The following is a 230686-nucleotide window of genomic DNA, read 5'->3' as shown; positions in this document are numbered from 1 at the left end:
CAGCCTCTGCTGGCGGGCTGCCCCCGGCATTGTTGATCACCACATCGAGACGACCGAAGTCAGCGCGAATGCCCTCGAACAATGCCTTGAGCGATTCCTGGTCGCGCACATCGCACGCCATGAAAATCGCCTGCGTCGAGCCTGCCCCGGGCAACATTTCAGGTGTTGTCCTGCCACACACAATCACCTGTGCCCCGGCTTGCAGAAAGCTGCGGGCGATACCGGCGCCGATGCCTTTTGTACCGCCGGTGACCAGCACCACTTTACCGCTGTAGTCCAGCCCTGAGAGTTGGCCCATGACATGCTCCTTTTCTACTGATGGAGCCACTCTAGGGGCAATCCGGGGGCTGCTCGTCGTCTGAACGGACGATGAAGCGCAACCGGGTGAACGCAACAATCCAGCGCACGCTGTGGTGACAGCCCCTGTTAACGAGGAACCCCATGTCAGACCCATCTGCCGCGCCGGTATTGCTTGAATTCCCGACCCCGGGCGTGGCCTTGCTGCGCCTTAATCGCCCCCAGGCCACCAACGCCCTGAGCCTTGAGTTGCAAGGGTTGTTGTCACGCTATTTCACGGAACTGGCGCACAACCCTGACGTGCGCTGCATCCTGCTGACTGGCGGTGACAAAGTGTTTGCCGCTGGCGGCGACATCAACAGCATGGCCGGGGTCGGCCCGATTGATATTTACCAGCGCCATACCGAGCGGGTCTGGGCGCCGATTCAGCATTGCCCCAAACCGGTCATTGCTGCGGTGTGCGGCTATGCCTATGGCGGTGGTTGCGAGCTGGCGATGCTGGCCGACATCATCGTGGCCGGGCGCAGTGCCAAGTTTTGCCAGCCCGAGATACGCATCGGCATCATGCCGGGCATCGGCGGCACCCAGCGGCTGGTACGTGCCGTGGGCAAGGCCAAGGCGATGCGCATGGCCCTGACCGGGCAGCCAATTACGGCTGAAGAGGCCTGGGTTTCGGGGTTGGTGAGTAACGTGGTCGATGATGACCAGGTACAGGCTTATGCCCTGGAGATGGCCCAGTTGATCGCCGCTATGCCCCCGCTGGCTGCCGAGCAAATCAAGGAAGTGATACTGGCGGGCGTGGACGCACCGCTGGAGACCGGGCTGGCCCTTGAGCGCAAGGCCAATGCGCTGCTGTTTGCATCCAGGGATCAAAAAGAAGGGATGCAGGCATTTATCGAGAAACGTGCAGCGCGGTTTGAAGGGCATTGAGCGGCGCGCCCCTGTAGTCGCTGACGAGTCGTGCGAGGCTGCGTTCGATCGCACAGCGGTCGCAAAACAGGTACACGCGCAGTGCCTGATTAACCGTGCAGGCCGATTTCACGACTGCTACGTCGCAATGGCGCACCAAGCCGAACGCAGCCTCGCACGACTCGTCAGCGACTACAGGTCGTGAATGCAACCCACCAACCAGGCCGGCCGCAGGCCGGCCGGTCGGCCGCCTCGGCGGGCAGTGCTTTTGATCTGCCCGCCCCTTCGGGAGGCCGAGTGGAGGTTCTGCGCAGTGGGTCGATCGGCATGGATACCGGGAGAGCCGTGTTGGGCCAGGGATGGCCCGTCACGGCGGGCCCACGGAGCGAAACCATCATTTCAGTTAACCGCAAATGCCGGATATGTACCCCGTGTGCCAGTTGTTTTGCGATGCACCCGCACCTATGCCGAGTCCATATCCATTCGATATGTCAGCTGACGAGTGAAACGAGGCTGCGCAGGACGCCTACAGCAACCCCGCCCGCAACTCATTCTTCGCCACTTTGTTCGACGCATTCACCGGCAGCGCCTCATAAAACCGCACCATCCTGGGAACCTTGTAGTTGGCCATATGCTCACGGGCCCACAGGATCAGCCCGGCTTCATCCAGCGCCTGACCATGACGCAACACCACGCAGGCACACCCCACCTCCCCCATGCGCTCGTCAGGTACTCCGATCACCGCCACCTGGGCAATCGCCGAATGCTCTATCAACCCGGCTTCGATTTCCGCCGGGTAGCAATTGAATCCGCCCACGATAAACATGTCTTTGAGCCGGTCGGTGATGCGCAAGTTGCCCGACGCGTCCTGCTCGCCAATGTCGCCTGTGTGCAACCAGCCTTCACTGTCGATGGTTTCAGCCGTGGCGTGCGGGTCTTCGAAATACCCCTTCATCACGTGAAAACCACGCAGGCAGATTTCCCCCGTACTGCCCGCCGGCAATGCCCGGTTTTGCGGGTCGCGAATGCTCACTTCGGTCCCCGGGATCGCCCGGCCACTGGTGCCGGCAATAACCGTCGCAGCGTCGCCCGGGTCACAGATGGTCGCCAGGCCGCCGCACTCAGTGAGGCCATAGGCGGTGGTGACGACCGAGAAGCCCAGTTCGCGACGCATGCGCTCGATCAGGATCGGTGGAATGGTCGCCGCGCCCGTGACGGCAATGCGCAGGCTCGACAGATCGGTTTCAGCCAGCTTGGGATGGGCCAGCATCGACAGGTACAAGGTCGGCGGCCCCGGCAGCACGCTGATGCGCTCAGCCGCAATACGCTGGAACACCGCTTCGGCATCGAACACCGGATGGGGCAGGATCGTCGCGCCCGCCAGCAGGCACGTCAGCCAGCCCGCCTTGTAGCCAAAGGCATGAAAAAACGGGTTGATCACCAGGTATCGGTCACCGGCCTGCAGACCGATCACTTTCACGTACTCGCTAAAGGCCCGGATATTCTGCCCGTGAGCGCTCATCACGCCCTTTGGCTTGCCGGTGGTGCCGGAAGTGAACAGCAAGTCGCTCAGATCATCAGCGCCCACCCCGGATGCCCGCAACAGCGCTGCCGATTCACTGATGGCCGTACCCAGGGCCAGAAAGCCGTTCCAGTTCAGGCCCTGGGAACTGCCAGCCGTGGTTTCGCCCAGCAGGACCAGACACTCAAGGCTCGCCGGACGACAGGGCGCCAGCATCGCCAGATAATCAGTCCCCAGAAACTGCGGCTGCACGAATAACACCCTTGCCCCGCTACGCTGCAGGATATCCGCAGCTTCACTGCCTTTCATGCGGGTGTTGATCGGCACCATCACCGCGCCCGCACAGTGGATGCCCAATGCAGCGATGATCCAGTCCCGCCCGTTAGGTGCCCATATCGCCACCCGATCGCCCTTGCCGATGCCCTGGGCCATCAGGCTGCGGGTTACGGCCAGGGCCAGGCCCGGCAGTTCGCTGTAGTCGGTGCAGGTCCCATGCTCTTCAATGGCGGTACGCCCGGCATGGTGCTGCGCGGCACTGAGCAGTAATTGTGGAATCGAGCAGGGCAGGATCTGTTGCAGGCTGGAAGTCATCAGGCACTCGTCTGGCAGATTATTCGGGAAAGCACACACGCAGTTGTTCGCTGTTGGGCACTGATTGGCACGCCAGCACCCAGCCGTCGTTCAGTTCTTGTTGGTCAAGGGCATCGTTGCGCAGCATCTCTACACTGCCGCGCTCAACCGTACACATGCAGGTCGCGCAGGAACCCACCAGGCATGAACTGGGCGGTTTCAACCCCGCGCGCTGCATGGCGTTGAGCAGCGTTTCGCCTTCAGCACAGGGTACTTCGAACTCTTCACCGTCAAGGCGAACCGAAAGCTGGCTGCCAATCACATCGGTGTTGACCGGGCCCGGGGCCGCCACGCTGCCTTCTTCAGGCAACGACACAAACCGCTCGACGTGGATGCGCCCGTGGTCCATGCCGATGTCATGCAAGGCGCTGACAGCAGCGTCCATGAACGGGCCAGGCCCGCAGATATAGGCCTGGGCATGAACAAATGGCAGGGCCATCTGCGCAAGTTGCGCCACGCCAGGAATACCCTGTACCGAGTCCAGCCAGTGAATCACCTGCAAGCGCTGGGGGTAGGCACTGGCCAGGGCTTTGAGCTCAGCCGCAAAAATCACCGACGCTTCATCACGGTTGGCGTAAACCAGCAGAATCCGGCCTGTACCGGCAATCAAGGCCGAGCGCAGGATCGACAGCACCGGAGTCACCCCGCTGCCGCCACCAAACAGCACAAAGTCATCGTCAAAATGCCGAGGGACAAACACCCCGGCCGGGGCCAGCACCTCAAGTTGATCGCCTTCGCGCACGTGCTCGCACAACCAGTTGGAAGCACGCCCGTCCCGGACTTGCTTGATCGTTACGCGCAACGGTTCGTCTTGCAGCGGCGTGCTCGACAGCGAATAGCAACGCGGCAACCAGCCGCCTTCGAAGGGTACGCGCAAGGTCAAGAACTGCCCGGGCTTGTAGGCAAACTGTTCACGCAGGGCCAACGGAACGTCGAACACCAGGGATCTGGAGTCCGCCGTTTCAGTCACGACTTGCGCCACACGCAGGGAGAAATACGCAGGTTGGGTCATATCAGATACTCATCACAAACGGGCTACTTGCGCTCATGGGGTCACCTTGGTGGTTTCTGTGGGAGCGGGCTTGCTCGCGATGGCATCACTGCGCTCATCGATGGAAACCGCGCCGCCTGTATCGCGCACAAGCCCGCTCCCACACGAGGCAGCCAGCCCCGCACGGCGGCCCGAAAACACGCAGTCAGCCAGCGACAGTCCGCTGATGTAGAGGTGTGACGCCACGCCGATGGCTGTGCGCCCCGCACTGAACAGGCCCGCAATCGGCTGGCCTTGTGCGTCCAGGACTGCGCCATTTGATTCATCCACCTTAAGGCCGCCCAACGTCAGCGCCCCCAAGGGGAATATCGGGTTGCCAACGCTGATATCGCAGGCATAAAACGGCCCTTTGTCCAGCACCTGACGGCTGCCTTCAGACTTGCCAAAGGGATCCGGTGCGTCGCCTCGGGCACCGGCGTTGTAGGCGCGCAATGCACCACTCAACTCCCCGGCCTGCATGCCACAGGCCGTCGCCAACTGGTCAGGGTTGTCGCCCTTGCGGACCTTGAGCAGCATCAAGGCCAGCGCCGGCAAGGTCTGGAACCACCAATAGCCCCCAAACAGCGCCTGGCGGATCGCCTGTTTGCGCAAGCGCGCATCCATTACCAGCCAGGCCTGCCCCCCCTGCTCTTCGCATAAAGGCTGGCCTAGGGTGGCGCCGTAGACTTCTTCGTTGCAAAACCGTTGGCCGAGGGTGTTGACCACGATGCCCTTGGGCCAACAGTGCGGCGGGTTGATAAAGCGCCAGGCCGATACCCGGCTCAAACGCTCGCTTCTGGCACCCACCGACTGCCCCAGCAGCAGGCCGCTACCATCGCAACCGGTCGCGCCGACCTTGAAATTGCGGCGAAAGTTGGGCGCATAATCGCGGATCAGTCCGCGGTTGAAGATAAACCCCCCGGTACTGAGAATGACGGCGCGCCTGGCCCGGATCAGCACCGGCTGCCCATGATCGCGCTCCAGCTGGCTGACTTTTTGCCGCAGGCGATCGCAGTAGCCGGGGGCGAAATTTTGCAGGCGCTCGGCCCGTGCCGCCAGGCGTGCATGCAAGCGCGCTTCGCGACTGCCCTCGGGCAAGCTCCAGAACTCGGCGCCAACCACGCGCCCGCTGGCATCCACCACCAAACGCCGGGCAGCGGATTGCAGCAAGGGTTGCACTCCGTCACGCAGGCAGGCGGCTTTCAAGTGGGCGTACAACACCGCGCCGCACTGGCCCTTGCCTACGGTGCGATGACCCCGTGGCGCCGGGGGTTGATCACCGCCGTGGGAGGGCACCAGCTCATTGCCCGAGTAATACAGGAAGTAGCCATCGGACGGGTATGAGGTCTTGCCCCCCGGCGGCATGCTATGGCCGTAGCGGGCACCGTGACTCTCAAGCCAATCGAGGTTGCTGACGCTGTCGTCGCAAAATTTTTGCAGGGTGGCATCGCTGATCACACCCCGGGTTTCGTGCTTGAGGTAGTCGAACATCGCTTGCGTGCTGTCGTTGAACCCTGCGGCCTGCTGGTGCCGAGTCCCACCGCCTGCATACACCACGCCTCCACTCTTGGCACTGGCACCGCCACCGGTAAAGCGGTCGGCCACGATCACATGGGCGCCATTGCTTATGGCCTCCAGCGCGGCGCAGGCGCCTGCCGCGCCCCAGCCGATCACCAGCACGTCGCAGGTGTCTTGCCAGTCCCGCGCGGTCAGTCGTTCGGCCTGCAAGGGCGCGAGGATCTTGCTGTTGCTGGAGCTGCTCTGCGCCCGGCTCATGACAGTGCCCGTACCCGGGCGCTGGCGGTTGCCGACACGCTGCTGGCGATATGGTTGGCAGCGATGTAGCCGAAAGTCATTGCCGGGCCCAGGGTGCCACCGGCACCGGGGTAGCTGATGCCCATCACCGATGCCGAGCAGTTGCCGATGGCATACAGGCCAGGGATTGGCTGGCCGTCTTCTCGTACGACCTGAGCGTGCTGGTTGGTCAGCAATCCGCCCTTGGTGCCGATATCTCCGGCATCCAGGCGCATGGCGTAATACGGGCCTTTGCGTAACGGTGCCAGGCACGGGTTGGGCTTGATATTGCTATCGCCATAGTAGCGATCGAACACGTTGCCACCGCGATCGAAGTCAAGATCGACCCCGGTTTGGGCGTAGCTGTTGATTTTTTGCACGGTGCTGCTCAAGCCCTGGGCATCGACCCCGATTTGCATGGCCAGCGCGTCCAGGCTGTCGGCCTTCCAGTACACGGTATTGAGCCATTCCTTGCGCAGACGGCTGTCGGGGACCACCTGGGCCGGCATCAACGGGCCCATGGCGTAGTGAAAACGGAAGTGACCATCGAAGATCACCCACGACGGCACCGAGCGGCCGCCAGTCTTGCGGTTGTCTGTGTACATGGCGTCGACGAACTCCAGGTACGGCGCCGCTTCGTTGACAAAGCGATGCCCCAGGCTGTTGACCACAATGGCCCCCGGAAACGCCCGTTCGGCAAACACGCCACGGGGTTTTTCCTCGCCTGGCACGGCAATGGTGGGAGCCCACCAGGCCCAGTCCATCAGCGCCGTGGCCGCACCGATATTGAGTCCCGCCTCAAGTGCGGCCCCGGTGTTGTTGCCCGGTGGCGTAGCGCTCCAGCTGGCCCGGGTGGGTTGCGGCAGGTATTTCTCGCGCAGGGTTTGATTCTGCTCAAAGCCGCCGGAGCCAAAAATCACCCCACGGCGGGCCTTGAGTTCCAGGACTTTGCCACCCGTTGCAACCTTGATCCCGCTGACCCGATCACCGTCGAGCAACACGTCCTGAAAGTCAGTGTTGAGCCATAACGGCACGTTGCGATCCATCAGGGAACGGCGCAACGACGCCACCAGGGAGCTGCCCAGTGCGGCGCGGCGGTCGTATTTGCTTTTGCGGCGCCATTTGAAGTCGAGTTTGTAGCGGGCCATCAGCCTGAAAATCAGCCATTGCCAACCAAAACTGCGGGCCATGGCCTTGTGCGCGTCGCGGGCCGTCCAGGCAATGCGCCCCATCAGCAGGGTCGACGGCGAAGGCTTGCGCAGGTTGGGCAGCTCTTCAGCCAGCAGGCTGGTGTCGAATAGCTCCGGGTCCAGGGTGCGACCACCTGGCAAGGCGCCGGGCAGTTGCGGGTAGTAATCGGGGTATTTATCGGCCACGGCGTAACGCACGCGGCTGTTGTCGGTGAGCTTTTTGATCATCGGCGCGGCGTTGTCCAGATACGCCTGCAACCGCTGTGGATCACCGTGCTCGCCGGTGGCGGCCTTGAGGTATTGCAGGGACAGCTCAGGGCTGTCCTGCCCGCCAATGGCGGCAAAATAATGGTTGTTCGGGATCCAGATACCGCCGCCGGAAATCGCCGAGGTGCCGCCATATTTATCGCTTTTTTCGACAATCAGAACCGACAGGCCCTGATCAGCCGCAAACAGGGCCGAGGTCATGGCGCCGGCGCCGGAGCCGACAACAATTACGTCATAGCTGGACTGAGACTGATCGTGAGCCGTCATTATTGTTATGCCTTGCGCTGAGGTCAGAGGTTGATTACCGGGTCACAGAATTGACCCGATCAGACAAAAGGGTCCGCGTTGGGCATGCCCAGCTGTACAAGACCGTAACTGCGGCGGTAAGCCGCCTCGTTGTTGGCGATATGCCCGCGAGCCTGGTGCAGGTCACGGAAGTAACGCGCCACCGGATTGGTGTTGTACAAGCCCGAAGCGGCCATGCAGCGCAGCAGGTCACTGACCCGATCGGCGCAGACGTTGGTCACGTGGGAGGACTGATAGCGATACAACAGACGGGTCTCGACATCCGGGTATTCCCCGGCTGCGGCCAGTGCCAGCAGGTGCCCGTAGTTGCGCATCAGCACCAGCTTGAGCGAGTCGACGGTGATGATTGCTTCGGCCACGGCCGCCTGGGCCGCCGGGTCTTCGGCGGTTTTGGCGCCGTGCTTGCCAATGTGCTTTGCCGCGTTATCGCGAAACTCGTTGATGGCCCCTTGCAAGGCACCAAGGGCCGACGTCGATACGGCGCGGGCAAACACCTGGGCAAACGGGATCGAGTACATCGGGTTGGTATTGACCAGGCGCCCCGGCGTAGCTTCGATGCTGAAGTTATTGGTGCGCTGGACCCGGTGGGCCGGGACAAAAACGTCTTCGACAACGATGTCGTGGCTGCCGCTGCCACGCAGGCCCAGCACGTCCCAGTTCTGTTCGATGCGATAGTCGCTGGCCGGAATCAGGAAGGTGCCGTGTTCGGTAGGGCCCGTTTCGTCTTGCGGCACGATGCCCCCGAGCAGGCACCACTGTGCATGCTGGCTGCCACTGGAAAAACCCCAGCGTCCGCTGACCTGAAAACCACCCTTGACCGGCGTGACCTTGGCCACCGGCATGTAGGTGGAAGCCACCAGCACGGAGCTGTCCTCGCCCCAGACATCACGCTGGGCCTCCATCGGGTAACGCGCCAGTTGCCACGGATGCACACCCACCACGCCAAAGACCCAGGCCGTGGACATACAGCCTTCAGCCAAGGTCATCTGGATTTCAAAAAAGGTGCGCAGATCGACTTCATGACCGCCCCAGATCTTGGGCTGCAGGGCACGAAACAAACCGGCTTCTTGCATGTCACGAATGGTTTCGTCGGGCAGTTTGCAGTCTTTGTCCGCCTGGGCTGAACGGCTTTTGAGCGCAGGAATCAGATTGCGCGCACGTTGCAGCAGCTCAAGCTCAATCGGACTTTTCTCTCGTATCTGATCCATCCGTGTGTTCTCCGTCAGTCTCTCGCTGCGCGAATGCGCGGGCGGTGTATGACGAATAATCCGGCCTGTAACGCTGTGGTTCATCGTCAAAGCGGACTAGGCACACGGCATCACACTGAACTTGTGTGGGAGCGGGCTTGCATCGCGAGCAAGCCCGCTCCCACCGTTTCAGAGGATCGGCAGTGCCGCGAATGGCCGCGCCTGTTCAATCTGCGCACTCAGGCGCAGCAACACGTCTTCGCCGCCCAATGGCCCGGTGAACATCATGCCGATGGGCAGGCCCTTGTCGCTCATGCCCACCGGCAAGGAAATGGCCGGCTGGCCGCTGACGTTGGCCAATACGGTAAAGGACGCGCTGCCCATCGCGTTGTGGGCATAGCTCTCCCAGGGCTGATTGAGGCTCAAGAGCCCCAGGTCCGGCGTGACATTGGCCGTCACCGGCGACAGGATCACGTCAAACGTCTGGAACTGATCTTCCATGTAGCCGCCGATGGTTTCGAACGACTGGCGCGCACGGTACAGGCCTTCTCCAGTGACTTTTTGGGCATTGCCCAGCACCACCTGGGTGATGCGCTCGTAGTCATCGGCCGTTGCGCTTCGCCCCAGCACTTGCTCGCGATCGTGAACCATCGTCAGCAATGCATCGCCAATCACCGAACCATGGGCACCGAACAACTGCCTCGGATCGACATTCAGGCGCAGCTCTTCAACGTCATGCCCCTGGGCTGCGAGGCGTTTGGCGGTGTCGTCCAGCACCCTCGCCACCTCCGGGTCCAGCGGTGCGCCGGTCAGCGAGTCACGCACCACGCCGATGCGCAAGCGACCGGGGGCCGTGCGCAGTTCTTCGACATAAGGGCGTACCAGCGGCTTGGCCCAGTACGGGCTGCCGGCCTCGTGCCCCTGCCCGGCATCCATGAACAACGCCATATCGCGTACATTGCGCGACACCACGTTGCCTACGCTGGCCCCAAACCAGCCCTCATATTTTCCCGGGCCGCTGGGGGTTCGGTAACGCGTCGGCTTGAGCCCGACCAGGCCGCAGTAAGACGCCGGAATCCGGATCGAACCGCCGCCGTCCGTGGCGTGGGCCACGGGAACAATCCCCGCTGCAACGGCCGCAGCCGCCCCACCGGATGAGCCGCCCGCGCTTTTTGCCAGATTCCACGGGTTGCGGGTTTGCCCCCACAGCAGGGATTCGGTGGTGGTGGTCAATCCGAATTCCGGGCAGGTGGTCTTGCCAAACGGCACGGCACCGGCCGCCTGATAACGGGCAATCAGGGTGCTGGTATGGTGGGCCAGCGGCGCATCTTTGTAGAGGCGGCAACCATTGGTGGTGCGGGTGCCTTCCAGGTAGGTATTGAGGTCCTTGATCAGGATCGGCACCCCGGCCAGAGGGCCCGTGGTCGACGCACCGCTGGCAGCACGGGCCTTGAGCAGCGCATTGGCGTAGTCGTCATGGCGCATGTTGACCGCATTGACCCTGGGATTGATCGCATCACATCGGGCCATGGCCGCCGCGAGCAGGTTTTGCGGGCTGAGTTCGCCTTTGTGTATGGCACGGGCCATGTCAGTGGCGTCCATCGCCAGGTACTCGCCAGACGACAGCGCGCCCGTGCTGTCGGCATGGGCAAAACGTCCCAGCAGACCGGCACCCACGGCCAGGGCACCGGCCTTGAGTACGTGTCGACGCTGCCAGCCGGTGGATTCTTCAGGTGTTTGAGCAGGGTTGTGCAAGGTCAATCTCCAGAACATTTCGTGTTGTTTTAGGCGCCAGGGTCCTGTGGGAGCGGGCTTGCTCGCGATTGCATCAATGCGGCCCATGAAGGCGCCGGGTCGACAGCATCGCGAGCAACCCCGCTCCTGCACTGCGTGTTTCAGTCAGCCGTGACCATCGATTGCATGGTGGGCAAAAAGTGCTCGCCATACGGTGGCAGCAGGCCCCACTCACGCCGCGGGTCATGGGCCGGGGCCTTGTAAACGGTGCGCATATGGCTGAATTCCAGGAAGCCTTCACGGCCGTGATAATGCCCCATGCCCGAGGCGCCGATCCCGCCAAACGGTGCGTCGTGCAGAGCCGCATGCATCATCACATCATTGATGCTCACGCCACCGGAAATCGTGTGCTGCAGCACATGGCGCTGCTCTTCTTCACTCTGGCCAAAGTAATACAGCGCCAGCGGGCGCTCACGAGAATTGATGTCGCCCAGCGCCCGATCAATCTGTTCATAAGGCAGCAACACCAGCGCCGGGCCGAAGATTTCTTCATGCATGATCTGGCTGTCGCGAGGCGGGTTGATCACTACGTGCAGCGCACGCCGACGAGTTCGGGCGTCAGCCTCGGGTGCCTGCGGGAAGCTTTCGATCCGGGCGCCCCGCTCGCGGGCATCCTGCACGTAGCCGTCGATGCGTTGCACATGACGGGCATTGACCACTGCCACCACATCCGGATTGTCGTCCGTGGTGGGAAGCAATTCGCTGTAGGCAGCACCCAGCAGGCCGATAAAATCTTCCATCAGCTCGCGCGGCACATACACCACGTCCGGGTTGATGCAGATTTGCCCACCGTTATTGGCTTTGGCCACCGCAATGCTGAAGGCCGCCTTGGCCAGATCTGCGCTGCGGGAAATGATCACCGGGGACTTGCCTCCCAGTTCCAGGGTCAATGGCACCAGATTTTCAGCCGCATTGCGCATGACCGAACGCGCCACTGCGGTGCTGCCGGTAAACACCAGATGGTCGAAGGGTTGCGAGGTGAAGACCTGCGCCAGCCCGGCATCTCCGGTTACTACACCGACTTCAAGTGGATCAAACACGTCGGCAAAGGCCTGGGCCAGAACCCGGGCGGTGCGGGGCACTACTTCGGACGGTTTGAGAATGGCGCGGTTGCCCGCTGCCAGTACGCAGGCCAAAGGGCTGAGCAAGGTGAACAGCGGCGCATTCCAGGTGCCCAGAATGCCGATGGAGCCCTTGGGCTGGTGCATCACCCAGGCTTTGGCACCCAGTTGGTCATAGGGCGAAAACACCTGTCGCGGCTCGTCTTCGACCCAGTGGGCAAGGTGATCGCGAGCATATTTGAGTGATGCCAGCGAACCCAGAACGTCATTCATCAACGAAAAGCCCTGGGGCCGACCGCCAAAGTCTTCATCCATGGCCTCGATCAGTGGCTGCTGATAGCGCACTACGAGCTCTATCACGCGCTGAATGCGGGCCCGGCGCAGTTCTGCGCTGACGTGCCCGGCATCGACAAAGGCTTGTTTTTGCGCCGCCAACAGGCTGGACAGCTGTTCTGGAGCAGTGCTGCTGAACGTCATGGATGAGTCCTCTGATACATCGGTTCAATGAGCTGACCCTAGTGAATAGCACCCCGATTAGCCTCGTCCAATCGGACGATAATCGGCTGTATTCGTTAGTCCATTAAGACGATGTAGCGCACCGCTTCGGGGCGAATACTGCCAGCACGAAAATCCAATCCATGAGGTTCGTCATGGCAATGCAAAGCAGTTTCGACCCGCAGGCATTCCGTACCGCGCTGGGCACCTTTACCACCGGGGTGACGATCATCACCACCCAGGCTGAAGATGGCTCGCCCATCGGCATTACTGCCAATAGTTTCAACTCGGTGTCGCTTAACCCGCCGCTGGTGCTGTGGAGTCTGGCCAAGTCCGCTCGCAGCCTGCCGGTGTTCAGTTCCGGAAAGCACTGGAACGTGCATGTGCTGTCGACCGAACAGGAACCTCTGTCCGGACGTTTTGCGATGCAGGGCGAGAACAAGTTTGCCGAAATCGAACTCGACAACGGCATTAGCGAAGCACCGCTGTTACAGGACTGCACCGCCAGGTTTCAGTGCCGCACGGCCTTTCAATATGAAGGCGGCGACCATGTGATTTTTGTCGGTGAAGTGCTCGCCTTCGATCACAGCGACCGCGCACCGCTGGCCTTTCAAAGCGGCCAATATGCCCTGGCAACCCGTAAACCACGCAGCGAGCTGCGCCTGGCAACCACTCCGCCACCACCGGAGTGCAGCTACACCGAGGACTTGCTCGGGTACCTGCTGGGCCGCGCCCATTACCAGTTGCTCGACGCCCTGCACCGCCTGCTGAGCAATCAGCAGCTGGACGAGCATGCTTTCTTTATCCTTTCGGTCCTGTGTATTCGCGACAACCTGACCCTGGATGAAATCAATCACTTCGTCAGTTACACCGGGCATGTGGTGTCTGTGGCAAGCATGCGTTTTCTCGAAAAACAGAACCTGGTCGCCCTCGAAGGCAGCCAGCAGGCACCGCGCTATGTGCTGACCGCCACGGGCCGTGAGGCGTCGCTGCAACAGGTGGCACTGGCCAAGGCCGTGGAGGAAAACGTGTCGGCCAGGCTCGCTCCCGGCGATGCCCAGGCCCTTAAAGTGCTGCTCAAGCGCCTGATTACGGCCAGTGATCCCGGCTTGCCCGATCTGTGGGCGCCCCGCTAATCCCCTTGAAGGAACCGGACCCTTTATGAACATTATTCAGCGCTTCAACCTGACCGGCAGCGTGGCCGTCATCACCGGCGGCGGGCGCGGCATTGGCCGCGGTATCGCCCTGGCCTGCGCCGAGGCAGGCGCCGATGTGGTACTGGCAGCCCGTACCTTGAGCGACGTTGAAGCGGTGGCCGAAGAAGTTCGCCGCCTGGGACGCCGCGCCCTGGCCCTGAGCTGCGACGTGACTGACGCCGAGCAGCGCAGCGCGGTGGTCACCCAGGCCCGGGAGCACATGGGCCGTATCACCCATCTGGTGAACAACGCAGGCGGCGCAGGCCCCAACGATCCGCTGACCCTGAGTGTCGAGCGCTTCGAAGAAATCATGCGTTTCAACGTGTCCTCGGCCTATCACCTGAGCCAGCTGTGCGTGCCGCACATGCGCGACGCGGGCAGCGGCAACATCATCAATATCACCTCGGGCGCGGCGCGCTATGCCCAAACCCAATTCAGCGCCTATGGCACCGCCAAGGCTGCGCTCAGCCACATGACCCGTTTGCTGGCCCAGGATTTCGCCCCACTGGTGCGGGTCAACGGGATTGCCCCCGGCCCGGTACTGACCGACGCCTTGAACCGTGTCCTGCCGGTTGCCATGCGCGAAGGCATGATCAAAGCCACCCCGCTGCAAAGCCTGGGCGAGGTTGAAGACATCGCGGCAGCGGCGCTGTACCTGGCCTCCCCGGCTTCACGATGGGTCACCGGCAAGATCCTGGAAGTGGACGGCGGGGCCGAGTCGAGTGTCTGGCCGGGCTAGTTCACGGCACAACCAACGGTGGGAGCGTGCTCGCGATACAGGCGATGCGGTCTGTCTGGCAGCGCGCAGTGATTCCATCGCGAGCAAGCCCGCTCCCACAAGGGGTTTTTCAGTTTCAAGAGAGCGTATTTATGGACACACAGTTGATTGAAGCCCTGGGCGATGAGCTGTTTCATGCGTTGCGCGAGCGCCGCAGCCTGCAGCCACTGACCCAGCGTTACCCGGACTTGACGCTGGACATGGCGTACCGGATTTCCCTGCGCTTTTTGCAACGCCGCCAGGCGTTGGGCGAGCTGGTGATTGGCAAGAAAATCGGCGTCACCAGCCGTGCCGTGCAGGAAATGCTGGATGTGCATCAGCCCGATTTCGGTTTCTTGACCGATTCCATGCAGGTCCCGGACAACAGCGATGTGAGCTTCGCCGCCCACCAGTTGGTGCAACCACGGGCCGAAGGCGAGATCGCTTTTATTCTCGGCGAAGACCTGCACGGCCCCGGCATTACCGCTGAAGACGTCATGGCTGCCAGCCTTTGGGTGGCGCCGTGTTTCGAGATTGTCGACTCGCGTATCGCCGACTGGAAAATCCGCATTCAGGACACGGTGGCCGACAACGCTTCGTGCGGCGTGTTCGCCTTGGGTGAGCAACGTATCAACCCCCGCGAACTGGACCTGGCCAAGGTCGAACTGCACATGCTGAAAAACGGACAGCCAGCCGGTAACGGTTTCGGCTCGGCAGTACAGGGCCACCCCTGCGCCGCCGTGGCCTGGCTGGCCAATACCCTGGGCAAGTTCGACATCCCGTTTCGCAAGGGTGAAATCATCCTTTCCGGAGCCTTGGCGCCGCTGGTGCCGGTGCAACCCGGCGATGAGGTCAGCCTGACCCTCAGCGGCCTGGGCTCAGCCCGCCTGCGCTTCGTGCCCTAACCCCTGTTCGAGACCTTTCCCATGACCAAAAAGATCAAATGTGCCCTGATCGGGCCGGGCAATATCGGCACCGACCTGCTCTACAAGTTGCTGCGCAGTGACGTACTGGAACCGGTCTGGATGGTGGGCATCGACGCCACCTCCGAAGGCCTGAGCCGTGCCCGCGAGATGGGCCTCAAGACCACCAGTGACGGGGTCGACGGGCTGTTGCCCCATGTGCTGGCCGACAATATCCAGATTGCCTTCGATGCCACGTCGGCTTACGTTCACGCCGAAAACAGCCGCAAGCTCAATGAGCTGGGCGTACTGATGATTGACTTGACCCCCGCCGCCATCGGCCCGTACTGCGTGCCCCCGGTCAACCTCAAGGCCAACCTCAAGCGCGGCGCGATGAACGTCAATATGGTCACGTGCGGCGGCCAGGCCACCATTCCTCTGGTGGCGGCCGTCAGCAGCGTGCAACCGGTGGCGTATGCCGAGATCGTTGCCACGGCGGCGTCCAAATCGGTCGGCCCGGGCACGCGCAAGAATATCGACGAGTTCACCCGCACCACCGCCAGTGCCATCGAACAGGTGGGCGGCGCCAAAAAAGGCAAGGCGATCATTATCGTCAACCCGGCCGAGCCGCCGCTGATCATGCGCGACACCGTGCACTGCCTGACTGAAACCGAACCGGATCAAGCCGCGATCAGCCTGGCCATTGCCAACATGATCGAGCAGGTACAGCAGTACGTCCCGGGTTACAAGCTGGTCAACGGGCCGGTGTTTGATGGCAACCGCGTGTCGATTTTCATGGAGGTCGAAGGCCTGGGCGACTACCTGCCCAAGTACGCCGGCAACCTGGACATCATGACTGCCGCCGCTGCGCGCACCGCAGAGATGTTCGCCGAGGAAATCCTCAAGGGTGAACTGCACCTCAAGGCATCCGCCCCTCAACCTGCCCTCGCTTAAGGAGTCGACCATGGATCTTCGCGGCAAAAAAATTACCGTGCATGACATGTGCCTGCGCGACGGCATGCACCCCAAGCGTCACCAGATCAGCCTGCAACAGATGAAAGACATCGCCTGTGGCCTGGACGCCGCCGGTGTGCCCCTGATTGAAGTCACCCACGGCGACGGCCTGGGCGGCAGCTCGGTGAACTACGGGTTCCCGGCGCACACCGACGAGCAGTACCTGTCGGCCGTGATCCCGATGATGAAACAGGCCAAGGTTTCGGCTCTGCTGCTACCCGGTATCGGCACCGTGGACCATCTGCAAATGGCTTATGAGCTGGGGGTCAATACAATCCGCGTAGCGACCCATTGCACCGAGGCCGACGTGTCTGAGCAGCACATATCCTATGCACGCAAGCTGGGCATGGACACTGTGGGGTTCCTGATGATGGCCCATATGAACTCACCCGAAGGCCTGGTGAAGCAGGGCAAGCTGATGGAGAGCTTCGGCGCCAACTGCGTGTACCTCACCGACTCGGCCGGTTACATGCTGCCCCACGACATCAAGGCCCGGGTCGAGGCCCTGCGTGCGGCGCTGCACCCGGACACCGAGATCGGCTTTCACGGCCATCACAACCTGTCCATGGGCGTGTCCAACTCCATCGCTGCCATCGAAGCCGGTGCCACACGCATCGACGCCGCCGCAGCCGGGCTGGGCGCAGGTGCGGGTAATACGCCGATGGAAATCCTAGTGGCGGTGTGCGACCGCATGGGCATTGAGACCGGGGTCAGCGTGTTCGGTATTCAAGATGTGGCTGAGGATCTCGTCGTACCGATCATGGACTTCCCGATCCGTAGCGATCGTGATGCCCTGACCATGGGCTATGCCGGGGTGTATGGCTCGTTCCTGCTGTTCGCCAAGCGCGCCGAGAAAAAATACGGCGTACCGGCACGGGAAATTCTCGTCGAGATGGGACGTCGCGGCATGGTCGGCGGTCAGGAAGACATGATCGAAGACACTGCCATGACCCTGGCCCGCCTGCGGGCCTGAGGCTTTGTTCCTTGCCAGGGGCGCTGACCTGATCAGCGCCCTTGGCGTTTCCATCTGACAGGAATTCAACCATGCCCAATGCTCAGGTCGGCTGGCGCAGCCATGCTTTGCTGTTGTTGCTGGCGGCCATGTTTGCCGACAATTTTGTCGGCCGTCAGATTCTGGCGGTGATGATTGAACCGATCAAGGCAGAGTTCGGGGTCAGTGATACGGCGATGGGGCTGATTTCGGGCCTGGCATTTGCCGGGATCTACGCCCTCCTCGCCTTGCCTGCCGGGCGGCTGGCAGATCGCATGTCCCGTACCCGCCTGCTGGCAATTGCCTGCCTGTTATGGGCGGTGGCGACCATGATCTGTGGCCTGGCGGTCAGTTTCTGGATGCTGGCCGTGGCGCGCATGGCGGTTGCCGTGAGCGAGTCGCCGACCACCTCGGCGTCGATGTCGATCATTGCCGATTTGTACCCGCCACATCGCCGCTCGTTTGCCATCAGTTGCTTCACGGCCGCCCCGACCTTTTCCGCCGTCATCGGCCTGAGCCTGGGGGCATGGGTGGTCGAGCAGTATGGCTGGCGCACGGCATTCATCGTGATCGGCTTGCCCGCGCTGTTGTTCTCCACGCTGCTGGCCTTTATCGCAAAAGACCCGGCCCGGGGCCGTTGGGACCTGGCCAGCGCCCATGCTGCCCATCCCCTGCAAAGCATGGGCAGTGAGGCCCGCAAACTCTGGGCCCTGCCCGCCTACCGCTGCCTGGTCATGGCGGGCGGCCTGACCACGCTGGGCTCCTATGCGATCGGCATGTGGAACACCAGTTTTCTGGTGCGCTCCCACGGGTTGTCACTGCAACATGCAGGGCTGCTGGCAGGTTTCATCTGTGGTGGTTTTGCCGGGATCGGCGCGTTATTCAGCGGTTGGCTGAGCGACCACCTGACGCCACGCAACCCGCACTGGCAAGTGGGTATTCCGGTGATCGGCAATGTGGCCGCGCTGGCTGCGCTGTTCGCCTATCTGCTGTGGCCAGACACGGTGTGGACGCAACTGGGCAGCGTGCCTGTCCCCAGCTCGATGCTGTGGTGCGCGCTGTACAGTTTTTTTGTGGTGTGGTGGGTGGCGCCGTCATACAACCTGGTCACCCAACTGGTCCCGGCCAACCGCCGAGGCACGGCCATGGCCTTGCAGACCATCATCTCCACATTGTTGGGGGTTGGGGTGGGTCCTTTGCTGGCCGGCTTGTTCAGTGATGCCTTGCAACCGGCCTTCGGCGTTGAATCCCTGCGCTACGCGTTATTGCTGGTGAGTCTGCCGGTAGCCGGTGCGGTCGTGTTGCTGATCCGCACCTCCACCCATGCTGCACACACCCATTATTTAGCGGCGGAGCGGGCGGCATAGTCATCGACAAATGTGCGGGTCAGCTCATAGGACGACAGCTCGGCCGTGCGTCCGGGGCTCAAGGGGAAGCCCTGGCCCGCCCACAGGTTGATGAAGTCTGCGCAGCCAGGGTCGGATTTGGCCTTGAGCGGTAATAACACACCGCCCGCCAGCGGGAAGGCAGGTGCCTGCGTATTGATCGGGCCCAGTTCGCGCATCACACGATTGACGATGCCGCGGGCCGGTCGTCCGGTAAACAGGTTGGTGAGCGCGGTGTCACTGGCGTCGGCTTCGCGCAAGGCACGGTGATGGGGTGTGGCCAGTTTTGCCTGCGGGCAAAACAGGTAGGCAGTGCCGATTTGCACGGCGCTGGCCCCCAGCGCAAACGCCGCCGCAATACCCCGTGCATCGGCGATGCCGCCTGCGGCAATGACCGGTATGTCCACGGCATCGACGATTTGCGGGACCAGGGCAAAGGTACCGATTTGGGTGGTCAGCTCACGACTCAAGAACATTGCCCGATGCCCGCCAGCTTCGTAGCCCATGGCGATGATCGCGTCACAGCCGTGGCGTTCCAGCCATCGGGCCTCTTCGACCGTGGTGGCTGAACTGAGGATTTTTGCTCCGCAGGCCTTGACCCTGGCCACCAGCTCCGGGGCAGGCAGACCGAAGTGAAAACTCACCACTTCGGGGCGCAACGCTTCGACCAGGGCACAGGTGGCTTCGTCAAAGGGTGCGCGGCTCGACACGGGCGTGGGCGCGTCATAGTCGGCCCCAAGCTCGGTGTAGTAGGACTTGAACAACGACTTCCAGTGCTCGATCGCGGCTTCATCGTAAGCAGGGGCTTGATGGCAGAAAAAATTCAGGTTCAGGGGCTGCTTGCTCTCGGCCCGAAAGGCCGCCACTTCGGCGCGAATCGATTCAAGGTTCAACGTGGCACAGGCCAGAGAGCCCAGGCCACCGGCCTTGGCGACACCGATCATCATATCGGCGCCAGCGCCCAGCATGGGGGCCTGGATGATGGGATGGGTGATGCCGAGCAAGTCGATAAGGCGAGAATCGGGCCAGCAGCTCATGAGGGCACTCACGGGTAATGATCGGGATGCCAATACTAGCGGCTGGCTTGCGAAGGCGCAGCCTTGTTCGAGATGGTGCGCCACTGCGACGAAGCGGTCACGCGGTATACCTGATTAACCGAGGAAGCCGATTTTACGACTGCTGCGCAGCCGGACGCAGCCTCGCACGGCTCGTCAGCGACTACAGATCGCCACCTACCCTTGTAGCCGCTGACGAGTAGAACGAGGCTGCGTTCGAGCACGCAGTGGCGCACCAAACCGGACGCTATTTCTTGCCAGCCAACGCCGCAATCAAAGCCGGGTCATGGTTGTAGATGTCTGGCGCATAGGTCACTTTTCCATCCTTGTTCGCCTGGGCCGTCCAGTAGGTCATCAAGATCGGCATCGGCCGGGACAATCTGAATTCATGGGTCAACCCCGTACTCAACAGCTCTTCGGTACGGGCCTTCTCGGCCGGGGTCACCAGCAAGTCACGCAGCTGGAAGACCGACTCAACCCGCACACAGCCCGAACTGAAAGCCCGCGGTCCCTTGCTGAACAACGCCTGGCTAGGGGTGTCGTGCAAGTACACCGAGAACGGGTTGGGAAACCGGATGGCAATTCGGCCCAGGGGGTTTCTCGGCCCCGCGCCCTGACGCAGAAGGATATTGCCCGGGCGGTCCCAGTCGATGTCCTGGGCCGCCAGCGGCTGGCCATTGCTGTCCACTATCTGCAGGTCCTGGCGGCTGAGGAAAGACGGATCGCGGCGGATCTGCGGCAGTTTGTCTTCGCGGAAAATGGTCGGCGGGATGGTCCAGGTCGGATTCAGGGTCAAGCGATTCACCCTGGATTTGAGCAACGGCGTCTGACGCTCGGCACGACCAACCTGGGTGCGGGTCTGCCACACGGGCACGCCATTCTGGTACACGGTCAATTGTGCAGCAGGCACATTGACCAGCAGGCTGTCAGGCTCAAAGTCCTGGGCTATCCAGCGAAAACGCTCAAGGTTGATGCGCAGCTGTTCGAGCCGATCCCGGGGGCTGATGTTCAGCTCTTTCAAGGTCCCGGCCCCGATCACACCGTCGGCCTGCAACGAGTGATCAAGCTGAAAGCTCTTCACGGCTGCCGCCAGCTCATTGGTGTAGGTGTGATCGACAGAAGCCGGCAGGTGGTTCAGGTAGCCTTCGTTGAGCAGCCGTCGGGCCAGTTCGGGCACCCGGGCATCCTGCATGCCGGGCCGCAACAAGGGGCCACTGGCCAGGGGCTGCCATTGTGGCAGTGGTTGCAGACGCTGGCGGGCATAGACCCGGCGCAAGTTCTGATACAACTCGCCTTGGGGACGCGCCTGGGCAAAGGCCCGGGGAATATCGTTCAGTCCCGGCCCTGCCAGGGCCAGAATCCGCGCCTGACGGTCTTGCGGCACCTCGCTGGCATGCCATACCGGCTCAAACTGCGACTGGGGCAGACGCCCATAGTGCAGATCCTGCAATGCCTGAAGGTACTGCTGGCTGATCTCGATATCGGCGCACACGTCCCGAGTGGCTGGCAGCTTGTCGTTGTCAGGGTTCAGACCGTCATCCGCCAACTGCCCCAGTGCCGACTGCAAGGCGCTCAGGCGTTGGTTGTCGGTCCAGACCAATTGATCGTTTTGCCCCAGATAAAAACCCTGCAGCAGTTGCTTGGCAGCCCCATTGACTCGCGCCGCCAGGCCCGGGCAGTCCTGGGGCAGTTGACTGAGTGCCTGCTGAACCGGACTCAGGGAACCCGCAGGTAGGGGATCGGCTACAGCGACCAATGGCGCAGTCAGCAGGACAATGCTCAAGTAAAATGCGCGTTTTTTGAACAACTGCTTAACTCCAATTAAGGGCCGTCACCAGGTACAACAACTGAATCTGCAGTTACGGTAAACCCACAGGCTAGCATCTAACGCAGGATCGCCAAGTTATCGGCGCAGGATTGCCGGCCTGACATCATCGAGAACACGCTATTTATGCTTATCTTTTTACGTCGCTTTTGTTTCGCAGCCCTCGCACTGGCTGCAACCTGCAGCACTGCATACGCTGCCAATCCTCAACTGCTCAGCAAACTCAGCCATGCCGCCCCCGAACTCAACCCGCAGGCCCTGAAAAGCGCCCTGAGTGCCATGCAATGCGCGGTCAACAATGGTGCCAAGCAGGCCCAGCACCTGGCCGTGATCGACTTCTCCCAGCCTTCAACGGCACGACGTCTCTGGATCTTTGACCTGAACCGCAAGACGTTGGTTCTACGAGATCTGGTGGCCCACGGAAAAGAATCCGGCGAGAACTTCGCCACCAGTTTCTCCAACACCGAAGGCAGCAACCAGTCCAGCCTTGGGCTGTTCAGTACGCAGGAAAGCTATGTCGGCAGCCACGGCTATTCGTTGCGCATGGACGGCCTGGAGCCGGGCATCAATGATCAGGCCCGCGAACGGGCGATCGTGATCCACCCCGCCGATTACGTTAATCCGCTGTGGAGCAAGACCCAGGGCCGTATCGGCCGCAGCCTTGGCTGCCCGGCAGTACGCCCGCAAGTGGCGCGCAAGGTAGTCGACAAGCTCAAGAATGGCCAGTTCATGTTCGCCTGGTACCCCGACAAGCGCTGGCTGCAATCCTCGGCCTACCTCAACTGCCAGCCACGGCAGGTGGCAAGCATTGTGTCAGCCAGGCATGAGGTCATGCCCGGGGGTTGAAAGCGAAGGCGCAATGCCGGTACATAGTGCGTACATGTCCAAGGAGATTCACCATGTCCGCGCTGCACACGAGTGCCTGTATTTATCGTCCCATGACCCAGGCCGATTTACCCGCAGCCCACGGGCTGTCCTCGCAACTGGACTGGCCCCACCGACTGGAAGACTGGGGCCTGTTGCAGCGGGTCTTCAAAGGATTTGTAGCGACGGTCGATGACCGTTTGATCGGTACGGCATTTGCCTGCCCCCAGGGCGACTTTGCAACCATTGGCCTGGTGGTGGTCAGCCCCGACTTTCAGGGCCAGGGCATTGGCCGCCTGCTGATGGAACGGGCACTCGACGCTTGCCAGCCAGGCACTCCGATCCTCAATGCCTCCGTTGCTGGCGCCCCGCTGTACCTGAGCCAGGGCTTTGTCGAGTTCGGCACCATTGAACAGCGCCAGGGCCTGGCCCAGACCGTGACACTTGAACCCCTTGCACAAGATGAGCAACTGCGTGACCTCTGCGAACAGGATCAGGCCCGGCAACTGTTGCTGGCCAACGCCGGCAGCGGGCTGGACCGAAGCGCCCTCTTCGAGCAGTTGCATGACACGATCGTGCACTCGGTGGGGATCGTACGCGAGGGTCAGCTACAGGCGTTTGCCCTGTTGCGCCGGGCCGGACGCGGTCACTGCATTGGCCCTGTCATTGCACAAAATACCCGCCAGGCCAGGCACCTGATCGCCACCCTGCTCGCCCGGATCCCCAACCAATTTGCGCGCATCGACGTACCGATGGACAGCGGCCTGTGTGAATGGCTGACCCTGGCGGGCCTTGAACCGGTGGACCGCGTAACCCAGATGGCTCTGGGTACGCCCCCGCAGCCTGGCGACTTCGTACGCCAGTTCGCACTGGTTTCCCAGGCCATCGGCTGACACGTCGAGCGAAGGATGTGGGAGCGGGCTTGCTCGCGATGGCATCACCACAGTACCCCGCCTTGCCGTTTCTTATCCGTTACCGACCCTTTTCCATTGAAAGCGACACCTCCCCGGGCCTGTTGTTGACTCATCGGGCTCGGCGCTATTTATTACTATTAATCCGCATTAATACGATAAATAGAAAATATGCTCAGTCGCCCCCTGCACCGTAAACGCCAGAAGCTCTCCGATGTGATTGTCGAGTCGGTCAAGCGCTCGATCGTCACCGACGCACTCAAGCCCGGTGACCGGTTGCCCACGGAACGGGAGCTGATGGAGAGCTTTCAGTGCTCCAAGGGCTCTGCCCGCGAAGCACTCAAGGCGCTGGAAGTCGAAGGCCTGGTCAACACCCGCACCGGCCCCAGCGGCGGCGCCTACCTGAATCAGGCCGGGACCGAGCCCGCCAGTCGCGCCCTGCGCAACTACCTGCACTTTCAGCACCTGGATGGCGAACAGGTCTACCAGTTACGCAAGGTGATCGAAGTCGAACTCGCGGTGTCGGTGATTGGCCGCCTGAGTGCCGAGGACTATCTGGCCCTGCAGGCCAACGTGGATTTTTGCAGCGCGCCCGAAGACAGTGAAGCCGGACAACGGGAGCAGCGGCTGGCAGAGCTGGAATTCCATAACCTGCTGGCACGGGCATGCCCCAATCCACTGCTGAGTTTCATGGCACAATTTCTCAACGATCTGCTGCGCGACCTGGTGGTGCTGAAGAAAGCCTACAAACCCAAGCGCAAGCAGTTCGACGCCGCCAACCTCGACTATCACAAGCAACTGCTGATTGCCTTGCAAGCAGAGGACGAAGCCTCTGTGCGCAGCCTGATGCACGAACACATGTGCGACGCCGAACATCATATGACCGCCCTTGAGGGCCAGGTCAGCCCGCATTTCCTGCTGGAATTCGATCACAACCACTAATCGCTGTGCCAATAAAAGGCCTGCCCACAGGCCATGATCCGCCGTTTGCCATTGCTACTCCTGCCAATAACTAATCAAACCAGGGAGTTTCCCCATGCAACGTCGCACTTTGTTGAAAGCAAGCCTGGCCGCTGCCAGTGCTCTGAGCCTTCCGCTGGGCATGCGCCATGCCTTCGCCTCCGAACCCTTTACCTTCTATGGCCTCAAGTCCATGTCCGGTGCCTTTGCCAGTTACGGCAAGTTCGCCGACATGGGCTCGCGCCTGGCGGTGGAGCAGTATCCGCAGTTGCTGGGCAGACCCCTGAACTACAAGGTGATCGACACCGAGGGCAACGCCGGCAAGGCAGTGCGCAAGGTACAGGAGGCAATTGCCCAGGACGGTGCGCGCTTCTTTCAGGGCTGTACCTTGTCGTCTTCAGCACTGGCCGTCGCAAAGGAAGTGGACAAGGCAGGCGGTGTCTTCATGACCCCCGTGGGTGCCGACGAAGTGACCGGCAAGGACTGCAACAAGGCGACGTTTCGCTGGTCGGTGCCCACCTACGGCGCCGTGCGCGAAACCCTGGTGCCGCTGATCAAGCGATTGCCCGAGGCCAAGCGCTGGTACACCATCACCCCGCAATATGTATTCGGCGAAGCACTGCTCGAGGGCACCAAAGAGGTGCTGAAGGAGCATGGCCTGGAACATGTCGGCAACAGCTATCACTCCCTGCAGGAACAGGAATTCTCCGGCTACCTGACCAATGCCATTGCTGCCAGGCCCGATGTGCTGGTGCTGCTCAACTTTGGCAGCCAGTCGTCCAACACCCTTCGCCAGGCGGTGAATTTCGGGATCAAGGAACGAATGAACGTCCTGCTGGTGTGGTCGGCTGGCCTGGATCAATTCCAGGAACTGGGCAGCGACATTCTGGAAGGCGTTTACCTCGGCGCCCAGTACTGGCATCAGGTGGATACTCCGCTCAACCGCGAACTGGTCAAGATCACCAAGGCCAAATACGGGATCAACCCCACCTACCCCCTGGCCGCCGACTACATCAGTACCAAGGTCATGCTCGACACCATCGCTGCCACCGGCAGTTTCGATGGCCCCACAGTGGCCAAAGCCATGCAGGGCTTGAGCTACGAAGGCCCGACCGGCCCCGAATCGATCCGCGCCGGTGACCATCAGGTGATCAAGGATTACTACCTGCTGGTCGGCAAACCGGCTGACCAAATGAGTGACAAGGACGACCTCGCCCAAGTGGTCAGCTCCGGTCAGTCGTTTGCCCCGGTACAAGACACCGGCTGCGTTCTGGGCTGAGCCCCGGCACTTCTTCAGCTTTTGCTACTGGCAGCCGATCACCCGTGATCGCCTGCAGAGGGTATCTGCATGCTCGAACTCTACCTGTTTCAGATTCTCAACGGCCTTGGCCTGGGGATGATCTACTTTCTGATTGCCGTCGGACTGACGATCATTTTCGGCCTGCTGAACTTCGTCAACTTCGCCCACGGCGCGTTTTTCCTGCTGGGCGCTTACATCTGCTACACCGCGGTCAGCCTGACCGGCAATTTTTGGCTGTCGCTGCTGCTTGCGCCCTTGCTCGTCGCCGCACTGGCCTGGGTGATTGAGCGATTGCTGATCCAGCGGATTTATCACTTGCCCCACATGTTCCAGATTCTGGTGACCCTGGGGATCGCGCTGATCATCCAGGAAGCCAGCGTGATGATCTGGGGCCCGGTGGGCAAAAGCGTTGCCGTACCGCAGTTGCTGCGCGGCGTGCTGGTGATCGGCGACTTTGTCTATCCCTACTATCGCCTGTTCCTGATTGTGTTTTCAGCCCTGGTGGGATTCGGTCTGTGGCTGCTGCTGGAGCGCACGCGCTTTGGCGCCCTGGTGCGCGCCGGCAGTGAAAGCACGGAAACCGTATCGCTATTGGGCACCAATATTTTCCGCCTGTTTTCCATGACGTTCGCCCTGGGCGCTGGACTCGCCGGTGTGGCCGGTGTGCTGTTTGCGCCATTGCGCGGCGCCCAGCCCTTTGTCGGCCCGGAAATTCTCGGGGTGGCTTTTGTGGTGGTGGTGATCGGCGGCATGGGTTCATTCAGCGGCGCGCTGGTGGGCGGCCTGTTGGTGGGCGTGGTGCAAAGCCTGATGACAACTATCTGGCCCCAAGGGGCGAGCCTGATGATTTACGGCGCGATGGCCGTGGTCATTCTGCTGCGGCCTTACGGCCTGTTCGGGAGAGCCTGACATGAGCGAGAAAAACCCCCTGCCCTTCGCCAAAACCCAGTCGCGCTCCATGCTGCTGTTGGTGGTGGCGGTACTGGTCGGTTTGCCACTGGTGTTGCCTTCCGCGACCCTGGCCACTGAAATCCTGATCTTCGCCATGGCAGCTCTGGCCTGCAACCTGCTGCTGGGTTACACCGGGCTGTTGTCGTTCGGCCAAGGGATCTTCTTTGGCGCCGGGGCCTACTGCGCCGCCTTGCTAATGATCCATCTGCACCTGGGGCTGTTCAGTGCCTTGCTGGGCGCTGCACTGGCCGGCGGTTTCCTGGCATTTCTGGTGGGCGCCCTGGCCATTCGGCGCACCGGCATCTATTTCGTCATGCTGACCCTGGCCTTCAGCCAGATGGCGTACTTCCTGACCTACACCCTGAGTGACTGGACCGGCGGCGACAACGGCCTGCTCAACGTGCCCCGGCCTGAAATCCGTATCGGTGACACCGTGCTGATGTCCTTGAGCGACGCACGTTACTTCTACGGTTTTGTCGCGGTGTTGTTCCTGTTGATTTTCATCGGCGCCCGCCGCGTTATCAGCTCGCCTTTTGGCAGCACGCTGATGGCGATCCGCGAAAACGAAACCCGCGCAGCTGCCATTGGTTACGACACCCGGCATTTCAAAATCCTGGTGTTTATGCTCTCGGGCGCCGTCACCGGTATTGCCGGAGCGCTTTACGCCATGCTGCTGCACTTTGTGCCGCTGTCCAATATCGACCTGGCAATGTCGGAAAACATTCTGATCATGACCATCGTCGGCGGTACCGGGTCCTTGTTCGGCTCCTTGCTGGGCGCAGGTTCCATCGTGTTGCTGGGCGAATTCCTGTCTGATCTGTGGCCACGCTGGCTGATGCTGCTGGGGGTCATTTTGATTCTGGTGGTGGTGTTTATGCGCGGCGGCTTGTGGGGCGGATTCTCGAGCCTGTACGAACGAATCAAAGGGCAACGTAAAACCAGCCTGCCCGTGCAGGAGGAGCAGCCATGAGCGCGCCTGAATATCTGCTGCAAACCGACAATCTGGAGCTGGCCTATGGCGCCTTTCGTGCGGTCAACGGCGTCAGCCTCAACGTCGAACAAGGCACCATCCATACCGTGATCGGCCCCAACGGCGCGGGCAAGACCAGCCTGTTCCACTGCCTGACCGGCGAGCGTCAGGCCACCGGCGGGGCAATCCTGTTTGATGGCAAGAACATCATCAAGAAGCCGTCCCACGGCCGCGTTGGCCTGGGCATGGCCCGTTCGTTCCAGCTCACCAGCCTGTTTCAAAACCTCAGTGTTCGGGAAAACCTGCGCCTGGCGGCCCAAGGCCGGGATGGTCTGGCGGCCCTGAATTTCTGGCGCCGTGTGGACAGTCGCCGCGAACACCTGGAGATGGCCGATCAGGTGCTGGAGCGCCTGCAACTGACCCAGCGTGCCGACACCCTGGCCGGTGAGTTGTCCCACGGCCAGCAACGGGTGCTGGAGGTGGGCATGTCGATCTGCTCCAAACCCAAGCTGCTGATGCTCGACGAGCCAACGTCCGGCATGGGCATTGACGATATTCCGATCATGACCCAGTTGATCAGTGACCTGGGGCGCGATCACACGGTGCTGTTGATCGAGCACAACATGAGCATCGTCATGTCCATCAGCCAGCGCATCACCGTGATGAGCCACGGCCAGATCCTGGTCGAAGGCACACCCGAATTCGTTCGCGCCGATGAGCGCGTACGTGTCGCCTATCTGGGAGAAGCCGCCTGATGCTGACCGTCGAGAACATCCACTCCTATTACGACAAAAGCCACGTCCTTGAAGGCGTCTCACTGCAGGTCAACCCAGGGGAACTGGTGACGCTGCTGGGCCGCAACGGCGCGGGTAAAACCACCACCTTGCGCAGCATTCTGGGAATCATTTGCCCGCGTAAAGGCCAGATCCGCTTCAACGGCCAGGACATGGTCGGGCGCAAGATTTTCGAGATCGCCCGCGAAGGACTGGCCCTGGTGCCCGAGCATCGCGGCATCTTCCGCCTGCTCAGCGTCGAGGAAAACCTGCGCATTGCTCAACGCAAAACCAGCCGCTGGCAACTGGAGGATGTGTACACCATGTTCCCGCGCCTCAAGGAGCGGCGCAAAAATGCCGGCCACGCGTTGTCCGGCGGCGAGCAGCAAATGCTCGCCATCGCACGGGCGCTGCTCAATGACCCCAAGCTGCTGATCCTGGATGAACCCACAGAGGGCCTGGCCCCGGTGATTGTGGACGAGCTGGTGAAAAACCTGCGCAAGATCAAGGACGATGGTCTGCCTGTGTTGTTGGTGGAGCAGAACCTGATGGTCTGCGACAAGCTGGCCGACCGTCATTACGTACTGGAGCAAGGCCGCGTGGTGTACGAAGGCAGTGCCGCCGATTTCCGTGCCAACCCGACCATCAAGAACCGTTACCTGGCCCTGAGCGCCTGAAGGGAGATTCGTGTCCATGAACAGTCCAATCCTGTTATCCGACCTTTTCAACAGCAACGCGCCATTGATCAATCGCGATCGCTTGTGGCAATCGCTGATGGACCTGGCGCAACTCGGTGCCACGGTCAAGGGCGGTGTCTGCCGCCTGGCCCTGACCGACCTCGACCGCCAGGCCCGTGACCTGTTTGTGCGCTGGTGCGAAGAAGCCGGCTGCACTGTCACGGTCGATGGGATCGGCAATATTTTTGCCCGTCGCGCCGGTCGCCAGCCGCACCTGCCGCCGGTGATGACCGGCAGCCATATCGACACACAGCCCACGGGCGGCAAGTTCGACGGATGTTATGGCGTCATGGCCGGGCTTGAGGTGATTCGCACCCTCAATGACCTGAAGCTCAGCACCGAGGCCCCCATTGAAGTGGTGGTGTGGACCAACGAAGAAGGTTCGCGCTTCCCGCCGTGCATGATGGGTTCCGGCGTGTTCGCCGGTAAGTTCGACCTCGACGAGACCCTGAGCAAAGAGGACGAGCAAGGCCTGTCGGTGGGTGCCGAGTTGCAGCGCATTGGTTACGCCGGCAGCCGAGCCGTGCTCGGGCATCCGGTGGGGGCCTATTTCGAGGCGCATATCGAGCAAGGTCCGGTACTGGAAGACCGCAACATCACCTTGGGAGTGGTGATGGGATGCCTGGGGCAGAAGTGGTTTGACCTGACCCTGACCGGCGTCGAAGCCCATGCGGGCCCAACACCGATGCATTTGCGCAAGGATGCGCTGGTGGGCGCCGCCCATGTGGTCAGCGCCGTCAACCGTATCGCCCATGAGCATCAGCCCCACGCCTGCGGCACTGTCGGCTGCCTGACCCTGCACCCGGGCTCGCGCAATGTGATTCCTGGCCAGGTGCACATGACCATTGACCTGCGGCATTTGCATAGCGACCGGCTGCAAGCGATGGTCGATGAGGTGCGCGAGGCCATCGAAGTTGCGTGCAGCGAGCATGGGTTGAGTTTCGAGCTGACGCCCACTGCCGATTTCCCGCCGCTGGATTTCAACCCGGCGTGCATCGAAGCCGTGCGCCAGGGTGCGCAACAGCTGGGCCTGAGCCATATGGACATTGTCAGCGGTGCAGGCCACGACGCGATTTTCATCGCTGAACTGGGCCCCGCCGGGATGATCTTCGTACCCTGCGAAGGTGGCATCAGCCATAACGAAATCGAAAATGCCGCGCCTCAGGATCTGGCTGACGGTTGCGCCGTGTTGCTGCGGGCAATGGTCAATGCGGCGCAGGCAGGAGTTACACCATGAGCACCCCTGATATCGGGCAAATGAACGCGGTTGAACTGCTGAGCCGCTTTCGCGACAAGAGCCTGTCGCCGGTAGACGTCACCGAAGATGCCTTGCTGCGTATCGAGCGCTACAACCCGGCGGTCAACGCTTACTGCCACGTGGACCACGAAGGTGCGATGCAGGCTGCCAGGGAATCCGAGCAGCGTTGGTTGAAAGGCCAGCCCTGCGGCGCGCTGGATGGTGTGCCGGCATCGATCAAGGACCTGACCCTGACCCGCGGCATGCCCACGCGCAAGGGTTCGCGCACCACATCGCCCCAGGGACCATGGGAGGTGGATGCACCGTTCACGGCCTTCATGCGCCAGGCTGGCGCCGTGCTGTTGGGCAAAACCACCACACCGGAATTCGGCTGGAAAGGTGTCACCGACAATCCGCTATACGGCATCACCCGCAACCCGTGGGATACCCGCCTGACGGCGGGCGGTTCTTCGGGCGGTGCAGCCGCAGCCGCGTCACTCAACCTGGGGGTATTGCACCAGGGCAGCGACGCGGGCGGTTCGATCCGCATCCCCTGTGCCTTTACCGGCACCTTTGGCATCAAGCCCACTTTTGGTTATGTGCCCCAGTGGCCAGCCAGCTCGATGACGATCCTCTCCCACCTGGGACCGATGACCCGCACGGTGGAAGATGCCGTGCTGATGTTGCAAACCGTGGCCCGGCCGGATGTCCGCGATGGCCTGATCGGCGCACCGCGCAGCCTGCCGTGGCTGCCTGAAGGTGACAGCCTCAAGGGGCTGCGCATCGCCTACAGCCCGGACTTCGGCCATGTGAAGGTCGATCCGCAGGTCGCCAGCGTGGTGGCTCGGGCCGTCGAACGACTGGTGGAACTGGGAGCCCATGTCGATCAGGTTGATCCGGGGTTCAGCGATCCGCTGGATACGTTCAACACCCTGTGGTTTGCGGGGGCTGCACGTCTGGCCGGACAACTCGACAGCGCCCGGCGCGACCTGCTTGACCCGGGTCTGCAACGCATTGCGGCACTGGGTGAACGCATCACCTTGAGCGAGTACAGCGCAGCCCTTGAAGCACGAGCGGCGCTGGTGGCACAGATGGCGGCGTTCCATGAGCGCTACGATGTGCTGGTCTCGCCGATGCTGCCCATCACGGCGTTTGCCGCCGGGCATAACGTACCGCCGGATTCGGCATATACCGAGTGGATGCACTGGACGCCCTTCAGCTACCCCTTCAACCTGACTCAGCAGCCGGCGGCTTCAATCCCTTGCGGGCTTACTGAAAACGGCTTGCCGGTGGGGTTGCAAGTGGTGGCTGCGCGGTTTGCGGATGACCAGGTGCTGCGGGTCTGCCGGGCGTATGAACAACACTTCCCGGCCACACACCCCCTGGTGCCGAAAAACGGCCAGGACTGATCCGGGCAAAACGTTGCCATGCTGCATGAGCCGGCATGGCACGCAGAAGACGTTGAAGCAGAAGGATTGTTTGCTGATAAGTGCGCGTCAGGCCCGATGGCGTTGACGCTGAACTTGAAGATATCCATCACGTGCGGATGGACTCTGGAAAATGGCAGGGGCGGCTGGATTTGAACCAACGCATGGCAGGATCAAAACCTGCTGCCTTACCGCTTGGCGACGCCCCTGTATCTGTAGCGATGAGTGCCTGGCACTCTTTTACTGATGCTTGCAGCCTGTAAATGCCTCCATTCGCTGCGAGCCTGTAAGGGTTCGCTGCAAGAACGGGCGCAAATATACCAACACTCTTTGGATTGGGGAAGCACTTTTTAAATAAATTTATTCAAAAACAGCTACTTAGTGGTATTCGGGGCAAAAACAAGGCCCTTATGGACGTATTCCGGGTCAAAGCGCTAATAATCCGTGACTCCTCGACTGTGGGACCGAGCCCGCTCGCGAAGACCTCACGAGCCCCTCGGCTATCCAGTCAACACCGATCTTCGCAAGCAGGTTCGCTCCCACAGATGTACTGCCAGCATTGCCTTCACACTGGCCGCTGACTTCAGCCTGCCCTTCTGCGAGTCATATGGATCAGCGCCAATCTGTCGCCCTCCGGTGAAGCTCGCTCTTCGATAGCAAAGGGCAAGAACCCCAGCTTTGGATAAAGCAGCAGACCTGCAGTATTACCGTTGAAACACGAGAGCTGTACTTCAGAGGCGTCGTGTCGGTCGAACGCCAGCGCTGTCATCGTTTCCACAATGAAGCTCGCCACACCTTTGCATCTCGCCTGCGGAGCAACGATGACATTGCCGATACAGCAAATCCCGCCTGGATCAGCCCGATAGAAGTTGGCAAAACCAACGACTTTATCTTCGGCTTCGAAAATAGTTGAATCGAGTCGCTGCGCAATAACATCAGCCATTTGTGCTTCAGTCAGTGGGTAGTGCGCCTTCGGGAACATATAAAACAGTTCCTGGGCGCCCTGAGGAAGGCCGCAGACTGTTTTGATGTCATCCGCTTTCACAGGCCGGTAGTGTATTTTCATAGCGCGTCCTTGAGATCCATGAGCCCGGCATTCTAGCTCATCGCCATTTGCCTTGAAGCTCGGCTTGTGATGTTTCGAACTGGCGGAGAAAAAGCCATGACCCAACATGAATGCACTGTCAGCAAGGCCGTCGAGAGCGATCTGGACGGAATTCTAGAGCTCCAGGAAGCTAATCAGGCCGCCCGTGGCGGGTCACTTTCAGCAAGCCTGTCCCGCTCACGTATCGCAGCCATGATGCAAGAGATGCCATTAATCGTTGCCCGGCGCGGCGCGTTTGTAACTGGCTTTTTGATGACCACCAGCCGGACAATGAATGCTGATCTACCCATCGTAAAGCGATGTTCGACGCTTATCACGGCACCCCTGATGCCTATAGCGAGAAGGAACGTGGCAAGGGTTTGGGGTGGACGCACAATCAGCACCCTCTTGAAAAAGCAGATCGCTCCCAGCACCGTGACCAGTGTCCTGCACAGGCACGGACTGATTCAGCCTGCTCAGAATGAGCAAGAGGCCAAGCTGAGATTTGAACACGATGCGCCTAACGATCTGTGGCAGATGGATTTCAAAGGGCACTTCTCAACGCAAGAAGGCCGATGCCATCCCCTGACACTGTTGGACGACCACTCGCGATTCAATTTAGCTATTCAGGCTTGTGATAACGAGCGTGGAGCTACGGTGAAGGACAAGCTGGTTGAGGTATTCCAGCGCTTCGGATTACCCGCTCGTATCAATGTTGATAACGGCCCGCCATGGGGCTCACCGCGCAATCCAGGTGAAATCACCGAGCTGAGTATCTGGCTGATTCGTTTGGGAATCCGGATCAGCTACAGCCGCCCTTACCACCCTCAAACCAATGGAAAGATCGAGCGCTTCCACCGCTCTCTCAAGGCCGAAGTGCTTGATGGACGTCAATTTTCCACGGTCCAGGAGGCTCAATCCGCGTTCGATCGATGGCGGGAGGTTTATAACCTACAACGACCTCATCAAGCGTTGAACTACCAAGTGCCGATGGACCGATATCGCTCCAGCCCGTGGGCTTATCCGCAGCAGTTATCGGAGTTTGAGTACGGGCCGGACGATGTGTTGGCCAAGGTTTATCACAGCCGATTTCGCTTTCAGAAACGCTATTTCAGCATCGCCAAGGGCTTAGTTGGGCAGCACATCGCAATACGGCCCAACCCTGAAAGAGATGGACTCTTTGACGTCTACTTCTGCCATCACTTTCTAAGAACGTTCGACGTGAACAAACCTGACTACGGGGCATAATGTGTCCACCATGACGCTGCGCTGCAGGCGGCATAAAAATTATTATTTATTTGGCTTTTATGTTCAGCGGTTTCAAACCCAACTCAGGGCAGAAATCAGTTTTCGGGGTCGGCCCTATCGGGCGAGTGTCGTGATTAAGCTGAGCCTGGAACAATCTCCACTCACGCGCAATAATGGAGTAAGGGACAAAGATACTTACCCTCTCAGCACCTCTTAAATCGGTCTGAGCAGGTATATCGTGTGGTGTGACCGAGTAGTAACCTTCATTAATACCAACCACACTTCCGTCAACGCCGATGACCGGCCCACCCGACATCCCTTTGATCACTGGGGCATCGTGAATGCCATAAAGATCACCGCTATTTTCTTTTACATTGAGGAAGGGAGTTTGATACACCTTACCCTTGCCTGTTGTGGTCATCATGTAGGGGCTTACCCCCACGGCCGTTATGTCCTCACCCAGACACGGTGCTCGCCATGAAGGGTAGCTGCCGTCTGCTTTGTGCTTGATGAAGGCGAGGTCACAGCCTGTACTGCAGGAGTATGCAATATCGGGCAAGAATGGAGTATGCCGGGTCGTTACGGCGTAATCATCGTTCCACTGCACTGCCGAGGCCGTATATAGAAACGGTGCTGGAAAGCCTGAGAAGACCACAAAGTACGAATCATTATATTCTCCCGACAAATCGGGCTTTACAAAGCCATTGCATCCCACAGCGGAAAGTGCTACTAGTAAAATCACTATTATCTTGATCATTATAAATTATCGGCTCATAGAAATAATACGGTCGAATGTTATTGTCAGTAATTTGATAATGCAGGGTATAGCACCTAATCCTCTATCTTAGTGGTCGCCGTATTACTTATAGTCGAGTTTCTAATAACATGAATTTCTAAATCCAACTGCGGCACGCCAGACAATGTCCAGGCTGGCCTGGATTCCCTTGTGAATGGCCCCTAGTGTCTCGAGCGGTTAGTTCATTAGCTTATTCTTCATCACACTCAGCTTTGCCATATGTACCGAGCTGATGATGGCCGCTGCGGTCTTTGTCCACTTGAACGGCTTGGCTGAATGCTCGTTATGAGCAGTAATGAACTGGCGGATCGCGACTTTCAGATCAGTAACACTGGTGAAGACACCTCGATACAGTGCGCGTCTCTCCAGCTGTGAAAACCAGCCTTCCACCGCGTTTAGCCAGGACGCACTGGTCGGCGTGAAGTGCAGCTTGAAGCGCGGATGTTTTTCCAGCCAGGCCTTGATCGCTGGGGTTTTGTGGGTCGAACTGTTATCCAGGATCACATGGAGATCCAACTCGGCAGGCGTGTTCTTATCAATCTGCCGGAGGAAATCCAGGAACTCCTTGGCCCGGTGCCGCTGGGTAATCCGGCCCATTACTTCACCGGTCATGATGTCGAACGCGGCGTACAAGCTCGCCGTGCCATGGCGCTTGTAATCATGGGTTCGCCGCTCGATCTGCCCAGGCCGAAGTTGCAGCATTGGCTGAGTACGATCCAACGCCTGGATCTGAGTTTTCTCGTCAACCGACAGCACCATGGCGTTGTCCGGAGGGCTCAGGTACAGCCCGACCACATCGATGACCTTCTCAGCGAAGTGCGGATCGTTGCTGATCTTGAATGTCTTCAGTCGGTGCGGCTTGAGATCCGACGCAGCCCATATCTGCCGGACTTGCCAGGTGGTAACGCGAGCGTACTTGGCCATCAACCGGACGCTCCAGTGCGTTGCTTCCTTGGGAACCCGGTGCGTTGTCAGGGTCAGGATTTCTTTGACTTTCTCAGCACCCAGCTTCAAAGGCTGACCGCTACGCGGCAGGTCGTTCAGGCCGTCGATGCCCGACGCAGATAACGCTTTCGCCACTTGAACACGGTCGGTGTCGTGATCAGTAATTGCCCACAGATGGCAATGGGCGTCACCCCTTCATTGAGCAAAAGCAGTATCCGCGCCCGCTGAGCAAGGCTCTGCTCCAGCGTACTCATGCGCAGCCAACCTTGAAGCGTAAGAACGTCGGCGGGCTGTAGTGCAAAGGGAGCAATTGGACGAGGCATGCCTGGAACCATCTCGGGGCGAGGGGTGCACAGTATATCGTGGTACGTTAGAAAATAAACTAACCGCTCACGACACTAGATGCGTGGATATATCCAAGCGGCGGCTTATGGCCGAGGCTGTGTAAAAACGTTTTAGAGCAGGTTTTACGGTCAGAACCAAAACGAAAATCGCGTCCCTACGCAATTTTCAGGTCTGCTGACTAGTGTCTCGAGCGGTTAGTTCATTAGCTTATTCTTCATCACACTCAGCTTTGCCATATGTACCGAGCTGATGTTGGCCGCTGCGGTCTTTGTCCACTTGAACGGCTTGGCTGAATGCTCGTTATGAGCAGTAATGAACTGGCGGATCGTGATTTTCAGATCAGTAGCACTGGTGAAGACACCTCGATACAGTGCGCGTCTCTCCAGCTGTGAAAACCAGCCTTCCACCGCGTTTAGCCAGGACGCACTGGTCGGCGTGAAGTGCAGCTTGAAGCGCGGATGTTTTTCCAGCCAGGCCTTGATCGCTGGGGTTTTGTGGGTCGAACTGTTATCCAGGATCACATGGAGATCCAACTCGGCAGGCGTGTTCTTATCAATCTGCCGGAGGAAATCCAGGAACTCCTTGGCCCGGTGCCGCGGGGTAATCCGGCCCATTACTTCACCGGTCATGATGTCGAACGCGGCGTACAAGCTCGCCGTGCCATGGCGCTTGTAATCATGGGTTCGCCGCTCGATCTGCCCAGGCCGAAGTTGCAGCATTGGCTGAGTACGATCCAGCGCTTGGATCTGAGTTTTCTCGTCAACCGACAGCACCATGGCGTTGTCCGGAGGGCTCAGGTACAGCCCGACCACATCGATGACCTTCTCAGCGAAGTGCGGATCGTTGCTGATCTTGAATGTCTTCAGTCGGTGCGGCTTGAGATCCGACGCAGCCCATATCTGCCGGACTTGCCAGGTGGTAACGCGAGCGTACTTGGCCATCAACCGGACGCTCCAGTGCGTTGCTTCCTTGGGAACCCGGTGCGTTGTCAGGGTCAGGATTTCTTTGACTTTCTCAGCACCCAGCTTCAAAGGCTGACCGCTACGCGGCAGGTCGTTCAGGCCGTCGATGCCCGACGCCAGATAACGCTTTCGCCACTTGAACACGGTCGGTGTCGTGATCAGTAATTGCCCACAGATGGCAATGGGCGTCACCCCTTCATTGAGCAAAAGCAGTATCCGCGCCCGCTGAGCAAGGCTCTGCTCCAGCGTACTCATGCGCAGCCAACCTTGAAGCGTAAGAACGTCGGCGGGCTGCAGTGCAAAGGGAGCAATTGGACGAGGCATGCCTGGAACCATCTCGGGGCGAGGGGTGCACAGTATATCGTTGTACGTTAGAAAATAAACTAACCGCTCACGATACTAGCCAAGCGCTGGCAGATTTTACGTAGTAACGCAGACTTCCAAACGGTGTCTGCGTTTTACACACTCTGGGCCGCTGGCTCCCTGTCACTAAGAGCTGCCTGGGGCTAAAAGCAGCCACCAATCAGTTACAGGCTGTTTTTGGCGGCAGCCAAATAAATATTGTTAATACGAAGCGTTATCATTAAAGTGTGCGACCTTCCGCTGCGTGATCTCTGCTTATGACGAGCATGACCACCGAAGAGCTTGAGCTGGCCTTTCGGGCCCATGCAACAGAGTTGCGCTCTTTTCTTCATCGCCAGTTGCGCAATCCCGAGACCGCTGCCGATTTGGCTCAGGAAACCTACCTGCGCCTGCTCCGTCAACCGCCACGCAAGCCTGTGCTGAATTTACGCGGTTTTATCTTTAAAATTGCCCGAAACCTGGTCATTGACCACGCGCGCAGCAGCCAAACCCGAGAGCACCTCGACGAAGGCATCGCCTACCTTTATGAAGTCACGGGTGAAAGCCCCGAGCTATTCGATGTTGTGGTTGCGCAACAAGATCTAGCGGCAATGGCCCACGCCTTGAACCGTTTACCTGTTCAGTGCCAGCACATATTTACGCTGTGTCGGCTACAAAACCTTCCCCACAAGGAAGTGGCCTCGCAACTGCAGGTATCGATAAGTACGGTGGAAAAACAATTAGCTATTGCGCTCGACTTTCTCAGTCAATGCCTGCAACGATAACGATATGCACGATCAACCCACCCCTCCCCCGTCCGTCACAGAGGTTCAGCGCACAGCCCACGCGTGGGTCATTCGCCTTACCTCTGGCTCCGTACTTCCCTCTGACCGCGCTGCGGCGCGGGCTTGGTGCGAGCTGGCGCCGGATCATCAACAAGCGTTTGTCGAAGCACGGCGTCTGTGGTGTTTAAGTGCCCATCTGGCTGAGCCTCACGCCCCGGCACGGCCGTCGTCACGTCGAATCTGGCAGATGGGTATCGCCGCGTCGTTGGTGCTCGGGCTTGGCCTCGTATGGGCTCAACAAATGGCGTTGGATGCAGACTATTACACCGGCACCGGTGAGCGTCGGCAGGTCGTTCTTGATGATGGTTCTCGCATCGTCCTGAACGCCAACAGCGCCGTAGATGTGAATCTCACGGCCGATGGGCGGCGCATTACCCTGCGCAAAGGAGAAGCTCTTTTCGATGTAAACCCCGACCCGAAACGACCCTTCAGTGTGCAGGCTGGCGCCTTGAACGCGACGGCACTTGGCACGATCTACGCGGTGCGCCGTGAGGGTGAAAACATCGACGTTACGGTTCGCCGTGGACGTGTGGCCGTCACTGAAGGCTCTGACAAAATCACGCTCGGTGTTGGCGAAGCCGTCGGCGCGCATCTCCACGGGCTGGGCGCGAAGCAGAGCGTGGATGTCGACAGGGTACTGGCTTGGGAACAAGGCCGTCTGGTCTTCGAGTTGACGCCGCTTTCGCAGGTGCTTGAGCAGGTCGAACGCTATCGTCCGGGCATCCTGCTGATCAGGGACACGCGCCTGGGCGCACTCAAGGTCAGCGGCACCTTTCAACTCGACCACCTGGATGAAGGCTTAGCGACGCTGGAGAGCGTCTTTCCAATCAAAATCGAGCGCTACACAAACTACCTGCTGGTGGTTTCACCCAAAACGTAACTATTTTTATGGTTGTTGGCGTGTCGTCCGTCCTCCTCCCTAGAACGATAATACTTCGTATTTGGGAGAGTACCGATGCACCATCCGTTACCTGAAGGTTTGCGAATCAAACCGTTGTCAGTCGCTGCGCTAACAATGCTCTGCGGTCTGATGTCCTGCCTGGCGGTTGCCGACTCCCACACTTTCAACATCCCGCAACAACCATTGGCGAGCGCGCTGAATCGACTGGCCGCTCAAAGCGGCTTGCAGGTGATATTCGATGGCACGCTGGTCGTCGGCAAGAGCAGCCCCGGGGTGGTCGGTACCAAAGAGCCAGAGGTCGCACTGGCTGAAGTGTTGAAAGGCAGCGGCTTGACATGGCGCGCGACCGGTGGGAACAGCGTAATGCTGGAAAAACCCCCCGAATCGGGAAGCACTCTGCAATTGGGAGAGACTTCAATCCAGGGCCGGGTGATGGGCGAAGTGACCGAGAACACCGGTTCATACACCACCGGGGCCATGCAGACCGCCACCAAGCTACCCCTGACCTTGCGTGAAACGCCGCAGTCGGTCAGCGTAGTCACGCGCAAGCGCATGGACGACAAGGCCATGACCACCATTAGCGATGTGGTCCAAAGTGCGCCGGGCATTTACCTTAATAACTCTGGCGGAGCCGGGCGGCCCACGTTCAGCGCGCGCGGTTTTGACGTCGACACCATCATGTACGACGGCTTTCCCACTAGCTTCCTCACTTACCTGCCCAGCAGCGAAGCTAACCTGGCCATGTATGATCGGGTGGAGATCGTTCGAGGCGCCACTGGCCTGGCCCAGGGCGCCGGCAGCCCTGCTGGCGCCATCAATCTGATACGCAAACGCCCTCCCCATGAGTTCCAGGCCACACTCACTGGCAGTGCCGGTAGTTGGGACGATTACAGCAGCACGCTGGACATCGGCGGTCCGCTCAATGAAAACGGCACTCTGCGAGCGCGTACCGTGATCTCGCGGCAAGACGCCAACAGTTTCCGTGATTCTGTAGAGAGTGACGCAGATCTGTTCTATGGCGTGGTCGATGCCGACCTGAGCGACAGCACAACACTGACGCTCGGCGCCTACCGCCAGAAGGACCATACCAACTACGTCTGGGGTGGCTTGCCCATGGTCCGAGGTGGTGGGCACCTTGGGCTGTCACGCGACACATTCCTGGGGCATGACTGGGAATACATGGACAACCGCACCATCGGTTATTTCGCGACTCTGGAACATGGCCTAGCCAACGACTGGAAGCTGCGCATGGCCGCCATGCAGTCGACGACCCACACTGATGTGCTGGCCTCATCCATATGGGCATACAACCGTCACTATCTATGGACGCAAGCCATGGAGCAGAAGGAAACCGGTTACGACCTGGCCTTCAGCGGTCCCTTCCAGTTACTGGGCCAGGAACATGACCTGACGGTGGGCGTCAGTAAGCGCCAGCTGGATTATCGTACCGGTAAGCTTTGGGAAGCGTTCATCGACAAGGGCACCGATCTCTTCACCTGGGATCCACGTGGTCATGCCAAGCCCGATATCGTCAAGGGCCCCAACGGCCGTCCCGAGACCACCACCCAGGACAGCTTATATGCCAGTACCCGCCTGCGCTTGACCGAACCGTTGTCGCTGATTCTCGGCGGCCGCCTGGACTGGTATGAATTCGAAAACAGGACAAATCCTGAAAGCAGCTACAAGGTCACGCGCAATCTGACCCGCTATGCCGGCCTGGTCTATGACCTGAACCCCCATTACTCGGTCTATGCCAGCTACACCGATATCTTCAAGCCGCAAACCGAAAAAGGCATCGGCGCAGAAGTGATCGTCCCTATCGTGGGTGAGAACTACGAGGTGGGTATAAAGGGCGAATACTTTGATGGCGCACTCAACGCCAGCGCGGCGATTTTCCAGATCGATCAGAAAAACCGAGCCCTGGAATTACCTGATGTCAAAGGTTGCGGCACCAGCGCCATCAGTGCGTGCTATGAAGCTTCCGGCCTGGTGCGCAGCCGGGGTATTGATCTGGAACTACAGGGTGCCCTGACCGAAAATTGGCAACTGGCCGGTGGGTATACCTACACCCAGACGAAATACGTCAGCGACACCAACGCAACCCTGGAAGGCCAGGATTTCAACCGTAGACTGCCGCGCCAGCTATTCAAACTATCCACCATCTATGCCCTGCCCGGTGACCTGCAACGCTGGCGCATTGGTGGTGATGTCTACCAGCAGAGCCAGATTCGCACCTCAGGTGGCAGCGGTACCACGGCATGGCAAAATCGACAGGGTTCGTACACGGTGGCCGGCCTGGTGGCAGGATATAAGGCTAGCGAGCAACTGGATCTGCAACTCAACGTAAACAACCTCTTCGACCGTACCTACTACGTCAGCATTGCTAACGGAGGCTATGATCCGTACGACATCTACGGCGATCCACGCAATATGAAACTGACTGCCCGCTACAGTTTCTAAGGCGCTGTTTTGCCTTGGCAAGCCAGTGATTAAGTTTTGAAAGGGGGTTCTGTGCCCTGCGCCAGGCTTGTGCGAAGTCTGAAGCCCCGCAAGAATGAAGGTCCGAGCGTGTCGTATCACTCTGAAGTCGATCACGTCCTTGCGCTCATTTAACTTAAAACATCAGCTTACCGTCATGGCAGTAAGTACTGCTTTCACGCGCTACAATTCTCATGGGCCTTGCTCCCGGCTGCGCCGCTTGCCGGACACAAAAAAACCCGCAAAGCGACAATGCTGTTCACTTATGTAAAAGCCGACTTTATTAGAGCGAGCTTGCTCACGATCTTTGGCAATAAAGCACGACCAGTTCTTCACACCGCTGGTCGTGCTTCGTTCTAAAGTAAGGAGCATTGCGCAGTTACGCGGGCTTCAAGGTGCTTCTCTCACGGCAGAAAAGGCCACAACGTGCAGCGAAACGACTTAGAACGCGTAGACCAGTGTGGCCGTAGCGCTTCGTGGGGTGCCATACCATCCACGAGCACCGATCGCGGTGTAATAACGCTTGTCCAGCGCGTTGTTGAGGTTAAGCGAGACGCTGGTTTGTGGCGTGAACGCGTACTGGGCCATCAGATCGACAACACTGTAAGCACCCTGAGTGAATGTCTCCTTGTTAGGCCCGGCGCCTTTGTAATACTCCGTACCTTGCCAGCGCACACCTCCGCCCACTTTCAATTGCGGGAGTGAGTCGAGGCGATAGCTGGTAAACAGCTTCAACGTATCGCGAGGCACTTCGGTCAACAGGCGTTTATCACTCGAGTTTTTTACCTCGGCATAGGTATAGCTGGCCAAGACCTGCCAATCGGGAAGGATCTCCCCGGCCATTTCCATCTCAAACCCGCGGGTTTTTGTGCCCGACTCAGCGCGATAGGCTTGGTTGCCATCCGGCGCCAGTTGAGCGCCATCGGCTACTGCGAGATTGTCTTGGCGCACCTCGAAGACACTGAGAGCAGCAGTCAGACGCTTTTCCCAGAACTCACTCTTGATCCCCAACTCATAGTTCACGCCTTCTTTAGGGTCCAGGTAGATCCCATTGACGTCCTTGTTATTTTGCGGTTTGAAGATAGTGGTGTAGCTGGCATAGGCCGACCAGTTTTCGTCGAAGTCATAGACCAAGCCCAAGTATGGCGTCACGATCCCGGTTTCGCTGCGCGAGGTGCGTTTGATATCGCCTGTCGACAGTTTGGTGGCGACTTCGTCTCGCTTCCAGTCGATCACTCGTGCCCCGGTAATCAGCGACAGGTCATCCGCCAGACTCCAGCGAACCGAAGCGACCAACCCATCCTGTTTTTCATCCAGCGCATCTCTTGACGACTTGGTGTAGATGGCATCCGGTATGGCCAGCGAGCCATCCCATGTGTAGATGTTGTTGATGTCCTGGAAAGACCAGAGCGGATAACCATCGTTGCGGTAATACGACTTGGAGTGACTGACGCCCAGATACAGTTGGTGCTCGCGGGTAAACAGCTCAAAAGGACCGGTAGCCGACAGGTCGAACGTGGTCTGTCGTGGCTCCCCGGACCAACGTCCAGTCCACGTGCCAATACCACTGCCGTCGGGCTTCACGGTGCCGTTGGCCGCAGTGGCAAAGGCGTCGTCGTAGCTGCGCCGACTGTGCTCAGCGTTGAACTTTATATGCCAGCCGTTATCAAGTTCGCGATCAAGGGTGGTGAACAGCGTCTTGGTTCGACGTTTGTGGTAACTCCAGTCCGAGGCCGAGTTGAACGAACGAGACGAGCTGAAGTGACCACCATCGGAAGTGAACATCGGGAAGCCATGGTTGCCAGCCCCTTTGTTGTCCATGTCCTGATACTCCGCCCCGACTGTCAGCATTGTGTCATCGGTGACGTCCCATTCCAGCACCCCGTATCCCACCTGCCGTTTCAGGGTCTGGCGGTCGATGTGACTCCGGCTATCGCTGCTCGACGCGACAAAACGCCCACGAACATTGCCGCTTTCGGACAACTTTCCGGACACGTCCAGTTCGGTGCGGTAACTATCCCAAGAGCCCGCCTTGAGCGTCAGCGTACGTTTTGTTTCTAGCGTCGGTTTTTTGCGAATCAGATTGACGGTGGCACCGGGATCACCGGTCCCCGACATCAACCCCGTGGCGCCACGCACCACCTCGATCCTGTCAAACGTGACCGTGTCAGAAAGGTCGTCGCTAAACCCATAGGTATCAGGTCGATTGACCCCGTCGACCTGAATACTGCCGACTTCAAAGCCTCGTACATAGATGTGATTAGCGTCGCTACCGGCGGGCCCCATGCTCTCGACGACCACGCCAGGGGTCTGCTCAAGTACCTGGGTAACATCGTTCAGGTTCAGATCTTCAATCAACTCGCGCGTTATTACACTGATCGACTGCGGCGTCTCGCGTGCCGACAGGCGTAGACCGGTTGCGGTGTTGGCCGAGCCCGTGGTGTAGCTGCCCGTCTCCTCAGTGGTGGCGCCGAGGCCCACGCTGGAGACAGTCGTTGCAGCCAACTCCATCGAACTGGATGGGGTAGACCGGGTCAGCCTGTAGCGCTTGTCACCCACTTGCTGAAACTTCAGACCACTGCCTTGCAGCAATAGAGCGAGGCCCTGCTCCGGCTCGTAATGCCCCTGCAACCCAGCAGTGAGCAAGCCAGCAGTTTCTTCGCTGCTGAAGCGGACGCTCACTGCGCTCGTGCTGGCGAACGTATTAATGGCGTTGGTTAGAGACCCCGCCGAAATGGTGTAACTGACCGGCGCGGCCCACACAGCGCTATTGGCCAATAACGAACCAGAAAAACTAAACGCCAACGCGGCCCTGCGAAGACTTAAGGGGGGGCAAGAGAAACAAGCGGACATCCATCGGCTCCTGTTAGTGATGATTATGTGATCCACAGGCAGGAGACGAATTGCTAATGGGAATCTTTTACAAAAACTTGTCGAGATACTCAACCCAATCGCTGTTGAAGCCATCAAACGTCCGTCGCGGTCGCTTGGCCAACACCAACGCAACCGGAGAGTATGTAAAAAGGGTCACTAACCGGAACCAGACCAAAACCGCCCCGCTAAGGCCGATTCAACAACCCATGGGGCAACTCAACGTGTGCAACGAGCCCGCCGCCACAACGGTTTCTCAATAGCAACTCTCCGCCGTGCTGGCGTGCCATGGCCCTAGCCGAGGACAGGCCCAGGCCAACGCCACCGGAGTTACGGTTACGAGAGGGTTCAAGTCGGACGAATGGGGCGAAAACGTTTTCCAGCTCCGATTCAGGAATCCCTGGCCCTTTATCGCTCACCTCGATGCGGACCGAGCACGTGTCACTGCTCAATTGTATGCACGGCAGCTGCGCATACTTCACGGCATTTTCCAGCAAATTCGCAGTGATCCTTTTAATGCCTACCGGGCGGCCGAAAAACACCAGATGGGGCGGGCCTGCAAAATCGACGACGATACCCTGATCACTGTAATCATCGATCACGGTTTGCAGCAGCTCTGAGAGATCAAAACTGGTGGCTTGTTCCTGTAGTGCCTCGTCGCGAAAAAAACCCAGGGCAGAGTTGATCATCGATTGCATTTCATCAGTGTCACGGATCAGCTTGCGCTGCTGCTCAATGTCTTCAATAAACTCGCAACGAAGCCGCACACGCGTGAGAGGCGCGCGCAGATCGTGCGAGATCGACGCTAGCATGTGCGTGCGTTCGGCGATGAACTGCTGAATTTTCGCTTGCATGGTGTTGTAAGCAATAATCGCTTGGCGAATTTCATACGGCCCTTCGATATCAATGGGAGGAGCGTGCAGGTCCCCACCAAAGCGTTGTGCAGCGCTGGTGAAGCGTTGCAATGGGTTAGCCAGTTGGCGTGTGGCGAACCAGGCGACCAACCAAGTCGCAACCAGGCCGAGGGCAATGACGATGGCAAAACGCAACGCAGCACTCACCCCCCAACTGCGTTGCGGTGGCGTAAACGACAACCAGCTATCGTCGCTCAGTTGTACCAACATGACATAGCGAGCTTGCGGGCTATCCGCGGGCCAATTGGCGGGCTGCAAGACTTCAATTTTGTGATGTGTCTCCCCCAGTAACTCACGCAAAACCGGCGCACTATCAGGGCCTAACAAGGTACCAGACAGAGGCAGTTCGAAGCCGCTTCGGCGCTCGCGCCATTGCACCTCAAGTGTCGGATTGCTCGCTGCGCCCGCCAACTGCGCACGCATTGCCGGGGGTGCCGCCTGGATGACTCGCGTAGTAGCAGCGACCTGGTCCAGCAACCCGATTTGATCCACCGGGGGTTTGGCCCAGACCCCGGCGACCTGAACAAACAGGGCATAGAGTACGAGCGAGGACAGCATCGCCGCGACTATGGTCAATGCAATCCGGCGTCGAAGAGTATCTATGTGCGGAATCAGACGGATCACGTCCGCGTCACCTTGGCGTTGAACATATACCCACCATTGCGCACGGTACGAATCAGATCTGGACGTTTGCTGTCTGGCTCTATTTTTCGTCGCAGGCGGCTGACCTGCACGTCGATGCTTCGATCAAAGGCTTCATGATTCTGCCCACGCGTCAGATCGATCAATTGCTCACGCGTAAGGATACGTTCAGGGTGCTCAAGAAAGACCACCAGTAGATCGAATTCACCGCCAGAGAGCGGAATCATTACATCTGCGGACGAACGCAATTCGCGGCGCGTAACGTCCAGATGCCAGCCAGCGAAACGGATAACCAGCCGTGCGTCTTCGATACGCGGGTGTACAGGATCATTGGCGCGACGCAGCACCGCGCGTAACCGGGCAAGTAACTCTCTAGGGTCGAAAGGCTTGGTCAAGTAATCATCGGCACCCAACTCCAGGCCGACAATACGATCACTCAATTCCCCCATAGCAGTCAGCATTACCACCGGAATACGAGTATTGAGCCTCAACTTCTGACAGAGGCTTAAACCACCCTCACCCGCAAGCATCAGATCGAGAATGATGAGGTCCGGACGCTTGCGGTCGATTGCCGCCCACATTGCCTTGCCATCGGTGGCCAGTTCCACTTCATAGGCATGCATGAGAAAGAACTTCTCTAGCAGCAATAGGATTTCCACATCGTCGTCGACGATCAGTAACCTGCTCACATTCAGTGATCCATGGTGCAAAAAGGAAGGTATCTAAAACTATTCTGGCGTGACGGTCATTTATTTCAATCGTGAAACATTTCTGCTTTGCAGACATAAATCAGACATCTTCAGGAAAAAACACTCAGGCAAGCTGCGCGCAATCTATTCCGGAGCGCCCTCCATGCAGACATTGAGCAGCAAAGACACATGCACCGACGCTTTAATCCTGAAGCAGCTCACCAGCAAGGTCTGGAACAACGATCCAGTACTTTTTCAAGAGTCGCGCATGACACTTTCAAGCGATCGTGAACGTATCGTCCTGATCCGTTACATCGAGCACTACAGTCCCGGAAGCGGCCAATGGGTGGAATACTCCTACTCCGTGCCAGTCTGCGAGTTCACTCAATGGATCATGGCTAATGGCGAACTGAACATCGAGGACTCAGAGAGCCGCTCGGGCAACTGAGCGCTGCAAGTACCATTAATTTAAAATCGATTCAGGAACGCACAAAATGGGAAGAAGTATCTCGCTACCGCTATTGGCGACCCTATCCATTTCACTCACTGCTTGTACCAGTCAAACCATCAGACCCGAAGAGTATTCGGGCTTCTTGCATGACTACAGCCAACTGACGGAAAAAAAGCTTCCATCCGGAAAAAAGGTGCTGACTTGGGCGAGTCCGACACTGCATACCCACCATTACACCCGTGTGTATATCGAGCCGAGTCTTTTCTATCCAGAAATGCTACCGACCGAACGCGCTCCGCAGTCAACGCTTTCGGCCGTAACCCATTACTACGATACCGCCCTAAAACACGAACTGGGCAAAGTCATGACTGTCGTCGAAACCCCTGGCCCCGACACTCTAACCATCAGGTCCTCCATCATCTCTATCGCGGCCAGGACGCAGAGCTTGCGATTTTATGAGTGGCTTCCCGTAACACTGCTTGCTGCCGGCGTCAGCACTGCTACCGGCATCCGCGACCAGGACAGTGAAATCACCACCGAAGTGGCTGTTCTGGATGCCGTCGACCAAGACGTTGTGGCGCAAATAGTGCGCAAAGAAACTGGCCGGCCACTGGAAAATGATAAGCAGGTCATGACTCTGGATGATTTCAAACCGGTGCTCGATGGCTGGGCCCTCGATATGCGGCAGGCATATTCATCCGGCGGGAAATAAGTACTCGTACGTTGGCGTGCAACAATGCATGTCTCTTCAAGTATGGCCAGCGTATTCAGGTCCTTGCGCGTCTTGAAACCTACCGCTGACATGTAGTCTTCCTGTGGCTTCTCCAGCAGTTCGGGCTGCTTTATCACGTCAACATCCAGCGCGTGCCTCATGCCATGTAGTTGGTCCGGTCAGTGATCTGGATCAGACCGCCCCCTTGCTACTTGGAGGCGTCGCACGCCCATGGTGTTATCTGTTTTGCGGCCTGGGTATGAGGTTTGAGCGGCCGCAGGGAGGAGTCGACATCAGCAAAGGCGGGCTTGGTGGAGGAAATGAACTGCCCAATAATTTCCTTGACCACGACGCCGGATCTATTGGCTTTTTCACTTAGCCCGGGAACTGACATTTGAATGTAAAAACGCGACTCCAAGCCTGGACGCTCGCCTTGCCATCGAACGTCTGGCTTTCCTGATAAACTATGGCGCCTTACTGCCTGATCCGAACCTGCGCGCTGTAAGCGACAGAGCCGTTTTTGTGCTTGCGAGCAGTTATAGAACCCTTTTATGCTGAGCCCTTGATTGAGGTTGCTGCACTTTAGCGACAAGCCGTCAAAATCGAGCTTAAAAGGGCTAAACAGTAGTGAACGAGACCTACCCGAATGCACACGAAACCCGCAGAAAACCTAGCCTCAGCAGTAAATCCGGTATCGAGGAGGTTTTCTGTTGCACCTATGATGGATCGTGACTATTTAATTAAAAAACTCATACAAATCAATAATATATTTTAATAACGATTATTGCTGTAGCAAAATTTTAGCAGCAGATAAGACTTCATATAAATTGATCCAAAAGCGCCTTCCCCCGATCCGTCCAATCAAAGACAGTACGAGCTCGAAACTAGTGTCTCGAGCGGTTAGTTCATTAGGGAAACTCCGAACAAGTCTCCAAGTATGCTGAAATACAGCCTCACCACCTGCCCCGAGTGCGTCATGAGCCAGATGAGCTTTTCCGATTTCGAATACGCGGGCAAGCGCAAGCAAACACGCCGCGAACGGTTCCTCGCCGAGATGGATCAGGTCGTGCCCTGGAGCGGTTTACTGGCGTTGATCGAGCCGTATTATCCGAAGGCTGGTGGTGGCCGAAAACCGTATCCGCTGGAAACCATGCTGCGCATTCACTTGCTGCAAAACTGGTTCTCGCTGAGCGATCCTGCCATGGAAGAAGCGCTGTATGAAATCACGCCCATGCGCCAGTTTGCGCACTTGACCCTGAGCGCGCCGATCCCTGAAGACACCACGATCATGAACTTCCGACACCTGCTAGAGAATCATAAGTTGGCGCCGGCGATCCTGGCGGTCATCAACGGTTATTTGCAGGAGAAAGGCCTCTCGCTGCGCCAGGGCACCATCGTCGATGCGACGATTATCCACGCGCCCAGTTCGACTAAAAACGAGCACGGTAAACGCGATCCAGAGATGCATCAGACGAAGAAAGGCAATCAATATTTCTTCGGAATGAAGGCCCATATTGGTGCCGACGTTGAGTCGGGGCTGGTTCACCACGTTCACGGCACCGCGGCGAATGTAGCCGATGTCACTCAGGTTGCCGAACTGCTGCACGGCGAGGAAAACGCGGTCTACGCTGATGCTGGTTACACCGGTGTCGAGAAGCGCGAAGAGCATGAAAACCGTGAAGTGGTTTGGCAAATCGCCGCGCGACGCAGCACCTATTCCAAGCTGAACAAGCGCAGCGTGCTGTACAAAGCCAAGCGCAAAATCGAGTACCTCAAGGCCCAGACACGGGCCAAGGTCGAACACCCATTTCGGGTGATCAAACGTCAGTTCGGTTATGTGAAAGTGCGCTTTCGCGGCCTGATGAAAAACACCGCTCAATTGACCACGCTGTTTGCCTTGTCCAATTTATGGATGGCTCGAAAAAAGCTGATGGGTATGGGCTAATTACGCACGTAACACGGAGAAATGGGCTGACAAGCTCGCCAAGGCGGCGCGTACGGGATATTTCGCGGTCAATAGCGCCAAATTCAGCGGGATTTTCAACTTACTGCGCGGTTGCGGCAAGTTGATCGGAGCTTCCCAAGGTATCACTAATAGAATTTATTAACGGATTAATGAACACTGGGCAAGACGAATTCACTAGGAAGTGCATATAGGAGAGAAAGGGGCCGCTGGCCCCTTTCTCTCTTTTAAGCCTGAGCCGCTCTCAGCACCCCAACCTGCTCTACAAGCCAAGCCATTTGCTCATTAAGATTCTTGGCATCCTGCTGCTTAATGTTCAAGGAGTTATAAGCAGCATGAACATCAGAGGCCTTGATGTGAGTGTATCGCTTCAGTGTTTGCCAGTCCCGATGTCCGCTCATCAAAGCTACCTGGGGGACGCTCAATCCAATTCCAAAGAAGTCCGTGATTGCCTTGTGTCGCAAGTCATGGAATCTCACTGGACGGGCCACGCCTGCTTCCGCCCGAGCACGCGAGAAAGCAACCGACACCGACTTTGGGTTGTAGGGGAATATTGGCCCCGATGTACGAGTCCCGATGAAATTTTCAACAACCTCCCAAGCTGATGGCAGCAAGGGCACCGTTTCGTCGTTACCCATTTTTTCGTCCGGGTGCTTTCTGTCACGAATAATTACAGTCTTGTTTTCATGGCTCAGATCTTCAATTCGGATGTTGCATATCTCTGATTGTCGCATTGAAGTATACAACCCGAACCTGATCACCTTGGGCATATCAATTTTTTGGCGTTTCTTCGTCGCGAACACGCCAATGATTGCGTCAATCTCCGATTGCGTTGGAACACATTCAACCTCCCGGCTTTTGATCCTCAGTTTGTGGCTAGTCTTCAAGCTTTTGCGAGCCTTGTCTGCCATATCCCGATCAACATCCAAGTGCTTTACGTCGTAGCAGTAACGCAGAACCGTCGATAGGAGAGAGAGATCGCCTGCAATGGTCTGGCCCTGTACGCCTTCTTTCTTCCTGGCCTCGATGAAAGCATCCAGGTGACTTTTGGATAGACGCTCGATCCCGATATTCCCGAATCGATCCTTCAGGGCACTGTAGATGAAGAGAGCGCTCCGCTGAAGCGTTCGTCCGGGCTGTATGTAATCCAGGTAGTCGTCTATATAATGACCAACAGTCGAGCCCTTTGGAGCTGATGTCCTGCCAGTGGCTTTGATTTCTTCAAGTTGACGCCCCTTCTCTTTCGCGAAAGCCTTTGCCAGCTTCTCGGATGAAAACGTCGAGCTGATCGTTTTGTGGCCTTTGGCTCGGATCAAGACACGCCAGTTGCCGCTGGGGAGCTGCTGAAAAGAAGCCATGCTCGTGTTCACTCACTGTTCATTTACTAGTACCCGAGGCATACCTTTTATGCACACGACGTGTACCCCAGGTGTACCGAAACCGTCATTTCGACCCCTGAAATGTACACGAAGAATAGCATGAAACTACGCTGCAGGCCTTTAAAATCAAGGTTTTATGAATCGTAAATTTTCTGTTGCACCCATGATGGATTGGACAGATCGCCATTGTCGCTTTTTCCTGCGCCTGCTATCCAAAAATGCGCTGCTGTACACCGAGATGGTCACCGCTGGGGCGCTGCTCAATGGTGATGCCGAGCGTTTTTTGCGTCATGACGAAACTGAGCATCCGCTGGCCTTGCAGTTGGGGGGCAGTGTGCCGGCGGATTTGGCTGCGTGTGCGCGCATGGCTCAAGACGCAGGTTATGACGAAGTCAATCTTAACGTCGGCTGCCCGAGTGATCGGGTTCAGAACAATATGATTGGCGCTTGCCTGATGGCGCACCCCGCGCTGGTTGCAGACTGCGTGAAGGCTATGCGTGATGCTGTGTCCACTCCCGTCACGGTCAAGCATCGGATTGGCATCAACGGGCGCGATAGCTACGAACAGTTGTGCGATTTTGTCGGGACTGTGCGTGATGCAGGCTGCACTAGCTTTACTGTGCATGCGCGTATTGCCATTCTCGAAGGGTTATCGCCTAAAGAAAACCGCGACATTCCTCCTCTGCGTTATGACGTTGCCGCGCAGTTGAAGAGTGATTTCCCTGAGCTGGAGATCATTCTCAACGGCGGGATCAAGACACTTGAGCAATGCCAGGAGCATTTGCAGGTATTTGACGGTGTGATGCTCGGCCGTGAGGCGTATCACAATCCGTACATTCTGGCTAAGGTCGATCAGCAGCTGTTTGGCTGTACCACCCCTGTTATTTCACGCGCTCAAGCCCTGGCGCTGTTACGCCCCTATATCGCTGCTCATATCGCAGCAGGTGGTTCGATGCACCACATCACGCGGCATATTTTGGGACTGGGCCAGGGGTTCCCGGGTGCACGTCGTTTCCGCCAGTTGCTGTCAGTGGGCATCCATAAGGCCAAGGACCCACTGGCGTTGCTGGATCAAGCCGGGGAGTTGCTGGAGGGTCGCTGAAGCCGGGGTAATTAAAAAGGGGCCGTTCCTGCACAGGAACGACCCCTTTTTTATGTGCCGCACCCTGCTCAGTGGCGCTCGAGTGCATTCACCAAGTCATGGAACGCTTCGCGATTGGAGTCGTTGAGCCCCATTAGGATCTTGTGCGCTTCAAGCACTTTGACGCGAACCACTTCTTCGGACTGATCCTGTGAAGGCAAGTCCGTCAGGCATCCCGGGCACGGAATCGGCTGGCCTATGATGTTAAATACCTGATCGAAGCCCATCGACTCCAGCAGTCGGGTAATGTCTTCGTGGGTGGTGACAACCGTCGGCAGCAGGCCTATTTTTTGGCGCGACATAATCGACAGTTTCGCCAGCAAACCCAGTGTAGTGCTGTCGATACTGCGGGTTTCAGTGAGGTCAATCACAATGGCGTTGAAGTTCAACGCAGTGAAGATCCTCTCGATTGTTGCATCCAGTGCCGAACACAACGTCAGACGCACTTCGCCCACAAACTTCAGGACAAAGGTGCCATCCTGTTCGGCGAACTGAATTCTACCGGTACTCATTTAAGATTCCTGCTTAACACCAACAGGGCGATATCATCCGGCATCTCCCCTAGCGTAGCTAATCCAAACACCTGGCGCAGACCATCCAGGCTGCCGCCCGCTGCCTTCACCAACTGAGGTAACGCAGCTTCTTTCTCTTTGAGCGTCGGCTCAGTCAAAAGGTCCAAAATTCCGTCAGACATCAGCGTAAGGCTGAAGGATTCCGGCAGTTTCAGAACCTGATCTTCATACGTGGCTTCGTTGAACAAACCAACGGGCAGCCCTCGCCCTTCAAGATAACTCACACTGTCAGGAGTGTAGAGCACCGGCAGTGGCAGGTGCCCGCCAATGCTGTAAGTCAGCAAACCGGTTTCTTCATCAATCACGCCGCCCACCATGGTCACGTGCTTGCCCAACTTGCAGTTGATCAGGCCACGGTTGATGTGCCCAAGCACCTCGGAGGGCTTGAACTCCGGCAACGTACCGTTGCGCTTGGATTCAAACAGCAAGCGGGTGGTCATGAACTTGAGCAACACCGTGACGAACGCTGAGGACGCGCCGTGACCGGAGACGTCAGCCAGGTAAAACGCTACCCGACGCTCGTCAACCCGGAAGTAGTCGACAAAATCGCCGGACAGGTACAGGGACGGAATGATCTGATGAGCGAAATTAAAGTCATCAATGGACCACGGGCTGATCGGCAGCATGTTCATCTGTACTTGCCTGCCGGCGTTCTGGTCTTCCTGTAGCAAGTGCAGGCTAGCCTCAAGCTCACGGTTTGCAGACTCAAGCTTGTCCCGATAGCGCTGGTTTTCGAGCTGCAACCTTGCACGATCGAGCGCACGGTGGACCGAGTGTTCCAGAACGGCGAGATCTTCGAGGGGCTTGATCAGGTAGTCGGCAGCGCCCAGACGCAACGCCTCGACCACATCGCTCATCACGCCCGCACCCGAGATGACGATCACCGGGGTTTGCGCAGACCGCAGGCTGACCTGGCGAATCAGCTCCAGGCCACTCATTTGCGGCATGCGCAGGTCACAGATGACTAAATCCGGCTGCTCTTGCTCGAACACCTGTAGCCCTTGCAAGCCATTACTGGCCTGAAGGACGCTGAAGCCGCTGTCTTCCAAGTAGGCCGCCAGACTGGCGCGTACTACTTCGTCGTCATCAATGATCAGCAGCGTGGCACTGGTTTTTTGCATGTGGGCAAACGGCGCCAGAATTAGGTTGCCGCGAGATCTCGAATACGTCGGACTCACGACTGAATTGGCTTGTGAACATCCCTGATTCAAATCGACTGTGTTGCTCGATCCTACAAAGGTGCCCGTGTAAGGCGCAGACGGTACTCCCATCCGCGGGGGGTTTCAAGCTCAGGCCGATGGTGGTTTGAGGTGTTCGTCACGTTAAATTCCCACGGGTTATAAGAACCTCGTTAACGGCAACTAAAACCTAGGTCTGAAAGGCTCTAAAGCGGAGTATTTCTCATCTGCAACATTAAAAAAACGGCCGCTCGGGCCGTTTTTTTTACAAGGGTCGAATGATTTAAAAGTCGTCGACTACCTGACCGTCCTTGACCTTGAATTCACGGTTTTGCAGGTACGCATTACGGATAAAGACGTACTTGTCACCCGTGATCAGTTTTTCGGCTGACAACAAGCTGGCGCGGGTATCAATCAGGTCCATGCCGATGGTCATGTTACGGGCCGGCACATCACTGATGTAGCGGTACGGTTCGGTGAAAGAGTCCGGGTAGATACCCACGGCATCACGTACGGTGCTAGGGCCCAGAAGCGGCAGCACCAGATAAGGGCCGCTTTCAACGCCCCAACGCCCGAGGGTCTGGCCAAAGTCTTCGCTGTTGCGATGCAGGCCCATCTTGGTGCCCAGATCAAAGAAGCCGGCCACACCCAGCGTGGTGTTGAGCAACAGACGGGCTGTGTCTACACCGGCAGCATGGGGCTTGGCCTGCAGGACATCGTTGGCCAGGTTGCGGATGTCACCGATGTTGCGGTACATGTTGTGGATGCCATCCTCCAGGAACTGAGGAGTGATGTATTGATAGCCCTGGGCAAGTGGCTTCAAGGCATAGGTATCAATCGTGTCGTTGAATTTGAACACGACACGGTTAAACCCTTCCCACGGGTCATCTTCAGTGGCGGCATTGGCAGCCAATGGCAACATGGCCACACCGGCACAAACAAATAGCTGAGCAAGACGATCAGTCCAGCGCATAGCAAAAACTCCCTGAAGTTACTTGATACTTGGGCGCTATGCCCTGAGTCAGATCATCAGTATAACGGCAAATGTCTTTTAGGCAGCCCCCAAGCAATACCCTAAACAGACTTGAGTAGATGATAGACGTTCCACAGCCCCGGGATTCTTTTGAAACCACCGGCTGGCCACCCCGAAAAAACACGCACAAGGGATTGTGATTGAGATCATGCACTCCAGGCGCGAGTGGATTAATCTAGGGTCCTTACAGACCTTTTGTTCATTGCGAAGGTCTACACCAGAGCCTATCAATAAAGGATGAATGCTATGCCTGCCCGCGACCTGCAAGAACAACTCAATACCTTGCGCGAGCAACTGGAACAGAATCCGCCGCTCACTCAAGAAGAGCGTGAGCACTTGGTCCAGCTCTCAACACAAATCCAGGCTCAGATCGACATCGAGAAAGCGACCAACGACACCAGCCTGGCCGACAGCGTCAACCTCGCCGTAGAACGCTTCGAGGTCGAACACCCTACCCTGGCCGTCACGCTGCGCAACATCGTACAAACCCTGGGCAACATCGGGATCTGATCACCCGGAGCCCCACAAACAACAAAGCCCCGACTCACTAAACATGAGTCGGGGCTTTTTTTGCTACTCAGCCAGTCAGACCACTGATTGACCGCTCAGTGCCAGGTCAAGCAGTTCACGGTTGGCAACCGCGTACATCGCGTAGTCGTTGCCAGTGGCGGCACGCAGATCGACCAGCATCGAGCGCCAGCGCTCAACCATCGAGTTGTTCTGCTCAAGCCACAAGGCAAGACGTGCTTCGATACTTTCACCGGCATCGGTCATCTGCAACACCGACACGGTAATTGCACGCTGCTGCCAGTCGATATCGTCGCGGAACGCTTCGCGAGCCAGCGCCTGCCAGTTGTTTTCTACCGGCAAGTTGCTGATCTGCTGCAAGTACCAGGTCAGGTCCAGTGCGCTGCCCACGGTGAAATACGCCTTGGCTACATCCGCAGCGTTCTGGCCGGTCACATCCGAGGCCTCGATAATCGGCAGCAAGGTGTACAGGTGCGTAGTACCCGCCACCATCCGCGCTAGCAACTCCGGCACGCCCGCCGCTACGTAAGCCTGATAGCGGGTCTGCCAGCCTTCGCGGGTAGGGCCTTCCAGCAGTTCGTCGAGCTTGAGCCCCAACGCTGCCAGATGCGGCCCGAAGTGCGCCACATCGCGCGCCGCGTCCAGTTCGTTACGACGGCTGCGCAGGAACCAGCGCGTAGCACGGCGGCCCAGTCGCATCAGCTCATCCATCAGCGCCAGCTGGATTTCAGCCGGTACCTGATAGTCCAGCGCTTCGATCTGACGGAACCAGTGTGGGAGGTGGAAAATATCCCGCACGATCACATAAGCACCGGCCACGTTGGCCGCACTCATGCCAGTCGACTCTTTCAAGCGCTCCACAAAGGTGATGCCCATGTGGTTGACCAGATCGTTGGCGATCTGGGTGCTGACGATTTCACGCTTCAGACGGTGACGACGCATGGCTTCGGCAAACTTGCTGACCAGCATCGGCGGGAACGCGGTTTCCATGTCCCGGGTCAGATAGTCATCATCGGGCACCAGAGAGTTGAGCAAGGCTTCCTTGAGGTCGATCTTGCTGTAGGAGATCAGCACCGACAGCTCGGCACGGGTCAGGCCATGACCTGCAGCAACGCGCTCGTTGAGCTGCTCTTCTGACGGCAGGAACTCAATGGCGCGATCCAGCTTGCCACGGGCTTCCAGATCGTTCATCAGGCGCTTGTATTCAGCAATTCGCTCATAAGCACGACGGGCCGCCAACGAAATGGCCTGGGTCTGCTTATAGTTGTTGCCCAGCACCAGACCGCCCACTTCGTCAGTCATGCTGCCCAGCAACTGATTGCGCTGCTTCTCGGTCATATCACCCGCCTGCACAACTTCGTTGAGCAGGATCTTGATATTCACTTCGTGGTCAGAGCAGTCAACGCCACCGGCGTTGTCGATAAAGTCGGTGTTGGAACCACCGCCGTTGAGGTTGAACTCGACACGACCCAGTTGAGTCATGCCCAGGTTGCCGCCCTCACCCACTACCTTGCAGCGCAATTCGTTGCCATTGACGCGCAACGCATCGTTGGCCTTGTCGCCGACATCGGCGTGGCTTTCGCTGCTGGCTTTGACGTAAGTGCCGATACCGCCGTTCCACAACAGATCCACAGGCGCCTTGAGCAAGGCGTTCAGCAGTTCGGTCGGGGTCAGCTTGTCGGCAGTGATTGCGAAACGCTCTTTCATCTCTGGGGAGATGGCGATGCTTTTTGCGCTACGGGAGAAAATACCGCCACCCGCCGACATGATGCTGGTGTCGTAATCCGACCAGGCCGAACGCGGCAAATCGAACAGGCGCTGACGTTCAACGAAGCTATTGGCAGGCTCCGGGTTTGGATCGATGAAGATATGCAGGTGGTTAAAGGCCGCAACCAGCTGCAGCTTGTCGGACATTAACAAGCCGTTGCCGAACACGTCACCGGCCATGTCGCCGACACCGACCACACTGATGCTGTCTTTCTGGACGTTGATCCCGCGCTCTTTAAAGTGACGCTGCACGCCAACCCAGGCGCCCTTGGCGGTGATGCCCATCTTTTTATGGTCATAACCGGCCGAACCTCCCGACGCGAACGCATCACCCAGCCAGAAGCCGTAATCGATGGCAATGCCGTTGGCGATGTCGGAGAAGGTCGCAGTGCCCTTGTCGGCAGCGACCACCAGGTACGGGTCATCGTCGTCGTGACGAACCACGTTCAAAGGCGGCACCAGCGCGCCGTCCTTCAAGTTGTCGGTGATATCCAGCAGGCCGGAAATAAAGATCCGGTAGCAGGCAATCGCCTCGGCCTGGATCTCGTCACGACCGCCGCCCAATGGCAAGCGACGCGGTACGAAACCGCCCTTGGCACCCACCGGCACGATGACCGAGTTCTTCACTTGCTGAGCTTTAACCAGGCCCAGCACTTCGGTACGGAAATCTTCTTCACGGTCCGACCAGCGCAAACCGCCGCGAGCCACGTTACCGAAGCGCAGGTGCACGCCTTCAACCCGTGGCGAGTAAACGAAGATTTCAAACTTCGGCACCGGCTTTGGCAGCTCGGGGATCAGGTGCGGGTTGAACTTGAAGCTGAAGTACGAACGGTTGTGACCGTTGGCGTCCGGCTGGTAGAAGTTGGTACGCAGCGTGGCTTTGATCAGATCCAGATAGCGACGCAGGATACGGTCTTCGTTAAGCACCTGAACGTCGTCCAGGGCCGTCAGAATGGCCTGTTCCAGACGCAGTTGCTTGTCTTCCAGGTCTTCGGCCGTGAGCTTGCGCGCCAGGTAGAAGCGGGTCTTGAATAGCCGGGTCAATTCGCGAGCGATGTCGGTGTGGTTGTTCAGGGTGCTGGCGATGTAACCCAGGTCAAAGCCCAGGCGGATCTGCTTCAGATAACGGGCGTAAGCACGCAGCAACGCCACATCACGCCACGGCAAGCCGGCAGTCAGTACCAGACGGTTGAACGCATCGTTCTCGGCATCGCCGCGCACGATATGCACGAACGCATCCTGCAGCGTGTCATTGAGCTGCTGGATATCCAGGTTCAAGCCTTCACCCGCGGTAAAGGCGAAGTCATGGATCCAGAACTCACGACCATTGGCGTGACGCAGGCGATACGGGAATTCACCCAGGACGCGCAGGCCAAGGTTTTCCAGAATCGGCAACACATCGGACAGCGCCAGCGGCGTGTCGGCGTGGTACAGCTTGCAATGCAGTTCCTGACCGGCGCTCTGACCCAGAGGCTGATAGAAACTCATCACCAGCGGGTTTTTATCGCTCAGGCTCATCAGGTGCTGCATGTCGACCACGGCAGAGTGCGCGGCAAAGCGCTCGCGGTAACCTGCCGGGAAGCCTTTAGGGAAGTCAGACAGCACTTTAGTGCCGTTGGCCTCGCCAAAGCTTTCAACCACCAGACTTGCATAGTCGTCCTGCCAGCTGCGGCAGGCCTGGATCACTTCTTTTTCCAGCAGCAGCGGGTCGATATCGATCCGGTTCTTTGGATCAACCCGCAAAATCAGCTGCACACGGGCCAGTACCGACTCAGAGAAGAAGGTCCAGAACTCGCAATCAGAGGCCTGCAGACGCTCCATCAGCACCTGCTGGATCTTCTGCCGCACTTCGGTGGAGTACACATCACGCGGCACGTAGGCCAGGCAATAGCAGAAACGGCCATACGGGTCTTTGCGCAGGAACACGCGAATCTTGTTGCGCTCCTGGATTTGCACAATCGACATCACAGTGGTGAACAACTCATCCACCGGCGTCTGGAACAAGTCATCACGGGGCAGCACTTCAACGACCTGGGCCAGTTCCTTGCCCAGGTGAGCCTTGGGCTGGAAGCCCGAGCGACGTTCGATTTCTGCAACCTTGCGACGGATATAAGGGATCACCCGCACGCTTTCGCCGTACACCGAGGAGGTGTACAAGCCCATGAAGCGGCATTCCTTGATGACCTTGCCGTCAGCATCGATCTGGCGGATCGACACATAGTCCGGGTAAGCCGGGCGATGAACGCGGCTAGGATGTGCCGCCTTGGCAAACGACAACAGGGTCGGCATGCGCAGGTAGCTGACGGCGTAATCTTCGATACGCAGGTCTTCGGCAGTCAGGCCCGCGCGCAGCAGTTTGGTCAGACCGAGGAAGGAGTCGGCGTCATATTCAATATGCCCGCCATCCGCCTCGTCACGTACCACAAATTCTTCGTAGCCCAGGAAAGTGAAGTGGTTACCCACCAGCCATTCCAGGAAGCTTTTGACTTCGGCTTTCTCATCGGCATCGACGGCGTACTGGCAGTGATCGACACTGGCCAGCAACTCCTGAACCTTGGCCTTCATCGGCTCAAAGTCAGCTACCGCCACGCGCACTTCACCCAGAACCTGCTCCAGTTCCTTGCTCAGCACATTCAATTCGGCTACGTGGGCGCAGCGATCGATTTCCAGGTACATCAGCGACTCTTGCGAGACGCCTTCCCCTGAAGTGCCCTTGGGCAGGATTTCCAGCAACTCCCCCTTGCTGCCGCGGCGAACGCTCAATACCGTGGTTTGCAGGGTATGGATGCTGTAACCGCGACGGTTCAGCTCGGTACGCACCGAGTCCACCAGGAACGGCAAGTCATGATGCAGCACCTCGACGGCAGTGTGCGTCGACTGCCAGCCGTGGCGTTCGTAATCGGGGTTGAAGACCCGCACTTGCGGCTGCGCAGGGTCGAAGCGTTCCAGCAGACGCCAGGCCGACAGTGTGCAGCCGGCCAGGTCGGACATCCGACGTTGGGTGAGTTCATCCAGAGAAATGATGCCGAAGAATTGCTCAGCGAACAGCGCCACTTGTGGCAGTGCCTGTTCACTGATGTGCTGCGCCAGTGCTGCTTGCAGTTGATGCTGGAAGTCGGCTTTGCTGGCTGCGGTGAAGAACGCCATCTGTGGTACTCCGCTTGGGCTTGTTATTGAGAGAAGCGTCGCATGCTGTTCCCGCGAGGGAGCTGTCAATACTGTGCAAGGCCTATCTTGGCAGTTACCTTCTACGCACAGCATGACAGGGAGGTGAAGCTGGCCGTGACCCACGGGTCACATTCACGCTCCAGGATGGGTATCTACAAAAACGACTGCCGGATAAACAGGCTGTGCCTTTAGAGATAACTATCACCGCGCAGCTTAACGATTGAGCCGCACAACCTGCTTACGGTGCGGCGACATATTCGGTCATCGGGACGCAACCTCACGTGCTGTCAGGGAATAACCCTAGCATTCACAAGCGAAAAACCTTCATAGAAGCACCGTACTTTCTCAAGTCAGTCTCAGAAATAACTGACCATTTGCCCTGTTGCGCCATTCCCGCATGCACAAATCGGTTGAGACTGGCAAAATCCGCCCCTGTTCGACTTGCCCGCGCCCAGAGCGCCAGGAACTCCCCATGCAAATGACCACCGACCACCTGCTTGCCAACCCGTGCGACGACGAAGAAGACAACATGGCCATGCTGTGTTGCCACACTGACAGCGGCGAAATGTTCCTGATGACCCGCTACCCCGACGAAGACGAGCTGGAAATCACCCTTGAGGACGAGCCTTCGACACTGGACGGCATCAAGGTCACCTTGAGCCCTACCCGCCTGCTGATCGAAATCGGCGCGGGCGATACAGACGTGCTCAAGGGCGACGACCACCTGGAAATCCGCCACAACACGGCAGCCGCAGACCTGGCAGAAGTCGAAGAAACCTTGCAGAACATCCTAAAGGGCACCGGTACCTACGTCAGCGAACTGGGCTAACCCCTGTGGGAGCGGGCTTGCTCGCGATGCAGGCGCCACGGTTCTTCTGCTGAACCACAGTGATGCAATCGCGGGCAAGCCCGGCTCCCACAGCTTCCCCTCCACTTCAGACGCAAAGGTATCAACCGGATGCCCCCGATCTTCGACGCCCACTGCCACATCATCGACGGCGCTTACCCGTTAGTGCCCAACAACGGCTACCTGCCTGATTTCTTCAGTGTCCATGACTACCTGTCACGGACAGAACCGCTGGGCATCGTCGGCGGGGCAGTGGTTTCGGGGTCCTTTCAGGGGTTTGATCAGACTTACCTGATCGCTGCACTAAAGCGTTTAGGCCCAGGCTTTGTGGGCGTCACCCAGCTTGCAGCCAGCGTTACTGATGAGCAGCTGCACACCTTGCACCAGCACGGCGTGTGCGCCCTGCGCTTCAACCTCAAGCGCGGCGGATCAGAGCAGCTCGACCAGCTCGAATTCCTGGCCAGGCGGGTACATGAGCAAGTCGGCTGGCACTCGGAGCTGTATATCGATTCTCGCGAATTGTCCGGCATTGAGGCCCGGCTGCGCCGATTGCCAGCACTGAGCATCGATCATCTGGGACTGAGCCGCGAAGGGCTGCCCTGCCTGCTTCGCCTTGCCGAGCAGGGTGTACGCATCAAGGCCTGCGGATTTGGCCGGGTTGATTTTGATGTCCCACCCGTGTTGCAACAGATACACAGTGCCAACCCCAACGCCCTGATGTTTGGCACCGACCTGCCCTCAACCCGGGCACCTCGGGCTTTTGCAGACAGCGACATTGCCTTGCTGATCGACGCACTGGGCGAAGACGGCGCCCGGCAAGCCCTGTGGCACAACGCCCGGGCATTTTATGGGCTGTAGCCGTTGCGACCGCTTCGCGATCGATCGCAGCCTCGCGGAGCTCGTCAGCGACTACAGATTCGTCGCCTACCCCGCACCGTAGTCGCTGACGAGTAGAACGAGGCTGCGTCAGGTTTGGTGCGCCACTGCGACGAAGCAGTCGTAAAACCGGCCACCATGGTTCATCAGGCAAACCGCGCGCACCCCGTTTTATCTTCCATTCACCCACCCAGATGCGCACCATTCTCAACAACAGCATACTTTTCCGAATTTTCCTACAAAAAGCCCCACCGCCATTAGTCCGCAGCGCCCTCAATGGATTAAAGTAACGCCCCCAGCCCCGGTGTAATTCTTGCGCCGCCGGTGTCCTTTTCAGGAACAGTCATCGATGGAACATCGTGAAGCGCTGCTTGCGCTGCGAACCTTTCTCTCAACGCAGATCCTCGGTCAGGAAAAGTTGATCGATCGCCTGCTGATCGCGTTGCTCGCAGACGGCCACATGCTCGTCGAAGGCGCACCGGGTCTGGCCAAGACCAAGGCCATCAAAGAACTGGCCGAGGGCATTGAAGCGCAGTTCCATCGTATCCAGTTCACCCCCGACCTGCTGCCAGCCGACATCACCGGCACCGAGATCTATCGCCCCGAAACCGGCAGCTTCGTGTTTCAACAAGGGCCGATTTTTCACAACCTGGTGCTGGCGGATGAAATCAACCGTGCGCCGGCCAAAGTGCAATCGGCCTTGCTTGAAGCCATGGCCGAGCGCCAGGTCAGCGTCGGGCGCAGCACCTACGAGTTGTCGCCGCTGTTTCTGGTCATGGCCACGCAAAACCCCATCGAGCAGGAAGGCACTTACCCGCTGCCCGAAGCCCAGCTCGACCGCTTCCTGATGCACGTCAAAATCGGCTTTCCGGACGCTGCCGTCGAACGCCGCATCCTGCAACAGGCCCGTGGCGAAGCCCTCAACGGTGAAACCAAGCCCGAGCGCCGGGTCAGCCAGCAGGCCATTTTTGCTGCGCGCAAGGAAATCCTCGGCCTGTACATGGCCGATGCGGTGGAGGAATACCTCGTACAGCTGGTGATGGCGACCCGTACCCCCGGCAAGTTCGACCCCGAAATGGCGGAATGGATTGCCTACGGCGCCAGCCCCCGTGGCTCGATCGCCCTCGATCGCTGTGCTCGGGCCCACGCCTGGCTAGCAGGGCGCGACTTCGTCAGCCCCGAAGACATTCAGGCCGTGCTGTTTGACGTGCTGCGCCATCGCATCATCCTGTCATTCGAAGCCGAGGCCGCCGGTATCGACCAGGACCGCGTGGTACAGCGCATCCTCGACGTCGTTGCCGTTGCCTGACCGATGAACAACCCCCTGCCCGCCGAACCCGGTATCCGCGTCACGCTCGCCGAACTGATCGAGATGCGCCATCGGGTACGCGAAGTGCAACTGTTCTCCTCCCCCAGCCAGCGCAGCCCGCTGGTGGGGTTGCATCACTCGAAATTGCGCGGGCGCGGGGTCGACTTCGATCAGGTGCGGGTCTACCAGGCCGGGGACGATGTGCGCACCATCGACTGGCGCGTGACAGCTCGCACCCAGGAACCGCACACCAAAATGTTCCATGAGGAACGCGAGCGGCCGATCTTTATCCTGGCCGAGCAAAGCCGACGGCTGTTTTTCGGCTCGGGGCTGATGTTCAAGTCGGTGCTCGCCGCCCAGGCTGCCAGCCTGATCGGCTGGGCCGCACTGGGTCACAACGACCGCGTCGGCGGGCTGGTATTTGGCGATCACGAACACTACGAAATCAAACCCCGGCGCAGCAAGCAAAGCCTGCTGCAATTGCTCAACCGGCTGGTGCGGGTCAATCAGTCACTGCACACCGACGTGCAATCGGACCGCGATGCCCTGGGCATGGCGCTGATCCGCGCCCGTGAAGTGCTGCGCCCCGGCAGCCTGGTGATCGTGATCTGTGATGAGCGGGGCCTCACCGACGCTGCCGAGCAGCAATTGAGCCTGCTATCACGCCATTGCGACCTGATCCTGCTGCCGCTGTCCGACCCGCTGGATCACGCCCTTCCCGCTGCCGGGCTGTTGCGTTTTGCCGAGCGTGGCGCCCAACTGGAACTCGACACCCTCAATTATGATTTGCGCCAGGCCTACCGCGCCCAGGCCGAGGCCCGGATTGCCCGCTGGGAACTGCTGGCGCAAAAGCTGCGGGTTTTACTCATGCCCCTGAGCACCCAAAGTGAAATGGTCGAGCAACTGCGCGAATACCTGAACGCCAAGCGTCCCGGCAAAACCTCATGAAAGAACTCGAACAGCTACAACCCCTGATCACGCCCCCGGCGATTGGCTTCTGGCCGCCAGCGCCGGGCTGGTGGTTGCTGCTCATCATACTGCCCGCGCTGGGCTGGGGACTGTGGTGGTTGCGCCGCTACCTGCCCGCCAAACGCCAGCCGGGCCGTACCGAACAACCCCTGGACCCGGTGCGCCTGGCCGCCCTTGAAGAACTGGCGCGTTTTCCAAAACCTTACGACGGCGCGCCCGCAGGCGCCTGGCTGCAACAGCTCAACGGCCTGCTCAAGCGCCTGTGCCGCAACCATTACCCCTACAGCCAAAGTCACACACTCAATGGTCGCAAGTGGCTGGCGTTCCTCGACAACCGTTGCCCGGCTGCCGGGTTGACGCGCTGGATGGTACTGGTTGAAGGCGCCTACAAGCCCGAGTGCAAGCTCGACGACAAAGCCATCGCCGGACTCAATCAAGCGGTTGAAACCTGGATTCGCAAACATGTTTGAATTTGCCTGGCCGTGGCTCTTCGCCCTGCTGCCCCTGCCCTGGCTCATGCGCCTGGTACTGCCGGCCGCCGACAGCGGTGAGGCTGCGCTACAGATCAGTTTTCTGGGCGATCTCGAAGAACTGGCCCGGCGCAAGGCGCGAGCCACCCTGCCTTCGTGGCGCCAGCAAACCCCCTATGTGCTGCTCTGGCTGTTGCTGTTGACCGCCGCCGCCCGCCCGCAATGGCTGGGTGAGCCGCTGCCCATTGCCGCCAGTGGCCGCGACCTGCTGGTTGCGGTGGATGTCTCGGGCTCGATGGACTACCCGGATATGCAATGGCAAGGCGAAGACGTCAGCCGTCTGGATCTGGTTAAAAGCCTGCTCGGCGACTTTCTGGAAAAACGTGAGGGTGATCGCGTGGGGCTGATCCTGTTCGGCAGCCAGGCCTACCTGCAAGCGCCCCTGACTTTCGACCGGCGCACCGTGCGCACCTGGCTCGACGAAGCGCGCATCGGCATCGCGGGCAAGAACACCGCCATCGGTGACGCGATTGGCCTGGCCCTCAAACGCTTGCGCCAGCGTCCTGCACAAAGCCGGGTGCTGATCCTGATCACCGACGGGGCCAACAATGGCGGCCAGATCGACCCGCTGACCGCCGCCCGCCTTGCCGCCGAGGAAGGCGTGAAAATCTACCCCATCGGGATTGGCGCCGACCCGGAAGAAAGCAGCAGCAAAGGCATGTTCACCATCAACCCCGGAGTGGACCTTGATGAACCGGCGCTTGAAGAGATCGCCAAAGTCACCGGCGGCCAGTACTTCCGTGCCCGAGACGGCGGTGAACTGTCAGCCATCAAGGACACCCTCGACCAACTTGAACCCGTGGCCCAGCAACCCACCCAGGCACGCCCGGCACAGGCACTCTACAGATGGCCATTGGCGGCAGCCCTGCTGCTGAGCGTGCTGCTGGTGATCCGCGAGCTGTGGCCCAACAACCCTGTACAACGCTGGCTGAGCAAGGAGCATTTTTTGCAGCAACATCCTGACTGGCGCGCACGGCTCAAACGCCTGCGTCTGCGCAGGCGCCGATGAGCGCGCTCTGGCCCCACTGGTTTCGCCCCGAATGGCTGCTTGTCCTGCCGCTGCTCGGCTGGCTGCTATGGAAACGCTGGCACCGTGAAAAACGCGCAGGCCGCTGGCAGATGATCCTGCCGGTGGCGTTTCATCGCGTATTGCTCAGCGGCGGTAATGGTCGTAACAGCAAGCTGCCCTGGATTGCCCTGGGGCTCGGCTGGCTGCTGGCTGTACTGGCGTTGCTGGGGCCCAGCTGGCAAAGGGTTGAGCAGTCCACACAAAAGCCCGCCGACCCGCTGGTCGTCATGCTGGAACTGACCCCGAGCATGCTCGCCACCGACAGTTCGCCCAACCGGCTGGAGCAGGCGCGACGCAAGATCTATGACCTGCTGCAAAACCGTACCGATGCGCAAACTGCCGTGATCGTCTACGCCGGCAGTGCCCACACGCTGGTGCCGCTGTCCGATGACCTGGCCACCAGCCGCAACCTGCTTGAAGCCCTCAAGCCGTCGATCATGCCGCAACCGGGCCATCGTGCCGATCTTGCAGTCACCAAGGCCCTTGAGCTGCTCGATCAGGGCGCGCTGGGTGAGGGTCGCCTGCTGTTGATCACCTCATCGCTCAGCGACCAGGAACGCAGCGGCATCCGCCAGGCCCTGAATGGTCATGCCCCGCAACTGCTGATACTCGGCGTGGGCAGTCGCGAAGGCGCCCCCGTGGTCGACGAAGGCGGGCAGTTTCTCAAGGACGATCAGGGCGCCATTCTCCTGCCGCGCCTGGACAGCCCAAGCCTGCGGGCATTTGCCCTGGATGTGGACGGACGCTATCGCCAGGCACGCCTGGATGACAACGACTTGCGCGGCCTGGGCCTGCTCGACGGCCCAGCGCATCTGCGCGATGACGGCCAGACCCTGCATCTGGACGCCTGGGCTGACCAGGGTTACTGGCTGTTGCTCCCGCTTCTGTTGCTGGTGGCCTGTGCCGGACGGCGTGGCTGGCTGTTCTGCCTGCCCTTGCTGTTCATGCTGGCACCCCAGCCCGGCTACGCCATGAGCTTTACCGACCTCTGGTTGCGCCCCGACCAACAGGGCGTACGCCTGCTGGAGCAAAAAAAACCATTGCAGGCACTCGAACACTTCAGCGATCCGCTCTGGCAAGGCGTGGCGCTGTACCAGGCGGGCGACTACGCCGGTGCAGCCCTGCGTTTTGCCGAGGTCAACAGCGCCAGCGCGCACTATAATCGCGGCAATGCACTGGCCATGAATGACGAGCTGGAAGCCGCCATCGATGCCTATGAACAGGCACTCGAGCTGCAACCCGAGCTTCAGGCCGCCGCGCAAAACAAAGCCCTCGTCGAGCAAATACTGGAACAACAGCGCGCTGAGGCCCAGGCAAAAGCCGAACAGACACCCGAGCCGCCACCTGCGCCAGCCGAATCGCAAAACCCGCTCAGCACCAGTGCCCAGGGCGCGTCCAGCACCACAGGGCAAAATGAGGACAACAACTCGGCCGCCACCCTCACCACCGAAGCGCCCCCGGACGAGCCGCTCAACCCCGGCGCCGAAGCCGACAGTCAGCCCGGTGACGAACAGACCACGCGCCCGCCGGTACCGGCCGCCAACCAGACCGGCGAAGAACAGCGCCAGGCACTGGAACAATGGCTCAGACTGATTCCCGACAACCCCAGCGAATTGTTGCGACGCAAATTCTGGTACGAACAGCAGCAACATCAGGACACGCCTAAATGAACCGCCTCTGCGTTTTGCTTCTTTTGCTGTGTTGCTGGACCCTGCCGGCCCATGCCGGTGGACTGGTTGCCAGCGTTGACCGGGACCAGCTCAGCTCCGGTGAAACCGTCGAGCTGACACTGGAGTCCACCGACGTCACCCAGTTTGGCAAGCCCGACCTGACACCACTGGACAACGGGTTTGAAGTGCGCGGCACGCGCCAGGTCAACCAACTGACCAGTCTCAGTGATGACAACAAAGCCACTACCCGCTGGATCATCACCCTGCAACCCAAACAAACCGGCACCGTGAGTATCCCGGCACTGCAAGTCGGTGAATACCACAGCCAGCCGATCAACCTGACCGTGACCCAGAGCGTGGTCAGCGACAACGAACTGGCTCCGGTTTTTATTGAAGTCAGTCTGGACCAGCCCAGCGTCTACGTGCAGGCCCAGGCCCTGCTGACCCTGCGCGTCTACCATTCCGTGGCGCTCTACGACGACAGCAGCCTGACCCCGCTGCACATTGACGACGCCATCGTCGAGCAACTGGGCGAGTCGCGCACCTATGAAAAGTTGATCAATGGCGTGCGCCACGGCGTGATCGAGCGCCGCTACGGGATCTACCCCCAGCGCAGCGGCGAACTGCTGATTCCGGCACAAACCTTCAGCGCCACCCAGGTCGACAGCCAGCAATCCACGGCCCCCGCTCCCCTTGGGCCCAAGCCTGGAAAGCTGCTGCACGTGACCTCCACCGAGATCCCGCTGACCGTCCTGCCCAAGCCCGAGACCTATCCACCCAATGCCGCGTGGTTGCCAGCCCGAAGCCTGAGCATGAGCGAAACCTGGAACCCCGAGCCTGACCATACGCTGGTGGGTGATTCCCTGACCCGAACCCTCACCCTCAAGGCTGAAGGCCTGTCCAGCGCCCAGTTGCCGCCCCTGCCCGCCACTGACGTCAACGGCTTGCGGCGCTACCCGGACTTGCCGCAGTTGAGCAATCAAGTCACCGAAAACGGCCTGATCGGCAGCCGCGAAGAGCGCGAGGCGCTGGTGCCGACACGGGTTGGCCAGATCGAATTGCCCGCCGTCGAAGTGGTGTGGTGGAACACCCACGAAGACCATCTGGAGCGGACCTACCTGCCCGCCCGCACCCTGCTGGCAGCAGCCAATCCCAACCTTGCCGTGGACACGCCCGTCAGCGGTGCCGTGGCAGCCATAAGCGAAGAGTCGTCGCTGTGGATCTGGCAGCTCAGCACCCTGTTTCTGGCCTGCACCACCCTGGCGAGTCTGGGCTTGTGGTGGCGTGCCCGCTGGCAGCCTGCAATCTTGCGTGCAGCGCAAACCGGGCCCAGCCCGCGCACCCTACTCGACGACCTTAAACGCGCTTGCCTGGCCAACGACCCCCACGCCACACGCCAGGCACTCGATGCCTGGGCGCGGCAACAACCCGAAACCCTGGCCGACATGGCCGCGCGTTTCGTGTTGCTGTCCGATGCCCTCGATGGCCTCAACGGCGCACTGTACAGCGAAACCGGCCAGTACTGGCAAGGCGAAGAGCTGTGGAAGGCCATTCGCAGCATTCCGGCTACCGAGCGCGAGCAAGACGCCGCCAGCGAGCCAAGCAGCCTGCCGCCGCTCTACCCCAAATAAATTTCCAGGCAACCCGAGGACCGCCCGAGCGAGCGGGTTGCCAACCCCTTTAAAACGGATTCTGTTATGCGCCTGTTTCACACCTCCGACTGGCACCTGGGGCAAAACCTCCACGGCCAGGACCGCGACTTCGAACACGCCTGTTTTCTTGCCTGGCTACTGACACAGCTCAGTGAGCAGCAGCCGGACGTACTGCTGATTGCCGGTGATATCTTTGACACCGTCAACCCGCCGGTAAAAGCCCAGGAACGGCTCTACGACTTTATCGTCAGCGCCCATGAGCAACAGCCGAAACTGACCATCGTGATGATTGCCGGCAACCACGACTCCGGCTCGCGCATCGAACTGCCCGCGCCCTTGATGCGTCGTTTACGCACCCATGCACTGGGCCGCGTGCTGTGGCTCGACGATGGCCAGCTCGACGCCGAACGCCTGCTGATCCCCTTGCCCGATGCCAGCGGTGAAACCGCTGCCTGGTGCCTGGCGCTGCCCTTTCTGCGCCCTGCAGAAGTCACCGGAGCGCACCTGGGTGATGACTACCTGCGCGGCATCGGCCAGGTCCACGAGTGGCTGATTGAAGCCGCCAACGCCAAGCGCACGCCGGGTCAGGCCCTGATTGCCATCAGCCACGCCCACATGGCGGGCGGTTCGGTGTCCGAAGACTCCGAGCGCAGCCTGATTATCGGCAACGCCGAAGCCCTGCCCGCCAGCCTGTTCGGGCCGAGCATCAGCTACGTTGCCCTGGGCCATTTGCACAAACCACAACGGGTCAACGGCGAGGAGCGGATCCGCTACTGCGGCTCACCGATTCCGTTGTCATTCTCTGAAATAGGCTATCAACACCAGATTCTCGACGTGACACTGGAGGGCGAAACCCTGGTCAGCGTCGAGCCGCTACTGATCCCGCGCGCGGTCAATCTGCAACGCATTGGCCCACTGCCCCTGGCTGACATCCTCACCCAACTGGCCGACCTGCCGGACACCGACCTGCTGGCCGATACCCAGCGCCAGCCGTGGCTCGAAGTGCGGGTCAAGCTCGACGAACCGCAGCCCGATTTGCGCCAGCAAATCGAAACCGCACTGCAGGGTAAATCCGTGCGCCTGGTGCGCATCTCGGCCGAATATGCTGGCAGCGGCAGCCGTGCCTCGGACGACGACGCGCGCCTGATCGAACTGGACCAACTGACACCCCAGGAACTGTTCAGCCGCGCTTGGCAAGACAACTACGGCAGTGAAGCCGACGAACAAACCCTCAAGGACTTTGCCGTGCTGCTGCAAGAAGTTCAGCTGGAAGGTGAACAGCCATGAAAATCCTCGCCATTCGCCTGAAAAACCTCGCCTCACTGGCCGGGCCCTTTGAGCTGGATTTCACCGCCGAGCCCCTGGCCAGTGCCGGGTTGTTTGCGATCACCGGCCCCACCGGCGCCGGCAAAAGCACCCTGCTCGACGCCCTGTGCCTGGCCCTGTTTGGGGCTGTGCCGCGCCTCAACAACACGGGGCGCGATGCAAAAGTGCCGGATGCCGACGGCGAAATTGCCACCGCCGACCCGCGCACATTGCTGCGCCGTGGCACCGGCGAAGGCTATGCCGAAGTCGATTTTGTCGGCATCGACGGCCGCCGTTACCGCGCCCGCTGGGAAGCCAACCGCGCTCGCGAAAAAGCCACCGGCAAGCTGCAAGCCAGTCGCCAAAGCCTGCGCGACCTGGACAACGATCAACTGCTGGCGAGCCAGAAAGGCGATTACAAAGTCCAGCTGGAAGCGCGACTGGGGCTCAATTTCGAGCAATTCACCCGTGCCGTGATGCTGGCCCAGAGTGAGTTCAGCGCCTTTCTCAAGGCCGATGACAACGAGCGCAGCGAACTGCTGGAAAAACTCACCGACACCGCGCTCTACACCCGCCTGGGCAAGCGCGCATTCGACAAGGCCAAAGAGGCCAGGGACGCGCACAAGCAACTGCAGGACCAGGCTGTTGGTGTGACGCCCCTTGAGCCCCAGGCCCGTGCCGAACTGGATCAACAGTTCAACGACGCGCAGCAGCAGCTAAAGAACCAGCAAGGCCAGCTCAAGCAGCTGGAGATGCAACACACCTGGCTCAAAACCCTGGGCGAACTGCAAGAGCAGCAACTCAGCGCTGCGGAGCAATTACAGCAAGCGCAAACCCTGTGGGACAGCCAGGCCACCCAGCGCCAGACCCTGCACCTGCTCGAAAAACTGGCACCACAACGTCATCAGTTTGCCCGCCTGGCCGAGCTGGAAGGGCAACTGAGCCCATTGGCCGGGCACATCAACGCCCATCTTGCTCAACAGGCCGAACTGGGCCAGCGCCAGACCCGCCTTGAAGCAGAGCTGCAAACCGCCCGCCTGGCTGCAACCCAGGCCCAGGCCCTTCAGCGCGAATGCGCGCCCCAGGTGCAGCAGGCCCTTCTGGAGCAGGCCAACCTTAACCGCCTGACCCAGGCCCTCAACACCCAACAAACCCTCCAGCAGCAGGCCGAACAGGCGTGCGTCGAAGGGCAACTGGCGCTCAACACGCTGCTTGAGCGCCAGCAACAAGGCGCTGAGCGGCTTGTACTCATCACCACCCAGCTCGAACACAGCAATGCCCTCGCACCACTGGCCAGCGCCTGGGACGCCTATCGCCCAAGGCTTCAGCAACTGGTGCGGTTGAGCAATAACTTGAGCACCGGCCGCAAGGAGCTGCCGGGGCTTGAACAGCGGGCCCTGCAGGCCACGCAGGAACTGACCGGGTTGCGCGACAGCCTGGAAATTTTGTTCCAGGAAGCCGGCGCAGAACCCCACGCGGTCAACGAGCAAATCCAGACCCTGGGCAGCCTGCTGCAAGACAACCGTCAGCAACAGCGGGCCTTTGAAGACCTGCAGCGCCTGTGCAGCAGTCAGCAAGCGCTCGATAGCCGCCTGCACGAACTGCAACTCAAGCAACAGGAGGTGCAGCAGGAGCGCGAGCGCCTGAGCCAGCAAGGCATCAAGGCCAAAGCCGACCTTGAAGTGGCTGAGCAAACCTTGCAGGTCACCCGCCAACTGCTGGAGCGTCAGCGCGTGGCCCGTAGCGCCAGCGTTGAGGAACTGCGCGGGCAGCTGCAGGATGGCCAGCCCTGCCCGGTGTGCGGCAGCGCCGAGCATCCGTATCATCAGCCTGAAACCTTGCTGCACAGCCTGTCCCGCCATGATGAGCAGGAAGAAGCCAGTGCCCGCGCCGTAGTCGACGGGCTCAAGGAAACCCTCGCCCAGCTGCGGGAAAAAGTCGGTGGCCTGATCGCCCAGCAAAAAGAATTTTTGCTCCAGCAAGAGCGCATCCACCAAGAACAGCAGGCCCTCGCCCCGAGCCTTGAAGCGCATCCGCTCCACGAGCAATGGCTGGCACAGGACCCGGCCAAGCGTGAGCAATGGCTGACCCTTCGCCTGAATCAGTTGCAGCACAGCATCACCCAGGACGAACAGCGCCAGAACGCCCTGCTCGCCTTGCAAAAAGAAGCGGCCCACTTGCAGCAGCAAGTCCAGCGCTGCACCGAAGCCAGCCAGCTCGCCACCCAGCAACTGGCTGAGCAGCAATTGCACCTCAATGCCGACACTCAGCGCCTTGAGGATGAACTCGGCGAGTTTGCCAGCGTGCTGGCCCCGGCCACCCTCGACGCCCTGCGCGAAAACCCGTCCGCCTGCTTCATGGCCCTCGACCAGCAAGTGGCTGATCGTGTGGCCCAACTCGATCAGCAACGGGACGAACAGGCGGAGCAGGCTGAAAGAGCGAGCAGCATCGAGCGCGAGCAGTATCAGCAGGCCAATCGCAGCAAGGAACTGGGCACCTTGCAGCGCAGCGTCAAGGCGCTGGGCGAGCAGCAACAGGCCAGCCAGCACAGCCTCAAACAATGGCTGGGTGACTTCAGCAGCGCCGAGCAGTGGCAGCAAAGCCTCGAGCATGCCGTCGAACGGGCCCGCACGGCCCAGACCCAGGCCGAACAAGCCCTGCAAGCTACCGCCAACCAGTTGCTCCAGCTCGCGACCGAGCTCAAGTCCGAGCAAGAGCGCCTGCACGCCCTGCAGCAAGAACACGACACCCTAAACGCCCAGCTCGCGCAATGGCGGGCACAGCACAGCGAGGTCGATGACAGTCGCCTGCAGCACTTGCTGGCCCATGACGAAGCACAGGTACGCGAACTGCGCCTGCACCTGCAGAACAGCGAAAAAGCCGTCGAGCAAGCCCGGGTATTGCTGCAAGAACGCGAACAACGCCTGGCCCAACACCAGGCCCATGCCAATGGCAACCTGGACAGCGAGTCACTCAACATCGCCCTTGAGGCGTTGCACGCACAACTGGCTGCCAGTGAGCAGCAATGTGCCGAACTACGTGCCCGGCAGAGCGAGGATCAACGTCGTCAACAGGCCAATCAGGCATTGGCTCAACGCATTGCACTGGCCTATGACGAATGGCAGCGCTGGGCACGCCTCAGTGATCTGATCGGTTCCGGCAGTGGCGACAAGTTCCGCAAAATCGCCCAGGCCTACAACCTCGACCTGTTGGTCCATCACGCCAACGCGCAGTTGCGCCAACTGGTCCGCCGTTATCGCCTCAAGCGCGGTGGCAGCATGCTCGGCCTGCTGGTGATGGACACCGAGATGGGCGACGAACTGCGCTCGGTGCATTCGCTTTCCGGCGGTGAAACCTTCCTGGTGTCGCTGGCATTGGCCCTGGGCCTGGCCTCGATGGCCTCCAGCACATTGAAAATCGAATCACTGTTCATCGATGAAGGTTTTGGCAGCCTCGATCCCGAGTCCCTGCAACTGGCGATGGATGCACTGGACGGCCTGCAGGCCCAGGGGCGCAAGGTGGGGGTCATCTCCCACGTACAGGAGATGCACGAACGCATCCCGGTCCAGATCCAGGTAAAACGTCAAGGCAACGGTTTGAGCACCGTGGAGGTTAAATGACCGGGCATGTGCTGTATTCATTCCGCCGCTGCCCCTACGCCATGCGGGCGCGCATGGCCCTGCGCTACAGCGGCGTGCCATTGTCGATTGTGGAGGTCAGCCTGAAAGCCAAACCGGCCGAAATGCTCGCCGCCTCACCCAAGGGTACGGTGCCGGTGCTGGTGTGTGCCGATGGCAGTGTGATCGAGCAAAGCCTGGACATCATGCACTGGGCGCTGGCCCGGCATGATCCGGATAACTGGTTGCAGCCGGGCTGCGCGGCATTGATCGAAGAAAACGACACCCGCTTCAAGGTGCTGCTGGACCGCTACAAATACGCCATTCGCTACCCTGAGCACCCGATGGAGTATTACCGGGCGCAAGGGGCAGAGTTTTTGCAGCGACTGGAAGACGTGCTTGCGCGCTCGCCATACCTGGCCGGGCCTGCGTTGAGTCTGGCGGATGTAGCCCTGGCGCCGTTTGTGCGCCAGTTTGCCCATGTGGACCGCGACTGGTTTGAGCAAGCGCCCTACCCGCGCCTGAATGCCTGGCTGGAGCGGTTTTTGGCATCGGAACTGTTCAGTTCGGTGATGAGAAAGCCCTGAACTTTGCAACAACCAACCACTTGTAGCAGCTGCCGAAGGAACGAGGCTGCGTTCGATTGCGAAGCGATCGTAAAACCTGATTACGCGGTTTTTCTGTGATACCGCGTAATCAGGTTTTACGACGACTTCGTCGCCGAACGCAGCCTCGTTCCTTCGGCAGCTGCTTGTATGTTTTCCCGGTGCCCAAGAAAATGCCGGGGCGTGTACAAAAAGCGTTTCGGGGAGGCCGATAGCTGCTTAAGGCAGGATTTGCTCCTGACCTTGTCTGTAGAGAGGCCCCCCGCCTCATTGCCTACCACGAAGAGTAACCAGAAGCCGACAAGTCGGACTTCGTATTACAAGGTTGTGATGGCATGAAGTGCGAGGTCGGGGAACCGGAAGCATTCTACTTTTTTTCGTTGAGGTGGAACACATGGCTCTCGTCGTTGGTGTAGATATTGGCTCTCGAACTGCGCCTATGGCGTGGCGTAAAGATGGAAACGTCGTTGGAAACTGGACCATCGAACAGAGCGCCAAAGGCCACTCATTGGCGGTGAAAAAGTTGCTCAGCCTGAAGCCGGAGCTGATCGTCATGGAGGCCACCGGCGTCTATTACCTGGACTTGGCCGTCAAGCTGACCAACGCCGGCTTACCCGTGGCGGTGATCAACCCGAAAAGTGCACATAACTTTGCCAAGATCATGCTGGCTAACAGCAAAACCGACAAAATCGATGCTCAATTGCTGGCCGAGTATGCCGAGCGTATGACGCCGCGGGTATGGACTGCGCCAACCGCGCAAATGCTGGAACTGCGTGCCTTGGGACGACATTTGAACCGCCTGACCGGCCGCCGCACGCAGGCCAAAAATGAGTTGCACGCACTCAAGGCAACCGAAAGTACGTCGTCGATGCTGATCGAGGACGAAGAGGATGCCATCGACGCCTTGGACAAGCGCATTGAGCGCTTCCGCAAGGCCGCACTTGAACTGATTCTCGAAAGCCCGAACCTGAGCAGAAGCTACAAATGCATGATTGCAGGGCCTGGCATCGGAGAGGCTTCGGCTATTGCGATGCTGGCCGAGTTGGTGACCTTGCCGTCGACGTTGAAATCGAACCAGGTGAGCCGCTATGCAGGATTGGACGTGCGTCTGACGCAGTCAGGAACGAGTTTGAACAAGCCTGGCCGGATGAGTAAGGCCGGGAATGCCTACTTGCGCGCGGCGACGTTCATGCCCGCATTGAGCGCGCTGCGTTGTGACCCCATTGTTAAGGCGTTCTATGAAGGACTGGTCGGCCGAGGTAAGAAGAAGATGCAGGCAATTGGGGCAATCATGCGCAAATATCTGACAGGTATTTGGGCATGCATCCGCAGCGGTGAGCCTTTTGATACGGCCAAGCTTTTCGATGAAAAACACCTATCGAAAGCTTGACCTGCAACAGAGTATCTACAGGTAACGCTCTCTCAGCTTCGGGTTTTATGATCCAGGGCCGCATAGAAATTGGCGCTTTGTTGCAGGTATTTTTGGGTGTAGGCCGCGGATTTCTTGTCGCTGACCAAGGTGGTTGCGCTGGCAGGCAGGGCCACGGTGGCGGAGATGGCGCAAGCGGAAATCACGGAGAAAAGATTGAAATTCATGACGATAACCCTCGACGATTCAGTTGGCGTGCTTGCCTGTTAAGGCCGTGAAACCAACTTAACGCCAAGGGTCATCCTGAAGAAATTCATTGCAGCACTAGCGTCTATCAGCGGGATTGATGGACAGCTGCACGCCTTTGATTACGGGCGGTTGATAAATTTCAGATCAGACGGTGCATCCATTGTCAGGGTTTGTACGGTCTTGCCCAGCGTGCCGGTTTCAGGGTCGCGCTCAAGTACCACGATGGCATTGCTCATCTGGTTGGCGATCAACAAAAACTTGCCGTTGGGGCTCAGGGCAAACTCACGCGGGTGATCGCCATCCACCGAGCGACGCTGGATTTCAGTCAACTCGCCATTGCCCGGATTGATTGCAAACACCAGGATTTCATTGGCCTTGCCACGGTTGCTGACGTACAGGAACTTGCCGTCCTGTGAGGCATGCAATGCACCGGCTGCACGGTTTTGCGCGGGCATGCCGTGGGCCAGTTCCAGTGCCTGACGCTGCTTGAGTCGACCATTGTCATAATCGAATACAAACACCTGGGCACTCATTTCAGTGGTCAGGTAAGCGTGTTTGCCGTCACCGGAAAACAGCAGGTGACGTGGCCCGCTACCTGCCGGCAGCTCTACAAACGCCGGGTCGGCGGCCACCAGCGGATGGTCCGGGTTGGCTGCCGGATCGTACCGGTAGACAAACACCTTGTCTGCACCCAGATCACTGGCGTAGACGAACTTGCCGTCCGGGGAGGACACCACCGAGTGCACGTGGGCGGACATCTGGCGCTCAGGATTGACCCGGCTGGCAGGATGACTGCTCATCTGGGTCACGGGTTGCAACTGACCTTCAGCATTGATCGGCAACACGGCAAGGCTGCCGCCAGGGTCGGCATGCACGCCGTAGTTGGCCACAAACAGATAGCGCCCATCCGCACTCAGGCTGGAATGAGTCGGCTCTTCACCCAGGGTCTTGACCTGGTTGATGAGGGTCAGCTCACTGGTTTTCGGGTCGATGGCAACGCTGCTGGCGCGACCGACGACATCGCTCTGGCCCTTGCCGTTTTCATTGACCACGAACAGACGGGTCTGGTCTTTGGACAAGGTCAGCCACGAAGGGTTGGTGGACTTGAACACTTGCAGCGGCTCAGGGGTGATACGCCCTTTGGCACTGTCAAACTGCAACCGGTAGATGCCCTGGCTTTTGCCCTGGGTGTAGGAGCCAACCAGCAACTCGACTTCATCCCGGGAATCGGCCTGGGCCGACATTGCACCCACGCTAAGAGCCATCAACACAGGTAAGGTTTTAAACTTCATCTTCAACCTCGACTTCATCGTCATCGTTGTTTGCACTCAAGGCGCTGAGGCAAACCAGACGGTGTTCACCGGAGTCGCCAACGAGGGTCCAGCTTTGCAGAGTGTCGTCAAAGACGCTGGCGTCGATCTGTTCAAGGGTGAACTTCCAGCGCTTTTCGGCTCGTCCGTCCATGCATTTGATGAGCAACTGCACATCGTCCAGAGAAAAATCCCAGGCATGCAGCCCGTCAATCACCAACATGTCGCTGGTTTCAAGGGCTGCGCGCAAGGTCTGGTTTGAATCGCTCATTAATCATTCACCTGTTGGAAAGGCGTAATGATAGGTCAAATCAGCGGTGCAACCCATCACCGTGACGCGTGATTGCTCGGTTGTGGGCGCACCGAACCCCTGACTTTAGTTTATGGCCTGGTCAATGTTGGCCTGTAACGACTGGCGCTCTTTGTTTTCACCCTTCAACAGATCACCGCCAACCGTGGCACCAGAGAGCCGCAGCCGTTCCTGCCCACGGAACGTCGCGACATGGGCCTCGCTGGCTGGCGAGTTGTCGGGCTGGTAGTCAAACTTCAGGCTGCCCCCAGGGGTCAGGTTGGTGCCCTCAGCGGTTTCCAGCGCCAACGAACCGCTGGCACTCAGCCCCATGGCGCTCTGGCTGCGGGTGTCAGTGGTTTGCTCCACGGCAGTTTGCCACCGGCATTGAGGTTGACTGAGCCCGCACCACCGTCGAAGTCGCCGCCTTCATAGCGGACATCGCCTTGAGTGGCGATGCTCACCCCATTGGCCCCGGCATAGCGGCCTACTTGGGCCATACTGGCGGTCTCCTGCGCCCGGTTGAACTCGCCCGAGCCGTTGACGCGCACATTCACACCTTCCCCGGTTTTGGTGTAGGCGCGTACGCCAACCTTGGCCGCTACGCCCTGCTCGCTGCGGCTGTGGGTGTCAACAGCGGCGCTGGCGTCATGGCTTCCCGCATGGATATTCAAGGCACCGTCGGTTGCACGGTATTGGGTGCCTTCATCCTGCAACTTGCCACCAACATTGACCTGTAACGTGGCGCCACTGAGCTGGCTGACCAGCGCCGTACTGTCCTGCTGCGCCTGCGTCTTGTTGTGATACCCCACCTGCCCGTCGAGCCCCACGCTGGCCAGCTCCACGCCGTCCGTTAAAGCGGACTGGGGCATCGTACCGTTGACCAGGCCTTTGACGACTTTTTCCAGCGGATTGCTGAGGCCACTGATCTCGGCACTCACCCCCAGCCCGGCCTGCCAGCCGGTCTCGGTGTGGGAGCTGGACTCGGTGTTGTGTGCCGCCCGGTTGTCCACCCGGGCTGCATTGACCTGCAACCCTGAGCCGGCAACGATCCGGGAACCCTCATTGACCAGGGTATTGTCGGCCTGCACCTGCACCTGCACCTGCACATTGCCGGTGGCTGTCACGTTGCTGGTTTTGGCCTTGGTCCGGTTGGCGTTGTCCTTACTGTCCTGGCGTGAAAACTCCAGGCCGCTGCCAACCTTGTCCAGGCTTGCTGTCCAGGCAATGCCGCCACCCGTGGTGATATCCCGGGTTTTGCTGTCAGTGCTGTCATGTGCCGCCAGCAGTTCGATGCTTTTGCCTTTGAGGTTCACATCGCCCCCCCGCATTAACGGCCACAGCACTGCCACTGATGCTTGCCCCCTGCTGCTGCGTTGTCTCGGTGACGTTGGTGTGCTGCTGATCCTTTAAACCTGCATCCACACGGTACTCATGGCTGCCGGGCGCGGTTTCTCTGGTGCTGGCAGTGAAACCACGGTTGTCGGTGCGGGTGGTGTCCCGGGCGGTATTTTCAGCCGCAACGATGTTGATATCACCCTTGGCCTGTACCCCGGTTTCACCTGTTGCCGACACTGTAGAGCCGCTGACGGTAATGTCCCGGGCGCTTTGCAACGTGAGGTTACTGTCCGAATGCAGGTCACTGGCGACGAGCGTGCGGTCGCTGTGGTCCTTGCGGCTTTCGTCATTGATCAGCGAGAAAAAACTGCTGTCCTTGTTATGACTGCTGTCGCGGGACGTGTCATGGACGCCATCGATCACCAGCGAACCGGTGTCGCTGATCACGCTGGCCTGGGTCCCGCCACGCACCTGACTGGCGCTGATGTGCACATCATCGGCCTTGACGATCAGCTTGCCACCGGCGTTGACCTGGCTACCGGTGTGCAGGGTTTTGTCCCCGTCCCCCCCGCCCTGGCTACCGAAGAAGCTGCCCCCCAGCAAATCGCCGGAATAACGCTTGCCGGTGTTGCTCTGGCTGTGGCTGGCACTGGCGATCTCGACTTCACGGGCGCTGAGCCGGATATCCCCCGGGGTTTTCAACTCGGCCCCTTGCAACTGCAGTTTTTGCCCGCTGGCCAGCTCGATCGCCTTGCCTGCCTTGAGGCTGCTGGCAACAGTGCGCTCATCATGGGTTGAGGTGTCCCAGCTTTCCTTCCATAGGTTTTTGCGGTGATTGCCCTGGTCCCGGGTGTCATGGGTTTCAGTCGCGGCCACAAGACGCAGGTCTTTGCCGCTGTTGAGTCGCAGGGTATCGCCCGCCTCTACGTGGCTGCCCTTGAGCAGGGTGTCGGCGCCGGAAGACAGTGCGGCGTTTTGCCGGGCCGTGACCTGGGTACCGTGCTGGCGCGAGTCCTTGTCGGTGGTGGTGCGATCATAGGTTTCATAGGTCACAAAGAGCGCCTTGTTACTCCATTGATCCCGTTTTTCCTGAAGGGCCGTACTTTCCAGGCTGCTCAGGATCAGATTGCGACCCGCGTCGAGCTTGACGTTGCCCCCGCTGATATCGGCGCCCGCCAGTGTCACGTCTCTGGCGCCGTGCAGGTCGACATCGCCCCGGCTGCTGTGCACCCCGGCACGGGTGGCCTCAAGGCTGTTGGCGTGGGTCTGGCCGCTGATCTCGAGATCGCCCGCAGAGCGGATACTCACCCCGTCAGTACCTGCCACCGGCACCGCGCCTAGGCGAACCCCCGCCCCTTCGGCAGTGCTGATGATATTGATGCGCCCGGCCTTCATCGCCCCGAACAGGCTCGCGTCGATGCGCCCGTCCTTGGCCGTGCCACCCGGATAGACCGTGTTCACCGCGCCACTGGCGGCGTCGACCTGATTGCGTCCAACCACAAGCGTCAAGGAGACGCGGGCACTGATCTGGCCCTGACTGTCGATCTGCGGCGCGATCAGGCCGATCGCTCCGCCAGGGTTGTCCAGCCCCTGCTGCTGCACGCTCAATCGGCCGTGGGCATCAGCGGTGTTGAAGGCGTGCAGCTTGCCGTTATTCAGTTCGGGCCGCCCCACCACCAGACTGGCGTTGGGCGCGTTGATGAAGCGGGCGCCATTGACCGAAATCCCGTTGGGGTTGGCCAGCACATAATCGGCCTTGCGCCCGAATACCTCCTGCGCGCCGTTGAGTGCCGACGCGTTGCGACCGATGACCTCATTGAGGATCACACTGGCTGCCTGACCATGAAATTGCGGATTGGATGCCAGTTGCCCGGCCAGTTGGGATTGCCCCGCCTGCAATGCGTTGTTCAGCACCACACCCTGGCGATCGACGTTGTAATCGAGGAACTGATTGTGGGACAGCCCGGCAGCGTTGGGGGCCACAATATTGACGATGGGCACCCCGCCCTGGTTGTGCAGTTGCGGCGTGCCGCCGGGGCCATCGACCCCGGTAATGCCATTGGCCAGGGCCAGTGGCGGCAATAGAAGCAGGCTGGCAATTGCACGGCGCAGCGTTCCCTGGGGGGACAGGTGAAAGTGTTGTCTGTTAATAGGCATAGCGTCTTCCTTTGCGTGAGTGATGAGGCGACACACGTCGCCCGGTGTAACGCTGCAGGGGCTTGTCGGGCCCCTGCAGGCGTTATATCTGCACGCTCAGGCGTGCCAGCCAGACGTGCGGCTCCTGGCTAAAACCCTTGGGAATAGTGAGGTGGCGCTGGTAATCGAGGTCCAGTTGCAGACCCTTCCAGCGCAGGTTGAAGCCCACGCTTGCGCCGCTCAGGCGTTGGCCCGCAGCGCCGTACCCGGATTTGACCCAGCCGTTGTCCAGGCCGATGCGGGGGGTGATGCGGATAGGCAGATCGTTACGCAGCGGCACGTAAAGCGTGTTGCGCCAGACTGCGCCGATGGCACCGGAGGCGCTGTTGTCGCGATAGCCGCGAACCGCCGAGTCGTCGGTGCCCAGCAGTTGCTCGATGGCGGGCAACGGGTCGGGGCTGTATTGCAGCGTCAATTGGCTCTGCCACTGCCAGGGCTGCCCGTATAACTGGCCGTTGCGCCATTGAATGAGGTTGGCGCGCTACGCACCGAATTGCGCTTTGGGCAGGTTGCTCCGCACCCGATTGCGGTCACGGTCTGCCCCCAGCCAGCTCAGGCCCTGGGCATAAGTCACGTCCAGATTCCACACCGCAGCGTCCTGCCAGAACAGATTGAAACCGGCCTCGGCCACCGTAAGTGTCGGGCCCTGGATACCCAGTCGGGCCTTTTGCAGGTAGGTGTCGACCGCCTTGCGGGTCAACTGCAGATGTGCGCTCAGTTGATGGCCCTGGTCGCGCCATAGCACGCGGTCCGCACGCAAGCTGAGCTGATCGGTGCGACCGCTGCCATAGAGTGTGGTGGTGCTGAGTTTGATCGGCGCGCGGTACTCGATATGGCTGGCGAATGCACTCAAGGTCCAGTAACCGTAAGGCACCGAATAGAACAGGCTGTTGCTGCGGCTGAAGCGCGGCCCGTGGTTGAGGGTCTCGCTGAAGCCCAGGTTGAGCGCGTCGTTGAGCTGAAACGGGCTGTCCAGGCTCAGGCCGATCACCTTGCGATCACGGCCGGTGGCGATGCTGCCAAGATTATCCAGGCTCAGGTCCAGCCCCCAATGGGGCTGCCCGGCGTTTGAGCGAAGAATGATCCGCGAAGCCCCCTGCACGCTGCCGGGCGCAATATCCGCCGTGACGTCCACCGAGCGCAGCCGGTTGAGCTGGTCCAGCCCCTGTTCCAGATCACGCAGGTTCAACGGCGCGCCCAGCATGCCGGGGAATGCCGTACGTAACGACAGCGGCAGGATTTGGTCGGCCAGCTCGATCGTTTCGACATAGCCTTCGTCGACCCGGATATCCAGCGGTTGCCCGGCAGAAGGCGTGCTGCTCAGGTAAGGACGGGCGGCGATGTAGCCGGCCTCGACGTACAGCCGGGTAATTTCGGCCAGCAGGTGATTGATCCGGTTGATACCCATGCACGGCGCCACGATGGGCTTGATCCGTGCCTCCAGCACTGCGGGGCGGAACAGGGTGACACCGGCCAGCCGTACCCCTTGGATCGGCCAGCAGTCCACCTCTTGCGCGGTGAGCACAGGCTCTGGCGTCACTGAGGACTGTGCGCCGGAACCCGTGCGCTGAAGTTGCCGCTGACGCTGCTCCAGTTGCAGTTGCAGTTGCAGTTGCTGCACGGTCCTTTGTTGTTGCTGCTGAAGGCGCAGGACCTCCTGACCGGGCTGCCCCCCTTCGGCCGCGGCCAGCGCAGAGGAGCACAGACACAGCGAACACAGGATTCGCGCCTGGGTAAAACACCGGGACCTGATCAGGAGAAGCGCCATCACACGAGATCCTCAAAACGCCTTGAAAGCGATTCAGGGCCCTGAAAAAACAGCTCGCAGGGCTTTCATCACTGTGACAACGCATAATTCGTATTATTTCAAATATAAAATGAAAGTTACAAAATGTAGTTCAATTGCCATTGAAGAGGCTTCAGGCTGCGCCCTCGATTAATCAGACATGCCGCGTGTTCCCAGTTTGCGCCCGCTTCATGATCGATCGCAGCCTCGCTACGCTCCTCAGCGGCTACAGGACAACAACGTTACACCGCCGCCGCAGGCTTTAAGCGAAAGGCCACGCCAAACCTGTTATAGGCATTCATCAGGCCGATGCCATAGGTCAGGTCCGCCAGCTCCTTGTCGCTGAACTCGGCGGCCGCGCTCTGGTAGTCCGCATCCGGGATCCCGGTTTGCGCGACGAGCGTGACCGTTTCGGCCCAGGCGAGGGCCACCCGCTCACGGGTCGTGAACAACTCGCCTGCCTCGCGCCACACCGGCACCAGTACCAGCTTTTCGACGCTCAGGCCGGACTTGAGCAGATCCCGTGAGTGCATATCGATGCAGTAGGCGCAGCCGTTGATTTGCGAAACCCGCAGATACACCAGATCAATCAGTACCTTGGGCAATCCGCTGTTTTGCACATACCCGTACACCCCGCCAAAGACCTTGTAGCCCTCGGGTGAAGCCTTGGAATAATCGATACGCTGGTTCATGACGTGCCCTTGCATTGACTGTTTGAGTGGCGCCATAGTGGGGTTTCTTGGCTCTGTCAAAAAGAGCCAAGATTTGGCTTTATCACCAGGCCATGATCTATCCAGCTCCGGGATCAGGCACAAGGGAACACCATGAAAACCCCCATTCCACACTTCTCCCCTCTTGATCCGGACACCAGCGAACCCATTTACCGGCAACTCTACTGGCGCTTTCGGGAAGCCATTGCCAACGGCCTGCTGGCCCCCGGAGAGCGAGTGCCTGCAGCCCGAGCCCTGGCCAAGGAACTGGGGCTGGCCAGGGGCACCATCGATACGGCGTATTCGCTTCTGACCTCAGAGGGCTACTTGCAAGCCCGCGGCCAGGCAGGAACCATCGTGACGCCGGACATCACGATCAAACCAGCACTCGCCACCCGCACCCCCGAGTCAAGCCCGCCCGTGAGGCACCAGCCCGAGACACTGCCCTTCCAGATGGGCCTGCCAGCGCTGGACGCCTTTCCCAAAAAGGTATGGGCACAAATCGGCGCGCGATGCGTGCGCAGCACCCGTGCCCAGGACATGGCCAACCCGTCGGCTCACGGCCTGCAATCTTTGCGCACGGCCATTGCCACTTACCTGCAGGTTTCCCGCGGTATCGCCTGCTCTGCCGCCCAAGTCTTCATCACAGCCGGCTACCGGGACACGTTGTCGCTGATCGCCCATGCTCTGCTCAAGGCCGGTGACAGGGTATTGATTGAAGACCCCGGCTACCCGCCGACCCGCCAGTTACTGGAGCAACTGCAGATCCAGACCGTGGCCCTGCCGGTCGATCATGACGGCATGCAGCTGCCTGCACAGGGAAGCGAGGCGCTGCACGCCCAGGCGGCCGTCGTCACACCCGCCCATCAAAGCCCCTTGTGCGTATCCCTATCGCTGTCCCGCAGGCTGGAACTGCTGGCCTGGGCCAGCCGGCAACAGGCATGGATCATCGAGGACGATTACGACGGCGAATACCGCTACGTCAGCCGCCCGCTGCCCGCACTCAAAAGCCTGGACCGTGATGGACGGGTGCTCTACTGCGGCACGTTCAGCAAAGTGCTGTTTCCAGCGCTACGCCTGGCTTATGTGGTGGTACCCCAAGCCCAGGTTGAGTGCTTTCAACAGGCCAGCCAGACCTTTCGCAGCGGATGCCCGGAACTGACCCAGGCCATCGTCGCGACATTCATGACTGAAGGCCATTTCGCCCGGCATATCCAGCGCATGCGCAAGCTTTATAGCGAGCGCAGGGCGTTTACCATGATCGGGCTACAAAAAGTGCTGGGGACTCGCGTGCGCATTGATACCAACGCGGGGGGCATGCACCTGATCCTGCGCCTTGAAGGCCAGCAGCCGGATTGGCAACTGGTGGAGCGCATACGCCAGGACGGGCTCTTTGCCGAAGCGCTGAGCGAGTGGAGCCTGCAGGGGGAAAAACCTTCGGGTCTGCTGCTGGGGTTTGCCAACATCGCGTCCCAGGCCAGTGCTGAAATACTGGGCGAGCGGATCCTGGCGCTGCTCAAGCCTGCCGGTTAGAACCTGTGGAAACAGAGGCAAAACGCGGTGATGCCATCGCGAGCAAGCCCGCTTCCACACTGTTGTGTGAACACCTTAGTCCTGTGAGAGCTGGCTTGCCTGCGATACAGGCGCCACCCTTCAACGATCGGAACCCGAACCGTCTCAACATCAAATAAAACAGCGCGGTTCGCGCAAAAGTGCTTCCAGCTCCACCGACGGCAGAGGCCTGCAAAAGAGATAACCCTGCACCTGGTCGCAACCGTTTTTCGTCAGGAACTCTAGTTGCTCCCGGGTCTCCACACCCTCAGCGATGACTTGAAGATCAAGGCTGTGAGCCAGCTCGATAATCGTACGCGCAATGGCAGCATCCTGAGGGCTGAAGGTGACTTCACGGATAAACGCGATATCGATTTTGAGCGTGTCGATGGGGAAACGGCTCAGGTACGCAAGGCTCGAATAACCGGTGCCAAAGTCGTCGATGGAGATTTTCACGCCGATGTCCCTCAGTGTCAGCAAACTGCTGACGGTATGGGGCGTGTTCTCCATCAGCGAGCCCTCGGTCAGCTCCACCTCAAGCAAATTGGGGTCGAGCTGATGCGCCTTGAGGGAGCGCTCGATATCATTGACCAGATCGCCTTCGCAAATCTGTTGCGCCGACACATTCACTGCCACTTGCAGCGCCCCCAGGCCTGAGCGCTGCCATTGGGCAATCTGGCTGCACACGCGGTCGATCACCCACTGGCCCACCCGGGATATCAGCCCGAGGGTTTCCAGCAGCGGCACGAAAACCGCCGGAGAAACAGCAGCATGCCCCGGCCGGTGCCAGCGCAACAGTGCTTCCACACCGCAGATCCGACCGTCTGCCAGGCCTATCTTCGGCTGGTAATACACCTCGAACGCCTGCTTGTGAACCGCATCGCGCAATGCGGTTTCAAGTTCCTGGCGAGCCATGACCTCGACGTTCATTTGTGCCGTATAAAAACGGTAAGTGTCTTTGCCCGCCTGCTTGGCGAGCCCCATGGCCGTATTTGCATGCTTGATCAGGCGGTGCGCCTCGGCGCCATCGTCCGGGTACAGGGCAATCCCGTAACTGGCCGTCATCGGTGTGTCATGGCCATGCAGCTTGAACGGATCACGCAGCACCTCGCGGATACGGTCAACCATCTGCCTGGGGCCTGCCTGGCCTTTGCGGATCATCAGGATCAGCGCAAGTTCGTCGCCATCCATCCGTCCCAGGGTGTCACTGACATTGAGGCAATTGGACAATCGCTGGCTGAACTCTGCCAGCACCTTGTCCCCCATCAAATGGCCCCAGGTCAGGTTGATGTTCTTGAAGTCGTTCAGGCCGATCGTGACCACGGCCAGCTGCCAACCCCGCAACGCAGCCTGGGTCAGCCCCATCTGCAGGGTGGTGTAGAACAGGTCGCGATTGGGCAAGCCCGTCAGCGGGTCGTAATTGGCCATTTTCAGCAGCCGCTCATCGGTCCCCATCGCAGAGCGAAAACGCTCCAGGTCGCTGGTGCGTTTTTCCAGCTGCTGCTCAAGCATCAGGGTATGCACCGCCCGATGGTCGCCAAACGCCTTGAGCCGCAGCAGATTGCGCACCCGCAACCACAGTTCGTCACTGGCGACCGGCTTGCACAGAAAGTCCTCGGCACCCGCCTCAAGCCCCAGAAGACGGGCGCTCTGCTCGCCCTGGCCCGACAGCATGATGATGGGGATATTGGCCGTAGACGCATTCGCCTTGAGTCGACGGGCCACCTGATAGCCGTCAATACCGGGCATCGTGGCGTCGAGCAGGATCAAGTCCGGAGGCTGTTGAGCGACCGTGGCCAGGGCCTGTTCACCCGAGCCGGCAGTCAGCGTGCGATAACCCTGTTCTTGCAACAAGGCTTCGAGCAGTGAGCGGATCTGAACGTCATCATCAACGATCAGCAGTGTGGCAGGTATGTTGGACATGGAAAGCGCTCAAATAAGGGGCCGCCAAGGCAATTTCAAGCCTGATCTGCAGGGAAATCCACTTAGCGTCTGATACCCGTATAGAGGAGCAGTTAAGCACCGATACGGGTGCTTCACCACGACAGCCAGAAACAAAAAAGCACCCGAAGGTGCTTTTGCTTGTCAGTCCAGCGGTGAAACTTTACCCCTGTGGGAGCGGGCTTGCTCGCGATGCAAGCGACACGGTCAGACAGTCACACCGTGCCGTTCCAATCGCGAGCAACCCCGTTCCCACAGCACTTATTGACTGACGGGCATTACCCGGTCGAGGTGCTTTTTGGCCAACGCCATCAACCCTGGGTCATGGCCCGCGCCGTGTGCAGCTTCTTGTAGCTCTCGATCAGGCGCAGATGCTTGTCCAGCCCTTCGAGCTTCATGCTGGTTGGCGTCAAGCCATGGAAGCGCACGGTGCTCTCCACCGACCCGATCGCGGCATCCATCCGCTCGTTGCCAAACATGCGACGAAAGTTGGCTTCGTAGTCTTCCAGCTCCAGGTCTTCGTCCAGCTTCATTTCCAGCACAGCATTCACGGCCTGGTAGAACAAGCCGCGCTCTACCGTGTTGTCGTTGTACTGCAGGAACATTTCCACGGCTTCCTTCGCCTCTTCATATTGCTCCAGGGCGAGATAGATCAGCAGCTTCAACTCCAGGATCGTCAACTGGCCCCAGGCGGTGTTGTCGTCAAACTCGATGCCGATCAAGGTAGTGATATCGGTGTAGTCATCCAGCTCGCTTTCCACCAGACGCTCAACCAGACCTTTAAGCTCGTCCAGATCCAGGCGATGCAGATTCAGGATATCGGCACGGAAGAACAGCGCCTTGTTGGTGTTATCCCAGATCAGGTCGTCGGCCGGATAGATTTCCGAATAGTCCGGCACCAGGATGCGGCAGGCCTTGGCGCCGAGATGCTCATAGACCGCCATGTACACTTGCTTGCCCATGCCTTCAAGAATCCCGAACAGGGTTGCGGCCTCTTCGCTATTGGCGTTGTCACCCTGACTGGTAAAGTCCCACTCAACGAATTCGTAGTCGGACTTCGAGCTGAAGAAGCGCCACGACACCACACCGCTGGAGTCGATAAAGTGCTCGACGAAGTTATTGGGCTCAGTCACCGCGTGACCTTCAAAGGTCGGCTGAGGCAAATCGTTGAGGCCTTCGAAACTGCGGCCTTGCAACAACTCCGTCAGACTGCGCTCCAGCGCCACTTCCAGGCTCGGGTGCGCACCGAATGAAGCGAACACGCCGCCAGTGCGTGGATTCATCAGGGTGACGCACATCACCGGGAACTCACCGCCCAGGGACGCATCCTTGACCAGCACGGGGAACCCCTGCTCTTCCAGCGCCTGGATACCGGCCACGATTCCCGGGTACTTGGCCAACACGTCTTGCGGAACATCCGGCAGGGCGAATTCACCCTCGATGATTTCGCGTTTGACCGCACGCTCAAAAATCTCCGACAGACACTGCACCTGGGCTTCGGCCAAGGTATTGCCTGCGCTCATGCCGTTGCTCAAAAACAGGTTTTCGATCAGGTTGGACGGGAAATACACCACCTCACCATCCGACTGGCGCACGAACGGCAGCGAGCAGATACCGCGCTCCTCATTGCCGGAGTTGGTATCAATCAGGTGGGAGCCGCGCAACTCGCCCTCGCGGTTGTAAACCTTAAGGCAGTGGGCATCGAGAATCTCGGGCGGCAGCTCATCCTTGCGCCCTGGCTTGAACCAGCGCTCTTCGGGGTAATGCACAAACTCGGCATTGGCGATCTCTTCGCCCCAGAACTGATCGTTGTAGAAGAAGTTGCAGTTGAGCCGCTCGATAAACTCGCCCAATGCCGACGCCAGGGCGCCTTCCTTGGTCGCACCCTTGCCGTTGGTGAAGCACATCGGCGATTGCGCATCGCGGATATGCAGCGACCACACATTCGGCACGATATTGCGCCACGACGCGATCTCAATCTTCATACCCAGGCCAGCCAGAATGCCGGACATATTTGCAATGGTCTGCTCCAGTGGCAGATCCTTGCCGGCAATATAAGTACCCGCCTCGGAACCGCTTGAAGGCATCAGCAGCGCCTGAGCGTCGGCGTCGAGGTTTGCCACCTCTTCAATCACAAACTCGGGCCCGGCTTGCACCACCTTCTTCACGGTGCAGCGGTCGATGGAGCGCAGGATGCCCTGACGGTCCTTCTCCGAGATATCCGCAGGCAACTCGACCTGAATCTTGAAAATCTGGTTGTAACGGTTTTCGGGGTCAACAATGTTGTTCTGCGAGAGGCGGATATTCTCGGTAGGAATATTGCGGGTCGCGCAGTACAACTTAACGAAGTAAGCCGCGCACAACGCCGACGAAGCGAGAAAGTAATCGAACGGACCAGGAGCCGAACCATCGCCCTTGTAACGGATAGGCTGATCGGCAACCACGGTGAAGTCATCGAACTTGGCTTCAAGTCGGAGGTTGTCGAGAAAGTTGACCTTGATTTCCATGCGGGATTACCAGAATAACCAGACAAATAATTGACGGCCATTATCCGGCTTTTACGCATGAAGTGTTGTGCTTTTGCGCATGAGCGCCCGGCGGCGCCCGCCACCTGTAGACGCTGGCGAAGGAACGGGACTGCGACCGGTGAAGCGGCACGCCGACAAAGCCGTGGTAAAATCGGACACTGCAGTCGTTCAGATAAATCCCGGGCTCAGGTTTTACGCTCCCCCTTTCCCGGAGGGACAGGGAACTGACCGCACGCGGCCTCAAGATCTGCACTGTTCAGCTCCCTACCCCTCGGGAGAGGCGTAGGGAGGGGCATTTGATGACCCGGTGGATCAGTTGTTTACGACATCAACAATGAACAGGTTGCAGAACAACTGCGCCACCGCGCACATATCCATTCAATACATAACAACCATCTAAGGAAACTCCGAACAAGTCTCCAAGTATGCTGAAATACAGCCTCACCACCTGCCCTGAGTGCGTCATGAGCCAGATGAGCTTTTCCGATTTCGAATACGCGGGCAAGCACAAGCAAACACGCCGCGAACGGTTCCTCGCCGAGATGGATCAGGTCGTGCCCTGGAGCGGTTTACTGGCGTTGATCGAGCCGTATTATCCGAAGGCTGGTGGTGGCCGAAAACCGTATCCGCTGGAAACCATGCTGCGCATTCACTTGCTGCAAAACTGGTTCTCGCTGAGCGATCCTGCCATGGAAGAAGCGCTGTATGAAATCACGCCCATGCGCCAGTTTGCGCACTTGACCCTGAGCGCGCCGATCCCTGAAGACACCACGATCATGAACTTCCGACACCTGCTGGAGAATCATAAGTTGGCGCCGGCGATCCTGGCGGTCATCAACGGTTATTTGCAGGAGAAAGGCCTCTCGCTGCGCCAGGGCACCATCGTCGATGCGACGATTATCCACGCGGCCAGTTCGACTAAAAACGAGGACGGTAAACGCGATCCAGAGATGCATCAGACGAAGAAAGGCAATCAATATTTCTTCGGAATGAAGGCCCATATTGGTGCCGACGTTGAGTCGGGGCTGGTTCACCACGTTCACGGCACCGCGGCGAATGTAGCCGATGTCACTCAGGTTGCCGAACTGCTGCACGGCGAGGAAAACGCGGTCTACGCTGATGCTGGTTACACCGGTGTCGAGAAGCGCGAAGAGCATGAAAACCGTGAAGTGGTTTGGCAAATCGCCGCGCGACGCAGCACCTATTCCAAGCTGAACAAGCGCAGCGTGCTGTACAAAGCCAAGCGCAAAATCGAGTACCTCAAGGCCCAGACACGGGCCAAGGTCGAACACCCATTTCGGGTGATCAAACGTCAGTTCGGTTATGTGAAAGTGCGCTTTCGCGGCCTGATGAAAAACACCGCTCAATTGACCACGCTGTTTGCCTTGTCCAATTTATGGATGGCTCGAAAAAAGCTGATGGGTATGGGCTAATTACGCACGTAACACGGAGAAATGGGCTGACAAGCTCGCCAAGGCGGCGCGTACGGGATATTTCGCGGTCAATAGCGCCAAATTCAGCGGGATTTTCAACTTACTGCGCGGTTGCGGCAAGTTGATCGGAGCTTCCCTAGTGATAATCGGCAATTTTTAAGTCTCAATATGTGGCAAAAAGCTAACACTCGATTCTACAGCCATCCCGACAGGTATGGAAGAACGATTGATCCGAACGAGACTCGCCCAAAGACCTCCAAGCAAGCGCCCTCCGCTGCGAGGCTCGTCCACTCAAAACTCTATCCCAAAAGGAGGTTGCGGAAGCGATCCAAAAAGTTGCGGAAGTGATCATCAAATCCTAGACACAAAAAAAACCCGCAGACCTTGATCTACGGGGCTTTCGAATGTGGAGGCCGAAGCCGGAATCGAACCGGCGTGGGCGGATTTGCAATCCGCTGCATAACCATTTTGCTATTCGGCCAATTGTGCTTGAAGCTTCGCGAGAAACATCAAAAACAAGAGTTTGTTACTGCGACTCGTCGCTACAACCATTTGATTCTTCAGCACTTCAGGTAGTTGCCCCGGGCTGATGGCGCGCATTATGTACTAGAAGGCTGAAGCTGGCAACCCCCTGAATTCTAATAATTTTTAGTTATTTTTCTGCCACGGGTTTTCAGATCACGACATTGCGTACAAACCGCAATGTCCCCTCGCCTTCGTTACGGTAGGCATGGGGTCGGTTGCTGGCGTACATATAGAACTCTCCCGCGCTAAATCGCAGTACCTGTTCGTCCATGACCAGGGTCAAACAGCCTTCGAATACGTAGAGCTGCTCGCTCCAGCCTTCGGCATCTGCCTGGGAGTGGTATTCCTCTCCCGGATCCAGGGTCCATTCCCACAACTCGACTTCGCGGGTGGCGGTAGCTTTGGACAGCAGGACGGCTTTGCTCCCCGCCTTCGCACCCGTCCAGGCCACTTCGTTGATGCGACTCGGGTCAGGTGAGCCCAGGGCCTGGATCAAATCACTGAAGGCTACGTTCAATGCCTCTGCAACTCGGTCAAGGGTGCTCAGGCTGACGTTCTTTTCGCCAGCCTCTATAGCCACCAGCATTCGCCGACTCACTCCGGACAGTTCGGCCAAGGTGCTCTGGCTCAGGTGCGCCAGCAATCTAAGGCGCCGTACGTTCTGACTGACGTGCTGCAAAACCGACGCACGTTGTGAATTTTCTTTGGGCACTATATTGCTCACCTTGTGGGACTGCGCAGTATACTGCCCAGCTTTGACGCATTGTGCGTCTCCATTCCTGTAGCACGCAAGGTTGCGACGCCAATGAAATTTACCCGATTGCTGCCTTTGACCTCTCGCTTCAGTAAAGCGGAGTGCGTGCTGATTCTGATTACGATGGTGTGGGGCATCACCTTTCTGTTGGTGCAGCATGCACTGACAGCGAGCGGGCCTATGTTTTTTGTGGGGCTGCGCTTTGCCGCGGCGGCCGGCATTGTCGCTCTTTTTTCCATTCGCAGCCTGCGCGGCATCACGCTGTTCGAGCTCAAGGCGGGCATGTTTATCGGTGTCTCGATCATGCTCGGCTACGGTTTGCAAACCATTGGCCTGCAGACCATCCCAAGTAGCCAGTCCGCCTTCATTACCGCGCTTTACGTACCCTTTGTGCCGCTGTTGCAGTGGCTGGTGCTGGGGCGCAGGCCCGGTTTGATGCCGAGTCTGGGGATCATGCTGGCCTTTACCGGGCTGATGTTGTTGTCCGGCCCAAGCGGCGCGTCCCTGGATTTCAGCCCCGGGGAGATCGCCACGCTGATCAGCGCCATTGCCATCGCTGCCGAAATCATTCTGATCAGTGCTTACGCAGGCAAAGTCGATGTTCGACGGGTAACTGTCGTTCAACTCAGCACGGCGTCAATTCTGGCGTTTTTGATGATTGTGCCGACACAAGAAGCCATTCCTGACTTTTCATGGCTATTGTTAGCCAGTGCGGTTGGCTTGGGCGCTGCCAGTGCGGCGATTCAGGTCGCGATGAATTGGGCCCAGAAAAGCGTTTCGCCTACCCGCGCCACTCTTATCTATGCGGGTGAGCCAGTCTGGGCTGGCATTGCGGGGCGCCTTGCAGGTGAACGCTTGCCCGGCATTGCGCTGCTTGGCGCGGCATTGATTGTTGCAGCGGTGATCGTGAGTGAGTTAAAAACAAAGGGTAAGAAGCTCGAAGAGCTTGAGCAAAAGCAAGGCGACCAAGCCTGCGATTAAAACTGCAAGCCTAAGACGCAGTACGATTTTTTACTTAGAAGCGCTTACACGAGGAGAGAACTGTAGGAAACCCAACCGGTTATCGACAGACTTTGTAGGATTCAGCCACAGGTTCACTGTTGGTGATCTGCAACTCGCCACGTATGATCGCTTACAAACTCCTGCAGATTAGAAGCCTATGTCCCTGATAGTTCTACTGCTTCTGCCCTTCGTCGGCAGCTGTCTGGCGGCTGTTTTGCCGCACAACGCACGTAACAGTGAATCACTGCTGGCCGGTCTTATTGCTTTGATCGGCACTGTTCAAGTAGCCATGCTCTATCCACAAATCGCCCACGGCGGCGTCATTCGTGAAGAGTTCATGTGGCTGCCCAGTCTCGGCTTGAATTTTGTCCTGCGTCTGGACGGATTCGCCTGGCTGTTCTCGATTCTGGTGCTTGGCATCGGCACGCTGGTGTCGCTGTACGCCCGTTATTACATGTCCCCCGAAGACCCGGTTCCGCGCTTCTTTGCGTTTTTCCTGGCGTTTATGGGGGCCATGCTCGGCCTGGTACTGTCGGGCAATCTGATTCAGATCGTGTTTTTCTGGGAGCTCACCAGCCTCTTTTCATTCTTGCTGATTGGTTATTGGCACCACCGCTCGGATGCCCGACGCGGTGCTTATATGGCGCTGATGGTCACGGGCGCAGGGGGGTTGTGTCTGCTGGCGGGGGTCATGCTGCTTGGCCATGTCGTCGGCAGCTATGATCTGGATGCCGTGCTCGCGGCGGGCGACAAGATCCGCGCCCACAGATTGTATCCAATCCTGCTACCCCTCATCCTGATCGGCGCCCTGAGCAAGAGTGCGCAATTCCCGTTTCACTTCTGGCTGCCCCATGCGATGGCGGCGCCAACCCCCGTTTCGGCTTATCTGCACTCGGCAACGATGGTCAAGGCCGGGGTCTTTCTCCTGGCTCGTCTCTGGCCTTCCCTGTCGGGCAGCGAAGAATGGTTCTGGATTGTCAGCGGCGCCGGTGCCTGCACCCTGGTGCTGGGCGCTTACTGCGCGATGTTTCAAAATGACCTTAAAGGCCTGCTGGCCTATTCGACCATCAGCCACCTGGGGCTGATTACTCTGCTGCTGGGCCTCAACAGCCCGCTGGCCACCGTGGCTGCGGTGTTTCACATCCTCAACCATGCAACGTTCAAAGCGTCTCTGTTCATGGCTGCCGGGATCATTGACCACGAGAGCGGCACACGGGACATTCGCAAGCTCAGCGGCCTGTTCAAGCTCATGCCCTACACCGCAACCCTGGCCATGGTGGCCAGTGCCTCGATGGCCGGGGTGCCGCTGCTGAACGGGTTCCTGTCCAAAGAAATGTTCTTTGCCGAAACCGTGTTCATCAATTCCACGGCCTGGGTAGAAATCGCCCTGCCGGTCATTGCGACTATCGCCGGCACGTTCAGCGTGGCCTACGCCCTTCGCTTTACCGTGGATGTGTTCTTCGGCCCGCCTGCGACCAACCTGCCACACACCCCGCACGAGCCTCCACGCTGGATGCGGGCCCCGGTCGAGCTGCTGGTGTTCACCTGCCTGATGGTGGGGATTTTCCCGGCACAAACCGTTGGCCCGCTGCTCGCCGCCGCTGCACAGCCGGTCGTGGGGGGCGAGTTGCCCGAGTACAACCTGGCCATCTGGCACGGGCTCAATGCGCCGATGATCATGAGCCTGATCGCCATGTCCGGCGGTATCCTGCTGTATGTGCTGTTGCGCAAACAGCTCAAGCTCGATCGTTTCCCGTATCCGCCGCTGATCAAGTACTTCAATGGCAAACGCTTCTTCGAGCGCAGCCTGGTGGTGATTATGCGCGGCGCGCGCCGGCTTGAACGACGCATCAGCACCCAGCGCCTGCAAACCCAGCTGTTCCTGTTGATTCTGGTTGCCGTTATCGCCGGGCTGATCCCGATGCTCTACAGCGGCCTGAGCTGGGGCGATCGCCCGAAAATACCGGGCTCGATTGTCTTTATCACCCTGTGGCTGCTGGCGATCGCCTGCGCACTCGGCGCCGCCTGGCAAGCCAAGTACCACCGTCTTGCAGCCCTGACGATGGTCAGCGTGTGCGGCCTGATGACCTGCGTCACCTTTGTATGGTTCTCGGCGCCGGACCTGGCCTTGACCCAACTGGTGGTCGAAGTCGTGACCACCGTGCTGATCCTGCTTGGCCTGCGCTGGCTGCCACGGCGTATCGAAGAGGTCTCGCCACTGCCGGGCACTTTGCGCAAGGCGCAGATCCGTCGTTTGCGCGACTTGCTGCTCTCCACGGCAGTGGGTGGCGGCATGGCGTTACTGTCTTACGCGATGCTGACACGCCAGACCCCCAACGACATTTCTTCGTTCTACCTCAGCCGGGCATTGCCGGAAGGCGGCGGCAGCAATGTGGTGAATGTGATGCTGGTGGATTTCCGGGGCTTCGACACCCTGGGTGAAATCACTGTTCTGGCCGCCGTAGCTTTGACCGTGTTTGCCCTGCTGCGTCGCTTCCGCCCCTCCAAGGAAAGCATGCAGCTACCTGCCCAGCAGCGACTCCTGGCCAAGGACGTGATGACTGACCTGGTCAACCCGCGTAGCGCCAGCGATACCGCACTGGGCTTTATGATGGTGCCAGCCGTGCTGGTGCGTCTGCTGCTGCCGATTGCCTTTGTAGTGTCCATGTACCTGTTCATGCGCGGTCATAACCAGCCGGGCGGCGGCTTCGTCGCAGGCCTGGTGATGTCGGTGGCGTTTATCCTGCAATACATGGTTGCCGGCACACAGTGGGTCGAGGCACAGATGAGCCTGCGGCCGTTGCGCTGGATGGGCACCGGGCTGTTGTTTGCAACATTGACCGGGCTGGGCGCAATCCCCTTGGGCTACCCGTTCCTGACCACTCACACCTTCCATTTCAGCGTGCCGCTGTTGGGCGATATCCATGTGGCCAGCGCCCTGTTCTTCGATATCGGCGTGTATGCAGTGGTCGTCGGCGCAACCCTGCTGATCCTCACGGCACTGGCTCACCAGTCCGTACGGGCCCATCGCCCGAGTAATCAGCTTGCCCCGCTGCCTGCCCTTCAATCCGCGCTTGCCACCAAAGAAGGAGCCGCCTGATGGAAGAAGTCATCGCCATTGCTATCGGAGTATTGGCAGCATCGGGCACCTGGCTGGTTCTGCGTCCACGAACCTTCCAGGTGGTCATGGGCCTGTGCCTACTGTCCTACGGTGTCAATCTGTTCATCTTCAGCATGGGCAGCCTGTTTATCGGCAAGGAGCCGGTGATCAAGAACGGCGTCCCCCAGGACTTGCTCAACTACACAGACCCATTGCCCCAGGCTCTGGTGCTGACCGCTATCGTCATCAGTTTCGCCATGACCGCGCTGTTTCTGGTGGTCTTGCTGGCCTCTCGGGGCCTGACCGGTACCGACCACGTAGATGGCCGGGAGCCTAAAGAATGAATTTGATGCCGCACCTGATCGTCGGCCCCATTTTGCTGCCACTGCTCACCGCAGCCTGCATGCTGATGCTGGGCGAGAAACACCGACCGCTCAAGGCACGGATCAATCTGATCTCGACCCTGCTCGGCCTGGGCATCTCCGTAATGTTGTTGCTTTGGACCCGCCAGCAAGCCATTCCGGCTTCGATTGGCGTTTACCTGCCCAGCAACTGGGAAGTGCCCTTCGGGATAGCCCTGGTGGTTGATCACTTGAGCGCCTTGATGCTGGTGCTGACCGGCATTATCGCCATCAGCGCCCTGCTGTTCGCCATGGCCCGCTGGGACCGCGCAGGAGCCAGTTTCCACGCGCTGTTCCAGATCCAGCTGATGGGCCTGTACGGGGCCTTCCTGACCGCCGACCTGTTCAACCTGTTCGTGTTTTTCGAAGTGCTGCTGGCCGCTTCGTACGGCTTGATGCTCCACGGCTCGGGCAAAACCCGGGTGTCTGCGGGGCTGCATTACATCTCGATCAACCTGCTGGCTTCTTCCCTGTTCCTGATCGGCGCGGCCTTGATCTATGGCGTCACCGGCACGTTGAACATGGCCGATCTGGCGCTGAAGATTCCCTTGGTGCCTGAAGCGGATCGCGGATTGCTGCATGCGGGCGCTGCCATTCTGGCTGTGGCCTTTTTGGCCAAGGCGGGCATGTGGCCGCTGAATTTCTGGCTGGTGCCTGCTTATTCCTCGGCCAGTGCGCCGGTGGCAGCCCTGTTCGCAATCATGACCAAAGTCGGGATCTACACCGTATTGCGCTTGTGGACCCTGCTGTTTTCCGGGCAGGCCGGAGCATCGGCGTACTTTGCAGGCGACTGGCTGATCTACGGCGGCATGGCGACCATTGTCTGCGCAGCCATTGCCATCCTCGCCGCCCAGCGACTGGAGCGCATGGCCAGCCTGAGCATCCTGGTTTCTGCCGGTATCCTGTTGTCGGCCGTGGGTTTCGCCCAGCCCAACCTGACCGCCGCCGCGCTGTTCTATCTGATCAGCTCCACCCTGGCCCTGAGTGCGCTGTTCCTGCTGGCCGAGCTGATCGAGCGTTCGCGCTCCTCGGCCGATCTGGTGCTCGAAGACGATGCCGAACCACAACCGAGTCTGACCGCCACCCCGCCGCCGCGCGGCAGTAACCTGGACGATGAGCAAAAAGTCGTTGTCGGCCAGATCATTCCCTGGACCATGGCCTTCTTGGGGCTGAGTTTCATTGCCTGCGCCCTGCTGATTATCGGCATGCCGCCGCTGTCCGGGTTTATCGGCAAACTCGGCTTGCTCAACGCCCTGCTCAACCCCCTGGGCCTGGGCAACTCATCGGACGCGCCCATTTCGACGGCGGCCTGGAGCCTGCTGACGTTGTTGATTCTCTCGGGGCTGGCGTCATTGATTGCCTTTTCGCGCATGGGTATCCAGCGCTTCTGGACGCCCCTTGAGCGTGAGTCACCAATACTGCGCCGCATCGAATGCCTGCCCATCGTGTTGCTGCTCGGGCTTTGCGTTGTGCTGACGTTCAAGGCCGAGCCGGTCATGCGTTATACCCAGGCCGCCGCCGACACCCTGAACAACCCGGAGCGTTACGTGATGGCCGTGATCGGCACCCGTCCGGTGCCAAGCCCGCAAGCCAAGGCGGCAGCACAGGAGGTACAACCATGAAGCGTCTGTTCCCTGCTCCCTGGCTGTCCCTGGCGCTGTTGGCGCTGTGGCTGCTGCTCAACCTGTCCCTGAGCGCTGGCAACCTGCTGCTGGGGGCCGCGCTGGCCATTCTGGCGCCACTGATGTTCGCGCCGTTGCGACCGTTGCCTGTGCGCATTCGTCACCCACGGGTGATCATCAAGCTGTTCTTTCTGGTGGGCCGCGATGTGGTGCTGTCCAACATTGCCGTGGCCTGGGGCGTACTGCGGGCTGGCAAACAACCGCCACGCTCGCGGTTTGTGAAAATCCCTCTGGATCTGCGTGATGCCAACGGCCTGGCGGCCTTGTCGATGATCACCACCGTAGTGCCCGGCACCATCTGGTCGGAACTGGCGCTGGATCGCAGCGTGCTGTTGCTGCACGTGTTCGACCTGGAGGACGAAGCGCAGTTTATCGAGCACTTCAAGACGGCCTACGAACGCCCATTGATGGAGATCTTTGAATGAGTGCCCTGCTCTCCAATGCCATCCTGCTCAGCCTGTTTATCTTCAGCCTGGCAATGGTCCTGACCGTGATCCGCCTGTTCAAGGGCCCGTCGGCCCAGGACCGGGTTCTGGCACTGGACTACCTGTACATCCTGGCCATGTTGATGATGCTGGTGCTGGGTATCCGTTATGCCAGTGACACTTACTTTGAAGGCGCGCTGCTGATTGCCCTGTTTGGCTTTGTCGGCTCTTTTGCGCTGGCCAAATTCCTGCTGCGTGGCGAGGTGATCGAATGAATAGCGTCAGCGAGTTGTCGCTCTGGATCGAAATACCGGTGGCCCTGCTGCTGGTACTCAGCAGTCTGTTTGCCTTGTGCGGGGCCATCGGGCTGCTGCGCCTCAAGGAGTTTTTCCAGCGCATGCACCCACCGGCTCTGGCTTCGACCATTGGCGCATGGGGTGTTGCACTGGCATCGATCCTGTACTTCTCCGCACTTAAATCGACCCCGGTCTTGCATGCCTGGCTGATGCCGATCCTGCTGTCCATCACGGTTCCGGTGACCACCCTGCTTCTGGCCCGGACCTCGTTGTTCCGCAAACGCATGGCGGGTGAAGACGTACCGGCTGAAGTCAGCAGCGGCGGGCGCAGCGAAAACGGCAGCTGAACAGCCAGACCTGTAGTCGCTGACGAGGCACGAGGCTGCGATAAGGGCCGAAGGACCTTCAAACGCCGGGGCCGCTGCGCAGCCCATCGCAGCCTCGTGCCTCGTCAGCGACTACAAATCGGTATCACATCCAGCCCAACCAGCTCCAGTACGTTGCGGCAAACAGCAGCATCAGCAAGTACCCCACCGCCGTCACGATCAACCCGACCTTGGCGAACTGCTTGGCCGTGAAGGTCTGGGTGCCCAGGCACACCATGTTCTGCGGCGCGTTGATCGGCAGGATAAACCCGTAGCTGACCACAAAGCCCAGCAACATGGTCATGCCCAGGCGGTTGAATTCACCCGGCAAGGTTTGCAGCACGGCGATCAAGATCGGCAATAGCGCCGAGGTCAACGCCGTAGCACTGGCAAACCCCAGGTGAATCAGGATCAGGAAAGCCCCCAGGATTGCAAAAATCCCCACCGGACCGACCTGATCCAGACCGGTGTTCGCCACCACCTGCGTGCCCAGCCATTGCCCGGCCTGGGTGGTCAGCAGCGCGGTCCCCAGGCTGATCCCGACCCCGAACACGATCACCGTGCCCCACGGAATACGTGACTGCACATCTTTCCAGGTCATGACGCCAAATCGCGGCAACAGCAAAAACACCAGGCCGGCGTAGGTGGTCGAAGTGGTATCAAAACTGTGCAGTTTGCCCTCGGTGGCCCAGGCCAGCAGCAATGCGATCGAGACCCCCATCAGACGCTTTTGCGGCCCGGTCATTGGGCCCAGCTCTGCCAGTGATTGTTCGACCGCCTCCTTGCCGCCGGGAATGCTGTCGCTTTCCGGTGGCAGCAGTTTAAGCACCACAAACAGCAACACTGCCGACATGATGATGGCCCACGGCGCACCGGCGATCAGCCAGTCGAGCCAGTTCACCCGGGCGCCCAGCATTTTGTCCATAAACCCCACGGTCAGCAGGTTTTGCGCCGCGGCCGTTTGAATCCCCACGTTCCAGATACTGGTGCCCTGGGCCACGACAATCATGATCCCGGCCGCAATGTTGGAGCGCTTGTCCACGCCAAACGCCAGGATCACCCCCATCATGATCGGTACCACGCATGCACTGCGGGCCGTGGCGCTGGGCACCACCAGGCTGAGCAGAATGGTGACCGCAATCGCGCCCAACAGAATGCGCCGGGTGCTGGTGCCGATGCGCGACAGCGTCACCAGGGCAATGCGCCGGTCCAGGCCGGTATGGGTCATGGCTGCGGCGATAAACAACGCGCCCGCTACCAACGCCAGGGCGGCATTGGAAAAACCGGTCAGGGCCATGGTGATGCCGGCCGATGTGCCGTAGAGTTTTGAGGGGTCTGCCAGGGTGGGCGCCATGCCGATCAAAAACGCCATCAAGGACGTGATCATGATGGCACTGGCTTCGTACGACACCGCTTCGGTGATCCACACCACCACGGCAAACGCCAGAATAGCCAGCATGCGATGGCCGGCCACCGGCAAGTCGGCGGGCAATGGCAGCAGCAAAATGCCGATCATCACCAGGACCGCAATCACCAGGCCTATGGGCAGTTTGGCTTTTGCCGTAGCAGGCGTGGGGGTGGTTGCAGGTGCATTCATGGCCAGTTCCTTGTGCTGGAAAACCCGTAGAGCATAGGCCAAGGAGGCACGAAGGATGTTGATACTCGTCAGGTGAGCGGCAAACCCTGTGGGAGCGGGCTGGCTCGCGATACAGGCGCCTTGGTCTTTCAGTCAATGCGCGTCGTTGCCATCGCGGGCAAGCCCGCTCCCACAGGGTTGTGCCTACCGTTACTGGATCTTGTAGTGAAAGGTATTGCGCACCCCCGGTACGGTCACGGCCTGACCATCGATCAACCGCGGTTGATAACGGAATGTCGCCGCCGCCACCAGTGACGGCCGGATAAACGCGGGATGGCAGTTGCCTACCACTTTGGGGTTGTCGACCTTGCCTTGCGGGGTCACCGAATACTCGACCGTGCAATCACCCTCAATGCCCTTGTCCAGTGCCCGCTGCGGGTAATCCGGGGCTTGCTTGCTGATGGGCAGGTATTGGCGCACATCCGATGCCGCTGCCGCCTGTTGCGCTCGCCTGGCGTTATCTGCTGCCACACGGGCCTGCTGCTCCGACGCTTCGGCCAGCGCTCGCTGGCGCTGAACCTCAACCTGCGCGGCTTTTTGTTGTTCCACTTGCGCCTGTCTCTGCTCCTCCACACGTTTGCGCGCAAGCGCCGCCTGTTCCAGTTTGCGCGCCTGTAACTGCGGGTCCACTTTAGGCTTTACCACCTCGGGTTTTGCCTCAACCACCGGCGCAGGGGCTACCACCGGCAGCGGCTCGGGCGCAGGTGGCGCCGCAGGCATTTCGACGGGCAGCATCACCAGCCGGGTCTTCAGGGTCGACGGGGCGGGTTCCGGCAATGATTGCTCCATGCTCCAGCCCAGCACCAGAAAAGCCACCACGGCGCTGTGCAGGGCAACGCTCACCACCACGGCCTGGCTGTTGTGCCACAGCCGGGTCCAGGGCAACGGCGGTGCGGGCGCCAGCGCGCCATGCATCAACGCGGCACTCACTGCGGCGCCTCGGTCACCAGCCCCAGGTTGCTCACGCCACCTTGCTGCAGGGCCGCCATCGCCTTGACCACGCTGCCGTAACCCGCTTCGTTGTCGGCACGGATATACACCTGGGTGTCGCTGTTTTGCGCCACCACCTGACCGATCTTGGCTTGCAGCTCTTCAAGACTGACGGCACTGTCGGTCTGGTTTTTGGTGTCCAGTTCACTGCCCAGATTCCAGTAATAACCGCCCTCGGCCTTGACTGACAGCGTGAGGATTTTTTGCTGGTTGTCATTGACCAGGGCTTCGCTGGCGACTTTGGGCAGTTCGATTTTTACCCCCTGGGTCAACATGGGCGCGGTCACCATAAAAATCACCAGCAGCACCAGCATCACATCGATGTAAGGCACCACGTTCATTTCGGCCTTGGGCCCGTGTTTGCGCTGTGGTCGAGCAAGCATGTTCAAACTCCCTTTCAAGCGACGGCGGACATGTTCCGCGAACCGGCATGCAAGCTGCGGTACAAGCGCATCTGCACTTCGTTGCCCAGGCTGTAATAACGGGTCAGCAGGGTCTGGCCACGGGCCGAGAAGCGGTTATAGGCAATCACCGCCGGAATGGCTGCAAACAGGCCGATGGCCGTGGCGATCAGGGCTTCGGCAATGCCGGGGGCCACGGTGGACAACGTCGCCTGTTGCACCTGCGACAGGCCGATAAAGGAATTCATGATCCCCCACACGGTGCCAAACAGCCCGATGTAGGGGCTCACCGAGCCAACGGTCGCCAAAAACTGCAGGCCTTTTTCCAGGCGGATTTCCTGCTCGCTGATGGCCACATACAACGCACGCTCAACCCCTTGCATCACCCCTTCGGCATCCACGGCGGGCTGCTGCCTGAGCTGGGCGTACTCCGTGTACGCGGCGACAAACACCTGCTCGGCGCCCGCGTCTTCATGGCTGACATCGCGGCTTTCGCGGTACAGCGCATTCAGCTCACCCTGAGCCCTTAGCCGTTGCGCAAAGCTGTCCATGTCGCGCTCGCTGCGACGCAAAATGGCGCTGCGCCGCACAATCAGAAACCAGCTCAACAGCGAGGCCACCAACAGGGTCAGCATTACGCCTTTGACCAGCAAACTCGCGTCGCTGATCAGGCCCCAGATCGTCATGTGTTCCATGGTTGCGTGCATGTTGTTACTCCATTGATCCGCGATTGAAGGATTGAAAAGCATTCAGATGACCGGGTTATGGCAAGTGCAACGCATTGGCCACATCGCTCCAGGGGATGTTCTTGAAGTTCTGGGCTTGCTCGGGCATGCGTTTGCGGCCGTCCTGCACCACCAGCATGCCTTTGTTCCAAGGGCCACCGAGGTTGGCGGACGTCACATCCAGGCCATCGGTTTCCGACGCGCCATCGATGCCCGCTACAGCATTCACCCCAACCCGAAAAGCGCCACGCAGGGCGTAAGGCGGCTCGGCATCCACCACCACATAGCTGTCGTTGCCCTGGCTGGAGATCACCAGGTAGTTGTCTTTTTCGGTCTGATACAGGCCCATCCCCTCGATGTCGTCATGCACCTGCTCACCCACCCGGATCACGCTGGTCAGCGTTGCCGGCTGGTCGGGACTGGCATCCACCGCCCACACCGCCACATCCTCTTCACCGAGGAACAGCCGTTGATTGCGGTCGTCCGCCACGCAACCTTCGGGCTGGGTTTGCACCTTGAACTGGCGCACCAGTTCGCCGTCGACCGTGTTGCCTCTGGCGACCAGGCGGTGCTGCACAAAGGTGCCGTCCTTGTCGTTGGCAAAGCTGTAGATTTCCCCCGAGGGCGCCTTGAACAGGCACAGGCCGTAGATGTCCGAAACCGGCGTGGCAATCTCGCCCGCCTCCTGCAAGGTGCCAGTGGCGCGGTCGATGCTGAACACGCTCAGGCTGTTGTGATCGCGATTGGTCGCCACGGCCAGATCCACGGTGCGCCCGCCCAGCTCGAAGCCCGGGCGCACATCGACGTTATTCAGCCGCCCGACCGGCAGATGCTGCACACGCTTGCCCTGCAGGTCGTACACCTCAAGGCCCTGCTGCTTATTGGTGCCCAGCACACGGCTGAGGGCCGGTGTTTGCGGGTGAACCCAGATCGCCGGGTCATCCGCCGCATCGCCCTGACTCATCACGACCTCGGTTTGCACCGCAGGTTTTACGCTGACCAGCACAGGGGGCCGGCTGGCCGGTGTGGCTTTCCAGGCCAGTGAGCCTTCGTACAATTTGCTGCTGGCGCCGTCCTGCACCAGCAGTTGCAGACCCTGAGGCGTCTGGCGCAGGGCCAGGTGTTCAGGCTCGATCATCCCGTTCAGCGTCAGGCTGGCTACAGGTGACCAGCGTTTGCCCTGCTGCTGATACAGATTCAACTGCGCCGCTTGCGGGTCAAGCCCGAGCATCCCGCCCGGTACCAGCGCCATGGCCCCTGCACTTTTCTTCACATTGCCGAAGGGCTCGACCATCGCCACGGGCACGCGCTCAACATCGGCTTCTGCGTGCGCCGGGTAAGCCCACCAGCCGACATTTTCTTCGTTGACGAACAGGTTCTGTGCGCCATCGTCCACCTGACAAAACTTCGCCTGAGGCGGCAACGGCAGGCTGCGCACCAGCCGTGGTACGGGCAAACGCTGGCTGTCGGCAGCTACCAGCCACTGCTCGCCCTTGCCTTCTTCGCCCACGGTGAACAGGTAGATATTGCGTGCGTCATCCTGGTACAGGCACACCCCTTCAACCCCATAGTCACGGGCGGGCAAGTACGTCGGGGGTTGCCATTGATGGCTCTTGGGGTCGAGGCTGAACAGCGCCACTTGCTGCCTGTCCTTGTCGTGACTGGCTACCAGAACCTGATCCTCCAGTGCACGGCTGTCCAGCCCGGCAAAAGCCCCCGGTACCCGGCTCAGGGTTTTGCCCTCTTTGTCGAGCAGCAACACACCCTCGCGCTTGCTGACGGCCAGGCGTTCGTCCCCCGTGCCATTCGGCAAATAACTCAAGGCCTGGGCCTTGCTGGTGGACCATTGCTGCAATGCCGGAGCGGCCACTTCGGTAGCCGCCTGCACGCTGCCTGCGCCCAGGCACACCAGCAATGGCAGTAGTCGGGGTTTGCGTTTGAATACATGGGTCATGGGTCATGCAATCCATAAGAAGATGGGGTTAAAGCCTGGTCTGTAGTCGCTGCCGAAGGCTGCGAAAAAGCATCGCGCAGCTTTTGGAGAACGGGTTGCTCCGCAATACTTCGCAGCCTTCGGCAGCGACTACAGTGATTTGCCCAGCGCTTAGAAATGGGTGAAGGTCAGGCCTACGGAGTAGGTGGGGCCGTATTCTTCGTACTGGTTGTTGTAGCGACTGTTGCCGCTGTAGACGAAGTACGGCTGGTCCGTAAGGTTCTGGGCGTCGAACTTGATTTGCAGGTTTTTGGTCAGCGAGTAGCGGGCGCTGAAGTCGACAAACGTCTGGGCATCGACATGGGTGTCATGGGCCTTGTCGTTGACCCCCGCCAGTTCGTAGAGGTAGTCCGACTTGTAGTTGGCCGACAGGCGCAGGCTCAGCTTGTCGTCTTCCCAGCCGAGCATCAGGTTGCCGACGGTGTTGGACTGGTTCGGCAAATCAATATCGCGCTTGAGGCTTGCTCCGGTGGCTGCATCAACGCCCTTGATGCTGGCGCTGGAGCGGCTGAACGTGCTGTTGGCACCCAGGATCACGCCGTTCCAGGGCGCTGGCAGCCAGTCGAATTTTTGCGAGTAGGCCAGTTCCAGGCCGTAGAGCTTGGCGCTGTCGCCGTTGGCATAGCTGTGGGCCTCAGTGAAGTCGACCCACTCGCCACTGCCGGCAAGATCGTTGTTGTAGACGAAGTTCTTGATGTCTTTGTAGAAGAGGAACGCCGACACCGTGCCCGCCTGCCCCATGAAGTGCTCAATGCCCAGGTCGAAGTTGCTCGACTCAAGCGGTTTGAGGTTGGGGTTGCCGAACTCGGCCTTGTCATCCTCGATAACAAAACCCGGGGCCAGTTGGCCGAAGGTCGGACGCACCACGGTGTTGGTCCAGGCCGCACGCACCTGGGTGTTTTTCGCCAATTGATAGCGGGCATGCAGGCCGGGCAACCAGTGGTGGTAATCACGCTGGGTGTCCTGATCTTCGAAAACGCCATCGCGCGCACCCGTGCCCTTGGCTTCGAACTCGGTGCCTTCGTAGCGCATGCCGGCAATAAAGCGCCAGTCATCGATATCGACGGTGTTCATCAGGTAAGCCGCGTTGATGTCTTCGCGCATGGTGAAGTCATTGGCCCGCGAGTCTTGCTCGTTGTAGAAATCGTTGCGGTTCAAGCCGCCAATCAGATCCTTGATCGCACCGCCGCTGATGCCTGGTCCGAACCGGCCGAGGTTGTAGTGCAGGTTGCCCTTGTTGAACTGCTCGAGGCTGAGTTGCTCGTCACTGAAACCCAGATCCGAAAAGTCCTTGTAGGTCCAGGCATTGAGGTCATTGTCCTTGTTGCGACGGCTGACCTTGCCGCCGAATTTGACCTGGGAGGCATAGCCCTGCACGTCGTAGTCGCGGGCCAGGTCCAGGCGGATATTTTTCTCGGTGTCCTTGGTGTGTTGCTCTTGCCAGTCCACCTTGTCGAGGCTGAAATTGGCCGGGTCATAAAAGCCTGCGCCAATGATGGGCCGGGGTTTTTCGGTATCGTAGAACCCCCCTTCACCGATGCCGGAATTGCCTTTGAAGGTGGCCCCGGCAATGCCGCCCGGATTGTCTTCGCTGGATTCGCTGTAACCGGCCTGCCCGCTCAGGGTCCACAGGCCCATCATGCGTTCGCCGCCGAACACGTAGGACTGGATTTCCTGGGTTTCTTCGCGCTGTTTGAGCTTGCGCTTGGTCTTGGTCGGGCCCACTTCGCCTTCGGCCTGGGGGTCGGAAAATTCAAAACTGGTGGAGTTGCGGGTTTCGTTGTCTTCGAAGCGGCTGTACAGCGTGCGCAGGTACAGGCTGGTGTCGTCGTCGGGCTTGTAGTCGAAGTTGAGGCCGCCACCGGTGCGCTCGCGGCTGATCTCATACACCCGCTGCTCGAAGCTGTTCAGTCGTGCACCCTCGCTGAAGTCCCAGTCGCCGCCGGTCTCGACGTTGTCAGAGCGAAAGTCGCGCTTGTTCCAGCTCAACGCTGCGGCGACACCAAAGTTGTCGACGCCGTCGCCCAGGCTGAAACGGTCACTGATGGCTCCCGACACCTTGGGGCTGGTCTTGTGGCTGTTCTTGTTGTAGCCGGCCTCTGTGCTGCCCGTGTAGAACAGGCCCTTGTGGTCGAACGCGGACAGGCTCTGGACATCCACCGTGCCACCCAGGGAGTTGGCGTCCATGTCCGGGGTCAGGGTCTTGATCACCGACAGCGACTGCACCAGCTCCGAGGGCAACACGTCCAGGGCCACGGCACGACGGGCGCTTTCCGGGGACGGCACCAGCGTGCCGTTGATGGTCACACTGTTCAGGTCCGGCCCCAGGCCCCGCACGCTGACGAAACGGCCTTCGCCCTGATCCCGTTCAATGCTGATACCGGGCAGGCGTTGCACGGCCTCGGCGACGTTCGCGTCCGGCAACTGCGCCACGCCATCGGCATGCACCACGCTTTCAATGTTGTCCGAATTGCGCTGCTGCTTGAGCGCCTTGTCCAGGCTGACGGCCTGCCCGACCACTTCAACGTGTTCGGTGGCGCCGATACTCGATGCCTCGGCGGCGCTCAGGCGCTCACTGGCAATTGCCAGGGCCAATGCACTGACGGTAAAGCCGACCCACTGCGCCTTGCTGCGACACTTGTACATGTTTGTCCTCCCCCAAAATCGCCCATCAGGCCGGGCAAATGGCCCGACAACTTGGGAGCGAAAGCTAGGGTTGGTGGATGACAACGCTGTGACAGTGTTTGGCTAAAACCCCGAGACAGAGGCTTTTGAGCGGCACTTTGAAGGCAATTGAGCTGATATGACCCGCGTCAGCTACCCCGCACCCTGTGGGAGCGGGCTTGCTCGCGATAGCATCAACGCGGTGCAACTGAGCCACCCCGTCGCCTGCATCGCGAGCAAGCCCGCTTCCACGGTCAAACAGGGGAATGTTCAAGGTTTTTGCACGAGACACCTGAGCTGATTCGACCCGCACGCCCCGTCACACCGCTGTCACACACCTCTGTTCTGCTGACCGGCAATACGTTTTGGCAGAACTGAAATGACTTGGTTAAACGTTCTTAAACACCACCGCTACAAGCTCGGCCTGCTCCTGTTGGCGGCCAATCTTGCCGTACTGCTGAACCTGGCTTTTGGTACCCCAAAAACCTTCAGCGAGTGGCATTGGCTGGACATCATCGGCGAAGGGGGAACAGCCCTGTTCATGCTGTTCTGGCTGGGGCTGGTGCTTAAAAGCCGGCCCACCGGACGGGTCACCAACTACCTGGCCTACGGTCTGTGCTTCATGTTTTTCTCCTGGTGGATGGACGTGCTGGACGAGTTTGTCCGCCTGCCCAAGCACATCGGCTGGGATCACTGGCTGGAATCGGGGCCAATGCCCATCGGCATGATTTTGCTGACCATCGGCCTGTTCCACTGGCACCGTGAACAACAGGCGATCAACCAGCACATGGAGAAACGCGAGCGGGTGTTTCGCGAGCATCGGCTGTTCGACAAACTGACTCCCTTGGGCGGCGCCGAATACCTCAAGCGCCAAGTCAGCGAATGCCTCGTGCAAAGCCTTGAGCAGCAACAGCCGCTGTCACTGCTGGCGCTGGATATCGACGACTTTGCCGCGATCAACCGGCACTACGGGCACCCCGAAGGTGATGCCGTGCTGCAAGCCTTCAGCCAATTGCTCCTGCTCAACCTGCGCCGCCACGACCTGCTCTGCCGATTGGCCGGTGACCGCTTTGTCGTGCTGCTGCCCGGCACCGGAGAAAGTCAGGCCCGGTTGCTGGCCCTTGAGTTGCAACAGGCGGTTCAAAGCCTGGCCCACAAAACCCGGCAACATGGCGAGCGGGTCTATTTGTCGGCCAGTACCGCCGTGGTGATGGCCCTCGATGATGCACCTGATGAGTTGCTCAAGCGGCTGAATCTGGCGCTGGTGCGCGCCAAGCCGCCACGGAGTAAACGCGCATGACGCTCCATACCCGCTGGTACGAAGCGGACAGCCGTTTTATTGCCGGACATTACCAACCCGCCACTCTGATTGATCTGGCGCTATCACGGGACATCGACAGCCATCGCCTGCTGCGCGGTACCGGGCTGTTCTACGACGATATTGTGGCCGGCCAAACCCGCCTCAGTCCCCAGCAGTGCTTTGGCCTGATTGCCAACGCCCAGCGCTTGCTCGAAGCCGATGACAGCAGCTTCCTGTTTGGCCAACGCCTGTGGCCGGGGCACTACGGCCCGGCCAGCCACGCCCTGCAACAGGCGCAGAATCTGCATCAGGCCCTGGAAACCCTGATCCATCACCGCGCCCTGCTCAGCCCGCTGCTGACGCCGCGCCTGTTGCTGGACGACAAGTACGCCTACGTGTACTGGCTCGACAGTTGCGGGGCCCGGGAGCAATTGCGTTTTGTGCTGGAGGCCAGCATGACGGCGCTGATGGCGATGAGTCAGTGGCTCAGCGGCGAACGCCTGCCGTGGGAGTGCAGCTTCAGTCATCCAGAGCCGCGCTATGTGGAGCAATACTGGGTGCATCTGGGGGAAAACACCCAGTTCGGCTGCCAGCTGGACATGATGCGCCTGCCCCGCGAATACCTGACGCGGCCCTGGCCCAACGGCTCGGCCATTGCCCGGCAGGTGGCGTACCAGCAGGCCCAGGAGCAATTGCACAGCCTGGGCTTCAGCGCCAGCCTGCTGGATCGGTTGTATGTGTACTTGCGCAACAATGCGCAACACGCCCCGAGCCTTGAGCAGGCGGCGCAGCACTTTTCAATGAGCCAGGCCACCCTCAAGCGCAAACTGAACAAGCATGGCACGCACTTTCAGGCCCAGCAGGATCAAGCGCGCAAACACATGGCGCTGTACCTGTACCAGATCAAGGGGCTGAGTAACGAGGCCGTGGCCGAGCACCTCAACTTCAGCGACCCGGCAAACTTTCGCCGGGCGTTGAAGCGCTGGACGGGATGTACGCCCAATCTGATCCGGCAGTTTCTGGCGCTATAAGCCACCACCCAACCTGATGCGCGCAGGTGGATTGTGGGAGCGGATCCTTCGCGCAGTTACCCCGCCAGCTCACGCAACCTGGCCAACTCTTCAGCGCCCAGCGGGATGCCTTCGTCCAACGATTTCGCACGTTCGATAAAGCGACGGTCGCCGGGCATGCGCTCCAGGCCCACGGCGTGCATCTGACGCACCAGTTCTGCGCTGCGCAGGGCAAAGCTGTCGCCGCCGGATTTGCTCGGGTCGATCACGATCAGCAATTGGCCCGTCCACGGGGTTTGCGCACCCGGGTGTTTCGACCAGTCGAACTCAAACGAGAAGTTGCCACCCGTCAGCGCCGCCGCCAGCAATTCGACCATCATCGACAGCGCCGAACCCTTGTGCCCGCCAAATGGCAGCAAGGCACCGCCGTCAAGAATCGCTTTCGGGTCTTGAGTCGGCTCACCCTGTTTATCTACCCCCATACCGGCAGGCAACTGATGACCCTTGCGCGCGGCAATTTGCACATCGCCGTGGGCAATGGCGCTGGTAGCCAGGTCGAATACGATCGGATGACCCTCGGCGCGGGGGGCCGCAAAGGCAATCGGGTTGGTGCCAAACAGGGGCTTTTGCGCACCGTGGGGCACCACGCAGGTCATGCTGTTCACCACGCTCAACGCCACCAGACCTTCTTCGGCAAACGGTTCCACGTCCGGCCAAAGCGCAGCAAAGTGATGCGAGTTGCGAATCGCCAGTACCGCAATCCCGGCGTTGCGGGCTTTCTCGACCAGCAACTGACGGGCAGCAGCCAATGCAGGCTGGGCAAAGCCACCGGCAGCGTCCACGCGGATAAAGCCCGAGGCTACATCCTCTACGACCGGAACAGCCTGGCCATCGACCCAATTACTGGCCAGCGAAGACAGGTAGCCCGGAATGCGGAATACCCCGTGGCTATAAGAACCATCGCGCTGAGCCCGTGCGCAGTTGTCAGCCAACACCCGAGCAACCTGCGGCGAGGTGCCATGACGCTCGAAAATCCGTTGCAGCAAGGCGGTCAGTTCGACCAGGGAAAGCGACTGCGTAGAAGACATTCTGGCGCTCCAATCTGATTATTTTTGTCTGTGGCAAACTATCCTTGGGTGACAGTTCTCTGTCAATTGTTGACTTAATGACAGAAAACATTCACTTTCTGCAACGCGCTGAAATAAAAACAGGAAGCAGTCGTGAGCCAGCCGATTAAACAACGCCTTGAAAGCAGTCTGTCAACCGCCGCACCTTCGGGTCGGGCGATTGCCAGCTACATGCTGGCAAATCTTTACGAACTGCCCTTTCAGACCGCCGCCGACATCGCCAGCAAACTGGGGGTCAGCGAATCCAGTGTCGGGCGTTTTTGCCGCTCGCTGGGCTACAGCCATTTCAAGGATTTGAAAAACGATCTCAAGGACGACCTGGGCGATGGCCCGTGGCTTGTCGGTGATCGCTTGCAAGAATTCCGCCAGCAGTCGAGCCAGAGCCCCCAGGCGTTACCACGCAGTTTTGAGCTTGAAGTCGGCGCGCTGGTCAAGGTCTACGAATACAGCCTCACGCCGCAGTGGCGTGCGGTCAGTCAGCGCCTGGCCACTCGGCGCAAAGTGTTTGTCGCAGGGTTCCAGACCGAGCGCGGGATTGCCGCCTCCATGGTGCATTTGCTGCAATACCTGCGCGATGGCGTGCAACTGGTCGATGGCGCCGCCGGGCATTACGCCGACGTGCTGCTGTGCCCGCCCGCAGACTGTGCCCTGGTGGTGTTTGAAGCCCGACGCTACTCGCGCCACGCCCAGCTGTTGTGCCGCAAGGCACGTGAGGCCGGGATCGAGGTCACGCTGGTCACCGATACCTTCTGCGACTGGGCCGACCAGAGCGCCAATGAAGTGTTTCGCGTGCCCACCGAGTTCAACCTGTTCTGGGAATCCACCGCGGCCATGCTGTCGCTGGTGCATCTGCTGATCAATGAAGTGTGCAAACAACTGGGGCCGGACGTTGAGAAGCGTCTTGAGGCTACCGCGGCCTTACACAATGAGTTCGTGGGCTACACATCCTCACCCGGATCAAAACAATAAAACGAGGTGCTAGATGAAATACGTCATTCGCTTTGCAAGTGCATGTGCACTGGTGGCCGCCGTTGCAGCAAACGCGCACGCCGACACGCTGACTATCGCCACGGAAGGCGCCTACCCTCCCTTCAACACCACTAATTCGGACGGCACGGTGTCGGGCTTTGACGTCGACATCACCAACGCCCTGTGTGAACGCATGAATGCCCAGTGCAAGATCGTGGCCCAGGATTGGGACGGCATCATTCCGGGGCTGATGGCTAAAAAGTACGATGCCATCGTGGCGTCGATGATCGTGACCGATGAACGCAAAAAGAAAATCGCGTTCACCAATCACTACTACCGCACCCCGCTGTCGATTGCCGTGCCAAAAGACTCTGACATCACCGATGCCCAGATCAACTTCAAGGGCCGCACCATCGGTGCCCAGGGCGCAGCGACCCAAGGTATTTACGCCGAGGATCACTACGAGAAAGCCGGCGCCAAACTCAACCTGTACCCCACGCTTGACGAAGCCAACGCCGAACTGAAAAACGGCCGCGTCGATGCCGTCATTGCCGACAAATTCCCGCTGCTGGAATGGATCAACAAGGCCAGCGACGACTGCTGCAAAATCATCGGTGACGTTGACGGCACCAATGCCGACGCGGCAATTGCCGTGCGCCAGAACGATAACGTCCTGCGCGAGCGCTTCAACAAGGCGCTGGACGAAATCGTGGCCGACGGCACGTATAAAAAGATCTCCAGCAAGTACTTCGACTTCGACATTTACTGAGTCGCCCGCCTTCGTTTGAGGGCTCCCTGCCAATGACCCTGCCCCGCGCACCTGACGTGCGCGGCGGCTGAATTTCGGCCCAATTTTGCCCGGGGATTCGAGCATGCTCGATCAACTCTCACTTCTTTCTTTCGCCAGTGGCGGCTGGGGCTCGGCCCTGCTCGCAGGCGCCATGGTGACCATTGCCCTGGCCCTGAGCTGCCTGCCTATCGGTTTGCCACTGGGCCTGGCCGTGGCCGTGGCGGCACGTTCCAAAAACCGCTGGGTGCGGGCGTGGGCAACCACGTTCTCCACGGTTTTTCGTGGTTTGCCGGAATTGCTGACACTGCTGATCATTTACTACGGCTGCCAGATCGCCGCGCAAAAGATCCTCGCCATGATGGGCTACGACGCGCAGGTCACGATCAATACCTTCGTGGCCGCGATGGTCGCCTTCAGCCTGGTGTTTGCCGCCTTCTCCAGCGAGATCTGGCTGGGTGCGTTCAAAACCATCCCCAAGGGCCAGTTCGAAGCCGCATCGGCACTGGGCCTGAGCAAATTCACCACCTTTCGCAAAGTGGTGCTGCCACAACTGGCGCGCATCGCCCTGCCCGGCCTGTCCAACAACTGGCTGTCACTGCTCAAGGACACCTCGCTGGTGTCGACCATCTCCCTGGTGGACCTGATGCGCCAGACCAACCTGGCGGTCAGCGTGACCAAAGACCCGATGCTGTTCTACAGCGTCGCGTGCCTGGGCTATCTGTTTTTCTCGGCGATTTCCGGGCGGCTGTTTGCCTTCCTTGAACGCTACTTCAGCCGCCATCAACGGAGCGCGCAGCCATGAGTCTGGCGGATCTGCAAAACATGTTTCTCAACCCCGACCTGCTTGAACGCTATGGCCCGCGCTTTATCGACGGGCTGCTGGTGACGGGCAAGCTGGTGGCAATTTCGTTCACCCTGGGTGCCTTGCTTGGCTTGCTGATTGCCCTGGGGCGCTTGTCCAGCAACCGCTTTTTGCGCAGCTTTACCGGCGCCTACGTGTACTTCTTCCGTGGCTCGCCGCTGCTGGCCCAACTGTTTTTGCTGTATTACGGTCTGGGCTCGTTCAAGGGCTTCTGGCAAGACGTGGGCTTGTGGTGGTTTTTCCGCGATGCCTGGTTCTGCACCCTGCTGGCCTTCACCCTCAATACGGCGGCGTACCAGGCCGAAATCCTGCGCGGCAGCATCCTGTCCGTTGCCCAGGGCCAGCGTGAAGCCTGCAAGGCGCTGAACCTGTCGCGATGGACGGCCTTTCGCAAGATCATCCTGCCGCAATCGCTGCTGGTGGCCATCGGCCCTTTGGGAAATGAGCTGATCCTGATGATCAAGGCCAGTGCCATTGCCTCCCTGGTGACCATTTACGATTTGATGGGTGTTACCAAAATGGCGTTTTCGCGCAGCTTCGACTTCCAGATCTATCTGTGGGCTGCCGTGCTGTATCTGCTGATCGTGGAAGTGGTGCGACGCAGCCTGAAGTTGATCGAAGGCCGTCTCGGCCGCCATTTGCAGTAAGCCCATTGTTCGGGCTGCGAACACGGCCCCTGTTTAAGGATTTGTTTATGCACTGCGACACTATCGTTCTGGGGGCCGGCATCGTCGGCGTCAGTACCGCGTTGCAACTCCAGGCCCGCGGGCGCAGCGTCGTGCTGCTCGACCGCGCAGCGCCTGGCAGCGGCACCAGCCACGGCAATGCCGGGCTGATCGAACGCGCCAGCGTTATCCCCTACTCGTTCCCCCGTGAAATTTCGCGCTTGCTGCGCTATGGCCTCAATCAGCAATCCGATGTGCGCTACAGCCTCAAGCACCTGCCAAAGGCCGGGCCGTGGCTGTTGAAATACTGGCAGCAGTCCGGCCCCAAGGAACTGGCCAAGGCCACCCGGGCCATGCTGCCGCTGATTGAAAAATGTGTGACCGAGCACGACCTGCTGGCTGAGCCGGCGGGTATGACCGAGCTGATTGACGACAGCGGCTGGATCGAGGTGTATCGCACCCAGGCCGACTTCGACAAAGCCCAGCGTGACGCCGCCGCCCTGAGCGAATACCAGCTCAACTATCGGGTGCTCGGCGAGCAGCAAGTCCACGCCCTGGAGCCGGGCCTGCACACCGATGTCATCGGCGGCATTCACTGGCTGGACCCCAAGACCGTCAGCGATCCGGGTGGCCTGACCCGTGGCTACGCCGAACTGTTCATCAAGCGCGGCGGCACCTTTGTGACCGGCAATGCCACCAGCCTGCGGGCAACGGCCGGGCAATGGCAGGTTGAAAGCCAGAAAGGGCTGATCGTCGGCAATGAAGTGGTGGTTGCACTCGGCCCACAGGCACGGGACATCTTCGAGCCCCTGGGCTATCGCATTCCCTTGGCGATCAAGCGCGGCTACCACATGCATTACGCGGCCAGGGACGGCCAGACCATGCAGCATCCAATCCTCGATTCGGTGGGGGGTTACGTGCTGGCGCCGATGGTGGGCGGCATCCGACTGACCACCGGCATCGAGTTCGCCGACAGCGATGACCCGATCAACGAGATCCAGTTGCGCCGCTGCGAAGAGCGGGCCCAGCGCCTGTATCCATTGGGTGAACGTGTGGATGCCGAGCCCTGGCTCGGCCGACGCCCGTGCCTGCCGGACATGTGCCCGGTCATCGGGCCTGGCAGTCGCCACAAGGGCCTGTGGTTCAACTTTGGCCACGCCCACCACGGCCTGACCCTGGGCCCGGTCAGCGGGCGCCTGTTGGCCGAGATGATGACCGGCGAAAGGCCTTTCACCGACCCTGCGCCCTACAGCGCCGAACGTTTTCACTGATCACTGGAGACACACCATGCACGCACAACCTGCTTACGTTCACCCTGTGTCGCCAGTCACTGATACCCGCAAGGTAGTGGTGGATATCGCCGGGCTGAACAAGTACTACAGCGCCTTTCACGTACTCAAGGGCATTGACCTGAAAGTGCGCGAAGGCGAACGCATCGTGCTGTGCGGCCCTTCCGGCTCCGGCAAATCGACCTTGATCCGCTGTATCAACCGCCTGGAAATCGCCGAACAGGGCCGCATCCTGATCAACGACACCGACCTGTCACTGCCCACGCGCGAAGCGAGCAAGGTGCGCAGCGAAATCGGCATGGTGTTTCAGCACTTCAACCTGTTCCCGCACATGAGCGTAATCGACAACTGCATTCTGGCGCCGATGTCGGTGCGCGGGTTGTCGCGCAAGAAGGCGATCGAACTGGCGCAGCATTTTTTGACCAAGGTCGGGATTGCCAGCCAGGCCGACAAGTACCCGAGCCAGCTGTCGGGCGGCCAGCAGCAACGCGTCGCCATTGCCCGGGCGCTGTGCATGGAGCCGAAAATCATGCTGTTCGATGAGCCCACTTCGGCGCTGGACCCGGAAATGGTCAGCGAAGTGCTGGACGTCATGGTCAACCTGGCCGGCAGCGGCATGACGATGCTGTGCGTGACCCACGAAATGGGCTTTGCCCGTCAGGTGGCCGAGCGGGTGTTGTTCCTGGATGGCGGGATGGTGATCGAGGACTCGCCACCGGAAGAGTTTTTCAACGCCCCGAAAAGCCCGCGGGCCAAGGCGTTTTTAGCGCAGATCGTGCACTAGACACCACCCTGTGGAAGCGGGCTTGCTCGCGATCAAGGCGCCGCGGTATTGAAGTTGAACCGCGTCGATCCAATCGCGAACAAGCCCGCTCCCACAAAGGGCACACGCAGGAGTCTAGAGCTGCGCCGCCAGGCGCGAACCCTGATCAATGGCGCGCTTGGCATCCAGCTCGGCCGCCACGTCGGCACCCCCGATCAAATGCACGCTCTGCCCGGCCGCGACCAGGCCGTCGTGCAGCTCCCGCAACGGGTCTTGCCCGGCGCAAATCACAATGTTGTCGACCGGCAACACCTGCGGCTCACCCTCGCCAATGCGAATGTGCAGCCCTGCATCGTCGATGTTCAGGTATTCAACGCTGTTGAGCATGTGCACCTGTTTGTTTTTCAGGCCCGCGCGGTGGATCCAGCCAGTGGTTTTGCCCAGCCCGTCGCCCACCTTGCTGGCTTTGCGCTGCAACAGGAACACTTGGCGAGCAGGTGCGTGGACTTCTGGCTTTATACCGGCAACACCTCCCCGGGCTTCAAGCGCACTGTCGATGCCCCATTCTTTCCAGAACGCGTCACGGTCCTGGCTGGTGGACACGCCCTGATGCACGAGAAACTCGGATACATCAAAGCCGATACCGCCTGCGCCAATCACTGCCACTTTGGCGCCCACCGGCTTGCGTTGCAGGATCACGTCCAGGTAGCTCAGCACCTTGGGGTTGTCGATACCTGGAATGGCAGGCGTACGCGGCGCAATGCCGGTGGCCAGGATAATTTCGTCAAAGCCCCCGTCGACCAGTTGCTGCACATCCATGCGGGTGTTCAGGCACAGTTCGACACCGGTGGTTTGCAGCTTGCGCTTGAAGTAGCGCAAGGTTTCGAAGAACTCTTCCTTGCCCGGCACACGCTTGGCCACATTGAACTGACCGCCAATCTCGCTCGCCGAGTCAAACAGCGTGACCTCATGCCCGCGCTCTGCCGCCACCGTGGCCGCTGAAAGACCGGCGGGGCCGGCTCCGACCACGGCAATTTTTTTGACCGCAATGGTCGGCAGGTAGTTGAGTTCGGTCTCGTGGCAGGCGCGGGGGTTGACCAGGCAGCTGGTCAGTTTGCCGCCGAAGGTATGATCCAGGCAGGCCTGGTTGCAGCCGATGCAGGTGTTGATTTCGTCACTGCGCCCGGCAGCCGCCTTGTTGACGAACTCGGGATCGGCCAGGAACGGACGGGCCATGGACACCATGTCAGCGTCACCTTCGACCAGGATCTGCTCGGCAATGTCCGGGGTATTGATGCGGTTGGTGGTAATCAGGGGCACGCTGACCGAACCGCGAAGCTTGGCCGTCACCTTGCTGAAGGCGGCACGGGGTACTTTGGTAGCAATGGTGGGGATGCGCGCTTCGTGCCAACCGATCCCGGTGTTGATCAAGGTCGCACCGGCCGATTCGACGGCCTTGGCCAGTTGCACGATTTCTTCCCACACGCTGCCGCCTGCCACCAGGTCCAGCATCGACAGGCGATAAATAATGATGAAGTTCGGGCCTACGGCTTCGCGCACGCGACGCACGATGTCTACCGCCAGGCGCATGCGGTTTTCGTAGCTGCCGCCCCAGCGGTCGGTGCGCTGGTTGGTGTGCGCCGCGAGGAACTGGTTAATCAGGTAGCCTTCGGAACCCATGATTTCGACACCGTCATACCCGGCGCTCTGGGCAAGTCGGGCGCATGTCACGAAATCGCTGATCTGCTTTTCAATGCCCGCTTCGTCCAGTTCCCTGGGCTTGAACGGATTGATCGGCGCCTGAATCGCACTCGGCGCAACCTGGCGCGGGCTGTAGGCATAACGCCCGGCATGGAGGATCTGCAAGCAGATCTTGCCGCCGGCATCGTGAACGGCCCGGGTGACGACTACGTGCTTTTCCGCCTCTTCGACCGTACTCAGCTTGGCCGCGCCACTGTACACACCGCCCTCGTCGTTAGGCGCAATGCCCCCCGTCACGATCAAGCCCACGCCGCCTTTGGCCCGCTCGGCAAAGTAGGCAGCCATACGCTCAAAGCCACCGGGCTTTTCTTCGAGACCGGTGTGCATTGACCCCATCAGGGTGCGGTTGCGCAACGTGGTAAAGCCCAGATCCAGCGGGGCCATTAAATGCGGGTAGTGCGTGGCAGTCATCAGTCAGCTCCACAACGGTCTGAATCACGGAACGCGGGATGCTCTGCGGCTCCCGTCGTTTAATGTCCGCCAAGGTAAAGGCTGGATGGGCCCCACTCAATGACCCAAAGTTACAAATTATTAACCCAAATGCACATCCCCCCTTGGCAAGCCCACAAGCGCCGCCTACCCTAGACGTCGAATTCCGCTGAAAGCTGTCCGTTCTATTTCTATGCGCAAACTTATTGGCTGCACCTTATTGATCGCCCTTGTCGCCGCTGCCGGCGGCTATGCCTGGTGGACCACGCAACGGGATGTTGGTCATTACCTCTCTGACCTGCGTATCGAGCTGGCCATAAACGAGGGTGTCAATAATGATCGTGGCAACCTGCTGGGTATCGAGCCGGACCTGTCACCCCGCGACTATCAAAGCCTGGCGCTGGTGCACCTGAAGCTGGCGGCTTATCTCGACACCGCTCGCGCTGCAGGTTTGCTCAATGACAAAACCGTCGTGGTGCTGCCAGAGCACATCGGCTCCTGGCTGATGTTTCGCGGTGAAAAAAGCGAGCTGTACCAGGCAGCCAACCTGAATGAAGCCATGCGCTGGCTGGCGGTGAGCAACCCGCTGGCCTTTGCCAATGCCTGGCTTCGTGCTGACGGCGAAAGCCGGATCAACGATGCTCACTTGCGCATGAAGGCCAGCAGCATGGCAGCCGATTACCAGACGCTGTTTGGCGGCCTGGCCAAAGAGTTCGGCGTTACCCTGGTGGCCGGGAGCATTGCCCTCCCTTCGCCGCGTATCGAGAACGGCACGCTGCTGTCCGGCACTGGCCCGTTGTACAACAGCAGTGTGGTCTTCGGCAGTGATGGCGCAGCGCTGGGCACTCCCCAACGCCAGTTGCTGCCTACCTATGAAGAACAAAGCTACATCCAGCCCAGCCCCGACCATGAATTGAATGTGGTTGATACCCCGGCCGGACGCCTGGGCATCCTGATCGGCAGCGACAGCTGGTACCCGGAGAACTACCGCACCCTGAACGAAAAACGTGCGCAACTGATCGCCGTGCCCGCGTTCATCGTTGGCAAAACCACCTGGGACAAACCCTGGGGCGGTTACAAAAGCGTATCGACACCCAGCGAAATCAGCCTCAAGCCCGGCGAAGTGACCGAAGGCGACGCCTGGCATCGCCTGACATTGATCAGCAGCCTGCCCAGCAGCACTGCCCAAGCGGGTGTCACCGTCTTCTTGCGGGGCAAGTTCTGGGACAAGCACAGCACCGGACTGGGCTTTATCAGTCACAACGGCCAGACCAGTGCGGACCAGCCCGGCACCGGTGCACGGCTGTTGAACGTCTGGCTCTAGCACGATGCAACCGCTGCCGATGCGCCTGGGCGATCTGTCGGTGGGGTTTGTCCAGGCCCTGGCCGATGCCGTGCACAGCTGCGGCAAAGATCCTGCGCCCCTGCTCGAACAGTTCGGCCTTGACCCCGCCCGTCTCGCCCAGCCCCTGGCGCGCCTGTCGATACCGCGCTACATGCGCCTGGGGCACGCGGCAATTGCCCTCACCGGCGACCCGGCACTGGGCTTGCGCATGGGCCAGCTAAGCCGCCTGAACCAGGTCGGACTGGCCGGTGTGACTGCGGCCCAGGCACCCACCGTTCGGGAGGCGGCACGCACCCTGATTCGTTTTGAGGCCCTCTACGGCTCCAACTATCGAGGGCAATCGAGCTTTCACGAAGACGCCCGGGGCGCCTGGCTGCGTTTTTATTCCATCAGCCCGTACAACGCCTACAACCGCTTTGTGGTGGACTCGATCATTGCCGGTTGGCTGCAACACCTGTCATCGGTCGCAGCCCACCCCCTGAGCTGCGAGCACATCGACATTGAGTTCAATGAACCTGATTACGCGGCGCGCTACAGCGCGCTCGGCAGTTCGACGGTCCATTTTCGCGCCGAGACCAATCAGCTGCGCCTGAACCATGCCACGCTCGACCTGCGCAACCCGCAGCACTGTCCAAGTACCTGGACCTACCTGCTGCAGTTGTGCGAACGCGAACTGGAGCAACTGACCCGCACCCGCAGCCTGCGCGAACGCATCACACAACTGTTGGGGCCTTTGCTCAACGGTGGTCGTGAACCCGACCTGGAAGAAGTGGCGGCTCGCCTGAAGCTGCCGACCTGGACCTTGCGGCGCAAGCTCACAGAGGAAGGCACGCAGTTTCGCGCCATTCTCAACGACACACGCCGCGACCTCGCCATGACCTATATCCGCGATACGGAACTGGCCTTTGGCGAGATTGCCTATTTGTTGGGGTTTGCCTCAGCCGAGGCGTTTCAACGCGCCTTCAAGCGCTGGAATGCGCAGACGCCGGGAGAATACCGACGCCGTCAGCGCCAATCTGCGTAAACGTGCCTGGAGCTCAAAGCTCGGTCGCATCGTCAGCAGGTTCAAGCGGGTCGAGCTCAAAAGCCCGATACTCAAGCAGTTCTTCCTGATAATCGTCCATAGCAGCATCCCTTTTCAGTCTGTTTGTTTAAGTCATGCCTGAGCATAAAGTGCCCCCATGAAGGAAAAATGACACCTTCGCGGGCACTGTCACAACTCATTTATAAACGTAGCAGAGCTTTTGGGATTTACCGCACGGTTATTGAGGGGGCGAAGGCTCTACCGCAACAGGTACAGGGGTGGTCGCAGACTCGCCCTGTGGCGCGACGACCTTGGCCGGTTCAGGTTGTTCGGTTGCAGGCTTGATCTCGGGTACCGCCACCGCAGGGGCTGCCTGGACTTCTACCGGGGAAATGGGCTCGACGTCTGCCGGTGGCACGACGGGCTCACTCACAGGCTCGACAGCAGGCGCTGGCGGCTCAATAACAGGCGCAGCGGCGTCCTTGGCAGGCACTGTCTCGGGCACTCCCAGGTCGGGCTTGGGCGCTTCAGGGGCGTGCACCGCCTTTTCCACTTCCTTGGGCTTGGGCAGAAATGCTTCTACCAGCGTGAAAAAGCGGTCGTAAAACTGAGGCGAAGAGACTGTCTCGCTGGCGACCTTGACCATCGAGTCATCGGTCGAGCCAATCGGCATCGACACCGAGCCCAGCACACCAACCCCCAGGCTCGCGGAGTTGTTCACCTTTTTAAGTGCATAACGGTCCTGCAGGGCATTGGCAAACATGGTGGCGTGATGCTGTGAACCACCATCGTCGGCGCACACGATGTTGAAGCTGATCTCCAGATGGCTTTCACCCGTTTGCTGGAAGCTCTTGTGGCCACTGATGATTTTCGGATCGCTGCTGGTGATGATGTAGCCCTGGCTGAGCAACGCGCGGCGCGCAGCCTCACAGGAGGTTTTGTCGGTTACCGGGTAATTACGCGAGAACGTACCGGAATCATCGAAACTTTCATGTTCGTAGATCGCTGTCTTCTTCGATGAGCAACCTGCGAGTCCAGCCAGCACTAGGGCGACTACCACGGCACGCACGGGGAATGACATAAGCATTAAAGATCCTGAAGAGAACGGTACGGGGCGTATTGTGCATCAGTTCGCGTTTGGCGGGAGCAGTTTCCATGTGTAGCCGCTGCCGTAGAATTTCAGGCACAAAAAAAGCGACCCTAAGGTCGCTTTCTTTGTAGCTTCAGAGAGTTCAAGGGCTCTGAAGCAAATATGGCGCAGCGGACGGGACTCGAACCCGCGACCCCCGGCGTGACAGGCCGGTATTCTAACCGACTGAACTACCGCTGCGTATCGCTCGGACTTGCGTCCGTTTGAAACTTTTAAAACCTGTGACTGAAGAGCTTCGGTGCTTTTCAATCGCAAACCAGGCGAACCTGATTTGTACAAATATGGCGCAGCGGACGGGACTCGAACCCGCGACCCCCGGCGTGACAGGCCGGTATTCTAACCGACTGAACTACCGCTGCGCGTCGGTGGTTGTTCCTTTCAGAACGACCTTTCTCTTGCGAGAATCTCAAGAAGTGGTGGGTGATGACGGGATCGAACCGCCGACCCTCTGCTTGTAAGGCAGATGCTCTCCCAGCTGAGCTAATCACCCTTTGCTTCGTTGAGGCCGCGAAATTTACGCATCTATCGAAGCTAAGTCAAGGACAAGATTGAGTTTTTTTCAAAAAAGGCAAAAATAGTGGCCAGCCTGCAACAAGGCCTACTCGCCATAGATCATCTTTTTACTCATCCCTCCGTCAACCACAAACTCCTGACCCGTCACAAACCCGGCATTACGTGACAATAACCAGGCAACCATCGATGCGACGTCTTCCACGGTCCCTACCCGGCCAGCCGGGTGCTGAGCGTGATCGGCGTCCGTCAGAGGCTCTGCACGCCTCACAGAGGGGTCCCGGGCATCAATCCAGCCCGGGCTGACCGCATTGACCCTAACCTGCGGCCCAAGGCTGATGGCCAGCGCATGGGTCAACGCCAGCAACCCGCCCTTGCTTGCCACGTAAGCCTCGGTATCAGGCTCCGACTGGCGGGCGCGGGTGGAAGCCAGGTTGACGATCGAACCATTGTGCGCACGCAGGTACGGCGCACAATGCTTGGCCAGCAACATGGGCCCGGTCAGGTTGACAGCCAGAACACGATTCCAGTGCTCCAGATTGAGGCTTTCAAGACCCATATTGTGCGGATCCGCAATGGCGGCATTGCACACCAGCCCGTCCAGCCGCCCAAACTGGCCAAGGACTTGCGCGACACACTGAATGACATCGGCCTCGACCGAAACATCCATCGTCACGAACCAGGCACTCTCGCCCAGCGCCTTGGCCACTCTGGAACCCCGGGCGCGGTCAATGTCGGTCAATACCACTTGCCAACCTTCACTGACCAGCCAGGCAGCAATCCCCAGGCCAATACCCCGCGCAGCGCCAGTCACCAGCGCTACGCGGCCATTGCCGCCAACCGGAGTTTCGTCCATCCAGTCACTCACAGCGCAGCAAGACCTCGTGCGAGGTCGGCTTGCAAGTCGGCGACATCTTCCAGACCAACCGCGATCCGGATCAGGCTGTCGCGAATACCCGCAGCTTCACGCTCTTGTGGCGCCAGACGACCATGGGACGTGGTCGCCGGATGGGTAATCGTGGTTTTGCTGTCACCCAGGTTAGCGGTGATCGAGATCAGGCGGGTTGCGTCGATAAAGCGCCAGGCGCCCTCTTTCCCACCCTTGACCTCAAAGCTGACCACCGCACCAAAACCGCGCTGCTGACGCTGGGCCAGCTCATATTGCGGATGGCTCTTGAGGCCGGCATAGTGAACCTTTTCAACCCCGCCCTGCTGCTCCAGCCACTCGGCCAGCGCCTGGGCACTGGCGCAGTGAGCGCGCATGCGCAGGTTCAGGGTTTCAAGACCCTTGAGGAAGATCCAGGCATTGAACGGGCTCAGGGTCGGCCCGGCAGTGCGCAAGAAGCCGACGATTTCTTTCATCAGCTCGCCACGACCGGCAACCACACCGCCCATGCAACGGCCCTGGCCGTCGATAAATTTGGTGGCCGAATGCACCACGATGTCCGCGCCCAGCTTCAGCGGCTGCTGCAAGGCAGGCGTGCAGAAACAGTTGTCGACCACCAGCAGCGCGCCCTTGGCGTGGGCAATCCCGGCCAGGGCGGCAATGTCCACCAGCTCGGCCAGCGGATTGGACGGCGACTCGACAAACAGCAATTTGGTGTTGGGCTTGATCGCCGCGTCCCAGCCAGCCAGTTCAGCCAACGGCACGTAATCGACCTGCACGCCAAAGCGCTTGAAGTACTTTTCAAACAGGCTGATGGTCGAGCCGAACACGCTGCGCGACACCAGAATGTGATCGCCGGCGCTGCACAGGCTCATGACCACCGACAAAATGGCCGCCATGCCGGTGGCGGTTGCCACGGCCTGCTCGGCGCCTTCAAGGGCCGCAATGCGCTCTTCGAAGGCACGAACGGTGGGGTTGGTGTAACGCGAGTAAACGTTGCCTGCCACTTCGCCCGAGAACCGTGCTGCCGCGTCAGCCGCCGTGCGGAACACGTAGCTGGAGGTCAGGAACATTGCATCACCATGCTCGCCCTCGGGCGTACGGTGCTGGCCAGCACGCACAGCCAAGGTGTCGAACGCTACGCCCTCAAGGTCGCTGTCCAGCCGACCCGCATCCCAATCCTGACTCATGCTGCCCACTCCTTGCTTTGTATTGGATGAACGCAAACCGGCCCATCAGGGCCGGTTTGGTGAACACTTAGTTGTTGTACAAGCCTATCGTCGCACCGACACCCTGGGCAACCACCTTGGAAGCATCATTGCGCGCACGCTCGATACGTTCCAGATAGTTGTCATCGATATCGCCGGTGACGTACTTGCCGTCAAACACTGCGCAGTCGAACGCGTCGATCTTGATCTTGCCACCACCGACTGCTTCGATCAGGTCAGGCAAGTCCTGGTAGATCAACCAGTCAGCACCGATCAACTCGGCCACTTCCTGGGTGCTGCGATTGTGTGCGATCAGCTCGTGGGCGCTCGGCATGTCGATGCCATAGACGTTCGGGTAGCGAACTGCCGGGGCCGCCGAGCAGAAGTAGACGTTCTTGGCGCCGGCTTCACGGGCCATCTGAATGATCTGCTTGCACGTTGTACCGCGCACGATCGAGTCGTCCACCAGCATCACGTTCTTGCCACGGAACTCCAGTTCGATGGCGTTGAGCTTCTGGCGCACGGATTTTTTACGCGCTGCCTGACCCGGCATGATGAAGGTACGGCCGATGTAACGGTTTTTGACGAAGCCTTCGCGGAACTTGACGCCCAAGTGGTTCGCCAGCTCCAGCGCCGCGCAGCGGCTGGTGTCCGGAATCGGGATAACCACGTCGATATCGTGATCCGGGCGTTCGCGCAGGATCTTCTCGGCGAGCTTCTCACCCATGCGCAGACGCGCCTTGTACACCGAAACACCGTCGATGATCGAATCCGGACGAGCCAGGTACACGTGCTCGAAGATGCACGGGGTCAATTGCGGGCTCACCGCGCACTGACGGGTGTGCAGCTTGCCATCTTCAGTGATGTAAACCGCTTCACCCGGCGCAAGGTCGCGAATCAGGGTAAAGCCCAGCACATCCAGGGAGACGCTTTCGGAGGCGATCATGTACTCGACGCCTTCGTCGGTATGACGCTGACCGAAGACAATCGGGCGAATGCCGTTCGGGTCGCGGAAACCGACGATGCCGTAACCGGTGATCATCGCAACCACGGCGTAACCGCCACGGCAGCGGTTGTGCACGTCTGTCACGGCAGCAAACACGTCTTCTTCAGTCGGCTGCAATTTGCCGCGCTGAGCCAGTTCATGGGCGAAGACGTTGAGCAACACTTCCGAATCGGAGTTGGTGTTGACGTGACGCAAGTCAGATTCGTAAATCTCCTTGGCCAGCTGTTCAACGTTGGTCAGGTTGCCGTTATGCGCCAGGGTGATGCCATAGGGCGAGTTGACATAAAACGGCTGAGCTTCAGCTGAAGTCGAGCTGCCAGCGGTTGGATAGCGTACGTGGCCAATGCCCACGTTGCCGACCAGGCGCTGCATGTGACGCTGATGAAACACGTCACGAACCAGCCCGTTGTCCTTGCGCAGAAATAACCGGCCATTATGGCTGGTCACAATACCGGCAGCATCCTGGCCGCGGTGCTGGAGGACGGTTAGCGCGTCATACAGCGCCTGATTGACGTTCGACTTACCGACGATACCGACGATGCCACACATGCGACGCAACCCCTACTTAATGGATCTGAACTGAACACCACTCACTTGGGCTGGGTAGCCGGCAAGAGGTGCTCCTTGAACGGAATGTCAGCGGGTACGCTGATTCCGCTGGCCAGCCACTGACTGCTCCACCCCAGAATGAGGTTTTTGGACCAGTCGGCAACCAATAGAAATTGTGGCACGAGCCGCGACTCTTGCCACCATGAGTCTTGCTGTACCGGCCCCAGGCTAAGCAGCCCGACCGCAGTCACCACCAGCAACGCGCCACGCGCAGCGCCGAAGGCCATGCCGAGAAAACGATCGGTCCCGGACAAGCCGGTGACGCGAATCAGTTCGCCGATAAGAAAATTGATCATTGCGCCTACCAGCAAGGTGGCGACAAACATGATGGTGCACCCAACGATAACGCGGGCGGAAGGTGTTTCGATGTATCCGGAGAGATATTGAGACAGTGAACCGCCGAACATCCAGGCAACGACCCCGGCAATGATCCAGGTGCACAGCGACAATGCTTCTTTTACAAAGCCGCGCTTCAAGCTGATCAAAGCGGAGATGGCGATAATTGCAACGATCGCCCAGTCAACCCAGGTAAATGGCACAGTTCAGCCTACAGACAGATGAGGCGGCGCATTTTAGCAGAGCGCCGCCGCTCAGGTAAGGCGATTTATCCGTGCTTGAGCAATCAGATTGAACCTTTTTGCGCGCTCAACCGCGTTCAGGCTGGAAGCGCACCACAAAACCCTTGAGATTTTGCTGTTTGCCGAGCAAATCACGCAGGCGATCGGCTTCTGCACGCTCAAGCAACGGACCGACAAAAACCCGATTCATCCCGCCGGAAGATCGAACGTAAGCGTTATACCCTTGATTACGAAGGGTTTTTTGAAGGTTGTCAGCACTCGCCCGATTGGACAGGCTCACCAACTGAACCGACCAGCTGATCGGCAAGCCGTTGGGATCAACACGCTTTTGCGTGGTATCCAGCTTGGCCGGTGCCTGGGCAACCGTTTGTGCCGGGGTGACAGCCGGTGGCTTTGGGGCAACAACTGCAGGCTTTGCAACCACAGGTGCGACAGGAGCCGTCGCCACCTGCTGCTCGACAACCGGCAACTCTTCAGGGACCGGCTCTTGGGCAATGACTTGCGGCTCCGGCACGGCAACTGGCTCGACCTGAACCGGCTGCATGACCGGAATCTGCGGCGCCGTGGGTGCATCCACCTGGATTTGACGCTGCTCGTCCTGACGCGAGAACAACATCGGCAGGAAAATCACGGCCAACGCCACCAATACCAGGGCGCCTACCATACGCTGCTTGAATACCTTATCCAGCAAAGCCATTTGCAGCCTCCTCCTTGGCACGCCGCTCCAACCACTCGAGCGCTTGCGCGACACAATAAAATGATCCGAACAACAGGATTTCGTCTTCGGGCGTCGCCCGTTCGCATTGAGCTTCGAGCGCGGCATCCACACTGTCATGGGCCGAGACCGAAGCACCAAGCCCCTGCAGCGCAGCCTGAACTTCAGCCGCCGACCGAGTGCGCGAGGTATTCAGCGGTGCAACCGCCCAATGCTCGACCGACGACGCGAGCTGTGACACTACGCCATCAAGGTCCTTGTCTGCCAGCAGACCGAACACGGCCAGGCGCTTGCCAGTGACAGGCCGCTGCGCCAAACGCCGCTCAAGGTACTCGGCCGCATGGGGGTTGTGCCCCACGTCCAGCAGCACATTCAAGGCTTTGCCTTTCCAGTTGAATTGGCGGCGATCCAGTCGACCCGTGACGCGAGTGCCAACCAGTGCACTGATGATGCGCGCCGGCTCCCATGGCAGATCGGTCAACGCATAGGCCTGCACCGCAAGCGCTGCGTTTTCCATGGGCAAATCCAGCAGCGCAATGTCACGCAGCTCCAGAACCTGCCCTTTCGCATCCAGGCCACGCCAGTGCCACACCTGCTCTGAACTGGCCAGATCGAAGTCACGACCGCGCAAGAACAGCGGACAGCCCAGCTCCCTGGCCTTGTCGAGCAGGGTGTGAGGGGGATTGAGGTCGCCACAGAGGGCTGGCTTGCCCGCACGGAAAATCCCGGCCTTCTCAAAAGCCACCGATTCGCGGGTATTGCCCAGGTACTCGACATGATCGACACCGATGCTGGTCACCAGCGCCAGGTCGGCATCCACCAGATTGACCGCATCCAGACGTCCGCCCAAGCCGACTTCCAGCACTACGGCATCCAGCTGGGCACGCTCAAACAGCCAGAACGCTGCCAACGTACCCATTTCAAAATAAGTCAGGGAAGTCTCGCCCCGCCCCGCGTCCAAAGCCGCGAAGGCCTCGCACAGCAGTTCGTCACTGACTTCAACCCCGTCAATCTGTACGCGCTCGTTATAGCGCAGCAAGTGGGGCGAACTGTAAACCCCCACCTTGAGCCCTTGCGCCTGCAGCAACGCTGCCACAAACGCACAGGTCGAGCCCTTGCCATTGGTGCCCGTAACCGTCACCACCCGAGGCGCGGGCTTTTGCAGCCCCATGCGGTTCGTTACCTCGCGTGCGCGATCCAGCCCCATATCGATGGCGGCCGGATGCAGCTGTTCAAGATAGGCGAGCCACTCGCCAAGGGTGCGCTGGGTCATAGGTTTGCAGGTGCCGGTGGAACAACGATGGTTTCAACAGGTGCCGCGACGAACACAGGTGTCGGCAAGCCCATCATCTGTGCCAGCAGGTTGCCCAGGCGTGGACGCAGCTCCTGACGCGCAATGATCAGGTCGATTGCGCCGTGCTCCAGCAGGAACTCGCTGCGCTGGAAGCCTTCTGGCAGTTTTTCGCGAACGGTCTGTTCGATAACCCGCGGCCCGGCAAAGCCGATCAGGGCTTTAGGCTCAGCCACGATGACATCGCCCAGCATTGCCAGACTGGCCGAAACGCCGCCATAGACAGGGTCGGTCAGCACCGAGATGAACGGAATGCCTTCTTCACGCAGACGCGCCAGCACCGCAGAGGTCTTGGCCATTTGCATCAGGGAGATGAGTGCTTCCTGCATCCGCGCACCGCCGGAGGCTGCAAAGCAGATCATCGGGCAGCGGTTTTCCAGCGCGTAGTTGGCTGCACGCACGAAACGCTCGCCGACGATGGCGCCCATCGAGCCGCCCATGAACGAGAATTCAAAGGCAGACACAACCACCGGCATACCCAGCAACGTACCGCTCATGGAGATCAACGCGTCTTTTTCGCCCGTCTGCTTTTGCGCGCCGACCAGACGATCCTTGTACTTTTTGCTGTCACGGAACTTGAGACGGTCAACCGGCTCCAGGTCTGCGCCCAACTCGGCACGGCCGTCGGCATCCAGGAAGATATCGATGCGGGCACGCGCACCAATGCGCATGTGGTGATTACATTTCGGGCAAACGTCCAGGGTCTTTTCCAGCTCTGGACGATAAAGCACAGCGTCGCAAGACGGGCATTTGTGCCACAGGCCTTCAGGTACCGAGCTCTTTTTGACCTCGGAACGCATGATCGAAGGAATCAGCTTGTCTACCAACCAGTTGCTCATGCTTTCTTTCTCCAGTACCGGTGGCCAGAACAGTTGAGTTCAGGCCCCGTGTATGCCCTTGAGCTAAATTCATTAGGTGTGTGGCGATGATTGCAAGAACTGCGGTCAGCACACGGCAAACCAGCGAAACCCTGCAACCCTCAGCCTCCCGACAGCACGCCCCAGAGCGGCCGCCACTTTAATTTCTGCCCGTCAAACCACCGGGCCCGCCTGCTTTGCAGAACGGTAATGATGGACGGCGGCAGACTGCCAGCCGTCACATCGGGCATCAGTTTGTTACACGCACTGCCTGCATAAAGGCGCGAATCTTGTCGTGATCCTTGATGCCCTTGCTCTTTTCTACTCCGCCACTGACATCAACGGCATAAGGACGCACCTGAGCAATGGCTCCTGCAACGTTCTCGACCGTGAGGCCACCCGCCAAAATAATCGGCTTGCTCAGACCCTGCGGTATCAAAGACCAGTCAAACGCCTGACCGGTTCCACCGGGCACACCTTCGACATAGGCATCGAGCAAAATACCGCTGGCGCCTGCATACGCGTTGCAGGCACCGGCGATGTCATCACCGGCCTTTACGCGCAATGCCTTGATATAAGGACGGTGATAACCCTGACACTGCTCCGGTATCTCATCGCCATGAAACTGCAGCAAATCAAGCGGTACGGCATCCAGGGTTTCGTTGAGCTCACAGGCACTGGCATTGACGAACAACCCGACCGTCGTCACAAAAGGTGGCAGGGCCGCAATGATGGCTCGCGCTTGCAACGCCGTAACGGCACGGGGGCTTTTTGCGTAAAACACAAAACCCAAGGCGTCAGCTCCGGCCTCGACCGCAGCCAGAGCGTCTTCTATGCGGGTAATACCGCAGATCTTGCTGCGAACAACGGACATCTCGATAACACCCCGAACGCGAAAGCCCCGGATGGTAACAAATGCTTATCCGGGCGTCAGCCGTCCAGTTCGGTAAAACCGGTCAAGAAATGTGGACCTATGTAACGTTCCGGCAATTGAAACTCATCGCGGTATTCAACTTGCACCAGATACAAGCCATAAGGATGTGCCGTCACACCACCCGAGCGGCGGGTTCGACTCTCCAGCACTTCCTTGATCCACTCTACCGGTCGCTCTCCCGTACCGATGGTCATCAGCACACCGGCAATGTTGCGCACCATGTGATGCAGAAATGCACTGGCGCGAATATCCAGCACGATCATTCGCCCGTGACGGGTCACGCGCAAATGGTGCATTTCCTTGATCGGGGACTTGGCCTGGCATTGACCGGCGCGAAACGCACTGAAGTCATGCACACCCAACAAGTACTGGGCAGCCTCGGCCATGCGCTCAACGTCCAGCGGACGATGATTCCAGGTGATTTCCTGATTCAAGTGCGCGGGGCGGATCTGGTCGTTGTAGATCACATAGCGGTAGCGCCTGGCAATGGCCTTGAAGCGCGCATGAAAATCCGCAGGCATGACCTTGGCCCAGCTGACACTGATGTCATGGGGCAAGTTGATATTGGCGCCCATGACCCAGGCTTTCAACGAGCGCTCGGCCTGGGTATCAAAGTGCACGACTTGCCCGCAGGCATGCACACCGGCGTCTGTTCGCCCGGCGCACATCAACGAAACCGGAGAGGCCGCGACCTTTGACAAGGCGTTTTCCAGGGTTTCCTGGACGGTCAGCACACCATTGGCCTGACGCTGCCAGCCGCTGTAGCGCGAGCCTTTGTATTCCACGCCAAGCGCGATTCGGAAAAAACCGTCGGCAGCCATTTCAGCGGCTGGGTTATCTATATTTGCCAAGGACTTACAGCCTGCTCATAAACGCAAAGGTGGCCATTATAAGGCGCACCCGGCAAGACGCCATGAAACATTTCACCCAATCAGGTCAACCGCGCCAGCATTTCCAGGGCTTCAGACTGCTGCTGGGCATTACCCTCCTCCATGACTTCAGTCAGGATATCCCGCGCACCTTCGTCATCGCCCATGTCGATATAGGCCTGGGCCAGATCGAGCTTGGTGGCGGTTTCGTCGGCGCCCGACAGGAAGTCGAACTCGGGCTCATCATCGGCAAAAGGCTCAGCCAGGGTTGACTGCTCAAGGCTTTGGGACAGTCGATGCAACTCGGCATTGACCTTGTCCAGCTCCAGAGAAAAGCTGTCAGGCTCAACACTCGCCGGGGCGCTTTCATCCGCCAGGGACAAGTCGAAATCCGCCGGCAGGCCCAGATCAAAGTCCGAGAGTTCTTCACGGGCAGCCTGAGCTTCAGCCTGTTGTTCAAGAACCGCTTCAAAACTGTCGACTGCAGGCTTGTCCTTGCCCGGCAGATCGGCAGACACCACCGCAGGTGACGCGGCCTCAAGCTCGTCGAGGCTCAGGTCGAAATCGTGATCAAACTCATCTACAGGAGGAACAGTCACAGGCTCGGACTCTACCTCGCGATCGTCACGCATCATCTCCTGGACGAATTGTGCTTGAAGTTGCGTTGCCACGGCCGCCGTGGCGATACCCGCCGCCGCAGCCACCAGCATGCCCGGGTAGCGCTTTTTAAGCTGCTCGACCTCGGCGTGGTTCTTGCCATTGGCAACCAACTGGCGCTCTTGGGCGACAAAGGCTTCACGCTCACCCAGCTCGCCATAAACCTGCATCAGCTTGAGACGCAAATCACTGCGCTGCGGAGCTTGATCGATCGATGCCTTGAGCAGCACTGCGGCTTCACTCAACTGACGTTGCTCGATCAGTTGCTCCGCCTGCTCCAGCACATCGGCAGCAGGCTTGGCCAACGACACGGGGGCAATCACGGGCGCTATCACTTCAGCTTCAGGCACTGACACTGGTGCCGGTGCCGGTGCCGGCTCGAGCCTGACGCTGCGCGATGGAGTCTCCAACCCTTCAAAACTGCTCTGCGGCATGTCCAGATCAACTGAAAAATCGGACTCTACTTCGAGTTCCCGAGCCATCCGCGCATGCTTTTCGGCTGCCTGCAGCGCTTTACGCCGACGCGCCATCAAGAGAAGAAGGAGCAGCAACAACACCGCCCCGCCACCTATCAGCCCAAGCAACATCGGGCTTGCCAGCAGATCCTGGATTTTTCGCTCCGCGCTTGGCGGTGCAGTGCTTTCAACAGGGCTTGGCGGGACTGCGGTAGCGGGTACACCCTCAAGCGCCGGGGCTATATCCGCTTCAGGCGCGTCCGCCGCCTGGGCGACGATTTGTGCCGGTATCGCCGCCGCCGGGTCGGCAGGCAGCCCTTTTTCGGCCTCAAGCTTGGCCAACTGATCATTCTTCAACACGATCAAACGCTGAAGCTTGTCCAACTGGCTTTGCAAATCTTTCATCCGGCTTTGCAGCTCGGCATTTTCACGGCGACTGGTGTCCAGCCCCTCCTGGGTCATCGCCAGCTTGTCGCTCACATTGCTGACGTCCCCTGCAACACCTTTGCCTGCCGCCTTGCCCGCCTGGCCCGACACCAGGCTCAAACCGTCCCGCGCCACAGCCTTGGCAGGAGAAGTCGATTCAGGCTTGCGCCCGGTTGCATCCAGCTGCTGAGCCAGCGGCACCGTGCGACGGCCATTGCGCCAATCGGCATTTTGCGAGGCTACTTCGTTGACGGCCTTGGCCTGGGGCAACTGGACGCTTTGACCCGCGTCCGGCAAGCGCAGCACCTGACCGGTTTTAAGGCGGTTGATATTGCCGTTGATGAAGGCATCAGGGTTCAGGGCCTGAATCGCCAGCATGGTCTGCTGCACCGAGCCGCCATTGCGTGCCTTGGCCGCGATTTCCCACAAGGTGTCACGGGCCGATGTCGTGTAATGCGCTGGCTGCGCAGAGTCAGGCGCAGAGGTTGATGCCGCCGCTGCGGTCTGAGGCGAGAACTTTGCAGGGTCGAGCAACACGCTGTAGTCGCGCATCAAACGGCCGTTAGGCCACATCACCTGCACCAGGAATTTTACGAAAGGTTCGGACAATGGCTGGCTGGAAGTGACGCGCAATACGCTCTTGCCATCCGCGTTGATCACGGGAGTAAAACGCAGATCATCCAGAAATGCCGGACGCGGCACCCCTGCCTTGCTGAACTCCTGCTCGGGAGCCAGGCTCGGCACCACTTGCGCCGCGGTCAGATCCTTGACGTCCAGCAGCTCGATTTCTGCAAGCAATGGCTGGTTCTGGGTCGACTTGAGCGTCAGCTCCCCGAGCCCAAGCGCGTGTGCCATACCGGATGACAGCGCCGAAGCGGCGGCGATTGCTAACACTAATTTGCGAACCTGAACCATAGCCTCTTCCTTATTGGTACAGGCCTCGTCCCGCGAGACCTGTAGAGCTGCTGCCTGAAAGCAACCTGACTGCGACGACCGGCGCTGGAACCCTGTGACAACCTGCTACAAATTGGCGCCAAGTATCTTTTACAGCAGGTCTTTTATCAACAACTCAGCCAACTGCACGGCGTTCAACGCAGCACCCTTGCGCACGTTGTCCGAGGTCAGCCACAGATTGAGCTGCGAAGTGTCCTCCACACCGTGACGGACACGACCGACATAGACCACGTCCTGACCCACCGCGTCCCCCACGGCTGTAGGGTAGTCGCCCTCTTCAACCAGCTCGATACAATCGCCAGCTTCGAGCGCCGCATTGACCCCGGCCAGGTCCACCGGCCCGGCCAGTTGCAAGGACACACTAAAGCTATCGCCAAAAAACACCGGCGCTTGAATGCATGTGACCGAAATTTTCAGTGCTGGCATGCCCAAGACTTCGCGCAACTCCGTCACCAGGCGTTTTTCCAGCGGTACATGGCCCTGGGCATCTGGTTTGCCGACTTGCGCCAGCAGGTTGAACGCCATCTGGCGATCAAAAAAGCTAGTTTCCAGCGGATGCAGGTTCAGCAACGCCGTGGTTTGGCGCGCCAGCTCGGAAACCGCTTCACGCCCCTGGGCAGACACTGCCAGGCACGCGGTCACACTCACCTGTTGAATGTCCAGCAAGCCGCGCAACGGGGCCAGGGCCACTGCCAGGGCGGTGGCCGAAGGGCTCGGGCTACTGACCTGAACAGGCTTTTGCAAGGTTGCCAGAACCGGCGCATTCGCCTCAGGCACCACGTGAGGCGCTTGAGCCGAAGGCAGTGCACCTGACAAATCGATCACAATGCAGCCGGCTACGCTGGCTTTGGCGGCAAAGCTCAAGGTCACGCCAGGCCCTGCGGCAAAGAAAGCCAGCTGAACCTTGCTGAAATCGAACTCGTCGACTTCGCGCACTCTCACGTTCTTGCCGCGAAAAGGCACCGAATGTCCAACTGACTCACTGCTGGCCAGCAGGTGCAAATCCGCAACCGGGAAATCCCGTTCTTCCAGGATCTGTACGATGGTTTCGCCGACGGTGCCGGTGGCGCCGACAACGGCGATATCAAAGGACTGGCTCATGTGTCTACCTCAGGCGAAACGTGGGGAGCGGCACTTTACCGGTCGCAACTGCGACAGGCAACGCAACCGGCATATTTGATCCTGCCAAGTTGACTGTGGGAGCGGGCTTGCCCGCGATGGGGCCCACACGGTTCACCAGGTAAACCGCGGTGATGCTATCGCGGGCAAGCCCGCTCCCACAGATTTGAGCAACGCTACAAATGCACGGAGTTCTCATGCCCTGCCCAATAAAAAACCCGCCACTCTTGCGAGAGGCGGGCCTTTTACTTGCCAGGAAGCATTAACGCTCCAGCAAGATCCGCAGCATGCGACGCAACGGCTCAGCCGCACCCCACAGCAATTGGTCGCCTACGGTGAAAGCACCGAGGAATTGCGAACCCATGTTCAGCTTGCGCAGACGGCCAACCGGTACATTCAGGGTACCTGTCACCTTGGTCGGGCTCAGTTCCTGAATACTGGCTTCACGCTGGTTCGGCACCAGCTTGACCCACGGGTTGTGCTGGCTGATCAGGTCTTCGATATCAGCAATCGGCACATCCTTGTTCAGCTTGATGGTCAATGCCTGGCTGTGGCAACGCATCGCACCGATACGCACGCAAATGCCGTCCACCGGAACCGGGTTCTTGAAGCGACCCAGGATCTTGTTGGTTTCAGCCTGCGCCTTCCATTCTTCGCGGCTCTGACCGTTTGGCAGCTCTTTATCGATCCACGGGATCAAGCTGCCAGCCAGTGGCACGCCGAAGTTCTCGGTCGGGTACGCATCGCTGCGCATGGCTTGCGCAACACGACGGTCAATGTCGAGGATGGCGCTGGCCGGATCAGCCAGTTGATCTGCGACCGCAGCATGGGTCGCGCCCATTTGCTTGATCAGCTCACGCATGTTCTGCGCGCCGGCGCCCGAGGCCGCCTGGTAGGTCATGGCACTCATCCATTCCACCAGACCCGCTTCGAACAGGCCGCCCAGGCCCATAAGCATCAGGCTGACGGTGCAGTTGCCGCCGATGTAGTTCTTGGTGCCCGCATCCAGTTGCTGGTCGATCACCTTGCGGTTGACCGGGTCCAGAATAATGACCGCGTCATCCTGCATCCGCAGGCTCGAAGCCGCATCGATCCAGTAACCTTGCCAACCCGCCTCACGCAGCTTGGGGAACACCTCGGTGGTGTAGTCGCCGCCCTGGCAGGTCAGAATCACATCGAGGGTTTTCAACTCTTCAATGTTGTAAGCATCCTTGAGCGGGGCAATCTCTTTGCCCACGGACGGACCTTGTCCACCGACATTGGAGGTAGTAAAAAACACGGGCTCAATAAGATCGAAATCCTGCTCTTCCAGCATCCGCTGCATGAGTACGGAACCAACCATACCGCGCCAACCGACCAGACCTACACGCTTCATCACAACGACACCTTTAACAAAAAGTGGGGTCGTTACTTCCACCAACAGGAAGTAACGGGCCAGAGAGATTACAGATTCTGTAGCGCGGCGACTACTGCATCGCCCATTTCCTGTGTTCCAACCTTGGTGCAACCCGCCGACCAGATGTCACCGGTACGCAAACCCTGATCCAGAACCAGGCTCACCGCCTGCTCAATGGCATCGGCCGCAGCACTCTGATTGAAGCTGTAACGCAGCATCATCGAGACCGACAAAATGGTTGCCAGCGGGTTGGCAATGCCCTGCCCCGCGATGTCCGGCGCCGAACCGTGGCACGGCTCGTACATGCCTTTATTGTTGGTATCCAGGGACGCCGACGGCAGCATGCCAATCGAGCCTGTGAGCATCGAGGCCTGATCGGACAGGATGTCGCCGAACATGTTCTCGGTCACGATCACGTCAAATTGCTTGGGCGCACGCACCAGCTGCATGGCAGCGTTGTCGACGTACATGTGGCTCAGTTCAACGTCCGGGTAGTCCTTGGCCACTTGCTCGACCACTTCACGCCACAGCTGGCTGGAAGCCAGCACGTTGGCCTTGTCTACCGAGCACAGCTTTTTGCCGCGAACACGGGCCATGTCGAAACCGACACGGGCGATGCGACGGATTTCACTTTCGCTGTACGGCAGCGTGTCATAGGCCTGACGCTCGCCGTTTTCCAGTTCGCGGGTGCCACGTGGCGCGCCGAAATAAATGCCGCCAGTCAGTTCGCGAACGATCAGGATATCCAGGCCCGCGACGATTTCAGGCTTGAGGCTCGAAGCATCCGCCAGTTGCGGGTACAGGATGGCCGGACGCAGGTTGCCGAACAGGCCCAATTGCGCACGGATTTTCAGCAGGCCGCGCTCAGGACGAATGTCGCGTTCGATCTTGTCCCATTTCGGGCCACCCACGGCGCCCAGCAGTACAGCGTCCGCAGCACGGGCGCGTTCCAGGGTCTCGTCGGCCAGCGGCACGCCATGCTTGTCGATGGCAGCACCGCCGATCACGTCGTGGGTCAGTTCAAAGTTCAGGTTGAACTTGTCGTTGGCCAATGCCAGCACCTTGACCGCTTCGGCCATGATTTCCGGACCGATACCGTCGCCTGGGAGAATCAGAATCTGCTTGCTCATGGGTTCCTCTTTTCTTGTCTGTTGATGCCCCCGCAGGCGCATCCTGAAATATTGGGGTTACTTCTCGGCCCACAGCACCAGCACATCGGTGCTGAACGTGCCATCGGCTTCAATCTCGAAATACTCGCGAACCTCGCTGCCCATCGCCTGCTGCAGTTGGCGAATGGCCGCGCTCATGACCTGCGGCGTGCGCATGCGCTCGATCCAGGAGCTGAACTCTAAACGCAAACGCTGACGCTGTGTGCTGCGCGTATGCAAACCGGCTTCACTGACCTGACGCAGCCATTCGCCCGCAGAGTAGTTGCGCACATGACTGGTATCGCGCAGCACCTCGACCGCTTGCAGGTAGGTGTCCAGCAACGCGCTGCCCGGCGACATCACATCAATAAACACCGCTACACCACCGGGCTTGAGTACCCGGCGAACTTCGCGCAGGGCCAGGCCGACGTCGTTCCAGTGATGGGTCGAATAACGGCTGAGTACGTAATCGAATTCACCGTCGGCAAACGGCAGGCGCTCGGCCGCACCGCACACGGTGGTGATGTTGCCCAGTCCGCGATCGGTTGCCGCCGCACTGACCACATCGAGCATTGGCTGCGACAGGTCGTAGGCCACGACGTCCTTGACCAGTGCTGCCACGTGAAAGCTCACATGACCCGCGCCACACCCCAGGTCCAGCACCCGCGCCTGCGGTTTGTCAGCCAGCTCAGCCTTCAGCAGGCCGAACTCAGTGCCTTGCGCGTGCACGGCACTGCTCAGATAGGCCGACGCCTGTTCGCCGAACTGCTTTTGTACAACCTGGGTGTGCTGGGCGGTGCTGGTCATAAAACTTCCTTTTAGGGGCAAGACTTGGGTTGTCCACACTGCTGTCATCGCGGGCAAGCCCGCTCCCACATTTGAAATGCATTCCCCTGTGGGAGCCGGGCTTGCCCGCGATGAGGCCATTCAAGCGTCGCGGAACAACCACGGCTGGCTTGCACGGTGCTTGCTTTCAAATGCGGCAATCGCTACGTCGTCCTGCAGGGTCAGTCCGATATCGTCCAGGCCGTTGAGCAAACAGTGTTTGCGAAACGCATCGATCTCAAAGCTCAAGACCTTGCCATCAGGACGGGTCACGGTTTGTGCTTCAAGGTCGATATTGAGCTGGTAACCCGGCTCGGCTTCGACCTGGGCAAACAGCTCATCCACTTCGGCGTCGCTCAAAATGATCGGCAACAAGCCATTCTTGAAGCTGTTATTGAAGAAGATGTCGGCATAACTCGGCGCGATGATGCTGCGAAATCCGTACTCTTCCAGCGCCCAGGGCGCGTGCTCACGGCTGGAGCCGCAACCGAAGTTTTCACGGGCCAGCAACACACTGGCGCCCTGATAACGCTCGGCATTGAGTACAAAGTCCTTGTTCAGCGGACGCTTGGAGTTGTCCTGATAAGGCTGCCCCACATCCAGGTAGCGCCATTCATCAAACAGGTTCGGACCAAAGCCGGTGCGTTTGATCGACTTCAAAAACTGCTTGGGAATGATTTGGTCCGTGTCCACGTTGGCTCGATCCAAAGGCGCGACCAAACCGGTGTGCTGAGTAAAAGCTTTCATGCTGCGCTCCTTAGATCAATTCGCGGACGTCGATGAAACGACCGTTCACAGCGGCGGCGGCGGCCATTGCCGGGCTCACCAGGTGCGTACGGCCACCGGCACCCTGACGGCCTTCGAAGTTGCGGTTGGAGGTCGATGCGCAATGCTCGCCGGACTCCAGTCGATCCGGGTTCATCGCCAGGCACATCGAGCAACCTGGCTCACGCCATTCAAAACCGGCCTCCAGGAAAATCTTGTCCAGCCCTTCCGATTCAGCCTGGGCCTTGACCAGGCCCGAGCCCGGTACCACGATCGCCTGCTTGATGGTGGACGCCACTTTACGGCCTTTGGCAATCACGGCTGCAGCACGCAAGTCTTCGATTCGAGAGTTGGTGCACGAGCCGATAAACACGCGATCCAGCTGGATATCGGTGATCGCCTGATTAGCCGTCAACCCCATGTACTTCAACGCACGTTCGATCGAGCCGCGCTTGACCAGGTCGGCTTCCTGCGCCGGATCCGGCACGTTCTGATCAACCGCCAATACCATCTCGGGCGAAGTACCCCAGCTGACTTGAGGCTTGATCTGGGCAGCGTCGAGTTCAACCACGGTGTCGAAGGTTGCATCGCTGTCGGAAACCAGGTCTTTCCAGGCTTCGACTGCCATGTCCCATTCGGCGCCTTTAGGAGAGAACGGACGACCCTTCACGTAATCGACCGTCTTCTGATCCGCCGCTACCAGGCCTACTCGGGCACCGGCTTCAATGGACATGTTGCAGATGGTCATGCGGCCTTCAACCGACAAGTCGCGGATCGCGCTGCCGGCAAACTCGATGGCGTGACCATTGCCGCCTGCGGTGCCGATCTTGCCGATCACTGCCAGTACGATGTCCTTGGCTGTCACGCCGAACGGCAATTGCCCTTCGACCGACACCAGCATGTTCTTCATTTTCTTGGCGACGAGACACTGCGTGGCGAGCACATGCTCAACCTCGGAGGTGCCGATGCCATGGGCCAATGCACCGAATGCACCGTGGGTCGAGGTGTGCGAGTCGCCGCAGACCACGGTCATGCCCGGCAAGGTGGCGCCCTGCTCCGGGCCGATCACGTGAACGATGCCCTGGCGCACGTCGTTCATCTTGAACTCGGTAATGCCGTACTCGTCGCAGTTGTCGTCGAGGGTCTGGACCTGCAAACGGGAAACTTCGTCAGCAATCGCTTCGATCCCGCCTTTGCGTTCCGGCGTGGTCGGTACGTTGTGGTCCGGGGTGGCGATGTTGGCATCGATGCGCCAAGGCTTGCGCCCGGCCAGACGCAGACCTTCAAAGGCCTGCGGCGACGTCACTTCATGAATGATGTGACGGTCGATATAGATCAGCGCCGAACCATCGTCGCGCTGCTTGACCAAATGCGAATCCCAGAGCTTGTCGTAGAGCGTTTTGCCGGCCATCAGACGGTTTCCTCATCAGCTACTTTTCTGTGCCAATAACCACTTGGCTTGTGAGGTCGATCCTATGGGGTTACAGTTAATAACTCAAATTCATAATTTTCATGCTTTGGATAACCAACAGGAATTCGAATAGATGGATCTCGCGAATCTCAATGCCTTTATTGCCATTGCTGAAACCGGCAGCTTTTCCGGGGCCGCCGAACGGCTGTTCCTGACCCAGCCCGCCATCAGTAAACGCATCGCCAGTATCGAGCAGCAACTCAAGCTCAGGCTGTTCGACCGGCTGGGGCGTGAGGTCAGCCTGACCGAGGCGGGACGGGCATTACTGCCACGGGCCTATCAGATTCTCAACGTGCTGGATGACACCCGCAGGGCGCTGAACAACCTCAATGGTGAGGTCAGCGGGCGTCTGACCCTGGCCACCAGCCATCACATTGGCCTGCACCGCCTGCCGCCTTTGCTGCGCGAGTTCACCCGCACCTATCCCAAAGTCGCGCTGGACATTCAGTTCCTGGATTCAGAGGTGGCCTATGACGAAATTCTCCATGGCCGCGCCGAACTGGCCGTGATCACCCTCGCACCGGAACCTCACTCGCTGATTCGGGCCGTCCCCGTATGGGATGATCCGCTGGACTTCGTGGTCGCCCCCGAGCACAGCCTGACCCGGAAAAAGGCGGTCAGCATGGCGGATATCGCGCGTCATCCGGCGGTGTTCCCTGGCGGCAATACCTTCACCCACCATATTGTCCATCGCCTGTTTGAAGCCCAGGGCCTTACCCCCAATATCGCCATGAGCACCAACTACCTGGAAACCATCAAAATGATGGTCTCCATCGGGCTGGCCTGGAGCGTACTGCCGCGCACCATGCTCGACGAGCAAGTGGCATCGATTGCCTTGCCCGGCATCCAGTTGACGCGCCAGCTGGGTTATATCCTGCATACGGAGCGAACCCTGTCCAATGCGGCCCATGCCTTCATGACCCTTCTGGATGGCCAGGTCGACACCCGGCCCCTTCAAACGGACGACGCTCCACTAAGCAGCCCAGTGAAATAATCCAGCGCATTTGGCCCACTAAAACAACAAGGATCCGCCATGCAAGCTCCTGACATTTTCATCCTCAGCGCCCAGCGAACGGCCATTGGTACGTTTGGTGGCGCCCTCAAGGACGTGCCTCTGGCCGACCTGGCCACCACCGCCGTAAAAGCTGCGTTGCTGAGCAGCCAGGTCGATCCCGAGCGCATCGGCCACGTGGTGATGGGCAACGTGATTCCAACCGAGCCCCAGGATGCCTACCTGGCGCGAGTCGCCGCGATCAATGCCGGGATCCCCAAAGAAACTCCGGCCTATAACGTCAATCGCCTCTGCGGCTCCGGCTTGCAGGCCATTATTTCGGCCGCCCACACCCTGATGCTCGGCGATGCCGAATTTGCCATTGGCGCCGGAGCCGAAGCCATGAGTCGCGGCCCGTACCTGCTGCCTGCTGCCCGTTGGGGGGCGCGCATGGGGGATGGGCAGATGCTCGATTACATGCTCGGCATTCTGCACGACCCGTTCCACGGCATTCATATGGGCGTCACCGCCGAGAACATCGCCCAGCGCAACAGCATCAGCCGCCAGACCCAGGATGCCCTGGCATTTGAAGACCAGCAGCGCGCAGCGCGCGCCATCGCCCAGGGGTACTTCGACAGTCAGATCGCCGCAGTTGAGGTACGCAGTCGCAAGGGCAGTGTGATGTTCAGTCAGGACGAACACCCGCGGGCCACCACCCTGGAACAGCTGGCGCAGATGAAACCTGCGTTCAAGAAGGACGGCAGCGTGACCGCTGGCAACGCATCAGGGCTCAATGACGGTGCAGCGGCGCTGGTATTGGCAAGTGGCGCTGCGGTACAGGCTGGCAACCTGACGCCAATGGCCCGCCTGGTGGCGTATGCCCATGCCGGGGTAGAACCCGAATTGATGGGCCTTGGACCGATTCCGGCAACGCGCCTGGCGCTTAAGCGGGCGGGGTTGAGCATTGAAGACATGGACGTCATCGAAGCCAATATCGCCTTCGCCGCCCAAGCCTGCGCCGTGATGCAGGAGCTGGACATGGACCCGGCCAAGGTCAACCCCAATGGCTCGGGGATCGCCCTGGGGCACCCGGTTGGCGCCACCGGCGCGATCATCGCCACCAAGGCCATCCATGAACTGCACCGGATCAAGGGCCGCTACGCCCTGGCAACCATGTGCATCGGCGGCGGCCAGGGCATCGCGGTGATTTTCGAACGGGTTTGAACCCTCGTACATGAGTGGGAGCGGGCTTGCTCGCGATGCAGGCCCTGCGGTCTGTCAGGTAAACCAGGGCGATGCCATCGCGGGCAAGCCCGCTCCCACAGGTCGCATGGCACTACGCAGGCATACGGCCAAACTTGCCCGACTGGAAGTCAACAAATGCCTGCTGGATCTCGGCATCCGTGTTCATCACAAACGGGCCATGCCCCACGATCGGTTCGTCGATCGGCTCACCACTCAGGATCAGCAGCACCGCATCGTTATTGGCCTCAAGCCGGACTTGCGAACCGTCACGCTCGAACAGCGCCAACTGCCCTTCGCGCACCACTTCCTGACCGTTGACCTCAACCGCACCGTGCAACACCACCAGCGCCGTGTTGCGACCCTGATGCACATCGAATGTCGCCGACTTGCCCGCGTTCAGGCGGATGTCCCACACGTCGATATCGGTGAAGGTCCGCGCCGGGCCCCGAGTGCCATCGAACTCACCGGCAATCAGGCGCAACCGACCGGCATCGTCCTTGAGCGCCAGATCAGGAATATCCCGATCCACAATGCCCTGATACCCCGGCGCCGACATTTTGTCCCTGGCCGGCAGGTTGACCCATAGCTGCACCATTTCCAGCGGGCCGCCACTGCGGGCAAACGCCTCGGAATGAAACTCCTCGTGCAGGATCCCCGAAGCCGCGGTCATCCATTGCACATCACCAGGGCCGATCACCCCGCCGTTACCGGTGGAATCACGGTGCTCAACTTCGCCTTTGTAGACGATGGTCACGGTTTCGAAACCACGATGGGGGTGCTGGCCCACACCACGACGCTCTGTGGTTGGCGAGAACTCGGCTGGCCCAGCGTAATCAAGCAGCAGGAACGGGCTGATGTATTTGCCCATGCTGTCATAGGAAAACAACGTACGAACCGGAAAGCCATCGCCGACCCAATGGGGACGGGGAGCTGTGTACACACCCAGAATCTTTTTCATGTTGCACCTCCTGTCAATCATGGGGACAAGCTTAGATTCGATTCATCCATAAGACTAGACAGTGTTTTTGACACTAATCGTCCCACTAACAGAACAATCTATTGCACTGTGGGAGCGGGCTTGCTCGCGATGGCATCAATGGGATCAATCAGGCAAACCGAGTCGCCTGCATCGCGAGCAAGCCCGCTCCCACCAAGGCCCCGACTGTGGCCATCAGCTAAATAAAACTATTTGAAAATCCTGTTTCTGGTTTCTCCATCGCGCTGCGTCTAATAACTATTCCCATTAACAAAAAAGAAATTCCCCACTTCGGAGCCTAGGCACGCGATGCAACGACCCAACTTGAGCCGGACCCCTCTTTCGATCGCTACCCAGCGCCAGACTGTTCGCCGCACCCTGCTGTCCAGCGCCTTTGTAGCCTCGGTATTGCTGGGTTCATCCATTGCCCAGGCGGCGCCGGTGGCCTTGAATATTCCGTCTCAATCCCTGGCCAGCGCGCTGAATGAACTGGGCAAGCAAGCCAATCTGCAAATCCTGTATAGCCCGGATCAGGTTCAAGGCATCACGTCCCGCCCCGTGTCCGGCTCGCTCGAACCGGTCAAGGCTCTGGAGTCCCTGCTGCAAGGCAGCGGCATTTCGTATCAGCTCAATGGCGACACGGTGATTCTGAGCGCCCCCCAAGGCAAAGGCCTGGAATTGGGTGCGACCACTGTTTCCGGCAAGGGTCCGGGCGACTCGCTGACCACAGAAGACACCCGTTCCTACACGACCGGGGCCAGCAACAGCTCGACCAAACTGGCCCTTTCATTGCGCGAGACCCCGCAAACCGTGACCGTAGTCACCCGCCAGATGATGGACGACCAGGCGGCCCAAAGTATCGGTGACGTGCTGCGCAACGCGCCGGGTGTGTCCACCCAGGCCTACGATAGCGACCGGATGGAATACTCGGCCCGCGGCTACGCAATCACCAACTTCCAGTACGACGGTGTCAACACGCTGTATGACGGGGTGTTCGATGAAGGCGCAACCAAGGTCGACATGGCCCTGTATGACCGGGTAGATATCGTCAAGGGTGCCACCGGCCTGCTGTCCGGCTCGGGCGAGCCTTCGGCCACGGTCAACCTGATCCGCAAAAAGCCGACTCGCGACTTCAAGGCCTCGATCTCGGCCAGCGCAGGTTCGTGGGACAACTACCGCACCGAAGGCGATATTTCCGGGCCGCTGAATGAAGATGGCAGTGTGCGCGGTCGCATGGTGGCGGTGTATCAGGATGCCGACTCGTACCGCGATCACTATTCAAAAAAGAATGATGTGATGTACGGCATCATCCAGGCCGACCTCACCCCCGACACCCTGCTCACCTTTGGCATGGACTACCAGAACATCAAGCCACGCGGCTCGTCCTGGACCGGCAACCCGTACTACTACTCCAACTACACCAAGACCGATTTCAGCCGCTCGTTCAACCCGGCCACCGACTGGAGCCGTCGCGACGTTCAAATCCAGACGACCTTCGCCTCCCTGGAGCACCGCTTTGCCAATGACTGGAAAGTCAAAGGCAGCCTGACCCAGCAAACCAACGACCACGACACCCTGCTGGGCTCGGCCAGTGGCGGCATGCCTGATCCGGTGACAGGCGACGGCATGTCCTTCTACTGGGGTCACTGGGAAGGCCATCGCGTCCAAAACACTGTCGATATCAATGCCACCGGCCCGTTTACCCTGTTTGGCCGCGAGCATGAACTGGTGGTCGGCGCCACGTCCCAGTCCTCCCGCCAGACCGGGGCGACCTTCGACAGCAGCGAATATCGTGTGCTGTCCGAAAGCATCTTTGACTGGAACGGCAACTACCCACGGCCGGACTTCCCGAAGAACGGCAAATATGAAACCAACCAGAATCAGAACAGCGCCTACATCGCCGCACGCTTCAAGCCCGCGGACGACTGGTCGATTATCCTCGGCAGCCGCCTGAGTGACTTCCAGTACAACAGCACCTACCGGTATTACCAGCAGAGCAGCAACTTCCAGGACAACAAAACCTCTGCCAAGCAACACGGCGAGGTGACGCCCTACGCTGGCGTGGTGTATGACATCAATGAAAACTACTCGGTGTATGGCAGCTATACCTCCATCTATAAACCCCTCACCGAGCAAAGCAGCTCTGGCGCCACCCTGGCACCCACTGAAGGCAACAGCTACGAACTCGGCGTCAAGGCCGAGTACTTCGATGGCCGCTTGAATGCCAGTGCGGCGGTGTTCCGTACCGAACAGAAAAATGTACCCATCCAGGTGGGCACAAACGCAAACACCAACCTGGGCATCTTCGAATCCCTGGATGGTGCAACCACCAACGGCATTGAACTTGAGTTGTCCGGTGAGCTGATGCCGGACTGGAACCTGATGGCAGGCTACACCTACGCCAGAACTCGCTCCGATGATGGGGAGCGTGTCTATGGCTACCCGCTGGAAACCACCAAACCGGAAAACGTGGCGCGGGTGTTTACCACCTACCGCCTGCCGGGCGTGATGAACAAGGTGACCGTGGGCGGTGGCGTGAACTGGCAGAGCCCGTTCTACGGCAAGATCTACAACTCGGCCAAAGAAGACTACGACATCATCGAGCAGCAAAGCTTTGCGCTGGTCAACCTGATGACCCGCTACGAGTACAACGAACACCTGTCGTTCAACCTCAACGCCAACAACGTGTTCGACAAGAAATACCTGTCGGGCCTGGGCAACTTCAGCACCACCTACTACGGCGAACCTCGCAGCCTGATGCTGACTTCCAAATACACCTTCTAACCTGAAGTGCGGGAGCGGGCTTGCCTGCTCCCGCAGAGGTTTGAGGGTGAGCAGCAGCCTGTTCTCCCTTACACTGAACGCCCCTTGCTCACTGGCGCGTTTATGGACCTCGACCTGGCTCGCACCTTTCTTGAAATCGTTCGCTACGGCAGCCTGGTCGGCGCTGCCGAAAAACTGCATGTCACCCAGACTGCCGTGAGCGCGCGGGTGCACAAGCTCGAAAGCCTGCTGGGCGTGACCCTGTTTATTCGCAATCGCGCAGGCGCCAGGCTGACCCCCGAGGGCGAGGCGTTTGTGGTGTACGCCAATCAATTGCTGCAGACCTGGGAAGCCGCCCGCCGAGACCTGCCACGACCCGAAGGCCTGCATCAGTTGCTGCACATCGGCGGTGAAGTCAGCCTGTGCAATCCGCTGATCCTGAATTGGGCCAAAGTCCTGCGCCAACACCTCACCACCCATGCCCTGCGCATACAGATCAGCGACGCCGAGCAGTTGCTGCGCCAGGTTGAAATGGGCCTGCTGGACGCGGCACTGGTCTATCAACCCGCCTACTGGCCCGGGGTACAGGTGGAGCAGTTACTGGAAGAAAAACTGATCCAGATTCGCCGTCCCGAGCAGCCCGAGCCCTATGTGTACATCGAATGGGGCGAGGACTTTCGCCGCCAGCATGATGCCGCCCTCCCCGACAAGGCGCGGGCAGCCATCAGCTTCAACCTGGGGCCGGTGGCGCTGCATTACATTCTGGAAAACGGCGGCAGCGGCTATTTCCGCACACGGGTGGTCAAGAGCTACCTGGACAGCGGCGCGCTGGAACGCGTCCCGAAAGCCCCCGAATTCAGCTACCCCACTTACCTCGTGTACTCACGGGAAAGGGACTGCGCCGCCTTGCAACACGCCATCGCGCTGTTGCGCGAAATCGTCAAGCAAGACAGCGACTGGTCGCAGCGCTGGGAGCCGGAAATTTAAGCCAGTGCCCCCGAGATGAAAGCTTTCAGCTTTATGCCCGATCCCTTAGTCTGCGAGCGTTGAATAACGAATAAGAACACTACAGGTGGCACATGACCGACCTCACCCGGACCAACGAAAGCTGGCTCACCAGCGCACCCCATCAACAGTGGCTGCGCGATCAGGGCCAGTCACTGCTGGACTTCGCCAAGGCGGCGCGCGTGCCATCTGGCTTCGCCCAACTGGACCGGTTTGGACGACGACCGGATGATGCCCCGGCTGACACCATCACCACGGCACGCATGGTGCACAGCTTTGCCCTTGCCCATATTCAAGGCCTGCCCGGCTGCGCCCCGCTGATCGACCACGGCCTGGCAGCACTGGCCGGCCCCCTGCGCGATGCGGTGCAGGGTGGCTGGTTTGCCACCCCCAACGCCCAGGATGGCAATACCCGCAAAGCCGCGTACCTCCATGCTTTTGTTGCCTTGGCTGCCAGTTCCGCGGCGGTCGCCGGACGGGGCGGCTCAGCCGAGCTGCTGGCTGATGCCGTGCAGATCCTCGAAAACCATTTCTGGTCGCAAGAAGAAGGCGCCTTGCTGGAAAGCTTTGCCAGCGACTGGAGTGACTGCGAGGCCTATCGCGGGGCCAACAGCAACATGCATGGCACCGAAGTCTTTCTGGCCCTGGCCGATGTGCTCGACGAAGACCTGTGGCTCGATCGTGCCTTGTGCATTGCCGAGCGGGTCATCCATCAGCATGCCGCGCAGTCCGACTACCTGCCCGTCGAACATTTCGATGCACTCTGGCAGCCGTTGCCCGACTACAACCGCGACAACCCGGCAGATGGCTTTCGTCCTTTCGGTAAAACTCCGGGGCACGCTTTTGAATGGGCGCGTTTGTTGCTGCACCTGGAAGCAGCCCGTAAACAGCGCGGCTTGTCGGCGCCCCAGTGGTTGCTCGAAGACGCATGCCAACTGTTCAACAGCGCGTGCAAACATGGCTGGAATGCCGATGGCGGCAGCGGAATTGTCTACACCTTGGACTGGAACAACCAGCCAGTGGTGCGCGAACGCCTGCACTGGACCCTCGCTGAAGCCGCGGCTGCGGCCGCAGCGTTGTTACAACGCACCGACGAGCATGAGTACGAAGTCTGGTATCAAGCGTTCTGGGACTATATCGACCTGCACATGATCGATCGTGTGAACGGCAGCTGGCATCATGAACTGGGGATCGACAACCAGCCTTCGGAAAACATCTGGCCCGGCAAGCCGGACCTTTACCATGCTTACCAGGCCACCTTGCTGCCCCGCCTGCCGCTGGCCATCAGCCTGGCCAGTGCACTCAAATTGCGCCGCTGAAAAACCCCGGGCTATAGCCGCTGAGGAGCGATCGCTAATGCAGACGCTTCGATGTCTCTGATAGATCGAGGCGTCTGCATCGCAGCCTTCGTTCCTCGGCAGCGACTACAGATTCGCCACGAACTCCGTGCTGTAGTCGCTGACGAGTGGAACGAGGCTGCGATCGAGCGCGAAGCGATCGCTAATGCAGACGCCTCGATGGCGATGGCAGTGACATCACCAGTCGTATTTGACTTCCAGCGCCGCCGTCCTTTGCTGCCCGTAGTAACAGCCGAAACTGTAGTTGCACGAGGACACGTACTCGCGATCAAACAGGTTCTGCACGTTGAGGCGGGTGCTGACCCCTTTCAGGCTCGAGTCCAGTGCCGCAAGGTCATAACTGAGCGTGGCGTCATACACCACAAACGAAGGCGTCTTGAAGGTGTTGGCCGAGTCGCCGAAGTTTTTCCCGGTGTAACGGGCCCCGCCGCCCAGGATCACGCCTTCAAGCGCCTGCCCGGTAAAGTGATAGTCCGCCCACACACTGGCCGCCCACGGTGATTGAGCCTCGCTGCGGTTGCCTTCGTTGCCGTAGTTGGACTTGGTATAGATCACATCCAGATACGACACAGACGCGATCAGGTCGATGTTGTTGAAGCTGCTTTTGCCTTCCACTTCAATGCCCCGCGACCTGACTTCACCTTCCTGGACTTGATATTCCAGATACTCAAGGTCGCCCGTGAGGACATTTTGCTGGGTGATTTCGAATACCGAGGCGGTGAGCAACGTGGTGTCATTGGGCTGATACTTGACCCCCACTTCATATTGCTTGCCCGTCATCGGCTCGAATGCCTTGGCGCCACGGTCTGGCGCCGAGGTGCCCACTGACGGCAAGAACGACTCGGTGTAGCTGATGTACGGCGCCAGGCCAAACGAGGTGACGTAGGTCAGGCCCACGCGGCCGGTGAATTTGTTGTCGTTTTGCGTCTCCCGGGAACGGGCCAGCAAATCGTTGTTTTCGACTTTTGCCCAGTCGTGGCGACCGCCAATTGTCAGGATAAAGTTGTCCAGTTTGATCTGGTCCTGCACATACAGCCCGGTTTGCTTGACCCGGTTATCCCACTTCGTGGTCAGGGTCGGCACGCCCGTGGTGCGGTAGTTGGTCGGATTGTAGAGGTCGATGACTTCGCTGCCGGACAGGTTGTAGCCCTGATACTTGCGGGCGAACTGCCGGTAGTCCAGACCCACCAGCAAGGTGTGCTGCAGGGGGCCGGTGGTGAAGTCGCTTTGCAGATGGTTGTCGAAGCTGTACGAGCTGTTCTGCTGGCGCCAGTCGAGCTTGGTACGGCTGGCATGGGTGTCGGTGGCACCGTCCGGGGCCGTGACAAAACGGTTGAGGTAAAAACCCTTGTAGCGGTCATTGACGTCGATGTAGCTCAGGCTCTGGCGATACGTCATGACCTCGTTGAAGTCATGGGAAAACTGATACCCCACCACATATTGGTCGCGTTTGTAGTCGTTCCATTTCGAGTCGCCCAAAAACGTGTCGCGGTCGATCTTGTTGCCCTGGGAGTTGCGGTACAGGCTGCCCACTGCGGGCAAGGCCTGATAGTCGGCCAGGGCGTCATCGCGCTGCAACTGCGCATACAGTGTCAGTTCGGTGCTGTCATTGGGGGCCCAGGTGAAGCTGGGCGCCAGCAGCATGCGCGAGTCTTCGGTGTAGTCCACCTGCTCGCTGCCGGTATTGCCCACACCGATCAGCCGATAGCTCAGGGTTTTGGCATCGTCCAGCGGGCCGGTGGTATCAAAGGCCAGGTTGTAACGGTCAAAACTGCCGGTGCCGACCTTGATCTGGTGCCTGGCCTCGGTGCCCGGACGCTTGGAGACCATGTTGATCATCCCCCCCGGCTGGTTTTGCCCATACAGCACGGAGGACGGGCCCTTGAGCACTTCGATACGCTCCAGGGTGTAGGGATCGATCTGCGGGGTGCCGCCCAGGCTGCCGGCTGACGGCAGGTAGGCGCCATCGAGGTAGAGCAGCGTGGGGGCAAAACCGCGACTGGTGATTTCATCAGCGATGGTGTTGCGATCGGTGTAGCCATTGGTGCTCACCCCCGGGGTGTAACGCAACGCTTGTGTCAGGTCGCGGGCGCCCTGCACTTGCACCTGATCAGCAGTGACCACGTTGATGGTCTGGGGGATCTCCAGAATCGGCGTGTCGGTTTTGGTCGCGGTGGCCGAACGGGTGGCGACAAAACCGTCAACGTGACCACGACCCTCTTCACTCACACGCGCCGACACGTTGGTCGCACCCAGGTTCAACGCGCCCGCCTCAGCCTGCGGGTAAACACTCAAGGCGCCGCTGTCGGTCACGCTCAGGCCCAGGCCCAGGCCACTGCCCGCCAGAGCACGTTCGGCAGCCTGTTGCGGTGTGTACATGCCGTTCACCGACGCGGAGTTCCTGCCCTGCAGCAAGGCAGGCGCAATGGACAGGGTCAGGTTGCTGTCACGGGCGATCCGGCTCAGGGTCACGCCCAAAGGCGCGGCAGGCAGGTCAAAAAACCGAACGGCACTTTGCTCACTGTGCACCGCTTCAGCCACCGCACTTGGCAAGTGACCCGCAATGCTCAGGGTGATCGTCAGTGCCAGCAGGCAAGGTCTTAGCGGGGCATACGGCATGGGGCGTCCTTTCTCGTTGCAAGGTAGGCAGTTGTAACCTTGACCAACGAGCAAGGATTTCCCCTCACACTATTTGCAATTAACTCCCATTCGGCTGGTTTTAACGATTCACATCAATCAGGGTCAACCACGGCCCGTAACGCGTGACCTTGATCGGCAAGGTTTGCGCCAGCGCGCTCAGGGTTTGGGCGGTGTTGTCCAGGGGGAACACCCCGAACACCCGCACCCGTGCAGCCTCGGGACTGATGCGCAACACCCCCGTCTGGTAAGGCGCAAGCGCGTCGACCAGGGCTGACAACGGTTCGTCATGCAGCTCTACACGGCCGTGGAGCCAATCGGTCTGGCTACGGGACGTAGGGGTTTGCGGGTCAATCTGGCTGGCCGTGAAAGACACGGCCTGGCCGGTGTCTATACGCCGCTGCTGACCACCCAGGGTGTTCAGTTGCACACTGTGCTGTTGCACGCTGGCCAGGCTTTCGCCCGTCCCCTGACGCACTATAAAGCGCGTTCCAAGGGCCTGCACCTGGCCTTGAGCCGTGACCACCACAAACGGGCGCCCGGCATCAGCAGCCACCTCCACCTGCAACTCGCCTTCGCGCAGTCGCACGCGGCGCTGACCATCAGTGAACTCGATATCGACTGCGCTGCGGGCGTTGAGTGTGAGCAGGCTGCCATCCACCAGCTCGATGGTTTTGCGCTCACCGGTTGCCGTGTGCTGGTCGGCCATCAAGCCCGTCAGCGGGGTCACGCGATCCACCAGGCCTGCGGCACCCAGGCCAAGCAGCAACAGTAACAGGCCGCCTTGCAGGGTCTTTTTACGCACCGGCGAAGTCCCGGCCAACAGTGCCCGGCGTGCGGCCTGCAGTTGCCCGGGGCTGCGCCGCTCCACCGATTGCAAATCAGCCACAGGGGCTTTCAGAACGCCAGCCACCCGCTGCCATGCGGCCATGTTTTCGGGGCTTTCAGCCAGCCATGCCTTGAACACCTGCCGCTCCGAAGGGCAGGCTTGCCCGGACTCCAGGCGCAGCATCCAGTCAATGGCTGCACGGGTAATCGGATCAACCCTGGTTGTACTCATAGGACCGGCTCCGTTTGCCCCAGACAATGAACAAAGGCGCGACGCAAATCACGTTCGACCGTGGCCAGCGATACCCCCAGCTGGTCAGCGATGGCTTGCTGGGGCATGCCTTCAAGACGATTGAGCAAAAAGGCCCGCTTCACCCGTGACGGCAGCCCTTCAAGCACCCGGTCGATGGCTTCAATCGCCTCGCGAACCAGGGCAATGTCTTCAGCAGAAGGTGCATAGGCCTGGGGCAAATCGGCCAGTTGATCCAGATAGGATTGCTCGAGCTTGCGGCGACGCCACAGTGAACACAGCAAGCGGCGGGCGACGGTACTCAGATACGCCCTGGGCTCCTGGATACGCTCCAATTGCCGGGCGTCCCAGGCGCGCAGAAATGTGTCCTGGGTCAGATCAGCCGCATCCTGTGGGCAACGCACCTGTCGCGACAGCCAGCCGCGCAGCCACGCATGATTGTCGTGATACAGACTTGCCAACAGGCTTTTGGGGTCCACAGGGCTAGACACGATAGATAACCAGACTTAAATAGCAATAAGTCGCATTATCGTCGGATGGGAAGTAATTGCAAGTTACAAAACTTGTGGAAGTGGCTGGCTCACGATGGTCGTAACGGGACTGCCCAGAAACTGCGCGCCGCCCTCATCGCGAGCAAGCCCGCTCCCACAGACTCAGCGCCCGCCGCCAAGATCCAGAAAGGTGCCTGTGGTGTAGGAAGCCTTGTCCGAGAGCAGCCACACAATCGCTTCGGCCACTTCTTCGGGGCGCCCGCCGCGGCCCATCGGGATGATCGGTTCAAGTTTGCTGACCCGACCCGGATCGCCGCTCAGGGCGTGAAAGTCGGTGAAGATATAGCCGGGGCGCACTGCATTGACCCGGATCCCCTCACCCGCCAGTTCCTTGGACAAGCCCAGGGTGAAGGTGTCGAGCGCGCCCTTGGAGGCCGCGTAGTCGACGTACTCACCCGGCGAACCCAGGCGCGATGCCACCGACGACACATTGACGATATTGCCGCCCTGCCCGCCGTAGCGTGGCGACATGCGCAGCACCGCGTGCTTGGCACACAGGATCGGGCCCAGCACGTTGGTTTTGAGGGTATGCATGATGCGCAGTTCGGTGAGCTCGTCGACCCGTGATTTGAGCCCCACGGTGCCCGCGTTGTTGACCAGCGCCGTGACCGGCCCCAACTGCTCGTCGACTTCAAGAAACAGGCGAATGATTTCATCTTCGTCACTCACATCGGCACGCACCGCGATGGCTTTTGCGCCCAGGGCACGAACCTGTGCCAGCACCTCATGGGCTGCCGCATCATCCGTCAGGTAATTGATGCAAATCCGATAACCCTGTTGCGCCGCCAGCACGGCGGTGGCGGCACCTATGCCGCGGCTGCCGCCGGTGATCACGATGACTTTATCCATAAATACGTGCTCCCCTTACTACGATCCAAGTCTGGGGGGCAGAATAACCGCGAAGGCTTTAGTTTGTCAGGTCAGTGTCGATTTTCTGTCCGTGACGGGCTCGGCGCGATGGATTTCATGCATGAATTGCTCGGCAGGCAGAGGCTGGCCCAACAGAAAACCCTGCAGCGAATCGCAGCCCAGGGTAGTCAAAAAGCTTTGCTGGGTATCGGTTTCCACACCTTCGGCCACAATCCGCAGCCCCAGTGCCTGGCCCAGCGCAACAATGGCCGACACAATTGCCGCATCGTCGCTGTCATGCTCCAGGTCACGAACAAAACCACGGTCGATCTTCAATTCATTGGCCGGCAGACGCTTGAGGTACATCAGGCTGGAGTAGCCGGTGCCGAAGTCATCAATGGACAGGTCCACGCCCATCTGCGAAAGGCGCTGCAGCACCACCATGCTTGCATCGGCGTCGCTCATGGCGGTGGTTTCGGTGATTTCCAGGGTCAGGCTGTTGGCTGGCAACCGATGCCGTTCCAGCGCCTCGACAACGCTGTCGACCAGCCCCGTGTGGCAGAACTGCAATGCCGACAGGTTGACCGCAATGCGCCAGCCGCTATAACCCTGATCGAACCACACGCGCATCTGGCGGCACGCCTCGTTAAGCACCCAATCGCCAATAGGGATGATCAGCCCGGTTTTCTCCGCGAGGTCGATAAAGCTCTCCGGCAACAACAAACCCTGCTGCGGATGCTCCCAGCGCAACAAGGCCTCGGCACCTACCGGCTGACCAGTGCCGGCGTCGAACTTGGGCTGGTAATGCAAACGGAACTGTTGCAGCACCAGGGCCTGACGCAGGTCTTGCAGCAGTTGCAATTGTTTGCGGGCGTTGAAGTTCATCGAGGCATCGAAAAAACTGTAGCCATTTTTGCCCGTGCCCTTGGCGTGATACATCGCCGCATCGGCGTTCATCAGCAGCTCTTCGGCGCCCAGACCGTTACCGGGATACAGCGCGATGCCGACACTCGCGGAAATCAGCAAATCATGCTCGTCGACCCGGAACGCCTTGGACAACAGACTGACCTGGCGCGCCGCCACTTGCGGGGCATCGTCCGGCTCAAGCAGGCGCACCAGCAACACAAATTCATCGCCACCGATTCGCGCCAGGGTGTCCTGGCTGCGCAACTGCTCGCGCAAGCGCAACGCCACTTCACGCAACAGGCGGTCGCCCAGGTGATGACCAAAAGCGTCGTTTACCGGTTTGAAACCATCGAGGTCGATAAACATCAGCGAGAAGCATCCGCCCTGCTCCGTCACCTTGCTCATCGCCTGACCGATGCGGTCAGCCAGCAGGATACGGTTAGGCAGCCCGGTCAGGGTGTCGTGCAGGGCCAGTTGCGTAAGCTCCTCATTGGCCAGGGTCAAAGAGTCGGCAAGGACCGCCGTCCGGGCATTGAGCCGGTCATCAAAAACCGAGGTCAACAGAGCAATCACCAGCACGGCCAGGCTGGACACCAGCACCAGGTTATCCAGCCCCTTGCCGCTCAAGCCATCCACGGCGGCCCCGCAAAAACTGCCAATGGGAAAATTCGCCGCCGCCATGCCGGTGTAATGCATACCGACAATGGCCAGCCCCATGATGACCGCAGCCCCTCCCCGGATCAGACGCACATAAGGGGTTTTCTTGCGCAGGCGAAACGCAATCGACAGCGCGGCGGCAGAAGCGCCTACCGCGATCAGCAACGACAGGGCAAACAGCGTCGGGTCGTAATCAATCCCCGGCTGCATGCGCAACGCCGCCATGCCGCTGTAGTGCATGGCACTGATGCCCGCACCCATGATCAAGGCGCCGAACAACAATTGCAGTGCCGGCAAGCGCGGCTGACTGACCAGCCACAAGGCAAAGCCTGACGACAGGATAGCCACCAGCAAAGACCACAGGGTAAGCCCCAGGTCGTACCCCAGGGTCAGCGGCAACTCCAGCGCAAGCATCCCGATAAAGTGCATCGACCACACGCCAAACCCCATGGCCAGTGCCCCGCCACCGATCCATAGATACACGGCCCGGCCTCTGGCAGTGGCAATACGACCGCTCAGATCAAGGGCGGTGTACGACGCCAGAATGGCAACACACAGGGAGATAAAAACCAGCGAGGGAGAGTAGCTTGCAGAAACCATGGACCTTCTCGTAAGCGGGTGCCGAACAGCATCCATGCCCGGTAAAGGGGCGCGATTGTACTGCTTCCAGACGCTAACGCACCTATGAATGCGACGAAATCCTGCTGGCCTGTTGTTCGTGCGCACTGACGCGCTTTACCTGTTCGATATAACGCGTCACCGCCGCCGATTTTTCAAATCGACGGTAGATCAACGACAGCCACGACTGCGCCTCACACCCTTCAATCGACCGGTAAATGACATTGGGCAGGCTGATATGGCCGACCACTGATTCAGGGACCACCGCCACGCCCTGACGCAGCGAAACCAGGGCAATCACAGCCACCAACCCTCCCGGCTGGGGGCCCAGCACGGGAGCAAAGTCGCCTTGGGCAGCCACCTGCAACGTACCGCTGATTTGCTCCGGCAAAATAAACGTCTCGTTTTGCAGATGCTGCGCACTGACGCTTTTAAGACGCGCCAGCCAGCTGTCTGCGGCCAGGGCCAGAACAAATCCCTCGGCCTTGAGACGAATCGCCTCCAGCCCCTCGGGCAAGGTCATGGGTGAGCGCACATAACCCAGATCGAAGCGGCCCTCAGCGACCATCACCGGCAAACTGGCCATCGGTGCTTCGCGCACACTCAAACTGACCTCGGCGCATTCATTGGAAAAACCCTGCACCTGCTGCTGCAAAACCCCTGAGTACACGGCCGAAGCCACGTAACCCAGTTCGATATGGCCTGTCTCTCCACGCCCGGCCCGCTGGGCATTGCGCTGGGCCAATTCGAACTGGCGCACCGTGGCCTGCGCCTCGGGCAACAGGGCCCGCCCAGCTTCGGTCAGGCTGACCTGTCGCTGCTGGCGCACAAACAGGCGCACGCCCAGGGCGCTTTCAAGGTCCTGGATTTGCCGCGTCAAGGTCGGCGGCGCAATGCCCAGTACTTCTGCGGCCCGGGTGAAATTGCCCTGCCGGGCAACGGCCAGGAAATAACGGAAATGGCGTATGTCCATAGCAGCATTAGCTCAAAGGTAATGAAGTTCGGGTTTCCGGCTAACAAGCACCGCAGTGCCCGCCCCTACACTGGGGCCATCGCCGTACTGAAGAGACGTGAGCATGACCGTAAAATTAATTGCCTGCAAAGTAATGCTTGAACCGGGCCCGGAGCTGAAACAATGAAAGCTGTCAGCCCGCGCCTCACCCTGCTCACGGCCAGCGGGGTGTGTTCACTCATCGTGCTCGACACCAACATCGTCGCCGTCACCCTGCCCAGCATCGCCCGGGATCTGGGGGCCAGCTTTGTCGATATCGAATGGGTCGTCAGCGCTTACATGCTGGCGTTTGCCGCCCTGCTATTGCCGGCCGGGAGCATTGCCGATCGCTTCGGTCGTAAAAAGACCCTGCTGTGGGGCTTGAGTATTTTCATCCTTGCGTCCCTCGGCTGCGGCGCGGCGCCCAACAGCCTGCTGCTGGAAATCGCCCGCGCCGTAAAAGGCGTAGGCGCGGCCCTGCTGTTGACCTCGGCGCTGGCCTCGATCGGGCATGCCTTTCACGATGAGGTCGAACGGGCCAAAGCCTGGGCCTTCTGGGGTGCCTGCATGGGGGTGGCCATGACGGCGGCACCCACCCTTGGCGGGCTGATCACCCAATACCTGGGCTGGCGCTGGATCTTTTACCTCAACCTGCCGGTTGGCTTGCTGTTGATGCTGCTGGTCAGGCATGCCATCGCTGAATCCCGCGACCCGCAATCGGCCCGACTCGACCCCTGGGGCAGCCTGGCCTTCAGCGCCAGTCTGGTGTGCCTGATCTGGAGCCTGATCGAAGCCAACCGCATTGGCTGGAACGCCCCGCTGACCTATGCCCGGATAAGTGCCGGTGTGCTGTTGCTGGTTCTGTTTGTGTTGATCGAATCACTGCAGCGTCGCCCCATGATTGACCTGCAGCTGTTTCGCCAACCGCGCTTTATCGGCGCCCTGCTGGGCATGTTTGCCTATGCTGGCTGCGCTCAGGTAATGATGACCTTGCTGCCGTTCTATCTGCAAAACGGCCTGGGCTTGAGCGCTGTCACTTCGGGCCTTGGGATGTTGCCGTTTGCCCTGGCCATGCTGCTCTGCCCGCGTATCGGTGCCCGCCTGGCGTCCCGTTACAGCCCTTCCAGCATGATGGCCGCCGGTTTGACCCTGGTAGGTTGCGGCAACCTGCTCAGTGCCTGGGCGGTGGATCATGGCGGCTACCTGAGCTTTGCGCTGACCACTGCGGTAACGGGTGCCGGGGCGGGTTTGCTCAATGGCGATACGCAGAAAAACATCATGGCCTGCGTGCCACGTGACCGTGTGGGGATGGCGTCCGGCATGAGTACCACCATGCGCTTTAGCGCCATTGTGCTGGCCATCGGCGTATTTGGAGCCCTGCTGGGAAGCCACACCGAGCAACACTTGCACGCCAGCCTCAAGCAGGACGCCGGGCAGTGGCTGGGGCAAAGCCACTTCATTGCTTCGCGGGTAGTGGCCGGTGACATGCCGGGGGCGCTCAGCCAACTGCCACTGGAGGCACACGCACAGATCCAGTCGTTGGCGACCAGCGCCTTTGTGGCGGGGTTTAGCCTGGTCTTGTGGGTGGCGGGGGTGATGGGGCTTCTGGGCGCCCTGGTGGTGGGCACGCTGATGCGCAATCCGATACCGAAATCACGCCTGGCTATAACCCGATAGCCGCCGCACCCCCACGATCTAAAGCGTTTCAGTCCAGCTCGAACAACCCGGCAGCCCCCATGCCGCCGCCGATGCACATGGCGACCACGACAAATCGGGCGCCACGGCGGCGGCCTTCGAGCAGGCTGTGGCCCACCATCCGGGCTCCCGACATGCCGAACGGATGACCAATGGAAATCGCCCCGCCGTTAACGTTCAGGCGGTCGTTGGGGATCTGCAGAAAGTCGCGGCAGTACACCACCTGGCAGGCGAACGCTTCGTTGATTTCCCACAGGTCGATGTCCGATACGGTCAGGCCAAACCGCTTGAGCAGTTTTGGAATCGCGAACACCGGGCCAATCCCCATTTCTTCCGGCGCACAGCCACTCACCGCGATCCCGCGATACACGCCCAATGCTTCGATCCCGCGCTGTTTGGCTTCGGCACGGCTCATCATCAAGACCGCCGAGGCGCCATCGGAGAACTGCGAGGCGTTGCCCGCCGTGATGAATTCCCCCTGCTGGACCCATTTACCGTCCTTCCAGACCGGCTTGAGTGCCGCCAGATCCTCAAGGGTGGTGGACGGACGATTGCATTCGTCGCGATCCGCGATCACGTCCTGATAACCGCTGGGCTTGCCTTCTTTGTCAAAGCACAGCTTGCGCGCAGCCAGCGGGACGATTTCGTCGCCGAACAGACCTCCCGCCTGGGCCGCGGCAGTGCGCTGCTGGCTTTGCAGGGAATACTGGTCCTGTACTTCACGGCTGATGTTGTAGCGGCGAGCCACGATTTCAGCGGTTTCGAGCATCGGGATATAGGCCGTGGGCATGCATTCAAGCACCGCCTCGGACTGTGCACGGTAGGTGTTTTTGTACTTGTTCTGGGTCAGGGACAATGACTCCACACCACCGGCCACGGCGATCGACATTTCGCCGGTCATGATGCCTTTGGCAGCCACCCCGATACTCATCAGGCCCGAGGCGCACATGCGGTCAATCGCCATACCCGGCACGGTATTGGGCAGGCCGCCGGTGTTGGCACACAAGCGTCCGATGTTGTAGCCCTGGGTGCCTTGCTGAGCAGCGGCGCCCATGATCACGTCTTCCACCGAGCCCGGTTCTATCCCGGCGCGCTCGACGACGGCGCGCACCACGTGCCCGCCCAGCACCGGCGCTTCAGTGTCGTTGAACGAGCCCCGGAAAGACTTGGTCAAGGCAGTTCGGGCCGTGGATACAATCACAACGTCATTCAGGTTCATGTTCGGGGCTCACTTCTCAATAGGGTTGAAGGTGTAACGGCTGATGGTGTCCACCACGCAGCCGGGGCGCTCGCTGCCCTCGATCTCGACACTGATGCGAACCACTGCCTGCAGTGCCTGGCCCAGTGCCTCGACCTCCACGATCTGGCCATGCCCGCGCACCCGCGAACCGACCTTGACCGCAGCCGGAAAGCGCAACCGGTCACTGCCGTAATTGACACCCATTGCCAGGTTTTCGAACTGCATCAGTTGCGGCATGAACAGATTGGCCAGTGCCAGGGTCAGGTAGCCGTGGGCAATGCAAGCACCGAACGGCCCCTTGGCTGCACGCTCAGGGTCAACATGGATCCACTGGTGATCGCCCGTGGCCTCGGCAAACAGGTTGATCCGCTCCTGGGTCAGCACAAGCCAGTCGGTGTGCCCCAGGTCTTGCCCACGTGCGGCGAGCAACTGCCCGGCGCTGCTAAATAGCGTACTCATGGTCTGATCCTCAGGCCTGTTGCGAGCTGACAGGCAGCACTTCGCCAACCATGTATGAGGCGTAATCGCTGGCCAGGAACACCATGACGTTGGCCACTTCCCACACTTCAGCGGCGCGACCGAAGGCTTCGCGGCTGGTCAGTTGCTCCAGCAGTTCACTGCTGGAGGCTTTTTTCAGGAAGTCATGCAAGGCAATGGACGGCGCCACGGCATTGATCCGCACCCCGCTCTCGGCCGCTTCCAGCGCGCTGCAACGGGTCAGGGCCATGACCCCGGCCTTGGCGGCTGCGTAGTGGGCCTGTTCTTTCTGCGCCCGCCACCCCAGCACCGAGGCGTTGTTGACGATGGCCCCGGCGCCACGGCGCTCCATGTGCGGAAGCATGGCGCGGGTCATGCGCATGGTGCCGGTCAGGGTGATATCCAGCACGGAGGACCACTGTTGATCGGTCATTTCGGTGAGGCGTACCTGGCCGCCAAGACCTGCGTTATTGATCAGCACATCGACCCCGCCCAAGGCTTCTTCAGCTGCGGCGACCAACGCTTGTACATCGGCTTCGACGGTGACGTTGCACAGCTGGCCGTACACCGCCTGCAATCCGGTTTCCGCCTTGAGGCGCTCGACCGCTTCTTCGAGGCGGCGCGGATGAATATCGGAAATCATCAAGGCGCGGCAGCCTTCTTCGGCGCAGCGTTTGGCAGCGGCATAACCGATACCTGCGCCAGCGGCGGCGGTGATCAAGATCGACTTGCCCGCGAGCAACTGGTGACCGGGCACGTAAGGAGGCGCTTGTCTCATGGTTTAAATCTCTGGTTAAAACGATAGCCCCGCTGTGGGAGCGTAATTAAGAGCAACGCGGCTCAAGTATGGGAGCGGGCATCACTCGTCAGCTGCCCCACACCCTTTGCGGTGCAGGTGCTTCTGCCAGGATCTGGCCCATGGCTACACCGACTTCTTCTGGCTGCAGTTGCGCACCCTTGTCGCGGGTCACGCCGGTGCGCCAACCATCGCCCACGGACAATCGCCCGCCCTGGCTTTCGATGATTTGCCCGGTCACATCCCCCGACAGTTCGCTGCCCAGCCACACCACCAGCGGCGCAACGTTTTCCGGGGCCCAGGCGTCGAAAGCTCCGTCTTCGGGCTTTTTCACCAGGTCCGGCATCGCGCTCTCGGTCATCGAGGTGCGTGCCGCCGGGGCCAGGGCATTGGCGGTAACGCCGTAACGCGCCAGTTCAGCCGCCTGCACCAGGGTCAACGCTGCGATTCCGCCTTTGGCAGCGCTGTAGTTGGACTGCCCGACCGAGCCCTGCAAGCCCGCTCCCGACGTGGTGTTGATGATTCTTGCGGCCACCGGCTGGCCGGCCTTGGCCAGGTCACGCCAGCGTTTGCCAAGGATGTTGGCCAGGCAGAAATGCCCCTTGAGGTGCACGCGCATCACGGCATCCCAATCGTCCTCGCTGAGGCTGATAAACATGCGGTCGCGCAAAATACCGGCGTTGTTGACCACCACATGCACTTCGCCGAATGCAGCCAGGGCGGCATCCACGATCTGTTGTGCCGTGGCCAGGGTGGTGATGTCATCCGCGTTGGCGATGGCCTGGCCACCTGCCTCGCGAATCTGCGCGACCACTTCTTCAGCGGCTTCGCGGCGAATATCGTTGACCACCACGTTGGCACCCTGCCCGGCGAAAGCCAGCGCATAGGCACGGCCCAGTCCACCGCCCGCGCCCGTGATGATGACGGTACGTCCTGCACAAATTGCCATGTCAATGCTCCTAGAGGCGTTCAATAATCGTCACGTTGGCTTGCCCACCGCCTTCGCACATGGTCTGCAGGCCATAGCGGCCGCCGCTTTGCTCCAGCTGGTTAAGCAGGCTGGTCATCAACCGTGCCCCGCTGGCACCCAGTGGATGCCCCAGGGCAATTGCGCCGCCGTTGGCATTGGTTCTGGCGGGGTCAAAATCCAGTTCCTTGGCCCAGGCCATGACCACCGAGGCGAACGCTTCGTTGATCTCGACCCGGTCAATGTCAGCGATGTTCATGCCGGCTTTTTTCAGCGCGGCGCGGGTGGCGGCAATCGGCGCGGTCAGGTGCCAGATCGGGTCGTCGCCCAGCACCGAGAGGTGGTGGATTCGCGCCCGTGGTGTCAGGTTGTAGCGCTTGAGTGCCGCCTCAGAAACCACCAGCAAAGCGGCCGAGGCGTCGCAGGTCTGGCTGGAAACTGCAGCAGTGATCGACGGAAACTCGGCAGACACCGGCTCCAGCTCGGCCATTTTTGCCAGGCTGGTGTGGCGCGGCGTTTCGTCGTCCCATACCCCTTCACAGGGCACGATCTCGTTCACCAAACGGCGCCCGGCAATGGCATCCAGCGCCCGGCGATGGCTTTCAAGTGCGTAGGCTTCCATTTGCTGGCGGCTGATATTCCAGTGATCCGCAATGCGCTGAGCGGCGTAAAACTGGTTGACCGGCTGATCGCCAAAGCGCGCCCGCCACCCCTTGCTGCCGGAAAACGGGTCACTGAAACCCAGCGGCTGACCGGCCAGCATCGCCGACGAAATCGGGATCTGGGTCATGGTCTGTACGCCGCCTACGGCAATCACATCCTGGGTGCCACTCATCACGGCTTGCGCGGCAAAATGCAGTGCCTGCTGCGAGGAACCGCACTGGCGGTCAATGGTGGTGCCAGGCACGTTGAGTGGCAGCCCTGCGGCCAGCCAACTGGTGCGGGCGATATCACCGGCCTGGGAGCCGATGGTGTCGACGCACCCAAAAATCACGTCGTCATATTCGTCCGCCGGGATCTGGTTGCGCTCGACCAGTGCCTTGAGCACATGGGCACCCAGATCTATTGCATGGACATGGGCCAATCCGCCCTTGCGCTTGCCGGTAGGGCTGCGCAGCGCGTCAACAATATAGGCTTGGGGCATCGATCAATCCTCGAACGTGTGACCGGGGCCCAGAGGCGCCGCGCCACTCAATACATACTCGGCCACACGGGTCTTGTGCAGCGCACGGTCGCCCCAGGCGCTGTCCAGTGCCCAGGCGCGTTTCATGAACATCTGCAGGTCGACTTCCCAGGTGTACCCCATCGCGCCATGTACCTGAATACCGTGGCGAGCCGCCAGCCAGCTTGCTTCACAGCTGGCCAGACGCGCCTGGGACACCCACACGGCTGCATTCGGCTCGTTATGAGCCAGGGCGTAAGCGGCGCGATACAGCACCGGCTTGGCGAATTCGAGCTGGGTGGCAACGTCGGCCAGGTGGTGTTTGACCGCCTGAAAACTGCCGATCGGCTTGCCGAACTGTTTGCGCTGCGCGGCGTAATCCACCGACAGATCCAGCATGCGTTGCGCCAGCCCGAGCAACTGTCCGGCCACCGACAGCGCGCCACGGTTCAGCGTCTGCGACCACAGTTCACGGCCCTGTTCGCCCTGCGCCACCTGCGTCGCAGCACAAGGTTGCCAGCTGACCTGCGCCAGACGCCGAGAGGCATCCAGGCTGCTGTGACCCTGGACATCCACCTGGCTGCGAGGTACGGCGTGAACTTCATCGCCATGGGCCAGTAGCAACAGATCAGCATGGGCGGCATCCGCCACCAGCGGATTGACCGGGTGCCCGATGGCAACCCGCAAGCTGCCATCGGCTATACCCTCCAGCCACTCGCCGCGCTGGGCAACGCTTTCGGGCAAGCCCGCGATCAGGGCGCTGGCCACATAAGCGGTATCGGCCAGCGAATCAGGTATGGCGTAGTAACCCAACTCCTGCGTCATCAAGGCCCAGGCCACGTCATCCATGCCCAGGCCACCAAAGGCTTCAGGAATCGACAGTGCCGTAAGGCCCTGCTCGGCAATTTTGTTGCGCAGATCCGGGGAACGGCCGACATCGGTTTCCCAGATTTCACGGAGCATTTCCGGCGCGGCTTCAGTCATCAGAAAACGGCTGATGGCTTCGCGGAAGGTTTGCTGGTCATCGGTAAAGGTAAAGTCCATCCCCGGCCTCACTTCGGCAGACCGAGCATGCGCTCGGCAATGATATTGCGCTGAATCTCGTTGGTGCCTGCGTAGATGGGACCTGCCTGAGCAAACAGAAAGCCCTCCAGCCAGTCGTGACCGTCTGCCGATTTACCGGTCAGTTCGCCACTGGCACCCAGGATGCGCATGGCGGTTTCGTGCATGCGCAGATCAAGTTCCGACCAGATGATTTTGTTGGTGCTCGACTCAGCGCCAATCTGCGCCCCACGGCTCAGTCGGCCCACGGTGTGGTAAGCAGACAAGGCGTAGGCTTGCGCATCCATCCAGGCCTTGCACACTGCATCACCCAGGCTTGGGTCACGGTCGGCACTGGCACGGTTGGCCTGATACAGCTCCACCAGTTTGCGCGCCGTGTACTGAAAACGCGCCGGTGAACGCAACAGCAGGCCGCGCTCGAAACCGGCGGTGGCCATAGCCACATGCCAGCCCTGCCCTTCATCGCCAATGCGATTTTCCAGCGGGATGCGCACGTCATCGAAGAACACTTCGGCAAAGGCGTCCTTGCCGTTCAGGGCCTTGATGGGACGCACCGTCACACCCGGCGCATTGAGCGGCACCATGACAAATGACAACCCGTGGTGACGGCTAGAAGTGGGATCACTGCGAAACAAACCAAACAGCCAGTCCGCAAAAATGGCCCGGGTCGACCAGGTTTTCTGGCCATTGAGCACATAGCCCTCGCCATCACGGGTGGCCTTGCTGGTGATCGCAGCCATGTCGGAACCGGCGTTTGGCTCGGACCAGCCCTGGGCCCACATGTCGGCACTGGCCGCCATGCGCGGCAGAAAGCGTTTTTTCTGTGCTTCGGTGCCGAACTCCATCAGGGTGGGCCCGAGCAATAACTGGCCGTTCTGATTGACCCGCATGGGGGCGCCCGCACCGTAATATTCTTCTTCGAAAATCAGCCACTCGATCAGATCGCAGCCACGGCCACCCAGTTCGGTGGGCCACATCACCATCGACAGACGACTGTCGAACAACTTGGCTTCCCACTGGCGATGCTGCTCAAAGCCTTCGCGGGTGTCGTAACTGGCGAGGGGTTCAGACGGCAGATTAGCCGCCAGCCATTGCCTGACCTCCTGACGGAAAGCCTTTTGTTTGGGCGAATAAGTCAGTTCCATGGTCGGTTCCTCAGAACTTGGCGTCGCGTTTTTCAACGAACGCACGGCGAGTTTCGGCGGAGTCCGCACTGGTGTAGGCCTGAAGCGTAAAACCCTGCTCCCAGCGATATTTGTCTTCCAGGTTGCCGTCTTCGATACCGTTCAACGCTTCTTTGGCGATGCGGATCATTGCGGGGCTTTTGCCCGCGATTTTGTGGGCAATGTGCAGCGCGGTTTCACGCAGTTGCTCACGGGGCACTACGCGCTCGATAAAGCCGTACTGCTGGGCTTCTACAGCGCCGATCTTGTCGCCGGTAAAAAACAGATAACGCACTTTTTGTACCGGGAACAAACGCTGCAGATGGGCACCACCGCCCATCGCGCCGCGGTCTACTTCCGGCAGGGCAAACGTGGCGCAATCGGAAGCCACGACGATATCGGCGGCGCCGGTAATCCCGATCCCGCCACCCAGTACAAAACCGTGAACCGCGACAATCACCGGCACCGGGTTGCGATGCACCGCCTTGAAGGTGGCGTAGTTGCCTGCGTTGACCTTGACGATCAGTTCCGGGTGGGCGTCGAGTTCCTTGATATCGACCCCTGCGCAAAAACCGCGGCCCTCGGCACGAATCACAATCACGCGGACCTCAGGATCCTGGCCAAGCGCTTCCAGGGTATGCGCCAGGTCCAGCCACTCTTGGCTGTTGAGGGCATTGACGGGCGGCCTGTCGATCACCAGTTCAGCGACGCCTGCGTCGATACTGGTGTGAAATGCGGTATGAGTTGCGCTGTTCACATGTGCTCCCGGGTTGGCAAAGGCATGGGAGCAGTATGGGAACGCGCCGGGGGTGGATCATCGTCCGTTGAGACTAAACAGTTGCCAGCCGCGTGCCCTGCGCAGGAGCGAGCCAAAGCTGCTCTGCGCACGGCACGTTATCTAGGGTTACCCATCAACAATTGCTTTGGCGGTGTTGTTAAGCAAGTCGTGTACGCGCTGAACCTCTGCGGGGCTCCAGTGCCCCTGATGCAGTTGCAGGGCATGGCGCAAATTGTGCATCGCCTCATGTATCTCTGCCGGTCGGTCATGGCCCCGCAGCGAGCGTCGACTTACATCAATGCGCATGTGCACACCATTAAGGAAACTCCGAACAAGTCTCCAAGTATGCTGAAATACAGCCTCACCACCTGCCCTGAGTGCGTCATGAGCCAGATGAGCTTTTCCGATTTCGAATACGCGGGCAAGCACAAGCAAACACGCCGCGAACGGTTCCTCGCCGAGATGGATCAGGTCGTGCCCTGGAGCGGTTTACTGGCGTTGATCGAGCCGTATTATCCGAAGGCTGGTGGTGGCCGAAAACCGTATCCGCTGGAAACCATGCTGCGCATTCACTTGCTGCAAAACTGGTTCTCGCTGAGCGATCCTGCCATGGAAGAAGCGCTGTATGAAATCACGCCCATGCGCCAGTTTGCGCACTTGACCCTGAGCGCGCCGATCCCTGAAGACACCACGATCATGAACTTCCGACACCTGCTGGAGAATCATAAGTTGGCGCCGGCGATCCTGGCGGTCATCAACGGTTATTTGCAGGAGAAAGGCCTCTCGCTGCGCCAGGGCACCATCGTCGATGCGACGATTATCCACGCGCCCAGTTCGACTAAAAACGAGGACGGTAAACGCGATCCAGAGATGCATCAGACGAAGAAAGGCAATCAATATTTCTTCGGAATGAAGGCCCATATTGGTGCCGACGTTGAGTTGGGGCTGGTTCACCACGTTCACGGCACCGCGGCGAATGTAGCCGATGTCACTCAGGTTGCTGAACTGCTGCACGGCGAGGAAAACGCGGTCTACGCTGATGCTGGTTACACCGGTGTCGAGAAGCGCGAAGAGCATGAAAACCGTGAAGTGGTTTGGCAAATCGCCGCGCGACGCAGCACCTATTCCAAGCTGAACAAGCGCAGCGTGCTGTACAAAGCCAAGCGCAAAATCGAGTACCTCAAGGCCCAGACACGGGCCAAGGTCGAACACCCATTTCGGGTGATCAAACGTCAGTTCGGTTATGTGAAAGTGCGCTTTCGCGGCCTGATGAAAAACACCGCTCAATTGACCACGCTGTTTGCCTTGTCCAATTTATGGATGGCTCGAAAAAAGCTGATGGGTATGGGCTAATTACGCACGTAACACGGAGAAATGGGCTGACAAGCTCGCCAAGGCGGCGCGTACGGGATATTTCGCGGTCAATAGCGCCAAATTCAGCGGGATTTTCAACTTACTGCGCGGTTGCGGCAAGTTGATCGGAGCTTCCTTAAGCATTGCGACAGATCAGATATTCAAGTCCACACACTATGTCGAGCAAAAGCCATCCCTGCTGCACTTCGAGATCAAAAAGGAATACGTCGAGCAAATGCTGTCTGAGCAAGGCAAGTACTCAGGAAGTATCGCTGTCATCTGGGATTCCGAAGTCTGACCTCACCCCTTCCATTGCGTTAAACACGCGCAAACGGGCCCCTCATACGGACTAGTCCGGCTCAGGGATTGCACCCGCGTTGCGCGCTTTCATGCTGGCGCCTTGATCCGTATCACTTAGACGAGGCCCACATGGAGCTTGCCCTGACTGACGAGCAGCGAATGATTCAAGCGTCTGCCGAGCGTTTTTTGACCCAGGTTGCCAGCTCCAGCGCCGTGCGCACGGCGATGAGCAGTGAACGTGGGTATGACTCCCAGACTTGGGAGCAAATAGCCAAGGAGCTGTACTGGCCTGCACTGGCGATCCCTGAAGCCTATGACGGACTCGGACTGGGCTTCGCCGAGGTTTGCCTGTTGCAGGAGCAACTGGGACGCTGCCTGCTGCCTACGCCCTTTTTTGCCACGTGCTGCCTGGCCACCCCTGCCCTGTTGCTCAGCCGCAATGAGTCACTCAAGGAGCGCTGGTTGCCATTGATCGCCGCTGGAGACGTACGCGCCAGCCTCGCCTATACCAGCGCCCCACGCTGGGACGATAGTGGCGTGCAGGTGTATGCACAAAGCCATGCAGGCGGGTATCGCCTCAATGGCGAGTATCGCTATGTCATCGACGGCGCCGACTGTGACTTGTTGATCATTGCCGCTCGCACTCCGGGCAGCGTCGGCGAAGCCGGTATCCGCTTGTTCGCTTTACCTGCTGACACACCCGGCATTCTTTGCCAGCCGCAGGCGACACTGGATCAGACCCGTCGCCTGGCCACCCTCACCCTGAACGACGTTGCCGTCTGCGACGAGCATTTGCTCAGCGAGCCGGGACAGGGCTGGCCGTTGCTGCGCGATGTGCTGCACATCGCCTGCATCGGTCTGGCTGGCGAGCAGACCGGCGGTGCCCAGCAGTCACTGGACATCACCTTGAAATACATAAGCGAGCGCGAACAGTTTGGTCGTCGTATCGCCAGCTTCCAGGCCATCAAGCACCGTTGCGCCGATCTGATGCTGGCCATTGAGTGCTCACGGTCCGCCAGTTATTACGCCGCCTGCATTGCCGATCAATGCCTGAACATTGATGGCGATCCAAGTGCTCGACAGCAACTGGGAGAGGCCGCCGCCACGGCCAAGATCTTCGCCAGTGAAGGTTTTTTTCAGTGCGCTGCCGAGTCCATCCAGCTGCATGGCGGCGTGGGATTCACTTGGGAATACGACCCGCACTTGTACTTCAAGCGAGCGCGGGCCAGTGAGCAGATGCTCGGCACTCCGGCATTTCATCGCGAGCAATTGGCCAGACAGATTTTCGGAGAGCGCACATGAATATCGGCTTCAGCGCAGCAGATGAGCAGTTCCGGCAACGAGTGGCCCAGTGGATGCAAACGCACCTCACTGGCGAATTTGCCGTTCTGCGCTTTCGTGGTGGCCCAGGGGATGAAGACTTTGCCCCCGCGTTGCGTAAACGCTGGGAGCAGGTACTGGCACAGGGGCAATGGGTCGGTGCCGGTTGGGCCACCGAGCATGGGGGCCGTGGACTGAGTATCAACCAGCAGGTGATTTTTTTTGAAGAATACGCCCGGGCGGGCGGTCCGGGGCGCATGGGTCATATTGGCGAGGGCCTAGTCGGACCGACCCTTGCAGCCTTCGGCACCCCCGAGCAGCAACAGCGTTTTTTGCCGCCGATTCTGTCTGGGCAGGATTTCTGGTGCCAGGGCTATTCCGAGCCCGGCGCAGGTTCCGACCTGGCCAATATCAAGACCCGCGCCAGTTTCGATGAAAGCAGCGGCCAATGGTTGATCAGCGGGCAAAAGGTCTGGACATCCCTGGCCCATGAGTCGGATTGGTGCTTTGTGCTTGCACGCACCGAACCGGGCAGTGTCGGCCATCGCGGCCTGTCTTTTTTGCTGGTCGCCATGGATCAGCCAGGTATACAGGTTCAGCCGATCCAGCAATTGACCGGCACCTGCGAATTCAATGAAGTGTTTTTTGATCAGGCCAGGACGTCGGCGCACAACATGATCGGCCAGCCTGGCGATGGCTGGAAAATTGCCATGGCGCTGCTGGGGTTTGAGCGAGGGGTTTCGACCCTAGGGCAGCAGATGCAGTTTCAGAATGAACTGGACGAAGTCGTGCGTATCGCCAGGGCCAATGGCGCGGCGCAGGACCCCGTCATACGTCAACGCATTGCCCAGGCCTGGGCCGGCTTGCGTGTGTTGCGCTACAACTCGCTGCGCATGTTGTCCGGAGCTCAGGACGGCAGCCTTCGACCTGAAGCAACAATCTACAAGCTGGCGTGGTCCACCTGGCATGTGGAACTTGGAAAGCTGGCGATGGACGTGCTCGGGCCTGAAGCCGAGTTGCTGGCAGGGGCACCTTACGAGCTGACCCGCCTGCAGGCCCTGTTCCTGTTTACCAGGGCCGACACCCTCTACGGTGGCAGTAGTGAAATCCAGCGCAACATCATTGCCGAACGAGCGTTGGGCATGCCGCGCGAAGCGCGTTAGTACCTGTGGGAGCGGGCTTGCTCGCGATGCTATCGACGCGGTTCCCCTGCTGAACCGCGGCGTCTGAATCGCGAGCAATCCCGCTTTCACGGTGTTGCGCAGCAGTCCTTACCTCAACCTGTCAGAACGTGTACTTGCCGTTAAACGACAGGTAGTCCCTGTCAGCCATTGTCCGCCCCTGGGCAATATCGGCCGAACTCAAGTACGCCACGTAGGTAAGCCCCAGCTGGAAGTTACCCAGGTATTTAAAGTCTCCCCCCACTGTCAGGCGCTTCTCGGCACGCCCCAACCCGGAGTAGGCACTGCCGTCGATGTTCTGGGTCCAGGTGGCTTTGGTCGTCAAATCCCAGCCGTTAAACACGTTGGGGTGATCGAAATACGCGCCGATGCCAAGCAGGCTTGAACCACGGGTCTGACCGTCGTACACGAACGTGTTGAAGGTGCCATCCGTGCCCGCTCCACCACCGCTGATCGTCAGGTCATCCACACCCTGAATCCTCTGGTGCACCACCTCGGTCATCAACGTGGTCTGTTGCGCCATGAACGTCGGCCCAATCATGTACACCGCGTTCAGGTTGCCCTGCCACACCTGGCCACGGGCCGGGGCACCATTGCTCAAGTACACCGCGGCACCATCGCGGTAGCTCAGGTCACCGGCAAACTGCACCGAATCACCGACTTTTGTGGTGAAGCTCATGCCCGTGAGCTTGATGTTGTCAAAGTAGCCCAACTGGTAACTCGGGCCATTGCCGTTGCCACCCACCTTACCCAGCGAGGAGTAGTGCGTCTGCCCGGTGAAGTCGAAAAACAGCGCCGGAACCCGATCGTGATAACGGTAGTGAAACAAGCCGATTTCGGTGTTTTGCGTCAACCGGTAGCGGGTGCCCAGGCCCCACTCGCCACTGTTGCCGGGTTTGACTGAACCGCCATAACCGACAGCCGCTGCATCCGGCAAATTATTGATGACTCCCGGGGCCAGCCGAAAGAACTCGGCGCCCGGGCCAAAGGTGTCGCTGCCGAAATAGTCACCCACGGGATTGAGCTGGGTTTCTTCCCACTTGTATTGATAGAAACCGAGCAAGGCCAGATCTTCGTTCACCGACCACGAACCCGAGACTTGCCCGACCGGCAAGTAGGCATCCTTGGCTTCGGTGCCCGGCACGTTGAATTTGGTCGAATCCACTGGCGCCTGGCCCTGGCTGATGTTGGGCCAGAACAGGCTTTCACCCCAGGCCACCAGGTGCCGCCCGGCCTTGAGGGATAAATACTGGTCGTCATTGACCGTAAAGTCGCCGTACACGTAGGCGTCCAGCAGCCGCGCCTTGCTGCCACTGAGTTTGCGCGTGTCCTGGCTGAAGTCGTTGTAGCGTCCGGTCTTGTTGACCGTATCCGGTGAATCGTTGTCGTTGCGCTGACGGTAGACCTCGTCATAAAAGTGACTGCCGCGTACCACGGCGCCGAGGTTGTCGTGCTTGAGCATCAGCTCGCCAAACACACTGACCCGATTATTGATCAGTGAACCGCGCTTGAAGTTGCGCGTGGCGTCGTCGTAGTTGATGTTATTGAGGTATTCGTGATCAGGCTTTTCGGTACGCATCGAAGCCGTGTAGTTCACGGTCAGCGATGAGTCGAGCGTGGTGTTTTCACCCAGCTCGATGGTTGGCGCAGCCAGCGCCAGGCCGCTTAACCCCGACAACAAACCGGTCCCCACAAAACGCGTGTATTGCTTGAACATGCCTTGCTCCTTGTTATTGTTTTTTTTTGCCCCGCCCAGCCGCCTGCGCACAGGCAAGGCCCGTGGCAGACAGCTGGATGGAGTCAGGGCGTTACAGGTTTACTTGCCGGCCCGGCGTGCTGCTTCAGGACCGAAATCCCCCGGCGCAAATCCGCCTTTGTTCAGCACATAGCCGTTACGTTGTTCGTTGATCAGGTTGAACGCCAGGTAGCTGCCCGCATTCAAGTCGTGATACAGGCCAACACCCGCCTGCCAGGTCTGTGTCTCCGGGGCATAGAAGTAGTTGACCATCGAGGTGCGCCACAGCTCGCCACGGTTGTCGTAGTTGTCGCCCATGATCGGGAACCAGCTGTCTTCGTCGATGTACATCGTGCGCTTGCCATACAGATGGCGGTTGCCGGGTTTGAGTACGCCTTCGAGCACCCATACGCGGTGCAGCTCATAGCGCATGTTGTCGGGGTTGATATGGCCCGGGGTCAGCAGGTTGGCGTACTTGAGGTTGCTGTCATGCAAGCGCGCCGTGTTGTACGGGATATACAGCTCTTTCTTGCCGACGATATTCCAGTTGTAGCGCTGGGCAGAGCCGTTGAAGATTCGAACTTCGTCGACCGTGATGGAACCACCGGAGCCCGGGAATGCCATGTCGAAACCGTAACCCGGGGATTGGCGAACGCGACGCGTGCCGGGGTCGTAGCGCCAGCTCTGGCGCGGCTCGGTCTTGTCGTTCCAGTACTCGGTACCGGTATTGATTTCACCCTTGTCGCGCTGTGGCAGCAGGGTCTCGTTGAGATAGAACGATGAGTTGCCGGTGGTATCACCTATTTTGCCTGGCTCAAGGCCCGGCGCCATGTTGCGCGAATGCACACGGCCCCAGTTGATGTTGCCGTCCTTGAGCACATAGGCGTTGTCTGACGTGTACTCCTCGGTCCATGCCCGCACGGTAAACAGCGAGGCGTTTTTCAGCAGCTCGATACCGTTTTGCGGGATAGGGAATGCCACACCGCCGGTGCGAGCAACCACGCCCTCACCGTCATCGACCAGCTTGGCGACCGAAGCATTTTCCAGGGTGGCTTTGCACACGGTGTCAGAGAAACGGAAGTCGCGGTGCGAAGGATAAACCGGCATGCGAAAGGTCTGCGGATAGAGCTTGAACAGGGCTTTCTGCCCCTCGGACAAATGGGCGTCGTACTGACTCAGGTTTTGCGCGGTGATCACAAACAGCGGCTTTTCGGTGGGGTACGGATCCACAGGATGCTTGCCCGTGCCCTCGAACTTCATCCCGGGCGCCGCACCCAGCCATTGACCGCCAAACGCCGGGATTGTGCCTTCGGCATTGCCCGCCTGCTGTGCGCCGACGCAGGTCAGATCCTTGCCCAGCCGGGCGATCTGATCCGCAGGTGCCTGGGCCAGTGCTAGCCCGCTATAACCGTGTAAAACCAGTGCGACTGACAGCCAGCCGCCCATGTGGGTGATGCGTCCCATGGAGTTCTCCTTTTTTATTGGTCATGCAAATGCTCGTGTGGGAGCGGACTCCACCAACGGCTTGCCCAGGTTGAACCACGCGGCCAGCGCCGGAAGCAGGAAGATCGCGCCCAGCACGTTGACCATAAACATGAAGGCCAGCAGCAGGCCCATGTCGGCCTGGAACTTGAGGGGGGCGAACACCCAGGTACACACACCCAGCGACATGGTCAGTGCGGTAAAAACCGCGGCGGTGCCGCGCTGGCACATGGCGCGGTAGAAGGCTTCGCGCAGGTCCTGCCCATCGGCCATTTCATGCTCGATGCGCTCGTAAAGGTAGATCCCGTAGTCCACCCCTACTCCCACGCCCAGCGCCATCACCGGCAGCGTGGCCACCTTGAGGCCAATGCCCAGCAGCGCCATCAGGGCATTGCACAACACGGCGACGATCGCCAGAGGCACCAGGATGCACAACACGGCTCGCACCGAGCGAAAGGTCAGCAGGCAAAACAGCGCCACCGAGAAGAACAACGCTGCGAGCATCACCACCTCGGCGTGTTTGACCGCTTCGTTGGACGCGGCCATGACACCGATGTTACCGCCCGCCAGTTTGAACTCCACGCCCGGCACCTGGATGGCAGCGATGATGCGCTTGGCCTCGTCCAGTACATGGGCCACGGTGGCGCCTTCATGGTCGGTCAAAAACACCAGAATCTGCATCTGCTGACAGCCGTCAGTCACCAGCCCCGAGTCCGGCGAATAGGCATAGGCGCCCTGCTGCAAGCCCTGGGACGAACCCGGAATGGCTGCCCAGCGAGGATTGCCTTCATTGTTGCCGGCAATCACTTGCTTGCTCATGCCCGCCACGCTTTGCACCGATTGCACACCGGGCACTTCGCGCATTTTGTAGTCGAAAGTTTCCACTGCCCGCATGACCGCCGGATCCAGACAGGCTTCACTGCGATCACTAATAGTCAGGAACACCGACAACACATCCAGCCCGATGGAGTAATTGCTGATGATTTTCTGGTTGTCCTGGTTGTAGCGCGAGTCGGCACGCAGCTCCGGCGCACCTGAACCGATGTCACCGGTCGCCAGCTCACGGGCCTTGATAGCCCCCACCGCCAATAGCACCAGACTCAGGGCGAACACCCACAGGGCCGGGCCCGGTGTGGCCAGCGCTGATACCCGCCACCACAGCGGGTGGCGCTGGTTAGACACGTTCGCCTTTGCCGTCATCAAGCGCGGTTCAAGTCGCAGATGCGCGATGATGAGCGGCAGCATGACCTTGTTAGTGATGATCATCAGCATCACGCCGATGCAGGCCGTAACACCCAGCTCGTGAACGATGGGGATATCGATCAGCATGATCACCCCGAAACCCAGGGCGTTCATCAGCAACGCCAGGGCACCGGGGATAAATATCTTGCTGAACGCCGCCTTGGCGGCAGTGACCGAGTCACTGCCGGCCAGCACTTCCTGCTTCCAGGCGTTGGTCATTTGCACGGCGTGGGACACGCCAATGGAGAAGATCAGGAACGGTACCAGAATCGACATTGGATCGATCCCAAGACCCAGCAATGGCAACAGGCCGAGCAGCCAGATGACCGGCAGCAAGGCGACAAACAGCGCCACCAGCGTCAGGCGCCACGAGCGCGAATACACCCACAACAGCACACCGGTAATCAGGAATGCGATGGCGAAAAAGCCCATCACCGTATTCAGGCCTTCGACCACGTCGCCCACCAGCTTGGCAAAGCCGACGATGTTGATTTCGATATCGGCACTGCTGTATTTGGTGCGGATATCTTCCAGGCGCTGGGCGATCTGCACGTAGCTCACCGGTTGCCCGGTTTTGGGGTCGATGTCCTGCAGGTCGGCGCGCACCATCGCCGATTTCAGATCGTTGGCCAGCAAGCGGCCGATCTGTCCTGAGCGCGCGGCATTACTGCGCACTTGCTGCAAGTCTTCGGGCGTGGCGGCATATTGCGGCGGCACCACCAGATCACCGACATAACCGTCTTCAGTGATTTCGATGTAACGCACGTTGGGGGTAAACAGCGAGGTCACGCTGGGGCGGCTGACCCCGGAGATGTAAAACACGTCGTCGGTGACGTTCTGCAGGGTCTGGAGGAACTCGGGGTTGTAGAGATCGCCCTGGCCTTTCCAGTGCACGCTGACCAGCAGGCGATTGGCGCCGGTGAAGATACGGCTGAAGTCCAGGAAGTTGAGCATGTAGGCATGACGCACCGGAATCTGCTTGTTGAATCCGGGGTCCAGCCGTACGTGGGTGGCGCTGTAGCCCAAGGCCAGGGTTACCAGCAGAAAAAAGCCAAGCAGGACATTGCGCCGGGCCATCAATTGCTCGGCGCAGTTGTTTACAAAGCGCTGCATGCCCATGCTCGCGGTCCCTCGCACACTCGTTTAGGTGATCGCGATAATCAAACGGCCCCGCCCCTTGAACATCGTCCATAAGGGTTATGCTGTTTGAGGGATGGACTGCGCAAAAGCTTAAAGCCAGCGCCTTGAATATGTAGCCGCTGAGGAGCGCAGCGAGGCTGCGATCGGCTGCGCAGCGGCCGTAAACCTGAGTATTCGTTATTGCGCGTAGCCTGAGCTCACGGTGGCAGCGTCGCAGTGGCGCACCATCCCCATAGCAGCCTCGCTACGCTCCTCAGCGACTACAGGGTATCTCTTGTCACTCTTTACTGGCCTTGAACGTCAACTCGCCCTTGGGCCATTTGGCGGCTTTGGCAGTGACGGCCTTCAGGGTTTTGCTCAGGCCTTCCTTGAGCTGCTCCTGGGCGGCGAAGATCAACATCACGGTCTGACCTTCCTTGAATACGATGCCTTCGCCCAGAGGTGAGCTGACATAGGCGTAATCGCCGATGCCGTAGATGGTCATCTTGATGTCGCGGAATTTGATTTCGAACTTGCCACCTTCACGGCTGGGCAGGACCGCAGCGCGAAAATGATCGCCAACCTTGAGCCCCAGGCCTGGCTTGTCATCGACTACCAACGCTGCTTCTGTATCGATTTCAGCGATGTAAATACCTTCTGCGTTCTGCTCGGTGATGTACACAAAGCGGGACTGGAACAGTTTGACCAACCGCGCCCGCAAATCGCCAAGAACAAATAACGCATGCATCTCCAGATTGCTGACTGCCAACGAAAAACCCTCGAAAACGTGAAGTGGAGCTACCAGAACAAATGACAGGCAGCAGAAAAAAGGCCTCAGCCCACTTATATAAAAACCGGATACAACAAAATCTCCGGACTGCTGGAGTCGGGAGTGGCATGTAACAAAGACCGACGATTACCGCAGGTTAATGGGCATCAACCCGGGCCTGCATCAGCAAAAAACAGGCTAAAAAATACAACCGGAGTGCCATTCTACCGACTCATGCCCGAGATTGGGTATACACATCCACTTCTCAATCGGGCAAACCGCTATTTTTACTTCGTTTGCTGACCGTGAAATAGCGCTTTCGTCGCCCGGACACGTTAACTGCGCCGCTGGGTGTCAACAACTGCCATACTTGCGCAAAAATCGACCTGGCCCATGCCGCCGGGTTGTCTGGGCTCCATTACCTCGAAGGGAAAGTGACACGTGACGGAATTTGATATTGGCGAATTTTTTATCCGCGGCGAGTCCAAAGAAGTCGACGGTGAGTTTCAGGCAGTGATTGTCATGCGCGCCAAGCCACCGCTAAAAACGGTGACTTACCATCAGGTCGAGAAAGACCGCTGGTTCAAGACCGCCGAGCAGGCAGAAATTGCAGCCAAGAGTTCGGCACTTGAATTAAAACAGGCGGTGGACGCAGGCGCCCTTAACGCCTAGCCCCTCCAATACGGGAACCCGGCAGACCCGAATCAAGCGCGCTGCGCCCGACCGTGCGCTGCCCATTGGGTGGCGCTCAACTGCGCCATCCAGGCAGAGCGACACTCCTCCGCTTCCAGGCGGCTCGAGAACGCCGTACCCCGCTGCTCACCATTGACCAGCACAACCCAGCAAGCCTTCTGCCCCGTGGCCCGTAACCCTTCGGGCACACCGCTGCCAATCATCACGGCGACATCAACCCGGTTAGACATGATGGTTACTCCACCTATTTAGTTAGTCACCTAACGATGTCGGCCATCTTAAAGAGTAACGCTCGATGGAAAAAGCCATGCCCTGCATAGCTCCATTGCATCAGCTGTAACAATATCCGTGTCACCTACGCTCAGACCGGTGCCTTCTGGTCGAACACAGAGCGCCCACCCTCTTGCGGTATGTTGAAGAATCCCTTGTCCAGCACCCCGAGCCCCTCACCCACATTGGCATTCCAGTTGGCCGAATGATGCACGTAGCGCTGGCGCAGTAAACGCTCCTGGGCATTAGTCAGCTTGATCGCATTTTTCGGCACCTGACCCTCCAGCCTTGCAGCAATGGGGATCAGTTCGTCAGGCAAGGCGTCCTGTGCGTCGCTCAGGGCAGCAAAGGGCACCCCGTGCTCACACGCCAGCCTGTGCATCATGCGTAAATACAGGCGTGAAAGCTGGCCGTACAGGCGGCGTTGCATAAAGACAGCGGCCTGGACCCTCTTCATCGGATCCTGGCGAGTGCCTGCCTTGCGCTCCTCAGTGCGCACCTGCAAAAAATCGTCCGGCGCCAGCGGATCAATCAAGTCCTTCTCCTGCCAGTCCAGCCATTGCGCTTGAGTCAGCTTCCAGGCCCGGGTCAGCCTGACGGGTGTGGACGGGCTGACCAGATTGCTTTGCCAGCGCGTCAACTGCACCTGCTCTTGCATCTCGACCGGATAACCACCCCCCAGATCGGCATGGGCACCCGGCAGAAAAATATCCAGCGGCCATTGCGGCGCAATGCGGGTCAGGGAAAAATTGCGCCGGTATTCATCCCGGGCGCACAACTGCACCACTTGTTGCGCACAGTCAGGCCCCAGATACAGATTGAGCCCCGGGTTGATCTCATCCCCCACATCACCCAGGTCCTCCAACCCGCCCATCGCCGCGACGGTATCGAACAAACCAATAAACTCAATGGAGCATGTGAAGTCGGGCGCCAGGGCAAACTGTTTTTTAAAAGGGAGGGTGCGCACTTGGTTGGCGAAGTGCCGGGCTGCTGCCGCGCCCCGACTGAAGCCAAAGATATCCAGCTGCAAACGACCCAGGGTGTTGGGGGGAGCAAGCCGGACAAATCGCCCCAGACATTGGCTCAGCAGCGCCTGGGCCTCATCGGCCTTGCCCAGCACACCGGTGCGGCCACGGCCATAGCTCAGGCCCGGAAACGCGGTATCCGCCGCAGCGGTGGTGGTGCCAATTCCGCTGACGTAAAGCGATGTCTGCGCTCGCGCATCGCTGAACGTCGTTTGCACAGGGTAATGGCGGTGCAGACGGGCGATATTGGTCGGGGTGCCGGCATAACTGCTGGCGGGATCGACCTTCAGGCCCTGGGCCTGACGCTCCTGGCCCAGCAGAAGGTTGAACTGGTTATTGGCTGTGCCATCGAAAAAGATACCGACACGCAATACACGCTCCGTATTGCTTGAGCGACTCATGACTCTGACCCTCGATTAATTCAGCTTCGCGCAAAAACGCCGTGCCGAATATAAAGGGACATCACCAGGACACTCAGCCAAACGTCTATTTAAAATTTTAGCGGGAATTGCTGCGGGGGAGAGGCTTGCAATGGGAACGACTGCAGAGCCCAAGCTACCGAAACCGCATGGCGCGGTTCCGGCAAGGACAGGCGCTTAGGCCTGACGCTGATGCTTGTCGATTTGCTCGTGACGCTCTTGAGCTTCGATGCAGTACTTGGTGGTAGGGCTGATCAGCAGGCGCTTGAGGCCGATTGCATCGCCACTGTCATCACACCAGCCGAAGCTGTCGTCCTTGATACGCTCAAGTGCTTGCTCAAGCTGAGGCAGCATGCGCTGGTCACGGTCGATTGCGTTCACCAGCCAGGTGCGCTCTTCTTCAACCGAAGCGGCGTCTGCAGGGTCGGCCGGAGTGTCCAGGCTCTCGATCGCGATGCGGTTCTGCTCGATACGCTCGTGGGTTTCAACCTTCATGTTTTGCAACAGCTCGCTGAAAAAAGCATGTTGCTCGGCATTCATGTAGTCATCCGCCGGCATGGCCAGCAACTTATCCTTTGTCATTGATTTCTCTATAAAAAATACGTGCATTAAGGCTAATTAGGGAGCGTTCTGACCGATTTTGATCCCAACCCGTTAGGTGCCATCTATTTCAAGCGCCACCCGGCACTCAATTTACGAGGGGCGGCAGTCTAAGGCCGACTTATCGACTCAGCAACCGAAAAAGCACCTATTGTCCAGCAAAACCTGAAAATCGCTGAAAAACGTGTTCGCCGGGGGCTAATGGAGTGCGTTTATAGCAAGAAATTCAATGGCCAGGCTGAAAATGCACACATCACGTGCTAAGACGTGGTGTGCGCATGGATCTGTAATTACAGGCCGCGAGCCAAGGCTCAGGTTTGAAGATACTCAATGACAGGGGCAATGTTGCTGAGCTGTGGCGCCCTCTCAATCATCTCGCCAGGCAGGCACCACGGGTAATCCAGACTCTGCAGCCAATTCATTACAGGTTCAAGGAATTGCGACGGACAAACCTGCATGTGCTCGATCGTGATGCACAGATGCTCTGCCAGTCCCGACTGCGGCGCAAATCGCCAGTGATATTCGCCGCAACCTATGCGTAATTCGCGAGTCTCTTTGACAGACATTCCCACCAGCCATTTGCAGGCATGGGTATTGGCGCCTGCCTTGGGTGGCTCACCCAGACAAAATGTATAGACGTTTTCATAACTCTGGCCAAAGCGGCGCACCAGCACATCGGCGATACCTGCTCGACCGCTGACCTGAGGGGGAAATGAAATGACACCGGTGCGTACAACCATTTCAAGGGTTGCATCTGCAGTGAAGGCTTGGCGCAAAAGGTCAGGACGGTTTGAATCCTTGGCAAAAATGTACTTTTCAATCGAACCAGCGATGTTCGGCATTAGGGATGCGTCCTGGAAGTCGGGTTTGATGGGCACGCAAAGTCATCTTGAGCAGGGGCTGACAACGCTCGCATAAAGTATTTCTACTTTTAACTACTGATGCCAGCTTCAGCATGAAACCACATCAGTAAAAGCGCGACTGAGCTCATATTCATGAGTGATTTCACGATCCCTCATACCTCACCGACCACATCGAACAATCCTACAGTTTTCTCCGTAAACCTTATCTCTTAGCTACGCATTACCTTACAACACCCCGCAGTTTTGAAACTTTACAATCATTGCCGCTAATCCTAGATCGCCAGCTGAGTAAACAAGCGTTATGTCACTGCTTGTATCCTGATACATGGCATTGGCGACAATACCCTCTATGCGTCCATCCATACCCTGCCTATATGGAGCACAACGTGATGAATGAATCCTTGCTTGCCAATGCTGACCACTGCCCCGAGCAGGACCTGTGTTCCCAGGCGCAAGGATGCGCAGACGACACGTGCGTGCTGACACTGTGCAAGCTGCTGAAACTGCGGGATGCATTGATTGTTCTAAAAGGTCCGCTGGCCAAGAGCCCTGCCGCACGCACCTTTATAGAGCAGCGTCTATTGAACAACGAGGTGTATGAGCGCGTTCTGGGCAAGCTTGCCGCTGATAATCGCGGCTAACATCAAAAATAATGCACTTAACAAGCATTATTATGCATTTGCGGACTGCCCCATTACGGGGCAGACTGCACCCGTTCCTCCCCCAAATGAAGGGACATTTCAAGGGCTTGCCGGTAATCCCGTCAGGCCCTTTTTTTACCTCCCCGCTCCACAACACCGGATTGTCCTGACCATGCAAAACCGCTGGATCAGCCGCCTATTGCCTGCGGCTACGAACACCCGTCCCACTGAATGGAGCCGCGCAGCCGTAGGCGTATCCCTTGGCACGCTGTTCAGCGTCTGGGTGTGCAGCCTGTTCTTTGGTCTGCCCGTGGCCATGCATTTGATTGGCCCGCTGGGTGCTTCGGCCATTTTGCTGTTTGCCGTGTCTTCAGGTGCGCTGGCACAACCCTGGTCGATTGTCGGCGGCTACCTGTGTGCAACGGTGGTGTCTCTGGGAGTGGTGTACTTTTTTGGGCGCGGCCTGGACAGCGCCTGCCTCGCCGTCGGCATCGCCATGCTGTGCATGTGCCTGCTGCGCTGCCTGCACCCGCCTGCCGGTGCGCTGGCGTTACTGGTGGTGCTGGCTGACCCGGACAGTGCCAGCCTGGGGTGGGGCATGCTCGCCCCGGTGATGCTCAGCGCAGTGAGCATGCTGATTGCGGCGCTGGCCTACAACAATCTGACCCGTGTGCGTTACCCAAAAAAATCGGCCGAGGCGAACCCGCTGGTGATTGCTGATCAGGCCCCCGTTGACCCGGGCATTACCGCCCAGGACTTGCAACATGCATTGCAGCAAATGGACGCGTTCATCGACGTCACCCCAGAAGATCTTGAAGAGCTGATCAGGGCCAGCGAACAACATGCGCGCCGTCGCAGCATCGGCGAAGTCTTCGCCCACGAGGGCTGATGCGGATACCGGGCACTATTGGCTTGCCCGGTTTCGATAAGCCGCCAACTCCTGCTAGGGTTATCCGGGCAACTCCGGGGAGAAAATTGTGGAACACTTGATCCCCCCGGATACCGTCATCCGACAGTGATCAAGGCGCGCGATGCTCAAAACCATTGAATCAGCGATTTCGAAACAAGCTGCCCCCCCTGCCTTGCAAGCCGAATTTGCCCAACACGATTTCGAAAAACTGCGCAACTTTTGCCGCCTGACCTACATCACGAGCATTGCGATCTGGTTGCTGTTCAACCTTATTGTCAGCACCAAGGGCGGCCAGGGTTTTACCGGCCTTTCCCTGCTGTTTATCAGCGTCATGGTGGGGCTGACTGTCATTCTTGGCTTTATTCACAACTACCGGCACTTCGAAGTACTCAACCTGATTTTCGTCCTGTTCATCACGCTCGGCCTGCGCCTGATCATCTTTGGCCTGCCTGCAGAGACACAGCCCATCTGGCTGGCACTTGCCAGTTCCAGCATTCTTTACAGCGCATCGGTTTTGCCCCTGAGCCGCTGGGCCTTTCTCAGCGTTGCGGCCATCAACTGCGTGATGCTCAACCCTTTCCTGATGACCCAGGCGTCGATCATGGATCTGCGCGGCCTCTTGATCCTGTGCTACTTCGCCTTTTTGTGCAGCCTGACGATCTACAGCTTTTTCAAACTACGCCGGGTCAAACTGCACAACTACACAATGTCCAAATTGCTGGTGGCCCAGGCTTATCTGGATGCCCTGACCGAGATTCCCAACCGGCGCTCCTTCATGCTCCAGGCAGGCCATGAGTTACAGGCCCTGCCCCGGGAACACGACCACTATCTCGCGATGATCGATATCGATAACTTCAAGAAGGTCAACGACCAGTTTGGCCATGATATTGGCGATGAAGTGCTCAAGCGTACTGCCGACATCATCAAGGGAGTGATGGCCGACCATGAATACGCGCGACTGGGCGGAGAAGAGTTTGCCGTGTACCTGGCCGGTGTACGTCGCAGCGACGCCGAGACGCTGATGGATACGTTGTGCCGACAGGTGCGTGAAGCCCCCCATTCGCACCCGGTGACTGTCAGCATCGGCCTGGCCCGGGTGGGCGATGACGACACCCTGAACCAGGCCCTGGCCAATGCAGACAAGGCGTTGTACGCATCCAAGCACAGCGGCAAGGACCGGTTCAGTGTTTATCAGTAGAGACCGACTCGCGATACAGGTGCCGAGGTGTATTCGAACGACCGCAGTGCTTCCATCGCGAGCAAGCCCGCTCCCACAAAGGCGCTGCAACCATCAGGTTTGGTGAGCGCCATCGAGGCAGATTTTATTGTTCCTGAGCACTCAGGTCAGTGCTTCCATCCCAACCGCCACCCAACGCCGCGATCAACTGCACGCTGGCAATCAGTCGGCTTTGCAGCAGGTTGAGCACGCTGCGCTCGGTGCTCAGGGCGGTGGTTTGTACCGAGACCACGTCCAGATAAGCAATCAGGCCCGCCTTGTACTGGTTGCTGGTCAAGCGCAGCGATTCGCGGGCCGATTCCAGTGCCTGTTCCTGCACCACAGACTCATCCCCCAGCACCTTCAACTGCACCATGTAGTTTTCCACTTCCCGTAAACCGTCGAGCACGGTCTGGCGGTACTTGGCCACGGTCTGGTCGTAGACGGCTTCGTTACGGTCCACTTCTGCCGATCGCTGGCCGCCATCAAACAGCGGCAGGGAAATTTTCGGCCCCACCGACCAGAAACGGTTCGGCACGCTGATCCAGTCCTGATACTGGCTGCTGCTGTAACCGCCCGACAGGCTCAGGCTGAAGTCCGGGTAGTAAGCCGCTTTGGCGACGCCGATATTGGCATTGGCAGCGATAACCGAACGCTCCGCCGAGGCGATATCAGGACGTCTTTCCAGCAGTTGTGAAGGCAGGCTGACCGGGATCTGCGGCAGCTTGGGCACGTCTGCCATTTCAGCCAGGTTGAACCCCGCTGGTGCCTGCCCGGTGAGTACCGCGATCGCGTTTTCAAACTGTGCGCGCTGCCAGATCAAGTCGATCAGGCTGGCCTGTGTATTGCGCAACTGGGTTTGCGCCTGAGCCACCGCATCCTTGCCGGAAATCCCCGCACGGTACTGGTTTTCGCTCATTTTCAGCGAACGCTGATACGCCTCGACCGTGGCTTCCAGCAAGCGCTTTTGCTCATCGATAACCCGTAGCTGCAGGTAGTTCTGCACCAGTTCCGATTGCTGGCTCAGGCGCATGGCGGCCAGATCGGCCAGGCTGGCTTCGGCACTGGCCTCGTTGGCTTCCAGGCCGCGACGCAGTTTGCCCCACACATCAGCCTCCCAACTCACCCCGACCTGGGCATTCAAGGTGTCACGAATACCGCTGCTGGAACTGGTCAGGCTTGAGTTGGAGCTACCGGTGCCCTGGCTGGAGCGGGTTTTGCCCACGCTCAAGTCGGCGCTGGGCAAAAAGGCCCCGCGCGCGCTGCGCACCAATGCCTGGGCCTGACGGAACTGGGCTTCGGACTGCGCAATGGTCTGGTTGGAACTGTTGAGTTTTTCAACCAGCCCGTTGAGCTGCTGATCACCGTACAACTCCCACCAGGCACCACGGGCCAATGAATCGCTCGGGTTGGCCTGAGTCCAGCCGGCGGCCTCTTTGTACTCAAGGGGCGCTGAGGTTTGCGGGCGCTGGTAGTCCGGGCCGATTGCACAGGCACTGAGCAGCGCAACGGACAATGCCGGGGCAAGGAGAAACAAACGAGAGGTCATAGCGGAGTTTCCAGAGCAGCATCAGTGCGCACGCCACGCCACTTGTTGAAACGATGGCGCAGACGGTCGAGATAGAGGTAAACCACCGGGGTGGTGTAAAGGGTCAGGATCTGGCTGAAAATCAGCCCGCCGATAATGGTCAGGCCCAGGGGCTGGCGCATTTCTGCACCTTCAGCGGTGCTCAGCATCAACGGCAAGGCGCCGAGAATGGCCGCCAGGGTGGTCATCAAAATCGGCCTTAAACGTTGCAGGCACGCACTGCGGATCGACTCCTGCGGCGCAAGGCCCGAGTGCCGCTCCAGTTGCAGCGCAAGATCGATCATCAAGATCGCGTTTTTCTTCACCACACCGATCAGCAAGAACAAACCGAGCAGCGAGATCAGGCTGAATTCGCCGCCCGTGAGGTAGATACTCAGCAGCGCGCCGACACCGGCCGACGGCAAGGTCGACAGAATGGTCAGCGGGTGGATGTAACTCTCATAGAGAATCCCCAGCACCAGATACACCGCCACCAACGCACCCAGAATCATGAACGGCTGGCTTTTTTGTGTGGCGGCAAAGGCATCTCCCGTACCGGCCATTTTCACGATCACTTCCTCGGGCAAGCCGAGTTTTGCGATAGCCCGTTCAATGGCCGCAGTGCCCTGCTCCAGCGAGACCCCGGGTGCCATGTCAAACGCAATGGTCTCCGAAGCGAACTGGCCTTCGTGGGAGACCCGGTCGTTCTGCAGGCTGTTCTCGTAATGGGCAATGGTCGACAGCGGGATGCGCTGACCCTCGGCGGTAATTACCTGCACCTGATTCAGGGTTTCAGGGTCCTGGGCGTATTTGGGATTGACCTCCATCACCACCTGATACTGGTTCAGGCTGTCATAGATGGTGGAAATCTGCCGCTGGCTGTAGGCGTTGTTGAGCACGGCCGTGACCATGTCCATGTCCACCCCCAGGCGTTTGGCCTGGTCGCGGTCAACCACCAGCGTCACCTGTTGTGCGCCGCGACCTTCGCGGGCATCGATGGCCGTCAGTTCCGGCAGCTCCTTGAGCGCGGCCACCACTTTCGGATACCAGGTGCGCAATTGGCCGAGGTCGCCACTTTGCAGGATGTACGAGTATTGCGAGCTGGTCTGATCACGCCCGCCGCCAAACTGCAGGTCCTGGTCGGCCATCAGCATCAGGCGGCCACCGGGGACTTTGGGCATGTTTTCGCGCAAGCGCTCGATGACCTTTTGTGCAGACACCTTGCGCTCTGAAATCGGCTTGAGGCGCACGATCATGAACGCATTGTTGGTACCGCCGTTACCGCCAATAAAACCCGCGACGCTCTCGACCGCAGGGTCGGCCAGCACCGCCTTGCGGAAGATTTCCATCTTCGGCTGCATCACGCTGAACGACAGGCCATCGTCACCGCGAACAAAACCGATCAGTTGCCCGGTGTCCTGTTGCGGCATGAAGGTTTTCGGTGCCACCACATACAGTGCAACGTTGACGCCAATGGTCACCAGCAGGCTGAACAGCGTCAGGCGCTTGTGGCGCAACACCCAGTCCAGGCTGCGGGCATAGCCACTGACCATGCGCTCGTTGAGGCGGATGCTCCAGCGCTGCATGGCGTTTTCAGTGCCCGGCACATGGGGCTTGAGCCAACGTGCACACAGCATCGGCGTCAGGGTCAACGACACCACCAGCGACACTACAATGGACGCTGTCAGGGTGATGGAAAACTCGCGGAACAGGCTTTCGACAATCCCGCCCATGAACAAGATCGACAGGAACACCGCTACCAGCGACACGTTCATCGAGAGCAAGGTGAATCCGACTTCCTTGGCCCCCAGGTACGCGGCTTTCATGGGAGCAATACCGGCATCGATGTGGCGCGAGATGTTCTCCAGCACCACGATGGCGTCATCCACCACCAGCCCGGTGGCCAGAATCAGGGCCATCAGCGACAGGTTGTTCAGCGAGAACCCGTACAGGTACATGATCGCGAAGGTGCCCACCAATGAAACCGGTACCGCCAGCGTCGGAATCAGCGACGCACGGAAATTGCCGAGGAACAGGAACACCACCAGAATCACCAGTGCCACGGCAATCAGCAGGGTCATTTCGGCTTCATGCAAGGTGGCCTTGATCACGGGCGAACGGTCCATCGCCAGGTTCAGCTGGACACTGGCCGGCAGCACCGCCTGCAGGGCCGGCAACTGGGCCTTGATCGCGTTCACGGTCTCGATGATGTTGGCCCCGGCCTGACGGTTGACCACGAGCAGCACCGCTGCATCGTTATTGAAAAAGCCACTGTTGTAGCGGTCTTCGACACTGTCCTTGACCTTGGCCACGTGGCTCAGTCGCAGGGCTGCGCCATCCTGGTAACGGATGATCAGCGGCTCGTAGTCCTTGGCTTTTTCCAGCTGGTCGTTGGCCTGGATCTGCCAGTTGCGATCACCGTCGGACACCGCGCCCTTGGGGCGACGCACGTTGGCATTGGCAATGGTGCTGCGCACGTCATCCAGGGAAACACCGTACTGGTTGAGCAGTTGCGGCTCCAGCTCGATACGCACCGCAGGCAACGAACTGCCGCCAATCTGCACTTCGCCCACACCCGGCACCTGGGACAGGCTTTGGGAGAGGATGGTGGAGGCCAGGTCGTACAGCTGGCCCTTGGAGAGCACCTCGGAAGTCAGCGACAACACCATGATCGGCGCTTGTGACGGGTTGATCTTTTTGTAGGTCGGCATGCTTTTCATGCCACTGGGCAGCAGGTTGCGCGAAGCGTTGATTGCCGCTTGCACTTCCCGTGCTGCACCGTTGATGTCGCGGTCCTGATCGAACTGCAAAATCACCCGGGTCGAGCCCTGGCTGGAGTTGCTGCTCATGGTGTTGATCCCGGCGATCGCGCCGAAAGATCGCTCCAGCGGCGTGGCCACGGTAGACGCCATGACCTCGGGGCTGGCCCCCGGCAAGTTGGCCGAGACCACGATGACCGGGAAGTCCATTTGGGGCAGCGGCGACACCGGCAACAAACCAAAACTCACGCCGCCCAGCAACATGATTGCCAGGCTCAGGAGCATGGTGGCTACCGGGCGCTTGATGAACGGACCGGACAGGTTCATACCGGCGCCTGCCCGGCCTGGACAGCATCACCGCGCCAGCGACGACCCAGTCGATCGAAGTACAGGTAGATCACGGGTGTGGTGAACAGGGTCAGCACCTGGCTCACCAGCAAACCACCGACCATCACCAGGCCCAGGGGCTGGCGCAATTCAGCCCCTGAACCGGTGGCCAGCATCAGCGGTATGGCACCAAACAAGGCCGCCAGGGTGGTCATCAAAATCGGCCGAAAACGCAGCAACGCGGCTTGATAGATCGCCTGCTCGGGGGCCATGCCCTGGTTACGTTCGGCATCGAGGGCGAAGTCGATCATCATGATCGCGTTCTTCTTCACGATACCGATCAGCAGAATGATGCCGATAATCGCAATCATCCCCAGGTCATTACCGCTGAGAATCAGCGCCAGCAAGGCACCCACCGCCGCCGAAGGCAGGGTCGACAGGATGGTGATCGGGTGGATGTAGCTCTCGTAGAGCACGCCCAGCACGATGTACATGGTGACCACCGCCGCCAGAATCAGCAGCAAGGTGCTCGACAGCGACGCCTGGAACGCCTGTGCAGCGCCCTGGAACTCGGTCTTGACCCCCAACGGCATGCCGATGTCTTTTTGCACTTGATCGATCAGTTCGACGGCCTGACCCAGAGCAACCCCGGGGGCCAAGTTGAAAGAGACCATGACCGAAGGGAACTGGCCGATATGGGAAATCGCCAGTTGCGCCTGACGCTCTTCGACCCTGGCCAGGCTCGACAGCCGTACCTGGCCGCCGTCGGTGGTTTTGACATGGATCTGGTCCAGTGCTTGCGGGCCTATTTTCTCGCCATCCTTGGCCTGCAGCACCACACGGTACTGGCTGGCCTGGGTGTAGATGGTGGAGATCTGGCGCTGGCCAAAGGCGTCGTACAGCGCGTCCGTGATATTGGCGACCGACACCCCAAGGCGCGAGGCTGCATCGCGGTCAATCACCAGATACACCTGCAAGCCCTTGTCCTGCAGATCGCTGGCCACATCGGCCAACTCGGGTTGATTGGACAGCGCCGTGACCAGATTCTGGCTCCAGGTGCTCAGCAACTCGGCATCCGGTGAAGACAGGCTGAACTGGTACTGGGTGCGGCTCACACGGTCCTCGATGGTCAAGTCCTGCACCGGCTGCATAAACAGGCGAATGCCCGCCAGCTTGTCGAGTTGCGGTTGCAGGCGCGCAATCACCTGGGAAGCACTGTCGCTACGCTCGCTGTGTGGCTTGAGGTTGATCAGCATGCGCCCGCTGTTGAGCGTCGGGTTATCACCGTCCACCCCGATATACGACGACAGGCTTTCAACATCCGGGTCTTGCAGAATGATCTGGCCCAGCTCCTGCTGACGCTGGCTCATGGCGCTGAACGAAATCGACTGCGGCGCCTCTGAAATGCCCTGGATAACCCCGGTATCCTGCACCGGGAAGAAGCCCTTGGGCACCACCATGTACAAGAACACGGTCAACGCCAGGGTACCGATAGCCACCAGCAGGGTCAGCGGCTGGTGCTTGAGCACCCACTGCAACATGCGCCCGTACTCGGCAATCATCCAGTCAATCACCGCGCCGCTGGCACGGTAGAAGCGCCCCTGCTCTTGCGGCTTGGGTTCTGCCTTGAGCAAGCGTGCGCACATCATGGGCGTCAGGGTCAGCGAGACCACCAGCGAGATCAGGATCGCCACCGCCAGGGTGATCGCAAACTCGCGGAACAAACGCCCCACCACGTCGGCCATGAACAGCAGCGGAATCAGTACCGCAATCAGCGACAGGGTCAGCGAGATCAGGGTAAAGCCGATTTGCTTGGCGCCCTTGAGCGAGGCCTGCATCGGGCTGTCGCCTTCTTCGATATAGCGCGAAATGTTTTCGAGCATGACGATGGCGTCATCCACCACAAAGCCGGTGGCGATGGTCAGGGCCATCAGCGTCAGGTTGTTGATCGAGAACCCGGCCAGGTACATCACGCCAAAAGTACCGACCAGCGAGAGCGGTACGGCAATCGATGGAATGAGGGTGGCGCTGGCGCGACGCAGAAACAGGAATGTCACCATCACCACCAGCGCGATGGCGATCAGCAATTCGTATTGCACATCGCGCACCGAGGCGCGGATGGTTTGGGTGCGGTCGGTCAGCACTGTGACGTCGATACCGGCCGGCAGGTTGTCGGTGATGCTCGGCAGCAGTGCCTTGATCCGGTCGACCACCTCAATCACGTTGGCACCGGGCTGGCGCTGGATGTTGAGCAGCACAGCCTGGTTTTCGTTGGCCCAGGCGGCAAGACGCTCGTTTTCGGCGCCATCGACAATTTCAGCCACGTCCTTGAGTCGCAGTGGCGCGCCGTTGTTGTACGCCAGGATCAGTTCGGCGTATTCCTCAGGGGTTTTCAACTGGTCATTGGCGTCCAGCATCGATACCCGGGTCGGGCCGTCAAAGTTACCCTTGGGCTGGTTGACGTTGGACGCCCCGATCAGGGTGCGCACATCCGACAGGTTCAGGCCATTGGCAGCCAGCGCTTCGGGGTTGACCTTGATCCGCACGGCCTGGCGTTGACCGCCGGCAATGCTGACCATACCAACGCCGCTGATCTGGGCAATTTTTTGCGCCATGCGCGTATCGACCAGGTCATTGAGCTTGGGCAGCGGCATGGTTTTGGAACTGATCGCCAGGGTCAGCACCGGGGTATCCGCAGGGTTGACCTTGTTGTACACCGGCGGTGCCGGTAAATCCTTGGGCAGCAGGTTGCTGGCGGCGTTGATCGCGGCCTGCACCTGTTGCTCGGCGACATCCATATTGATGTCGAGGTTAAAGCGCAACGTCAGCACCGATGCGCCACCGGAACTGGTGGAGGCCATTTGCGTCAGGCCCGGCATTTGCCCGAACTGACGCTCAAGCGGCGCCGTCACGGCACTGGTCATGACATCCGGACTGGCCCCGGGATACAGCGTCATCACGCGGATAGTCGGGTAGTCGACCTGAGGCAAGGCCGACACCGGCAACAAGCGATAGGCGATGATCCCGGACAACACGATGGCCAGCATGCACAGCGTGGTTGCGACCGGGCGCAGGATAAACAGTCGCGACAGATTCATTCGCGGGCCTTGGTCTTGGCTTTGTCAGGGGCCGGGGCCGGAGCTGTATCGGTGTCAGGGCCGCCGTCCAGCAGTTGCCCTGCGGCCGTTGTTGGCACTTCAACACTGTCATTGACCACTTCGACTGCACCACCGTCGCGCAGACGGTCGGTGCCTTCGAGCACCACACGATTGCCTGGGGCCAGGCCGTCTTCGATCACCGTCACGTCGCCGTCGGTGGCACCCACTTTAATGGTGCGGATCTTGACCTTGTTGTCGCCGTCCATTGCATACACGAACGAGCCGTTGGTGCCGAACTGAATGGCCGCTGTCGGCGCCAGCACCACGTTTTGAAGGGTGTCTGCCAGCAGGCGGACATTGACGAACTGGTTGGGGAACAGCACCTGATCGCGGTTCTCGAACAGCGCCTTGAATTTCAGGGTACCGGTGGTGATATCAATCTGGTTGTCGATGCTGCTCAACACACCCACTGCCAGTTCTTTGGTGTCACCCCGGTTCCAGGCCTGCACCGGCATTTTTGCGCCGCTGCGATATCGCTCAAGCACCAGCGCCAGATTGGTCTCGGGCAAGGTGAAGGCGACCACGATCGGCTCGGTCTGGGTGATCACAACCAGGGCCGTGGTGTCGTTGGCTGCGACCAGATTGCCGACATCCAGTTGACGCAAGCCCACACGGCCACTGATCGGTGCCCGGATCTTGGTGAAGTCCAGGTTCAGCTTGGCATCATTGACGGCTGCCTGATTGGTCTTGACCGTGCCCTGATATTGGCTGACCAGTGCTTCGGCTGTATCCAGGGTCTGCTTGGCGATGCTGTCTTCGGCATACAGGCCACGATAGCGCTGCACATCAACCTGGGCGTTTTTCAGTTGAGCCTGGTTCTGCAGCAGCGTGCCTTCGGCTTGCAGCAGCGCGTTCTGATAGCTGCGCGGGTCGATTTCGGCCAGCAGCTCACCCGCCTTGACCATCTGCCCTTCCTTGAAATAGATCTTGACCAGCTCCCCTGCCACCCGGCTGCGCACGTTGATCGTGTTGAGTGCCGTCACAGTACCCAGGGCCTTGAAGTACACCGGGAAATTGCCCTGTACTACTTCCGACACCCGCACCGGAACGGGCTGAGTAGACCCGCCAAATCCGGGACGCATCATCCCCGAGCGGCTGGTGTGCCCGGCGGGCTGATCAGTCGCGGCCTTTTTCGGGGCAGATGGCCAAAGCCACCAACACAGGCCAAGGACTATCAGCAAGACCAGCAGGCCAAACAGCCAGAAACGGGATTTGTGGGAAACAGAGGATTGCATGGAGTGATCAACCATTAGCGCGAGCGATAATTTACAGGAGGACGAACGATAAGCAGTGCGGGGCGTTATGAAAAGGCTCTTTACCGGCTATTTACGTTATAGAGGGTTCATGAGCAAAAGATGACAGCCATTGTAGAGGCTGGCTTGCCAGGATTCAGATCTGCAGGGCGCCACACTACCTGTGGGAGCAACTGTCTTTGAGGATTCATTTTCAAATAATCCTTTCGGACATGGCTTCGCCAGCGATACCGCGTAGCGGTATTACTGGCGAAGACCGCGCTTCAGTAAAGTGCCCCTCATTTGTTATCAAAATGCGGGGCCTGAGATTTCTTCTCTCTCCAACCCGTGCCATCTCGCAGCATTGCGTTAAGACGAATCAATAGCTTGCACATGCATGCCACAACAGCGACCTTCGCAAGCTTGCCTCGCGCTCGCAGAGCCTCATATTCGGCTTTGACTTGCGGATCGTGCTGAACCATTGACCAGGTCGACATATAGGTTGCGCCACGCACTGTATAGCGCCCGCCCTCGATTGATCTGGGGCCGCTCTTCTTGCCACTATCGTTGTTGTAGGGCGCTAACCCTGCCAAAGCCGCAATCTTGCGTCCCGACACGGTTCCGAGCTCAGGAAGAAATGCCAAGAGCGTTGCGCAGGTGATGGCTCCGATCCCTTTCACCGACCTCAGTCGCCTGGCTTTCTCCTGATCCAGCACGGTCGAGGCATCTTCAATCTCCTTACCCAATGACTTGATCTGGCCCTCCAGGTAAGCGATGTGATCGGTGTAAGTGGATATGGCTTTAGCGCATGTGGTTTGCTTCATCCGGCGCTTGTCGCTGTCCCGGCTCTTGACCAAGCTGCCTCGCAGCTTGAGCAATTCGCCCAGCTCATCCCGATCCTTATTCGGTTCAACATGCGGCAAGTCCTCGAAATCTCTCGCAAACTTCGCCAGCATCTGAGCATCGATCTTATCGGTTTTAGCTATCTTGCCCATAGCTCTCGCATAGTCGCGAGCGCGTTTGGGATTGACGCGAAAGACATTCAAACCCTCCAACCGCAAGGCTCTGAGCAATGCCCTTTCATAGCCGCCGGTGGCTTCAAGCAAGATCCGCCCCACCTCAAGCTCGTTCAGGCATGTGATCAGCCGAGTGAAGCCCTCAAGGTCATTACTGACCTGAAACTGTGGGTAATTTGCAGGAAGAAACCCCACATCCACAGTCGCTTTCGAAACATCGAGACCAACGTAGTAGGAAATCATCGCCAAGTCCTCTTACACTCAAGAAGTGAGAGCACTCTGACCTATCCCTAGCTTGTGATTTCGAGTTTGCCGCTCATCCAACTGTTCGGGCTTCTGGTCAGAGTGAGAGGTGGATGGCGACTTGGCTCCCACTCGTGCTTTAAGCACCGCTGGCTTTCAGTCTGCCATCCACTGCTCTCACCCTTCTGAGTTTAAGAGACCTTGAAGACACAAGCTGGCTTGCCTGCGATGGCATCACCGCAGCTGTACCGATGCACCGCAGCGCCCCAATCGCGAGCAAGCCTGCTCCCACAAGGGTTGGCGGATGACAGATTGGAACGCAAAAAAAACGGCCTGGCACCTCTCGGTGCCAGGCCGCTTTGAGTCTTGCAGTACGACTTACTTCAAAACAGCCAGGGCTGCTTCGTAGTTCGGCTCTTCAGCGATTTCTTTGACCAGCTCGCTGTGCAGCACGTTGTCGTTTTCATCCAGAACCACGACCGCACGCGCAGTCAGGCCAGCCAACGGGCCGTCAGCAATGGCTACGCCGTAGTTCTCGATGAACTCGCGGCCGCGCAGGGTCGACAGGTTTTGCACGTTTTCCAGACCTTCGGCGCCGCAGAATCGGGCTTGCGCGAATGGCAGGTCAGCCGAAATGTTCAATACAACGGTGTTCGGCAGGGCATTGGCTTCTGCGTTGAACTTGCGCACCGAAGTGGCGCAAGTCGGGGTATCTACGCTTGGGAAGATGTTCAGCACTTTACGCTTACCAGCAAAGCTCGCCAGTGTTGCGTCGGACAAATTACCTGCAACCAGCGAAAACGCTGGCGCCTTGGAACCTACTGCAGGCAGTTCGCCGTTGACTTGAACAGGGTTGCCTTTAAGCGTCACTTGAGCCATGAACGATGTCCTTCTTAACAGTTTTTGAAGAGGCCGAAGTTAAACATGAATCAGGTGGACGACCTATGACCTGATCGTAAAATCTCACGATTCTCGCTACAAAAAGACTATTCCCACAGCCCTTCACACCCTGCAGGCATGACCTGTTTCTGTGTGCTGGAGCGCAGAACCGCTAAAAGATGCGCCGGCAAACGGGCCAACTCTCGACCGACTGCTAGCGTATACAACTTGCGCCCAAGGATCAGGATCGCCATGCCAATCACCCGCCTTGCCTCAGGTTTCTTGCTTACCCTCGCCCTGTACCCGGTCACGGATGCGCTGGCGGATAACGCCGAGACCGCCAACAAGAGCAACAACCCGTTGAACCTGGCCCCGGGAGCCAACCTTCAGGACTACTACACGCCACAGGTGTACGACAGCAATATCCACACCAACGACGCCCTGCTGCGCGGCACCCTGCCCGTGGCGCCGAACGATTTCATTGGCGTACCGCAACTGCTGCGCGCCACGCTGCCGATCAGCACCCGCCCTGACCCGCACACTGGCTACAGCACGGGGATTGGCGACCTCAACCTGTTTGATATTTTCCTGCTTAAAACCGAGGGTGTGCAGTTGGGCATCGGCCCGCAGATCACCGCTCCGACTGCCGAGCATGACGAACTGGGTACCGGCAAATGGCAGGCAGGCTTCGCCGCTGTCGCCATCGACGCATCCCCCCCAGGGCCTGCTGGGCGCGCTGGTGCAGTATCAAAGCTCGTTCGCCGGTGACAGCGACCGCCAGCATGTGGAGAGCGCGACCTTTCAACCGTTCATCATCCACAACCTGCCCAAGGGCTGGTACCTGCGCTCCACGGGCACCTGGACCTACGACCTGAAAAACAACACCCACTACATCCCCATCGGGCTGGGTGCAGGCAAGGCCTGGAAAGCAGGAAGCAATATTTTGAACGCCTTCGTTGAGCCGCAATGGACCGTGGAGCGCAAGGGGGACAACCTGCCTCAGTTCACCCTGTTTGCCGGGATCAGCGTCACTTTCGGCAAGTAGGGAGAAGATGCTGTAGTCGCTGCCGAAGGCTGCGATCGGGATCGGGATCGGGATCGGGATCGCGCAGGCTTCGGGGAAACGGGTTGCTTCGCAACCCTTCGCAGCCTGCGGCAGCGACTACCATTTGCGCATGCATTCGCGCGCGTTTAGCTTATTTCTTGAGCTTCAAGTACGACTGATGCAAGTCCGAAGCCCAGGTATCAATCACGTTTTTCACGTCATCGGCCTTCATTGCCTGGCTGCTGTTCGCCAGTGGCTTGCCGGTGCCTTTGCGCACGACCTGGGCCACAACATCCTGGCTTTGCCCGTCGATAAAGACGGCTTCGGTGGCCAGTTGGGTTTCCTGATCCCGGATGCCCGAGGCCGTGCTCACCGCCGCAGCCACCAGGGCTACCGGAATGTACTCATAGGGTGCCAGGCTCTCGGTCTCGCTGCTGACTGCGGTGATGGCTGCCCGCACTACAATTACACCCGGTCCGGGGGCGCTGGCCAACGGCAAGGATTTGCTCAGTTCACGTTTAAGGGCCTGATCGTAGTAGTTGGTGATTCCGTTCAACGTACTCTGTGGAATCTTCTCTGTCGGTTTGGGTGCCGGGTACAGCTGAGTCGGCTCGATATACACACTGGTGTATTTATTCACCTTCAGTTTTGGGTCAACCCAACGCATCACCTCTGCACCAGAGGGCGACTTGGCCTCTTTGAGGCGGCTGTAATCCTTCAGGAAACCAGAGTATTCATCCGGCTGCTGGACCTTGCTCGCACAACCGACCATCCCGATTGAGGCGATGCACAACGTACCGATCATTAAACCAAGCTTCATTCTGTAACTCCTGTAGGGGGGCAACCGTAGGAACGCGCCCATATAGGTATAGCCAAGCCTTGGAGAATCACCGCACAAGCCTGTTCTATCCCACGATGAATGTGATCGAACCCGCACTACACATGGGGCCTGGTCTTACAGCTCAGTTGGATTTAAATTTCGTGAATATCTGAAAAACCAGATCAGATTAGATAAAATCGGCATAAACACCCGATAAAATCTGATCCGCATAAATTCTGATTTTCTGAATCTGTCTTGTTTAACTCAAGCTTCCTAAAGTTCAATCTGCGCCAGACCACGAGGCCTGGCAGGACTTTGAACCGTGGAAGACTTGAGCATGAGCACAGCACTGAACGGGCAGGCCTATAACTATAAGGTCGTCCGCCAATTCGCCATCATGACCGTGGTGTGGGGTGTTATCGGCATGGCCATGGGCGTGTGGATCGCCTCGCAACTGGCCTGGCCGCAAATGAACCTGGACCTGCCCTGGACCACCTTCGGGCGACTGCGGCCGCTGCACACCAGCCTGGTGATTTTCGGCTTTGCCGGCAGCGCGCAATTTGCCGCCAGTTATTACGCCGTGCAGCGCACCTGCAACGTGCGGCTGTTCTCTGACAAGCTCGCTGCCTTCACTTTTTGGGGCTGGCAGTCAGTGATCGTGATCATGCTGATCACACTGCCACTGGGCTACACCACGACCAAGGAATACGCCGAAATCGAGTTCACCGGCGCCGTCTGGATGACCGTGGTCTGGGTGGCCTACGCCATCGTCTTCTTCACCACAGTGGTACAACGAAAAACGAAACATATTTACGTCGGCAACTGGTTTTTCGGCGCCTTCATTCTGGTGATTGCCATGCTCCATGTGGTCAACCACCTGGCCATTCCAGTGGACTGGTTCAAGTCGTATCCGGTGTACTCCGGCGCCACCGATGCCATGGTGCAGTGGTGGTATGGGCACAACGCCGTAGGTTTCTTCCTGACCACCGGCTTTCTCGGAATGATGTACTACTTCGTACCCAAGCAAGTCGGCAAGCCGATCTACTCTTATCGCCTGTCCATCGTGCATTTCTGGGCACTGATCACGCTTTATATATGGGCAGGCCCTCATCACTTGCACTACACCGCGCTGCCGGACTGGGCGCAATCACTGGGCATGGCAATGTCGATCATCCTCCTGGCACCCAGCTGGGGCGGCATGATCAACGGCATGATGACCCTCTCGGGGGCCTGGCATAAGTTGCGTACCGACCCGATCCTGCGCTTTCTGGTGCTGTCTCTGGCGTTCTACGGCATGTCGACCTTTGAAGGCCCGATGATGGCGATCAAGACCGTCAACGCCCTCTCCCACTACACCGACTGGACCATCGGCCACGTACACGCCGGGGCTTTGGGCTGGGTGGCGATGATTACCTTCGGGGCGCTGTACCACATGATCCCGAAAATCTTCGGCCGTGAGCAGATGCACAGTATCGCGCTGATCAACCTGCACTTCTGGCTGGCCACCATCGGCACGGTGCTCTACATCGCGTCGATGTGGGTCAACGGCATCACCCAGGGCCTGATGTGGCGAGCGATCAACGATGACGGCACCCTGACCTACTCGTTTGTCGAGTCATTACAGGCCAGCCACCCGGGCTTTGTCGTACGCCTAGTGGGCGGGCTGTTCTTCCTGTGCGGCATGTTGCTGATGGCCTGGAACGTATGGCGCACGGTGCGTGTGGCCAACCTCAAACAGGCCGAACTGACCGCCCGGATTGCCTGATCCCGTTGCAGCGCAGGCCACAAGGCTTGCGCTTGCCCTCCAGCAAGGAGCGTTGCACATGCTCGAAATAGCCCTCAACAGCTGCGCAGTGATCAGCATTTACTGCGCCGTCAGCTGGTGCTTGAAGCACAAAACCGAGAAAGACATCGACGAAGCCAGCCTGATCCCGTTTGCCGACGACCCGGAGGTGGCACGCAGGGTTGAACTCGCCACCGGCAAAACCGTCAATGCGGTGCAGATCTGCGAGCCAGAGCCGCGCAAGCCAGGGTGGGGCAAGATGGAGATTTGACGTTGGGGTAATGGCACTGCGACAGATTAAATCTGCACCATTGGTTGCACTGCGGGCGTGTTCAGCGGCATTCTGCCACTCTACGTTCAACGAACTAATGATCGAAGACGCAATCAATCTGTACTGCCATTACTACCTTTTCGACAGAGACGCTCATGACTTCCAAGCTGGAACAACTCAAGCAGTTCACCACCGTGGTCGCAGACACCGGCGACCTCGACGCAATTACCCGTCTCAAACCTGTGGACGCAACCACCAACCCGTCGCTGCTGCTCAAGGCTGCAGCGATGCCCGGCTATGCCGAGCTGCTGAAAAATGCCATCAGCCACGCCAAAGGCGATGTGGGCCTGGCCTGCGATCATTTCGCGGTATCGGTAGGTAGCGGTATCTTGAACGTGATTCCAGGCCGTATTTCGACTGAAGTCGACGCCCGCCTGTCGTTTGACGAACCCGCCCTGCTGAGAAAAGCCAACCAGTTGATCGAGCTTTACGACAAGGCCGGTGTAGGCCGCGACCGCGTGCTGATCAAGCTGGCCTCGACCTGGGAAGGCATCCGCGCTGCAGAGAAACTGGAAAAGGACGGCATTCAAACCAACCTGACCCTGTTGTTCTCGTTCGCCCAGGCGGCTGCCTGTGCCGATGCCGGGGTGTTTTTGATCTCGCCGTTTGTGGGTCGAATTTACGACTGGTACAAGAAGTCCACCGGCGTTGACTACACCGGCTCCGATGACCCGGGCGTGCAGTCCGTAACCCGCATCTACAACTACTACAAAGCCAATGCCTACAACACCGTGGTCATGGGCGCCAGCTTCCGCAACCTCAACCAGATCGAGCAACTGGCCGGCTGCGACCGTCTGACCATCAGCCCCGACCTGCTGGAAAAACTGGCTCTGGACGAAGGCAAGCTGGAACGCAAACTGGCCCCTGGCCACGCAGGCGAACCCCGCTTGGTGCTGGACGAGTCGCAATTCCGCTGGGCCTCCAACGAAGATGCAATGGCCACCGAGAAACTGGCCGAAGGCATTCGTCAGTTCGCCCGTGACCAGGAAAAACTGGAAGCACTGCTCAGCCACAAGTGATACCTGCAGGTGCGGGCTTGTTCACGACTCAGACAACCCGGTTTATCCGTTAAACCGGGGTGCGCCCATCGCGAGCAAGCCCGCTCCCGCAACCCGTACTCAGGCTTCAACGGGCCAGCAGCTGCGCGCAATACCGCTCCACCCCTTCCTCCAGTCCCATCATCGGCTCGCGATAGCCCGCCTCGCGCAACTGCCCCAAATCGGCGCAGGTATACACCTGATACTTGTGCTTGAGCCCCTGCGGAAATTCGCAGTAGCGCAAAACGCCGTCCAGAATGGCCGTTTCAAGGGTCAAAGGCGGTCGATCCTCGGCACAGCGCACGCTGTTGATCGTTGCCAGCGCCAGATCATTGAATGAACGGGCCCGCCCGGTGCCCAGGTTGAATATACCGCTGGTTTGCGGGTGATCCAGCCAGTGCAGGTTGACCTTGACCACATCCTCCACCGACACAAAATCCCGCTCATGCCCGCCCGCCGGGTAGCCGCCATACTCGCCAAACAACTCGACATGGCCACGATCGCGGTACTGGTTGAAACAGTGCCAGACCATCGAAGCCATGGGCCCCTTATGCTGCTCACGGGGGCCGTAGACATTGAAGTAACGCAAACCGACGATCTGGCTGCGCGACTTGGGCAATATCTGGCGCACGCGCTGGTCGAACAGGCATTTGGAGTAGGCATACACATTCAAGGGCCGCTCATGCTCACGGGCTTCGCGAAAATCCCTGCCGGCCCCGTAGACCGCCGCCGAAGAGGCATACAGCAGAGGCACCGACTGCTCCTGACAGGCCTGCAACACATCGCAGCTGTAACGATAATTGTTGTCCATCATCAACCGGCCATCACTTTCGACCGTGCTGGAGCAGGCCCCTTGATGCAGCACGGCCCGCACTTCACCCAACTGATGGGTGACGAAGCGTTGCACGAACTCGCGCCTGTCGAAGTAATCGGCGATATCGCAATCCGCCAGGTTGCGGCACTTGTCGCCATCGGTCAGATCGTCCACGGCGATGATGTCGCGCTCGCCGCGCCGATTAAGCGCCTTTACCAGATTGCTGCCGATAAACCCGGCAGCCCCGGTCACGATGATGCTCATCTATGGCAACCTCCTGGAACATGGATTGACCCCAGACTAAGCCTGTGCGGCGCACCCGCATTGATGCAGGTCAAACGTCATGCCGGCCCGGGTTTTCGTGGTTTTTAACCATAGTCGACGCAGGGCAGGCACAACATGAAGCATGGCTTCAGAAGCGGTACTTCATCCCCAGCATCAGGTTGCGCGGGTCGCCATAGTAATAGGTCGAATACAGGCCATATCCGCTGAGGTATTCGCGGTCGAACACGTTGTTGAGATTGACCGAGGCACTCAGGTTTTTATTGATGTCATAGCGGGCCATCAAGCCGACCACCGCGAAGCTGCCTTCCTTGGTCTCGGCTTTGATCGATGAATCGAGCTCGCTGTAGGTCGAGCCTTGCCACGTCAGGTTGCCGCCCACGTTCAGGTCTTTGAGATCCCCTGTCAGCTGGTAGTTGGTGGCCAGTTTGAACAACTGCTCGGGGTGGTTGCTGTTGATCCGCTTGCCGTCCTTGTCCCGTGGCTGGGCGTAGGTATAACCCGCAAGCAATTGCCAGCCGCTCATGACTTCGCCGGAAATTTCAGCCTCAAAGCCTTTGGTCTTGATGCCACTGACTGCCTTGTAGGCATCCTGGCCATCGGCGCGCATACCGTCGTATTCGGCGTAGTTGTCCTGCTTGATCAGAAACAGGGCAAAACTGGTGTTCAGGGCACCGCCGAAGTACTCCGACTTAAGGCCAGTTTCGTAGCTTTGCCCGGTTACGGGAGCGAGCACTTTGTTGTCGCGGTCGAAGTAGCTTTGGGGAGTGAAGATGTCGGTATAGCTGGCATAGACCGAGTGATTTTCCGTCACGTCATAGACGATCCCTGCATAAGGAATCATTTTCCCGGTTTTTTTACTGTTATCCGTATCCGGGGTGGTTTGCGCTGCGTTGTAGGTCATTGTTCCCTTGCGATCGTAATTCACCACTCGGGTGCCCAGGATCACGGACAGATCATCTATCGGCTTGAGACGCAACGCCGCGTAGGCCGCTGACTCTTTGGTCTTGTACTTCTGCTTCAAGCCCCGGCTCAAGTCCGTGGGACGAGGCGCGTCGTTGTTCCAGTTTTCATAGTTGACGGTCAAATCCTCGGCATTCATTGCCAGATAGTCCGTACGACCATCGCTGACATTCATCCCCACCACCAGCTCATGGGTCCGGCCCAAAAGCTCGAATGGCCCGGTCGCATAGGCGTCCAGGGTATCGGTATTGATCTTGAAGGTTTTGGTACCGCTCATGAATTGAGCTTCTCCCGTGGCTTTATCCGGGAAAGGTCCCCACCCCACCAGATTCCCCTGCAACTGCTCGGTATTGCCCTTCCAGTGGCTGGCCTCGACTTTGAGTAACCAGTCGTTGTCAAAACGCTGCTCAATGCCCGCGAAGTATTTGGTGCTTTCGCTGTCGGCATATGCCCACTTGGCTGCAGGGTTCATCGAGCGGCTGAAGTGGGTTCGGCTGCCATCGCTGTAATACAGCGGCAACTGACCAAAACTTGAGCCGTTGGAGTTAATCCGCTGATAGTCGATACCGGCATAAGCGGTAGTGTCGTCGCTCACATCTGCTTCACCGATGGCATAGAACACGTCCTTGATAGAGGAATAGCGATCGATGAAAGAGCGGCCATCTTCGCGTGCTGCAACCACGCGGCCACGCAGCGCACCGTTTTCAGTGAGCGGCCCGGACAGATCCAGTTCGCTGCGATAGCGATCCCATGACCCGCCGCTGCCTGAGACATAACCCTGAAACTCCTTGGTAGGACGCTTGCGCACCAGGTTCACCGCGCCTGACGGGCTGCCCACCCCGCTCATCAGGCCGGTGGCGCCGCGTACCACCTCTACACGGTCGTAAATGGCCATGTCCCGCATGCCCAGGCCGTTGGTATTGGTGGTGAAGTCCGAGGTCGGCACGCCGTCGTACTGAAAGTTGTCCAGGGTGAACCCGCGGGAGTAGAAGTTGTACCGCTCGCTGTCGTCATGCATCACCGTGATGCCAGGGGTTTGCGCCAGTACCTGAGCGATACTGCCCAAGCCTTGATCGGTCATCTGCTGACGGGTCATTACCGTGACCGATTGCGGTGTTTCGCGCAGCGAAAGTGGCAATTTAGTCGCCGTACGGGTCTCACCCGTGGTGTAGGAATGGCTGTCCTCAGTGGTGCTGCCCAGCCCGAGCCCCGTGACGCTGGTGGCTTGCAGTTGCAATTGCGCTCCGTCGGAGGTCAACGGATAGAGTACCCAGACCCCATTGGCACCTTCGGTGGCCGTCAGACCACTGCCCTTGAGCAATTGCATCAGGCCCTGAGCCACCTCATAACGCCCCTTGAGTGCTGGCGCCTGCTTGCTTTTAACCAGGGTCGGGTCATAGGGCAGGGAAATATTGGCCTGCTGGGCGAAACGGTTTAACGCCAACTCCAGATCGCTGGCTGGCACGTCGAAACTGTGCTGAACGCTGATGGAGGCGGCGCTGACCAGCGATAACGGTTGTGCGACGGCGCCCAGTAAAACGATCTGCAAAGCGATGGCCAGGCGGCTGCGGGAAGGCAATGAAGAATTGCGATAAACACGGGACATTGGCGCGGGGCTCCTGCAATAAATAAGTCTTATGCCTATCTGTCGAAGGACTCGTGTAAACCCGCAAAGAAATTTGATAATTATTCGTATTTGTAGATTCAAGCGTCTGCTGAACCTTAAACCGCCACAATCCGTGTCCAGAACCGTGTTCTGTGCTCGATTCGAACCGGCAGCGACTGGCTCAGGCCTTCCAGCGCATGCTCGATACCATCGAGCTGAAACACCCCCGATACCCGCAAGTCACTGACCGCCGGATCGCACTGCAACCAGCCATGGCGATAGCGTGCCAGCTCTTGCGTCAGGTCCTGCAAACGCATCTGCCTGGCTACCAGCACGCCACTGGCCCAGCCACTGGCAGAGAACGCTGAAGCGGTTTGGGGCTGCGCCGAATGAGCGTCAATCAGGTACTCATGGCCCGCCTGCACCCGAACTGGCAGGGAGTCCGGCAGATGAATCGCCACCACCCCCTCCTCGACCATCAACCGGGTACGCCCGGACTCCTGGCGTACATCGAAGGCTGTGCCGATGGCTTGCAACCGAGCCTCACGGGTGTGAACCCAAAACGGTCGGCGGCCGCTGACGGATACTGGGTCTTGGCCAGTGCGGATAAAAATTTCGCCAGCGCGCAAAACAATCAGTCGCTGCTGCGCAGTGAACAGCACATCAGCAGAACTGTCGGTATTGAGCTGCAAACCCGTACCGTCGACCAGGTTGTACAACCGCCGCTCACCCACCCCGGTCCCGTAGTCGGCACCAAAATGACGCCACGGTTGCTGCTGGATCGCCAATGCGCCCGCCCCGGCGCCCAGCATGCCCAAGCCCAGTATCTTGAGTGCCTGGCGGCGCGAGCGAATACGGCCACTGCCGGCCAGGGTGTCCAGTGCAACGCGACCGGGCAGCAACGAGGCCTGACGCAAGGTCGTCTCGGTCAGTTGCAGGGCTTGCCAGGCCGCTTCATGACTGGCATCGGCGGCGCGCCACTGCTTGCACGCAGCAAACACATGGGGTTGAGCCGCACCGGACTGGGTTTTCACCAGCCAGTCAATGGCCTGGTCAAGCACATGGGGTGCAAATTCGACCGTCGAGGGCCCCCCGCTCACAGGGCGCTACGGGCGAGAAAACAATGACGGATGGCCGTAGCCATGTACTTTTCCACCGAACTGACGCTAACCCCAAGGCGCTCGGCAATCGCCTGATAGCCAAGCCCCTCGAGGCGCGAAAGCAAAAAGGCGGTTCGCACCGCGGGCTTCAGGCCGTCGAGCAACGCGTCGATTCGGGTCAGGGTTTCAAGGAGGATCAACCGTTCTTCAGGGGCAGGCATTTCCTGCTCGGGCAAATGGGCAATCGCAAGCAGATACGCCTGCTCGACCTTCTGGCGACGAAAGCGGTCTATCAACAAACCCTTGGCGATCGTGCTCAGCCAGGCACGCGGCTCACGCAACTGCGCAACCTGCTCCGGTTTGCCCAATACATAAAGGAAGGTGTCCTGCGCCATGTCGGCAGCATTGTCGGTATCACGCAAACGCCGCCGCAGCCAGTTCACCAGCCAGCCGTGGTGATCGCTATACAGGTTATGCACGTGTGCATGCAGCAACGGTGGGTTCGACGGGGATGGCGACACGGGAACCCTCGGGACGTGCTGTCAGCACACTGCGAATAGGAATGGGTCGCAATCATATTCGCAGTACTGGCCAGACTCAAGCCTTGGGCGGCTTGCGAGGGTCAATCACGCAGTGTCGCCGCACAGAACGGCGGCGACAGGGACAAGGCTCAAGGGATCAGGGAGTACACCAGCGACGAGATCGCGATCAGGCCCACAACCGTGACGAACACGTTGGAGATCTGGCCCGAATACTGGCGCATGGCCGGGACCCGACGAATCGCGTACATCGGCATCAGGAACAGGATGGCTGCAATGACCGGCCCGCCCATGGTTTCGATCATGCCCAGGATGCTCGGGTTAAGCGTGGCCACCGCCCAGCACACCACCAGCATGAACGCTGCAGTCATGCGGTCGAGGTTTTTCGCTGCAGGGCGCTTGCCGGTTTTCAGTACCAGGCCTTTAAGGCCTTCACTGGCGCCGATGTAGTGGCCCAGGAACGACTTGGCAATGGCCACAAACGCAATCAGCGGCGCAGCAAAAGCGATGGTCGGGTTGCTGAAGTGGTTGGCCAGGTAGGACAGGATCGACAGGTTCTGCGTCTTGGCCTCAAGCAGTTGCTCAGGCGAGAGCGTGAGCACACAGCTGAACACGAAGAACAGCACCATCACCACCATCAGCAGGTGGGCGCGGGACAGGATCTGCGAGCTGCGCTCATCGGCGTTGGCACCATAGCGGCGCTTCTGATCCACGGCGAAGGCCGAGATGATGGGCGAATGGTTAAAGGAGAACACCATCACCGGAATCGCCAGCCACAAGGTGTGCAGCAATGCAGTAGGTTCAGGCAGCGTGGTCGCGGTACTCAGAATGCCGCCATTCCAGTGCGGAATCAGAAACACCGCCAAAAACAGCAAGGCCACAATGAACGGGTAGACCATCATGCTCATGGCCTTGACGATCACTTGTTCGCCGCAGCGCACAACAATCAGCAAGCCCAGAATCAGTACCAACGCCAGGATTGCCCGTGGCGGTGGCGTGATGTGCATTTGATTGAGCATAAAGCTGCCAACCGTGTTGGTCAGCGCTACGCTGTAGATCAGCAGAATCGGGAAAATCGCCAGGAAGTACAGCAGCGTGATCAGGGAACCGGCGCTAAGGCCAAAATGCTCTTCCACCACATCCGTGATATCTGAGCCTTCGCGCCCGGAGAGTACGAAGCGGGTCAAGCCACGGTGTGCGTAAAAGGTCATCGGGAACGCCAACAGCGCCAGGATCAATAACGGCCAAAAGCCGCCAAGCCCTGCGTTGATGGGCAAGAACAAGGTACCTGCGCCAATCGCTGTGCCGAACAGGCCCAGCATCCAGGTGGTGTCATGACGGTTCCAGCGACTTAAGGTCGCCGGGGTCTCGTCGAAGCGTTCGTCGACGCTGTTAGCCTGGTCATTCATCCGGTCGAATCTCCGCTAGCCGGTCGTTACCACGCAGCCGGAGCGGACAAGAAACACCTTGCTGACATCGCCCCGGCCATAAGAGGGGCGCGATTGTCCGGGATTAGACATAAGAAGCAAAGGTTTAGCTGAGCAATGGTCGAAAATGATGTCAGGCTGCAAAGCAAGACTTCGACACCTATTGATACACTATTACTGCCAAAATCCTGCCCAAAAGGCCCGAGACCTATGCACGTTGCCCGCCGTTTCCCCGTTTTTATCGGTTTATGCCTGCTTGTCGGGCTCCCCCTGGCCCATGCCGACGGACTGACAATTACCTGGCCAGCAGGCTGGGAGATTCAGACCATCCCCCCTGAGCCCGACGACAGCAGCGTGCGCCAGCGGGCCGTGAAGAACGATGCCAATGGCGATCCGCAGATGGTCATGGAGCTGACCCAGTCGACCCTGGTGCCTGAACACAAGGTGAATATGGAGGCCGTTTTGCTGCAGATGCGCAAAACCCTGCAGCAAAACTTCGCCAAAGGCGGTTATCAGAGCGCTTGCAGCAAAATCAACAGCAGCACCCTGGGGGGCCTGGACGCCTTGCAAACCACCTGCAAAATCACCCAGAACGGCAACCACGTCATCACCCAGACCCTGGTGGCCGCCACTCAGGGCAACAGCGCCTACGCCCTTTCCTACGCAGGTCCGGCAGACGGCTACAAAGCCAACGAACCCGAGGTCCAGGGCATCCGTGCAAGCTTGCGACTGACGCCTTGAAAAGCAGCAAGGCAGCTCCAACCTGACAAAATTGTCATCTGGTCATCAGTTACCTGACAGTCGTTAATGATCAGGCTCACATTTTTTACGTATTGAGGAACTCGATGAAAACCCCATTGCGCCTTGTCGCACTCTCGGCCCTGCTGTTGTCCTCGCTGGCTCAGGCCGCCGAACAACTGACCATTGATGTGCACCGCGATGCCAACTGCGGCTGCTGCAAAGCCTGGATCTCCCACCTTGAAACCAATGGTTTCAAGGTCAATGACCATGTCGAAGCCGACATGAGCAGTGTCAAGCAGCGCCTCGGTGTCCAGCCGCGCCTGGCTTCGTGCCATACCGGCGTGATCAACGGCAAATTCGTTGAAGGCCATGTCCCGGCCGAGCAAGTGGTGGCATTGACCAAGCGCAATGACCTCAAGGGGATTGCGGTACCGGGCATGCCTATGGGTTCGCCGGGAATGGAAATGGGTGACCGCAAGGACGCGTATCAGGTTATCGGCCTGCGCAACGATGGCAGTGATCAGGTGGTGGCCGAGTATCCCGGCAACTGAGATTTCAGCACGCAGCGCACCGCAATGGTGCGCCCCGTATTGCTTTTGAAATCCTCTGGAGCATTAACTGACCTGTAGTCGCTGCCGAGGAACGAAGGCTGCGAGCTTTATTGTCCCGTTCGCACGATCAAGAGCTCGCAGCCTTCATTCCTCGGCAGCGACCACAAAGATGCGACGCATCACCCGGCACTGAAATAACAGTGACACACATCCCGTGATAGATATTTTTCCTACGCGATAATTATCTTTGTCCTACAAAAAAACACCTCATACACCTAACACCTTGAAGTATCTCTCCTACACTCAACGCTGTCGTGTCTACGGCGTCTAATTGCCGTAATCAGACAATCGAATTTTCTTCGCCCGTGGTAGGTCTACCTAAGGCTGGGGTTGCCATTATTGGTGCATTCCTTGCAATGCCTTATTCATCTTTTGAGCATTTACGCCATGGATGACATGGCCAATCGCAAGTGGGGAAGTACCGGCCGGGTGGCCGTAAGTGGATCAATAAATATAACGGGAGAAATTCATGATCAGTGCGGCTGCGCCACATCAAGAAGAACGTCTGACCCCGCAAGTGGTGACTGAGCTGTTGTCCCTGCCAGACCTGGCCCCTGCGGGAAGGCCCGAACTGCCGCAGGCAAGTGCCAATCCCAACAAAAAGAAAGTGCTGTTTGTCACGTCCGAACTGGCCGACCTGGTTAAAACCGGCGGTCTGGGGGATGTGTCGGCCGCTCTTCCGCGGGCCATGCGTCACTTGCATGATGTGCGTGTCTTGATCCCGGGCTACCCGCAAGTACTCAACAGCGACAACCCCATTCATATCATCGGCGAACTCGGCGGCCATGCTGCCCTGCCCCCCTGCAAGATCGGCCGCATGGACTTGAAGGACGGGCTGGTCATCTACGTGCTGATTTGCCCCGAACTGTATGAGCGCGAAGGCAGCCCCTACGGCGCCAATAACGGCCGCGACTGGCCTGACAACCATATTCGCTTCGCCCGCCTGGGGCTGGCAGCGGCCGATATTGCGGCCAATCTGGCGCAGATTCACTGGCAACCCGATCTGGTACACGCCCACGACTGGCCCGCCGGCCTGGCGCCGGCCTATATGCATTGGCGCGGCCAGCGTACCCCGACACTGTTCACCATCCACAACCTGGCCTACCAGGGCGTATTCAGCCGCGCCTGCTGCCCGGAGCTGGGTATTCCGCACCATGCCCTGCAGCAGGACGGCATGGAATTTTATGGCAAGTTGTCGTTCCTGAAAGCGGGCATGGCCTACGCCAGCCATATCACCACCGTCAGCGCCACCTACGCCGCAGAAATCACGACCCCGGCCTTTGGGTGCGGGCTGGATGGCTTTCTGGCCAGCAAGACCCAGCAAGGACTGCTGAGCGGCATCCCCAATGGCATCGATGAAAGCTGGGAAGCCACGACCGACCCCCATCTGGTTGCCCCGTTCGGCATCGGTGACTGGGATGCAAGGGCCTTGAACACCGCCCATGTGCGCACCCTGTTCGGCCTGAAACCGTCCAAGGGCCCCCTGTTCGCCGTGGTTTCGCGTCTGGTGTACCAAAAAGGCCTGGACCTGACAGAAGCCGTGGCGGCTTTTATCGTGGCCAACGGTGGTCAGATTTGCATCATCGGGCGCGGCGAGCCCGAAGAAGAACAGACCATGCGCGAACTGGCCCTGCGTTTTCCGGGGCAGATCGGGGTGCGCATTGGCTTCAATGAAACCGATGCCCGGCGCATGTTCGCGGGCAGCGATTTCCTGTTAATGCCCTCGCGCTACGAACCCTGCGGGTTGAGCCAGATGTATGCACAACGCTTCGGCTCGCTGCCCGTGGCTCGCAATACGGGCGGCCTGGCCGACACCATCGAGAATGGCGTCACCGGCTTCCTGTTCGATGAGTCCACCGTAGCCAGTTACGAGCAAGCCCTGAAACGGGCATTCAAAGTCTTCAGTTACCCGGCACTCTTCAACGCCATGCGCTGCCGCGCAATGGCCGCACCGTTTAACTGGTGCAAGGCCGTTGAACCCTATGCAGAGCTTTATGAACAACTGGTTGCCAAGTCATTGCTTCGCTCCGTGAAGCCGTGAGTGATGCAACCTGCGGATCTGCCTGACGCCCGACCGTTTCTCGCCAAGGGAGCCCGCCAATGAGCGAAGCGCAACTCGAAGTACTCGCCGGCCGAGCCGGCCTGGCCGTTGACTGGATTGATGCCAACGGCCAACCGCAAAGGGTCACACCCAAGGTGCTGGAGGCCATTCTGGCGGGGTTGGGATTACCCGCCGACAGCGCCGAGGCCATTGAAACCAGCTTGCTGAACCTGCAACTGGAGCAACAGAACAAACGTCTGCCGCCCTTGTTGACCGCAGACGTCGGCAAGGCCCTGGACTTGTCACGCTATTTCCACCCCCACAGCCAGTGCATCGTGCACCTGGAAAGCGGTGATGCGCTGCCGATCCAGCTGGATGCAGACGCCGTGCTGCCGGGCATGATTCCCATCGGCTACCACCGGGTACAGCTGGACGACCAGCAGTTCACCCTGGCCGTGGCCCCGACAAAGTGCTTCAGCATTGCCGATGCCTTGCACCAGTCTGCTCCACGCGCGTGGGGGGTGAGCGTTCAGCTGTACTCGCTGCATCGCCACGGCGATGGCGGGTTTGGCGATACCCAGGCACTGGAAACCCTGCTGCAGGCACTCGGTGAACGCGGCGCCGACGCACTGGCGATCAGCCCGTTGCACGCCATGTTCAGCAGCGCCCCCAAGCACTACAGCCCTTATTCACCGTCCAGCCGTTTATTTCTCAACAGCCTGTACGCCGCTCCCGCCAGCATCCTGGGACAGGAAGCCCTGCACAGGGCCATTGATGCTACCGGTCTTAAAGACGAACTCCACCGGCTTGAACAACTGCCTCTGATCGACTGGCCTGCCGTGACCCAGGCCAAGCAGACACTGCTGCGCCAGCTCTATAACGACTTTGTGCAGAACGAACACCCGCTCCATGACGACTTCAAGGGTTTTCGCCAGCGGGGCGGCGAAGCCCTGGAAAACCACTGCCGCTTCGAAGCCTTGCAAGAGTCGTGTGTGACCGAGCATCACAGCCTGGACTGGCGTGACTGGCCCGAGCAATGGCGCAACCCCGACAGCCCGGCGTTACTGCAGTTCGCCGAAGAACATCAGCATGTCATCGCTTACTACGCGTTTTGTCAGTGGTTGATGGATCGCTGCCTGGGCCGTGCACAAACGGCCGCGCGGGCCAGCGGCATGGCCATCGGCCTGATCGCCGACCTGGCCGTGGGCGCCGATGGTGCAGGCAGCCAGGCCTGGTGTCGCCAGGACGAAATGCTGGCCCAGTTGACCGTAGGCGCACCGCCGGACGCTCTCAACCGTGCAGGCCAGGGCTGGGGGATTTCCGCGTTTTCCCCCGAGGGTCTCAAGCGCAATGGCTTTCGCGCCTTCATCGAGATGCTGCGCGCCAACTTTGCCCATGCCGGTGGGCTGCGCATCGACCATGTGCTGGGCTTGCAGCGCCTGTGGGTGATCCCCCTGGGGGCCTCGGCCGACGAAGGGGCCTATCTGTATTACCCGATCGACGATCTGCTGCGTCTGGTCTGCCTTGAATCGGTGCGCCACCAGGCCATCGTACTCGGTGAAGACCTGGGCACCGTGCCTGACGGACTGCGGGAAAAGCTCAGCGAACGGGCCATCCTCGGTATTCGCGTGCTGCTGTTCGAGCAGGACTACGGCGCGCGCTTCAAACCGATCCTGGACTGGCCCGACGACGCCCTGGCCACCACCAGCACCCACGACCTGCCCACGCTCACCGGCTGGCTGCACGGGCGCGATATCGACTGGAACGAACGCCTGAACCTAGTCGACCCGGTGGCCGCGCAACGCTGGCGCGAGGAACGCCAGCGCGAGTGCGAAGGCCTGGACCGGGCCTTGCGCCAGGACCCACAGAACTTTCAGGAAGAAGCCCAGGGCAACGCCCCGACGCTGGACGCCAGCATCCGTTTTCTGGGGCACACCCGTGCTCCCCTGGTGCTGCTGCCGATCGAGGATGCCCTGGGACTTGAGGAGCAAGCCAACTTGCCCGGCACCGTCAGCGGCCATCCCAACTGGCGCCGCCGAATGCCGGGTGATTGCAACACGTTGCTGGACGCGATTGATGCAACGCAACGCTTCGAACTGCTGGCCTGCGCCCGCCAGCAAGCCCACGAAAGAGACCGATAATTCACCCATGAGTCAAGGAGCTTCGCCATGAGTAACGACGACAAACACATTCGTGAGTTTGCCTACCAGATCTGGGAGTCCGAAGGGCGCCCCGATGGCCAGGAGGCACGCCACTGGGACATGGCTCACAAACTGGCCCAGGCACAAGCCCTTGCTCCGTCCAAAGCCCAACCACGGGCTGCCAAGGCCAAGGCAGCGCCAAAGCCTGCTGCCGAGAAGAAGCCACGGGCACCGCGCAAACCTGCCTCATCTTGAGAACACTGCGCTGCAGGAGAGTTGAGGTGCCTATAAACCCGTAGCAGCTGGCGCAGGCTGCGGCAACTGCTACGCAACATGAGGCCCTTCAATCAGTGGTGATAGCGCGCGCACGCGCCTCAAGTCCTTAATACGCAGGAGCAGGTCATGAGTAAACACACGTCAGCCGCGCCCACTGGCGACCCCTTGCGCATCCGCGAAGGGCTGCCCTTCCCCCTGGGTGCCACCTGGGATGGGTTGGGCGTCAACTTCGCCCTGTTCTCAGCCAACGCCACCAAAGTCGAACTGTGCCTGTTCGACGCCGCCGGTGAAGTCGAGCTGGAACGTATCGAACTGCCCGAGTACACCGACGAGACATTTCACGGTTACTTGCCAGACGCACACCCCGGCCAGGTTTACGGCTATCGCGTGTACGGCCCGTACGACCCGGAAAACGGCCACCGCTTCAACCACCATAAATTGCTGATCGATCCCTACGCCAAGCAGCTTGTGGGGGAGCTCAAATGGTCCGAAGCCCTGTTTGGCTACACCATCGGCCACCCGGACGCCGACCTGAGTTTTGACGAGCGCGACAGCGCGCCGTTTGTACCCAAATGCAAGGTCATCGACCCGGCGCACACCTGGGGCCATGACCATCGGCTCAACGTGCCCTGGGACCGCACCATTTTCTACGAGGCCCACGTGCGCGGCATCAGCATGCGCCACCCCGCCGTACCGGATACGGTGCGGGGCACCTTTGCCGGGTTGATGGTGGATGAAGTGGTCGAGCACATCACCGGCCTGGGCGTCACCAGCATCGAGCTGTTGCCGGTCCACGGGTTCGTCAACGACCAGCACCTGCTGCAAAAAGGCATGACCAATTATTGGGGCTACAACAGCATCGCCTTTTTCGCCCCGGACCCGCGCTACCTGGCCAGCGGCAAGATCGCCGAGTTCAAGGAAATGGTCGCACGCCTGCACAAGGCCGGGCTGGAAGTGATTCTGGACGTGGTCTACAACCACACCGCCGAAGGCAACGAGCAGGGCCCGACCCTGTCCATGCGCGGCATCGACAACGCTTCGTACTATCGGCTGATGCCCGAAGAAAAACGTTTCTACATCAACGATTCCGGCACCGGCAACACCCTGGACCTGAGCCACCCGTGCGTCTTGCAGATGGTCACCGACTCGCTGCGCTACTGGGCCCGGGAAATGCACGTCGATGGTTTCCGCTTCGATCTGGCGACCATTCTGGGGCGTTATCACGACGGTTTTAACGAACGGCACAGCTTTTTGGTGGCGTGCCGCCAGGACCCGCTGTTGCGCCGGGTCAAAATGATCGCCGAACCCTGGGATTGCGGGCCCGGAGGCTATCAGGTCGGTGGTTTCCCGCCCGGCTGGGCGGAGTGGAACGATCGCTTTCGCGACACCGTGCGCGCCTTCTGGAAAGGCGACGAAGGCCAGTTGGCCGACTTTGCCGGACGCATGACCGGCTCTGCCGATCTGTTCAATCACCGTGGCCGCAGGCCCTACAGTTCGGTCAACTTCATCACTGCCCATGACGGCTTCACCTTGCACGACCTGGTGTCCTACAACGACAAGCACAACGAAGCCAACGAGGAAAACAACCAGGACGGCAGCAACAACAACATTTCGTGGAACCACGGAGTCGAAGGCCCAACCGACGATCCCGACATCAATGCGCTGCGCCAGCGCCAGATGCGCAACTTCATGGCCACCCTGCTCCTGGCCCAAGGCACGCCGATGCTGGTGGCCGGCGACGAATTCGCCCGCACCCAGCACGGCAACAACAACGCCTACTGTCAGGACAGCGAAATCGGCTGGATCAACTGGGAACTGAACAAGCCCGGCAAATCGCTGCTGGCGTTTGTCAAACGCCTGATCAAGCTGCGCCTGCACTACCCCATCTTGCGTCGTGGCCTGTTTCTGGAGGGGCACTCCAGCGAAACCCCCGGGGTTAAAGACGTCACCTGGCTGGCACCCGACGGCAACGAGATGACCATCGAGCAGTGGCATGACGGTCAGGCCCGGTGCCTGGGCATGCTGCTGGATGGCCGGGCGCAAGTGTCCGGGGTTCAACGGGCCGGGGATGACGCGTCACTGCTGATCGTCGTCAACGCTAACCACGACTCGATCAACTTCAACTTGCCCAAAGTGCCCCACGGCATCAGTTGGTCGTGCAAGCTCGACACCACAGACCCGAGCATCAAAGGCCCCCAGCATCTGCCATTCAACAAGCCCTACGAGGTCACGGGACGATCGCTGGTGATGTTTGAGCTGCAACACACCGAGGTGTCGTGAATGTATTGATAAACATCAAGTCCACCCCCATCAAAAGCGGCAGACTACAGCCTTGAGCTTGCCGCTCAGAACTGCCACTGACAGAGGAGTGACCATGCCCGCTGAAGATGTTGTCGGCAATACACTTTTATCTGCCACTACGGCAACAGCGCCTGCTGTCCATCAAATCAAGGTACTGACGGTCAATACGCACAAGGGATTCACCGTCTTCAACCGTCGCTTCATCCTCCCTGAACTGCGCGAAGCGGTGCGCAGTACCGACGCCGACCTGGTGTTTCTGCAGGAAGTGCTCGGCGAGCATGACAAACACGCATCGCGCTACGAAGACTGGCCAGCCACCTCGCAGTACGAGTTTCTCGCCGACAGTATGTGGAGCGACTTCGCCTACGGCCGTAACGCCGTGTATCCAGATGGTCATCACGGGAATGCCCTGCTGTCCAAGTACCCGATCAAGGCCTCGCGCAATCTCGATGTGTCCATCACCGGGCCTGAACGGCGCGGCCTGCTGCATTGCGTCCTGGACGTGCCGGGCCATAGCAATGTGCACGCCATTTGCGTGCATTTGAGCCTGTTGGAAAGCCATCGCCAGCTACAGATCGTACTGCTTAACCAACTGCTCAAATCCCTGCCGCCTGATGAGCCGGTCATCATTGCCGGGGACTTCAACGACTGGAAGCAACAAGGCAATGCGGCCCTGCGCCAACGGGACGACCTGCACGAAGTGTTCGAGCGCCATCATGGCCAGGTGGCCAAAACCTACCCGGCGCGCTGGCCGCTGCTGCGTCTGGACCGCATCTACTTGCGCAATGCCACCAGCCACGACCCAAAGATCCTCGGCAACAAGCCGTGGACGCATTTATCGGATCATTTGCCGCTGGCGGTTGAGGTGCATTTGTAGGCCTGAGCCTCTCTGTTGCTGGCGGTGCTTCTGTGGGAGTGGGCTTGCTCACGATGCAGGCGGCGCGATTTCCCGGTTGAATCGCGTCGATCCCATCGCGAGCAAGCCCGCTCCCGCAGGCTTACACCGGCCGCAGTATCAACACCCCCAACGGCGGCAGATTCAATGCCAGGGATACGCTCTGCCCGTGGCTGGGCACGTCTTCGGTCACTACCCCGCCGCCATTGCCGTAGTCAGAACCGGCATAGGTGGCCGAATCGCTGTTGATCACCTCTTGCCAGGTGCCGGCAAACGGCACGCCGATGCGGTAGCCAGCGCGAGGTACCGGGGTAAAGTTGGTCACCACCAGCAAGGGCGAACCGTCCTTGCTCCAGCGCAGCCAGGCGTAAACGCTGTTGGCCGCATCATCACCGATCAACCATTGGAACCCCTGCGCAACGTCGTCCTGCTCATAGAGCGCAGGTTGCTCGCGGTACAAGCGGTTCAAGTCGCTCACCAGCTTCTGCACACCCCGGTGTTCGGGGTATTGCAGCAAATACCAGTCCAGTTGCTGATCGTGATTCCACTCGCGCCATTGCCCGAACTCGCAGCCCATGAACAGCAGCTTCTTGCCCGGATGGGCCCACATGAAGCTCAGGTACGCCCGTAGATTGGCGAATTTCTGCCAGCGATCACCGGGCATTTTGTCGATCAGCGAATGCTTGCCGTGCACCACTTCATCATGGGAAATCGGCAGGATGAAACGCTCGGTCCAGGCGTACACCAGGCCAAAGCTCAACTCATTGTGATGATGGGCGCGGTACACCGGATCCTGTTGAATGTAATGCAGCGAATCATGCATCCAGCCCATGTTCCATTTATACGAAAAGCCCAGCCCACCCTGGTCGGTGCTTTGACTGACCCCCGGCCACGCCGTGGACTCTTCGGCAATCACCAGGGCGCCCGGAACCTCGTGGGCAACCACATCGTTGAGGTGGCGCAAAAACTCGATGGCCTCGAGGTTTTCCCGGCCTCCGTGACGATTGGGCACCCACTCCCCTGATTTGCGCGAATAGTCGCGGTACAGCATGGACGCTACGGCATCGACCCGCAGGCCATCAATATGGAAGTGCTTGAGCCAGTGCAGGGCCGACGCCAGCATAAAACCGTGCACTTCGGTGCGGCCCAGGTTGTAGATCAGGGTGTTCCAGTCCTGATGAAACCCTTCAAGGGGGTTGGCGTATTCGTACAGCGCGGTGCCATCAAATTGCGCCAGGCCGTGGGTATCGTTGGGAAAGTGTGCGGGCACCCAGTCCAGAATCACCCCGATCCCGGCCACATGGCAGGCATTGACGAACGCCGCAAAATCATCGGGCGAGCCGTAACGGGCGGTGGGTGCAAACTGCGACAGGGGCTGGTAGCCCCAGGAGCCGCCAAACGGGTGCTCCATGATCGGCATCAGTTCGATGTGGGTGAAGCCCAGTTGCTGCACATAGGGAATCAGGCGCTCCGCCAGCTCAGGCCAGGTGTACTGACGCGCGACCTCGCCGATATCATCGACCTCACACTGCCATGAGCCCACGTGCAATTCGTAGATGGACAGCGGCGCATCATGACGCTGCAGTTGGGCACGCGCGTGCATCCAGTCATCGTCTTGCCAGTCGATGCTCAGGGGCGAGGCAACCTTTGAGGCGGTATCGGGCGGCAACTGGGTGGCCAGCGCCACGGGATCGGCCTTGAGCGGCAAGATCCCCTGCTCGCCCAGAATTTCATACTTATACGCCTCACCCGCTTGCAGGCGCGGAACAAACAGCTCCCACACTCCGCTCGGATGGCGCAGGCGCATGGGGTGACGACGACCGTCCCAGCCATTGAAGTCGCCGACCACCGAAACCCGCCGCGCATTGGGGGCCCATACCGCAAAACGCACGCCGTGCACGCCTTCAACGTGGATCAGTTGCGCACCGAAACAACTGCTCAGATCACGATGATTGCCTTCGGCAAACAGGTACAGATCCATCTCACCCAGCAACGGGCCAAAACTGTAGGGATCTTCGCTGACTTGCACAGCGTCGCCCCAGTCAACCTGCAGCAGGTACGGCCGGCTTTGTGCGAAATGCCCGGTATACAGGCCAGGCACTTGTGAAGCTTCAAGACTGCCAAGCAGCTGTCCGTCATCGCGGGCAAGCACATTCACACTCACCGCGCCCGGCAGAAATGCCCGAATATACTGCCCGCCCTCGCCATCCCCATGGGGACCCAATACCGAAAACGGATCGGAGTGCTCTGCCCGTGCCAACGCCTCAACATCCGGGTCTGCGGGTGACAACGAGTCTTTACCTTTACCCGTTTGTTTGCTCGAAATCATGCTGTTCTCCATCCGGTAAAGGTTACGTCTGACCCAGCACGCGTTTTAGCCATCGACATGAGCTGTGTCCTCTAACTCATAGACAGAGCAAAGACTAGCTGTTGTCAGACAATCTGTATCCATTCATAAATAACCCGTGACGGGCTTACGCCCGATGCACTCTTTTCGCACATTAACAGTGCAATGTGTTGCTTTAAGGTCACTGCAAGAGCCAGCCCGGGTCTAAAAAGACTCAGGGACATCACGGCCGTTATCAATGCAAGACACATGCTCATTTCAACCGGGATAAGGCTGGCTGCCGTGATTCGGTGATTTGCTTGACCTTGATCACACTGTATTCAACAGACGTCGGTTACAGGCGCACAAAGCCAATGACAACGGGGTATTGGCCAGGGTGCAGCACATTGTCGCAGGCCGTCTCAAAACACCATCTGATCCTGTTTTTATTCAAATAACTGAGTCTGTTATGCAAACAGTTCGCTGGGCATAGTGCTCATGCCTGATGGAGGCTGATGAGCGAAAGACCATGAGCGAACAAATTCCCGTCCAGATACTTGAGTCATTTGAGGCTTCTAGACCCAGAGCCACAAAAAATAAAAACAAGTCCAGCGACAACATGATCCACACCCGCAGCTTCACTGGCCTGTTTCGCACACTGCGAATAGTGGGGACAGGCTTTTTGTTTTTGCTGTTCTTTGGCACGGTCTGGCTGAACTGGGATGGCCGGCAGGCAGTCCTGTGGGATTTGTCTGAGAGCAAGTTTCATATTTTCGGCGCAACGTTCTGGCCGCAGGACTTCATCCTGCTGTCGGCATTGCTGATCATTGCCGCCTTCGGGCTGTTTGCGATCACGGTCTTTGCCGGGCGGGTGTGGTGTGGTTACACCTGTCCGCAAAGCAGCTGGACCTGGCTGTTTATGTGGTGCGAAAAGATCACTGAAGGTGACAGAAACCAGCGCATAAAACTGCAAGCAGCCCCCTGGCGCCTGAACAAGATCCTGCGCCGTACCGCCAAGCACACGCTGTGGCTGGCCATCAGCGTAATGACCGCGCTGACATTTGTCGGTTACTTCACGCCGGTCCGGCCGTTGGCCACTGAACTGCTGACCCTGGAAATCGCCGGCATCAGCCTGTTCTGGATGCTGTTTTTCACTGGTGCCACGTACATCAGCGCCGGCTGGCTGCGTGAAGCGGTGTGCATGCATATGTGCCCGTATGCCCGCTTCCAAAGCGTCATGTTCGATAAAGACACCCTGGCCATTTCCTATGACGTGGCCCGTGGCGAAAACCGTGGTCCGCGCAAACGCGGGGTTGCACCCAAGCAAGAAGGCCTGGGCGATTGCATCGACTGCTATATGTGCGTGCAGGTGTGCCCGACAGGGATTGATATCCGCGATGGCTTGCAGATGGAATGCATCGGTTGCGCAGCCTGTATCGATGCCTGCGACTCGGTGATGGAGAAAATGGGCTATGCCCCGGGCCTGGTACGCTATACCTCCGAGCACGAACTGCAAGGCGGCAAGACCCACCTGGCGCGCCCACGCCTGATCGGCTACGCCGTGGTGCTGGTGGTGATGATCGGGGCGCTGGTGGTGGCCCTGAACCAGCGCACGATGGTGTCCCTGGATGTGATCAAGGACCGGGGCCTGTTCCGCGAGAACAGCCAGGGCCAGATCGAGAACATCTACAGCCTTAAAATCATCAACAAGACTCAGGAGCCGCAGCAGTACCGAGTGTCGTTGCAAAACAGCGAGGACTTCCAGTTGCAGGGTAAAACCGAACTGAGCCTGGCCCCGGGTGAGATCGTCGATGTGCCGGTGTCTGTTGCCTTGCTGGCCGATCGCCCGAAGAGCAGTTCACAGACCCTCGAGTTTGTGGTGACCGACACCGATCAGCCAGACGTGCGCAGCGTGGCCAAAAGCCGTTTTGTTGCACCGCTTAATCGTTAGTGTGTGAGCGGGCTTGCTCGCGATAAGATCGCTGCGCTGTCGCCGAGACCCCGCGCCGCCTGTCTCGCGAGCAAACCCGCTTCACACGCCACGCCTGCTCCCACAGATTCGTGATGTTTGAAACTCACGCCGGACCGAGCCTTATCCCATGAAACGCTACGAAAAATTCGCCGACGATATTGCCGAACTGATCCGCTCAGGGGTGCTCGGCCCCGGTCAGCGCGTGCCGTCGGTGCGCTATGCCAGCCAGACCTATGGGGTCAGCCCTTCGACCGTGTTTCAAGCCTATTACCTGCTGGAGCGCCGTGGCCTGATTCGGGCCAAGCCGCGCTCTGGCTACTTCGTCAACACCCATGCACCGAGTCCGTTTTGCGAGCCGGTGTTCAGCAGCCATATCACCGAGTCCACCCAGGTGGATGTCAGCGCCCTGGTGTTCTCGGTGCTGGACTCGATCAAAGACCCCCACACCGTGCCCTTCGGCTCGGCCTTCCCAAGCCCCATGCTGTTTCCGCTGCAGCGGCTTGCCCGTTCGATGGCCACCGCCAGCCGCGAGATGGACCCGCGCATGGTGGTGACCGACATGTCACCCGGCAACCCGCAACTGCGCCGGCAAATCGCCCTGCGCTACATGGTCGGCGGGTTGATGCTGCCCATGGAAGAACTGCTGATCACCAATGGTGCGCTGGAGGCCCTGAACCTGTGCCTGCAAGCCGTCACCGAGCCCGGTGATCTGGTGGCCATTGAAGCCCCGGCGTTCTATGCCTGCCTGCAAGTCCTTGAGCGGCTCAAGCTCAAGGCGGTGGAGATTCCGGTGCATCCGCGTGATGGCATCGATCTCGGCGTGCTGGCACACACCCTTGAACGCCACCCGATCAAGGCCGTGTGGTGCATGACCAGTTTCCAGAACCCGATTGGCGCGACCATGCCCGAGGCCAAGAAGCAGGCCCTGGTCGAGTTGCTGCGCAGCCATCAGGTGCCGTTGATTGAGGACGATGTGTACGCCGAACTGTATTACGGCCAGCACGCTCCCAAACCGGCCAAAGCGTTTGATACTGAAGGCCTGGTGATGCATTGCGGCTCGTTTGCCAAAAGCCTGGCGCCGGGCTACCGCATCGGCTGGGTGGCTGCGGGTCGATACGCGCAGAAAATCGAACGGCTAAAGCTGATGACCTCGCTGTGCGCCTCGATGCCCGCCCAGGCTGCCATTGCGGATTACTTGCAGCACGGCGGCTACGACCGTCATCTGCGCAAACTGCGCTATGCCCTGGAAGAACAACAGAGCGCGATGCTGGCGGCGATTGCCCGTTACTTCCCGGCCCAGCCCCGTGTCAGCCAGCCTTCGGGCGGCTACTTTCTGTGGCTCGAGCTGCCCGAGCAAATGGACTCGCTCAAGTTGTTCCAGATGGCCCTTGCCCAGGGCATCAGCATCGCGCCGGGGCCGATCTTCTCGGCCACCCAGCGTTTTCGCAACTGCATCCGCCTGAACTACGGCAGCCCCTGGGATGAAGCCAGCGAAAAGGCCATGGAAACCCTGGGCAAGATCGTGCGTTCGTTCTAGACGACAGCCCTTGTGGGAGCGGGCTTGCTCGCGACAGGTTCGCAAGGGCGTATCAGACAGACCTCATTGCCTGCATCGCGAGCAAGCCCGCTCCCACAAGGGTATAGAGGCACCTACCCCGGCATACAGGTGAAATCAGCCGTGTGCGCCACTTCCTTGCCATGCCCGTCCACCAGCCGTGCGCTGACTTCAGGCCCAAGGCTTGACTCGATCAGCTCGTAACGCTCACCGGCCCTGAACCCGGTGTAATTGACCTTGCCCTGGCAATCCACCTGATTCTCATCGCCCGTGGCGCCTTCGTACAACGTCACGTCCAGGCGGTGGGCGCCGGGGGTGACTTCAAAATAGCGTCCATCGTTGATGTTTTTACCGTCTACGCGCTCGGCCATCAGGTCACTGTTGCCCTCTTCTTTCAGGCCGATCCAGGCTTCGCCCGGGTCTTGTTTGGGCATGGGCCCCGCGCAGGCTGACAACAACAGCACCAGGCTCAGAGATGGAATCAACAACAGCGGTTTCAGGTTCATCGCAGGTACGCCTCGAAACAATGAGTAGGCCTCAAGCTTGAAGCGCACCGTGCACCGCGCCAAATGAATGAAAATGAAGGGATTTTCAGGCCATTCCTAAAGGATCCTTCACGTTGCTGAAAGCTGATCGTTAGGTGTGGGCGGTGAGACTGCCGAGGTTTGCAATTCCACTCCCCGGAGGTTCAGGCATGCTCGGGCTGGTAAAGACCGCACTGCACAAGCCCTACACGTTTATCGTGCTGGCGATTTTCATCTGCATCATCGGGCCGCTGGCGGCTGTACGCACCCCCACTGATGTGTTCCCTGACATTGGCATTCCGGTGGTCGCCGTGGTGTGGCAGTACACCGGCCTGGCACCGGCCGATATGGCAGGACGGGTGATTTACACCTACGAACGTTCGCTGAGTACCACCGTCAACGACATCGAACATATCGAGTCCCAGTCATTGCCCGGCATGGGCATCGTTAAAATCTTCTTTCAACCCGGTGTCGATATCCGTACGGCCAACGCGCAAGTGACCGCCGTGTCGCAAACCGTGCTCAAGCAAATGCCGCCGGGCATCACTCCCCCGCTGATCCTCAATTACAGCGCCTCCACGGTGCCGATCCTGCAACTGGCGTTCTCCAGCCCGACACTCTCGGAAGCCAGAATCCGCGACCTGGTGCAGAACAACATTCGCCTGCCACTCAGCGCCCTGCCCGGTCTGGCCATGCCGACGCCCATGGGCGGCAAGCAGCGTCAGATCACCCTCGACCTTGACCCCCAAGCGCTGGCGGCCAAAGGCCTGTCGGCACAGGACGTGGGCACGGCACTGGCGGCGCAAAACCAGATTATTCCCGTGGGCACGGCAAAGCTCGGCACCTATGAATACACGGTGCTGCTCAACAACAGCCCCAAGGCCATCGACGAACTCAATGACTTGCCCATCAAGACCGTCAATGGCGCGCTGATCACCATCGGCCAGGTGGCCCATGTGCGTGACGGCTCGCCGCCGCAAACCAATATCGTGCGTGTCGACGGTCATCGCGCCGTGCTGATGCCAGCGTTGAAGAACGGCACTATCTCTACCCTGTCCATCGTCGACGGCATTCGCGGGATGCTGCCGCGCATCAATGAAACCTTGCCGCCCTCCCTCAAGACCTCACTGCTGGGCGACGCCTCGGTGTTCGTCAAACAATCGGTGGGCAGCGTGGCCCAGGAAGGGATCATTGCCGCCTTGCTGACCAGCGCCATGATTTTGCTGTTTCTGGGCAGTTGGCGCTCCACCCTGATCATTGCCGTGTCGATCCCGCTGGCCGTGCTGTCGGCCATTGCCCTGCTGGCCATCAGCGGCCAAACCCTGAACGTCATGACCCTGGGCGGGCTGGCGTTGGCGGTGGGGATTCTGGTGGACGATGCAACCGTGACCATCGAAAACATCAACTGGCACCTTGAGCAAGGCAAGTCGGTGCGTGATGCGATTCTCGACGGTGCCAAACAGATTGTCGGCCCGGCCTTCGTGTCGCTGCTGTGTATCTGCATCGTGTTTGTGCCGATGTTCATGTTGCAGGGCATTGCCGGATACCTGTTCCGCCCCATGGCCTTGTCGGTGATTTTCGCCATGGGCAGCTCGTTCATTCTGTCGCGAACCCTGGTACCCACCCTGGCAATGTTTCTGCTCAAGCCACATGTGCCGGAGCAAGGTGCCGGGCATCACCCGGAAGACGGCTACATCAACCATCACGAAGGCGATCAACACACCCGCCAACACTCGGCGCCCGTGCGCGCGCTGCTGAATTTCCAGCTCGGGTTCGAGCGCCGTTTTTCGGCCGTTCGTGACGCCTACTTCGGGGTGTTGGAGCTGGCACTGGCCCATCGCAAACGCTTTCTGGCGGGTTTCATGACCTGCGTGCTGGTCTCGTTTGCGCTGCTGCCGAGTCTGGGCCAGGACTTTTTCCCGGCCACCGATGCCGGAGCCCTGGCCCTGCACGTGCGCTTGCCGCTGGGGACCAGAATTGAAGAAAGCGCCGCCGACTTCGATCGCATCGAATCGCGCATACGGGAAATCATCCCCGCCGATCAACTGGACACCATCATCGACAATATCGGGATTCCGTTGAGTGGCATCGATATGGCCTACAGCAGCAGCGGCACTATCGGCCCACAGGACGGCGATATTCAAGTCGCCCTGAAGGCAGATCACAGCCCCACCGCCGAGTACGTGAAACGCTTGCGTGACGTCCTGCCCGAGCGCTTCCCCGGCAGCCAGTTTGCGTTTATGCCTGCCGACATCAGCACCCAGATTCTCAACTTCGGCGCCCCTGCTCCTCTGGACGTGAAAATTTCCGGGCGTGATGACGCGGCCAACCGCGCCTATGCACTGGAACTGCAACGGCGCTTGCAGCATGTGCCGGGGATTGCGGACCTGCGGATTCAGCAATCGGTGGGCTACCCGTCGCTGCAAGTCAATGTGGATCGCCAGAGGGCCAATGGCCTGGGGATTACCGAGCGTGATGTGACCAACAGTATGGTGGCCTCCCTGGCGGGCAGCTCCCAGGTAGCTCCGACCTTCTGGCTCAATCCGCAGAACGGCGTGTCTTACGGCGTGGTTGCCGCCACGCCGCAATATCGCCTGGACAGCCTGCCCGCCCTTGAAGCCTTGCCGGTAACGGGCAGCAACGGCCAGTCTCAAATCCTCGGCGGGTTGGCGACCATCAGCCGGGTCGAGAGCCCGGCCGTGGTCACCCACTACAACATCCAGCCGACGCTGGACCTGTACGCCAACATTCAGGGCCGCGATCTGGGCGCGGTGGCAGCCGATGTGCAAAAGGTGATCGATGGCGCGTCCGACCTGCGGCCCAAAGGAGCAATTGTCAGCCTGCACGGGCAGATCGACGCCCTGCATGAAGCCTTCAGTGGCCTGAGCCTGGGCTTGCTGGGTGCGGTGGTGCTGATCTACCTGCTGATCGTGGTCAACTTCCAGTCGTGGGTCGATCCGTTCGTGATCATCACCGCCCTGCCCGCCGCCCTGGCCGGGATTGTGTGGATGCTCTTTCTCAGTGGCACCTCGTTATCGGTGCCCACCTTGACCGGGGCCATCTTGTGCATGGGTGTGGCCACGGCCAACTCGATTCTGGTGGTGAGCTTTTGCCGTGAACGCCTGGCCGAACATGGCGACGCCCTCAAGGCGGCACTCGAAGCGGGCTACACGCGCTTCAGACCGGTGTGCATGACCGCACTGGCGATGATGATCGGCATGCTCCCGCTGGCCTTGTCAGAAGAACAGAACGCCCCCCTCGGACGCGCCGTTATTGGCGGTCTGATGCTGGCCACCGTTGCCACCCTGCTGTTCGTGCCCGTGGTGTTCAGCCTGGTGCATGGCCGTGAAAAAAATAGCCCTGCTGCTGGAGAAACGCCCCATGTCGTCTGATCAAAAACCCTCGCGCAAGCGCTTGATGTACCTGGGTATCGGTGGCCTGACGCTGGCCGCCCTGCTGGTCGCCAATGGCCTGGCAGCACGTAGCCGCCATGAACACGCGGTGAGCCAATGGACCGAAGCGGCGGCCCTGCCGATTGTCAGCGTGTTTCAGCCCATGCCTAACGCCCACGGCGATACCCTGCGCCTGCCCGCGCACCTGGAAGCCTGGAGCAAGGCGCCCATTCATGCGCGGGTCAACGGCTACCTGAAAAGCTGGCAAACCGATATCGGCAGCAAGGTCAAAGAGGGTCAGATACTGGCCGTTATCGACAGCCCCGATCTTGATCAGCAACTGGCGCAAACCCGCGCTCACATGGTGCAGGAGCAAGCCAATGCCAGGCTCGCGGCCACCACTGATACACGCTGGCAAAACCTGCTGGCCAGTCATTCGGTGTCGCGCCAGGAGGCCGACGAAAAAAACTCCAACGCCGCCGCGGCCCACGCCAATGCCCAAGCCGCAGAAGCCGACTACGCACGCCTTTCAACGCTGGAAGCCTACAAGACCATACGCGCGCCCTTCGCCGGAACCATCACCGCGCGTCACACCGACATTGGCCAGTTGATCAAGGCCGATACCGACAGCGACACCGAGCTGTTTGACATAGCCGACACCCACCAACTGCGCCTCTATGTGCCGGTGCCACAGAACTACGCCAGCGTGATCCGCCCCGGCATGCAGGTGCAGCTCAGCGTGCCGGAGCATCCGGGGCACATGTTCAGCGCCCGCCTGATCGGCAACTCGACCTCGGTTGACCCGCGCTCGGGCACCCTCATGGCGCAGTTTGTGGCGCAAAACCCCGGCGACGCCCTGATGCCCGGGGACTACGCCGAAGCCACCCTGGCCATCCCGCCGGACACTCACGGCGTCAGCATTCCGGCCAGTGCGCTGATCTTTCGCGCCCAGGGCACCCAGGTCGCCGTGCTCGACAGCGCGCAGCATGTGCATTTGCAGAGCATCCATATCGGCCTCGACCTTGGGGAGCGGCTGGTGATCGATCAGGGCCTTGAAGCAGGTGATACCGTCATAGACAACCCACCCGATGCTTTGCGCGAAGGCGACAGGGTCAAACTGGCCGAAACAGGAGCCGACCATGCAACCAAGGCTTAAGCGCGCGGCCCTGCTGCTGGCCCTGGCGTTGCAGGGCTGCTCCCTGGCGCCCACCTACAACACCCCGACGCTGGACGTGCCCGCGCACTACCGCGAGCAAAGCAGTGACGGCCCGTGGCACAGCGCCCAACCTGCCGACCAGCTGTCACCGCAGTGGTGGCGGGTGTATCAGGATGAGCACCTGAACAGCCTGCAACAGCAGTTGCTCAAGGCCAACCCTGACCTGGCAGCGGCGCTGGCCCACTTCGATGCAGCGCAGGCTTATGCCAGCCAGTTACACGCCGGACTCTTCCCGCAAATAACAGCCAGCGGGCAACCGCTGCGCCAACGTCAATCGGACAACCGCCCCTTGCGCGGCACGACTCAACCGTCGGTCTATAACAGCAACACTGCAGGATTCGCGTTGAATTTCGACCTCGACCTGTGGGGGAAAATCCGCAATCAGGTGGTTGCTGGCGATGCCCAGGCACAAGCCTCGGCGGATGATCTGGCTGTCGCCCGTTTAAGCCTGCAGCGTCAGCTGACCAGCCTGTATGTTCAACTTGACGGACTGGACGCCCAGCGACGCATCCTGTCCAGCTCACTGGATGATTACAGCCAGGCCCTGCAACTGACCCGTACCCGATATCAGGGGCAAATAGCCTCCGAGCTGGACCTTACCCGCGCCCAGAGCCAGCTGGCCGAAGCCGAGGCCCAACTGGACGACATCCGTGCCCAGCGCAACCTGACCGAACACGCTATTGGTGAACTGATGGGCGAACCCGCCAGCAACTTCCAGCTGGCGGCCAGAGAGCAGATGCTGAACCTGCCTGATCAGCCGCGAACCCTGCCAAGTACCCTGCTGCAACGCCGCCCTGATATTGCCGCTGCGGAGCGCCGGGTGTTTGCCGCCAATGCGGCGATCGGCGTGGCAAAAGCGGCCTGGTATCCGGACTTCAGTTTGACCGGCCTGCTGGGCGGGCAAACCCAGGGCAGCGGCAATTTGCTGGCTGCCAGTAACCGTTTCTGGGCCTTGGGGCCGCTGATCAGCCTGCCTGTCTTTGACGGTGGCAGGCTCGAGGGCCAGGAGCGCCGGGCCAGGGCCGAATTTGAAGAAGCATCGGCCCACTACCGGGGGCAAGTGCTGCACGCGGTACGCGAAGTCGAAGACAACCTTGCCCAACTGCGCGACTTGCAACAGGAAAGCCTCGACGAGCAAGCCGCAGCAAATGCCGCCAAACACACCCAGGTGATTGCCACCAACAGCTATGAGGCCGGGGCGGTGAGTTATCTGGATGTGGTGACGGCACAAACGGCAGCGCTACAAGCCCAGCGCCAGGTGCAGTCGCTTCGCACCCGGCAGTTGCAGGCCAGCGTGGGATTGTTGACAGCGTTGGGGGGTGGTTGGAACGATCATTAACCCGTTATGAGCTCTGCAAATAAATCCCGGCCTGCTCCATTTCGCGAATACGGGCGTAATCCACCTCGATCTGGTTGAGGTCGGGATGAACCAGATACACAGTACCCGGCTGGCTGAACACATCCTTTGTACTCGCAATGTGCTGTCCATTAACGACGTAGAAAACCACCTCGTAAAACGACGCCAGTCCGGACAACTTTTCCATAAATGCTTCGTTGGTAAACAGGCCTTCTGAACGATTGATCAGGCTGACATTGTAGGTGTGCTTGAACCGTACATAGTCAGTGCCACACATCAGCAGCCGTTCAAATTCAAGGGGACGGGTGATCGACAGCGCGAACGCATTGATCTGCCCCATGCGGGTGGTTTGTGCACTGACTCCAGTTCTGAGGATCCCGTCTGTACGGGCGGCAATTTCAACCAGTTTCGGTCCTTCTGAGGTGTACATGACTTCAGCATGACTGGGCCCATTGAGAATACCGAGGCTCGTCACTACCTTGCGGGTGTAGGCCACGAGCTCTGCATAGGGCGCTACCGTGGCGTCGAGCAGTTGGTCGATGTCATACACAATGCTGCCGGTCTCCAGCACCCGTTTGGTGTACCTCACCACCTCAGTGATTAACTGATGCCCGCCTTGGGACACCATATTGATCACATACTCGGTGCCCGCCAGGTACTCCTGAAACAATACTTGGCTGTTCTCGATATTGAGCTTGTTGCGCGTGCCCAGCAGTTGGGTGAATGCACGTTCGCAAGCGGCGAGGTCATGGCAAATAAAAACCCCGTCCGCCCCTGCGCTCTCAAGGGGCTTGATCACGACCGGGAACGTGCCCCGAGCCTGAACCCAGTCTCTTCCCGCATTCCATGTATCAACCGCACACTGGGCTGGAGCGGGCAAACCAGCATCGGTAATGCACTGGATCATCTGAAACTTGTTTCTGCGCGCCAGGCTCCTGGAAAAGTCATTGGTGTATTCAAGCCCCAACTGCTCATTCAACTGGTCGGCCAGCAGCACCCCGCTTTCAGCCCCCGCGACAATGTAATCGGGGGCAAAATCCTTTATCGCCAACAGTGTGGAGCCATTGTCCGCGTGAGTCATGAACGCATGGTAAATACCAAACTCAAAACCTGCATAGTAATAATCATCAATGGTAGAGCTGGACGCCATATGGAATAAAAGACAACCCTGCGCATGGAGTTCTCTGGCCAGCAATTTACCCGAAGAAAAACCGTCAACCACAACGACCCTGATCATTTCAGACCTCGATTGTTTGCCTGTCGATTGAACAGCGTCAGCGAAGCC

General features: G+C 59.5%; 177 protein-coding genes, 5 tRNA genes and 6 pseudogenes (2 of these 188 cut by a window edge). 87 read left to right on the top strand and 101 right to left on the bottom strand.

Going from position 1 to position 230686, the window contains the following annotated elements:
- Window positions 1-298: the 5' end (the start) of an SDR family oxidoreductase gene (locus tag V6P94_RS13845; protein ID WP_133077436.1), read on the bottom strand. Its footprint begins 476 nt before the window's first position; only the first 298 of its 774 coding nucleotides appear in the window; its start codon is at window positions 296-298; the stop codon falls past the left edge of the window.
- A gap of 143 nt (window positions 299-441) precedes the next feature.
- Between V6P94_RS13845 and V6P94_RS13840 the strand changes: the two genes are divergently transcribed.
- A complete protein-coding gene (locus V6P94_RS13840) occupies window positions 442-1227 on the top strand; it encodes an enoyl-CoA hydratase-related protein (RefSeq protein ID WP_133077435.1) in 786 nt (261 codons plus the stop codon).
- 505 nt (window positions 1228-1732) lie between these two features.
- Here V6P94_RS13840 and V6P94_RS13835 read toward each other — a convergent pair.
- The 7 genes from V6P94_RS13835 to V6P94_RS13805 all read right to left on the bottom strand — a co-directional run bounded on the left by V6P94_RS13835 (window position 1733) and on the right by V6P94_RS13805 (window position 12464).
- Window positions 1733-3319, bottom strand: a complete 1587-nt coding sequence (locus tag V6P94_RS13835) for a FadD3 family acyl-CoA ligase (RefSeq protein WP_338647091.1) — start codon at window positions 3317-3319, stop codon at window positions 1733-1735.
- 19 nt (window positions 3320-3338) lie between these two features.
- The gene (locus V6P94_RS13830) at window positions 3339-4370 is read right to left on the bottom strand and encodes a ferredoxin--NADP reductase (RefSeq protein ID WP_338647088.1); all 1032 of its coding nucleotides are present in this window, start codon (window positions 4368-4370) and stop codon (window positions 3339-3341) included.
- A gap of 33 nt (window positions 4371-4403) precedes the next feature.
- Window positions 4404-6164 carry an FAD-binding protein gene (locus V6P94_RS13825; RefSeq protein ID WP_338647085.1) on the bottom strand — a complete coding sequence of 587 codons (1761 nt, stop codon included), beginning with the start codon at window positions 6162-6164 and terminating at the stop codon, window positions 4404-4406.
- Window positions 6161-7906 carry an FAD-binding protein gene (locus tag V6P94_RS13820; RefSeq protein ID WP_338647082.1) on the bottom strand — a complete coding sequence of 582 codons (1746 nt, stop codon included), beginning with the start codon at window positions 7904-7906 and terminating at the stop codon, window positions 6161-6163. Before V6P94_RS13820 ends, V6P94_RS13825 begins: the two co-directional genes overlap by 4 nt.
- Before the next feature lie 59 nt (window positions 7907-7965).
- On the bottom strand, window positions 7966-9153 hold the full coding sequence (locus V6P94_RS13815; protein WP_338647080.1) for an acyl-CoA dehydrogenase family protein: 1188 nt from the start codon (window positions 9151-9153) through the stop codon (window positions 7966-7968).
- Window positions 9154-9321: 168 nt separating this feature from the next.
- Window positions 9322-10905, bottom strand: a complete 1584-nt coding sequence (locus V6P94_RS13810) for an amidase (RefSeq protein WP_338647077.1) — start codon at window positions 10903-10905, stop codon at window positions 9322-9324.
- 122 nt (window positions 10906-11027) lie between these two features.
- Window positions 11028-12464 (bottom strand): coniferyl aldehyde dehydrogenase, encoded by a 1437-nt coding sequence (locus V6P94_RS13805; RefSeq protein ID WP_338647074.1) that lies wholly within the window; start codon window positions 12462-12464, stop codon window positions 11028-11030.
- A 173-nt stretch (window positions 12465-12637) separates the two neighbouring features.
- On the opposite strand from V6P94_RS13805, the gene V6P94_RS13800 reads away from it, so the two are divergent.
- The 6 genes from V6P94_RS13800 (at window position 12638) to V6P94_RS13775 (ending at window position 18709) form a co-directional block, all read left to right on the top strand.
- Window positions 12638-13618, top strand: a complete 981-nt coding sequence (locus V6P94_RS13800; RefSeq protein ID WP_338647071.1) for a flavin reductase family protein — start codon at window positions 12638-12640, stop codon at window positions 13616-13618.
- Between the two features lie 25 nt (window positions 13619-13643).
- Window positions 13644-14417 carry a glucose 1-dehydrogenase gene (locus V6P94_RS13795; protein ID WP_133077424.1) on the top strand — a complete coding sequence of 258 codons (774 nt, stop codon included), beginning with the start codon at window positions 13644-13646 and terminating at the stop codon, window positions 14415-14417.
- A 131-nt stretch (window positions 14418-14548) separates the two neighbouring features.
- Entirely contained in the window at window positions 14549-15340 is a 792-nt protein-coding gene (locus V6P94_RS13790) for a fumarylacetoacetate hydrolase family protein (RefSeq protein ID WP_133077423.1), read from the top strand.
- A gap of 21 nt (window positions 15341-15361) precedes the next feature.
- Window positions 15362-16291: an acetaldehyde dehydrogenase (acetylating) gene (locus tag V6P94_RS13785; RefSeq protein ID WP_133077422.1), complete on the top strand. Its 930-nt coding sequence runs from the start codon at window positions 15362-15364 to the stop codon at window positions 16289-16291.
- Window positions 16292-16301: 10 nt separating this feature from the next.
- A complete protein-coding gene (gene dmpG / locus V6P94_RS13780; protein WP_338647068.1) occupies window positions 16302-17324 on the top strand; it encodes a 4-hydroxy-2-oxovalerate aldolase in 1023 nt (340 codons plus the stop codon).
- 71 nt (window positions 17325-17395) lie between these two features.
- Window positions 17396-18709, top strand: coding sequence for an MFS transporter (locus V6P94_RS13775; RefSeq protein ID WP_338647066.1), 1314 nt, complete (start codon window positions 17396-17398; stop codon window positions 18707-18709).
- On the opposite strand, the gene V6P94_RS13770 is transcribed toward V6P94_RS13775, so the two are convergent.
- Window positions 18682-19764, bottom strand: a complete 1083-nt coding sequence (locus V6P94_RS13770; protein WP_338647063.1) for a nitronate monooxygenase family protein — start codon at window positions 19762-19764, stop codon at window positions 18682-18684. The genes V6P94_RS13775 and V6P94_RS13770 overlap by 28 nt on opposite strands.
- Window positions 19765-20029: 265 nt before the next feature.
- Window positions 20030-21589, bottom strand: a complete 1560-nt coding sequence (locus V6P94_RS13765; RefSeq protein ID WP_338647061.1) for a L,D-transpeptidase family protein — start codon at window positions 21587-21589, stop codon at window positions 20030-20032.
- 144 nt (window positions 21590-21733) lie between these two features.
- On the opposite strand from V6P94_RS13765, the gene V6P94_RS13760 reads away from it, so the two are divergent.
- The 10 genes from V6P94_RS13760 (at window position 21734) to V6P94_RS13715 (ending at window position 31719) form a co-directional block, all read left to right on the top strand.
- Window positions 21734-22453 (top strand): murein L,D-transpeptidase catalytic domain family protein, encoded by a 720-nt coding sequence (locus V6P94_RS13760; RefSeq protein ID WP_133077417.1) that lies wholly within the window; start codon window positions 21734-21736, stop codon window positions 22451-22453.
- A gap of 53 nt (window positions 22454-22506) precedes the next feature.
- On the top strand, window positions 22507-23364 hold the full coding sequence (locus tag V6P94_RS13755; protein ID WP_338647058.1) for a GNAT family N-acetyltransferase: 858 nt from the start codon (window positions 22507-22509) through the stop codon (window positions 23362-23364).
- Between the two features lie 189 nt (window positions 23365-23553).
- Window positions 23554-24324, top strand: a complete 771-nt coding sequence (locus V6P94_RS13750) for a FadR/GntR family transcriptional regulator (protein ID WP_219261433.1) — start codon at window positions 23554-23556, stop codon at window positions 24322-24324.
- Window positions 24325-24418: 94 nt separating this feature from the next.
- Window positions 24419-25621 (top strand): ABC transporter substrate-binding protein, encoded by a 1203-nt coding sequence (locus V6P94_RS13745; protein ID WP_219261432.1) that lies wholly within the window; start codon window positions 24419-24421, stop codon window positions 25619-25621.
- 69 nt (window positions 25622-25690) lie between these two features.
- Complete coding sequence (locus V6P94_RS13740; protein ID WP_019821837.1) at window positions 25691-26551, top strand: branched-chain amino acid ABC transporter permease; 861 nt, start codon at window positions 25691-25693, stop codon at window positions 26549-26551.
- Window position 26552: 1 nt separating this feature from the next.
- Window positions 26553-27563 (top strand): branched-chain amino acid ABC transporter permease, encoded by a 1011-nt coding sequence (locus tag V6P94_RS13735; protein WP_338647054.1) that lies wholly within the window; start codon window positions 26553-26555, stop codon window positions 27561-27563.
- Entirely contained in the window at window positions 27560-28318 is a 759-nt protein-coding gene (locus V6P94_RS13730; RefSeq protein ID WP_133077412.1) for an ABC transporter ATP-binding protein, read from the top strand. The genes V6P94_RS13735 and V6P94_RS13730 overlap by 4 nt, the downstream gene beginning before the upstream one ends.
- Window positions 28318-29013 carry an ABC transporter ATP-binding protein gene (locus tag V6P94_RS13725; protein ID WP_338647050.1) on the top strand — a complete coding sequence of 232 codons (696 nt, stop codon included), beginning with the start codon at window positions 28318-28320 and terminating at the stop codon, window positions 29011-29013. Before V6P94_RS13730 ends, V6P94_RS13725 begins: the two co-directional genes overlap by 1 nt.
- Window positions 29014-29029: 16 nt before the next feature.
- Window positions 29030-30310, top strand: coding sequence for a Zn-dependent hydrolase (locus V6P94_RS13720; RefSeq protein ID WP_338647048.1), 1281 nt, complete (start codon window positions 29030-29032; stop codon window positions 30308-30310).
- On the top strand, window positions 30307-31719 hold the full coding sequence (locus V6P94_RS13715) for an amidase (protein WP_338647046.1): 1413 nt from the start codon (window positions 30307-30309) through the stop codon (window positions 31717-31719). Before V6P94_RS13720 ends, V6P94_RS13715 begins: the two co-directional genes overlap by 4 nt.
- 152 nt (window positions 31720-31871) lie before the next feature.
- Here the strand turns inward: V6P94_RS13715 and V6P94_RS13710 are convergent.
- Window positions 31872-31946 (bottom strand) — tRNA-Gln (locus tag V6P94_RS13710).
- 374 nt (window positions 31947-32320) lie between these two features.
- Entirely contained in the window at window positions 32321-32803 is a 483-nt protein-coding gene (locus V6P94_RS13705; RefSeq protein WP_338647044.1) for a GNAT family N-acetyltransferase, read from the bottom strand.
- Window positions 32804-32899: 96 nt separating this feature from the next.
- Here V6P94_RS13705 and V6P94_RS13700 point away from each other — a divergent pair, with 96 nt between their 5' ends.
- Window positions 32900-34069 carry an integrase core domain-containing protein gene (locus V6P94_RS13700; RefSeq protein ID WP_405046675.1) on the top strand — a complete coding sequence of 390 codons (1170 nt, stop codon included), beginning with the start codon at window positions 32900-32902 and terminating at the stop codon, window positions 34067-34069.
- Between the two features lie 46 nt (window positions 34070-34115).
- Here the strand turns inward: V6P94_RS13700 and V6P94_RS13695 are convergent, their stop codons facing one another.
- From V6P94_RS13695 to V6P94_RS13685, 3 genes and pseudogenes are all read right to left on the bottom strand, one after another.
- A complete protein-coding gene (locus tag V6P94_RS13695) occupies window positions 34116-34826 on the bottom strand; it encodes a serine protease (RefSeq protein ID WP_338647042.1) in 711 nt (236 codons plus the stop codon).
- A gap of 216 nt (window positions 34827-35042) precedes the next feature.
- A pseudogene (locus V6P94_RS13690) lies at window positions 35043-36133 on the bottom strand (IS630 family transposase).
- A 216-nt stretch (window positions 36134-36349) separates the two neighbouring features.
- Window positions 36350-37441 (bottom strand): IS630 family transposase, encoded by a 1092-nt coding sequence (locus tag V6P94_RS13685; protein WP_338647039.1) that lies wholly within the window; start codon window positions 37439-37441, stop codon window positions 36350-36352.
- A 305-nt stretch (window positions 37442-37746) separates the two neighbouring features.
- Between V6P94_RS13685 and V6P94_RS13680 the strand changes: the two genes are divergently transcribed.
- The 4 genes and pseudogenes from V6P94_RS13680 (at window position 37747) to V6P94_RS13665 (ending at window position 41665) form a co-directional block, all read left to right on the top strand.
- The gene (locus V6P94_RS13680; protein WP_235428620.1) at window positions 37747-38244 is read left to right on the top strand and encodes an RNA polymerase sigma factor; all 498 of its coding nucleotides are present in this window, start codon (window positions 37747-37749) and stop codon (window positions 38242-38244) included.
- 4 nt (window positions 38245-38248) lie between these two features.
- Window positions 38249-38410 (top strand): annotated as a pseudogene (locus V6P94_RS13675) (FecR/PupR family sigma factor regulator); the annotation flags it as partial.
- Between the two features lie 81 nt (window positions 38411-38491).
- The gene (locus V6P94_RS13670; protein ID WP_048352090.1) at window positions 38492-39184 is read left to right on the top strand and encodes a FecR family protein; all 693 of its coding nucleotides are present in this window, start codon (window positions 38492-38494) and stop codon (window positions 39182-39184) included.
- A 75-nt stretch (window positions 39185-39259) separates the two neighbouring features.
- Complete coding sequence (locus V6P94_RS13665; RefSeq protein ID WP_338647035.1) at window positions 39260-41665, top strand: TonB-dependent siderophore receptor; 2406 nt, start codon at window positions 39260-39262, stop codon at window positions 41663-41665.
- 459 nt (window positions 41666-42124) lie between these two features.
- Here V6P94_RS13665 and V6P94_RS13660 read toward each other — a convergent pair whose 3' ends face one another.
- The 3 genes from V6P94_RS13660 to V6P94_RS13650 form a co-directional block, all read right to left on the bottom strand.
- A complete protein-coding gene (locus V6P94_RS13660; protein ID WP_338647032.1) occupies window positions 42125-44536 on the bottom strand; it encodes a TonB-dependent siderophore receptor in 2412 nt (803 codons plus the stop codon).
- Between the two features lie 206 nt (window positions 44537-44742).
- Window positions 44743-46092 carry an ATP-binding protein gene (locus V6P94_RS13655; protein ID WP_338647030.1) on the bottom strand — a complete coding sequence of 450 codons (1350 nt, stop codon included), beginning with the start codon at window positions 46090-46092 and terminating at the stop codon, window positions 44743-44745.
- Entirely contained in the window at window positions 46089-46799 is a 711-nt protein-coding gene (locus V6P94_RS13650) for a response regulator (RefSeq protein WP_326426340.1), read from the bottom strand. Before V6P94_RS13650 ends, V6P94_RS13655 begins: the two co-directional genes overlap by 4 nt.
- 268 nt (window positions 46800-47067) lie before the next feature.
- On the opposite strand from V6P94_RS13650, the gene V6P94_RS13645 reads away from it, so the two are divergent.
- From V6P94_RS13645 to V6P94_RS13635, 3 genes are all read left to right on the top strand, one after another.
- Window positions 47068-47247 carry a hypothetical protein gene (locus V6P94_RS13645; protein ID WP_338647027.1) on the top strand — a complete coding sequence of 60 codons (180 nt, stop codon included), beginning with the start codon at window positions 47068-47070 and terminating at the stop codon, window positions 47245-47247.
- A 46-nt stretch (window positions 47248-47293) separates the two neighbouring features.
- Complete coding sequence (locus V6P94_RS13640; RefSeq protein ID WP_338647024.1) at window positions 47294-47962, top strand: DUF3313 domain-containing protein; 669 nt, start codon at window positions 47294-47296, stop codon at window positions 47960-47962.
- A gap of 976 nt (window positions 47963-48938) precedes the next feature.
- The gene (locus tag V6P94_RS13635; RefSeq protein ID WP_338647021.1) at window positions 48939-49907 is read left to right on the top strand and encodes an IS5 family transposase; all 969 of its coding nucleotides are present in this window, start codon (window positions 48939-48941) and stop codon (window positions 49905-49907) included.
- 245 nt (window positions 49908-50152) lie between these two features.
- Here V6P94_RS13635 and V6P94_RS13630 read toward each other — a convergent pair whose 3' ends face one another.
- Window positions 50153-51283 carry a site-specific integrase gene (locus tag V6P94_RS13630; protein WP_338647019.1) on the bottom strand — a complete coding sequence of 377 codons (1131 nt, stop codon included), beginning with the start codon at window positions 51281-51283 and terminating at the stop codon, window positions 50153-50155.
- Between the two features lie 157 nt (window positions 51284-51440).
- Between V6P94_RS13630 and dusA the strand changes: the two genes are divergently transcribed.
- The gene (gene dusA, locus V6P94_RS13625; RefSeq protein WP_338647017.1) at window positions 51441-52406 is read left to right on the top strand and encodes a tRNA dihydrouridine(20/20a) synthase DusA; all 966 of its coding nucleotides are present in this window, start codon (window positions 51441-51443) and stop codon (window positions 52404-52406) included.
- Between the two features lie 68 nt (window positions 52407-52474).
- Here the strand turns inward: dusA and rssC are convergent, their stop codons facing one another.
- The 3 genes from rssC to V6P94_RS13610 all read right to left on the bottom strand — a co-directional run bounded on the left by rssC (window position 52475) and on the right by V6P94_RS13610 (window position 55168).
- Entirely contained in the window at window positions 52475-52957 is a 483-nt protein-coding gene (gene rssC, locus V6P94_RS13620) for an anti-sigma factor antagonist RssC (protein WP_338647015.1), read from the bottom strand.
- Window positions 52954-54138 carry a two-component system response regulator RssB gene (gene rssB, locus V6P94_RS13615; protein WP_338647013.1) on the bottom strand — a complete coding sequence of 395 codons (1185 nt, stop codon included), beginning with the start codon at window positions 54136-54138 and terminating at the stop codon, window positions 52954-52956. The genes rssC and rssB overlap by 4 nt, the downstream gene beginning before the upstream one ends.
- 340 nt (window positions 54139-54478) lie before the next feature.
- The gene (locus V6P94_RS13610; protein WP_338647011.1) at window positions 54479-55168 is read right to left on the bottom strand and encodes a VacJ family lipoprotein; all 690 of its coding nucleotides are present in this window, start codon (window positions 55166-55168) and stop codon (window positions 54479-54481) included.
- 306 nt (window positions 55169-55474) lie between these two features.
- Here V6P94_RS13610 and V6P94_RS13605 point away from each other — a divergent pair, with 306 nt between their 5' ends.
- A complete protein-coding gene (locus V6P94_RS13605; protein WP_133078380.1) occupies window positions 55475-55738 on the top strand; it encodes a DUF4404 family protein in 264 nt (87 codons plus the stop codon).
- A gap of 75 nt (window positions 55739-55813) precedes the next feature.
- On the opposite strand, the gene V6P94_RS13600 is transcribed toward V6P94_RS13605, so the two are convergent.
- Window positions 55814-60670 (bottom strand): NAD-glutamate dehydrogenase, encoded by a 4857-nt coding sequence (locus V6P94_RS13600; protein WP_338647009.1) that lies wholly within the window; start codon window positions 60668-60670, stop codon window positions 55814-55816.
- A 493-nt stretch (window positions 60671-61163) separates the two neighbouring features.
- On the opposite strand from V6P94_RS13600, the gene V6P94_RS13595 reads away from it, so the two are divergent.
- The 12 genes from V6P94_RS13595 to V6P94_RS13540 all read left to right on the top strand — a co-directional run bounded on the left by V6P94_RS13595 (window position 61164) and on the right by V6P94_RS13540 (window position 76530).
- Window positions 61164-61520, top strand: a complete 357-nt coding sequence (locus V6P94_RS13595) for a hypothetical protein (protein ID WP_133078378.1) — start codon at window positions 61164-61166, stop codon at window positions 61518-61520.
- Between the two features lie 129 nt (window positions 61521-61649).
- Entirely contained in the window at window positions 61650-62396 is a 747-nt protein-coding gene (locus V6P94_RS13590; RefSeq protein WP_338647006.1) for an amidohydrolase family protein, read from the top strand.
- Between the two features lie 367 nt (window positions 62397-62763).
- Window positions 62764-63723 carry a MoxR family ATPase gene (locus V6P94_RS13585; protein WP_016780594.1) on the top strand — a complete coding sequence of 320 codons (960 nt, stop codon included), beginning with the start codon at window positions 62764-62766 and terminating at the stop codon, window positions 63721-63723.
- Between the two features lie 3 nt (window positions 63724-63726).
- Window positions 63727-64671 carry a DUF58 domain-containing protein gene (locus V6P94_RS13580; protein ID WP_095023509.1) on the top strand — a complete coding sequence of 315 codons (945 nt, stop codon included), beginning with the start codon at window positions 63727-63729 and terminating at the stop codon, window positions 64669-64671.
- Window positions 64668-65162 carry a DUF4381 domain-containing protein gene (locus V6P94_RS13575; protein WP_095023508.1) on the top strand — a complete coding sequence of 165 codons (495 nt, stop codon included), beginning with the start codon at window positions 64668-64670 and terminating at the stop codon, window positions 65160-65162. The genes V6P94_RS13580 and V6P94_RS13575 overlap by 4 nt, the downstream gene beginning before the upstream one ends.
- Window positions 65155-66231, top strand: coding sequence for a VWA domain-containing protein (locus tag V6P94_RS13570; RefSeq protein WP_338646994.1), 1077 nt, complete (start codon window positions 65155-65157; stop codon window positions 66229-66231). Before V6P94_RS13575 ends, V6P94_RS13570 begins: the two co-directional genes overlap by 8 nt.
- A complete protein-coding gene (locus V6P94_RS13565; RefSeq protein WP_338646992.1) occupies window positions 66228-67961 on the top strand; it encodes a VWA domain-containing protein in 1734 nt (577 codons plus the stop codon). Before V6P94_RS13570 ends, V6P94_RS13565 begins: the two co-directional genes overlap by 4 nt.
- On the top strand, window positions 67958-69592 hold the full coding sequence (locus V6P94_RS13560) for a BatD family protein (protein WP_338646989.1): 1635 nt from the start codon (window positions 67958-67960) through the stop codon (window positions 69590-69592). The genes V6P94_RS13565 and V6P94_RS13560 overlap by 4 nt, the downstream gene beginning before the upstream one ends.
- Window positions 69593-69658: 66 nt before the next feature.
- On the top strand, window positions 69659-70900 hold the full coding sequence (locus V6P94_RS13555) for an exonuclease SbcCD subunit D C-terminal domain-containing protein (RefSeq protein WP_326426409.1): 1242 nt from the start codon (window positions 69659-69661) through the stop codon (window positions 70898-70900).
- Window positions 70897-74538 (top strand): AAA family ATPase, encoded by a 3642-nt coding sequence (locus tag V6P94_RS13550; protein ID WP_338646983.1) that lies wholly within the window; start codon window positions 70897-70899, stop codon window positions 74536-74538. The genes V6P94_RS13555 and V6P94_RS13550 overlap by 4 nt, the downstream gene beginning before the upstream one ends.
- Window positions 74535-75122: a glutathione S-transferase gene (locus V6P94_RS13545; protein ID WP_338646981.1), complete on the top strand. Its 588-nt coding sequence runs from the start codon at window positions 74535-74537 to the stop codon at window positions 75120-75122. The genes V6P94_RS13550 and V6P94_RS13545 overlap by 4 nt, the downstream gene beginning before the upstream one ends.
- Before the next feature lie 412 nt (window positions 75123-75534).
- The gene (locus tag V6P94_RS13540; RefSeq protein WP_153400687.1) at window positions 75535-76530 is read left to right on the top strand and encodes an IS110 family transposase; all 996 of its coding nucleotides are present in this window, start codon (window positions 75535-75537) and stop codon (window positions 76528-76530) included.
- A 32-nt stretch (window positions 76531-76562) separates the two neighbouring features.
- On the opposite strand, the gene V6P94_RS13535 is transcribed toward V6P94_RS13540, so the two are convergent.
- From V6P94_RS13535 to V6P94_RS13500, 6 genes and pseudogenes are all read right to left on the bottom strand, one after another.
- Window positions 76563-76736: a hypothetical protein gene (locus V6P94_RS13535; protein WP_162837101.1), complete on the bottom strand. Its 174-nt coding sequence runs from the start codon at window positions 76734-76736 to the stop codon at window positions 76563-76565.
- Window positions 76737-76877: 141 nt separating this feature from the next.
- The gene (locus tag V6P94_RS13530; RefSeq protein ID WP_338646974.1) at window positions 76878-78050 is read right to left on the bottom strand and encodes a lactonase family protein; all 1173 of its coding nucleotides are present in this window, start codon (window positions 78048-78050) and stop codon (window positions 76878-76880) included.
- Window positions 78040-78339 (bottom strand): DUF5629 family protein, encoded by a 300-nt coding sequence (locus V6P94_RS13525; protein ID WP_095023500.1) that lies wholly within the window; start codon window positions 78337-78339, stop codon window positions 78040-78042. The genes V6P94_RS13530 and V6P94_RS13525 overlap by 11 nt, the downstream gene beginning before the upstream one ends.
- A gap of 105 nt (window positions 78340-78444) precedes the next feature.
- A pseudogene (locus V6P94_RS13510) lies at window positions 78445-81852 on the bottom strand (hemagglutinin repeat-containing protein).
- A gap of 82 nt (window positions 81853-81934) precedes the next feature.
- A pseudogene (locus V6P94_RS13505) lies at window positions 81935-83659 on the bottom strand (ShlB/FhaC/HecB family hemolysin secretion/activation protein).
- Window positions 83660-83919: 260 nt separating this feature from the next.
- Complete coding sequence (locus V6P94_RS13500; protein WP_219261417.1) at window positions 83920-84369, bottom strand: carboxymuconolactone decarboxylase family protein; 450 nt, start codon at window positions 84367-84369, stop codon at window positions 83920-83922.
- Window positions 84370-84501: 132 nt separating this feature from the next.
- On the opposite strand from V6P94_RS13500, the gene V6P94_RS13495 reads away from it, so the two are divergent.
- On the top strand, window positions 84502-85920 hold the full coding sequence (locus V6P94_RS13495) for a PLP-dependent aminotransferase family protein (RefSeq protein WP_338646957.1): 1419 nt from the start codon (window positions 84502-84504) through the stop codon (window positions 85918-85920).
- Window positions 85921-86070: 150 nt separating this feature from the next.
- Here V6P94_RS13495 and V6P94_RS13490 read toward each other — a convergent pair whose 3' ends face one another.
- Both V6P94_RS13490 and V6P94_RS13485 read right to left on the bottom strand, forming a co-directional pair.
- Complete coding sequence (locus V6P94_RS13490; RefSeq protein WP_338646955.1) at window positions 86071-87861, bottom strand: EAL domain-containing protein; 1791 nt, start codon at window positions 87859-87861, stop codon at window positions 86071-86073.
- Between the two features lie 329 nt (window positions 87862-88190).
- A complete protein-coding gene (locus tag V6P94_RS13485; RefSeq protein WP_338646953.1) occupies window positions 88191-90386 on the bottom strand; it encodes an OsmC domain/YcaO domain-containing protein in 2196 nt (731 codons plus the stop codon).
- Window positions 90387-90871: 485 nt separating this feature from the next.
- On the opposite strand from V6P94_RS13485, the gene V6P94_RS13480 reads away from it, so the two are divergent.
- Window positions 90872-91840 carry an IS5 family transposase gene (locus V6P94_RS13480; protein ID WP_338646951.1) on the top strand — a complete coding sequence of 323 codons (969 nt, stop codon included), beginning with the start codon at window positions 90872-90874 and terminating at the stop codon, window positions 91838-91840.
- Window positions 91841-92247: 407 nt separating this feature from the next.
- Here the strand turns inward: V6P94_RS13480 and V6P94_RS13475 are convergent.
- Together V6P94_RS13475 and V6P94_RS13470 are read right to left on the bottom strand one after the other, a co-directional pair.
- Window positions 92248-92321: transfer RNA gene (locus V6P94_RS13475), tRNA-Cys, on the bottom strand.
- 192 nt (window positions 92322-92513) lie between these two features.
- Window positions 92514-93077: an XRE family transcriptional regulator gene (locus V6P94_RS13470; RefSeq protein WP_338646949.1), complete on the bottom strand. Its 564-nt coding sequence runs from the start codon at window positions 93075-93077 to the stop codon at window positions 92514-92516.
- 93 nt (window positions 93078-93170) lie between these two features.
- On the opposite strand from V6P94_RS13470, the gene V6P94_RS13465 reads away from it, so the two are divergent.
- The 7 genes from V6P94_RS13465 to V6P94_RS13435 all read left to right on the top strand — a co-directional run bounded on the left by V6P94_RS13465 (window position 93171) and on the right by V6P94_RS13435 (window position 100372).
- Window positions 93171-94100, top strand: a complete 930-nt coding sequence (locus V6P94_RS13465; protein ID WP_257622808.1) for a DMT family transporter — start codon at window positions 93171-93173, stop codon at window positions 94098-94100.
- 178 nt (window positions 94101-94278) lie between these two features.
- A complete protein-coding gene (locus tag V6P94_RS13460) occupies window positions 94279-97221 on the top strand; it encodes a monovalent cation/H+ antiporter subunit A (RefSeq protein WP_338646945.1) in 2943 nt (980 codons plus the stop codon).
- Window positions 97221-97565, top strand: coding sequence for a Na+/H+ antiporter subunit C (locus V6P94_RS13455; RefSeq protein ID WP_019829081.1), 345 nt, complete (start codon window positions 97221-97223; stop codon window positions 97563-97565). Before V6P94_RS13460 ends, V6P94_RS13455 begins: the two co-directional genes overlap by 1 nt.
- A complete protein-coding gene (locus tag V6P94_RS13450; protein ID WP_338646942.1) occupies window positions 97562-99244 on the top strand; it encodes a monovalent cation/H+ antiporter subunit D in 1683 nt (560 codons plus the stop codon). The genes V6P94_RS13455 and V6P94_RS13450 overlap by 4 nt, the downstream gene beginning before the upstream one ends.
- Entirely contained in the window at window positions 99241-99729 is a 489-nt protein-coding gene (locus V6P94_RS13445; RefSeq protein ID WP_095024533.1) for a Na+/H+ antiporter subunit E, read from the top strand. The genes V6P94_RS13450 and V6P94_RS13445 overlap by 4 nt, the downstream gene beginning before the upstream one ends.
- Window positions 99726-100004 carry a K+/H+ antiporter subunit F gene (locus V6P94_RS13440; RefSeq protein WP_016780538.1) on the top strand — a complete coding sequence of 93 codons (279 nt, stop codon included), beginning with the start codon at window positions 99726-99728 and terminating at the stop codon, window positions 100002-100004. The genes V6P94_RS13445 and V6P94_RS13440 overlap by 4 nt, the downstream gene beginning before the upstream one ends.
- The gene (locus V6P94_RS13435) at window positions 100001-100372 is read left to right on the top strand and encodes a Na+/H+ antiporter subunit G (RefSeq protein ID WP_095024532.1); all 372 of its coding nucleotides are present in this window, start codon (window positions 100001-100003) and stop codon (window positions 100370-100372) included. Before V6P94_RS13440 ends, V6P94_RS13435 begins: the two co-directional genes overlap by 4 nt.
- Window positions 100373-100496: 124 nt before the next feature.
- Here V6P94_RS13435 and V6P94_RS13430 read toward each other — a convergent pair whose 3' ends face one another.
- The 6 genes from V6P94_RS13430 to V6P94_RS13405 all read right to left on the bottom strand — a co-directional run bounded on the left by V6P94_RS13430 (window position 100497) and on the right by V6P94_RS13405 (window position 108781).
- On the bottom strand, window positions 100497-101987 hold the full coding sequence (locus V6P94_RS13430) for a DASS family sodium-coupled anion symporter (protein WP_133079386.1): 1491 nt from the start codon (window positions 101985-101987) through the stop codon (window positions 100497-100499).
- A 189-nt stretch (window positions 101988-102176) separates the two neighbouring features.
- The gene (locus tag V6P94_RS13425) at window positions 102177-102956 is read right to left on the bottom strand and encodes a TonB family protein (RefSeq protein ID WP_338646927.1); all 780 of its coding nucleotides are present in this window, start codon (window positions 102954-102956) and stop codon (window positions 102177-102179) included.
- Complete coding sequence (tolR, locus tag V6P94_RS13420; RefSeq protein WP_338646924.1) at window positions 102953-103399, bottom strand: protein TolR; 447 nt, start codon at window positions 103397-103399, stop codon at window positions 102953-102955. Before tolR ends, V6P94_RS13425 begins: the two co-directional genes overlap by 4 nt.
- Window positions 103400-103413: 14 nt before the next feature.
- Window positions 103414-104124 carry a protein TolQ gene (gene tolQ, locus V6P94_RS13415; RefSeq protein ID WP_133079388.1) on the bottom strand — a complete coding sequence of 237 codons (711 nt, stop codon included), beginning with the start codon at window positions 104122-104124 and terminating at the stop codon, window positions 103414-103416.
- A gap of 55 nt (window positions 104125-104179) precedes the next feature.
- Window positions 104180-106096 (bottom strand): phytase, encoded by a 1917-nt coding sequence (locus V6P94_RS13410; RefSeq protein ID WP_338646921.1) that lies wholly within the window; start codon window positions 106094-106096, stop codon window positions 104180-104182.
- 150 nt (window positions 106097-106246) lie between these two features.
- The gene (locus V6P94_RS13405; RefSeq protein ID WP_338646919.1) at window positions 106247-108781 is read right to left on the bottom strand and encodes a TonB-dependent receptor; all 2535 of its coding nucleotides are present in this window, start codon (window positions 108779-108781) and stop codon (window positions 106247-106249) included.
- 397 nt (window positions 108782-109178) lie between these two features.
- Between V6P94_RS13405 and V6P94_RS13400 the strand changes: the two genes are divergently transcribed.
- Window positions 109179-110099 carry a GGDEF domain-containing protein gene (locus V6P94_RS13400; RefSeq protein WP_338646916.1) on the top strand — a complete coding sequence of 307 codons (921 nt, stop codon included), beginning with the start codon at window positions 109179-109181 and terminating at the stop codon, window positions 110097-110099.
- Window positions 110096-111130, top strand: coding sequence for an AraC family transcriptional regulator ligand-binding domain-containing protein (locus V6P94_RS13395; protein ID WP_338646914.1), 1035 nt, complete (start codon window positions 110096-110098; stop codon window positions 111128-111130). The genes V6P94_RS13400 and V6P94_RS13395 overlap by 4 nt, the downstream gene beginning before the upstream one ends.
- A gap of 56 nt (window positions 111131-111186) precedes the next feature.
- Here V6P94_RS13395 and V6P94_RS13390 read toward each other — a convergent pair whose 3' ends face one another.
- On the bottom strand, window positions 111187-112197 hold the full coding sequence (locus tag V6P94_RS13390; RefSeq protein ID WP_219261350.1) for an Ldh family oxidoreductase: 1011 nt from the start codon (window positions 112195-112197) through the stop codon (window positions 111187-111189).
- Between the two features lie 132 nt (window positions 112198-112329).
- On the opposite strand from V6P94_RS13390, the gene V6P94_RS13385 reads away from it, so the two are divergent.
- The 6 genes from V6P94_RS13385 to V6P94_RS13360 all read left to right on the top strand — a co-directional run bounded on the left by V6P94_RS13385 (window position 112330) and on the right by V6P94_RS13360 (window position 117595).
- Window positions 112330-113205, top strand: coding sequence for a MurR/RpiR family transcriptional regulator (locus tag V6P94_RS13385; protein ID WP_133079396.1), 876 nt, complete (start codon window positions 112330-112332; stop codon window positions 113203-113205).
- Between the two features lie 13 nt (window positions 113206-113218).
- On the top strand, window positions 113219-113974 hold the full coding sequence (locus V6P94_RS13380; protein WP_133079397.1) for a transporter substrate-binding domain-containing protein: 756 nt from the start codon (window positions 113219-113221) through the stop codon (window positions 113972-113974).
- Window positions 113975-114077: 103 nt separating this feature from the next.
- Complete coding sequence (locus tag V6P94_RS13375; RefSeq protein ID WP_046810349.1) at window positions 114078-114797, top strand: ABC transporter permease; 720 nt, start codon at window positions 114078-114080, stop codon at window positions 114795-114797.
- Entirely contained in the window at window positions 114794-115504 is a 711-nt protein-coding gene (locus V6P94_RS13370; RefSeq protein WP_133079398.1) for an ABC transporter permease, read from the top strand. The genes V6P94_RS13375 and V6P94_RS13370 overlap by 4 nt, the downstream gene beginning before the upstream one ends.
- Window positions 115505-115551: 47 nt before the next feature.
- Window positions 115552-116793 (top strand): FAD-dependent oxidoreductase, encoded by a 1242-nt coding sequence (locus V6P94_RS13365; protein ID WP_338646906.1) that lies wholly within the window; start codon window positions 115552-115554, stop codon window positions 116791-116793.
- Window positions 116794-116809: 16 nt separating this feature from the next.
- The gene (locus tag V6P94_RS13360; RefSeq protein ID WP_257622807.1) at window positions 116810-117595 is read left to right on the top strand and encodes an amino acid ABC transporter ATP-binding protein; all 786 of its coding nucleotides are present in this window, start codon (window positions 116810-116812) and stop codon (window positions 117593-117595) included.
- 114 nt (window positions 117596-117709) lie between these two features.
- On the opposite strand, the gene V6P94_RS13355 is transcribed toward V6P94_RS13360, so the two are convergent.
- Window positions 117710-119746 carry an NADPH-dependent 2,4-dienoyl-CoA reductase gene (locus V6P94_RS13355; RefSeq protein WP_338646902.1) on the bottom strand — a complete coding sequence of 679 codons (2037 nt, stop codon included), beginning with the start codon at window positions 119744-119746 and terminating at the stop codon, window positions 117710-117712.
- Window positions 119747-119957: 211 nt separating this feature from the next.
- On the opposite strand from V6P94_RS13355, the gene V6P94_RS13350 reads away from it, so the two are divergent.
- Together V6P94_RS13350 and V6P94_RS13345 are read left to right on the top strand one after the other, a co-directional pair.
- Window positions 119958-121088: a carbon-nitrogen hydrolase family protein gene (locus tag V6P94_RS13350; protein ID WP_326426159.1), complete on the top strand. Its 1131-nt coding sequence runs from the start codon at window positions 119958-119960 to the stop codon at window positions 121086-121088.
- Window positions 121089-121092: 4 nt separating this feature from the next.
- On the top strand, window positions 121093-122133 hold the full coding sequence (locus tag V6P94_RS13345; RefSeq protein WP_338646894.1) for an AraC family transcriptional regulator: 1041 nt from the start codon (window positions 121093-121095) through the stop codon (window positions 122131-122133).
- A 238-nt stretch (window positions 122134-122371) separates the two neighbouring features.
- Here V6P94_RS13345 and V6P94_RS13340 read toward each other — a convergent pair whose 3' ends face one another.
- The 20 genes from V6P94_RS13340 to leuC all read right to left on the bottom strand — a co-directional run bounded on the left by V6P94_RS13340 (window position 122372) and on the right by leuC (window position 141962).
- Complete coding sequence (locus V6P94_RS13340; protein ID WP_338646892.1) at window positions 122372-123220, bottom strand: DUF2242 domain-containing protein; 849 nt, start codon at window positions 123218-123220, stop codon at window positions 122372-122374.
- 166 nt (window positions 123221-123386) lie between these two features.
- Window positions 123387-123463: transfer RNA gene (locus V6P94_RS13335), tRNA-Asp, on the bottom strand.
- Between the two features lie 102 nt (window positions 123464-123565).
- A tRNA-Asp gene (locus V6P94_RS13330) sits at window positions 123566-123642 on the bottom strand.
- 55 nt (window positions 123643-123697) lie between these two features.
- Window positions 123698-123773: transfer RNA gene (locus V6P94_RS13325), tRNA-Val, on the bottom strand.
- A gap of 108 nt (window positions 123774-123881) precedes the next feature.
- Window positions 123882-124649: an SDR family oxidoreductase gene (locus tag V6P94_RS13320; protein WP_338649446.1), complete on the bottom strand. Its 768-nt coding sequence runs from the start codon at window positions 124647-124649 to the stop codon at window positions 123882-123884.
- Between the two features lie 8 nt (window positions 124650-124657).
- Window positions 124658-125869 (bottom strand): O-succinylhomoserine sulfhydrylase, encoded by a 1212-nt coding sequence (locus V6P94_RS13315; RefSeq protein WP_338646890.1) that lies wholly within the window; start codon window positions 125867-125869, stop codon window positions 124658-124660.
- 67 nt (window positions 125870-125936) lie between these two features.
- Entirely contained in the window at window positions 125937-127442 is a 1506-nt protein-coding gene (purF, locus tag V6P94_RS13310) for an amidophosphoribosyltransferase (RefSeq protein WP_338646888.1), read from the bottom strand.
- A gap of 41 nt (window positions 127443-127483) precedes the next feature.
- Complete coding sequence (locus V6P94_RS13305) at window positions 127484-128041, bottom strand: CvpA family protein (protein WP_095028330.1); 558 nt, start codon at window positions 128039-128041, stop codon at window positions 127484-127486.
- Window positions 128042-128147: 106 nt separating this feature from the next.
- Window positions 128148-128777, bottom strand: a complete 630-nt coding sequence (locus V6P94_RS13300) for an SPOR domain-containing protein (protein WP_338646885.1) — start codon at window positions 128775-128777, stop codon at window positions 128148-128150.
- Complete coding sequence (folC, locus tag V6P94_RS13295) at window positions 128761-130068, bottom strand: bifunctional tetrahydrofolate synthase/dihydrofolate synthase (RefSeq protein WP_133079408.1); 1308 nt, start codon at window positions 130066-130068, stop codon at window positions 128761-128763. The genes V6P94_RS13300 and folC overlap by 17 nt, the downstream gene beginning before the upstream one ends.
- Window positions 130065-130985: an acetyl-CoA carboxylase, carboxyltransferase subunit beta gene (gene accD, locus V6P94_RS13290; RefSeq protein ID WP_095028327.1), complete on the bottom strand. Its 921-nt coding sequence runs from the start codon at window positions 130983-130985 to the stop codon at window positions 130065-130067. Before accD ends, folC begins: the two co-directional genes overlap by 4 nt.
- Window positions 130986-131253: 268 nt before the next feature.
- Window positions 131254-131877, bottom strand: coding sequence for a phosphoribosylanthranilate isomerase (locus tag V6P94_RS13285; RefSeq protein ID WP_338646883.1), 624 nt, complete (start codon window positions 131875-131877; stop codon window positions 131254-131256).
- 56 nt (window positions 131878-131933) lie between these two features.
- Window positions 131934-132758, bottom strand: coding sequence for a tRNA pseudouridine(38-40) synthase TruA (gene truA, locus V6P94_RS13280; protein ID WP_133079419.1), 825 nt, complete (start codon window positions 132756-132758; stop codon window positions 131934-131936).
- Between the two features lie 110 nt (window positions 132759-132868).
- Complete coding sequence (locus V6P94_RS13275) at window positions 132869-135259, bottom strand: FimV/HubP family polar landmark protein (protein ID WP_338646881.1); 2391 nt, start codon at window positions 135257-135259, stop codon at window positions 132869-132871.
- Between the two features lie 129 nt (window positions 135260-135388).
- Complete coding sequence (locus V6P94_RS13270; protein WP_338646879.1) at window positions 135389-136399, bottom strand: aspartate-semialdehyde dehydrogenase; 1011 nt, start codon at window positions 136397-136399, stop codon at window positions 135389-135391.
- A gap of 280 nt (window positions 136400-136679) precedes the next feature.
- Window positions 136680-137792, bottom strand: a complete 1113-nt coding sequence (gene asd, locus V6P94_RS13265; protein ID WP_133079412.1) for an aspartate-semialdehyde dehydrogenase — start codon at window positions 137790-137792, stop codon at window positions 136680-136682.
- A gap of 68 nt (window positions 137793-137860) precedes the next feature.
- Window positions 137861-138943 carry a 3-isopropylmalate dehydrogenase gene (gene leuB, locus V6P94_RS13260; protein ID WP_133079413.1) on the bottom strand — a complete coding sequence of 361 codons (1083 nt, stop codon included), beginning with the start codon at window positions 138941-138943 and terminating at the stop codon, window positions 137861-137863.
- A gap of 57 nt (window positions 138944-139000) precedes the next feature.
- Window positions 139001-139768 carry a class I SAM-dependent methyltransferase gene (locus tag V6P94_RS13255; protein ID WP_133079414.1) on the bottom strand — a complete coding sequence of 256 codons (768 nt, stop codon included), beginning with the start codon at window positions 139766-139768 and terminating at the stop codon, window positions 139001-139003.
- A gap of 120 nt (window positions 139769-139888) precedes the next feature.
- The gene (gene leuD / locus V6P94_RS13250; RefSeq protein WP_326398181.1) at window positions 139889-140533 is read right to left on the bottom strand and encodes a 3-isopropylmalate dehydratase small subunit; all 645 of its coding nucleotides are present in this window, start codon (window positions 140531-140533) and stop codon (window positions 139889-139891) included.
- Between the two features lie 10 nt (window positions 140534-140543).
- Window positions 140544-141962: a 3-isopropylmalate dehydratase large subunit gene (leuC, locus tag V6P94_RS13245; protein ID WP_219261339.1), complete on the bottom strand. Its 1419-nt coding sequence runs from the start codon at window positions 141960-141962 to the stop codon at window positions 140544-140546.
- A gap of 133 nt (window positions 141963-142095) precedes the next feature.
- Here leuC and V6P94_RS13240 point away from each other — a divergent pair, with 133 nt between their 5' ends.
- Window positions 142096-143016: a LysR family transcriptional regulator gene (locus V6P94_RS13240; protein ID WP_133079417.1), complete on the top strand. Its 921-nt coding sequence runs from the start codon at window positions 142096-142098 to the stop codon at window positions 143014-143016.
- Window positions 143017-143055: 39 nt separating this feature from the next.
- On the top strand, window positions 143056-144237 hold the full coding sequence (locus V6P94_RS13235) for an acetyl-CoA C-acyltransferase family protein (RefSeq protein WP_338646872.1): 1182 nt from the start codon (window positions 143056-143058) through the stop codon (window positions 144235-144237).
- Between the two features lie 112 nt (window positions 144238-144349).
- Here the strand turns inward: V6P94_RS13235 and V6P94_RS13230 are convergent, their stop codons facing one another.
- Window positions 144350-145216 (bottom strand): pirin family protein, encoded by an 867-nt coding sequence (locus tag V6P94_RS13230; protein WP_326398183.1) that lies wholly within the window; start codon window positions 145214-145216, stop codon window positions 144350-144352.
- Between the two features lie 327 nt (window positions 145217-145543).
- Here V6P94_RS13230 and V6P94_RS13225 point away from each other — a divergent pair, with 327 nt between their 5' ends.
- The 3 genes from V6P94_RS13225 to V6P94_RS13215 all read left to right on the top strand — a co-directional run bounded on the left by V6P94_RS13225 (window position 145544) and on the right by V6P94_RS13215 (window position 150321).
- Complete coding sequence (locus V6P94_RS13225) at window positions 145544-148018, top strand: TonB-dependent siderophore receptor (RefSeq protein ID WP_338646869.1); 2475 nt, start codon at window positions 145544-145546, stop codon at window positions 148016-148018.
- Window positions 148019-148120: 102 nt separating this feature from the next.
- The gene (locus V6P94_RS13220; RefSeq protein WP_133079704.1) at window positions 148121-148984 is read left to right on the top strand and encodes a LysR family transcriptional regulator; all 864 of its coding nucleotides are present in this window, start codon (window positions 148121-148123) and stop codon (window positions 148982-148984) included.
- Window positions 148985-149076: 92 nt separating this feature from the next.
- Window positions 149077-150321, top strand: coding sequence for an AGE family epimerase/isomerase (locus tag V6P94_RS13215; RefSeq protein ID WP_133079703.1), 1245 nt, complete (start codon window positions 149077-149079; stop codon window positions 150319-150321).
- Between the two features lie 216 nt (window positions 150322-150537).
- On the opposite strand, the gene V6P94_RS13210 is transcribed toward V6P94_RS13215, so the two are convergent.
- The 6 genes from V6P94_RS13210 to V6P94_RS13185 form a co-directional block, all read right to left on the bottom strand.
- On the bottom strand, window positions 150538-152979 hold the full coding sequence (locus tag V6P94_RS13210; RefSeq protein WP_338646864.1) for a TonB-dependent siderophore receptor: 2442 nt from the start codon (window positions 152977-152979) through the stop codon (window positions 150538-150540).
- A 100-nt stretch (window positions 152980-153079) separates the two neighbouring features.
- Complete coding sequence (locus tag V6P94_RS13205) at window positions 153080-154057, bottom strand: FecR domain-containing protein (protein ID WP_133079702.1); 978 nt, start codon at window positions 154055-154057, stop codon at window positions 153080-153082.
- Window positions 154054-154554: a sigma-70 family RNA polymerase sigma factor gene (locus V6P94_RS13200; RefSeq protein ID WP_133079707.1), complete on the bottom strand. Its 501-nt coding sequence runs from the start codon at window positions 154552-154554 to the stop codon at window positions 154054-154056. Before V6P94_RS13200 ends, V6P94_RS13205 begins: the two co-directional genes overlap by 4 nt.
- A 174-nt stretch (window positions 154555-154728) precedes the next feature.
- Complete coding sequence (locus tag V6P94_RS13195; RefSeq protein ID WP_133079701.1) at window positions 154729-155475, bottom strand: SDR family oxidoreductase; 747 nt, start codon at window positions 155473-155475, stop codon at window positions 154729-154731.
- A 66-nt stretch (window positions 155476-155541) separates the two neighbouring features.
- The gene (locus V6P94_RS13190) at window positions 155542-157638 is read right to left on the bottom strand and encodes an EAL domain-containing protein (protein WP_133079700.1); all 2097 of its coding nucleotides are present in this window, start codon (window positions 157636-157638) and stop codon (window positions 155542-155544) included.
- A gap of 82 nt (window positions 157639-157720) precedes the next feature.
- Window positions 157721-158629: a LysR family transcriptional regulator gene (locus V6P94_RS13185; protein ID WP_133079699.1), complete on the bottom strand. Its 909-nt coding sequence runs from the start codon at window positions 158627-158629 to the stop codon at window positions 157721-157723.
- 162 nt (window positions 158630-158791) lie between these two features.
- Here V6P94_RS13185 and V6P94_RS13180 point away from each other — a divergent pair, with 162 nt between their 5' ends.
- Window positions 158792-160324: an MFS transporter gene (locus V6P94_RS13180; protein ID WP_133079698.1), complete on the top strand. Its 1533-nt coding sequence runs from the start codon at window positions 158792-158794 to the stop codon at window positions 160322-160324.
- Between the two features lie 28 nt (window positions 160325-160352).
- On the opposite strand, the gene V6P94_RS13175 is transcribed toward V6P94_RS13180, so the two are convergent.
- The 9 genes and pseudogenes from V6P94_RS13175 to V6P94_RS13135 all read right to left on the bottom strand — a co-directional run.
- The gene (locus tag V6P94_RS13175) at window positions 160353-161561 is read right to left on the bottom strand and encodes an acetyl-CoA C-acyltransferase (RefSeq protein WP_133079697.1); all 1209 of its coding nucleotides are present in this window, start codon (window positions 161559-161561) and stop codon (window positions 160353-160355) included.
- Window positions 161562-161570: 9 nt separating this feature from the next.
- Entirely contained in the window at window positions 161571-162041 is a 471-nt protein-coding gene (locus V6P94_RS13170) for a MaoC/PaaZ C-terminal domain-containing protein (protein ID WP_133079696.1), read from the bottom strand.
- 10 nt (window positions 162042-162051) lie between these two features.
- Window positions 162052-162837 carry an SDR family oxidoreductase gene (locus V6P94_RS13165; RefSeq protein WP_003446457.1) on the bottom strand — a complete coding sequence of 262 codons (786 nt, stop codon included), beginning with the start codon at window positions 162835-162837 and terminating at the stop codon, window positions 162052-162054.
- A gap of 88 nt (window positions 162838-162925) precedes the next feature.
- Window positions 162926-163804 carry an SDR family oxidoreductase gene (locus tag V6P94_RS13160; protein WP_133079695.1) on the bottom strand — a complete coding sequence of 293 codons (879 nt, stop codon included), beginning with the start codon at window positions 163802-163804 and terminating at the stop codon, window positions 162926-162928.
- A gap of 10 nt (window positions 163805-163814) precedes the next feature.
- Window positions 163815-164966, bottom strand: coding sequence for an acetyl-CoA C-acetyltransferase (locus tag V6P94_RS13155; RefSeq protein WP_133079694.1), 1152 nt, complete (start codon window positions 164964-164966; stop codon window positions 163815-163817).
- A 3-nt stretch (window positions 164967-164969) separates the two neighbouring features.
- Window positions 164970-166028 carry an acyl-CoA dehydrogenase family protein gene (locus tag V6P94_RS13150; RefSeq protein WP_133079693.1) on the bottom strand — a complete coding sequence of 353 codons (1059 nt, stop codon included), beginning with the start codon at window positions 166026-166028 and terminating at the stop codon, window positions 164970-164972.
- An 8-nt stretch (window positions 166029-166036) separates the two neighbouring features.
- Entirely contained in the window at window positions 166037-167191 is a 1155-nt protein-coding gene (locus V6P94_RS13145; protein ID WP_133079692.1) for an acyl-CoA dehydrogenase family protein, read from the bottom strand.
- A 10-nt stretch (window positions 167192-167201) separates the two neighbouring features.
- Window positions 167202-167966, bottom strand: coding sequence for an enoyl-CoA hydratase family protein (locus V6P94_RS13140; protein ID WP_219261320.1), 765 nt, complete (start codon window positions 167964-167966; stop codon window positions 167202-167204).
- A 147-nt stretch (window positions 167967-168113) separates the two neighbouring features.
- Window positions 168114-168308, bottom strand: a pseudogene (locus V6P94_RS13135) (PadR family transcriptional regulator); the annotation flags it as partial.
- 63 nt (window positions 168309-168371) lie between these two features.
- On the opposite strand from V6P94_RS13135, the gene V6P94_RS13130 reads away from it, so the two are divergent.
- From V6P94_RS13130 to V6P94_RS13120, 3 genes are all read left to right on the top strand, one after another.
- Window positions 168372-169340: an IS5 family transposase gene (locus V6P94_RS13130; protein ID WP_338646845.1), complete on the top strand. Its 969-nt coding sequence runs from the start codon at window positions 168372-168374 to the stop codon at window positions 169338-169340.
- 429 nt (window positions 169341-169769) lie between these two features.
- Window positions 169770-170942: an acyl-CoA dehydrogenase family protein gene (locus tag V6P94_RS13125; RefSeq protein ID WP_133078264.1), complete on the top strand. Its 1173-nt coding sequence runs from the start codon at window positions 169770-169772 to the stop codon at window positions 170940-170942.
- Complete coding sequence (locus tag V6P94_RS13120) at window positions 170939-172123, top strand: acyl-CoA dehydrogenase family protein (protein WP_133078263.1); 1185 nt, start codon at window positions 170939-170941, stop codon at window positions 172121-172123. Before V6P94_RS13125 ends, V6P94_RS13120 begins: the two co-directional genes overlap by 4 nt.
- A 121-nt stretch (window positions 172124-172244) precedes the next feature.
- Here V6P94_RS13120 and V6P94_RS13115 read toward each other — a convergent pair whose 3' ends face one another.
- The 4 genes from V6P94_RS13115 to V6P94_RS13100 all read right to left on the bottom strand — a co-directional run bounded on the left by V6P94_RS13115 (window position 172245) and on the right by V6P94_RS13100 (window position 178488).
- Entirely contained in the window at window positions 172245-173858 is a 1614-nt protein-coding gene (locus tag V6P94_RS13115) for a DUF1302 domain-containing protein (RefSeq protein WP_133078262.1), read from the bottom strand.
- Between the two features lie 99 nt (window positions 173859-173957).
- Window positions 173958-175340: a DUF1329 domain-containing protein gene (locus tag V6P94_RS13110; RefSeq protein ID WP_133078261.1), complete on the bottom strand. Its 1383-nt coding sequence runs from the start codon at window positions 175338-175340 to the stop codon at window positions 173958-173960.
- A 21-nt stretch (window positions 175341-175361) separates the two neighbouring features.
- Window positions 175362-177713, bottom strand: coding sequence for an RND family transporter (locus tag V6P94_RS13105; RefSeq protein WP_133078260.1), 2352 nt, complete (start codon window positions 177711-177713; stop codon window positions 175362-175364).
- Window positions 177714-178017: 304 nt separating this feature from the next.
- Window positions 178018-178488, bottom strand: a complete 471-nt coding sequence (locus tag V6P94_RS13100; protein ID WP_133078259.1) for a hypothetical protein — start codon at window positions 178486-178488, stop codon at window positions 178018-178020.
- 441 nt (window positions 178489-178929) lie between these two features.
- On the opposite strand from V6P94_RS13100, the gene V6P94_RS13095 reads away from it, so the two are divergent.
- Window positions 178930-179160, top strand: a complete 231-nt coding sequence (locus V6P94_RS13095; RefSeq protein WP_133078258.1) for a hypothetical protein — start codon at window positions 178930-178932, stop codon at window positions 179158-179160.
- 32 nt (window positions 179161-179192) lie between these two features.
- Here the strand turns inward: V6P94_RS13095 and V6P94_RS13090 are convergent, their stop codons facing one another.
- The 4 genes from V6P94_RS13090 to V6P94_RS13075 form a co-directional block, all read right to left on the bottom strand.
- On the bottom strand, window positions 179193-179411 hold the full coding sequence (locus V6P94_RS13090; RefSeq protein WP_133078257.1) for a hypothetical protein: 219 nt from the start codon (window positions 179409-179411) through the stop codon (window positions 179193-179195).
- 131 nt (window positions 179412-179542) lie between these two features.
- Window positions 179543-180877: a phospholipase effector Tle1 domain-containing protein gene (locus V6P94_RS13085; RefSeq protein WP_133078256.1), complete on the bottom strand. Its 1335-nt coding sequence runs from the start codon at window positions 180875-180877 to the stop codon at window positions 179543-179545.
- A gap of 195 nt (window positions 180878-181072) precedes the next feature.
- A complete protein-coding gene (locus tag V6P94_RS13080) occupies window positions 181073-181477 on the bottom strand; it encodes a TraR/DksA family transcriptional regulator (protein ID WP_016780464.1) in 405 nt (134 codons plus the stop codon).
- Window positions 181478-181806: 329 nt separating this feature from the next.
- A complete protein-coding gene (locus V6P94_RS13075) occupies window positions 181807-182337 on the bottom strand; it encodes a nuclear transport factor 2 family protein (protein ID WP_133078255.1) in 531 nt (176 codons plus the stop codon).
- A gap of 410 nt (window positions 182338-182747) precedes the next feature.
- Between V6P94_RS13075 and V6P94_RS13070 the strand changes: the two genes are divergently transcribed.
- The 3 genes from V6P94_RS13070 to V6P94_RS13060 all read left to right on the top strand — a co-directional run bounded on the left by V6P94_RS13070 (window position 182748) and on the right by V6P94_RS13060 (window position 185107).
- Window positions 182748-182999: a hypothetical protein gene (locus V6P94_RS13070; protein WP_133078254.1), complete on the top strand. Its 252-nt coding sequence runs from the start codon at window positions 182748-182750 to the stop codon at window positions 182997-182999.
- A 172-nt stretch (window positions 183000-183171) separates the two neighbouring features.
- Entirely contained in the window at window positions 183172-183888 is a 717-nt protein-coding gene (locus V6P94_RS13065; protein WP_133078253.1) for an HPP family protein, read from the top strand.
- A gap of 142 nt (window positions 183889-184030) precedes the next feature.
- The gene (locus V6P94_RS13060; RefSeq protein ID WP_338646832.1) at window positions 184031-185107 is read left to right on the top strand and encodes a GGDEF domain-containing protein; all 1077 of its coding nucleotides are present in this window, start codon (window positions 184031-184033) and stop codon (window positions 185105-185107) included.
- Window positions 185108-185231: 124 nt separating this feature from the next.
- Here V6P94_RS13060 and V6P94_RS13055 read toward each other — a convergent pair whose 3' ends face one another.
- From V6P94_RS13055 to tpx, 6 genes are all read right to left on the bottom strand, one after another.
- Window positions 185232-186674, bottom strand: coding sequence for an efflux transporter outer membrane subunit (locus V6P94_RS13055; RefSeq protein WP_133078251.1), 1443 nt, complete (start codon window positions 186672-186674; stop codon window positions 185232-185234).
- Entirely contained in the window at window positions 186671-189778 is a 3108-nt protein-coding gene (locus V6P94_RS13050) for an efflux RND transporter permease subunit (RefSeq protein ID WP_338646829.1), read from the bottom strand. The genes V6P94_RS13055 and V6P94_RS13050 overlap by 4 nt, the downstream gene beginning before the upstream one ends.
- Window positions 189775-192876, bottom strand: a complete 3102-nt coding sequence (locus tag V6P94_RS13045; RefSeq protein WP_338646826.1) for an MdtB/MuxB family multidrug efflux RND transporter permease subunit — start codon at window positions 192874-192876, stop codon at window positions 189775-189777. Before V6P94_RS13045 ends, V6P94_RS13050 begins: the two co-directional genes overlap by 4 nt.
- Window positions 192873-194186 carry an MdtA/MuxA family multidrug efflux RND transporter periplasmic adaptor subunit gene (locus V6P94_RS13040; protein ID WP_338646824.1) on the bottom strand — a complete coding sequence of 438 codons (1314 nt, stop codon included), beginning with the start codon at window positions 194184-194186 and terminating at the stop codon, window positions 192873-192875. The genes V6P94_RS13045 and V6P94_RS13040 overlap by 4 nt, the downstream gene beginning before the upstream one ends.
- Before the next feature lie 281 nt (window positions 194187-194467).
- The gene (locus tag V6P94_RS13035) at window positions 194468-195427 is read right to left on the bottom strand and encodes a transposase (protein ID WP_338646823.1); all 960 of its coding nucleotides are present in this window, start codon (window positions 195425-195427) and stop codon (window positions 194468-194470) included.
- Between the two features lie 378 nt (window positions 195428-195805).
- A complete protein-coding gene (gene tpx / locus V6P94_RS13030) occupies window positions 195806-196306 on the bottom strand; it encodes a thiol peroxidase (RefSeq protein WP_095028281.1) in 501 nt (166 codons plus the stop codon).
- Between the two features lie 252 nt (window positions 196307-196558).
- Here tpx and V6P94_RS13025 point away from each other — a divergent pair.
- Window positions 196559-197351: pseudogene (locus tag V6P94_RS13025) on the top strand (hypothetical protein).
- A gap of 151 nt (window positions 197352-197502) precedes the next feature.
- Here the strand turns inward: V6P94_RS13025 and V6P94_RS13020 are convergent.
- A complete protein-coding gene (locus V6P94_RS13020) occupies window positions 197503-198171 on the bottom strand; it encodes a DUF3313 domain-containing protein (RefSeq protein ID WP_219261306.1) in 669 nt (222 codons plus the stop codon).
- A 337-nt stretch (window positions 198172-198508) separates the two neighbouring features.
- Here V6P94_RS13020 and ccoN point away from each other — a divergent pair, with 337 nt between their 5' ends.
- From ccoN to tal, 3 genes are all read left to right on the top strand, one after another.
- Entirely contained in the window at window positions 198509-199936 is a 1428-nt protein-coding gene (gene ccoN / locus V6P94_RS13015) for a cytochrome-c oxidase, cbb3-type subunit I (protein ID WP_133078245.1), read from the top strand.
- 58 nt (window positions 199937-199994) lie between these two features.
- Complete coding sequence (locus tag V6P94_RS13010) at window positions 199995-200225, top strand: hypothetical protein (protein ID WP_133078244.1); 231 nt, start codon at window positions 199995-199997, stop codon at window positions 200223-200225.
- Between the two features lie 155 nt (window positions 200226-200380).
- Complete coding sequence (gene tal / locus V6P94_RS13005) at window positions 200381-201304, top strand: transaldolase (RefSeq protein WP_133078243.1); 924 nt, start codon at window positions 200381-200383, stop codon at window positions 201302-201304.
- 106 nt (window positions 201305-201410) lie between these two features.
- Here tal and rfaD read toward each other — a convergent pair whose 3' ends face one another.
- From rfaD to V6P94_RS12980, 5 genes are all read right to left on the bottom strand, one after another.
- Window positions 201411-202400: an ADP-glyceromanno-heptose 6-epimerase gene (rfaD, locus tag V6P94_RS13000; RefSeq protein ID WP_133078242.1), complete on the bottom strand. Its 990-nt coding sequence runs from the start codon at window positions 202398-202400 to the stop codon at window positions 201411-201413.
- Window positions 202401-202548: 148 nt separating this feature from the next.
- Window positions 202549-204987 (bottom strand): TonB-dependent siderophore receptor, encoded by a 2439-nt coding sequence (locus tag V6P94_RS12995; protein ID WP_133078241.1) that lies wholly within the window; start codon window positions 204985-204987, stop codon window positions 202549-202551.
- Between the two features lie 116 nt (window positions 204988-205103).
- Window positions 205104-206087 (bottom strand): FecR domain-containing protein, encoded by a 984-nt coding sequence (locus V6P94_RS12990; protein WP_133078240.1) that lies wholly within the window; start codon window positions 206085-206087, stop codon window positions 205104-205106.
- Window positions 206084-206608 (bottom strand): sigma-70 family RNA polymerase sigma factor, encoded by a 525-nt coding sequence (locus V6P94_RS12985; protein WP_326398195.1) that lies wholly within the window; start codon window positions 206606-206608, stop codon window positions 206084-206086. Before V6P94_RS12985 ends, V6P94_RS12990 begins: the two co-directional genes overlap by 4 nt.
- Before the next feature lie 149 nt (window positions 206609-206757).
- The gene (locus V6P94_RS12980; protein ID WP_133078239.1) at window positions 206758-208035 is read right to left on the bottom strand and encodes a serine/threonine transporter; all 1278 of its coding nucleotides are present in this window, start codon (window positions 208033-208035) and stop codon (window positions 206758-206760) included.
- 228 nt (window positions 208036-208263) lie between these two features.
- Here V6P94_RS12980 and V6P94_RS12975 point away from each other — a divergent pair, with 228 nt between their 5' ends.
- The 7 genes from V6P94_RS12975 (at window position 208264) to V6P94_RS12945 (ending at window position 217041) form a co-directional block, all read left to right on the top strand.
- On the top strand, window positions 208264-208794 hold the full coding sequence (locus V6P94_RS12975) for a DUF4946 domain-containing protein (RefSeq protein ID WP_133078238.1): 531 nt from the start codon (window positions 208264-208266) through the stop codon (window positions 208792-208794).
- A 104-nt stretch (window positions 208795-208898) separates the two neighbouring features.
- Window positions 208899-209345: a DUF411 domain-containing protein gene (locus V6P94_RS12970; RefSeq protein WP_037032823.1), complete on the top strand. Its 447-nt coding sequence runs from the start codon at window positions 208899-208901 to the stop codon at window positions 209343-209345.
- Between the two features lie 529 nt (window positions 209346-209874).
- The gene (gene glgA / locus V6P94_RS12965) at window positions 209875-211446 is read left to right on the top strand and encodes a glycogen synthase GlgA (RefSeq protein ID WP_133078237.1); all 1572 of its coding nucleotides are present in this window, start codon (window positions 209875-209877) and stop codon (window positions 211444-211446) included.
- Window positions 211447-211505: 59 nt separating this feature from the next.
- A complete protein-coding gene (malQ, locus tag V6P94_RS12960) occupies window positions 211506-213587 on the top strand; it encodes a 4-alpha-glucanotransferase (RefSeq protein ID WP_133078236.1) in 2082 nt (693 codons plus the stop codon).
- A gap of 27 nt (window positions 213588-213614) precedes the next feature.
- Complete coding sequence (locus tag V6P94_RS12955) at window positions 213615-213842, top strand: DUF2934 domain-containing protein (protein WP_133078235.1); 228 nt, start codon at window positions 213615-213617, stop codon at window positions 213840-213842.
- Between the two features lie 147 nt (window positions 213843-213989).
- A complete protein-coding gene (glgX, locus tag V6P94_RS12950) occupies window positions 213990-216143 on the top strand; it encodes a glycogen debranching protein GlgX (protein WP_133078234.1) in 2154 nt (717 codons plus the stop codon).
- Between the two features lie 94 nt (window positions 216144-216237).
- Complete coding sequence (locus tag V6P94_RS12945) at window positions 216238-217041, top strand: endonuclease/exonuclease/phosphatase family protein (protein WP_133078233.1); 804 nt, start codon at window positions 216238-216240, stop codon at window positions 217039-217041.
- A gap of 121 nt (window positions 217042-217162) precedes the next feature.
- Here the strand turns inward: V6P94_RS12945 and glgB are convergent, their stop codons facing one another.
- Window positions 217163-219388 (bottom strand): 1,4-alpha-glucan branching protein GlgB, encoded by a 2226-nt coding sequence (glgB, locus tag V6P94_RS12940; RefSeq protein WP_133078232.1) that lies wholly within the window; start codon window positions 219386-219388, stop codon window positions 217163-217165.
- Between the two features lie 526 nt (window positions 219389-219914).
- Between glgB and ccoG the strand changes: the two genes are divergently transcribed.
- A complete protein-coding gene (gene ccoG / locus V6P94_RS12935) occupies window positions 219915-221336 on the top strand; it encodes a cytochrome c oxidase accessory protein CcoG (protein ID WP_219261298.1) in 1422 nt (473 codons plus the stop codon).
- Window positions 221337-221484: 148 nt separating this feature from the next.
- Entirely contained in the window at window positions 221485-222894 is a 1410-nt protein-coding gene (gene mapR, locus V6P94_RS12930; RefSeq protein ID WP_338646803.1) for a GntR family transcriptional regulator MpaR, read from the top strand.
- A gap of 113 nt (window positions 222895-223007) precedes the next feature.
- Here mapR and V6P94_RS12925 read toward each other — a convergent pair whose 3' ends face one another.
- The gene (locus V6P94_RS12925) at window positions 223008-223418 is read right to left on the bottom strand and encodes a hypothetical protein (RefSeq protein ID WP_133078229.1); all 411 of its coding nucleotides are present in this window, start codon (window positions 223416-223418) and stop codon (window positions 223008-223010) included.
- Between the two features lie 188 nt (window positions 223419-223606).
- Between V6P94_RS12925 and V6P94_RS12920 the strand changes: the two genes are divergently transcribed.
- From V6P94_RS12920 to V6P94_RS12910, 3 genes are read left to right on the top strand one after another with little or no spacing between them, the layout of a single operon-like run.
- A complete protein-coding gene (locus V6P94_RS12920; protein WP_338646801.1) occupies window positions 223607-226828 on the top strand; it encodes an efflux RND transporter permease subunit in 3222 nt (1073 codons plus the stop codon).
- Entirely contained in the window at window positions 226818-227984 is a 1167-nt protein-coding gene (locus V6P94_RS12915) for an efflux RND transporter periplasmic adaptor subunit (RefSeq protein WP_133078227.1), read from the top strand. Before V6P94_RS12920 ends, V6P94_RS12915 begins: the two co-directional genes overlap by 11 nt.
- Entirely contained in the window at window positions 227968-229383 is a 1416-nt protein-coding gene (locus V6P94_RS12910; RefSeq protein WP_133078226.1) for an efflux transporter outer membrane subunit, read from the top strand. The genes V6P94_RS12915 and V6P94_RS12910 overlap by 17 nt, the downstream gene beginning before the upstream one ends.
- Before the next feature lie 4 nt (window positions 229384-229387).
- On the opposite strand, the gene V6P94_RS12905 is transcribed toward V6P94_RS12910, so the two are convergent.
- Window positions 229388-230623: an ATP-grasp domain-containing protein gene (locus tag V6P94_RS12905; protein WP_338646797.1), complete on the bottom strand. Its 1236-nt coding sequence runs from the start codon at window positions 230621-230623 to the stop codon at window positions 229388-229390.
- Window positions 230624-230634: 11 nt separating this feature from the next.
- A protein-coding gene (locus tag V6P94_RS12900) for a DMT family transporter (RefSeq protein WP_338646795.1) crosses the window boundary here: on the bottom strand, window positions 230635-230686 show its 3' end. The gene runs 875 nt beyond the window's last position; only the last 52 of its 927 coding nucleotides appear in the window; the start codon falls outside the window, past its right edge; its stop codon occupies window positions 230635-230637.

The sequence above is a fragment of the Pseudomonas sp. ML2-2023-3 genome, assembly GCF_037055275.1.
In the GTDB taxonomy this organism is placed as follows: domain Bacteria; phylum Pseudomonadota; class Gammaproteobacteria; order Pseudomonadales; family Pseudomonadaceae; genus Aquipseudomonas.
Note: the sequence above shows the minus strand (reverse complement) of the source record. Positions and strands in the feature narration are given on the sequence as shown.

Excerpts from the sequence above, each read along its gene's own strand:
- V6P94_RS13680 (WP_235428620.1), top strand. The coding sequence starts at position 37,747 with ATGACCACCGAAGAGCTTGAGCTGGCCTTTCGGGCCCATGCAACAGAG.
- V6P94_RS13525 (WP_095023500.1), bottom strand. The coding sequence starts at position 78,339 with ATGAGCGATTCAAACCAGACCTTGCGCGCAGCCCTTGAAACCAGCGAC.
- V6P94_RS13450 (WP_338646942.1), top strand. The coding sequence starts at position 97,562 with ATGAATTTGATGCCGCACCTGATCGTCGGCCCCATTTTGCTGCCACTG.
- ccoN (WP_133078245.1), top strand. The coding sequence starts at position 198,509 with ATGAGCACAGCACTGAACGGGCAGGCCTATAACTATAAGGTCGTCCGC.
- truA (WP_133079419.1), bottom strand. The coding sequence starts at position 132,758 with ATGGCTGCCGACGGTTTTTTCCGAATCGCGCTTGGCGTGGAATACAAA.
- V6P94_RS13275 (WP_338646881.1), bottom strand. The coding sequence starts at position 135,259 with ATGGTTCAGGTTCGCAAATTAGTGTTAGCAATCGCCGCCGCTTCGGCG.
- tal (WP_133078243.1), top strand. The coding sequence starts at position 200,381 with ATGACTTCCAAGCTGGAACAACTCAAGCAGTTCACCACCGTGGTCGCA.
- V6P94_RS13490 (WP_338646955.1), bottom strand. The coding sequence starts at position 87,861 with ATGTCCAACATACCTGCCACACTGCTGATCGTTGATGATGACGTTCAG.
- V6P94_RS13065 (WP_133078253.1), top strand. The coding sequence starts at position 183,172 with ATGCAAAACCGCTGGATCAGCCGCCTATTGCCTGCGGCTACGAACACC.
- rssC (WP_338647015.1), bottom strand. The coding sequence starts at position 52,957 with ATGAGTACCGGTAGAATTCAGTTCGCCGAACAGGATGGCACCTTTGTC.
- V6P94_RS13010 (WP_133078244.1), top strand. The coding sequence starts at position 199,995 with ATGCTCGAAATAGCCCTCAACAGCTGCGCAGTGATCAGCATTTACTGC.
- V6P94_RS13215 (WP_133079703.1), top strand. The coding sequence starts at position 149,077 with ATGACCGACCTCACCCGGACCAACGAAAGCTGGCTCACCAGCGCACCC.
- V6P94_RS13170 (WP_133079696.1), bottom strand. The coding sequence starts at position 162,041 with ATGAGTACGCTATTTAGCAGCGCCGGGCAGTTGCTCGCCGCACGTGGG.
- V6P94_RS13635 (WP_338647021.1), top strand. The coding sequence starts at position 48,939 with ATGAGCCAGATGAGCTTTTCCGATTTCGAATACGCGGGCAAGCGCAAG.
- leuB (WP_133079413.1), bottom strand. The coding sequence starts at position 138,943 with ATGAGCAAGCAGATTCTGATTCTCCCAGGCGACGGTATCGGTCCGGAA.
- V6P94_RS13795 (WP_133077424.1), top strand. The coding sequence starts at position 13,644 with ATGAACATTATTCAGCGCTTCAACCTGACCGGCAGCGTGGCCGTCATC.
- V6P94_RS13120 (WP_133078263.1), top strand. The coding sequence starts at position 170,939 with ATGAATATCGGCTTCAGCGCAGCAGATGAGCAGTTCCGGCAACGAGTG.
- V6P94_RS13145 (WP_133079692.1), bottom strand. The coding sequence starts at position 167,191 with ATGGAACTGACTTATTCGCCCAAACAAAAGGCTTTCCGTCAGGAGGTC.
- V6P94_RS13115 (WP_133078262.1), bottom strand. The coding sequence starts at position 173,858 with ATGTTCAAGCAATACACGCGTTTTGTGGGGACCGGTTTGTTGTCGGGG.
- V6P94_RS13735 (WP_338647054.1), top strand. The coding sequence starts at position 26,553 with ATGAGCGAGAAAAACCCCCTGCCCTTCGCCAAAACCCAGTCGCGCTCC.
- V6P94_RS13835 (WP_338647091.1), bottom strand. The coding sequence starts at position 3,319 with ATGACTTCCAGCCTGCAACAGATCCTGCCCTGCTCGATTCCACAATTA.
- V6P94_RS13190 (WP_133079700.1), bottom strand. The coding sequence starts at position 157,638 with ATGGTTTCTGCAAGCTACTCTCCCTCGCTGGTTTTTATCTCCCTGTGT.
- V6P94_RS12995 (WP_133078241.1), bottom strand. The coding sequence starts at position 204,987 with ATGTCCCGTGTTTATCGCAATTCTTCATTGCCTTCCCGCAGCCGCCTG.
- V6P94_RS13105 (WP_133078260.1), bottom strand. The coding sequence starts at position 177,713 with ATGCAGCGCTTTGTAAACAACTGCGCCGAGCAATTGATGGCCCGGCGC.
- purF (WP_338646888.1), bottom strand. The coding sequence starts at position 127,442 with ATGTGTGGCATCGTCGGTATCGTCGGTAAGTCGAACGTCAATCAGGCG.
- V6P94_RS13410 (WP_338646921.1), bottom strand. The coding sequence starts at position 106,096 with ATGACCCATGTATTCAAACGCAAACCCCGACTACTGCCATTGCTGGTG.
- V6P94_RS12980 (WP_133078239.1), bottom strand. The coding sequence starts at position 208,035 with ATGAATGACCAGGCTAACAGCGTCGACGAACGCTTCGACGAGACCCCG.
- V6P94_RS13745 (WP_219261432.1), top strand. The coding sequence starts at position 24,419 with ATGCAACGTCGCACTTTGTTGAAAGCAAGCCTGGCCGCTGCCAGTGCT.
- V6P94_RS12970 (WP_037032823.1), top strand. The coding sequence starts at position 208,899 with ATGAAAACCCCATTGCGCCTTGTCGCACTCTCGGCCCTGCTGTTGTCC.
- V6P94_RS13585 (WP_016780594.1), top strand. The coding sequence starts at position 62,764 with ATGGAACATCGTGAAGCGCTGCTTGCGCTGCGAACCTTTCTCTCAACG.
- V6P94_RS13230 (WP_326398183.1), bottom strand. The coding sequence starts at position 145,216 with ATGAAAAAGATTCTGGGTGTGTACACAGCTCCCCGTCCCCATTGGGTC.
- V6P94_RS13085 (WP_133078256.1), bottom strand. The coding sequence starts at position 180,877 with ATGAGTCGCTCAAGCAATACGGAGCGTGTATTGCGTGTCGGTATCTTT.
- V6P94_RS13825 (WP_338647085.1), bottom strand. The coding sequence starts at position 6,164 with ATGAGCCGGGCGCAGAGCAGCTCCAGCAACAGCAAGATCCTCGCGCCC.
- V6P94_RS12955 (WP_133078235.1), top strand. The coding sequence starts at position 213,615 with ATGAGTAACGACGACAAACACATTCGTGAGTTTGCCTACCAGATCTGG.
- V6P94_RS13555 (WP_326426409.1), top strand. The coding sequence starts at position 69,659 with ATGCGCCTGTTTCACACCTCCGACTGGCACCTGGGGCAAAACCTCCAC.
- V6P94_RS13600 (WP_338647009.1), bottom strand. The coding sequence starts at position 60,670 with ATGGCGTTCTTCACCGCAGCCAGCAAAGCCGACTTCCAGCATCAACTG.
- V6P94_RS13160 (WP_133079695.1), bottom strand. The coding sequence starts at position 163,804 with ATGGCAATTTGTGCAGGACGTACCGTCATCATCACGGGCGCGGGCGGT.
- V6P94_RS13530 (WP_338646974.1), bottom strand. The coding sequence starts at position 78,050 with ATGAAGTTTAAAACCTTACCTGTGTTGATGGCTCTTAGCGTGGGTGCA.
- V6P94_RS13495 (WP_338646957.1), top strand. The coding sequence starts at position 84,502 with ATGAAAACCCCCATTCCACACTTCTCCCCTCTTGATCCGGACACCAGC.
- V6P94_RS13090 (WP_133078257.1), bottom strand. The coding sequence starts at position 179,411 with ATGTCTAACCGGGTTGATGTCGCCGTGATGATTGGCAGCGGTGTGCCC.
- V6P94_RS13810 (WP_338647077.1), bottom strand. The coding sequence starts at position 10,905 with ATGTTCTGGAGATTGACCTTGCACAACCCTGCTCAAACACCTGAAGAA.
- V6P94_RS13405 (WP_338646919.1), bottom strand. The coding sequence starts at position 108,781 with ATGTACAAGTGTCGCAGCAAGGCGCAGTGGGTCGGCTTTACCGTCAGT.
- V6P94_RS13125 (WP_133078264.1), top strand. The coding sequence starts at position 169,770 with ATGGAGCTTGCCCTGACTGACGAGCAGCGAATGATTCAAGCGTCTGCC.
- V6P94_RS13070 (WP_133078254.1), top strand. The coding sequence starts at position 182,748 with ATGAATGAATCCTTGCTTGCCAATGCTGACCACTGCCCCGAGCAGGAC.
- V6P94_RS13705 (WP_338647044.1), bottom strand. The coding sequence starts at position 32,803 with ATGAAAATACACTACCGGCCTGTGAAAGCGGATGACATCAAAACAGTC.
- V6P94_RS13630 (WP_338647019.1), bottom strand. The coding sequence starts at position 51,283 with ATGGCTTCTTTTCAGCAGCTCCCCAGCGGCAACTGGCGTGTCTTGATC.
- V6P94_RS13255 (WP_133079414.1), bottom strand. The coding sequence starts at position 139,768 with ATGACCAGCACCGCCCAGCACACCCAGGTTGTACAAAAGCAGTTCGGC.
- V6P94_RS13725 (WP_338647050.1), top strand. The coding sequence starts at position 28,318 with ATGCTGACCGTCGAGAACATCCACTCCTATTACGACAAAAGCCACGTC.
- V6P94_RS13830 (WP_338647088.1), bottom strand. The coding sequence starts at position 4,370 with ATGACCCAACCTGCGTATTTCTCCCTGCGTGTGGCGCAAGTCGTGACT.
- V6P94_RS13575 (WP_095023508.1), top strand. The coding sequence starts at position 64,668 with ATGAAAGAACTCGAACAGCTACAACCCCTGATCACGCCCCCGGCGATT.
- V6P94_RS13435 (WP_095024532.1), top strand. The coding sequence starts at position 100,001 with ATGAATAGCGTCAGCGAGTTGTCGCTCTGGATCGAAATACCGGTGGCC.
- V6P94_RS13300 (WP_338646885.1), bottom strand. The coding sequence starts at position 128,777 with ATGGCTTTGCTGGATAAGGTATTCAAGCAGCGTATGGTAGGCGCCCTG.
- V6P94_RS13315 (WP_338646890.1), bottom strand. The coding sequence starts at position 125,869 with ATGAGTCAGGATTGGGATGCGGGTCGGCTGGACAGCGACCTTGAGGGC.
- V6P94_RS12910 (WP_133078226.1), top strand. The coding sequence starts at position 227,968 with ATGCAACCAAGGCTTAAGCGCGCGGCCCTGCTGCTGGCCCTGGCGTTG.
- V6P94_RS13365 (WP_338646906.1), top strand. The coding sequence starts at position 115,552 with ATGCACTGCGACACTATCGTTCTGGGGGCCGGCATCGTCGGCGTCAGT.
- glgX (WP_133078234.1), top strand. The coding sequence starts at position 213,990 with ATGAGTAAACACACGTCAGCCGCGCCCACTGGCGACCCCTTGCGCATC.
- V6P94_RS13480 (WP_338646951.1), top strand. The coding sequence starts at position 90,872 with ATGAGCCAGATGAGCTTTTCCGATTTCGAATACGCGGGCAAGCACAAG.
- V6P94_RS13605 (WP_133078380.1), top strand. The coding sequence starts at position 55,475 with ATGCCTGCCCGCGACCTGCAAGAACAACTCAATACCTTGCGCGAGCAA.
- V6P94_RS12975 (WP_133078238.1), top strand. The coding sequence starts at position 208,264 with ATGCACGTTGCCCGCCGTTTCCCCGTTTTTATCGGTTTATGCCTGCTT.
- V6P94_RS13755 (WP_338647058.1), top strand. The coding sequence starts at position 22,507 with ATGTCCGCGCTGCACACGAGTGCCTGTATTTATCGTCCCATGACCCAG.
- V6P94_RS13040 (WP_338646824.1), bottom strand. The coding sequence starts at position 194,186 with ATGGTTGATCACTCCATGCAATCCTCTGTTTCCCACAAATCCCGTTTC.
- V6P94_RS13235 (WP_338646872.1), top strand. The coding sequence starts at position 143,056 with ATGCAAGCTCCTGACATTTTCATCCTCAGCGCCCAGCGAACGGCCATT.
- leuD (WP_326398181.1), bottom strand. The coding sequence starts at position 140,533 with ATGAAAGCTTTTACTCAGCACACCGGTTTGGTCGCGCCTTTGGATCGA.
- V6P94_RS13545 (WP_338646981.1), top strand. The coding sequence starts at position 74,535 with ATGACCGGGCATGTGCTGTATTCATTCCGCCGCTGCCCCTACGCCATG.
- V6P94_RS12925 (WP_133078229.1), bottom strand. The coding sequence starts at position 223,418 with ATGAACCTGAAACCGCTGTTGTTGATTCCATCTCTGAGCCTGGTGCTG.
- malQ (WP_133078236.1), top strand. The coding sequence starts at position 211,506 with ATGAGCGAAGCGCAACTCGAAGTACTCGCCGGCCGAGCCGGCCTGGCC.
- V6P94_RS13595 (WP_133078378.1), top strand. The coding sequence starts at position 61,164 with ATGCAAATGACCACCGACCACCTGCTTGCCAACCCGTGCGACGACGAA.
- V6P94_RS13130 (WP_338646845.1), top strand. The coding sequence starts at position 168,372 with ATGAGCCAGATGAGCTTTTCCGATTTCGAATACGCGGGCAAGCACAAG.
- V6P94_RS13080 (WP_016780464.1), bottom strand. The coding sequence starts at position 181,477 with ATGACAAAGGATAAGTTGCTGGCCATGCCGGCGGATGACTACATGAAT.
- V6P94_RS12915 (WP_133078227.1), top strand. The coding sequence starts at position 226,818 with ATGTCGTCTGATCAAAAACCCTCGCGCAAGCGCTTGATGTACCTGGGT.
- accD (WP_095028327.1), bottom strand. The coding sequence starts at position 130,985 with ATGAGCAACTGGTTGGTAGACAAGCTGATTCCTTCGATCATGCGTTCC.
- V6P94_RS13750 (WP_219261433.1), top strand. The coding sequence starts at position 23,554 with ATGCTCAGTCGCCCCCTGCACCGTAAACGCCAGAAGCTCTCCGATGTG.
- V6P94_RS13570 (WP_338646994.1), top strand. The coding sequence starts at position 65,155 with ATGTTTGAATTTGCCTGGCCGTGGCTCTTCGCCCTGCTGCCCCTGCCC.
- V6P94_RS13460 (WP_338646945.1), top strand. The coding sequence starts at position 94,279 with ATGTCCCTGATAGTTCTACTGCTTCTGCCCTTCGTCGGCAGCTGTCTG.
- V6P94_RS13205 (WP_133079702.1), bottom strand. The coding sequence starts at position 154,057 with ATGAGTACAACCAGGGTTGATCCGATTACCCGTGCAGCCATTGACTGG.
- V6P94_RS13540 (WP_153400687.1), top strand. The coding sequence starts at position 75,535 with ATGGCTCTCGTCGTTGGTGTAGATATTGGCTCTCGAACTGCGCCTATG.
- V6P94_RS13240 (WP_133079417.1), top strand. The coding sequence starts at position 142,096 with ATGGATCTCGCGAATCTCAATGCCTTTATTGCCATTGCTGAAACCGGC.
- tolR (WP_338646924.1), bottom strand. The coding sequence starts at position 103,399 with ATGCTTGCTCGACCACAGCGCAAACACGGGCCCAAGGCCGAAATGAAC.
- V6P94_RS13360 (WP_257622807.1), top strand. The coding sequence starts at position 116,810 with ATGCACGCACAACCTGCTTACGTTCACCCTGTGTCGCCAGTCACTGAT.
- V6P94_RS13195 (WP_133079701.1), bottom strand. The coding sequence starts at position 155,475 with ATGGATAAAGTCATCGTGATCACCGGCGGCAGCCGCGGCATAGGTGCC.
- V6P94_RS13185 (WP_133079699.1), bottom strand. The coding sequence starts at position 158,629 with ATGGACATACGCCATTTCCGTTATTTCCTGGCCGTTGCCCGGCAGGGC.
- V6P94_RS13670 (WP_048352090.1), top strand. The coding sequence starts at position 38,492 with ATGGGTATCGCCGCGTCGTTGGTGCTCGGGCTTGGCCTCGTATGGGCT.
- V6P94_RS13820 (WP_338647082.1), bottom strand. The coding sequence starts at position 7,906 with ATGACGGCTCACGATCAGTCTCAGTCCAGCTATGACGTAATTGTTGTC.
- V6P94_RS13815 (WP_338647080.1), bottom strand. The coding sequence starts at position 9,153 with ATGGATCAGATACGAGAGAAAAGTCCGATTGAGCTTGAGCTGCTGCAA.
- V6P94_RS13800 (WP_338647071.1), top strand. The coding sequence starts at position 12,638 with ATGGCAATGCAAAGCAGTTTCGACCCGCAGGCATTCCGTACCGCGCTG.
- glgB (WP_133078232.1), bottom strand. The coding sequence starts at position 219,388 with ATGATTTCGAGCAAACAAACGGGTAAAGGTAAAGACTCGTTGTCACCC.
- V6P94_RS13535 (WP_162837101.1), bottom strand. The coding sequence starts at position 76,736 with ATGAATTTCAATCTTTTCTCCGTGATTTCCGCTTGCGCCATCTCCGCC.
- V6P94_RS13610 (WP_338647011.1), bottom strand. The coding sequence starts at position 55,168 with ATGCGCTGGACTGATCGTCTTGCTCAGCTATTTGTTTGTGCCGGTGTG.
- V6P94_RS13345 (WP_338646894.1), top strand. The coding sequence starts at position 121,093 with ATGCAACCGCTGCCGATGCGCCTGGGCGATCTGTCGGTGGGGTTTGTC.
- V6P94_RS13050 (WP_338646829.1), bottom strand. The coding sequence starts at position 189,778 with ATGAACCTGTCCGGTCCGTTCATCAAGCGCCCGGTAGCCACCATGCTC.
- V6P94_RS13150 (WP_133079693.1), bottom strand. The coding sequence starts at position 166,028 with ATGGACTTTACCTTTACCGATGACCAGCAAACCTTCCGCGAAGCCATC.
- V6P94_RS13035 (WP_338646823.1), bottom strand. The coding sequence starts at position 195,427 with ATGATTTCCTACTACGTTGGTCTCGATGTTTCGAAAGCGACTGTGGAT.
- tolQ (WP_133079388.1), bottom strand. The coding sequence starts at position 104,124 with ATGCACGCAACCATGGAACACATGACGATCTGGGGCCTGATCAGCGAC.
- mapR (WP_338646803.1), top strand. The coding sequence starts at position 221,485 with ATGAAACGCTACGAAAAATTCGCCGACGATATTGCCGAACTGATCCGC.
- V6P94_RS12945 (WP_133078233.1), top strand. The coding sequence starts at position 216,238 with ATGCCCGCTGAAGATGTTGTCGGCAATACACTTTTATCTGCCACTACG.
- V6P94_RS13645 (WP_338647027.1), top strand. The coding sequence starts at position 47,068 with ATGACACTTTCAAGCGATCGTGAACGTATCGTCCTGATCCGTTACATC.
- V6P94_RS13395 (WP_338646914.1), top strand. The coding sequence starts at position 110,096 with ATGACGCTCCATACCCGCTGGTACGAAGCGGACAGCCGTTTTATTGCC.
- V6P94_RS12920 (WP_338646801.1), top strand. The coding sequence starts at position 223,607 with ATGCTCGGGCTGGTAAAGACCGCACTGCACAAGCCCTACACGTTTATC.
- V6P94_RS13060 (WP_338646832.1), top strand. The coding sequence starts at position 184,031 with ATGCTCAAAACCATTGAATCAGCGATTTCGAAACAAGCTGCCCCCCCT.
- V6P94_RS13430 (WP_133079386.1), bottom strand. The coding sequence starts at position 101,987 with ATGAATGCACCTGCAACCACCCCCACGCCTGCTACGGCAAAAGCCAAA.
- V6P94_RS13445 (WP_095024533.1), top strand. The coding sequence starts at position 99,241 with ATGAAGCGTCTGTTCCCTGCTCCCTGGCTGTCCCTGGCGCTGTTGGCG.
- V6P94_RS13355 (WP_338646902.1), bottom strand. The coding sequence starts at position 119,746 with ATGACTGCCACGCACTACCCGCATTTAATGGCCCCGCTGGATCTGGGC.
- dusA (WP_338647017.1), top strand. The coding sequence starts at position 51,441 with ATGAATCGTAAATTTTCTGTTGCACCCATGATGGATTGGACAGATCGC.
- V6P94_RS13760 (WP_133077417.1), top strand. The coding sequence starts at position 21,734 with ATGCTTATCTTTTTACGTCGCTTTTGTTTCGCAGCCCTCGCACTGGCT.
- rfaD (WP_133078242.1), bottom strand. The coding sequence starts at position 202,400 with ATGAGCATCATCGTGACCGGGGCTGCCGGGTTTATCGGCAGCAATCTG.
- V6P94_RS13485 (WP_338646953.1), bottom strand. The coding sequence starts at position 90,386 with ATGGAAATCAAGGTCAACTTTCTCGACAACCTCCGACTTGAAGCCAAG.
- V6P94_RS13175 (WP_133079697.1), bottom strand. The coding sequence starts at position 161,561 with ATGAACCTGAATGACGTTGTGATTGTATCCACGGCCCGAACTGCCTTG.
- V6P94_RS13075 (WP_133078255.1), bottom strand. The coding sequence starts at position 182,337 with ATGCCGAACATCGCTGGTTCGATTGAAAAGTACATTTTTGCCAAGGAT.
- V6P94_RS13390 (WP_219261350.1), bottom strand. The coding sequence starts at position 112,197 with ATGTCTTCTACGCAGTCGCTTTCCCTGGTCGAACTGACCGCCTTGCTG.
- V6P94_RS13020 (WP_219261306.1), bottom strand. The coding sequence starts at position 198,171 with ATGAAGCTTGGTTTAATGATCGGTACGTTGTGCATCGCCTCAATCGGG.
- glgA (WP_133078237.1), top strand. The coding sequence starts at position 209,875 with ATGATCAGTGCGGCTGCGCCACATCAAGAAGAACGTCTGACCCCGCAA.
- V6P94_RS13660 (WP_338647032.1), bottom strand. The coding sequence starts at position 44,536 with ATGTCCGCTTGTTTCTCTTGCCCCCCCTTAAGTCTTCGCAGGGCCGCG.
- ccoG (WP_219261298.1), top strand. The coding sequence starts at position 219,915 with ATGAGCGAACAAATTCCCGTCCAGATACTTGAGTCATTTGAGGCTTCT.
- V6P94_RS13370 (WP_133079398.1), top strand. The coding sequence starts at position 114,794 with ATGAGTCTGGCGGATCTGCAAAACATGTTTCTCAACCCCGACCTGCTT.
- V6P94_RS13700 (WP_405046675.1), top strand. The coding sequence starts at position 32,900 with ATGACCCAACATGAATGCACTGTCAGCAAGGCCGTCGAGAGCGATCTG.
- V6P94_RS13350 (WP_326426159.1), top strand. The coding sequence starts at position 119,958 with ATGCGCAAACTTATTGGCTGCACCTTATTGATCGCCCTTGTCGCCGCT.
- V6P94_RS13590 (WP_338647006.1), top strand. The coding sequence starts at position 61,650 with ATGCCCCCGATCTTCGACGCCCACTGCCACATCATCGACGGCGCTTAC.
- V6P94_RS13685 (WP_338647039.1), bottom strand. The coding sequence starts at position 37,441 with ATGCCTCGTCCAATTGCTCCCTTTGCACTGCAGCCCGCCGACGTTCTT.
- V6P94_RS13785 (WP_133077422.1), top strand. The coding sequence starts at position 15,362 with ATGACCAAAAAGATCAAATGTGCCCTGATCGGGCCGGGCAATATCGGC.
- V6P94_RS13180 (WP_133079698.1), top strand. The coding sequence starts at position 158,792 with ATGAAAGCTGTCAGCCCGCGCCTCACCCTGCTCACGGCCAGCGGGGTG.
- V6P94_RS13580 (WP_095023509.1), top strand. The coding sequence starts at position 63,727 with ATGAACAACCCCCTGCCCGCCGAACCCGGTATCCGCGTCACGCTCGCC.
- V6P94_RS13210 (WP_338646864.1), bottom strand. The coding sequence starts at position 152,979 with ATGCCGTATGCCCCGCTAAGACCTTGCCTGCTGGCACTGACGATCACC.
- V6P94_RS13560 (WP_338646989.1), top strand. The coding sequence starts at position 67,958 with ATGAACCGCCTCTGCGTTTTGCTTCTTTTGCTGTGTTGCTGGACCCTG.
- dmpG (WP_338647068.1), top strand. The coding sequence starts at position 16,302 with ATGGATCTTCGCGGCAAAAAAATTACCGTGCATGACATGTGCCTGCGC.
- V6P94_RS13055 (WP_133078251.1), bottom strand. The coding sequence starts at position 186,674 with ATGACCTCTCGTTTGTTTCTCCTTGCCCCGGCATTGTCCGTTGCGCTG.
- V6P94_RS13165 (WP_003446457.1), bottom strand. The coding sequence starts at position 162,837 with ATGAGACAAGCGCCTCCTTACGTGCCCGGTCACCAGTTGCTCGCGGGC.
- V6P94_RS13375 (WP_046810349.1), top strand. The coding sequence starts at position 114,078 with ATGCTCGATCAACTCTCACTTCTTTCTTTCGCCAGTGGCGGCTGGGGC.
- V6P94_RS13340 (WP_338646892.1), bottom strand. The coding sequence starts at position 123,220 with ATGCTTATGTCATTCCCCGTGCGTGCCGTGGTAGTCGCCCTAGTGCTG.
- V6P94_RS13045 (WP_338646826.1), bottom strand. The coding sequence starts at position 192,876 with ATGAATCTGTCGCGACTGTTTATCCTGCGCCCGGTCGCAACCACGCTG.
- tpx (WP_095028281.1), bottom strand. The coding sequence starts at position 196,306 with ATGGCTCAAGTGACGCTTAAAGGCAACCCTGTTCAAGTCAACGGCGAA.
- V6P94_RS13770 (WP_338647063.1), bottom strand. The coding sequence starts at position 19,764 with ATGAGCTGCTGGCCCGATTCTCGCCTTATCGACTTGCTCGGCATCACC.
- V6P94_RS13225 (WP_338646869.1), top strand. The coding sequence starts at position 145,544 with ATGCAACGACCCAACTTGAGCCGGACCCCTCTTTCGATCGCTACCCAG.
- V6P94_RS13640 (WP_338647024.1), top strand. The coding sequence starts at position 47,294 with ATGGGAAGAAGTATCTCGCTACCGCTATTGGCGACCCTATCCATTTCA.
- V6P94_RS13270 (WP_338646879.1), bottom strand. The coding sequence starts at position 136,399 with ATGAGCCAGTCCTTTGATATCGCCGTTGTCGGCGCCACCGGCACCGTC.
- V6P94_RS13110 (WP_133078261.1), bottom strand. The coding sequence starts at position 175,340 with ATGGGACGCATCACCCACATGGGCGGCTGGCTGTCAGTCGCACTGGTT.
- V6P94_RS13465 (WP_257622808.1), top strand. The coding sequence starts at position 93,171 with ATGAAATTTACCCGATTGCTGCCTTTGACCTCTCGCTTCAGTAAAGCG.
- V6P94_RS13400 (WP_338646916.1), top strand. The coding sequence starts at position 109,179 with ATGACTTGGTTAAACGTTCTTAAACACCACCGCTACAAGCTCGGCCTG.
- V6P94_RS13455 (WP_019829081.1), top strand. The coding sequence starts at position 97,221 with ATGGAAGAAGTCATCGCCATTGCTATCGGAGTATTGGCAGCATCGGGC.
- asd (WP_133079412.1), bottom strand. The coding sequence starts at position 137,792 with ATGAAGCGTGTAGGTCTGGTCGGTTGGCGCGGTATGGTTGGTTCCGTA.
- leuC (WP_219261339.1), bottom strand. The coding sequence starts at position 141,962 with ATGGCCGGCAAAACGCTCTACGACAAGCTCTGGGATTCGCATTTGGTC.
- folC (WP_133079408.1), bottom strand. The coding sequence starts at position 130,068 with ATGACCCAGCGCACCCTTGGCGAGTGGCTCGCCTATCTTGAACAGCTG.
- V6P94_RS13380 (WP_133079397.1), top strand. The coding sequence starts at position 113,219 with ATGAAATACGTCATTCGCTTTGCAAGTGCATGTGCACTGGTGGCCGCC.
- V6P94_RS13740 (WP_019821837.1), top strand. The coding sequence starts at position 25,691 with ATGCTCGAACTCTACCTGTTTCAGATTCTCAACGGCCTTGGCCTGGGG.
- V6P94_RS13500 (WP_219261417.1), bottom strand. The coding sequence starts at position 84,369 with ATGAACCAGCGTATCGATTATTCCAAGGCTTCACCCGAGGGCTACAAG.
- V6P94_RS13720 (WP_338647048.1), top strand. The coding sequence starts at position 29,030 with ATGAACAGTCCAATCCTGTTATCCGACCTTTTCAACAGCAACGCGCCA.
- V6P94_RS13565 (WP_338646992.1), top strand. The coding sequence starts at position 66,228 with ATGAGCGCGCTCTGGCCCCACTGGTTTCGCCCCGAATGGCTGCTTGTC.
- V6P94_RS13715 (WP_338647046.1), top strand. The coding sequence starts at position 30,307 with ATGAGCACCCCTGATATCGGGCAAATGAACGCGGTTGAACTGCTGAGC.
- V6P94_RS13790 (WP_133077423.1), top strand. The coding sequence starts at position 14,549 with ATGGACACACAGTTGATTGAAGCCCTGGGCGATGAGCTGTTTCATGCG.
- V6P94_RS13840 (WP_133077435.1), top strand. The coding sequence starts at position 442 with ATGTCAGACCCATCTGCCGCGCCGGTATTGCTTGAATTCCCGACCCCG.
- rssB (WP_338647013.1), bottom strand. The coding sequence starts at position 54,138 with ATGCAAAAAACCAGTGCCACGCTGCTGATCATTGATGACGACGAAGTA.
- V6P94_RS13775 (WP_338647066.1), top strand. The coding sequence starts at position 17,396 with ATGCCCAATGCTCAGGTCGGCTGGCGCAGCCATGCTTTGCTGTTGTTG.
- V6P94_RS13285 (WP_338646883.1), bottom strand. The coding sequence starts at position 131,877 with ATGTCCGTTGTTCGCAGCAAGATCTGCGGTATTACCCGCATAGAAGAC.
- V6P94_RS13730 (WP_133077412.1), top strand. The coding sequence starts at position 27,560 with ATGAGCGCGCCTGAATATCTGCTGCAAACCGACAATCTGGAGCTGGCC.
- V6P94_RS13550 (WP_338646983.1), top strand. The coding sequence starts at position 70,897 with ATGAAAATCCTCGCCATTCGCCTGAAAAACCTCGCCTCACTGGCCGGG.
- V6P94_RS13320 (WP_338649446.1), bottom strand. The coding sequence starts at position 124,649 with ATGGACGAAACTCCGGTTGGCGGCAATGGCCGCGTAGCGCTGGTGACT.
- V6P94_RS13665 (WP_338647035.1), top strand. The coding sequence starts at position 39,260 with ATGCACCATCCGTTACCTGAAGGTTTGCGAATCAAACCGTTGTCAGTC.
- V6P94_RS13440 (WP_016780538.1), top strand. The coding sequence starts at position 99,726 with ATGAGTGCCCTGCTCTCCAATGCCATCCTGCTCAGCCTGTTTATCTTC.
- V6P94_RS13155 (WP_133079694.1), bottom strand. The coding sequence starts at position 164,966 with ATGCCCCAAGCCTATATTGTTGACGCGCTGCGCAGCCCTACCGGCAAG.
- V6P94_RS13695 (WP_338647042.1), bottom strand. The coding sequence starts at position 34,826 with ATGATCAAGATAATAGTGATTTTACTAGTAGCACTTTCCGCTGTGGGA.
- V6P94_RS13220 (WP_133079704.1), top strand. The coding sequence starts at position 148,121 with ATGGACCTCGACCTGGCTCGCACCTTTCTTGAAATCGTTCGCTACGGC.
- V6P94_RS13805 (WP_338647074.1), bottom strand. The coding sequence starts at position 12,464 with ATGACGTTCAGCAGCACTGCTCCAGAACAGCTGTCCAGCCTGTTGGCG.